Genomic DNA, 229,089 nt, shown 5'->3' with positions numbered 1-229,089 from the left:
CGCCTCGTCGGCCGCTCCGTCGATGCACCGGCGCTGATCGCCCGCCTCGAAGCCGAGGCCGGCCTGAAGAACCCGCGTTTCGCCGCACCGGTCATCCGCGATGCCGACAAGCGGGACGCCTTCGATCTGGTGGCGACCCGCGGCGATGCACCGGATGCGGCGCGATGACGATCACGGAAGCCCGCGACGCCCGCTGGTTCGGGCCTCTCGCCGTCGCACTCTTCGTCGGGGCACCGCTGCTGCTGCTGACCGTGACGCTGACGAACCTCGCGCGCTGGTCTGAGGCCGGTGCCGAGGCGAATGCTTCTGCCGACCATCTCGCTCAGGTCGAGACGCGGATCCGGGGGGAAGCCGGTCGTCCGGTACCGACGCACGGCGACCTCTCGGCCCTCTATCTGACGGCGGAGACGGGAAGCCTCGCGCGCGCTGAGCTGCAGCAGCGTCTCGCCGGCATCGTCGAACGCGCCGGCGGCCGGCTGATCGAGGTCCGTGGCGACGAGACTTCTGATATGGCCGCACAGCGCAGCATTCAGCTCCGGCTCAGCCTTGACATTGGCAACGACGGGCTGTTCGATTTGCTCGCGGCGGTCGAGAGGGGCGTGCCGCTGCTTACCGTCGAGGCGATCAACATCCGCCCGGTGTCGGGCCGGGGCGGCGCCGCCGAGGATGCCGACCCGATGCTGCGCGTCGCGCTCGCGGTCCGCGGCTACCGGCGGGAGGTGACGCAGTGAGCCACTCGCATCGTCATGCCGGCTGCCGTGGCGGTGTCACTGGTAACGTTCTGGTCTTCGTCCTGCTCGGATTGGCGATCGTGCCTGCCTCGGCTCAGGTCGCGGACGCGCCCCCCCCATCTGGTGCCGCACAGAGCCTCAACCCACTAAGTACGCTCGATCCCGCTGCCCTCGACGCCTTCAGGAGACGGCCGCTCTTCGCACCGTCGCGGCGCCCGCCGCCGCCGCGACAGGTTCTCGTCGCTCCGCCCGCGCCCGTGGTGATGGAAGCTCCTCCACCGGATCTGCGCCTCGTCGGCGTTGTCGCCGGTGTGGACAACGCCGTCGCAATCTTACGGCGGCCGGCAGGCGGCTCCTCGCTTAGCCTCAAACTCGGCGATACAGTGGAGACATGGCGCGTCCAGGCGATCGGTCCCGATCGCGTGACGCTTCGCGATGGGACACGCGAGACCACCTACCGGCTGTTCAGTGTGGGTCCATCAAGCCCGCCGGGACCGCGCGGTAACGGCCTACCGCCGATCGGCATTCCGCTGGGGCGATGAGTCCGATCGGTGCCGTCCTGCGCGTTATAGAGGTGCCGGCGGCCGGGAGTTGTGACCGAAATTTCACGCGAGCAGCGAACTGCATGGGCGATGATCTTGTCACGAAGAACGAACCGGGTGTTCGATCAGCACTCCCCCCCTCGACGCGCGACGAACCGATCTCACGGTGTGATCACGTTAACGGGGTGGCTCGCGGCTCGTTTGCATTCCGTTGAAGAAGTGTCGCCCACGTCGCGATTGCTCGGGCTTGCTATTTCAGCAAACGTCTCAGAGAGGCGCCTGATCTGATCATGTGCGTCCCGTTCAATATCAGCGGGGGTTTTGCCTGTCGTCGCCACGACGACCGACCCTGTGATCCGACCTGCCTCGCTTAAGAGGGTGAAGTTGAACCTTCCCGAGCGGCTGCGCCGCACAAGGTAGTGGACCTTCGACATTGCCTGCCTCCGGCGAAATGTTTCTGAAGGTGACTACGGTGCGAGACCGGCTCAAGTTTCAGGACAGAGTTTTAAATCAAGCCGACGACCGGCGAGGGCGGTCGCGCCTTTGGAAGGTCAAGATCGGCGCGCGTCCTCTTTCTTGTCAGACGGCTTGCCAAGCCGACCACAAGGGCGATGGCGTAGGCCTACGCTGAACGCCGAACGCATAGCCTCATCGAGACCGCGTTCGGCGTCGTCAGTTTCACGTCGTCGGAGAGCGAGGCATCGCTTTCCGACGACGTGTCTTGGGTGGCGACTAGCGCAGGGTGCCGTTGAGGCCGCCTGGGAAGAAGCCACCGGGGCTCTGGGTGGTGTTGAGGTAGACGATGTTGAGCACCTGGCCGGGGGTACGGGCGAACACGAGGCCCTGGGCATTGGTCGGGACGAGGTTGGCATCCGAGAACTGGAAGCCTGGGGTTGCCGACTGGGTGCCGCTGATGCCCTGGTCGAGATCGGTGCTGCCGTCGAGCGAGTCGCGGGCATTGGAGATCGCGTCCGCCTGGTTGATCAGGCCCTTGGCGTACAACACCGTACGGATGATGCCGGCGTGATAGGCCTCGACCGCGAGGATGCTGGCGGCGGCGCTGAGGAAGGTCTTGTTCTGGATCGCACCGGCGGCGCCGTTATAGGCGGTGACACCGACATCTTCGAAGATGAACGAGGCGAGCAGGAAGTTCGTGTCGTTGGCGTAGGCGTCGAACCGGTCATTCGCGCCGATCAGGCCGGCGGCGCGGGCAGCAGCGGTGAAGGCGAAGTCGATGTCGAGGCGCGGCCGGCTGACGGCGGCGCTGCCCAGCGCGGCGCGCAGGAAGCGGACGTGAGCCTCCTCGTCGGCGGCGATCTCGAAGGCGTACTTGCGCACGTTTGGATCGGTGAACGGCACGGCGCGACCGCCGCCGTTGACGGCACCGACGGCGCCGACGCCCTGGAGATCGCCGGCCTTGAGGCCCGCACCGTTCACGGCATTCAGGTAAAACTCGGCCTCGAGATACTCGAGGTTGAGCGCGAAGTTCAGAATGTCCGCATCGGTGACGTTCGTCGGCAGGCCCTGGGCCTGGGACTCGGTGGTCGTATTGCCCAGGATGGCGGCGCCGGCGATGCCGAGACCAAGGGTCTGAAGGAAGGCGCGGCGGCCCTTCTCGAGATTGACGACGCGCGTGCCAGGCTCGAGGCCCGAAAGCTCGCTGTCTGCAGTGTTCTGCTTGTCTGTCATGGTCCGTTTTCTCTCAACGTGTCGCGCAGCTGAAATTGCGGCGTCGCGGGCGAAGTTAGCGGTAACCAGATTCGCCACAATGACGGGCTTACTAAAAGTGGCTTAACTGTGCGGTATTTTCTTTGCCTGTGTCTAATCAGGCACGGGGTGGCAAGAAAGCTGTTGTAGGGTACCTGTCCCGGTGGGCAGGGACGGGAATGAAGGGTACGTTAACGAAACGCCAGGATCGGAAAAATTTCCCATGTCTTTGACGCGGCTATCCTTTGCTCTGGTTTGCTGCGCGGGACTTTTCGGCTCCGTCGCCCATGGTCGTGATGCTGGGCCTCCGCGCGCGAGCCTCACCGGCCCGGAAACCGAGATGGACCTGTCGGCGCGCCCGCTGCGCCGGACCGTCGCTGGCAAGTCGTCTCGGGATGCGGTCGTCGCACCGGACCGTGGCGAGGGGCGAACCTACAATTTCAGCCCCGAGGACGTCGAGGCGACGGCGGGGCTCGGCTCCGAAGCACTAGAGATCGGAACCCAGCCCGGCGAAGCCGGCAGCTACCGTCTTAACTTCGAACGGGCCGAGGTGAAGGATGTGGTCCACGCCATCCTCAACGATACGCTCGGCCTCAACTACACGATGGCCTCTGATGTCGCCGGCCTGATCACGATCTCCTCGCCCCGGCCGATGACCCGCGTCGAACTGCTCTCGGCGCTTGAGACCGTGCTCTCGGGCCAGGGCTACACAATGACCCGCAACGCCGCCGGCTACCGCATCACCTCGGCCGCCACCAGCATCGGCAATGTCAGCTTCGGCAACGCGCAGGTGCCGGGCTACGGCGTCTCGGTGGTTCCGCTGCGCTACGTCTCGGCCGCGGTGATGTCGAAGCTCGTCTCGGGTTTCGTCACCGAAGCCGACGGCCTGCGCTTCGATACCGGGCGCAACACCATCATCGTCAAGGGCCCCGGCCCGCGCCGCCAGGAGGCGGTGAGCGCGATCCTGGCTTTCGACGCGGACTGGATGCGCGGGCAGTCGGTGAGCCTGTTCGAGCTGCGCCGCGCCCGGCCCGAGGCGGTGGTCGCCGACCTGACGCAGCTGTTCGACACCGGCGAGAACGGTGCGAGCTCGGGCCTAATTCAGTTCAAACCGATCACGCGCCTGCGCGCCGTGATGGCGATGTCGAAGAACCCGTCCCTGATCCGCCGGGCAGAGACCTTCGTGCGCAAGCTCGACGGCACGGTCGAGGCCGCCGAGGAAACGGTGTTCATCTATAAGGCGCGCTATCGCGACGCAAAGGAACTGGCCCGCGTCATCAACGGCTTGTTCGGGACGGGCAACACGAACGCCAACACCAATACCGCGACCCAGGGCGCCGGGCTCGGCGGCCTCAACGGCGGCGGCCAGGGACAGGGCCGGAACTTCTCCGGCGGCAATCAGGGCGGCGGCCTGAACGGGGGCAATTCCGGCTCCGGCTATGGCGGGCTCGGCCAGGGCAATTCCGGCAATCAGGGCGGCGGCCAGCAGAACACCGGTGCCGACCTTCTCCGGGCGCGGTTCGCCTCGGCCTACGGCGACAGCGTGCCGAACAACGGCATGGCCGACGGCGGCGCGACCGCACTCGGCGGCGGCAGCGACAACCTCGACCTGACCCGGCGTGGCAACGGGGCGCGGCGCGTCTCGATCAGCGCCGACCCATCGAATAACTCGGTGATCACCTATGCCGACGGGGAGACCTACCGGAAGATCAACGCCGCCCTGCGCCAGCTCGACGCGACCCCGGCCCAGGTGGCGGTCAACGTGACCATCGCTGAGGTGACGCTCACCGATCAGCTCAAGTACGGCGTGCAGTACTTCCTCGACTCGAAGAACGTCGGGCTCGGCAAGGGCAAGGGCTCGATCGGCCTGTTGAGCGCCGCCGCGGCGACCGCGGGCGGCGCCACCAACGCGCTGACGGCGGGCGCCGGCGGCGGCTTCAACTTCCTGGTCGGCGGCTATTCTGGCCCGGACGTGGTGCTCTCGGCGCTCGACGGCTTCACCGACGTCAAGATCCTGTCCTCGCCCTCGCTCGTAGTGCTGGAGAACCAGCCGGCCTCGCTCCAGGTGGGCGATTCCGTCCCGATTACCACGACGCAGGCGCAGGGCATCACCGTGCCCGGCGCGCCGCTCGTCAGCCAAGTGGAGTTCCGCGACACCGGCATCATCCTCAACGTCGTCCCGCGCATCGGGCAGAACGACGCCGTGACCATGCAGATCGAGCAGGAGATCTCGGCGGTGGTCGGCGCCTCGAACACGCTCACCCCGACGATCTCGAAGCGACGCGTTGCGAGCACGATCTCGGTCGCCAACGGACAGACCGTGCTGCTCGCCGGCCTGATCAGCGAGAAGCGGCAGACGTCCCGCGACGGCATCCCGTTCCTCGACCGGCTGCCCAACGTCGGCGACCTGTTCAGCTCCGTCGACAACGGCGCGCAGCGCACCGAACTCGTGGTGTTCATCCGCCCGGTGGTGGTGCGCTCGGGCCGCGACGCGCAGCGGGTGGCCGAGGATTACCGCAGTCAGCTGCGCGATGCCGGGGCCCGGCGCGGTGCCTCGCCGCCCGCCCGCCGCCCGGTCTACAAGCCCTGACCGGCCGCGCATGTCGGTCGGAAGCGTCGGGACATCCGATTTCGCTGGGCTCGTGATCGCCGTCGCCGTCGTCGGCGCGGCGTTCGCCGCCTGGACCGGTCCGGGGCCGGTCGCGACAGGCATCCTCGCATTCGCCCTGGCAGTCGTCGGCCTGCGGATCGTCTGGCAGGATCTGGCGGATTTCACGATCCCCGACGCCGCGACCCTCGCGCTCGGACTGATCGGCCTCACGGCGCGGATCGGCGATGGCGCCTATCCGGGCGAAGGACCAGTCGCGGCGATCGGCTTCGCGGCTCTCGACGCCGCGATCTGCGGCGGCGTCCTGCTCGCGCTCCGCGAGGCCTATTACCGCCTGCGCGGGCATGACGGCATCGGCCTCGGCGACGTGAAGCTCGCGACCGCCGGCGGCGTCCTGCTCGGCACCGTCGGGCTCTCCTGGGCAATCCTCGGCGCGAGCCTGACCGGCCTCGCCGTCGTCGGCGCACGCCGGGTGCTGCCCGCTTCGGCGCGCACCGTGCCGGTGACTGATCGGATCGCCTTCGGCGCCGTCCTCGCCCCCGCGCTCTGGGCGACGTGGCTCGTCGGGCAGATCGTGCCCGGCGCGCTGGGGCAGCCGTAGATGTCGACCTTCGCCTACATGGCCCTCGACTCCGCGGGCAAGATTCTCAAGGGGACGATGGAGGCCGAGGCGAGCGGCGAGGTCTTCGCCCATCTCGACCGGGTCGGCTGCACGCCGATCTCGGTCGAGGCGCAGGCCCGCGGGGCACGGCCGCCAGGGCGGTCGCTGCAGGATTGGCTGACCCCGGACCCGCGGCCCGAGGATATCACCGGCCTGACGCTGGATCTCGCGATGCTGCTCAAGGGCGGCGTCGCTTTGACCGAGGCGCTGCAGATCCTCACTCAGATGGAGAGCCGAAGCTGGCTCGTGCGGGTGCTGCGCGACCTTCACGCCGCGCTGAGCCACGGCAAGAGCCTGTCGGAGGCGATCTCCGCGCATCCGAAGCTGTTTCCGCCGATCTACGTGAAGATGGTCGAGGTCGCCGAGACCTCCGGGCGGCTGGAGGAGGCGTTGACCGGGCTCGCCGCCGAGCGCCAGCGCGGGGAACGCCTGCGCAAGCGCTTCATCTCGGCGATCTCCTACCCCTGCTTTCTCGTGGTCGCGGCGGTGGGCGTGCTGTTCTTCATCCTGATCTACCTGATCCCGAAATTCGAGGTCGCGCTGCAGGGCTTCCGCGACAAGATCGACCCCTCGGCGCTGGTGGTGTTCGAGATGTCAGGGTTCCTCAACCGAAACCTCGACATCGTGGTGCTGTCGATGGCCGGCCTCCTCGGCGGCGGCGTCCTGCTCAACCGGATCGGCAGCGAGCGCGGGCTATGGCTCGCGCTCTTCGCGCGCCTGCCGTTCAGCCGCGCGGTCCTCGCCAACGAACTCACCGTCACCTTCTGCCGGACGCTGGCGATCCTGGTGCGCAACCGCGTCGACATCTCCACGGCGCTTCGCCTGATCCGCGGCGTGGTGCGCCTGCCCGGGGCCGGCCCCGAGATCGACCGCGTCGTCGCCGACGTGCGCCAGGGGCAGCGCCTGTCCGAGACGCTGTCGCGCGGAAAGCTCTTCCCCCGGCACGTGGTGCAGATGCTGCGCGTCGGCGAGGAATCCGGCGATCTCGCCGATAGTGCGAGCCGCGTCGCGGTGTTCTACGAAGCCAAGCTCGACGCGGCACTGGGTCGCGTCATCGCGGTGGTGGGGCCGGCGGTCATGGTTCTGGTAAGCCTGCTGATCGCGTGGCTCATCATTTCGGTGATGACCGCGCTCATGAGCATCAATGACCTGCTGGTCTGAGGTTTCGTCCCGATGATCGTTTCCATGCGTTCCCGCCTCCACCGATCCGGTCGCCGCGTGCGCGATGCGCAGGGCGGGTTCACCCTCGTCGAGCTGCTCGTCGTGCTGGTGATCCTCGGCCTCGTCATGGGCCTCGCGGGTCCGCGCGTGCTCGGCTACCTGTCGAGCTCGCGCGACAAGGCGGCCAAGCTGCAGATCGAATCCTTCGCCTCGGCGCTCGACCTGTTCTACCTCGACAACGGCCGCTACCCGTCGACGAGCGAAGGCCTGCAATCGCTGGTGCAGCGCCCGCCGGCGGCCGAGAACTGGAGCGGCCCCTACCTCAAGCAGGGCAGCGTGCCGGCCGACCCGTGGGGACGCCCCTACGAATATCGGATTCCGGGAAAGATCACCCCCTACGCCATCCTCTCTCTCGGCGCAGACGGCGTGAAGGGCGGCAACGGCGTGATCGGCAAGGAATGAGGGCCAGGGTTCGAAGCAGCCCGCGCGACCGCGAGGCGTCGGCGGGCTTCACGCTGATCGAGGCGCTCGCGGCTTTCGCCATCGTGGCGGTCCTGAGCCTCGTGGTGCAGCGGGGCGTGGTGCAGTCGCGCGCCGGGCTCGTAGCGGTGGAGGACAGGCTCGCCGCCGAGCGCGTCGCCCGCTCGCTGCTGGCCGAACCGTTGCGCGCATCGGACATTGGCACGGGCGGACGCACCGGCACCCTGGACGGCTACCGCTACACCATCCGCCTCGCGGCCCTGGAACTTCCCCTGCCCGAGGCCGAGCGCGACACGGAGAGCGGCTGTCAGCCGTCGGCCGGCGCCTGTGATCCGTCAGACCCCGCCGCAGGCGTCCGCTGGATGCCGATGCGCCAGGACATCGAGGTCCTGACCCGCCGCGGAACGGCCGTGACGGTCGAGACGATCCGGCTCGGGCAGACGGCATCGGCCGATGCGGGGGGGCGGTAAGATGATCGCGACCGAGATGTTGCCGGGGCCGTCGCGACTCGGCCGGGACCGGCTCGTTTCTAAGCCTCCGATCTCGCGACGCGACGCTGACGGAAAGCGATCCGTGTGATGGGCTTCGAAACCTTCCTGAAGCGCTTCTCGAAAACCGCGCGCCCGATCCCGGACCCCGCCCCCCGGGAGCCGGAGGCCTTCTCGACCCCGTCTGCGCCGACGGAGACGGCGCCCGTCCCGAACGGGACGTCCTCGGGCGAGCCGGTGGCACCGGGCGAGACCACGTGGCGGCAGGTGCTCGACCCCGACTGGGAGGCACGGCGCCAGGTGCTCGACTGGAAGGGCCTACCGCAGGTGCACGACTACGTCGCCCGCCTGATGACCGGCCGCTCCACCGCCGAGCGCGGCTTATGGCTCGACTGGACCCTCGACCGCCACCTGGCGCCCTTGCGCGAGCGGCTCGGCCGCGACCTCAGCCTCGCCTCCTTCGGCTGTGGTCCCGGCGGGATCGAGGAGGCGATCCTGCGCCAGGGTCGCTGGCCGCTGTCGAAGATCACGCTCTACGAGTACGACGCGGCCCTACTCGCGGATGCCCGGCGCAAGATCGAACCGTTTCCGCTCGAATCCGAGTTCCTGGCCTTCGACTTCAACCATCCGCCACCGATCGACCGCAGCTTCGACGTGGTGTTCTTCTGCCATTCGCTGCACCATTGCGCCGACCTCGAACGGTTCCTGCCCTTCCTCAACCGGATCGTCTCTCCGGACGGGCTGATCCTTGGCCTCGATTATTTCGGGCCGCCGCGCCTGCAGATGGACCGCGACGCCCGCCGGCTCGCCGACGAGATCTTCGCCTACCTGCCCCCGCACCTGCGGCGGAACCTGAAGGCGGAGCAGGACGACCGGATCGACGCGCACCTGACCCTGCCGACCATCCCGGCTGTGGCCAGCTACGATCCGAGCGAGGCGCCCCGCAGCGCCGACCTGCGCTCGATGCTGTTTGCGGCCTTCGACGTGGTCGAGGTGCTGCCGATGGGAGGCACGCTCCTGCGCAACCTGCTCGCCGACCGCGCCGGAAACTTCCGCAGCGAGAGCGACCTGGCGATCCTCGACCTGACGATGATGATCGAGCGGCTGGCGATCGAGACCCGGCTCGTGGCCTCGGACGACCTCTACTTCGTGGTGAGGCCGACCAACCGGATCTGAGCGTATCGCCCGCCGGGACCGATCAACGTTCCCAGGCGGTGACGTAGTACGGCGCGTCGCGGGCCGGGGCACGGGCCAGGGTCACGGCGACGCTGCGATTGGCGGCGGCCGCTGTGACGACCGTGACGCGAACGCGGAAGGCGGTGCCGCGCGTCGTGGTGATCAGCGGCTGCTGTTTCGGCAGCAGGACCTTCAGCCGATCGGCGACCGTTGCGCGCGGCGCGGTACGAAGCGCCACGACCTGCGCGACGAGGCTCGGGGTCATCTCGGGCAACGTCATCAAAACCGCCTCGGAAGCTTCCAGCACGTTCACGCGGCCCTGGACGTTGTCGACGGTGAGCAGGGGGGCGAGGGCGGCCATGTCCTCCTCCGAGACATCGGGCAGCCAGCGAAGTTCCGCCACCGTGCGGAAGCCGTCCTTGCCCCGGCCGACGGGCTTGGCGGCGAGGCTGATCTTGGCCGGATCGACGTTCGCGGGCGGCTTGTCCTCGTAGCGGTCGCGCCATTGCACGACGCGGGCGGCGAACGCCTCGGGCTTCAGGCCGGTCAGCCCAGCGGTGCGATAGGCGCCGGCCAGCAGGACGGGATCGGACCAGTTCAGGTCGATCCGGCCGGATTCGTCGGCCGCGAACAGGGTGATGCTGCCGCCGTCGAGGGCGATCCGCTGATCGCGTATCCGCGCCGTGGGGAGTTTTAGCGCGAACAGTTCGTGAGCCGCGAGGTCGATGCCGGAGCGGACCATCGCTTCGAGCCTGAGGTCGTCGGCGGTGCCGCGCACGCCGTTGACCGCCGAGCGCACCATCAGCGCCGTTCCGCCAGCGAGGCTCAGGAGTAGGGCCATGATGCCGAGCACCGCGACGAGGATGAAGCCGTCCTGCCGGCCGCGCATCTCAGCGCTCCCCCGTCGCGGCCATGCCGCCCGGGGTCGGGCCGGGCGCGCCCTGCCCCTCCACGGACCACGGATCGATGCGGCTGCAGAAGGCTTTCCGCGGCGCGGCGCAGCCCGGCTCCGCCTCGATCCGGAGCGGGACGCGAAGGCTCGACAGGATCTTCCCGCTCGCGGGATCGGTGAAGGCGACGCGCACAGCGATCGGCAGCGTCTCGCTCGCGGGCCAGGCATCGACCACGCGTTCGGGAGCACCTTCGCCGGGCGCCACCACATAGGCGAAGCGGACCGGGGTCGTGCCAGCGTAGACCGTGCGCGCGGGCGCGAAATCGATAGCGGCTTCGTCGCGATCGAGGGGCGAGAGCGGCGCCTCGGCGCGAAGCACGGCGCTGCCCACCTTCGTTTCGGTCCCCTGCAACAGGATCGCGAGGCTCCGGGGCGTGCCGTTCGCGTCGGAGCGGTCGAGGGAGAACAGCATCCGGTCGGGCAGGCCTGCAAACACGAAGTTCCGCCGGCCCGGCCCGGCCCATCGCGCCCGCGCGATCGACCCGATGTCGCGGGCGAGCGCGGCCAGCGCGTGGCCGGCGACGTCCAGGCGTTCGGTGCGCTCCGCCGTCCGGTCGGCCTGCCGCGACATCAGCCCGAGCAGCGACCCGACCGCGACGAGGATGATCGCACCGATCGCCATCGTCGCCAGCGCCTCCACCAGAAGGAAGCCGGCCGAACTCGGCCGCGCGGGCGGGACGCGGAGCCGTCGCGCGGTGCGTGCCGCGCGGGCGTCCCCGTCACTCGTCAAGACGTGCCCCCCGGTCGATCACAATCGCGGCGGTCTGCGGATCGACCCGGACCGACAAGATGCCGGACCGGTCGGCCCGCATCAGGAAGATCTCCCCGCCCGACGCCCGCCCGTCCGGCATGAAGCGGATTCCATCGAGCCCCGCGCCGGAGACGCGCAGGAACAGGTTCGCCGGGATGGCGACCATGCCGTTCTCAGCACTGGACAGCACGCGGCCGCCCGCGAGATCGACGACGCTCGTCACCGAGCGCCCGCTCCGGACGGCTTCGTCGCGGTCGGCCCGCAGGATTGCCGCGATCTCGAACCCTTTGACCCGCAGGCTGGTCGCGCTCCCCGAGAATGACACCCGCGGCAGGGCGAGTGCTGCGATCAGGCTGATAATCGCCAAGACCAGCGTCATCTCGATCAGGGTAAAGCCCGCATGGTTCGTGCGGCGGGGGGCATCGGCCGGTGGCATGCGGTTGTTCGACAATCCTGGTCCTTCTGCCAAAGTTCAGCTGCGGGAAGTCCGCCTCATCGAAAACACTCTCATCCGAGCGCGTCGAATTCGAGGCGTCGCGGGAGGTGCTCAGATCCAGTGTTCGGCATGATCCCGGTCCAGGTCGAGGACGATCGTGTCCGCCATCACGGCAAGGGGATCCGCGCCGGGCATGAGCACCGCCGTCCGGTGCACAGTGCCTGCGCGCCACCTTTCTGCATGGGGCACGATCAGCCGGTACAACCCCGGCAGGTCCGCCGCGATATCGATGGGATAAGCACGATGAGCCGCGATCTCTGATGCAACCACCGGCAGCCCCATCGCGAGCGCGAGCGCAATGCCGCACGCGACGCCCTGCCGGTGTTGCGGGGTCAGATAAAGGTCGCTGGCCGCTAACAGGTCGAAGAGGTCGGCGTCGTCAATGGCCGCGAACGTCACGAGGTCGGTAGGCTCGTCGGGACAGGCGACGGTACCGCGGCCAGCCGCGACGAAGAGAGGTCGGACTTTAAGTGCCGGATCGGTGAATGGATATTCGGTGGCAAGTGCGATGAAGTCCTCGATGCCATCGCCCCGCGCGTCTCCTGGGTCCGTGCCGAAGAGGTTGATCACAACGAAGCGTCCGTTGAAACCGAATTTTTCGCGGAGCGCCGGGCGTCGCACAGCCCAGGCCTCGGACCATGCCGCACCCGCCGGGCGGTCGTGGGCAAGCAAAACTGTCTCCTGCCCGAACAGGGCATCCCGTGCGGACGGCGACGTCGAGAAGACGCGGCGCGCCAGCGTAGCGTGGTAGCGCTTGTCGAGGATCGCGTCCGCCCGCGCGTCGCGATCAGGCCCCGATCCCGCCGGCGCGTCGCCGTGATCGACGCAGTAGACGAGCGGCCGCCGCCCGAGATGCTGCGTCACCGCAAAGAACGGCGCGGTGTGGGCGACTACCGCATCGACGCCTTCGCGCGTCGCGAAGACCGCCGCCTCCGCGGGATCCGCGAGCCGGACCCGACGGCGATCCAGGCCGAGTGTAACGTCCTCCCGGTCGGGGCCGCCGAGGATGACCTCGAAGCCACGCGCGGTGAGAAACGCCTCCTGATCCGCCACCCACCGACCGATGCCGTCTCCGGCGCTCAGCAGCAGAACCCTGCGAACGCCGGAGGGCGGACGCCGCCACGGGGGAACCACCCGCGGCGGAATGGCGAGGCCCCCGATCCTCTCCCGCGACAGGTTCGGATTGTAGGACGGATCGTCCCGGATCACCGCCGCGTGCCGCCGCCGCACGCGGATCGCCTCGCGGACGTTGCGGCCCTGGTCTGCCCGGGTTGTGGAGGCGCCGCGCGAGAGCGATTCGTGATGCAGCAGCAGCGGCTCGGCGACGTAGAGGTTGCGGTATCCCGCAGCCTGCGCGGCGCAGCAGAGGTCCACGTCGTTGTAATCGATCCGCAGCAGCGGGTCGAAACCGCCGATCTCCATGAAGACCGAACGCCGGATCGCGAGGCAGGCCCCGGTGACGGCGCTCATCTCACGGGTCGCATCAAGGGCGCGCGCAGTCGCCTCCGGCAGATCGACGAGGGCATGCGCGCCGACGCCGGCGATGCCGAGGACGACGCCGCCATGCTGCACCGTCTCGCTCGGATAGAGCAAACGCGCGCCGACGGCGCCCGCCTCCGGCCGGGCGGCGTGGATGGCGAGCCGGCGCAGCCAATCCGGCTGCCGGATGGTGGTGTCGTTGTTGAGAAAGACGAGGATGTCTTCGTCCGCGCCCGCGGCGCCGACGTTGCAGATCTCGGAGAAGTTGAACGGGCCGGGCGAGGCGACGACGCGCACTCGCGCATCCGCCGCGACTTCCGCGAAGTATCGCGCCGTCTCATCCTCCGATGAACCGTTGTCCACGATGACGATGCGATAACGCTCGGACAGGTAGTCGGTGCGTGCCAGGACGCTGTCGATGCAGGCCCGCAGCAGGGCGCTCCGGTCCCGCGTCGGGATGACGATCCGGACGGTGGGCAGCGGCTCCGGCGGGCCGCCGGGGGCCTCGGCCGCGTTCCGCGACGGATCGGGAACGGGCTGGTTCGTGCGCGATGGCGGCACCGCCTCGTCCACGGCGCGGTGGTGGAGGATCAACGGGATGCGGATCACCCGCGCGGGGTCGAGCCCGAGGAGCAGGTCCGCCCAGGCCCGGTCGGGGTCTTCGAGCCCACCCAGTGCACGCGCGAGCATCCCGCGGGTCGGCGGGGCGATGCGCAGGGCGATCACCGGGCCGGCATAGGGCACCTGCCGCATGAGCACGGGCGACATGGCCGGCGTGAACACCGGCGCATGCCGCGTCCCAATCCCGTCGATCCGGTCGTGATCGCTGTAGGCGCCGAGCGCCGCCCCGTGGCCGAGCGCGGCCGCGAACGCGTGACAGGCGTGCGGCCGCAGCCGGCTCCCCCCGCTGGCGAGCAGCACGATATTCCCGTCCACGAGCCCTGCCAGCGCCTCGGCGACCGTATCGACGCAGGCGATCCGCGGCTCGGTGGCGACCTGGGCGACGATCGTCTTCCAGGAGGCGGCGTCCACGTCTGGGCCGCGCAGCAGCATGGCGCGCCAGGAGGCACCGGCCTGACCTGCGAGGGCGCTCACGAATGCGCCGTCGCGGTCGACGACGACGATGCAATGCACGGTCGCCGGCACCGGTTCGGCGGCGATCCGCTCCAGATCCGCCGCTTCGAGATCGTCGTGGACGGCGAGCCAGCGCCCGTAGCGCGAGACGCCCATCGGCCGATGGCCGCGGCGGAGACCCAGCCGAAGGTAATGGACGAGCGGGGCCGGAAAGGTGTCGCGGTCGTGCGGATACGTGAGCGCGTAATGCTCGGCATCGAAGGCCGGGCCGGGGTCCCGCAGTTCGGCCGCGCCGTATTTGCGGTAGTGGGCCAGCGCATCTAATCCGCCTCTGGCGACGTCCGGGTAGGTGTCGCGGTACCACGCTTCGTCGAACAGCCCGCTGGTGCGGATCAGGTAGATCAGCGACGCCTCGTCGTCCCGCAGCCAGACCGGACATCCGGTCCCGGCCTCGCCCGCCTCGATCGCATGCAGGAACGGCGGCAGCTGCCCCGTCCCGGCTTCGGGGACGGCGTCGAGGTAGCGGCGCGTGTCGAAGTTCGGCCCGGGATCGCGATGCTCGTGCAGGCCGTATTCGCAGAAATGCGCCAGCGGGCCCGGCCCGAAGCCCGCGACTTCGGGATAGGTCGCACGATACCATTCGGCGTCGAACAGGCCGGAATCTCGAACGCGTCGGGTATGATCCGCGATGACCGGATCGACGCGCGGACGACGTTTGCTGCGAAAGAACTTCATCGCGTCCTGTTCCTCCCACCCTCTGTCGCCGATCCGGACTAGCCCTCGACGCGGCAAGGCGACGCGCCGGAGCATCGCGCACCGGGATCGGACCCGCTTCCCACCGTCCACGCGCCGACGGCGTGGCAGCCGGTTCGTGAAACGTGGGTGCGACCGAACGAAGGTTTGCCGCCGCGCGCGCGGTCAGTCGAGATCGAACACCCACCCCTCGCCCTCGGCGCGAAACCCGGAATCGGCGAAGACGTCGGCGCAGGGTGCGTTCCTGTCCGTCGCGAGAAAGCACGCCGAGACCCGGGCCGAACCGTCCCGCTTCAGCCCGTCAACTATGCCCGCCAGCATCCGCCGCTCGATGTCGAGCCCGACGACGCGGCAACTCATGACGAGCTGTTCGATCGCGGCGCCGCGCACGAGGACGGCGCCGACGAGGCCGTAATCGGTGAAGCGGTCGGCGACCGAGAAGGCATGGATCACCGCGCCCTCCTGAAGGGCCGCCTGCATCGCCTCCGAAGTCCACCGGTGGCCGGTTGTGTTGAACTGGTTGGTCTTGTTGATCAGTTCGAGCGTGCGAGGAAAGCGGCCATGCCCGGTCGTCGTGATGACGTCCGACACGACCCGGATGTCGAGATCGTCCACAAACTCGGTGCGCGAGACCGTCTTGCGGGTCTCCTCGCGCACCACCTGCGCCCGGATCATCTCGGTCCGCCTTCCGGATTCGTCCGAGATGAACGGCACCTGCGTCTCGGCCGACCACAGAAGCGTCCGGCGGATGCCGTAGAGGTCGGCCCCGAGCGTCCGGATGCCCGGAAACGCCGCCTCGATGGCGGCCCGCTCGACCGGGTTGTCGTCGATGAACACGGTGCTCGACGGCAGGACGTTGACCTGTTGCAGGATCGCGGCGACGCTCTCGACCTTCGGATTCCAGCCGATCATCACGACCGCGAAATCAGCTAGCTCAAGGCGGTCGCCGAGTTGCGCGTTCCAGGCAGCCCGGATCGTCGCCTCGTCGTTCTTGCTCGCGATGGCGAGTACAATTCCCCTCGCCTTCAAAACGGCGAGCGCTTCAGCAAGGCCGAACGGCCAGCCCTCGCTGGTTTGGGCCTCGCCCGTCTCTTCGGCAATCACACCGCGCCAAAGCGTGTCGTCGAGGTCGACGATGACGAGCTTCACAGTATCGATCTGTTGGAGTGTCCGGACCATCGCCTCGATCTCGGCATGGATGGCATCGAAGAACGCATCGATCCTAAGGTCGCTTTGCCGGCCGATGGGAAGAGGTGGATGAAGTCGTGTTCGATCGTGGGCGGCATCGAAGTCGCTCAACGTCGAATTATGGTTCAGCATCCAAAGATGCTCGTCCTGAACGTGCATGCGCCCGATCGTGGCGGAGATGGCGTCGAAGTCCAGGATATGGCTGTTCGCGTAGCCGCAGACCAACTCCGCGAGACTCTCGTTCAAGCGATCGATGAAATAGGTAAAGTTCCGCAGATCGTTGCGCGGCATCAAGCGTCCGAGCACGTCCTGCTGCGGTCGGAAGTAGTTGACGACGAGCGTGGTGATCCCGTTCTGACGGTTCCACTGCATCGCCGCATCGAGCGCGAGGCTCAGCCGCTGCACGGCCTGGTCGAAGACGAACCGGTAATCGTCGGCGCGATGATATTTCAGCTTGGCGAAATGCGCGTCGGCTAGCAGCGTACGCAGCGGGATCTGCACGATCTGCGCGTCGTACTCTTCAATAGGCCGCGGCGGGGCATCAGGAAGCCGTCCGATGTTATTGAACAGCACGAAATCGCCCGGCGGCGCCTCGAAATTTACAGGATCGGACACGAGATCCTCAACGAGACACGAGCCGATCACCAGGATTCGCCGCAAGCGGGTCGGTGTCGTCCGCAATGTGGTCGGAACTCGGAACTCTTTAGGCTCGAGGGGCCTGTGTGAGCTGGCGTCGCGGGCAGTTGAGCCCCCTCCTGCGGTCTGCGTAGTACCGGCCACCGCCCCGAACCCCGACCTCCGCGGCGATAGGATTTTCCAGAGCGACGTCATACGGTTTCCTGCTGAGCTGACGAAAATGTCGCCCGTGCAGCCTCCTTACCCGTGCCGACCGTGCAGGGGTATACCGACAGCGAAAGGGAAACTCGTACGGCCCCTTACTCGTGTGCGCCGGTTCGTCGATGCCACCCTATCCCCCCCGAGAGCCTTCCATCGCTTTGTCGCCCACTACGACAAGTTCGCTTGCAACATCGTGTCGGCCATCGTCGTCCCCGTCTGGTGTCGTGCGGTGCGCCTGGGGATTCGCTTCCCGCCGAGCAAGGTCAGCCGACCGGGCTGGACGACCGGGATGGGCGCGAAGTCGTCGATCGTGTAGCTTCGAGGCATGTCCGGTTTCGTGACTTCTCCTTCCGGAAGCAAACCGGCTTTAATCCACCCAACTCGGTCTTAGATCGCCGCAGATCGAACTGCCGCGGAGCGGACCTCCCGAAGGCCCGCTCCGGGTCGGGTGCAGCCCCGCGCAGGGCCAACCGGGTCGGGTCTCGACCCGAGCGGAGCCACCCCAAACCCTCGACTCCGCCCCACGAGGGGCGGGAGGCCAGCGCTCCCGCCCGCGCCCCGCCCCCTCAGTTCTTCGCCAGGGCGTCCGCGAAGGCGATCATGCGGTTGCGGGCGTAGGTCGGCAGGCCGGCGCTGATCGAGGTGCCGGTGTTGAAGGACGAGTTGCCCATCAGCACCTGGGCCGGCAGCAGGTTCTTGAGCACCGGCACGCGGGCGTATTCCTGCTTGCGGTCGAGGACGTCGCCCTTGATCGCCAGGGCCATGTAGGTGGTGACCACGGTCTTGCCCGGGTCGCCCGGCATCGGCTGGAACACCGCCAGGAACTTGCCGAAGCGCAGGATCTGGTTGACCCAGAAGATGGTCTGCTCCAGCCCGCCGGTCACCGGCGTGTCGAGCTTGGTCAGGTTGCCCAGGGCCGCGATCTCCGCCGGGGGCAGGGTGCGCAACTCGCTCTGGAACGAGACGAACTCGGCGATCTTCTTCGTCGCCCCGTCCTCGAGGCGGTTGGCGAGCTTCACGCCCAGCGGCAGCTTGCCCTCGAGGTCGTAGCGCGACTCGATGCAGGTGGTGCCGACCTCGCACCAGGGCCGGTCCGGCCGCTTGGCGAAAGCGGCGGCCGGGTCCTTGTTCGGGGTCGCGTCGGCGGGGTTGAGCGCCTTGTGCTTGATCACCGGGTCCATCTTGGCGACGAAGCCGAGGGTGGCGTAGGACGCCAGGTCGATGCTCTCCGGGGCCTTCGCCACCACGAAGCGCCCCTGCGCCACGTAGACCTTGAGGGTCTCGTGCCGGCGCTTGGCGACCCCGTTGAGGGTCTGCACGTAGTCGGGTTCGGCGTAGTCCGGATGCGGCGCCAGCACCGCGCGCTCGCCGGGGCGCAGCTTGCCCCAGTCGAGATAGGGCACGAGGCCGTTCTCGGGCTTGGCCGGATCTTCGCGATGGTCGGTGAACAGGATGGTGCCGGGCTTCAGGCCGGTGACGCCGGCCGCCTCGATGGCGGGCACGTCCCTGATCCGCTCCGCCGCCGCGGGGGCCGCGGGCGGCTGGAGCTTGATGCCCTCCTGGGCGAGGGCCGGCCCGAGGGGGCCCCCCGCCAGGGCGAGCGCGAGGAGAAGGGTTGCCGGAAGTTGCCTGTGCACGTCGGGGCCTCGGAGGTCGGCAAGAAAAGGTTGGAAACAGGGGGGGCGGGCGCCGCGCCCGGGGCGGAGCGCCCTCAGAAGCGCGGCTCGTCGCCGAACAGGTAGTCGGGATCGCGGCGGCGCTGGCGCGGCCGGATCTCCTCGTCGTCGCCGAAGGGCGAGCGCTGTGTGCCCGGCCAGGGCTGGTAGGTCTCGGACTGCGCCCGGCGGTTGCGGCGCTCGCCATAGGGGTCGAGCAGATCGGCTTCGGGCTGCGCCCGTCTGGTGCCGTCGAGGCCGCCGAACAGGCCGCCGGCCACGTCGGGGGCCTCGTCCTCGGCGCCGAGGTCGCCGTCCTCGGGGTCGGGCCGCATGGCGGTCCGGGTCTCGCGCGGCAGCAGCTTGTACTGGGTGTCGGCCATGCGGCCGTCCTTGATCCGGAAATGCTCCTGGAAGCCGCCGCCCTCCACGCGCTCGCCGCTGCGCGGATCGATGCCGGCCTCGGCGATGTAGGGGCGCGCCTCCGGGGAGGGGGGCGCCAGGGGGGTGCGCGGCACCCCGTTGGCCCAGGCCGCCTGCAGGATGGTGCCGGCGATGGGCACCGCGAGGTGGCCGCCGGTCTGCCCGCGCCCGAGGGTGCGGCGGGTGCCGTCGGCATTGTCGTAGCCGACCCAAACCACGATGGTGATCTCGTTGGTGAAGCCGGAGAACCAGGCGTCGTTCTCGTTCTCGGAGGTGCCGGTCTTGCCCGCGATCGAGGACGAGAACCGGGCGAGCGCCGCGGCCGTGCCGTGGTTGGTCACCCCCTGCAGCATGGTCTTGAGCTGGTAGAACGCGACCCGGTCGGCCGAGCCGATCCGGGTCGGGGCCCGGGCCTCGCGGGTGTAGAGGGCCTTGCCGTCGCGCTCGACCGATTCGAGGGCGTAGGGCGCCGGCCGGGCGCCCTCGTTGGCCACCGCGGCGTAGAAGGCCGCCAGGTCCACCATCCGCACCGGCTGGGCGCCGAGCACGAAGGGATAGTAGCGCTCGCACTCGGCGTAGATCTGCGCCTCCAGGGCGAGGTCGCAGACCTTCTGCAGGCTCGCCGGCGCCTTCTCGGCGATGCCGCCCTGGAGCAGGCGGGCGGTGACGAGGTTCTTCGAGAATTCCAGGCCCCGCCGCAGGGTCGTGGCCCCGGCCCCCGTGCCCTCGTAGTTCTTCGGCGACCAGGACTCGCCGACCCCGCCGATGGGCGGCAGGGTGATGGCGGAATCCAGCACCAGGGTGTTGGGCTGCAGGCCGGCATTGAGCGCGGCGAGGTAGGTGAGGGGCTTCAGGGTCGAGCCCGGCTGGCGCACCGTCTGGGTGACGCGGTTGAGCTGGCTCACCGGGTAGGAGAAGCCGCCCGCCATGGCGAGGATGCGCCCGGTGCGGTTCTCCAGCACCAGGGCGGCGCCCTGGACGCTCGGGCGGACCCGCAGGTCGGCGCGCGGCACCTTCGCGTTCGGGTCGCGCAGCTTCACCCGCACCACGTCGTAGGGCTGGAGTTTTCCCCGCGCGGGGCCGGGCTCGAGGCTGGCGGTGCGGCCGTCGGCGAGGCCGACCTTCGCGGCGCCGCCGCGCCCGGTGTCGAGCACCACGGCCAGCGGCCAATGCACGTCGTAGAGGACGGGCCGCGCGGTCTCCAGCGCCCGCTGCCAGGCCGGCTTCGGGCGCTCGACCTTCGGGGAGGCCTGGGCCACCGCCTTCTCCGAGGCGGCCGCGGCCTTCTCGGCGGCGGCGGCCGCCCTGCGCTCGGCCTTGGTCTTCGGGACCGGCTTCGCTGTCGGATCGACCTTGGGGGCCGGATCGGCCTTGGGCGCCGGCTTGACCGGATCGCCCGTGAGCAGGGGCACGCCCAGGGGCGAGGCCTCGGCCGCCGGGACCGCGGCTTCGAGCTTGCGCACCGCGTCGGCGATGTTGAGTTCCGGGCCCTCGTAGCGGGCACGGCCGGTGGAGCGCTCGTAGGTGGACAGGCCTTCCTGCAGGGCCGCCTCGGTGGCGGTCTGCAGGCCGGCATTGATCGTGGAGCGCACCACGTGGCTGGCGGCCGTGAGGGACTCGACGCCCGCGAAGGTGCGCACCTCCCGCGCTAGGTGGTCGACGAAGTAGAAGCCGGCATCCCGCCGGGTCGCGTCGAGGGGCTTGAGGCCGAGCGGCGCGTTGGCCGCCTCGCCGAGCTGCGCCTCGGTGATCACGCCCTCTTCCTTCATGCGGGCGAGCACGTAGGCCCGGCGCTCGCGCGCCCGGTCGGGGTACTTGTCGGGGCTGTAGAAGTTCGGGCCCTTGGGCATGCCGGCCAGCAGCGCCGCCTCCGTCACGGTGAGCTGGCCCACCGATTTGCCGAAGTAGCTGCGCGCCGCCATCTCGATGCCGTAGGCGCCGCGGCCGAGATAGATGCCGTTGAGGTAGAGCTCCAGGATCTGCGGCTTGCCCAGGATGCGCTCCAGGCGGGAGGCCACGATCATCTCGCGGATCTTGCGCTCGTAGGTGACGTCGTCGCCCACCGAAAGGTTCTTGACCACCTGCTGGGTGATGGTGGAGCCGCCGGCCGGGCGGCCCGGCGAGGCGAGGTTGCCGATGAAGGCGCGGATCACGCCGCGCTCGTCGATGCCCCGGTGGGTCTCGAAGCGCTTGTCCTCGGCCGCCACGAAGGCCTTTTGGACCATCACCGGCACCTCGGTGATGGGCACGCTGAGGCGCCGGCCATTGGCCTCGAAGGCCTCGGCGTAGCGCTTGCCCGCGCCGTCGAGGATCAGGCTGGCGCCGGGGAGCTTGCGCTCCTTCAGGGCCTCGGCCGAGGGCAGGTCGGCCACCGCCTTGTTGTAGAACGCGATGACCTCGCCCGCGTCGAAGGGCGAATCCTTCGGGTTCTCGCCCTTGCAGAACTGGCGGTAGCTGACGTTCAGCTCGCCGATGTCGAGGCCGTGCAGGATCTTCGGCGCGCCGGCGCCGGCCACGGCGGAGGGGTCCTCCATGGCGGTGGAGATCAATTCGTCGAGATTGATGTCCTCGATGTCGAAGGCCTTGCGCATGTGGGCGCAGCCGTCGCGCAGGATCTGCACCACCTGGGCCCGGTCGGTCACGGGATCGAACTGCGTCTTCACCGCATCCGGCCGCGTCGTGACCTGACTGAGCGTCAGCGCGGTGGCGAACAGCTTGATCAGGATGATGTTCATGCGGGCCGGGATACCGGGAATGGGGTCGTGGCGCGGAGGGGCCGCACGGTCATAGCCGAGACCGCGTGCCGGAGCGTGGCAGATGCGCTGCACAAGGCGGCTGATTTAAGGACGGCACGGCCGCGCTCGAGGCCGGACTCGCGGCTATCCTTGCAGCCATCCTCGCGGCGCCCCGCTACGGCAACGCTTTCGCCCGGACCGCGTTGTGGCCCGGGGCGGCCGCCCCCGGAGACGCCGGCATGATCAAGGACCTCTGGTACAAGAACGCCGTCGTCTACTGCCTGTCCGTGCGGACCTTCCTCGACGGCAACGGCGACGGCATCGGCGACTTCGCCGGGCTGGAGCGCCGGCTCGACTACCTGCAGGGCATCGGCATCACGGCGATCTGGCTGATGCCGTTCCAGCCCTCGCCCAAGCGCGACGGCGGCTACGACATCTCCGACTATTACGGCGTCGACCCGGATTACGGCTCGCTCGGCGACTTCGTCGCCTTCACCCACGCGGCCAAGCAGCGGGGCCTGCGCGTCCTCATCGACCTTGTGGTCAACCACACCTCGGACCAGCATCCCTGGTTCCAGTCCGCCCGCTCCGACCCGGATTCGCCCTACCGGGACTGGTACGTCTGGTCGAAGACCAAGCCGCCGCACGCCGACGAGGGCATGGTGTTCCCCGGCGTCCAGACCACCACCTGGACCCGGGACGCCAAGGCGGGGGCCTATTACTTCCACCGCTTCATGCCGTTCCAGCCCGACCTCAACACCGCCCACCCGGCGGTGCGGGAGGAGATCCAGAAGATCATGGGCTTCTGGATCCAGCTCGGGGTCTCGGGCTTCCGCATGGACGCGGTGCCGTTCGTGATCGCCAGGAAGGGCCCCGAGGTCGCGGGCGAGCCCGACGAGCAGTTCGACATGCTGCGCGACTTCCGCGAGTTCCTGCAGTGGCGCCAGGGCGACGCCATCATCCTGGGCGAGGCCAACATCCTGCCCAAGAAGGACCTCGACTATTTCGGCGACGATGCCGACCGGCTGCACATGCTGTTCAACTTCCAGGTCAACCAGGCCCTGTTCTACGGCCTCGCCGCCGGCGACGGGCGCCCCCTGGCCAAGGCCATGCGCAAGACCTGGAACCGGCCGGATTCCGCCCAGTGGGCGGTGTTCCTGCGCAACCACGACGAGCTCGACCTCGGGCGCCTCAGCGAGGCCCAGCGCCAGGCGGTGTTCTCCGCCTTCGGACCCGAGAAGGGGATGCAGCTCTACGACCGCGGCATCCGGCGCCGCCTCGCCCCGATGCTCGGCGGCGACCAGCAGCGCATCGAACTCGCCTATTCGCTGATGTTCACCCTGCCGGGCACGCCGGTGCTGCGCTACGGCGACGAGATCGGCATGGGCGACGACCTCTCCCTCAAGGAGCGCGAATGCGCCCGCACGGTGATGCAGTGGAGCGGAGAGGCCCAGAGCGGCTTCACCCGGAGCGAGACCCCGACCCTGCCGGTGATCGACCACGGCGCCTACGGCTTCGACCACGTCAACGTCGCGCGCCAGCGCCACGACCGCGGCTCCCTCCTGAACTGGATGGAGAGCGTGATCCGCACCCGCAAGGAGGTGCCGGAGATCGGCTGGGGCGACTTCACCGTGATCGAGACGGCCTCGCCGGCGATCCTGGCGATCCGCTACGACTGGGAGGGCAATTCCGTGCTCTGCGTGCACAACCTCGCGGGCACGCCCATGGAGGTCGAGCTCTCGGCCGGCGTGGAAGGGCCGGAGGGCCGCGTCCTCGTCGACCTCCTCACCGGCCGCCGCTGCGAGTCGGACGACGACGGCCTCCACTGCCTGATGATGGAGCGCTACGGCTACCACTGGTTCCGCATCGGCGGCCTCGACGCGCCGCTGAAGCGGCGGGTGGGGTAGGCCCCGCGACTTGTTGCACCCGAGCAGGACCAGCCAGCCGATCCCGATCACGCAGACCATGACTCCGACCCGTTCGCCGGTCTGATTCTGGGCAGCACGTCATGAAAGGCGCGTCGGACCTCCTTCGTATCCGAAGACACGAAGGTGGTCCGACATCCCACGCTTGCAAACTACACGCACTGGCGATACGATTAACGTATCGCGTACAAAACTGATGATCCAGAGCTTTGCAGACAAACACACGGAGGCGCTTTTCGAGGGCGGCCCCTGCCATCGTCAGTGGCGTGCCTTCGAGAAGGTCGCGATGCGCAAGCTCGACATGCTCGACGCCGCGACGATCCTAGACGATCTGCGCTCACCGCCGGGGAACCGGCTGGAACTGCTGAAGGGAAACCGCGCCGGACAGTACAGCATCCGCATCAATGATCAGTGGCGGATCTGCTTCGACTGGATGGAGCAGGGCCCGGAGCATGTCGAGATCGTCGACTACCATTGAAACACCGAACAGGAGATCGGCCATGGCCCGCATCCGCACCCATCCCGGCGAGATCCTCGTTGAGGAGTACCTGACGCCGCTCGCCCTCTCGGCCCGGCAGGTCTCGGCGGAGATCGGCGTGCCGCCCAACCGGGTCTCCGAGATCATCCGGGGCCGGCGCGGCATCACCGCCGACACCGCGATCCGGCTCGGCGTCCGCTTCGGAACCACGCCGCAATTCTGGCTCAACCTCCAGAACGCCCACGACCTCTCGAAGGCGCGGGCGACGGTGGATTATTCCGGCGTCCGCCCCCGCGCGGCCGACCCCGCCGCGACGGCCTGAGGAGCGCCCGGCCCGCTACTTGTTGCGCCCGAGCAGCACCAGCCAACCGATCCCGATCACGCAGACCACGGCGCCGACGGTGATGAAGGCCGGCGTGCCGAGGTCCATGAAGCGCGGGGCGAGCTGCGTCGCGAAGGCGGCGACGATGAGCGCCACCGCGATGCGGGCGGCGGCGCGCTCGATGCCGCGGGTGAGCTTCTCGATGCCCTTCAGCTCGATCTCGACGGTGACGCGGCCCTGCTTCAGGCGCACCAGCATCAGGTGGATCAGGGTCGGCAGCTCGGAGGCCGCGCCGAACAGGCCGGCACCCACCGCCTCGACCTTGCGGGTCAGGCCCTTGATCGAGAACTGCGAGGCGAGCTTGCGCCGCACGGTGGGGCCGGCGGCCGAGAACAGGTCGAAGCCGGGGTCGAGCTGGCGCATCACGCCGTCGGCCGTCACCAGCCCCTTGAACAGGATGGCCAGATCCGTGGGCATGGCCAGGTCGTTCTCGCGAGCCATGGTCATGAAGTCGGTGAGCAACGCCCCGAAATCCAGGGAGGCGCCGGTGTGGCGGGCGACGAAGGCCTGCGACGAGGCCTCGAGCTTGGTCAGGTCCGGGTTGCTCGAGCCGCTCCAGTCGAGGAGCACCGCCATCAGCCCGTCGGAATCCTCCTTGAGCATGGCGCCGATCAGCATCAGGAGCTGGGTGCGGCGGCGCTGGGACAGGCGCCCGATGATGCCGAAATCGATGAAGCCGATCCGGTTGTCCGGCATGATCAGCATGTTGCCGGGATGCGGGTCGGCGTGGAACACGCCCTCGATCAGGGCCATCTGCAGGAAGGCGTCGGTGCCCTTCTGGGCGAGCAGCACCTTGTCGTAGCCGGCGGCGTCCAGGCGGGCATGGTCGTTGGGCGGGATGCCGTGCACGAATTCCTGCACGAGCACCCGCTCGGAGGTCCATTCCCAGTGGATCTTGGGCACCACGATGTCGTCGCGGTCGGCAAAGATCGCCGCGATGGTCTCGCAGTTGCGGGCCTCGTTGATGAGGTCGAGCTCGCCGTAGAGGCCGCTGGCGAGGTGGCGCATCTGCTCCTGGGGCTGGTAGCGCCCGAATTCCGGCCACTCGTCGACCACGATGCGGGTGGCGTGGCCCATCAGGCGCAGGTCCGCCTCGATGGTCTTGCGCAGGCCGGGGCGCAGCACCTTCACCACCACCTCCTCGCCGGTCTGCAGGCGGGCGCGGTAGACCTGGGCGATGGAGGCGGCGGCCAGCGGCGTGGTGTCGAACTCGGCGAAGATCTCGGCGGCCGGGCCGCCCAGATCCTCCTCGAGCTGGGGCCGGATGCGCTCCCAGGGGATCGGCGAGACCTGGCTGTGGAGCTTCTCCAGCTCCTCGGTCCATTCCGGGGTCAGCAGGTCGGGCCGGCTCGCCAGGATCTGGCCGAGCTTGACGAAGGTCGGCCCCAGGGTCTCGATCGCCCGGCGCACCCGCTGGGGCTGCGACAGGCGGGCGATGTCCACCTGCGGCGTCCGGCGCTTGGCGAGGCGCGCCACCTGGGCGAGGCCGAGGCGTTCGACCACCTTGGTGACGCCGAAGCCGATGAGGACGGACGCGATCTCCCCGAGGCGCTGCCGGTCCCGTGCGGCGACGAAGGCGGTTTTCAGCATGTGCGCAAGGGGCCCGGATGGGGAGGGGGACGGTCGGCTCGCCCGGCGAGGCGTGCGGCCGGACCGTGGTTAAGGCCCCGTTAGGCCCGTGGCGAGGCCGAAGTTTGACCGTGGGGCCGCGACACGAAGGCCGCGATGCGGGCGCGGCGGCCCTCGGGTGCCGGTACTCGGGTGGCGACACGGGGGCCTTCGGCGGACGCGGCGGATTCGCGCCCGCACCGATCTCGGGCTAGACAGGCCGCCACCGGCGCCGCTGCGGCGCCCGCCCCCACACCCGCCCCGCGCCGCCGCGGCGCTCAACCCCGCGCCGCCGCGGCGCCATCCCGCGAGACCGACGATGCCAGGCACGCCCCGCGCCGGAATCATTCCGGTGACCCCCTTCCAGCAGAACTGCACCCTGATCTGGTCGGACGAGACCAAGGTCGGCGCCGTGGTCGATCCGGGCGGCGATCTCGACCGGATCGAGGCGGCGATCGCCGCCCAGGGCATCACCATCGAGAAGATCCTGCTCACCCACGGGCATATCGACCATGCCGGCGGCGCGGCCGAGCTGCGCGAGCGCCTCGGCGTGCCGATCGAGGGCCCGCACGAGGCCGACCGCTACCTCCTGGACAGCCTGCCGGAGACCGGCGCCAATTACGGCCTCGACGGCGCCCGGGTGGTGACGCCGGACCGCTGGCTCGGCGACGGCGACGTGGTCGAGGTCGGCGGCCTGGCCTTCGACATCCTGCACGCCCCCGGCCACTCGCCCGGCAGCGTGGTGTTCATGAGCCGCGACGCGCGCTTCGCCCTGGTGGGCGACGTGGTGTTCAAGGGCTCGGTCGGCCGCACCGACCTGCCCGGCGGCAGCCACGAGCAGTTGATCCGGGCGATCAAGGACAAGGTCCTGCCGCTGGGCGACGACGTCGCCTTCATCCCCGGCCACGGCCCCACCAGCACGCTCGGCGAGGAGCGGGTCTCGAACCCCTTCCTGCAGGATTGAGAGTCCGGAGGCTCCGCGCGCAGCACCGCGTCGTCCCGAGGCTGCGCAGCGGACCCGGGATCCGGACGCCCAGGGGGAGCCGAACCTGACGCCGTCGGCGGCTCCGGATGGCACGCCGCCGGCGCGCCCCTTCGGGTCCGGGTTCGCCTGCGGCTCCCCGGAATGACACTGCGTCGGCGCAGGCGGCCATGTCGCTCCGAAGGGGCCACCTCCGCGCGGCGATGCAGCCCTCTCGCGCGGAAGGCTCGCGCGGAAGGCGAGGGACTCGCGCTGCCGGCGAGATGTGCGAAGAGGGCGGTCACGCAGACGCGGGACGTCCGCCCACTCAGCCCAGGAATCAGCCCAGGAAGAAGGGTCAGGCCCATGTCCGATCAGCCGCAGGGAATACCGGAGGCCGTGCGCGCGGGGCGTCCGACGGTGTGGCGCAACCCCGGGAGCCGCCCGGCCGCCGAGATCCTGCCCGGGCTCGCCTTCGGCCTCGCCGAAATCCGCGCGGCGGAGGCTCGCTGGCGCCGATTCGATCCGCTGCTGAAGGCGCTGTTTCCCGAACTCGAGACCGGGCGGATCGATTCGCCCCTGCTGGCGCTGGCGCCGGACGTCGCCGCCCATGTCTGCGGCGGCGCCGGGCCGGCGGTCCGGGTCAAGGCCGATCACGACCTGCCGGTGACGGGCTGCATCAAGGCGCGCGGCGGCGTCTACGAGGTGCTGGTCACCGCCGAGCGGCTGGCCCTGGCCCGGGGCTGGCTGCGCGCGGGCGAGTCCTACGCGCGCCTGGCCGAGCCGGAGATCCGGGCCGCCTTCGGCGCCTTCACCGTGGCGGTGGGCAGCACCGGCAATCTCGGCTTCAGCGTCGGGGTGATGGCGCGCGCCCTCGGCTTCGCGGTCGAGGTCCACATGTCCCACGACGCCAAGGCCTGGAAGAAGCAGCGGCTGCGCGACCTCGGCGCCCGGGTGGTGGAGCATGCCGGCGATTACGGCAGCGCGGTCGCGGCGGCGCGGGACGCCTTCGCGGGCCGGGCGGACGCGCATTTCGTCGACGACGAGAGCTCGGTCGACCTGTTCCTCGGCTACGCCGCGGCGGCCTTCGACCTGCAGCGCCAGCTGGCGTCGGCCGGCATCCGGGTCGATGCCGGGCAGCCCCTGGTGGTCTACCTGCCCTGCGGGGTCGGCGGCGCGCCGGGGGGCGTCACTCTGGGGCTGAAGCTCCTGTTCGGCGACGCGGTGCATTGCGTCTTCGTCGAGCCAGTCGCCGCGCCCTGCATGCTGGTGCAACTCGCCGCCGGGCTCGAGCGGCCGGTAAGCGTCTACGACATCGGCCTCGACAACCGCACCGCCGCCGACGGCCTCGCGGTGTCGAGCGCCTCGCTCCTCGTCGCCGGCACGGTCGGGCCCCTCGTCGCGGCCGTCGTCACGGTGGCGGATTCCGCGCTCTTCGCCGGGGTGCGCGACCTCTGGCAACGGGCGGCCCTGCGCCTCGAACCCTCGGCGGCGGCGGCCTTCGCGGCGGTCGCTCCGACCCTGGCGGCCCGGCCGGACTGGCGCGGCGCGACCCAGGTGGTGTGGACCACCGGCGGGGCCTTGCTGCCCGAGGCGGAGTTCCAGAAGGCCCTGGCCGCGGCGGCGTGAGGGGGGGCGGCCGAGGGGCGGGTCCATCACCCCCGTGCCCTCCGCCTAAAGCACCCCGTCATCCCGGGGCCGCGCAGCGGAACCCGGCGACTGCCTTACGGGTCAAGGGTTTTTGGCGGGCCGTAGGGGGTTTTGGTCTTGAGGACGGCGTTGGCAGTGACGAGGATGCGGCGTGCGATGGCGACGAGGGCGACCTTGGCGGGTTTTCCCTGGGCCCGCAGGCCGAGATAGGCGTCCTTGAGGGTGCGGTCGTGGCGCACGGCGACGAGGGCGCTCATGTAGAGAGCGGTGCGCACGCAGGGGCGTCCGCCGCCGATCATGGCCCGGGGCGGTGCGTTGCCGGACTGGCTCACGTGAGGCGCGAGCCCGGCCAGGCTGGCGATGCTCTTGCGGTCGCGGTGTCCCAGTTCGGGCAGGTCGCAGATCAGGACCCCGGCGACGCGCGGGCCGATGCCCGGCAGGGTGACGAGGAGGCGCTGGGCCTGGGCGCGCTCGGCATCGGCGGCGATGCGGGCGGCCAGTTCGGCCTCGACGGCGGCGCAGGCCGCGTCGAGGGCGGCGATGGTGGCCCGGTGGCTCTGGACGACGGCAGGTTCGTGGGCCTGCTTGAGCCGGGTCTTCTCCATGGCCCGCATGGTGACGAGCTGCTGGCGGCGGGTGGAGAGGGCCTTGAGCGCGCGGGCGGCGGCATCGGGCAGGGGACGGACGGCGTCGGACATCAGCAGAGCAAAGCGGGCGATGAGCTGCGCGTCCAGCCGGTCGGTCTTGGCCCGCCCGCCTTGGCCTCGCGAAACGCCTTGATCCGACGCGGATTGACCACCCCGACGCTGAGACCGGCCTCCACCAGGGCGCTGACCAGGGGCTGGGCGAAGGAGCCCACGGCCTCCAGCACGACCCGCACGACGCCCGTCCGGGTCAGGTGCGTCACCAGCCGGGCGATGTCGCCCGGTTCGTTCTTGTAACGCCGGGTCTCCCCGGTGGGGGCGAGGCCGAGATCGAGGAAGCGTTGGCCGGCATCGATGCCGGCGGCCAGAAGAGCTGCCATGGGACCGGTCCTGTATTCGGGCTGCCGGCGCCAGACCGTGGGAAGGCTTGGCCGGTGCCCAAGCGACTGTTCGATCGAAAAGGCTATCGAGCAGGCGCGCCCGTGCCGGGGCTACGATCTTGCCGTGATCGGGGATCCAACGGACTGCGCCTGCTCGCGCCACTCTACAGCAGCCGGTTCAAGATACAGGGATCCAGACGCGCAGGTGGTGCAAGGAATTACTCGGTCGGCGGCTCTAGATTGCACGCCGCTGGCGCGCCCCTGCGGGTCCGGGCTCGCCTGCGGCGCCCCGGAATGACGGTGTGGATTTGTCGGCGATCGACCGGCTGCAGCTAGTCGGGATCGGGGTCAGGCAGGGGCGGCTCCACTCGCGGACACTCGGCCGCGTAGGCGTTCAGGATCGACGGCAGCAGGCCCGGGAAGCGGGCCTCCACCTCGTCCCAGCGCGAGTGATTGCGCATCTCGACGCCGTGGCGCTCGCTGCGGATCAGCCCGGCCTCGCGCAGCACCTTGAAATGGTTGGAGAGGGAGGATTTCGGGATCACCCGGTCGCCCACCGCCGAGAGGGCGGAGCAGGCCTCGACGCATCCCGCGCGCATGATGTTGGCGAAGATCGCGGCCCGGTTCGGGTCGGCCAGCGCGTGCAGGATCGCACGCGTCTGCAGATCCTCGGGGGCCGGATGGAACAGCGGTCTCATGTTTTTGACATATGGGGCCTTGATCCGCGCTTCGGAAGTTCCGAACTTTCGAACTATGGGAGCCGAGGTGCCACGGTGGCGCCGGCCCATACCGAAAGGCTGCACAGATGTCGAAGCTACAGGGCAAGGTCGCCGTCGTCACGGGCGCGTCGAAGGGCATCGGCGCGGGCATCGCCCGGGCGCTGGCGCGGGACGGCGCGGCGGTGGTGGTCAATTACGCCTCGAGTCAGGCGGGCGCGGATGCGGTGGTCTCGGAGATCACCGGCGCGGGGGGCCGGGCGATCGCGGTCCGGGCGGACGTCTCCAAGCCCGCGGAGGCGCAGGCCCTGATCGAGGCGGCGGTCTCACGGTTCGGCCGGCTCGACGTGCTGGTCAATAATTCCGGCGTCTACGAATTCGCCGCGATCGAGGAGGTCACGGAGGCGCATTACCGCCGGCTCTTCGACATCAACGTGCTCGGCGTCCTGCTCGCCTCCGGGGCGGCGGCCAGGCACCTCGGGGAGGGCGGGAGCATCGTCAACATCTCCTCGGCCATCACCCACGTGAACACGCCGGCCGCCACGGTCTATAGCGGCACGAAGGGCGCCGTGAACGCGATCTCGGGGGTGCTCGCCAACGAGCTCGCGCCGCGCCGCATCCGCGTCAACACGGTCAGCCCGGGCTACGTGACGACCGAGGGCACGCACAGCGCCGGCATCGCCGGCTCGGAGATGGAGGCCGGCTTCATCGCCCAGACTCCGCTCGGCCGCGCCGGCCTCCCGGGCGACATCGCCGACGTCGTCGCCTTCCTGGCCTCGGACGAGGCCCGCTGGCTCACCGGCGAGAACATCACCGCCAGCGGCGGCGTTCGCTGAACGGTCCGGCCTCGGGCGCCCCGACGGGGCGTCGCGAGGCCGGAGCCGCCCCGATCAGAGGCCCGGCGGCACCCAGATCGGCAGGGCCGCGGCGTCGACGGCGCGGGGGAGCAGGCCCTCGGCGCGGAAGGCGTCCGCGATGGTCTGCTGCTCGGCGAGGCCGGCGCGGGTGACGGGCTCGACCCGGTAGCTGCGCCGGGCGTTCGCTTGGGCGACGATGGCCGGGTCGAGCTTCCAGAGGGCGCCGAGGCGGGCGGCGGCGGCGTCCGGGTTTGCCTTCACCCAGGCCCCGGTCTCGCGCAGCTTGCCGAACAGGAGCGCGAGCACGTCGGCGCGCTGCGTCGCGTAGTCGGCGCCGGCGAGGTAGTAGCGCTTGTACTGGGACAGGCCGGTGCCGTCCCGCAGGACGCGGGCGCCGGTCTGCTGCTCGGCCGCCGACAGGAACGGGTCCCAGGCGACCCAGGCCTCGGCGCTGCCGCTGGCCAAAGCCGCGCGCCCGTCCGCCGGCGTCAGGTAGGCCGGGCTGATCGCCCGGAAGGGGAGCTTCTCCGCCGCGAGCGCGGCCAGCAGCAGGTAGTGGCTGCCGGCCCCCTTGGTCACCGCGACCTTGCGGCCCTTGAGGTCGGCCACCGACCGGATCGGCGAATCGGCGGCGACTAGGATCGCCTGCGCGCTCGGCGAGGCCGCCTCCTCGGCGATATAGGCGATCCGCGCCTGGGCGGCCTGGGCGAAGATCGGCACGGTGTCGGCGACATCCGCCGACACGTCGATCTGGCCGGCATTCAGGGCCTCCATAATCGGCAGGCCGCTGGTGAACTCGTGCCACGTGACCGTGACGGCGAGCGGCGCCAGGGCCTTCTCCAGGGCGGCATCCTCCTTGAGCAGGGCGATCAGCGTCGAGGATTTCTGAAATCCGATGCGGAGCCTGGCCCCCTCGGCCGCCCGGCCGGCGCCAGGCGTGAGGGCGAGGAGGCTCAAGCCGGCGGCGGCGCGAAGGGCGTGGCGGCGATGGATCATGGATCGGAATCTCGTCTCGTCAGGGATGCTTGTGGATCGAGTCGACCCAGTGGACGGTCTCGGGCCGCTCGACCGGCTCGACGTCGGTGATGTTAACCACCACGGCCTCGTTGTCGGAGCGCACCAGGACGCAGTTCAGGGGCTGGTCCGGGTCGGCGTTGATCTCCTGGTGCGGCACGTAGGGCGGCACGAAGATGAAGTCGCCGGGGCCGGCCTCGGCCACGTATTCGAGCCGGTCGCCCCAGCGCATCCGGGCGCGGCCCGAGACCACGTAGATCACGCTCTCCAGGGCGCCGTGGTGATGGACGCCAGTCTTGGCGTCGGGGGCGATCGCGACGGTGCCGGCCCAGATCTTCTGGGCGCCGACGCGGGCATGGTTGATCGCCGCCTGCCGGAACATGCCCGGCGTCTGGGCCGTGTTGGCGTCGAGCCTGTCGCCGGGGATCACCCGCACGCCGTCGTGCTTCCAGCGCTCGGCCGCCTCGTGGGCGTGATCGTGGTGGGTGTGGTCGTGGTCGTGGTCGTGGGGATGACTGTGGTCGCCGTGCATGGATCGCCTCTCGCGCTGGGGGGTCGCGGCCTATCGTACCGCAGCGGCGCCGGGTTCGAAGCTGCGATCGAGGATCGCCGCGGCGTTCGGCGCGCGGGCCTGGGGGATGAGTCCGGAGCGGACGTAGAAGTCGATGTTGCGCTGCTCGTCGGCGATCACCGCCGCGTCGATCGGCACGGCCCGGTACTGCGCCCGCGCGAACCAGCGCAGGGGCACCGCCTCGGGCAGGCCGATCAGCTTCGACCACACGGCGGCATAGGGGGCGGGGTCCTTCAGGGCCCAGTCCCGCGCGGCCACGAGGCGCCGGCCGAAATCGGCGAGCTGCGCCCGCTTGGTCTTCAGCGCCGCGTCGCTCGCCACCGCGAAGCTGAGGCCCGGGGTGATGCCGTTGCCGTCCCGGACCACCCGGGCGAGGCCGGCGAGCTCGGCGGTGGAGGTGTAGGGCTCCCAGGTCGCCCAGGCATCGACGCTGCCGCTAGCGAGCGCGATCTTGGCATCCGCCGGCGGCAGGAAGCGCAGGGTCACGGCGCTCGCGGGCAGGCCCGCCTCCTCCAGCGCCGCCAGCACCACCTGGTGGCCGATGGAGCCGCGGTTGGTGGCGATGCTCTTCCCCTTCAGGTCGGAGACGGACCGGATCGGCGAGTCCTTGCCCACCAGGATCGCGAGGCCGTCCTGCCGGTTGCGGAAGGCCAGGAACGCCTTCACCGGCACTCCGGCGGCGGCCGCGAAGGTGAAGGGCGCGTCGCCGACTCCGCCGGCATCGATCGCCCCGGCATTGAGCGCCTCCAGCAGCGGGGCCGCGGCGGGAAACTCGCTCCAGTCGAGGCGGTAGGGCAGGTCGGCCAGCACGCCGGCCGCCTCCATCAGCGCGCGGGCATTGCCGCGCTGGTCGCCGACGCGCAAAACCGTCTCGTCGGCGCGGGCGAGCCCCGCGAGGGTCAGGAGCGTCGGGGCCAGAACCGCGAGGACGCGCCGCATCACGCCGCCTCCGCCCGGGTGCCGCGCCGGGCCAGGAGCCGGCGGAAGGCCGGGATCAGGGTGCGGCCATACGCGAGGGCGTCCTCCAGCGGGTCGAAGCCGCGGATCAGGAAGGTGCGCACCCCGAGGTCGTGATAGGCCAGCAACGCCTCGGCGACCTGCTCGGGCGTACCGACCAGCGCGGTGGAGTTGCCCGACGCCCCGGTCTCCCGCGCGATGGCGGTGTAGAGCCGGGCGTCGAGACGGTTCCCCTGCGCGGCCGCCGCCAGCAGCCGGCGCGAGCCCTCGTTCTGCGGCGCGGCCGCCGGGCCGAGCCCCTGCGCGGCCCGGGTGGCGCGGGTCCGGGCCAGGATCTCCTCCGCCCGCGCCCATGCGGCCTCCTCGGTCTCGGCCAGTATCGGCCGGAACGACAGGCTGAAGCGCGGGGCGCGTCCGTGCGGGGCCGCCGCGGCGCGGACCTTGGCGACGGCCTCGCGGACCTGGTCGAGGCTCTCGCCCCAGAGGGCGTAGGTGTCGGCATGGCGGCCCGCCACCGCGATGGCGGCCGGCGAGGCACCGCCGAAATAGACCGGGATGCCGCGCGGATCGACCGGCTTCACCTCGGAGAAGCCGCGTTCGACCCGGTAATGCGCGCCGGCGAAGTCGAAGGGGCTCGCGGCGGTCCAGACCTGCCGGGCGACGGCCAGGAACTCGTCGGTGCGGGCGTAGCGCTCGTCCTTGGTCAGGTGGTCACCGTCCTGGGCGAGCTCGCGGTCGTCGCCGCCGCTGATGGCGTGGATGGCGACACGGCCCCCGGTGAGCTGGTCGAGGGTCGCGAACTGGCGCGCGGCCACCGTCGGGGCGGTGAAGCCGGTGCGGTGGGCGATCATCAGGCCGATGCGGTCCGTCACCGCCGCGATCTGCGCCGAGAGCAGGATCGCGTCGGGCGCGGTGGCGTAGAACGCCACCAGGATGCGGTCGAACCCGCCCCATTCATGCGCCTGGGCGAGCAGGCGCAGGTAGTCCCGGTCGATGGCCGGGCCAGTGGGCTCGTGGGTCTCGGACTGGTAGCGCGGGGCGGCGAAGCCGATGAACTCGACGGCGTCGGGGCTGAGGAAGCTCATGGGGTCTCCTTGTGGCCAGGGGCGGAGCGAGGGGCGGAAGTCGGGGGGCGGGCGTCCGCCCGGGGTCAGAGGGCGAGGGCGGCCCGGCCGGCGGCGGTGCGCACGGCATCGCCCTGGGGCCAGTGGATGCGCCCGCACAGGACGTCGCGCAGGTGCCGCTCCAGCGGGTTGGCGCGGGACAGGCCGGGATTGCCGGACAGCTCCACCGCCCGCTGCACCACCGCGACCGCGTTCTCGGTCACCGTGAGCTTGAGGAAGCCGGATTCCTCGGGGGAGGGGGCGGCGCCCTGGTCCGTCTCCGCGGCGAGCGCGCGGATCAGGCGGGCGTCGAGGGCCAGGAGACGCGCGTTCTCGCCGACCGCCTCCTGGAAGCGGGGCAGGGTGGCGAGGCTGTCGCCGAGGCTCGCCGGACGGCGGCCCTGGGCGAAGGTGACGAGCCAGGCCTGGGCCGCCCGGGCGACGCCGTCGTAGAGGGCGGCGATCAGCACGCCGTTCCAGGCCTGCTGGTCCGGATCGGGCACGCGCCAAGCCTCCGGGGCGCGCAGATCCACCGCGTGGTCGTGCGGCACCCAAACGTCGTCGAAGGTCACGTCGTGGCTGCCGCTGGCGCGCAGGCCGAGATGGTCCCAGCTCTCGACCACGCGGACCCCCGGCGCATCCATCGGCACCAGGAGATTGCCGATGCGCGGCGCGGCCTCGTCGGTGCGGGCGAAGACGAGCCCGTAGGCGAGGGCGGGGCTGCCGGTGGAGAAGATCTTGCGGCCGCTGACGCGCCAGCCGTCGGCGGTCGCCCGCGCCACCGTCGCGGGGATGCCGCCGCGCGCCGGCGTCCCGAGATCCGGCTCGACCCGCAGGGCGTTGATCAGGGCGCCGTCCGCGACGGCGGCCCGCCCGATCCGGTCCGCGAGCCCGGCCGGCCAGCGGGCGGCGCGGGGGATGAGGGCGTGCTGGACGAGGTGCATCGCCAGGACCAGGGCCGTCGACGGGTCGCCCTGCGCCAGGGCGCCGATCGTCGAAGCGGCCTGACCGAGGCCGGCCCCGGCACCGCCCAGCCGCTCCGGCACGGTCAGGCCGAGGAGCCCCGCATTCCGCAATTCGGCGATGTTGCCGTGCGCGAACTGCCCGGTGCGGTCGGACTCCGCCGCCCGCTCGACAAAGCGCGCGGCGAGGGCGGCGACGGGGTCACGCATGGGGAAAGCGGAAGGCATCGGGCGGAGCAGGATTCGCGATGTTCGGGGCGCGCGAGCGCGGGATTGGGGCGGCCCGGCCAGGGGCGGCAGCACCGGTCTATCGTCCGGCTCAAGCCGCCGTGAGTCAACGAGAACGTTCGTTTTTAAGAACGAGCCCTTGCAGAAGACCCTTTTCCGAACGCGGGAATCGCGAGAAGATCTTGCGCCGAGATCTTCAGCTAAGCCCGAACGCGCCCCGAAACCTGCGGATCGGCCCGGCCTCAGAACTCGCCGTTGCGAAAACCTGCGCGGTCTTGTTCTCTATAAAGAACGCTCGTAAGAGCCGGGCCGACCCGCCTGCCGGAGCCCCGACCCATGACCACGACTTCCCGGCCCCTGCCCATCGCGGTCATCGGCGGCGGCTTCAGCGGCATGATGGCGGCGGAGCAGCTGCTGCGCGCCCTGCCGCCGGAGCGCCCGGTCGCGCTCTACGAGCGGGACCACGCCTTCGGCCTCGGGCTGGCCTATTCCACCCCGAACCCGGACCACCTCCTCAACCTGCGGGCGGCCCAGATGAGCGCCGATCCGGAGCGGCCGGAGGCGTTCTCGGACTGGCTGGCCCGGGCCGAGCTCGACCCCGTCGAGCGGACCGGCCTGCGCGAGACCGAGGCCGGCACCTTCGCCTCGCGGGGGCTGTACGGCCGCTACCTCGCGGAGCGCTGGGCGCGCCTGAGCGCCGAGGCCGGCGACCGGCTCATCGCGGACAGGACCGGGATCGTCGATGTCGAGCCGGTGCCGGAGGGCTTCCGGCTGCACGGCGACGGCGTGCCGCCCCGGCTCGTGGCGGGCCTCGTCCTGGCGATGGGCAACCTCCCGGGGCCGGTGGTCGCGCCGAGTCGCTACCGGCTCGATCCTTGGCGCCCGGAGGCCTTCGGCACCCTCGATCCGGAACGCGACGTACTGGTGATCGGCACCGGCCTGACCATGATGGATTCGGTGGCGGCCCTGCGCCGCGAGGGCTTTCCCGGGCGCATCGTCGCCGTGTCCCGCCGGGGGCTGCTGCCGAAGCCCCACGCGGCGGTGCCGCCGGGCCGGCGCCCGAACCTCACCCCCGAGATCCGGGCCTCGGCGCGCAGACTCTTCGCCGCCGTGCGGGGCGAGATCGCGGCGGCCGGCGCGGCCGGCGAGGATTGGCGCGGGGTCATCGACGCCCTGCGACCGATCACCGACGCGCTCTGGACCGGCCTGCCGCGGGCCGAGCAGGCGCGCATCCTGCGCCACGTCCGCCCCTACTGGGACGTGCACCGCCACCGCACGGCGCCCCCGGCCGCTGAGGCCGTCGCGGCGGAGATCCGCGCCGGCGGCCTCGTCGTGCGGGCGGCGCGCATCCTCGCCGTCGACGAGGCGCCGGACCGGGCGGTGGTCACGCTCCGCCCGCGCGGCACCGGCCGGCGCGAGCGGATCGACGCCCAGGGCATCCTCGACGCCACCGGCTTCAGCCGGCTCGCCGAGACAGCCGACCCGCTGATCCGCAACCTGCTGGCCCGCGGCCTCGTCAGGCCCGGCCCGTTCGGCCTCGGGATCGCGGCGAGCCCCGGCGGCAAGGTCGCGGGCCCGCCGCACGAATCGCCGATCTGGGCCTTCGGGCCGATGCTGCGCGGCGTGGTCTGGGAATGCATCGCGGTGCCCGACATCCGCGATGCGGCCCGCCCCCTCGCCCGGGCGGTGGCCGACCACCTGGGCGACCGGCTCGCCGCTTGAGCCTTTCGTCGAATCGCCCTTCGGCGCGACGCCGCTCTCCCCTTCGACTGATCTTTGGAAGCACATTTCCGTGCGATGCGGCTAATCTCAAGATGATCGGCAGCCCCCGCATGCCGCCGACCGGAGACGATCCGATGATCCAGCCGATTCACCTCTCCCGCCGCCCCGCCCTCTGTTGCCCGAGCCTCGTACGCGACGCGACGCAGACGGGCAGATCTTTCGGCAGGGACGAGGACCATGAGCTTTCACACCACAGCCTTTGAGCCGGCCGGGGCGGCCAGCCCCGCGCTTCTCCACGGGGCGCGCAGCGCCCGGCGCAGCTACGGCCGGGCCGCCGTCGCCGCGGCCATCGAGAACGGGCTCCTGCCCGACGAACTCTCCGAGATCCTGGCCGGCCGCCGGGTCGTCGAGGCCTTCCCCGTCGGCTGGCGCGAGAGCGTGTCGGACTATGCCGACCGGGCCGTGGCCGAGATGATGGTGGCCTACCTGAGCCAGCCCATCGGCTGACGCCCCACACCCCCAGACCGACCTGCCGACGACCCTGACGGATCGGGCTCCCGCGAGCCTCGGAGACGACGATGACGCATGCCCTCCTGTCCCGGCGCCGCCTCCTGCGCGCAGGCGCTTCGGTCGCGGCGGCCCTACCCTTCGGCCTCGCCTCGGACGCGGGACGGGCCTGGACGCCCGGCCCCGGGCTGCCCTTCGATCCGGGGCCGCTCTGCCGGGCCGCGGCCGAGACCGCCGCCGCGACGGGTCCGCAACGGCCGATCAAGCTGGCCTGGAACGCCAACGCGATCTGCACGGCCTCCGCGCCGGTGGCCAAGGAGAGCGGGATCTTCGCCGCCCACGGCCTTGACGTGGAGTTCGTCAATTTCGGCGGCTCGACCGAGGCGCTGCTGGAAGCGATCGCCACGGGCAAGGCCGATGCCGGCATCGGCATGGCCCTGCGCTGGCTGAAACCCCTGGAGCAGGGCTTCGACGTGAAGATCACCGCCGGGTTGCACGGCGGCTGCCTGCGCCTGCTTGGGGCCAAGTCCGCCGGCATCAGCGACATCGCCTCCCTGAAGGGCAAGACCATCGCGATCAGCGACCATGCCAGCCCGGCCAAGAACTTCTTCGCGCTGCTGCTGTCCGATGCCGGGATCGACCCGGAGCGCGAGGTGGAGTGGCGGCCATACCCCTCCGATCTCCTCAACCTCGCGGTGGAGAAGGGCGAGGCGCAGGCGCTTGCCGATTCCGATCCGCGCACCTGGATCTGGCTCAAGGATTCCCGCCTCACCGAGGTCGCCACCAACCTGACCGGGATCTACGCCAACCGCTCCTGCTGCGTCGTGGCTCTGCGCGGCAGCCTGATCCGCAACGACCGGGCGGTCGCCACCGCGCTCACCCGCGCGGTGCTGGCCGGCGGCCATCGGGTCCATGCCGACCCGGAGGAGGCCGCCCGCGTCTTCTCGAACTACGGCGGCAAGGGCTCCGTGGCGGACCTGGCGGCAATGCTGCGCAGCCACACCCACGGCCATGCCCCGGTGGGCGCCACGCTGAAGCAGGAGATCGCCCTCTACGGCGACGAACTGAAGCGCGTGAACGTCCTGCGCCGGAGCACCGACACGGCGAAGTTCGCCGAGCGCGTCTATGCCGACGTGCTGAGTTGAGGAGTGCCACCGTGACCAGCGCCCTCTCGAACGCCCTCCCGCGGCGCGGCCGCGCCGGGGCAACCCGCTCCCCGGACGCCACGAGGGGACCGGCCCGGCCGCGCATCGGCGATGCGGCCGCCGGCCTGCGCCGCACCGGCGCGATCGGATGGCGCGTCGTCGCGGCCGGAGTCGCCTGGCTCGGCCTGGCGGCGGTCGCCACCGGCCTGCCCGAGGACGGGGACTTCCCCTACACGGCGGTCCTCGCCCAGGGCGCCGCGGTGTTCGGCGGCGTCCTGGTCTTGGCCGGCCTCGTCCGGACCCGGCTCGGGCGGCTTGGTGCGCGCCTCGGGCATTGGGGGCCGTGGCTCCTGGTGCTCGGCCTCGGCCTAATCGCCTGGGAACTCGTCACGGCGAAGTACGCGCTCCTGCCGATGCCGTTCTTTCCGCCGCCCCAGGCCATCCTCGAAGTCTTCCTGGAAGACTGGCCGAAGCTCGGCGGCAGCATCCTGGCCTCGCTGAAACTCCTGGCGGGGGGCTACCTGCTCGGGGCGCTGGCGGGCTTCGCCCTCGGCGTCGCGGTAGGCTGGTCGCGCAGGGCCGGCTACTGGGTTCATCCCGTGCTGCGCTTCGTCGGCCCGCTGCCGGCCACCGCCTGGCTGCCCCTGGCCTTCTTCGTGTTCCCCTCGTCCTGGTCGGCCTCGACCTTCCTGGTGGCTCTGGCCACCGGCTTCCCGGTCACGGTGCTGACCTGGTCGGGCATCGCGGCGGCCAACAAATCCTATTACGACGTCGCCCGCACCCTCGGGGCGTCGCAGAGCTTCCTGATCCGCAAGGTGGCGATCCCGGCGGCCCTGCCGCACGTCTTCGTCGGGCTGTTCATGGGGCTCGGGGCCTCCTTCGCCGTGCTGGTCGTGGCCGAGATGCTCGGCGTGAAGTCCGGCCTCGGCTGGTACCTGCAATGGGCGCAGGGCTGGGCGGCCTACGCCAACATGTACGCCGCGCTCATCGCCATGGCGCTGATGTGCTCGAGCCTCATCACCCTGCTGTTCCGCCTGCGCGACCGGGTGCTGTCCTGGCAGAAAGGCCTCGTCCAATGGTAGCCGCCCCGCTTGCGCACGCGACGCCCCGCGGCGCGGCGCTCGACATCCGCGGCGTCTCCCACGCCTTCCGGATCAAGGACGCGCCTTTGCCCGTCCTCGACCGCATCGATCTCGCGATCGAGCCCGGCGCTTTCGTTGCGCTGCTGGGCCCCTCGGGCTGCGGGAAGTCGACCCTGCTGCGCCTCGCCGCCGGCCTCGAACCCCCGGATGCCGGCCGCCTCGACCTCGACGGCGTGGCCATCACCGGCCCCGATCCGAGCCGGCTCCTCGTCTTCCAGGACCCGACGCTCTATCCCTGGCGGACGGTGCGGGGGAACGTGTCGCTCGGCCTCGAGGCCCGCGGCCTGCTGCGCCACAACAGGCACCGGGTCGACGCCGCGCTGGCCCGCGTCGGCCTCGCCGACTTCGCCGACGCCTATCCGCACCAGCTCTCCGGCGGCATGGCCCAGCGCACGGCCCTGGCCCGGGCGCTGGTCAACGATCCGCGCCTGCTCCTCCTCGACGAGCCCCTGGGTAAGCTCGACGCCCTGACCCGGCTGACCCTGCAGGGCGAGCTCGTCCGGCTCTGGCAGGAGACCGGGCTGACCGCCATCCTCGTCACCCACGACGTGGAGGAGGCGCTGGTGCTCGCCCAGCGGGTCGTCGTTCTCAGCGACCGCCCGGCGCGCATCCGCGCCGACATCGCCAACGACGCGCCCTATCCGCGCCACCGCGACGACCCCGACCTGATCCGCCGGCGCCGGGAGATCCTGGCGATCCTTGGGCACGACGCCTAGGACGGGTCCCCGGAGGGCGGGGCGGGGGACCGCCGGGCGCGGGTGTGCAGCAGGTTCAGGATCAGCGCCGTCCAGCCCGTCTGGTGCGAGGCGCCGAGGCCGCGGCCGGTGTCGCCGTCGAAGAACTCGTGGAACAGCAGCGCCTCCTCGGCGCCGGGGGCGGCCGGGATCGGCGGGCGGTCGCCGAAGATCGGGCGGCGGCCCTCCGCGTCCTTGGCGAACAGGGCGATCAGCCGGTCCTCCAGGGCGTCCGCGATGGCCGCGAGGGTGAGGTGGTCGCCCGAGCCCGTGGGGTATTCCACCAGGAAGTCGTCGCCGTAATAGGTGTGGAAGCGGCGCAGGGCCTCGATGATGAGGTAGTTCATCGGCATCCAGACCGGCCCGCGCCAGTTCGAGTTGCCGCCGAACATGTTCGAGGTGGAATCGGCTGGGTCGTAGCGGACCGTGAAGGAGGCGCCGAACTCGTTGAGCGCGTAGGGCTGGTCCCGGTGCGCCTTCGAGAGGGAGCGGATGCCGTGGGCCGAGAGGAACTCGGCCTCGTCGAGCATCCGGCGCAGGAGCGCCTTCATCCGGTGGCCGCGCAGCAGCGACAGGAGCTTGCGGTCCTGCACGCCGCCCTCGTCCCAGCGCGAGACCAGGCAGGCGAGGTGGGGGCGGTTCTCCAGGAGCCAGTTCAGGCGCCGGGCGAAATCGGGCAGGCGCTGGAGCACCCAGGGCTCGATCACCTCGACGGCGAAGAGCGGCACCAGCCCCACCACCGAGCGGACCCGCAGGGGCAGCATGCCGCCGCCCGGGATGTCGACCTCGTCGTAGTAGAACTCGTCCTCCTCGTCCCAGAGGCCGAAGCCCTCGCCGCCCATGTCGGTCATCGCCTCGGCGATGAGGAGGAAGTGCTCGAAGAACTTCGAGGCGGTGCTCTCGTAGACGTCGTTGTGGAGCGCCAGTTCGAGGGCGATGCGCATCATGTTGAGGGCGTACATCGCCATCCAGGCGGTGCCGTCAGCCTGGTGGATACGGCCGAAGCCCGGCGGCGGGCGCGAGCGGTCGAACACCCCGACATTGTCGAGGCCGAGGAAGCCGCCCTGGAAGACGTTGCGGCCGTCCGCGTCCTTGCGGTTCACCCACCAGGTGAAGTTGATCAGGAGCTTGTGGAACACGCCCTCCAGGAAGGCGAGGTCGCCGCGGCCGCCGCGCCGGTCGCGGTCGATCTCGAAGACCCGGTAGGTCGCCCAGGCATGGACCGGCGGGTTGGCGTCGCCGAACTCCCACTCGTAGGCCGGCAGCTGGCCGTTGGGGTGCATGTACCATTCGCGGGTGAGGAGCAGGAGCTGCTTCTTGGCGAAGTCCGGATCGAGCAGCGCGAGCGGCAGGCAGTGGAAGGCGAGGTCCCAGGCGGCGAACCAGGGATATTCCCAGGTGTCCGGCATCGAGAGCACGTCCGCCGCGGCGAAGTGGCGCCAATGCGCGTTGCGGCCGTTGTCGCGTTCCCGCGGCGGCACGGGCTGGAGCGGGTCGCCCTTGAGCCAGAGCCGGACGTCGTAGGCATAGAGCTGCTTCGACCAGATCAGGCCGGCGGCGGCCTGCCGGTGGATGGCGCGGGAATCGGCGTCCCCGATGCCGTCCTGCAGCGCCTCGTAGAAGGCGTCCGCCTCGGCGATGCGGCGGTGCACGATGGTGCCCTCGCGGTCCACCGGGCGCAGGCGCGCGCCGGCCGAGAGGCGCAGGGTGACCCGGGTGGTCTCCCCCGGCTCGAGCTGGCGGAAGTAGTGCAGCCCGACCTTGGTGCCGGCATCGCGCCGCACGGCGCCGTCGTCGCCGTCGACGATCGCCGCGTGCAGGCCGTCCTTGAACGGGCCGGGCGCGTCGGGCTCCCAGCCGTGCAGGCGCAGGTTGGTGTCGTTCTCGCAGAAGAGCGGATCGGGATAGCCGTCGAAGTTGAGCCGGTAGGGCCCGAGGCGGGGATGGTCGCAGGCGATGCCGCCGTCGGGGCGCAGGGTCAGGCTGGGGCGGCTCTGCGCGGCCGTCTCGCGCCAGGACCAGGTGTTGCGGAACCAGAGCTGCGGGACGATGTGCAGGTCCGCGGTTTCGGGGCCGCGATTCACCGCCGTGATCACCACGTGGAGGTCCTCCACGTCCTCCTTGGCGTATTCCACGGTGACGTCGAAGAAGCGGTTCTCGGCGAACAGCCCCGTGTCCTCGATCTCGTATTCCGGCTGGTCGCGGCCGCGCCGCAGGCCCTCGCGCACGAGTTCGTCGTAGGGATAGGCCCCCTGGGGATAGCGGTAGAGGAACTTGAGGTAGGCGTGGCTCGGGACCGCGTCGAGGTAGTGGTAGACCTCCTTGACGTCCTCGCCGTGGTTGCCCTCCTCGTTGGCGAGGCCGAACAGCCGCTCCTTGAGGATGTGGTCGCGCCCGTTCCACAGGGCGAGGGCGAGGCACATCTGCCCGCGCTCGTCGCAGAGGCCGGCGAGCCCGTCCTCGCCCCAGCGATAGGCGCGCGAGCGCGCCTCGTCGTGGGGCAGCGAGCGCCAGGCATTGCCGTCGCGGCTGTAATCCTCCCGCACCGTGCCCCACTGGCGCTCGCTGAGATACGGCCCCCAGAGGGACCAGGGCCGCTCGCCGCGCCCCTGCTCGGCGATGCGGCGCCGCTCCGCCCAGCCGTCGAGCTCGCTCATGCCGGCCTCCCGGTGCCGCCGGTTCGCCGCGCCGGCCCCGTTCCGGTCCGGAACGGGGCAGGGCGGGCGGCCGAAACGGCGCGGGGACGAGGTTGGAAGGCGGTCATCGGGTCCGGGGGCCTGCGGGACGAGAGGCGGCTCAGATGCATCATCAGCGCCAAGCCGGCCAGGGGCGGTGCGAATTCGCCTGCGTGCCGGGCGCGGATCGCGCCCCGGCGGTCACCACATCGTCTGCCGCGCCCGCTCGGCCCAGGCCGCGTCGTAGGCCTTGCCGCCGAGGCGGCCCTCGCTCAGCCCGGCCAGGATCCGGCCGGGGCTCGGCAGGGATCGGGGATCGACCCGGCTCTCCGGGCGCCACAGGCCGGACCGGATCAGCGCGCGGGCGCACTGGAAATAGACCTCGCCCACGCGGACCACCAGGGCGGTGCGCGGCGCCTTGCCGTCGACGGACTGGCTGGCGAGCAGGGCCGGGTCGTCCTCGATCACCGCCCGGCCGTTGACGCGCAGTGCGTTGCCGATGCCCGGGATGAGGAACATCAGCCCGACCCGCGGGTCGCGCACCACGTTGCGCAGGCTGTCGATCCGGTTGTTGCCGCGCCGGTCCGGCAGGACGAGCGTGCGCGGGTCGGCGACGCGCACGAAGCCCGGGACGTCGCCGCGCGGCGAGCAGTCCAGCCCCTCCGGGCCGACGGTCGCGAGGGCGAGGAAGGGGGCCGCCGCGATGAAGCGCGCGTAATCCAGGGTGACGTGGTCGGCGACCTTGGCCGTCGCGGACTCGCCGACGACGCCGAAATCTCCATAGATGCGCTCCAGCGCCTCGATCGTCTCGACGGCCGCCATCGGTCCTCCTCCCAGCCTGATGGGTCCCGGCAGGAACCGGACCCGTTCCCGCTTCGGCCAAGCCATGACCGAGCCCCGTGACGCCGCTGTGTCCGCCGCGCCACGGGCGGCCATTGTCGGCCGCGCCGCCGGCACTGGAGGCGACGATCCGCGTTGCCCCCTCACAGCCACGCTTCAGTCCGACCGGAGAGCCGTCCCCATGACCCTCAAGATTCTCGCCGCCGCCTCGGCCCTCGTCCTGGCCGGTCTCGGCGCCGCCCAGGCGCAGGGCCTCGTCCAGGGCGCGCAGGAAGGGGCCGCCCGGGGCGAGCTGGCGGCCGGGCCCCTGGGCGCGGTGGTGGGCGGCGCGATCGGCGCCGCCGTCGGCACGGCCAACGGCATCCTCGGTGTCGACCGGCGCGAGCGCTTCCGGATCTATGCCAGCGCCGAGCGGCGCCCGTCCTACGTTTATGCAGGCACCGTCCGGGTCGGCGCGGTGCTGCCCGAGGACGGCGTGGTCTATTACGACGTCCCCGCGGAATTCGCCCTCAAGGGCTACAACTACACCATCGTCAACGACCACCCGGTGCTGGTCGAGCCGGGCACCCGGCGGGTGGTCGAGGTCATCGACTGAGACCGTTTCCGGCTGAATCGTTCGGGTTCTGGCGCGGGTCCCCTCTCCTGGAAGGAGAGGGACAGGGTGAGGTGTGTGACCTTTCCGGAGATGGACCACACCTCACCCCAGCCCTCTCCTTCCAGGAGAGGGAGCGCGTCGCGCACAGGAAACCGTATGAGACCAGACCGCGATGGGCCCGACCCGATCGCGGTCCGCCCGCGCGACGGCGCGGCGGCGGTCGTCCGCCGAACCGAGTCGGCCAAACGCCGCCCTTTCGCGTTATCGGGCATGGCCGCCGTGCGCGGCCCTGTTCGACGACGATGAGGATTCGAGAGCATGAGACAGATCGCACTGGCCGGGCTCGCCGCTGCCGGACTGATCTCCGGCGCGTTTCTGGGGCCCTCGTCCGCCCGGGCGGCCGATTACGGCTACGACGCCTATGACGAACCCGAGACGGTGGTGACCCGCCGCACGGTGGTGGAGCGGCGCGTCGTCGTCCCGCCCCGCGACATCGTCCGGGAGGTCATCGTCGAGCGTCCCGTGGTGCCGCCGCGCCGGTTCGTGCGCGAGGTGATCGAGGAGCCGCCGGTGGTGTACCGGCCCCGGCCCGTGGTCCGCGACGTGGTGGTAGAGCGCGAGGGCGTCTACGGCCCCCGCCGCTTCGGCCCGCGCCCGGTGGGCTACGGCGACGGACCGGCCTACGACCCCTACGATTGACGCGCGGCGCCGCCGGCCCCGATGGCGCGGGCCGGCGGCTCAAACCTCGCCGGCCTTCGTCGCCCGAAGAGCAGGAGCAGGACGCCGAGCCCCGCGCAGAGAAGGCCGAACCGTGTCGGATCGCCGTGTGTGGTGCCTCTCATCGTCGTGACCCTCCTCCCGAGAAGCAAAGGTCGTCCCGTTGGTTAGGCGAGCCGGGCGGACAGGCCCGAGCGGCACCTGTCGAGGGGGGCCGGCTGCGCCGGTGACGTCAGGCGGCGAGGCTTTCCTCCGCCGCGCGCGGGAGCGGGCACGGAATCCCCGCCGCGGGGGCCGACGGCCCCGGCGGCCGGACCGCGTCGAGCCCGAGCAGCGCGGCCCGGACCTCGTCGAGGCGCGAGGGCTCCCCCTCCGCCATGCCCTCGGAGGCGGCCAGCTCCTTGAGGTGCTCGTCCCAGGCCCAGCGCCGCAGGATCTCCCGCTTGACGCCGCGCGTCAGGCGCGGGTGATCGAGGACCGCCCGCACGGTGCCAAACACCGCGGCCGGGTTGAGCAGCGCCCGCTCCCAGTCCGGATCGGGGCGCCCGGGGCCGGCAACGACGGCAAGCCGGGGCGTTCGGTGCCGCACCATGCGTTCGAGGTTGCTCATGACCGTGATCATGGCCGTCTCCCGCTGCCGTCAGGGCCAGGGCAGGGCGGCCGTCCGCACGGCGGCGCCGGCGGCGAGGAAGACCAGGGCCATGTCACAGGCCGTCACCGCCCGGCTGTCCGCCGCCGAGGCCGTGGCGCGGCGCGAAGCGAAGCGCGCCTCGTCGCCCGTGACGGCCACGGCGAGCCAGAGCCCGCCGGCGGCGCCGAGCAGGGCCGCCAGGGCCGGCCCCGTCAGCGAGGCCGGCAGGAGCGCGGCGAGCCCGATGCAGAGGCCGGTCGTGAGCAGGCCGTCGATGAGCCGCGTGGCGTCGGCCGCGGCCGGCGACCCGGTCGTCCACCGGCGCCCGTCCGCTCGAGGGGACCCGAGCCGGAGAGGCCATGGTCTGCGCAGGAGGTTCGGCATGCCGCACCTCCCGCTCAGTTGAGGCCGTCCGCCGACGGCGGATCGCCGGGGGACCGCGCCGCCCGATCCGCCAGGATCACGGGCGGGACGGAGGGGATCGCCGGCATCGCGTCCAGGGCCTGGAGCGCGGCCAGCACCGCGTCGAGGGGAACCGGCTCGGCCCGGCAGCCCTCGAGGCAGCGCAGGGCCGGGCAGGATTCGACGGCGCGGGAATCCGAGGCCCAGGAGGCCAGGATGGCCCGCTTCTCGGCGATCGACAGGCCGGGATAGGCCAGCACCTCGCGCGGGTGCCGGAAGACGTCGCCCGGCGCGACGAAGGCTTCGAAAGGCTCGACGGCCGTCGCCCGCAGGGTGGCCGAGGCGAGGGGGCCGAGGCGCTCGATGGGGGTGTCCGACAGGTGCATCACATCCTCCTCTTCGTGAGCGAGGGATCATTCGATCAGCGCTGGATCGGCGGGCGCGACCCCCAGGGTCCCCGCCCGCCGCGTCAGGCGTTCCGGGTGCCCGTCAGTGGGCCGTCTCGCCGGGCGTGCCGCCGCTGATCGCGATGCGGCGCGCCGAGGCGGGAGCCTGGGCCGAGCGGGGCAGGGTCACGCTGAGCACCCCGTTGCGGAAGGTGGCGTGCGCCTTGTCCTCCTCGACGGCGAAGGGCAGCGCGATCGTCCGCTCGAAGCGGCCGTAGGATCGCTCGGTGTAGCCGCGGGCCGTGTCGCTCGTCTCCGAGCGCTTCTCGCCGCGCAGGGTGAGGACACCGTCCTCGATCAGCACCTCGACGTCGCTCTCGTCGAGGCCCGGCAGCTCGGCCGACACCTGCAGGCCCTGATCCGTCTCGACGACCTCGACGCTGGGCCAGCCGGTGCCGGCCCGGCCGAGGGCGGGCATGCCGTTCAGGCCGGTGAAGACTTCGTCGAACAGCCGGTTCATCTCGCGGTGGAGCGTCAGGAACGGGCTCAGCGGTTCGGAGCGCATCGGGCCCGGCACGGCGGCGCCCGCGTTGCGATTCCAGGGAAGCAGATCTCTCACACTCATGGCTCTCTCCATCAGCATGGTTGACGTTGGTTCGACCCCGGCGGACCCGACGGCCCGCACAGGGGCTCACGGTTGAAGGGGGCCGGCCCGACCGCTCAGGCGGCTTCGGGCTGCCCGGCCCCGTACCGGATGGCCTCGGTCTCGCCGGACGGCGCCGCCACGGTTCGCGCGGGTGCCGCGGGTGCATTGTCCTGTCCGACCGGGCCCTGCGGCGAGCCGATCGCGATGCGGCGCGGCTTCAGGGCCTCGGGCACCTCGCGCTTGAGCTCGATCGTGAGCAGGCCGTTCTCCAGGGCGGCACCCAGCACGGTGACGTGTTCGGCCAAGTTGAAGGTCTGGCGGAACGACCGGGCGGCGATGCCCCGGTGCAGGTACTGGCGCTCGCCCTCCGGGCCCTTCTTCTGGCCCGTGACCAGCAGGGTGGTGTCGTGCTGGACGAGGTCGATCTCGTCCGGGGTGAAGCCGGCCACCGCCATGGTGATGCGATAGCTGTCCTCGGCCGCCTTCTCGATGTTGTAGGGCGGCCAAGCGGTAGACGCTTCCACACGCTCGGCCTGGGTCAGCAGGTCGAACAGCCGGTCGAAACCGACCGAGGACCGGAACAGGGGGGACACATCGTACGTCCTCATGACCACATCCTCCGTTGAGCAACGTGATGACGAGGGACGCCGGCCCCGTGAGCCGGCGCCCTGATCGCGAGCCTTCGAGCCTCGCACGCGCGTAACGTGGGGGTTCGCAGCCGGTTCCCGGCCGTTGCCGAATTTTTCCAGGGCCCGGCCTTCAAGACCCTCGTGTGACGTATGGCGCCGGGCGGCCCGCAGGGGGTCGGAACAGGGACGGGGCTCTGGTGTCTGTCGGAGGAACGCTCCAAGGCTCGACCCTGTCGGCGACCGGACCGGATGAGTCCGCTCTGGCCGGTCCATCGTTCGGGTCGAGCGCGGGATTTGGAGCCGCCGGCGGAATGCGGCACCCTCCCGACCCGGGACCGGCCGCCTGCGGCCGGCCCGGCACGGCGCCCTCGTCGATGGGCTCGAACCGAGGGAGACGGATGCAATGAAGGTCGCCGTGATGGGAGCGGGGTCGGTCGGATGCTATTACGGCGCCCTGCTGGCGCGCGCCGGGGCCGCGGTCACCCTGGTCGGACGCGCGAGCCACGCCGATGCGATCAACGCGCGGGGCCTCATCCTGGAGACCGCGACCGGGCGCGAGACCGTGCGCCTGCGGGCGACGACCGGCGCGGAGGGGGTAGCGGGCGCCGATCTGGTGCTGGTCTGCGTCAAGTCCGGCGACACCGAGTCGGTCGGCCGGGCGATCGCCCCCTTCCTGGCGCCGGACGCGGCGGTGCTGAGTTTCCAGAACGGGGTCGACAACCCGCAGCGCCTCGCCGCGGTGCTCGGCCGGCCGGTGGTGCCGGTGGCCGTCTACGTCGCGACCGGGATGCCGGGGCCCGGCCACGTCCGGCATTACGGACGCGGCGACGTGGTGATGGGGCCGTTCCCCCGCAGCGACGCGGTGGCGGCGCTGTTCGCACAAGCCGGCATCCCGACGGAAGTGTCGCCCCGGGCCCTCGACGCCCTCTGGGGCAAGCTGATCGTCAACTGCGCCTACAACGCCCTCTCGGCGATCACGCAGCTTCCCTACGGCCGCCTGCTCGCCGTGCCCGGCATCGACGCCGTGATGACGGACCTCGTGGCCGAATGCGTCGCCGTCGCCGAGGCCTCCGGCATCACGGTGCCGCCCGACATCCTGGCCCAGGTCCTGGCCCTCGCGGCGACCATGCCGGACCAGCTCTCCTCGACCGCCCAGGATCTGGCGCGGGGCCGGCCCAGCGAGATCACGCATCTCAACGGGTTCATCCTGCGTGCCGGGCAGACCGCCGGCATCGCCACGCCGGTCAACCGGACGCTCGTCGCCCTCGTGCTCGCGGCCGAGGCCCGCGCGGTGCCGGCCCCCGCCTGACGGAGGTCCGGCCGGGTCAGCGGTTCCGGGGCTCGCGGTGCAATTCGTGCGATCCGGGCACGCCCGACTGGGTCAGCGTGAGACGGTCCCCGTCCAGCAGCCCGATGAAGCGCTCCTTGCCGATGTCGAAGACGATCATGTTGTCGGTCCGGTCGAGCACGTGGAGCGCGTCCCACTGGAACGGCTTGGCCGGGTCGCGATTCGCCTGGACCGCATCCTGATCGACGGTCAGCACCAGGCCGTCGCTCACCCACCGGCCGACGAGATCCGAGCCCCGCGTCGATCCCGCGGCGGCCGGCAGGGCAGGGCCGCCGACGATGAGCAGGGCCGCCCAGAGTGATGGATTCCAGACCCCCATGCGCAGGCTCCCGCCGAATTCTCCGCTCACACGCGTCGACGCCGTATCCTAGCATTCTTCCCGGGGCCGCGTCGCCGCGCCCGGATGGCCCCCGGCGACAGCGCGTCGGGACGGATCAGACGGCGGGTTGCGGCTCGCCGAGGACGCGGCGCACCAGACCGGCGTCGAAGCCCGAGGCCTGAGCCCGGAACCGCAGCGCGAGGCTCGGGTCCTGGCCGGCGACCAGGCGGCTCGCGGCGGCATAGGCGATGGCCGAGATCTGTCGCAGCCGCTCGGCGTCGCCCCGATCGACGAACGCCAGGATCTCCGTCACGCTCGCCTCGAGCTCCCAGGCCGTGTTGACGAGGCGGGCGCCGCTGACGGCGGCGGCGCAATGCGAGAAGTAGCTCACGGCCGGCGCGAAGATCTGCCGGGCCTTCGAGAGCAGCAGCAGGTCGGTGGCCGCGCGCTGGTTCTCGGTCAGGCTGAGCCCGACGCTCGACGCGACGCGTGCCCGCCCGTAACGATCGCCGAATCGGCGCACCACCTCCTCGTCTTCGGTGCAGACCAGGATGTCTCCCGACAGGATCGACGTGTCGATCTGCCGGAAGAATGCGCTGAGCGGCGTATAGCGCTGCAGGATCTGAACCATGCCGTCGTTGACGAGATGGTCCAGATCGCCGCGATTGACGACATCGAGGATGTCGCCGCGGCGGACGTGAACTGCGGTGCAGGTCGGGAGGTCGATGCGCCCGCCAACGAACCCGATGGCCTCGCGCACCGGCGCGCTCCAGTTGACCTTCGACCACGCGGCCGCCAGGGCGGCTCGGAGATCGGTCTCGGCGGCCATGAAGCCGAGGAGCGGCCCCGGAAAGTCGTAGAGCAGGTCCTCGCCCTCATCGAGCGCCGCAGGCAGGTCCTGCCGGCTCAGGCCCGAGAGCGCGTCGGCGGCGTGATACAGGCCGCGGAGCCGGACATGCGCGACCTGCTCGCTCGTCAGGATCTCTCCGGCCAGACCCGGATCCGCGTCCGTGAACAGGGCCCGGTCGGCGAAGATCTCGAGCAGGAACCTGGGGTGCATGAGGACGCAATCGGCGTAGATGCTCGCGCCGCCGAGCGGCGACCAGATCACCTTGAGCGGCAGGCCGAGCTGCTGCGCCAAGATGCGGGCATAGAGTGCGGAGAGCATTCGAGTGCCGAGACCATCGCCCCGCGCCGTGTAGATTGCTTTCAACGACGTCCATGAACTGAGAAGCGGGCACAATTGGAGGTGGCGTCATGCGAAGATTCTACTTTGGGATGATTGCTCGGAACCTTTGGTGACACTGGGTTACGTCGGTACACGAATCCGAAGCCCGTTCTGCGGTGCAAACCCGAGCGGGCGACGCCCTCCGAACCCGATCATTGCGGCCCTGACACATCATTTCGAAAATCTTCGAACCCGCGCGGTTCTCAAACCCTTCAGCCAGCATGGCAAGACGGTGACGACTACCGCCGGCAGGGCGCCGTGCCGGATCCTCATACGGTCAGATCCGGAAGACCCAAACACCTCGCCGATGGTGAATATAGCGGGAAACCTACCGACTCATAGACATCGATCGGGATATCGAAGACGCACGCAACGGCTACCACGATGTGAAAAGCCGAGCTTCCCGCACGATGAGGTGGGCGATCGGAACGGCGACGATCACGGATCGCGGATGTTCTCCGTCGGCACGGCGTTCGTCCCGAGAATGCGTTGCCGCCGCCAAAGGTCGGATGCTATCAGGCCGACGGCATGATTGAGGGTCGGCTCATCGCGGTCGGCCGGCCCGCTTCGGATCGCCTTCGCGGGACGCATCGCTGGTCTTCGCTTCTTGATCTCGAGACGCTTTCTTTCGACACTCGTATCGCGTTTCCACGGCAAGGTCTGAATTACGATGCATTTTTTGCGGAAAAGAAAGTCTTTTCAGCGACACATCAGTTTAATCCGCAAGACCAATCTGTTCGACAAAAAATTCTACAGAAGCAATTACGCCATCGGGCGGCACGTCAGTGCGGAGAAGCATTTTCACACGATCGGCTGGAAGATGGGCTTCAGGCCCTCCCCCTTCTTTGACACACAGTTTTACATCACAGCCTATCGCGATGTCCAAGACATCGGCATCAATCCGCTGATCCACTACTTGTTAAATGGAGGCTCGGAATTTCGTCGGCCGTCCGACGACTTCGATGCGCATGCCTTTGGCATAGCGCATCCGACCCTCGACTTCTCAGTCCAGACGCCCGCAGAGTATTGTCTCGCTCTCTATGGAAGCTATCATTGGCGCGACTGCCCCCCGATCAAGCCCGTGACATCTGCTGCGGCAATCGCGACGTTCAAGCCCGTTTTCGATGCTCAATTCTATCTCTCCCACAATCTTGATGTCGCCGACGCGAACACGGATGCGCTCCAGCATTTTGTCCATTTCGGACAGTACGAATACCGGGATCCCTCCTCGACCATCGAGGCCTACTTCTATCACCGAAAGTTCGCGACGCTCGATGGCCGCGGGCAAAGCCTCATCGACACCTATCACGATCAGGTGCAGCGCATCGTCCCCCGGACGGCGAACGCCGAGTCGATCTTCGTCGATCTGAGAGGCCGCTCCGCCGAGGCGACCAAGTCCACCCTTCGCCTCTGCGTTCACGCACACTGCTTCTACCCGGAGCTGATCAAGGAGCTGATCCCGGGCTTCCACAACCTGCCGGCAAACGCCACCCTCGTCCTCACCGCCGTCTCCTCGGCCGATGCGCAGTTCATCGCCCGCGCGCTGGCCCGGCATGCCGTCGCGCAGCCCACCGAAATCCGGGTCGTGCCGAACCGCGGCCGTGACATCGCCCCCTTCCTGGTGGGGTGCCAGGACATCTGGCGCGCGTTCGACATCGTCCTCCATCTGCACACCAAGGTCAGCGCCCATGTCGACTGGGGGACGGAGTGGCGGCACTACCTGTTCGATCAGACTCTCGGATCGAAGGCGCTGGTCGACTGGGTCCTGGAGCGCTTCGCTGCGGACCCGAAGCTCGGCTGCCTGTATCCGCGCAACTTCTACCGGATCCGGGAATACGTGAATGTTGAGCAGAACAGCCGCGCGATCGGTGACTTCCTCGCGGCCCTCGGACTTCCGGCCGATGCCGGCATCCAGCCGGACTACCCGGCCGGGTCGATGGCCTGGTACCGGACCGCGGGCCTGGCGCGGCTCGCCGATGCCCTGACGACCCTCGAGCGATTCGAGGAGGAGGCGGATCAGGTCGACCTGACGCTCGCGCATGCCCTGGAGCGGATCATGACGCTGGTGGTGCGCGCCTCGGGCTACGCGGTGCGCAACTACATGACCGAACGCCGGGAGCGCCTGATTCCGGTCTCGGGGCTGCCTGATCGCGAGAGCAGCACGGCGGCGGCGGCCACGCTCTGGCCCCGGGATACGCCGCGGATCGCCCGTCGGCCGCCGCTGCCGGTAGCGCCCGTCAACCGCCTCTACAACCCGGAAGCCCTCGACGTGCACTGGGTCCTGCCCGCCTTCGCGCAGGGGGGAGCCGGTGGCCACATGACGATCTTCCGACTCGTCGAGTACCTCGAACGCTTCGGACACCACCAGACCCTCTGGCTGCAGAATGCCGGCCACCTCGCCGATCAGGCCCTGGCCAAGCGCCTGATCCAGCGCTGGTATCGCCCGATCGGCTCGCGCGTCCATGTCCGCTTTCTGCCGGACGACGTGCGGCAGATCTCGGCCGATGTGCTCATCGCGACGGATTGCTGGACGGCCTATCCGGTGGCGCAGGCGCAGAACGTCAAGGAACGCTTCTACCTGATCCAGGACTTCGAGCCCTATTTCCACGCCGCCGGGGACCTCGCGCTGATCGCCGAGGCCACCTACGATTTCGGGTTCGCCAATCTCTGTGCCGGCACCTGGCTCCTCGAGCGTATGCAGGCGCGTGGCGGCTGGGCGCGGGCCTGGGAGCTCTGTGCCGACCACGACGTGTATTTTCCGGGCAAGACGCTGCCCGCGCTCGCCGACCGGCCGCTCCGGATCGCCTTCTATGCACGCCGCTACACGCCGCGCCGGGCGGTCACGCTTGGCTTCGCCGCTTTCGCCCTGTTGCAAGAGCGCGGATTTTCTTTCCAGGCTGAGTTGTTCGGTGAGGCGGACCTGGAGTTCGACGAAGCGTTCCCGCATGTCCAGCACGGTATCCTGACGCCGAAGGAGCTCGGCGAGCTTTACCGCTCCTGCGACCTCGGCGTCGTCTTCTCGACGACGAACTATTCGCTGATTCCGCTGGAGATGATGGCCTGCGGCCTGCCGGTCATCGAGATCGACACCGAGAGCACCCGGGCGATCTTCAAGAACGACGAGGTCACTTTCGCGGGGCCGATGCCCTACGCCATCGCCGACGCGATCGAGAGTCTCGCCGCGGATCCGGATCGCCAGGCCCTGCAACGGGCTCGGGGCTTTGCCTTCACGCAGGCGACCTCCTGGGAACGCAGCGCCCGCGTGTTGGAGGGCGCCCTCCTGGAGCGGCTCGGCGAGACCGGCTTCACACCGGTCTCCGTCTCGACGCTTCCCGCGCCCGTCACGCTGAAAGGCACCCGTGCCACGGTCTTCATCCCGACCTACAATGCCGGCCCGGACTTCACCCGTGTCCTCGACGCGTTGTCCCAGCAGAATTGTGATATCCCCTACGACGTGCTCGTCATCGACAGCGGCTCGACGGACGGCACCGTGGAGCGCGTGCGGGAGCGCGGCGGCCCGTTCCGGGTCGAGACGATCGACAAGTCGGACTTCCAGCACGGCCGGACGCGCAATCTCGGGATCGCCCGATCCGAGGGCGACTACGTCGCGATCATCACCCAGGATGCCTGTCCGAGGGACGCACACTGGCTGTCGGCCCTGATCGGCGGCTTCGCGCGCGGTCCGCGCGTCGCGGGCGTGATCGGACGCCACGAGGCCTATCCCGAACACGATCCCTTCACGCGCCGCGACATGCAGGAGATGTTCGACGGCCTCGCGCTGCTCCCCGACGTGATCGATCGCAACGGTGGCCTGCCGAGCTTCCTCTACCCCGGCGGTCAGAGCTGGGGGATGACGATGCAGTTCTACTCCGACAACAACTCGGCGATGTCCCGGGAAGCCTGGAAGGTCCTACCCTATCCCGAGGTGGATTGGGGCGAGGACCAGATCTGGGCGGCGGAAGCCCTGCGGCTCGGCTTCCAGAAGGCCTATGTCGACGAAGCGGTGGTCTACCACTCCCACGCCTTCGACGTGACGCAGCAATACGCTGTCTCAGCCACGGAGGGCCGGTTCTGGGCCGAACGTTTCGGAATCGAGCTGCACCCCGACGCGGAGGCGGCGATCGAGGGGATGAACGAGCGCGACCGGGCGTTCGCTCAGCGGACGGGGATTACCGACGATGTCCTCGCGAAAAGATACCTGCACAATCGGGCGACCGTGAAAGGGCGTTGCGCTGGTCACGACATGGCTTACCGGCTAGACATGTCATCCCGGCTATTCGTAGATCGGGCCTGACCGAGCGGCCGCGGCCCGTCGAGGTCTCAGCGGGTCGCCCGAACTTGCCTTGTGTTCGTGTCGCGTATCAGTGGCCGGGTAGAGCACCTCGCGGCGATCTGGGCTTCGCTGGCGCCGCGCGAGCGAGCGCTTTTTATTTCTGACACTGGGTTCCGATAATTAGCATGTCTTTCGAGGATCCGGCCGTCCGATGAGTGCCAGGTACGATCTGTCGGGAAAGCGCGTCCTCGTCGCCGGCTATCGGGGCATGGTCGGATCGGCTCTCGTGCGACGGCTCGCCTCGGAGCACTGCACGATCCTGACTCTGGGGCGAGACACGGTCGATCTGCGCCGGCAGACCGAGGTGGAGCGCTGGATGACGACGGAACGACCGCAGGCGCTGATCCTGGCCGCCGCCAAGGTCGGCGGGATCGTCGCCAACGACACCGCCCCGGCCGACTTCCTCTACGACAACCTGATGATCGAGGCGAACCTCATTCAGAGTGCGCACGCGGTCGGCGTCGAGAAGCTGCTGTTTCTCGGCTCTTCTTGCATCTACCCGAAGATGGCGCCCCAACCGATCGCCGAGGACGCGCTTCTGACCGGGCCGCTCGAGCCGACCAACGAGTGGTACGCCATTGCCAAGATCGCCGGCCTCAAGCTCTGTCAGGCCTATCGCCGGCAACACGGATGCGATTTCGTATCGGCCATGCCGACCAATCTCTATGGGCCGGGCGACAATTACGATCTCCGGGGAAGCCATGTCCTGCCGGCCCTGCTGCGCAAGGTGCACGAGGCCAAGCGCCGGAACCGAGAGACCATCACGCTGTGGGGGACGGGAACCCCGTACCGCGAGTTCCTCCACGTGGATGATCTCGCCGATGCCTGCGTGCACCTGATCAAGACCTATTCGGAGGAGGGTCCGATCAATGTCGGGTCGGGCCAGGAACTCACCATCCGCGCATTGGCCGAGACGATTTCCGAGGTGCTGGGCTGGCAAGGGCAACTGGTCTTCGACACGACTAAGCCCGACGGCACGCCGCGCAAGCGCCTCGACACGACCCGCCTGGAGGCCCTCGGCTGGCGGCCGCGGATTGGCCTGCGCGAGGGGATCCAGGGCGCCTACATCTGGTTCCGGGACCATCATACCGAGGCCTGATGGAGCCTGCAGGCATCGGCCCGGATCCCACCATCTCCGCCCGCCCCCGGTTCCGCGCGACCCCACCTTAGGAGCGACGCATGTCCACCACGCAGAAAACCGCCCTGATCACGGGTATCACGGGTCAGGACGGGGGCTATCTGGCGGCACTGCTGCTGGAGAAAGGTTACATCGTCCACGGCATCAAGCGTCGGTCCTCGTCCTTCAACACGGGGCGGGTGGATCACCTATACGAAGATCCCCGCTTCGCGCCGACCGACTTTCACATGCATTACGGTGAGCTGACCGACGCCACCAATCTGATCCGGATCATGCAGGAGACCCTGCCGGACGAGGTCTACAATCTCGGCGCCCAGAGCCACGTGCAGGTCAGCTTCGAGACCCCGGAATACACCGCGAATTCTGACGCTGTCGGGACGCTGCGGCTGCTCGAGGCGATCCGTATCCTCGGCCTAAGCCAGAAGACGCGCTTCTATCAAGCCTCGACCTCCGAACTCTACGGCAAGGTCCAGGAGGTACCCCAGCGCGAGACCACGCCGTTCTACCCGCGCAGCCCCTATGCGGTGGCCAAGCTCTACGCCTACTGGATCGCGGTGAATTACCGCGAGGCCTACGGCATGCATGCGTCGAACGGCATCTTGTTCAATCACGAGAGCCCGACGCGCGGCGAGACCTTCGTCACCCGCAAGATCACCCGCGCGGTCGCGGCGATCGAGGCCGGGCGGCAGCCGACGCTCTACCTCGGCAACCTCGATGCCATGCGCGACTGGGGACATGCCCGCGACTATGTCGAGGGCATGTGGCGCATCCTGCAGCAGGACGTGCCGGACGACTACGTGCTGGCCACCGGCGAGATGCACTCAGTGCGCGAGTTCGTCGAACGCTCCTTCGCCGTGGTCGGCCGGACGATCGTATGGCAGGGGGAGGGGGTCGAAGAGCAGGGCCTCGACGAGAAGACTGGACAGGTTCTGGTCAAGATCGACCCGGTCTATTTTCGGCCGACGGAGGTCGAACAACTCCTTGGCGATCCGACCAAGGCATGGAAGAAGCTCGGCTGGAAACACAATGTTCAGTTTCCAGACCTCGTTGAAGAAATGGTACGCGCCGATCTTGCCGCCATACGATAAAATATATAGCGTGCAACGCCTTACTCCCTCCAAACTGAGACATTCGCGCACTAACAGAATATCAATACATATCTGCTATTATTAATCCACTTAAATTATTGAAAAACCCGAAAGGAAATCCTTTATTCCAATTTGCATCGATTGCCAGGCAATCCTCTTTATCAAACCATCAAATTGACTGGAGCTCAAAATATTAGGACCAAATTTTCTGTAAGTTATATTGGGATATACCGCTCCGCTGATTGAAAAGCTTCTCTGGTACCAGTTAAAATACTCGAAATCACGGTCGCATAGGCGCCACTCTTCATTCGCCAAGCCAAGACATAGGGTGCGCAATAGATTCTTCCTATTTTATAGTTCGTCGTTTTCCCGGATGGAAACAACACCAAATGCTTATCCCTAAAGTTACCAGCTCCACTTCAAATTGGTGGAAACACAAAGCAACACCATTCGCCGTACAAAGAGTCCGCTGGCTAGAAATCACTCACTGCTTCTAGGAGGATCTGAAGAAGCTCAAGCGACGAGACGACTGCGCGAAAAGGCGCGATCAGTCTATATGTCAGCTTGGCCACTTCCTGGGTAAATAATTTTTGGTGGTGGAGTTCGAGATAGTGCCGAGTTATTTAGAGGGCGCCTTATAAAAATGCCCAGTCTCAATTAATAAGATAGCAATCCTAATAAGCCCTCTAGCCGAATATACCTAAGACCACAAAATCTTCACACAAAAAAAGAGACACAAAATGATAGAAAAACTTCCTAAATCATTCAAGATGTCCGTTGGTATTGTTCTATTTAATCAAGATCGAGCTGGCTTCGAAACAACAGTCGAATCGATCGCGAGGTCGTCTCATCTGATCAATTTAAATAATAATATTGATATCGAAATATACTATAAGTGGAATTCTTCCGCTCTGTTTGACGCAGAGCAAGTTTGCCAACATTATGGCATAAAATCGAGTAATGTTGCTGGAAGCTCCAATGTAGGTTTTGGTGCTGCACATAACGCAATGATGCAACGATCATTTTCAAATTCTACTGATTACTATCTTTGCTTAAATCCTGATGGATTTTTACATCCTAATGCACTAAAAAAACTCATAGAATTTAACATAGATTTAAACGAGCCTGCACTTATAGAGGCTATCCAATTTCCAAAGGAACATCCTAAGCCCTACGACCCATTTACCGGCAAGACACAATGGTGCTCTGGCGCATGTCTGTTAATCTCGAAAGAATTATATAGCCTAGTCGGTGGGTTTGATGACAATATGTTTATGTACTGCGAAGATATAGATTTGTCATGGAGAGTCAGAAATGCTGGCTTCAATTGTTTTACCTGTAGCTCTGCTTTGTTTTTTCATGATGTTACCGAATCGAAATCGGCTATGATTAAAAAGCTGATGCTTGAGTCAGCACGGTACTTATCTGCAAAATGGTCGGCACCTGAATTTCAAGCAGAAATGGAGCGTCAGCTAATCGAATTGAAGTATTATCCAAATAAAGATTACCTTCCACCCATTAAAAAACCACGTGAAACATTTCAGTCTAACGATATTCAAGAATGGCGTCAACTTCTTAGCTTCTCGCTGCCACGATGGTAAATAAAATATCTTGAATGCTAAATTATAGATAAAAAGAGGTTAGTACATGTCTGTGGTCACGACAATAATTCGAATTCATGAACTTGAGTGCATTCAGTTCCTTGAACGAGCTCTATTCTCGTTATCAGGCCAGAAAGTTGACGTTGATGTGATTATTGCAACACAAAGATTTAGCCCTACTTCGATCGATCAGATCAAATCTTTCACAGATGGTCACATCTTTGGATCGCTGAAAAACATATCCATTTTGAACTCAACCCGAGAAGACCAGGATGATCTGCGTTCACATCTCATTAACCTGTCTATCCAACAAGTAAAAACCCGCTACGTGCACTTTTTAGACTTCGATGACATTATGTACCCCAACGCTTACCAGTTGCTTGTCTCTTGTTTAGACAAAACTCCAGCCGCAATTTCTTTTGGAGCAATAATATCAACTTATTATGAAAAACTAGCTGGAAATCCTTATATTGTTTCAAAAAGAAGAGAATTTTTCGGTAAAAGCAAATACGATCTTTTCGTTGATAATTTTTGCCCCATTCATAGCTTTCTGATCGATTTAAGCAAAATCGATATCAAGGATGTCCTGTTCGACGAAACGATGACTGCCTTAGAAGACTACAGTTTTTTAATAAGCTTTTTGTCCAAGTACGAGGGTGACTTTTCAATGATTGATACTCCAGTAGGTGAGTATTTTCGTAGGGAGTCTGATACTATTAATATGGCAAAAGGTCAATTTCCTGATCCGACCTTAAGATTAAGTAAGCTTGAGAAAGCGAGAGAGTTAATTCTTGATAAAAAAAGATCCACAAAAGTCGAAGTGCGGGTAAGTGAATTTACATGGTTATTACGTCAATCCCTTCCAGATCCAGCTCCTGCACCGCTCGGAATTCACTTACCACCAGAAGTTAATTGTGTAGCTAGCTCTTCGTATAGAATAAACGAACAGATCGGAGCATTTTTCGCGTTTAAAATACTGGAGGAAGCATCCGAATGTAAGGATGATTTGGCTGGATATGTTGATTCGTTTGAGGTCCATGGACAGAATACGGTTATAAAAGGTTGGGTAGATAACTTTTCATCTCCATATCATCAGTCATTTATTTTTTTCTGCAGTAAATCTGGCAAAAACATCCTCCAACCTGAAAGATACTCAAGGCCGGATGTGAATGAAGTTTTGAAAACTGATGGACTAGAGTATGGCTTTGAGTTCACTATTCCGACCGTAAGTTTTGATATCAGTAATGATGATTTTGCAGTATACCTCGTTAAATCGAAGGAAGGGGAAATCTACCGCTTAAGAATCCATGAATCATTTAGCTCTCAAATTCTTCAGTATTCCAAGGGCGTTAATTAGTATGTGCGGAATCGTTGGTATCGTCGGACGGGACGCCGTGGCCGGGCAGCTGGTGGAAGCCCTGCGCCGGCTCGAATATCGCGGCTACGACTCGGCCGGCATCGCCACCCTGACGCGGGGGCACCTGGAACGCCGGCGGGCTGAGGGCAAGCTCGGCAACCTCGAGATGCGCCTGCGCGACGCGCCGCTCGGCGGCAGCATCGGCATCGGCCACACCCGCTGGGCAACGCACGGGCGCCCCAACGAGACCAACGCCCACCCGCACGCCACCGCCCGGCTCGCGGTGGTCCATAACGGCATCATCGAGAATTTCCGCGCGCTGAAGGCCGAGCTCCAGGCGCAGGGCGTGCGCTTCGAGAGCGAGACCGACACCGAGGTGGTGGCCCAGCTCGTCAGCCACGCCATGGACCAGGGCCTCGGCCCCGTCGAGGCGGTGGCCGCCTGCCTGCCGCGCCTGCACGGGGCGTTCGCGCTGGGCTTCGTCTTCGCCGGGCACGACGACCTCCTGATCGGCGCCCGCCACGGGGCGCCGCTGGCCATCGGCTACGGCGAGGGCGAGACCTATCTCGGCTCGGACGCCCTGGCGCTGGCGCCCTTCACCCAGGAGATCACCTATCTCGACGAGGGCGACTGGGCGGTCCTGTCGCGCGACGGCGCCGAGATCCGCGACCAGGCCGGCCGGCCGGTCACCCGCGAGCGCCAGCGCATCGTCGCCCAGGCCTTCCGGGTGGAGAAGGGCAACCACCGTCACTTCATGGCCAAGGAGATCCACGAGCAGCCCGAGGTGGTGGGTCGCACGCTGGCCCACTACGTCGACCTCGCCCAGGGGCGCGTCGCCCTGCCCGAGGCCCTGCCCTTCGACTTCGCCACGCTCTCGCGAATCTCGATCACCGCCTGCGGCACCGCCTATTACGCCGGGCTCGTGGCCAAGTACTGGTTCGAGAGCCTGGCGCGCCTGCCCGTCGAGATCGACGTCGCCTCGGAGGCGCGCTACCGCGAGCCGCCGCTGGACCGGGACGGGCTCACCCTGGTGATCTCGCAATCCGGCGAGACCGCCGACACCCTGGCGTCGCTCCGCTACGCCAGGGCGCAGGGCCAGCACACCCTGGCGGTGGTGAACGTGCCGACCTCCACCATCGCGCGGGAGGCCTCCGCCACCGTGCCGACCCTGGCCGGCCCCGAGATCGGGGTCGCCTCCACCAAGGCGTTTACCTGCCAGCTCACGGTGCTACTGTGCCTCGCCATCCATGCGGGCCGGGCGCGCGGCACCCTGAGCCCGGAGGCGGAGCGCCGCCTCGTCGACGCGCTGATCACCGTGCCGGGCCTGATGGCTGACGCGACCAAGCTGGAGGGCGCGATCGAGATCCTGGCCCGCGAGGTCGCCAAGGCCCGCGACGTGCTCTATCTGGGGCGCGGCACCAGCTACCCGATGGCGCTGGAGGGCGCCCTGAAGCTCAAGGAAATCAGCTACATCCACGCGGAAGGTTATGCGGCGGGTGAACTCAAGCACGGCCCCATCGCCCTCATCGACGAGAGCGTACCGGTGATCGTGATCGCCCCCCACGACGCGATCTTCGAGAAGACGGTCTCGAACATGCAGGAGGTGGCGGCGCGCGGCGGGCGCATCATCCTGATCGGCGACGCCAAGGGCGCGGCCGCGGCCGGCCTCGACACCATGGCCACCGTGACGATGCCGGACCTCGACCCGGTGGTGGCGCCCATCGTCTACGCGGTGCCGATCCAGCTCATCGCCTACCACACCGCCGTCTTCATGGGCAAAGACGTCGACCAGCCGCGCAACCTCGCCAAGTCCGTCACGGTGGAATAAAAATTCATAATAGATAGGAGTCGTCAAATGATTACTAAGGAAGTATCGGAATTTGATTTTCAGCCCCTGCCAGAAATAAATCTTCTTCTAAATAGCCACGTCATAACAGGTGCGTTTTTCAATTCGTATAAATCTACTGCCTATATGAGTGACTCTTTTGTAAGTTCTCCGTTCAAAGAATATTTCAAAAATATAGTTTTTAAAACTGATAAAAAGTACGAAGAGATAAATCGAAGTCCAGTTTGCTTATTCAAAACTTCGGACGTTTACTTCATGCCAAATTTCGGAGTTATTATCTCTGAGAATGGTGATGTCTACAAAGAAAGCTTCGAAGAAGCACGTTGGGTAACTCCAACAAAAGCTCAACTTCCAGGCTTCTCGATTGCGGACGGCGAAGCGGAATTTAATCCTCCGGAATCAATAGAAACTATAGAACGAGCTTTCATATGTATGCCACTCGGTAGTCGGGCAAATTATGGCCATTTTATTATTGACTGTCTGACTTCTTTAAGTATCTACAAGAGTTTTATTGAGACCAATCGTATTCCACTTGTATTTCCCAAACTGAAAGATTGGCAGAGAGCACACTTGGCCCTACTTGAACTCACGGTACCAATTTTAGAACGCGATGAGGATATACTGAAGATAAATACGGCATTTCATAGTAACATAATGAACCATTTTCTGCATAACTTAACATCAGATGTTTCAGATTTAGCCGAAATGCAGATAAATAATATTAGCGTAAAGGACAGAGCTGATTTATGCTTTGAAAAACTTTTTTTGTCACGCAAAGGACAGCTATTGCGGCAATTTGAGCAAGAAGATTTATTAATAGAAGAGTTAAAGAAACTTGGGTTTGTTATCATTTCCCCTGACGAGTATTCAGTAGAGGAACAAATTTTTATTTTTCGCAACGCAAAAATAATAGTTGGAGCGACAGGTGCGGGATTCGCGAATGTAGCATATTGCTCGCCAGCAGCTGTCATAGTTGAAATAATGCCAAGTTCATTCGACGGCAATGTTTGGGTGAGAAATCTTTGCGCGGTTCGCCACTGTTATTGGCTTCCGATTATAATTCCTGAGGCAAAGCCGTCTGAGCCTACATTTGTTGAAGGCGTTCTTCGCTCCGAAGGCGGCCTGAAGTACGATCCTTTCTACGACATTCAACTTATTGTCGAACAGATTGAACCTTTGATTAAGCTGATATACAAACATGAATTCTTGAGTAAAGACATTTCCTCTGAGTTTCTACCGCAAATGGGAGATATCCGATCCTTAAAAGTCATTGCGATGAAACATAAGACTGATAAACAAGGAGCACATAATTACGCAGATAATTATGATTTGCATTTCAAAAAATATCGCGATCAGAAAGTGAAGATTCTCGAAATTGGTATCGGCGGATATGACAACCCGAAAGCCGGCGGTGAATCTCTGAGAATGTGGAAAGAATACTTTCCAAAAGGACTCATCGTTGGATTAGATTACTATGATAAATCTAACCATCAGGAGGAGCGAATTGTTACTTACCGAGGCAGTCAAGATGATCACATGCTGTTGAAACAAATAGATGCTGATCTAGGTCCGTTCGATATAATCATAGATGATGGTAGCCACATGAATAGTCACGTATTATCGTCCTTTGCCTGCCTTTTTCCGCTTTTGAAAACCGGGGGAATATATGCGGTCGAGGATATTCAGACTTCTTATTGGAAGAAGGTTTTTGGCGGGTCTTCTATAGATTTGGACAATAAAAACACATCAATGGGCTTCTTTAAGAGTTTGTCAGACGGGTTAAATTACAAGGAATTTGAAAATCCCGACTATGTTCCGACCTATTTTGATCGAAACATAACCTCAATTCAGTTTTACCACAATCAAGTTTTTATCTACAAAAACCCTAACGTCGAGGAGAGTAACGTTGTGATCAATAATCGCCTGCCTGATGCTTACTCATCTTATGTGGCAGAATAATACTTATGTAATGTAGAAAATAATATGTCTCCAATCTAGATATTTGTTGTTTGCGTCTAAGATGGCGAGTCTCAAGCCATTTTAGTTGCTCATCGAGCGATAATACCCTTTGAAGTTACACATTCCGGGGTGGAGGATGACACAGCCTCCACCCTGCCTTACCGGCGGGCATGGGCGCCTTACTGCGGAACTTTATGAATTTCCGAACCTCCGGTTGCTGGTCCAGGACATGGCAGGCGAAGCGTTCCGATTAGCCATGCTCGGCAACGACGTAGTCGACACACGCCCTGCGGCGAGCCGAGCTCAGACGAGCTATTTGGGGTGCCTCGCGCGGCGGAAGCGGCATGATGGTGCTTCGGACCAACCCCGAAGCCTTGCCATGAGTCAGCAGCACCACGTCGGCCTTAATGTCTCTGTGAAGGAGACCGCGCTCTGCATCGTCGATTCCCACGGCAAGGTCGTGCACCGCGCCACCGTCGAGAGCCATCCCGAGGTGATCGGCAAAACATCTGATCGGCCTCGGCCACAGCTACGCTCGTGTCGGCCTCGAAGCGGGGCTGCTCTCACCGTGGTTCTATGCCGGCCTGGTCGAGGCAGGGCTCCCGGCGATCTGCGTTGAGACCCGTCACATGCACGTTGCCCTCTTGGCGCGCATCAACAAGACCGACCGCAACGACGCCATGGGCATCGCCCAGATGATGCGCGTCGGCCTGTTCAAGCCGGTTCACGTCAAGACGCCGGCCAGCCAGCAACGCCGCCTGCTCCTGACCTCGTGCAAGCTCCTGCAGCGCAAGGCCTACGACATCGAGAGCGACCTACGCGGCCAGTTGCGCAACTTCGGCCTCAAGGTCGGCATCGTGGGGGCTGCCGGGTTCAAGCAGCGCGTGCGCGACCTCGTGCTCGATCTGCCGTTCGTCGCGGCCGCGGTCCTGCCGCTGCTGGAGGCACGCTCCGCGCTGCGGACCCAACTCGCCAAGCTGCACAAGATGCTGCTGGACCAGATCCGTGCCGATCTGCCGGTGCCTGATGACCGCGGCTGGCGTCGGGCCGATCGTGGCGCTGACCTATTGCACCTGCGTCGACAACCCCGCGCGGTTCCGGCGCTCGCAATGCGTTGGGGCCATTACGGTCTAACGCCGCGGCTGTACCAGTCCGGTGAGGCGATGCGGGTAGGGCGGGTCTCGCAGTGCGGGGACACGATGATGCGCGCCGCCCTCTATGAGGCGGCGCTCGTGCTGCTGACGGGCCCGCGCGGGCGATGGTCCTGGCTGAAGGTCTGGGGGCTGGCTGTCGCCAAGCGCCGAGGCATGCAGAAGGCGCTGGTCGCCGTTGCCCGCAAGCTGGCGATTGTGCTGCACCGCATGTGGCGCGACGAGACGGACTTCCGCTGGTCGGTCGCGACCACCACGGCGGCCTGAGGCCCGCACACCAGCATAACGTAACACCGAGCTCCTCCGGCGTGGAGGAGATCCCTGTGGGGACGACGGGAGCGGGTGAGACCGAGGAAACTCGAGCGTCGGTTCTGCCGAACGCGCGGCTTGAGAGCCGCTCCGCCCACTCCCTCTGATCCCATCATGAGGCGGCACGGGCCGACCTCTGAGAGAAGCAAGAGCTCCGCAGGACCATTCACGCGCTGATATAGGATGCACACCTAGGGGAATTGACCCATTAACCCTAAAAAGAGAACATGTTTCCCGAGGCCGCCTCCTTGGGGATCAGCTTTTTGAGCGTAAGGTCTGCAATCGTCTTGCGCAGCCGCTGGTTCTCGGTCTCCAGAGACTTCAACCGCTTGACCTGATCCCCCCTTCAGGCCACCGTACTCGGAACGCCAGCGGTAATATTTGACCTCGATGGAGCGCATTGCTTCTGCGGCCTTGCGGCCTTGCGAGACCAAGACATCCACCTGACGAAGCTTGGCGACAATCTCTTGAGCCGTATGCTTCTTCTGTCCCATGATGACATCCTTCACATGGCTCAAAGCCATGTGTGGAACGGCCCTGCGGACAAGAGCGCCCAGCAACAGATCCCCATCGAGAACGGTGCAGTCATATGTCCGGCCTTTAGGCGCAGTCATTGACCGCTGGCCTCGATGGAGTCCGCGAGGTGAGTGGCAGATCATACCTGCGCGCTCGGAAGGCGCATCGGCTTTGGAGGCCTGTCTCACTTCGGGGTGTCGTCCGTCGTGTGCAGGGCGGTGACAAAACCATCCACTGGAGCGTCGGCGGGGTGCTGATGCGGCCGGGGTAAAAGCCGGCCAGTTTGAGAGGCTTCTCTTGCGGGAGGGGCCCAGGATGTTTGCCGTGAAAGTCTACGCGGCCGTTCGGCAGTTCGTATTCAATGCTGGCAACTCTCGTCGTGAGGCAGCCCGGGTCTTCGGGCTGAGCCGCGAGACGATTGCCAAGATGTGCCGGTTCTCACTGCCGCCGGGCAACACGCGCACAAAGCCGGTCGAGAAGCCGAAGCTGGGTCCGCTGCTACAGGTGATCGATGCGATTCTGGAGGCGGACCGGATCGTACCCATCAAGCAACGGCACACGGCTAAGCGGATCTTCGAGCGTCTGCGCGACGAGCACGGCTATGCGGGCGGCTATACGGTGGTGAAGGACTACGTCCGGATTGCACGCGCGAGTGGGCGAGAGACCTTCGCGCCGTTGGCGCACCCGCCGGGTCACGCGCAGGTCGACTTCGGCGAGGCGGCTGCCAGCATCGGTGGCGTTCGTCAGAAGATCCACTTCTTCTGCATGGACCTGCCACACTCCGACGCCTGCTTCGTGAAGGCGTATCCGCGGGAGACCTCGGAGACTTTTCTCAACGGGCATTTCGCCGCATTCAAGTTCTTCGACGTCGTGCCACTGTCGATTTTCTACGACAACACCAAGATTGCGGTCGCCAAGATCTGCGGCGACGGCCGACGCGAGCGCACCCGCGCCTTCACCGAGCTGGTGAGCCATTACCTGTTCCGGGACCACTTTGGCCGCCCGGGTAAAGGCAACGACCAGGGCAAGGTCGAAGGGCCGGTCAAGTACGCCCGGTCCAACTTCATGACCCCGGCCCCGGAGGCGGCCTCCTTCGAGGCGCTGAACGCCGATCTAGAGCGACGCTGTCAGGCTCGGCAGGATAAGCGGGCCGGACAGCATGCCGAGAGCATTGGCAAGCGGCTGGTCGCCGATCGTGGCGTCCTGCGTTCCCTGCCGGCAGTGCCGCTGGAGCCGTGCGAGAAGCGGGCCGGGCGCGTCTCCTCGACCGCGCTGGTTCGCTACCGCTGCAACGATTACTCGGTGCCGACCGCCTACGGCTTCCGGGACGTGCTGGTGAAGGGCTTCGTCGAGGAGGTCGTGGTCCTGTGTGCAGGGATCGAGATCGCCCGGCACCCGCGCAGCTACGGCACGGGCATGTTTGTGTCCGATCCGCTGCATTACCTCACGCTAATCGAGACCAAACCGAACGCTCTCGACCAAGCTGCCGCGCTCCAGGGCTGGGATCTGCCCGAGGCATTCCAGCACCTGCGCTACCTCCCGGAGGCGGGCATGGGCAACCGCGGCAAGCTCGAGTTCATCCAGGTGCTGCGTCTGATGGAGGCGATGCCCAAGGACGTCGTGGCCTTGGCCGTCACCGACGCGATCCGGCTCGGAGCGATCGGCTTCGACGCGGTCAAGCTGATTGCGCTGGCCCGGTTGGAGCGACGACCGCCCCGGCTCGACCTGGCGGCCTATCCGCATCTGCCCAGGACCGCGGTGAGGACGACCGTGGCAGCCGACCACGCGGTGCTGGTACCGGAGGTGGCGGCATGAGCGCGGCGCGTGACGAAACGATGCCGGGCGGCACCACCGGCGGCACGCCGGGGATCCTGCTCGCCCACCACCTCGAGCAGCTGAAGCTGCCCGTAGTGCTGCGCGAGTACGACAAGGTTGCCCGTGAGTGCGCCCAGGGCGGCATCGACCACCCGCGCTACCTGCTCCGGCTGGTCGAGCTAAAACTCATCGATCGCGAACGGCGCATGGTCGAACGCCGGATCCAGTCGGCACGCTTCCCGGCAGTGAAGAGCCTCGACACCTTCGACTTCACCGCGATCCCGAGCCTGAACAAGATGCTCGTGCTGGAGCTGGCGCGCTCCGGCTACATCCTCGGCCGGGAGAACGTCATCGCACTCGGCAACTCCGGCCCCGGCAAGACTCACATCGCTTTGGCTCTCGGCCTGGCAGCTTGCCAGAAGGGCTTCTCGGTCGCGTTCACCACCGCGGCCTCGTTGGTCAATCAGCTTCTAGAGGCCCGCCATGAGCGCCGTCTGCTCCGGCTTCAGCGCGAACTGGCTTCGGTGAAGCTGCTGATCGTCGACGAACTCGGCTACGTGCCGCTGTCGCCGACGGGGGCCGATTTGCTGTTCGAGGTCTTCTCTCAGCGCTACGAGCGCGGCTCGACCGTGGTGACCTCGAACCTGCCTTTTGAGGATTGGACCTCAGTTCTGGGCTCGGAGCGCCTCACCGGCGCGCTGCTCGATCGGCTGACCCATCACGTCAGCATCCTAGTGCACTGACTCATACCAATTCTCATTGATCAGAACCCATAGGCCCATTCGCGGCGTCCGATCGACATGATGCGCCCGGGTCGGTCGATGAGGGTGTTCCAGGCGTGGCAGCAGTGGTCGAGGATGTCGGCGTAGGATGTGAAGGTTCGATTGCCGAGCCAGTTGTCGCGCATGAACTGCCAGAGGTTCTCGACCGGGTTGAGTTCGGGGGAACGGGCCGGCAACGGCAGCAGGGTGATGTTGCCGGGCACTGCGAGGTTCTTCGTCGTGTGCCAGCCGGCCTGATCAAGCAGCAGGACGGCGTGCGCACCAGGGGCGACGGCCTGGGCGATCTCTTCGAGGTGCAGGGCCATCGCCTCGGTGGTGCAGCGGGGCATGACGAGACCGGCGCCCGTTCCCCGTGCCGGGCAGATGGCGCCGAAGATGTAGGCGGAGGCGGTGCGCTGGTCCTTCGGGGCTGAGGGGCGCGTGCCGCGCTTGGTCCAGCGCCGGGTGATCGTGTTCTTCTGGCCGACCCGAGCCTCGTCGGCGAACCAGACCTCTATCGGCTTGCCGCCGACGGCCCGCGCGATCTCCGCCATGCGGGCGGGGAAGGCTTTTTAAAAGCGGGGATCGCGTCCGGAGCTTGAGCGTGATGGCGCGGACGGGCCGAGAGTTTGCGGTAACCCATCCCCCGCAAGACCCGGCTCAGGGTCTGCTCGGACACCGACACGCCGTGATCCTCGCACAGGATCTGGGCCAGATCGCACAAGCGCCAACGCACTACCCCGTGGGTGGCCGGCATCGGCCCCTGCTCGACCAGGGTACGCAGCACCTCCCGCTGCTCGATGCTCAGGCGCGGGCGGGCGCCAGGGGCCTTGCCGCCGATCAGCCCGTCCGGACCGTGCGCGTTGAACGCCACCACCCAGTCCCGCACCGTCTGCAGCCCGACCCCGCCAAGCGCGGCAGCGGTCGAGCGTGAGCCGCCCGCGTAGATCGCCGACAAAGCCAGCAGGCGCCGGGTCTGGGCAGGATCGCGCGCGGCCTTGGCCAAGGCGCGCAGGCCCTCGGCGTCGAAGTCCCGCCGCAGCAGCACCGGAGCAGACATGACATCCTCCTCAGGCTCCAAACCCGAAGACAGAATCACCACTCAGCCAGGGAGGCTACCCCGTGAGTCCCGATCAATGAGGGTTGGTATCAGACGGATGGTTCAGGGGATCGGCTGACGGCGGCAAGGATGTCGGTGGCTGGCTTGGTCCAGACGAAGGGTTTGGCGTTCCGGTTGTGCTCGGCGATGTAGCGTTTGATCGCCACCTGCAGGTCGACGACGCCGGTGAAGGAGCCTCGCCGCAGCCGACGACGGGTCAGTGCTGAGAAGAAGCCCTCAACGGCGTTGAGCCAGGAGGCTGAGGTCGGAGTGAAGTGGAAGGTCCAGCGCGGGTGCCGGGCGAGCCAAGCGCGCACCTTCGGATGTTTGTGGGTGGCGACGTTGTCGAGGATCGCGTGGATCGCCTTGCCGGGCGGGACAGTGGCCTCGACGGCGTTGAGGAACCGGATGAACTCCCCGTTCCGGTGGCGCTGCATGCAGCGGCCGAGCACGGTGCCCGCCAGGACGTCGAGGGCGGCAAACAGCGTCGTGGTGCCGTGACGAGTATAGTCGTGGGTCTGGGCGACGGGATGGCCTGAGGCGAGCGGACGGTCGGGGCGGGTCCGCTCCAGCGCCTGGATCTGGCTCTTCTCATCGAGGGACAGCACCACCGCGTGGGCGGGTGGGGCCATGTAGAGGCCGACGACATCCTCGACCTTGGCGGCGAAGGCTGGGTCGCGCGAGCGCTTGAACGTGCGCAGTCAATGCGGCTGGAGGCGGCGAGCGTCCCAGATCCGTTGCACGGCGCGCAACGAGATCCCGACAGCGCGGGCCACGGCACGGCCGGTCCAGTGCGTGACCTCGCCCGGCGGCTCCGAGCAGGTTAGCGCCAGCACCTCGGCCACCGTCTCGGTCGAATGGGGCGGCGTGCCGGGCGGACGCGTCTTGTCGCGCAACAGACCTTCGACGCCTGCCTCGGCGTAGCGCCGCTGCCAGCGCCATACGGCCGGGCGGCTGACGCCCGCCCGCCGAGCGACGTCTTGAACACTCAAGCGCTCGACCGAGAGCAGGACGATGCGGGCGCGCTGGGTGTGTTTGAGCGGGCGGGAGCGGTCGCTTGTAATCGCAGCCAGCCGTGCCGCGCCGGTCGCATCGAGGAGCACGCATACCGTCTGAGCCATCGCCCAGACTCGCACGTCTCATCGTACGCGTGAATCCTCTGTCCGCGTCACTCCACTAGGCTTGAACGGCGACAGCTACCGCCTCAAATCTTCTCGGAGCCGCCGCGGCCGCGCCGATGATAGGGCGGAGCAAAACCAGGCCACAACCGACGCCCAGGATCCCAAGACGAGCGAGCTCCTGCCGACCTGAACCTCATGATCGGCGACGAACGCTGAAGGGGCCCGATCGGGCCCCTTCAGCGTTCAAGCTGCGGGCCGACACTGGCCTGGTTTTACTCCGTCGCAGCGGCCTGGAATTGGTTCGCCCTTTCACACTGGCCACTGCTTCAAGGCAGCATCAGCGCAGCCCGGACGGCGTCTCCGTCCTGACCGAGGCTGATAGCGAAGTTCTCTACGATGCGGACGCCGCAGATTTGCGCGTCGCCCAGCCATTCATCGAACGCCTTGACATCCGATTGTCCCGACGGCTGCTGGCCACAGCGGCTCCGAACGATCTGGCAGAACCGGCGGCCGATATCGACGACCTTGGCTGCCTCGATATCCTGCAGAACGCGCGCGACGACGGCGGCTGCCTCGGGATCGAGGTCTTCGGGCTCACGTAGGAGATGCCAGGACAGTTGCTTGGAGGAAACCAGGGGTGAGGCGGTCGAGGTCGCAACACTGAGATCAAGCGGTGCTAGCGACGACCGGATAATTTTTTTGGCCGGGCCTACGCGCCGCTCAGACAACCAGAGACGCACCTGCTTCGAGGTGCCACCGACGCCAAGATCCTGAAGCTCGCGCCAGAGTTGCGCCGCGTTCTCGCAGCCCTCGTCGAGGCGGATATGAAGATGCCCGAGATAAGGATCGAGCATGCTCGGCTTTGGCTCGCGCATGCCGTTCCGGGGGAAGCTCGCGGCGAAGGCGTACTTGCGCACCGTGGTTCGGGCCAAGCCGGTCTCGCAATTGATGCGCCGAAGCGAGTGTCCTTCCGCATAGCGGCGACGCACGTCGTCATAGGCCGCTTCCCATCGACCGCTGGCCGCGGCCCGCGCGCGCATCTCGGCCGGTGCGCGTGGGTAGGCCATGACGCGCTGGATCGATAGCGATGACGGGGCCACGGCCGGCAACAGCTCCAGACGCGGATGGACACGGGCGAGCCAGCGCTCGACCATCTCTCGGGTATTGAGCAGGAGGTGCCAACGGTCCGCGACCTGTACGGGATCGGGCGCACCCATGGCGGTCCAACGCGCATATTCGGTCGAGCGATCCCGTGCCACGACCTGGATCTGCGGGTCTCGACGGAGCGGAGCCGCCAGCGTCGAGGCCGAACGATCCGGCAGTAGGTCGATGGGACGTCGGCGTTCGAGATCGACCAGAATGGTGCCATAGGTTCGGCCCTTGCGCAGGGCCCAGTCGTCGACACCGACGACGATTGGTTTGTATCCGGTCGGCAGCGGCCGTTCGCGGATGCCCCGCAGCAGCGTCGTGGCACTGGTCGGCATCGCCAAGTGCGGCAGCAGCCGGGCGGCGGGTGTGGCACCGAGCGCCAGCGCGGTTCGAACCTGAGCATCGGCCAGCCAGCGGGTCCTCTGAGCGTAGCGGTCGACGAGGCGAGGCAGACGCACGGCAAAGGTCCGACGCACGCAAGCAGGATCGTGGCAGTAGAAACGTTGGATCGTCAGGACCAGACGCACCTCCTGACCGCTCGTCGGCAGGTCGGTGGGACGCCGGTGATAGCGACTATGCACTGACCGGCTGACAGTACGACAATGTGGGCAACGGGCATGATCGCGCTTCGCCTGAGCAGCAATGCGAAGGGTGGTGCTATCCTCACGCGTGACGTGGAGAAGGCGACAACCGGGGATTTGACAGAGAAGGGTCATGCTCTGATCTGAGAATCCCTGCCCGGTTCAGCTAGGAGCTACCCACCCCCCGGCATCCTCCCACCGACCCAATCCACGAAACTTGGCTAAGAGCCACTTTCTAGGGGACAGGCCACGACGGCCTGGATGCGCCATATGACTTTTTGGACAGCCCATAACGAGGGTGTTCCGGGATAGCTCTACAACCGCACTTTTGACCATAAGACGCTCTAGGACACTGCCATCGGCCTTGATAGCGAGATTGAGAATGCTACCCCCTGCCTCCGAGGCGCCGGTCAGACGACGCGAATTCGAAGTGTACGCGAATGTCATTCGAGCCTTGATGCTGCGTGACATGCGTACCCGCTTCGGAGGGTCATATTGGGGATATGTCGTTGTCGTTCTCTGGCCCGTTGCGCATATCTTTTTGATGGTTGGGATTATGCTCTTCCGGGGCATACCTTCGCCGATGGGCAATGATGCTGTTTTGTTTGTTGCAACTGGCGCAGTTCCAGTACTAGTTTTTCAGTATACATCACGTGAAGCAATGAAGGCCATGCTGGTAAATCGACCACTTATGTATTACCCTCAGGTAAAAGCCTTTGACATTATGGCAGCCAGATTTCTTGTGGAAACGATAAAGGGCTTTCAAGGGTTAATCATTATAGGCTGCATTCTACTTGCGATGGGAGTTGATCCTACGCCAGAAGAACCAGCAATGGCGATTGGCGGCTATATAATAGCGCTTCTCTTGGGGCTTGGAATGGGAGCGATCAATATGGCTATTATGTCAGTCTTTCCAGGGTGGCTGTGGGGATACATTATCATTACTATCCTGCTCTATATGACTTCAGGCGTTTTCTTTTTGCCACACATGTTTCCAGAGGAAATATACAGCATTTTAAAATGGAGTCCAATTGTTCAAATCGTAGAATGGGTAAGACTTGCATATAATTCTCAACTTGGGGTTACTGTCGATTACACATATGTTCTTGGCTGGGGATTTGGCTCAGTTTGGTTTGGCCTGCTCATGGAGCGATTCATTCTGCGACGGTACGTCTAGGAGCCCGTCCAAGTAATCCTCTCGACGGCGAGGTCAGAGGGTGATTCACTCGGCTCATGGCTAAGGTGTTTCGCTCCTGGAATGTGGATCAGGGCTGGTTGCTGCCGCCCTCGCTGCACGAGTTCGTGCCGCCCGGGCACATGGCGCACTTCGTTCGCGACACGGTGCAGGAAGCGCTCGACCTCTCGGCCACCCTCGACGCCTACACCGAGGAGCGCGGCTACCCGCCCTACCATCCGGGGATGATGGTGGCGCTGCTGCTCTACGGCTACAGCCGCGGCCTGTACTCGTCACGTCAGCTCGCCCGGGCCTGCGAGGAACGGGTCAACGTCATGGCGGTGACCGGGCTGAACCGGCTGGACTTCCGCACCATCGCAGACTTCCGCAAGCGCCACCTCGTGGGCCTGTCGGACCTGTTCGTGCAGGTGCTGCGCCTGTGCCGCGCGGCCTGTCTAATCCAGTTCGCCTACGTGGCGGTGGACGGGACCCAGGTGAAGGCCAATGCCTCGCGCCACAAAGCGATGAGCTACGGACGCATGAAGACGGTCGAGCCGGCGCTGGCCGCCGAGGTCGACGCCTGGCTGGAGCAGGCGCGCGAGGCGAACGCGGCCGAGGACGCGGTGCAGGTCGCGAACCGACGGGGCGACGAGACGCCGGACTGGATGGCCGACAAGCAGCGGCGGCTGGAGACGATCCGCGCCGCGAAGGCCGCGCTAGAAGCGGAAGCGGTCGATCCGCCCGACCCCGAGGACGAGAGCAGGCCGGGTGCGTCCTCGGGCATGCGCTGGCAGGGTCGGCCCCTGCGCGGTGAGGATTGCGGTCTGCCGAACCGGGCGCAGCGCAACTTTACCGACCCGGACAGCCGGATCCTGCCAACCCGCGACGGGTTCGTGCAGGGCTACAACGGACAGATCGCCGTCGATGCCTTGCATCAGATCATCGTGGCGCACCGCCTCGTGACGAATGCCGCCGACGCCCGCGCCCTCGTGCCGTTCATCGACGACGTCCGCGCTCATCTCGCGCGCAAGCCGTGCGAGGTCTCGGGCGATGCAGGCTTTGCCAACGAGGCGAACCTGGCCGCGCTGAAGCAGCGGCGAATCACCGCCTATCTCGCTCCGGGGCGGGCGCGTCACGGCGAGGCGGATGCGGCCGGTCGTCGAAAGCTGACGAAGACGCCCCTGATGCATGCGATGGCCGCGCGGATGAAGCGGGCTGGCCGCCGGAGCCGCTACCGCATCAGGAAGCAGGTCGTCGAGGCGGTGTTCGGGCAGATCAAACACGCCTGGGGCTTCCGACAGTTCCTGCTCCGCGGGCTCGATCAGGTCCGCGGCGAATGGGCGATGATCTGCACCGCCCACAACCTCCTGAAGCTGGCGAAGGCCGGGCGCTGAGCATGAAGCAGGCTGGCTCGCCCTGATCTCAACCCTAATCTCGAACCGAAAACTCGTTACTCGGACGGACTCCTAGCTGCTTGGTTGCGGAACGTCGTTGGGATGCGGCGCGTTGGGCGATCAAAGTCTATGCATGGCGGTTCGACGGTGGGTGCTGCCATTCTGTCAGGAGGGCTCGCTGATGCTCGCCATCCACCCCCAAGCTCGCACCACCCCGGCTGTCCGTGCCAAGATCGCTCGCTCGCACGAGGGCTGGCGTGCTGGCCAAGCGCTACGGTGTGCCCACCGAGACCATCCGCGAATGGCGCAAACGCGGCCCCGATGCGTGTCAGGACCGCTCGGCGCGCCCCCACAAGCTCGCGTGGTGCGCCAGCGATAAGGAGCGCGCCATCGTGTGCGCGCTCCGCCGCTCCACCAGCTTTCCTCTCGATGCACTGACCTTCGTCGTCAGTCACTTCCTGCCGCACCTGAACCGGGACGCGGTCTACCGTATCCTCAAGGCGGAGGGCCTCAATCGGCTGTCGCCGGCAGAGAATGCCCGCAACCCGCATGGCATCTTCAAGGATTACGAGGTCGGCTTCATCCACGTCGACGTGAAGCACCTGCCCAAGCTGCAAGACCGCGACCGCGTCTCGCGCAAACGCTACCTATACGTCGCTATCGACCGGGCCTCCCGCTACGTGCATCTCGCCGTCGAGGACGACGAGACCACCGCCTCGGCGGTGGCCTTTCTCTCGGACGCCCTTGGGGCCTTTCCGTTCAAGGTCACGCACGTGCTGACCGACTGCGGCTCCTGCTTCACGGCCGATGCGTTCGAGGCCGCCTGCGAGCGGCACGGTGTGCAGCATCGCAAGATGCGTCCCTACACGCCCGAAACAAACGGCATCGTCGAGCGCTTCAACGGCCGAGTGCAGAGGGAGGTGCTCGGCATCACGCTCTACAGCCACGCCGACCTGGAGATCGTGCTGCGCGGCTTCAACGCCGCCTACAATGGCCGCCGGCAGCGCGTGCTCAACGGGCTCTCGCCCGAGATGGTGCTACGTCAGCGTCTTGAAGCCGATCCCGTATTGGCCAATGCCACCTACAAGCCGCCCAGTTCCGGTCTCATAAAACGGGCCCTGCGCATCTGACCTGACCGGCTGGCTTTGGACCGGGCTGATTGAGAGGATCAGCAAGGATCAAAGGAGTTGGATATGCGGCGAGGCCAGAAGACGAACGTGGAGCAGGTCGTGCTCAAGCTGCGTCAAATTAAGGTGCAGACGGCCCAGGGCAAGAGTTTGGCCCTTGCATGCAGGGAGGCGGAGACCCGTTACGAGGCCCGACGCGACATCATCGCTTAAATCGAGGGCTTATATAAATACCAGCGCGTCAACTCGGCCTTCGGATACATTACCCCCGAGCAAGCCGAGCTGAACGCGAGCTAAACCCCCTGTCCGTGAAATCGGGGGATGATCAGTTCTTGGAGACCTACCGGGCCGACATCCTGGCGCGGGCGGGCATCGCGGATGTGTTCATCCAGGACAACCAGTCCTTCTCCGCCCCGCGCGGCACCGTGCGCGGCCTGCACTTCCAGCGCGCCCCCATGGCCCAGGCCAAGCTGATCCGGGTGCTGTCGGGCGCGATCCTGGACGTGGCGGTCGACCTGCGGCGGGCCTCGCCCAGCTTCGGCCGGCACGTGGCCGTGCGCCTCGATGCGCAAGCCGGCGAGCAGCTCTACATCCCGGTCGGCTTCGGGCACGGCTTCTGCACCCTGGAACCCGACACGATGGTGGCCTACAAGGTCGCGGGCGGGGTCTACAGCCCCGAGCACGACGGCGGCCTGCTCTGGAACGATCCGGCGCTCGGCATCGCCTGGCCGGTGAGCGAGGCGCAAGCCCAACTCTCGGCCAAGGACCGGGTCGCCCCGCGCCTGGCCGATCTTCCGCCGCTTTTCTGAAGCCTGTGCGGCGGGACACGGCCGGACCCGGTCCCGCCCCCCTGGATCGTCCGGATCGTCCACCGATCCGCCTTCACGAGAGACCTTCATCCCATGCGCATCTTGGTAACAGGCGGCTGCGGCTTCATCGGATCGGCCCTCGTGCTGCACCTGGTGCAGGAGCGCGGGCACGACGTGGCGACCCTCGACGCGCTGACCTACGCGGCCAACCCGATCTCGCTCCAGCCGCTGGCGGGCAACCCCGGGCACCGGCTCGTCGAGGCAGACATCTGCGACCCGAACGCCGTGCACGCCCTCTACGCCGACTTCCGGCCCGAGGCCGTGATGCACCTGGCCGCCGAGAGCCATGTCGACCGCTCGATCACCGATCCGGGCGCCTTCATCCGCACCAACGTGGTCGGCACCCAGGTCATGCTCGACGGGGCGCGCAGCCACTGGGAGACGCTCGCGGGGCCCGAGAAGGCGGCCTTCCGCTTCCTGCACGTCTCCACCGACGAGGTCTACGGCTCGCTGCCGCCCGACGGCTTCTTCACGGAAGCCAGCCGCTACGACCCGCGCTCGCCCTACTCGGCCTCCAAGGCGGCCTCCGACCACCTGGCCCGCGCCTGGCACGAGACCTACGGCCTGCCCGTGCTGGTGACGAACTGCTCGAACAACTACGGCCCGCGCCACTTCCCCGAGAAGCTCATCCCGCTGATGATCCTCAACGCGCTGGAGGGCAAGCCGCTGCCCGTCTACGGCGACGGCCTGAACGAGCGCGACTGGATCCACGTGGAGGACCATGCCCGCGGCCTCGTGGCCGTGCTGGAGAGGGGGCGGGTCGGCGAGACCTACCTGCTCGGCGGGCGGGCGGTGCGCAACAACCTCGCCGTGGTCAAGGCGCTCTGCGCCGCCTTCGACCGCCTGCGCCCGGAGCAGGCCCCCCACGACCGGCTGATCACCTCCGTCACCGACCGGCCCGGCCACGACCGGCGCTACGCCATCGACCCGTCCAAGGCCGAGGCCGAGCTCGGCTGGCACCCGACCAAGGACTTCGAGCGGGCCCTGGAGGAGACGGTGCGCTGGTACCTGGCCAACGAAGCCTGGTGGCGCCCGATCCGCGAGGGCCGCTACACCGGCGAGCGCCTCGGCCTCGCCCCCGCCCCGAGCGCCTGAGGCCGCGCCGATGCCCGAGCCCCAAGCCCCCGAGCCCCAAGCACCCGAAACCATGAACATCCTCATCCTCGGCGGCGCCGGCCAGGTCGGCACCGAGCTGCAGAACCCCGCGCTCTGGGATGCGGGCGTGCGCCTGCACGCCCCGGGCCGGGCGGAGCTCGACATCACCGATGCGGGCGCGATCGACGCCGCCCTGGCGCAGCGCCCCTACGCGGCGCTGGTCAACGCGGCCGCCTACACCGCGGTCGACAGGGCCGAGAGCGAGATCGCCGCGGCCTGGAACCTGAACGCGCTGGCGCCGGCGCTGCTCGCCGCGGCCACCGCCCGGGCCGGCATCCCCCTCGTCCACGTCTCCACCGACTACGTCTTCGACGGACGCGGGACGGGCCCCTGCACCCCCGACATGCCGGTCAACCCGCAGAGCGTCTACGGCGCCAGCAAGGCGGCCGGCGAGATCGCGGTGCGCGCCGCCAACCCGCGCCACGCCATCCTCCGCACCGCCTGGGTGGTGAGCCCGCACCGGGGCAACTTCGTCAAGACGATGCTGCGGCTGTCCGCCGAGCGCGAGCGCCTCGCCGTGGTCGACGACCAGCACGGCAATCCGACGAGCGCGGGCGACCTCGCCGCGGGCCTGGCGCAGATCGCCCAGGCGCTGGCCCGCGATCCCGGCGCGCCCACGGGCACGCACCACTTCGTCAATGCGGGCGCCACCACCTGGTGCGGCTTTGCCCGCGCCATCCTGGCGGGCGCGGCCCGGCGCGGCGCCCGCAGCGTCCCGGTGGACGCCATCCCCACCAGCGCCTTCCCGACCCCGGCCCGCCGGCCGGCGCATTCGGTGCTCTCGACCGCGAGCCTGACGGCCGCCTACGGCCTCGAGCCCCGGCCCTGGGCCGAGGCCCTCGACGACATCCTCGACCGGCTGGTCGGGCCTGAACGGACAACGACGGAGACACGGGCATGAAGGGGATCGTTCTGGCCGGCGGCACGGGCACGCGCCTGCACCCGGCCACGCTGTCGATCAACAAGCAGCTGCTGCCGGTCTACGACAAGCCGATGATCTACTACCCGGTCTCGGTGCTGATGCTGGCGGGCATCCGCGAGATCCTGATCATCTCCTCGCCTGAGCACCTCGACAACTACAAGCGCCTGTTCGGCACCGGCGAGCAGTTCGGGCTGTCCTTCAGCTACGCCCTCCAGCCCCGGCCGGAAGGGCTGGCCCAGGCCTTCCTGATCGGGCGCGACTTCGTGGGCGCCGACAGCGTGGCCCTGGTGCTGGGCGACAACCTGTTCTTCGGCTCAGGCATGCGCGAGATGCTGGCCCGGGCCTGCGCCCGCCCGACCGGCGCCACGGTGTTCGCCTACCACGTCGACGATCCCTCGGCCTACGGCGTGGTCACCCTCGACCCGGACGGGCGGCCCCTGCGCCTCGTCGAGAAGCCGGTCGAGCCCGAGAGCCCCTGGGCGGTGACAGGGCTGTACGTTTACGACAACCAGGTCCTCGACATCGCCGCGGCCGTGACGCCCTCGGCCCGGGGCGAGCTCGAGATCACCAGCATCAACGAGGCCTATCTGGAGCGGGGGCAGTTGCACGTGGAGCGCATGAGCCGCGGCTATGCCTGGCTCGACACGGGCACGCATGACAGCCTGCTCGAGGCGGCCGAGTTCGTGCGCACCCTCCAGCACCGCCAGGGGCTGCAGGTGGCCTGCCTGGAGGAGATCGCCTACCTGCAGGGCTTCATCGGCAAGGACCAGCTCATCGCCCGCGGTACCCTCTTCGCCAAGACCGCCTACGGACGAAACCTCCTCAAACTCGCCCAGGAAGACCAGAGCGCGCTACTAGCGCGATGACCTAAGGTCCGACCTCTCGATTGATGCGTTCGAGGAACCGACGGAAAGCAAACTTCCGTCGGGATAAAGCGCGAGTTTCATACCGGTCCAATCGCTCAAGCTGATCAAAAATTTCTGGAAACAGATCGTTGGGAGAACTCTGACCTGCTCCGACCCCTGATAAACCGTTTGCTCCGCCGCTCCGCAGGATTTCGAATTTTACAGCCTGTACGCGTTCGAAATTAATCTGTGCCTCAGCAGCAGCACGGGCGGCCTCCAGAATGTCGGCAGCAACACCGTATCTGCCGGCGATAAGCTCGGCCAACAGTTCGATTTCTGACTCCATGTCCGGATTGAGATTGGCAATCGAGAGGCCGTGCTTGCGAGCATTCTGTTTCGATTGTGCTTTCCCTGAGGGTGTGCGGGGACCAGTGCTCTTTGCAGCATTTAGGCGATTGGCATGACTGGCGCGCTCAGACGTCATCACTGCCTCTATGCTTGAAGTACACGGTTCACCGCTCTCCGGTGCGCTCAATGTCAAGGACTTCCGCAGCGACTTTCCGAGCAAGCTGCCCGAAGCCTTCTCGCTTGCGCTCAATTTCCCGGAAAAGTGCATCTCGACGTTGATCGGCCAGCGCGGCCATTCGATCGATGCGTTCAATAGAGGGCAAGTTTAACAGAAAGCCGTGCGCAGTGACGTTCTCTGCCGTGAGACCACGCTCATGAAGAAGGTCGTCAACATAGGGCCGCTGCTCGCGATGGCCAGCCATCCAACCTGCAGCGAGACTGTCAGCCGATGGAGCTGCATCGTGGTTGAGATTAAAGGGATCCACGTTCCGGAGAGCAGGACGGATCAAATCCTCCGCTGCTTTCAAATGGGCTTGGACCAAGATCTGCCTTCGCCACCGGCGGACGCGGTTTGCTTCCCAGATCAAGTCGATGATGTTCTTAACCCAAATCGCCTCGATCACGTCCGCGGGCTGGATTTGCTGAACAATGCTACGGAGAAGGGTGTCATACTGGTCCGTGTCCGTCGTCAGATGATTTGGGACATTCAGCGGTGTTCAGGAGCGGAGGCTCTGGTCCATCTGGGGTGAGAGGTTAGGCAGCGTGCGCGTGGTGGCGCAAGCGGCGATCCATGAAGGTCTGGCGCTTGATGCGTTCCCGCTCGGCCAGGATCCCTTCACCGCGTCCGAAGTAGACGTCGGCGGGCGTGAGGTTGCTCAGGCTCTCATGGGCTCGGGCATGGTTGTAGTGTTCGACGAAGTTGGCAACCTGCGTCTCCAGCTCGCCGGGCAAGTAGGCGTGTTCAAGCAGGATGCGGTTCTTGAGCGTCTGGTGCCAACGCTCGATCTTGCCCTGCGTTTGAGGATGGCATGGCGCGCCGCGGATGTGGGTCATGGCCCGAATGCCGAGCCAGTCAGCTAGGTCGCTGGCGACGTAGCTCGGCCCATTGTCGGAGAGCAGGCGTGGCCGCGGCATCACCCGCGCCTGATCGAGCCCAGCCGCACCCAGCGCCAGGTCGAGCGTGGCGGTGACGTCGCTGGCCTGCATCGTCGTGCACAGCTTCCAGGCGACGATGTAGCGTGAGAAGTCGTCCAGGACCGTCGACAGGTAGTACCAGCCCCAGCCAACGACCTTCAGGTAGGTGAAGTCCGTCTGCCAAAGCTGGTTGGGCGCGGTGGTCTTATCGCGGAACTCGTCGGCGGCCTTGATGACGATATAGGCCGGGCTGGTGATCAGGTCCTGAGACTTGAGCAGCCGGTAGACGGTCGCTTCCGAGACGAAGTAGCGCCGCTCGTCGGTGAAGCGTACCGCCAGTTCACGCGGGCTGAGTTCAGGCTGCTCCAAGGCCAGAGCAACGATCTGCTCGCGGATCTCCGCAGGTAGGCGGTTCCAGACCCGGCTTGGCTGCGAAGGATGGTCATTCAACGCCTCGGGGCCGCCGCGCTGGTAGGCGTCGTACCAGCGGTAGAACGTCGAGCGGGTGATGCCGAGCTTGTCCAGGGTAGCGCGCACCGGCAGGTGGGATTGCTCGACGAGCCGGATGATCTCCAGCTTCTCGGGGGCCGGGTACCTCATGCCTCGTCGCCCCCAGCCCCGCTCATGCTTTTTTTGAGCAGACGGTTCTCCAGGACGAGATCAGCTACGACCTCCTTCAGCGCCCCCGTCTCGCGACGGAGGTCCCGCACCTCATCCGTAGTGGCCGCACGAGACGTGTCGCCGGACAGGCGCTTCTTGCCAGCCTCCAGGAACTCCTTGGACCAGCCGTAGTACATCGAGGCGGCGATCCCCTCACGTCGGCATAACTCGGCGATGCTGTCCTCGCCCCGCAAGCCTTCCAGCACCACACGGATCTTCTCCTCGGACGAGAACTGCCGACGTGTGGCCCGACGGATGTCCTTGATCACCGCTTCTGCCGGCTTCTTGGCCGGTCCGGATGTCTGCTTCATCTTCGCTCCTCAGGGGCTACGATGAACCAGCCATCCTCCGTTCGTGAAGACCCTCAATCTGTCCCATAGGTGCTGACGTCGGACAGCCGACCGACAACGCGCTCGTCAGTCTTTCAACGGCCGCCTGCGCGACGCGTGCCTGAACGCGAACTGGTTCTTGTCGTTAGCCGACGCGCGGAGCAAGATCGAGACGTGGCGGCAGCACTGCAACGAGAGCCGTCCTCACACCGCCCTGGGGTGGATGATGCCGCAGGAATTCGCCTTGGCGGCGGCCCTGCAGGCCGCCGAATGAGATCCGGAGGCTTACCTTTCGGAAGGACCAGAATCCGGGGGACCCTCAATCGCGAAAACCGGCTCCATTCCGAGAACGAGCGCGCCGCAGTAGTCCGAGCAGATGGTGCCGGCCTCAGGGTGAACGCCGAACAGCCCCAGCGTCGTCCAGCCGAGCTGCACCGCCTCGTCGGCGCGTTGATCCAGGAAGGCGACGGCTTGCTCGTGAATCGCGGCCCAGTTCGCGCCCGTCAGGCCCGGGCAGGGCGAGACGCTGGGGCGCAAGTGAGGAAGGCCTGCGCCAGAGCTGCGGGTCGGCGGGGACGATCTTAAGTTTTGCTGAAGCTGACATGAGGTCCGGCGGCTGATGCAGGCCGGACGGGATAGGGGAGGGGGCGGAAGGCGCCTATGCCCGATCTGCAACGATGGCAGGCCGCCGACATGCAGCGAAGCCCAGCGCCTATGCGCGTCATCAGAAAAGGGTCTGCCTCAAACGGCTATGTGAGCCACCAGAGTGAGACAGAGCGTAGGTTCGAGCTAAGTGGCTGAGTTTGTTGGCGCGCCCACGGGGAATCGAACCCCGGTCTGATCCGTGAGAGGGACCTGTCCTAACCGCTAGACGATGGGCGCGGACCGGAGGGAGGCATCCGATGATCGCTGCGGCGATCCGTGCTTCCCGGCCGATGGGCGATCGTATAGCGAGGGTCGCGCGGCACCACAAGTGCCGAAATCGCGCCGGTGCGGCGCGAGCGACATTTTGAACCGAAGGATCGCCCGTTGCCGGGACTCGATGAATTGCCGGTATCGGCGGACCGCCGCGCGACGCTCGCCGAGGATGCCGCGACGGAGCGCCTGGACCGGGCCCTGGCCCGGGCCTTTCCCGACGTCTCGCGCTCGCGCCTGCAGGATCTCATCCGCGCCGGGCAGGTCCGCCGCGACGGCGCCGTCAGCCGCGATCCCTCGGTGAAGGTCGGCCCCGGGGCCGAACTCGCCGTCGTGATACCGGAGGCGGTGGCGGCGGAGCCGGTGGCGCAGGCCCTCGACCTCGCCATCGTGTACGAGGACGACGACCTCATCGTCATCGACAAGCTGGCCGGCCTCGTGGTCCACCCGGCGCCCGGCCACGAATCCGGCACCCTGGTGAACGGGCTCATCGCCCATTGCGGCGAGAGCCTGTCGGGGATCGGCGGCGTGCGCCGGCCGGGCATCGTCCACCGCATCGACAAGGACACCAGCGGCCTGCTGGTGGTGGCCAAGAACGATCTCGCCCATGCCGGGCTGACGGCGCAGTTCGCCGACCACGGCCGCACGGGCCCCCTCGAGCGGGCCTACCTCGCCCTGGCCTGGGGCGTACCCGAGCCGCGAGCCGGCACCATCGAGGCGAACCTCGCCCGCAGCGTGCGCAACCGCGAGAAGATCGCCGTCGTGCGCGGGGAGGGCGGCCGGCACGCGATCACGCATTACCGCGTCGAGGCGGTGCTCGGTGCCGAGGCACCGGTGGCACTGGTCCGCTGCACCCTGGAGACGGGGCGCACCCACCAGATCCGCGTGCATCTCAGCCATCGCGGCCATCCGCTCCTCGGCGACGCGGTCTATGGCGGGGCGTTCAAGACCAAGGCGGGCCGGCTCTCGCCCGGCGCGCGCGAGGCCCTCGCCACCCTCGGGCGGCAGGCGCTGCACGCCAGCGTGCTGGGCTTCGCCCATCCGCGCACGGGAGAAACCCTGCATTTCGAGAGCCCGCTCCCGGCCGACCTGCAGGATCTCGTGGCCCGGTTGCGGGCCGGCCCGTAGCGGCGCAGACACAGTCAAGGCCGCGCGGGCGTGCGCCAAGACACGGCGGGCTGCGGCCTTTCGTGCCATCACAGACCCAAGCGAGATCCCGCGCGTTGTTGACGAACGCGTCCCACGCGTCGCCTTTCCGTCTCCGCCGGTTTCCCGCTACATTCGGGATTCGGACGGCCGGCTCTAGGGAGCGGCGGTTCGCTTCGGACCGCCCCGCAGGGGGTCCTTTCAAGGAGGTAAGATCATGGCCGGCGCATTGCCAGTGCTCGCCACCGAAGGTGGCCTCTCCCGCTACCTCGACGAGATCCGCAAGTTCCCGATGCTGGAGCCGAACGAGGAGTTCACGCTCGCGAAGGACTGGCGCGAGAAGGGCGACCGCAACGCGGCCCACCGCCTCGTCACGTCGCACCTGCGCCTCGTGGCCAAGATCGCCATGGGCTATCGCGGCTACGGCCTGCCGATCGGCGAGGTCGTGTCCGAGGGCAATGTCGGGCTGATGCAGGCGGTCAAGCGCTTCGAGCCGGACAAGGGCTTCCGGCTGGCAACCTACGCCATGTGGTGGATCAAGGCGGCGATCCAGGAATACATCCTGCGCTCGTGGTCGCTCGTGAAGATGGGCACCACCGCCAACCAGAAGAAGCTGTTCTTCAACCTGCGCAAGGCCAAGGGCCGGATCTCGGCGCTGGACGAGGGCGACCTCAAGCCGGATCAGGTCGCGCAGATCGCCACCAAGCTCGGCGTGCCCGAGCAGGAGGTGGTCGACATGAACCGCCGCCTGTCCGGCGACACCTCGCTGAACGCCCCCCTGCGCGAGGAGGGCGAGGGCGAGTGGCAGGACTGGCTCGTGGACAACAGCCCGAGCCAGGAGACCGTGCTCGCTCGCGAGGAGGAGGGGCAGAACCGCCTCTCGGCCCTGCGCGACGCGCTCTCGGTGCTGAACCCGCGCGAGCGCCGCATCTTCGAGGCGCGCCGCCTCGCCGACGACCCGATCACCCTGGAGGACCTCTCCGGAGAATTCGGCGTCTCGCGCGAGCGCGTGCGTCAGATCGAGGTCCGCGCCTTCGAGAAGATCCAGGAGGCGGTCAAGCGCAACCTCGCCACCCGCGAGGCCCCGCGGGTCGAGGCCCACGCCTGACCCGACCGGGCCCGGCGGGCCCTCACGAAAACGGCCCTCCGGCAGCGATGCCGGGGGGCCGTTTTCCGTTCCGGAGCCCCATCGGGATCGCGCGCGGACCGGACCCGCGAGTCCGGACGCGACGTGGCTCCGCCCGAGCGCCGCTGCCTAGCGCCACTGCGTGAAGGCGCTCTGCAGCACCTGGGTGCCGGCGTTGCCCTTCTCGAAGGCGATGATCCCGCGCGGGCCGGCGGCGAACTTCAGGGTGATGTCGAACCAGTTCTTGTGCAGCAGGATGTCGGTGTTGCGCTCGACGTCGTTGGGCAGCGACGAGAGCCCGATCAGGAACAGGTTCTCGCGCACCCGCACCGGCAGGCCGGCCACCGGGGAGCCGCGGGCGCCTTCCTCGTCCTTGCCCTGGAGCAGGCCGATATCCTGGACGTTGTGGCGCGCCGCGTTGGGACCGCTCGGGGTGAAGGCGAGCTCGAGGGTGTGCGAGGCCGGCAGGGTCGCGTCGAGGTTGCGGCGCAGGGTCATGACCAGGGTCAGGCCGGCATCCGGAAACTCCGCCGTGGCGCGCACGACGGTCTCGAGGGGCTGGCCCTGCTCGCCCGGCACCGTGTCGAGGCGCCAGACCACCCGCCCCTGGGTGGTGGTCGGCGTGGCGTTGGCGCCCCCGCCCATGTTCTCCTCGTAGAGCATAGCCCGCTGGGTGACCGCGAGATCGGGCAGGGCCGGGTTCGGCGCGGCGGGCACCGGCGTGGCGGTCGGCGCAGGCGCGGGACGGCGGGCCGGTGCGGCGGGCGCGGACGGGGCCGCGTCGCCGCCGACCCGGTCGGCGAACTTCGAGTCGGCGCCGTTCGGGGCGCTGTCCTGCTGCTCCGTGGCGATCGGCTGGAGGTCGGCGGGCTTGTCGCGCAGGAGGAAGGCCGCCACGGCGATCAGCCCGATCACCGCGATCAGGATGCTGCCGACGAGGACGTTGCGCAGCAGGCGCGAGCGCCCGTGCCGGGGGCCGATCACCTCGATGCGCGGCCGCTGGCGCTGGCCGCCGGCATCGACCGCGGAAAGTTCGGCGCCGGCCTCGTCGGCGGCGGGCGCCGGCGCTCCCGCCCCGTCAGCTGCGTCGGCCGCCACGAAGGGCGGGCTCTTCGCCTTGCGGGACTGGATGCGGACCGGCGGCGGGATGGTGTCGGGGGCCGGCCCGGCCTCGCTCCGCGCGGGCGGGGGAGGCACGTCGCGCGGCGGCGCGACCGGGACCGGCGGTGCGACGGGCACGGGCGGCACCGGATCCGCCGGGATCGGCTCGACGGGTTTCGGCTCGGGTGCTGGCGGCACGGGCACGCCCAGGTCCGGCGGCGGCGCGGGCGGCAGGGTCGCCTCGGGCAGGTCGATGGGATCGTTGGCCGGCGGCGGCGGCAGGAAGGGCGCCGGCTCCGGGTCGGAGGCGGGGGCGGGGGGCTCCGGCGGCGCCGGCTCGGGCGGAGGCGGCGCCGCCCCGCCGTGGTCGCGCTCCAGACGCAGGATGGCGGCTTCGAGGGCGTTGCGCTCGAGGTCGATGTCGTCCTCGGACAGGGGCGGGTCAAGGGAGCGGAGCTGCCCGATCAGGGCGCCGCGCGCGCGTTCGTAAACGGCCTGACGCAGGGCCGGGGAGCGGTCGGGCATCGCGTCGAGCGCCCGTGCCAGCAGGGGATAATAGTCGGCCATCGTGCCTCAGATCCGCCCTCTCGCCGGCGGCTGGCCGGCCGCCTCGTCCCGCAGCCCCACGGACGGATGCACGCCGGGCGGCCGCCGCGGTGCCGTCATGGGCGCATCTTCCCCACGCGGCCGCACGTCCATCAAGCGGAAACCGCCTCAGTCCTCAAAGGGGTTGTGCATGAGAATGGTGTCGTTGCGCTCCGGCGAGGTCGAGAGCAGCGCCACCGGCGCGCCGATCAGCTCCTCGATGCGGCGCACGTACTTGATCGCCTGGGCCGGCAGGTCGGCCCAGGAGCGGGCCCCGGCCGTGGTGCCCGACCAGCCCTCGATGGTCTCGTAGATCGGCTCGACCTTGGCCTGGGCCGCCTGGTTGGCGGGCAGGTGGTCGACCACCTGGCCGTCGAGGCGGTAGCCGGTGCAGACCTTGATCGACTCGAAGCCGTCGAGGATGTCGAGCTTGGTCAGGGCGATGCCGTCGATGCCCGAGGTCCGCACGGTCTGGCGCACCAGCACCGCGTCGAACCAGCCGCAGCGGCGCTTGCGACCGGTGTTCACGCCGAACTCGCGGCCCTTGGAGCCGATGGTCTCGCCGATCTCGTCGAACAGCTCGGTGGGGAAGGGGCCTTCGCCGACCCGGGTGGTGTAGGCCTTGGCGATGCCGAGCACGTAGCCGATGGCCGAGGGGCCCATGCCGGAGCCGGTGGCGGCCTGCGCGGCCACGATGTTCGAGGAGGTCACGAAGGGATAGGTGCCGTGGTCGACGTCGAGGAGCGCGCCCTGCGCGCCCTCGAACAGGATGCGCTTGCCGGCGCGGCGCTCGTCGTCGAGGAGCTTCCAGACCGTGTCGGCATAGGGCAGGATCGTCGGGGCGATCGCCTTCAGCTCGGAGAGCAGCGCGCCCGCATCGACCTCGGCGATGCCCAGACCCCGGCGCAGGGCGTTGTGGTGGGTGAGCACCCGCTCGATCTTGGCCTCGAGGGTCGACTCGTCGGCGAGGTCGACGACCCGGATGGCGCGGCGGCCGACCTTGTCCTCGTAGGCCGGGCCGATGCCGCGCTTCGTCGTGCCGATCTTCAGGCCCGCGTTCGAGGTCTCGCGGAAATGGTCGAGCTCGCGGTGGAGCGGCAGGATCAGGGTGGCGTTGTCGGCGATGCGCAGGGTGCGCGGCGAGATCTCGACGCCCTGGGCCTGGAGCCGGGCGATCTCGTCCACGAGGTGCCAGGGATCGACCACGACGCCGTTGCCGATCACCGACAGCTTGCCGCCGCGCACCACGCCGGAGGGCAGCAGCGCCAGCTTGTAGGTCACGCCGTCGACCACGAGCGTATGGCCGGCATTGTGCCCGCCCTGGAAGCGGACCACGACGTCGGCCTGCTCGGAGAGCCAGTCGACGATCTTGCCCTTGCCTTCGTCACCCCATTGGGCGCCCACGACGACGACGTTTGCCATTCACTGAAGACCTGTGCCGTAACCCGCGCGAAAGCGGTCCGTCCTGACGGGCGGACCGCTTTCGCTGTCCTCGGGTCTTTCCGCGATCCGTGCGCGGAAATCAAGCAAGGGGGCCGTCCGCGCCCGGACGGGCGGGTATGCCCCCTCGGCGGACCTCCCGCGGCCGGCCCCGCGCCTCAGCGGGCCTCGGTACCGGGCTGGCGGCCCGGCAGGTCGCCGGGCTTGATCACCGGCATCGAGCCCGGATTCGGGTCGGGCGGGGTCACCACCAGGCCGGGGGCGGTGTTGCCCGGCGGCTTGATGACGCCGTCGCTCTTCTCGAGCCTGTCGCTGAGGGTACCGGTGTCGCCGGAGGTGCCCTTGTCGGCGCTCCCCTCCGAGGGGCGGATCTTGTCGGGGATGGTCTGGTTCGGCGGCGGCAGGGCCGGATCGGTGTCCCGGCCCTTCAGGGGCGCGTCGGGGGACTGCGCGAAGGCCGCGCCGGCGATCAGGCCGAAGCCGACCGCGAGGGTGAGGATCGAGCGCATAGGATCTCCCTGTCTCGGATGCGAGGTTTCAGGGAGAACAGGCCCGGGACCGAAGCGTTCCTGTCCCATCGGTCCTGTGATGGGACGATGGTCCTGGGAGGGAACCGGGGACAGGCTCGTACCGCGGGTTTCCCCCCCTGCGCGGGAGAGGGTGGCCCTCGCGTGAGCGAGGGTCGGAAGAGGGGGAGCCTCGGATGGGCTCCGCCGTGCGCCTCAGACGCTCTCGCGCGCCATGGCGAGGTAGAGTTCGCGCAGGCGCCGGGTATGCGCACCGGGGCGGCCCTCGCCGACGGCATGGCCGTCGATGGAGACCACCGGCATCACGAAGGCCGAGGCGCTGGTGTAGAAGGCCTCGGCCGCCTCCAGGGCCTCGGAGACGCTGAACAGCCGCTCCTCCAGGGCGAGGCCGGCCTCCTCGGCCAGGCGCAGGACCGCCTTGCGGGTGATGCCGGGCAGGAGCGCCGTGGAGAGGGGACGGGTAACCAGGGCGCCGCCCTTTGTCACGATGAAGGCCGTGGAGGACGAGCCCTCGGTGACCGCATCGTCCTCGACCATCCAGGCCTCGGCGACGCCGGCGGCGGCGGCCTGCTGCTTGGCCAGGACCTGGGCGAGGAGGGCCACGGACTTGATGTCCCGGCGCTTCCAGCGCAGATCCGGCACGGTGATGATCCGGGCGCCGGTCTCGGCGAGCGGATTGGCCGCGATCGTCTTGGCCTGCGTGAACATCATCACGGTGGGGGCGGTGCCGGCCGGCGGATAGGCAAAATCGCGCTCGTACACGCCGCGCGTCACCTGCATGTAGACCAGTCCCTCGGTGAGCCCGTTGCGGGCGACGAGTTCGGTCTGCAGGCCGATCCACTCGGCCATCGTGTGCGGGTTGGCGATGTCGATCTCGCCCAGCGAGCGGTCGAGGCGGGCGAGGTGGGCCTCGTTGTCCACGAGCCGCCCATCGAGCACCGCGGAGACCTCGTAGATCCCGTCGGCGAAGAGGAAGCCTCGGTCCATGATCGGCACGCGCGCCTCGGCGAAGGGCAGGAAGTCGCCGTTCAGGTAGACGATGCGGGCCTGGGACACGGGGTTACCTCTTCGGTCCGAGTGGTACGGGTCGGGGGCAGACGGGATCGGTGCGCGGGCTCAGCTTTCCCCGAACACCCGCGCGAAGATCGTGTCGACGTGCTTGAAGTGGTAGCCGAGATCGAAGCACTCCTCGATCTGCTCGGGGGTGAGCGCGGCGGTGACGTCGGCATCGGCCTTGAGGAGCGCGAGGAAGTCGCCCTCGCCGCGCCAAACCGGCATCGCGTTGCGCTGGACCAGGCGGTAGGAATCCTCCCGCGAGACCCCGGCCTGGGTCAGGGCCAGCAGCACCCGCTGCGAGTGGACGAGGCCGCCGAGCTTGTCGAGGTTGCGCTGCATGTTCTCCGGGTAGATCAGCAGCTTGTCGATGACGCCGGTGAGGCGCCCCAGGGCGAAGTCCAGGGTGACGGTGGCGTCCGGCCCGATCATGCGCTCCACCGAGGAGTGCGAGATGTCGCGCTCGTGCCAGAGGGCCACGTTCTCCATGGCGGGCAGGGCGTAGCTGCGCACCATGCGGGCGAGGCCCGTCAGGTTCTCGGTGAGGACGGGGTTGCGCTTGTGCGGCATCGCGGAGGAGCCCTTCTGCCCTTCCGAGAAGAATTCCTCGGCCTCCAGCACCTCCGTGCGCTGGAGGTGGCGGACCTCGATCGAGAGGCGCTCCACCGAACTCGCGACCACGCCCAGGATGGCGAAGAACATGGCGTGGCGGTCGCGCGGGATGACCTGAGTCGAGACCGGCTCGGGGGTCAGGCCCATGGCCTTGGCCACGTATTCCTCCACCCGCGGGTCGATGTTGGCGAAGGTGCCGACCGCGCCCGAGATCGCGCAGGTGGCGATCTCCTCCCGCGCCGCCACGAGGCGGGCGCGGGCGCGCTCGAACTCGGCATAGGCCCCGGCGAGCTTGAGGCCGAAGGTCACCGGCTCGGCATGGATGCCGTGCGACCGACCGATGGTCGGGGTCATCTTGTGCTCGAAGGCGCGGCGCTTGAGGGCGGCGAGCAGGGCGTCGACGTCCTTGATCAGCAGATCGGCGGCGCGCACGAGCTGCACGTTGAGGCAGGTGTCGAGCACGTCCGACGAGGTCATGCCCTGGTGGACGAAGCGCGCCTCGGGGCCGACGATCTCGGCCAGATGCGTGAGGAACGCGATGACGTCGTGCTTGGTCACCGCCTCGATGGCGTCGATGCGCGCCACGTCGAAGACCGCGTCGCGGCCCTTCTCCCAGATCGTGTCGGCGGCCTGCTTCGGCACGACGCCGAGCTCGGCCAGCGCGGTGGTCGCGTGGGCCTCGATCTCGAACCAGATCCGGAAGCGCGATTCGGGGGACCAGATCGCGGTCATCTCGGGGCGGCTGTAGCGGGGGATCATGCGGGCGCCTCGGTCAACGCGTCGGAAAGGGGCAGCGGGATCAGCCGCGCCTAGCATGGGCAGCGATGGCGCTCAACGCGAGTGGGGCCAGACGGCCGCGCACCACAACGCTGCAGCGCGGCATTTTCGCATCGGCACCGGGAATTGAGCAACATCTGGAAACGTTCCAGGAAGCTGTTCCTAGAGAATTTTCGCTTTTGATTGATGGCTTTGACGGAAACCCGACGGATCAGTCTGGAACAGATCCAGAAGATGGCAGCCTATATCCCCTGGCCGTCACCGATCTCCTCCAATTACGACATGGACAGGTCCAGCACAGTCCGGTTCCTCGGTGGGGATGTGCTGTGTCTGGACCTCGCATCCTCCTGCCGACGAGACCGTCCATGCCGCCTGCCCCCACCGGATTCCTCCGCGCCCTCGTCCTGGGCACGACCGCTCTGGGCATGGTCGGCCTCGGCCTGCCGGGCGCGGCCTCGGCCCAGGACGCCGCCGTCGTGCTCGATCAGCTCCACGTCGTCGGGAGCCCGGGCGAGAGCATCGGCTACCTGACTGCCCGGACGCGCAGCGCCACGAAGACCGACACGCCCCTGATCGACGCGCCGCAATCAGTCACGATCGTGACCCAGCAGCAGATCCGCGACCAGGGCATCCAGAGCATCGCGGACGCGATCCGCTACGTGCCGGGCGTGGTGGCGCATCAGGGCGAGGGCAACCGGGACGACGTGGTGATCCGGGGCCAGCGCTCGAACGCCGACTTCTTCGTCAACGGCATCCGCGACGACGTCCAGTATTTCCGCGACCTCTACAACGTCCAGCGCATCGAGGTGCTGAAGGGTCCCAACGCGATGATCTTCGGGCGCGGCGGGGGCGGCGGCGTGATCAACCGGGTGCTGAAGGACGCGGACGGCGTGCCGGTCCGCGAGGTGGTGGGGCTCGGTGGCGCCTACGGGGTCAAGCGCGTCGGCGTCGATGTTGGCGACCGGATCAGCGACAGCGCGTTCTTCCGTCTCAACGGGATGTTTGAGGACAGCGGCACCTTCCGGGACTTCGTCGACCTGCGCCGCTACGGCGTGAATCCCACGATGACCTTCCTGATCGGCCCGGCGACGACGCTGAAGCTGTCCTACGAGTACTTCCACGACGATCGCACGGCGGACCGGGGCATCCCCTCGCAGTTCGGCCGCCCCTATCGCTACCGCCGGAACATCGCGACCTTCTTCGGCAATCCCGATCTCAGCTACGCCCGGGTCGATGCCCACATCGCCACGGCGACCCTGGACCACGCCTTCGAATCCGGCATCGCGCTGCACAGCCAGCTGCGCTTCGCCGATTACGCGAAATTCTATCAGAACGTCTATCCGAACATCGGCCCGTCCGGCTCGGTGAACGCCGCCGGCACCGCCCTGTCCCTGGCAGCCTACAACACGGAGTCACCGCGGACGAACTACTTCAGCCAGAACGATCTCACCTACCGGTTCGAGACAGGCCTCCTGAAGCACACGCTGCTCGGCGGATTCGAGCTCGGCTACCAGGAGGGCCTGACCTTCCGGCAGGACGGCTTCTTCGCCAGCACCGGCACTCAGGGCCTGGTGGTCAATCCGCTCTCGCCGGTGAGCCGCGTTCCCGTCACCTTCCGCAACATCGCGAGCGGCGCCAATGCCCGCTACGACCTCGGCCTCGCGGCCGCCTATGCCCAGGACCAGATCGAGATCGGGCCGCATCTGCAGCTCATCGGCGGCCTGCGCTACGACCACTTCGACTTCGCCGCCACGGACCGGCGCAGCACCGTCACCAATGCCCGCGTCGACGACCTGCTCTCGCCCCGCCTCGGCCTGGTGCTGAAGCCGGTCGAGGCGCTGGCCTTCTACGCCTCCTACAGCGTGTCCTACCTGCCGTCCTCGGGCGACCAGTTCAACGCCCTGACTCCCGGCCTCGCCATCGCTAAGCCGGAGCGCTTCGAGAACACCGAGATCGGCGTGAAGATCGACGTCGCGCCGACGCTCCAGCTCACCGGCGCCCTGTACGACCTCGACCGGACCAACCAGCGCCTCGCCGACCCGAACAATGCCGGCTTCTTCATCACCAGCGGCCAGACCAACACGCAGGGCGCCGAGATCGGGGCCAACGGCTACCTCACCGACTGGTGGCAGGTCGCCGGCGGCTACGCCTTCACCGATGCCCGGATCATCAAGGGCTTCAACATCGGCGGGACTTCCGTCCGACCCGGCAACCAGGTCGGCCTCGTTCCCTTCAACGCCGTCACCCTGTGGAACAAGTTCGACCTCACTGAAGCTTTCTCGCTCGGCATCGGCTTCGTCCACCAGACGCACAGCTTCGCCGCCTCCGACAACACGGTGCGGCTGCCGGGCTACACGCGCTTCGACCTCGGGCTGTTCTACCAGGTCGCCGACGGGGTGCGGGCCCAGCTCAACGTCGAGAACCTGTTCGACCGCGGCTACATCGCCACCGCCGACGGCAACAACAACATCAGCCCCGGTGCCCCGCGCCTGATCCGCGCGCAGGTCGTCGCCCGCTTTTAGGGGATCGCGCCGCCGCGGCGGCCGGCGGGCCGTGATGTTTCCGCAACACACCCCGCGAGATCATCTCACCCTGGAATATTTCCAGGATTAAAATCCGAGACAGTTTTGCTGAATGTTGCGAGGGCGTTGGCGGGCTGTTTCGAGCGCTTCTTAGAAGCCCTGTAAAACAAAGATCAGGAAAGGCTGCCGCGCTCGCTTGCTCCTGTCTTAGTGCACCCTCAAGGGAGGCGCCACGCCGCTCGACTGAATTCGAGCGGCACAAGATCAACAAGACACGGTCTCTCGAGCGGGCGGTACGATCATGGCCATTGGAGCAGCTTCGCGACTCCTCGCAACCCTCCTGTGCGGAACGGCCCTGGCGACGACCGCCCGGGCACAGCCGCTGCCGCTGCCGGACAGCACGGCCGTGACCCTGGACCAGCTCAGCATCGAGGGCGCGCGCGGCAACACGGTGGGCTACCTGACCCGCGCCACCCGCAGCGCGACGAAGACCGACACCCCGCTCCTCGACACCCCGCAATCGGTGACTGTCGTCGGCCAGGAGCAGATCCGGGACCAGAACTTCCAGAACCTCACCGATCAGCTGCGCTACGTGCCGGGCGTGATCCCGGCCCAGGGCGAGAGCAACCGCGACGAGGTCGTTATCCGCGGCCAAAAGACCAACGCGGACTTCTTCGTCAACGGCGTGCGCGACGACGTGCAGTACTTCCGCGATCTCTACAACATCGAGCGGATCGAGGTGCTCAAGGGCCCGGATTCGCTGATCTTCGGCCGCGGCGGCGGCGGCGGCGTGATCAACCGCGTCCTGAAGGAGGCCGACGGCCTGCGCGTGCGCCAGATCGTGGCCGGCGTCGGGCAGTTCAACCAGAAGCGCGTCGCCGTCGATGTCGGCGACCGCATCAGCGACAGCGTGTTCTTCCGCCTCAACGGCGTATTCGAGGACAGCCAGACCTACCGCCAGTTCGGCGACCTGCAGCGCTACGGCATCAACCCCACGATGACGTTGCTGCTCGGACCGGCGACGACCCTGAAGCTCTCCTACGAGTTCTTCCACGACGACCGCTTCCCCGATCGCGGCATCCCCTCGCAGAACGGCCGTCCGTACAATTACCGCAACAACATCCGCACCTTCTTCGGCAACCCGGACGTGAACACCACCCGGGTCGATGCCAACATCGCCACGGCGACCCTCGACCACACCTTCGAGTCCGGCGTGCAGATGCGCAACCAGCTGCGCTTCGCCGACTACAACCGCTTCTACGCCAACACCCTGCCGGGGGCGCCGGTCAACGCCGCCGGCACGCAGGTGCCGATCTCCGGCTACCGCAACGAAACAGACCGGACGAACTACTTCAGCCAGAACGACTTCACCTACAAGTTCCTCACCGGCGACGTGAAGCACACGCTGCTCGCCGGCTTCGAACTCGGCTACCAGGAGGGTCTGGCCTTCCGGCAGACGGCGTTCTTCAACACCGGCAACAGCCTCGTCACCAGCGTGGTGGTGAACCCGATGGCGCCGATCACCCGCGCCCCGGTGACCTTCCGCAACAACGGCACCACCGACGCCAACTTCCGCTACGACCTGGGTCTCGCCGCGGCCTATGCCCAGGACCAGATCGACCTGAACGAGTACGTCCAGATCGTCGGCGGACTGCGCTACGACTACTTCGATTTCTCTTCGCAGGGCCGGGTCACCGGCCTGACCAACGCGCGGGTCGACAACCTCGTCTCGCCCCGCGCCGGCATCGTGATCAAGCCGCTGGCGAACCTCGCCTTCTACGGCAGCTACAGCGTGTCCTACCTGCCGTCCTCGGGCGACCAGATCGGCGTGTTCTCGCCGGGACTCGCCATCGCGAAGCCGGAGGGCTTCCAGAACCTCGAAGTGGGCGTGAAGTACGACGTCACTCCGACCTTCCAGGTCACCGGCGCCCTGTACAACCTCGACCGCACCAACCAGCGCCTGGCCGACCCGAACAATGCCGGCTTCTTCATCCTGTCGGGCAAGACCAACACGCAAGGGGCCGAGATCGGCGCCAACGGCTACCTCACCGACTGGTGGCAGATCGCCGGCGGCTACGCCTTCACCGATGCCCGGATCGAGAGCAACACCTCGGCGACCATCGTGAAGGGCAACACCGTCGGGCTGGTGCCGTTCAACAGCGTCTCGCTCTGGAACAAGTTCGACATCACCCCGGAACTCGGCATCGGCATCGGCGTGATCCACCAGACCCACACCTTCGCCACCTCCGACGACACCGTGCGGCTGCCGGGCTACACGCGCTTCGACCTCGGCCTGTTCTATCAGGTCAGCGAGTCGGTCCGGGCGCAGGTGAACATCGAGAACCTGTTCGACCGGCGCTACATCTACACCGCCGACAACAACCAGAACATCACGCCGGGCGCGCCGCGCACGATCCGGGCGCAGATCATCGCCAAGTTCTGAGACAGCGCGACGGCTGGACTATTCCACCCGCTGCCAGCCGGGGCCCATCAGGCGCTCCTGCGGGGTGAAGCGGGCCTTGTAGTCCATCTTGCGCGAGCCCTCGACCCAGTAGCCGAGATAGAGGTAGGGCAGGCCGAGGTCGGCGGCGCGGCGGATATGGTCGAGGATCATGTAGGTGCCCAGCGAGCGGTGCGCCTCGGCCGGGTCGTAGAACGAGTAGACCATCGACAGGCCGTCCGCGAGGACGTCGGTCAGGCAGAGCGCGACGGTGGGCCCGGTGCCGCGCCCGTTGATCGCCGTGTCGGGGCCGCGCCGGCGATAGCTGACCAGGTGGGTGTCCACGTGGCTGTCCTCGATCATCATGGCGTAGTCGAGCACGGTCATGTCGACCATGCCGCCGTCGCCGTGGCGCGCGTCGAGGTAGCGCCGGAACAGGGCGTACTGCTCCGAGGCCGGCCGGTTGGGCTCCGGGGTGCCGACGAGATCGGCGTTGCGCTGGAGAATGCGGCGCTGGCTGCCCGAAGGCTTGAAGTCGGAGACCACCACCCGCACCGAGATGCAGGCGCGACAGGACTCGCAGGCCGGCCGGTAGGCGATGGTCTGCGAGCGGCGAAAGCCCCCCTGCGTCAGGATCTCGTTGAGGTCGCGGGCGCGGCGCCCGACGAGGTGGGTGAACACCTTCCGCTCCTCCTGGCCCGGCAGGTAGGGGCAGGGGGAGGGCGCCGTCAGATAGAATTGCGGGGTGTCCCGGGAATGGCTCGTCACGCTGTCTGTCGCCCGCCGCGCGGGGCGCGCCCCGCGCACCCCAAGACTTGAGTGTATCCGCAACGCGGACGGGCTCAACACCCTGTGAGGGTTCCGCGACGATTTCGTACGAAAGCTTGATCGTCCCCTGCGCCACCGCCTCGCTGAGCCAGCAAGGCCCGAAGCGGCGCCTCAGCCGGCGCGGACCACCGCGAGGCCGAGGAGCAGGTCGTGGCCGAGGCGGCGGTCGGCGCGCACGAGGCCGATGCCGACATCGAGAACCCAGAGAAGGAAGGCCGAGGCGACCGCCACGTAGAACAGCAGCGCGTGGATCGCCGCCGTGAGGTAGTCGACGCGGGCGCCGCTCTCCGGCGCGACCACGCGCAGGCCCATCATCCGCATGCCCCAGGTGCTCTGGCCGGGGCCGCCCACCGTGATGGCGCTGTAGAGGATGCCGCTCGCCGGCAGGATCGCGAACAGGGTCCAGCCGAGGCCGAAGGTGAGGAGCCCGATCACCGTGATCACCAGGGTCAGCAGCGCGGTGAAGCCGAAGATGAACAGGATGTCGAGGAAGTAGGCGACGAAGCGCGCGCCGAGGCTGCCCCGGACGTAGGGCACGGGGAATTGCGGGGCGTAGCCGGTCCGCACGGGATCGGCGTAGGGGCTTTGCGTCTCGCGCATCGGGCGCTCCTGGGTGTCGCTCGCGGGAGGGAGCGGCAGGGATCTCGCTCAAGAGATGGGCGCGGGGCCCGCAACTTCCAAGATCGGCCGTCCCAAGAGCGACTCTCCCGAGATCGGCCCATCCAGGGTCACCCTGTCCAGGATCGCTCCCGTCACGGCGCCGCGCGGCCGGCCGGAGCCTGCGATCCCGGGTCGGCGGCCGCGGCCTCCGGGGTGTCGAGGTAGTACTGACGTAGGAGGAACAGGCGGGCGCCGTTGACCGGACCGGTCTCGGTGGCGAGGCCGAGGAGTTCGGCCCCGGGACCGAAGCGGCAGGTGACCCAGCGCTGGCGCGCGGCCTGGCCGGGCCGTCCCGCCACGGCGTAGTCGACCCGCAGTTCGTCCGGCGTCGCGCCCGCGCCGATGCGCAGGAGCCGGACCTCGGTGTCGGGTGGCGCCAGCGCCGGGACGGCGCGCCGGCAGATCATCGCGCGCTGGCGGTCGACGGAACTCTCGCAGGCGGCGAGGCCGAGAAGCGCCGGCGCGAGCACAAGGGCCAGGATCGGCCCACGCGCGGCGCGGCGCGGCCTCACGCGCCGGCGCGCAGCCGCTCGGCGACCCGCAGCGCGTAGTAGGTGAGCACGCCGTCGGCGCCGGCGCGCTTGAAGGCCAGCAGGCTCTCGACCATGGCCCGCTCGCCGTCGAGCCAGCCGTTGCGGGCGGCGGCCTCGATCATCGCGTATTCGCCGGACACCTGGTAGGCGAAGGTCGGCACCGCGAACTCGTCCTTCACCCGGCGGATGATGTCGAGATAGGGCAGGCCGGGCTTCACCATGACGGAATCCGCGCCCTCCGCGATGTCGAGGGCGACCTCTCGGATGGCCTCGTCGGAATTGCCGGGGTCCATCTGGTAGGTGCGCTTGTCGCCCACCAGCGCCGCCTGGGTGCCGATGGCGTCCCGGAACGGACCGTAGAACGCGCTCGCGTACTTGGCCGCGTAGGCCATGATCTGCACGTCGCGGAAACCGGCCCGGTCGAGGCCGGCCCGGATCGCGCCGACCCGCCCGTCCATCATGTCCGAGGGGGCGATGATGTCGGTGCCGGCCTCGGCCTGGATCAGGCTCTGCTCCACGAGGAGGGCCACGGTCTCGTCGTTGAGGATCGCGCCGTCCTCCAGCAGGCCGTCATGGCCGTGGCTGGTATAGGGATCCAGGGCGACGTCGGTCATGATCCCGAGCTCCGGGACCGCCTTCTTCACGGCGCGCACCGCCCGGCAGACGAGGTTTTCGCGGTTGAGCGACTCCGAGCCCGTCGGGTCGCGCAGGGACGGCTCGGTATAGGGAAAGAACGAGATCGCCGGGATGCCGGCGCGGGCGGCCTTCTCGGCGTCGCGCACGACCTCGTCCACGCTGAGACGCTCGACGCCGGGCATCGACGCGATGGGCTCGCGCCGACCCGATCCCTCGATGACGAAGAGCGGCCAGATCAGGTCGTCGACCGTCAGGGTATGCTCGCGCACGAGCCGGCGCGACCACTCGGCCTTGCGGTTGCGCCGCGGGCGCTGGGTCAGGCCGAGGGCCGCCGGGCGGGCGGCCTCCTGGGCCGTCTCGACCGCCAGGGGACGCGGGGTCGGGGGTTCGTGTGTCATCGGCTCGAACTCGACGGTTTTTCGGCCCAGGTCTTGGCCGGAAGGGCTTTGGCCGGGGCGGGCGAGCACGGGCCTACCACATCGGCAAAAGCCTCCGAAACCCGTGATGCCGACGCAGGGACGGCGCTCGTTCGCGCACCGCGGAACGGACCGGTCCGCCACCGCTCCGATTGACGCCGCGCGCCAAAATCCCGTCTAAGCAGGCGATCCAACCGGGAGCGACGATGGCGGAGTCGGACGAAGCGGAGATCCTGTTCGAGCGGCGCGGGGCGGTGGGCCTCGTCACGCTGAACCGGCCGCGCGCCCTGAACGCCCTGTCCCTGGCGATGCTCGGGGCGATGCAGGCGAAGATGGACGCTTGGGCCGGCGACGCCGCGGTGACCCGGGTGGTGCTGCGCGGGCGGGGCGGGCGCGCCTTCTGCGCCGGCGGCGACATCCGCCAGATCTACGCCCTCGCCAAGGCTGGTGAGCATGCCGCCGTCGATGCCTTCTGGCGCGCCGAGTACGGCCTCGACGCCACCGTGAAGCGGTTTCCCAAGCCCGTGATCAGCCTGATCGAGGGCCTGGTCATGGGCGGCGGCAACGGGATCTCGGTGCATGGCAGCCACCGGGTCTCGTCGGAGACCTACAGCTTCGCCATGCCGGAGGTCGGAATCGGCCTGTTTCCCGATGTCGGCATGACCTACGTGCTGCCGCGCCTGCCCGGCCTGACCGGGACCTACCTCGCCCTCACGGGCACCCGGATCGGACCGGGGGACGCCCACGCGGTGGGCCTGGCCACCCATCACGCGGAAGCGGCGGCGTTCGACGCGATCGTGGACGCCCTCGCGTCCGGTGCGGCGATCGATCCGGTGCTCGCCGCCCACGCCCGGCCGGTGCCCGGGCCCGGACCCCTGGTCGAGGCACGGGCCGTCATCGACGCGTGCTTTTCCGCCGACACCGTCCCGGAGATCCTGGCGCGCCTCGACGCGGACGGCTCGGCCTTCGCGGTCGAGACCGCCGCGCTGATGCGCACGCGCTCGCCCACCAGCCTGACCCTGGTGCGCGCGCAGATGCGGCGGGGCGCCGCCCTGAGCTTCCCCGAGGCGATGCGGCTAGAATACCGCATGGTCGGCGCCCTGATGCGCGGCCACGATTTCTTCGAGGGCGTGCGCGCCGCCGTCATCGACAAGGACGGCGCCCCCGCCTGGAACCCCGCGACCCTGGAGGCCGTCGATCCCGCCGCGATCGCCGCGGCCTTCGCGCCGTCGGACGGCCCGGAGCCATCCTTCGCAGGATCGGACGAGTGATGAGGAGAGGTCCCGCGTGCGCGGTTTGACGAAGGTACCGGGCCCGCGCGAGATCCGTGGCCGCGGCCAGGAGGGCGGCGCCGACCGGATCGAGCGCAGCCCCCAGGGGCCACAGACCGGCTGGGACGTGGTGCTGGTGTGGTTCATGCGCGCCATCGCGCTGGCCTGGCTGACGAAGGCCGTCGCGACCTGGGCCGGTATCCTCGATGTCCTGCCCGGCTGGCGCCCCTTCGAATCGGAGACGCTGGGGCGCCAGAGCGTGATCGTCTACTTCGCGGTGATCGACCCCATGGCGGCGGTCGGGCTCTGGCTGACGAGCGCCTGGGGCGGCGTGGTCTGGCTGCTGGCCGCCACGAGCGCGCTCACCCTGGCCGTCCTGACGCCTCAGCTTCTACCGATGGCGCCCGTATACCTGGCAATACAGGCGGGAATTATTGCATTTTATTTTATCTTCTCTTTCCTGGCGGCGCGGGAAATCCGGTAAACGACAGGTTACGATGATCACTTCATCTTGCATTTACCGAGAGAGGTAAATCGCAAATTCATCCTATCGCTTAAAGCGTCTTTCATCTGGCACTCCTAGGTTGGCTTCATGAGCGGTGGCGAAGAACACCGGCCCTGAAACACCCGAGACCTGATGAGGCCCATGATGAAGTCCCAGGCTGCCAAGGTTAGCAAGACCGACAACGCTCCCGAGGCCGCTCCGGCGCACGGCTCGTATCTTGAGGCCCTGCACCTCGTCGAGCGCCTGCACCGCCGCCTTCTCGACGTGATCAAGGACGAGTTCGAGCGCCGGGACCGCGAAGACGTCAACAGCGTCCAGGCGCTGCTGCTCTACAACATCGGCGACAAGGAGCTCACCGCGAGCGAGCTGCGCACCAAGGGCTACTATCTCGGCTCGAACGTCTCCTACAACGTCAAGAAGCTCGTCGAGGCCGGCTACCTGCACCATGCCCGGTCGAAGACCGACCGCCGCTCGGTCCGCATCAGCCTGACCGACAAGGGCCGACAGGTCCACGACATCATCCAGAGCCTCTACGACAAGCACGCCCGCACCATCCAGCCGATCGGCGGAATCTCGGACGACGATTTCGGCCGCCTCAACACCGCGCTCAGCCGCCTGGAGCGCTTCTGGACCGACCAGATCCGCTACCGCCTCTGAGGACGCTCACCACCGCGACACCTCTGCAAGCCCGGTTCGCCGGGCTTGTTCGCGTTTCGGGGCTGCCCGGCCGCGGCGCTCAGCCGGTCAGGAGCCGGCGTGCTCGGCCGATTCCTCGCCCGCCGGCTTGCCGTCGTCGCGGGCGCGGTGGAGCATGAAGATCGCGAGCACCATCGTGAGGATCAGGCCCGCGAGGACGCCGAGCTCGATCATCGAGGCCTGGAACAGCGCCTGCTTCTCGGGCGACCAGTCCTTGGCGTGCGTGATCTCCGAGGATTGCAGCGTGATCACCAGGACCCGCCGGATCGAGGCGATGAGCCCGACGATCAGGAATGGTTCGCACGTCAGCTTGCCCGAGCGCATCGACACCCGCACCGTGTGCAGGATCTCGATCAGCATCAGCAGGAACAGCAGCCGGTCCACCACCTCGAGGATCTGATCGGCGCCCCCGAGGTGGCGCAGGGCCTCCCAGGTCAGCGCAGAGGCATCGATCAGCGCGACGAGGGCGGTCAGCGCGAGAAGGAGGCCGAGGGCCGCGTAGATCGCGTGCTCCGTATGAAGAAAGACGAAGCTCGCCGCCCGCGTGAGCCGGCCCTGATCCTCCCGGTCGTCGGACATGACGCGCTCCCCCCTCTGATCCGGCGATCAGACAGGATCGGCGCGCGAGCGTCCAGCGTGGCCACGCTCCGAGACCGCTCGGCACGCGGCGACGGGACCGGCCTGGACGATCACGAGCGCGTCAGCGGAGGGTGGGCGACAGGGCCCGCGGCCGGTCAGAGCATGTCCTCGACCCGGATCGGCAGGGCGCGGATGCGGCGGCCGGTGGCGTTGAACACCGCGTTGGCGATCGCGGCGTTGACGCCGATGATGCCGAGTTCCCCCAGGCCTTTGAGGCCGAGGGGATTCACGGTGTCGTCCGAGTCGGGCAGCAGCAGGGCCTCGACCTCCGGCGCGTCGGCGGCGGTGGCGACGAGATACTCGGCGAGATCCGGGTTGCGGTAATGGCCGCGGTCGAGGATCGTCTCCTCCAGGAGCGCCGAGCCGAGCCCCCAGATCATCCCGCCGGTGAGCTGGCTGCGCGCCGTCAGCGGGTTCAGCACCCGCCCGGCCGCGAAGGCGCCGAGGAGCCGCGGCACCCGGACCTCGCCGGTCTCCTCGTGGACCAGCACCCGCGCGAACTGGGCTCCGAAGGCCCAGGACAGCGACCGACCGTCGGCCCCGGTGCCGAGAGCCATCCTGCCCGATTCGATCGCCTCGAGGGCCTCCGGCCCCGAGCCCTCCGGGGTGAAGGCCGCCACCGTCTCGATCCCGCCCGGATCGAGCCCGGCGACGACGGCCCGCAGCGGGCAGGTCCGCCCGTCCGGCGCCACGAGAGCGCCCGCCCGCAGGCGCAATCCGGCGGGATCGGCCCCGGCCAGGGGTCCAGCCAAGGATCCAGTCTCGACGGCGGCCGAGGCCAGACGGGCCCGAAGCGTCTCGCAGCCCTGCGCCAGGGTGTGGAGCAGGCTCGTCGTGGTGGACGAGCCGCCCGAGAGGCCGGCGGCGGGCAGGTCGGTGTCGCCGAGGCGGACGTCGACCGATTCGGGCGTGATCCCGAGCCATTCGGCGGCGCCGAGGGCCAGCAGCGTCGTGATGCCGTTGCCGATCTCGTGATGGGCGGTGGCGACCGTGGCGCGGCCTTCGGCGTCGAGGCAAATCCGCATGGTGGCGGGGGAGATCTTCACGGGCCGGATCGAGGCCGCGCAGCCGAGGCCGATCCGCCAGGGTCCGTCGCGCATCCGTCCCGGCTCCGGATCGCGCGCCGCCCAGCCGAAGGCCTCCGCGCCGGCATCGAAGCAGGCCATGAGCGGGCGCGACGAGAACGGCTTGCCTGAGATCGGGTCGGTGGCCGTGTCGTTGCGCCGGCGCAGTTCGATGGGATCGAGCCCGAGGGCGACGGCCATCTCGTCGACGGCGCTCTCCAGGGCGAAGAGGTAGGGCACCTCGGGGGGTGCCCGCATCGGCCCCGGGGTGTTGCGGTCGACCCGCGCGGCCCGCTCGTCGGTGCGCACGGCCGGGCAGGCATAGAGGCTCGCGGTGACGTCGGTGCCCTCCATGGCGAAGGGGTCGAAGCGCGAGGTGACGACCTCGGCCTCGTGCACGAGTGCGGTGAAGCGCCCGTCCTGGGTCGCCCCCAGGCGGATGTCGTGCCGGGTCTCCGGGCGATGATTGGCGATGGTGAAGCCTTCCCGGCGGCTGGCGACCAGGGAGACCGGCCGGCCGAGGATGCGGGCGGCCAGCGCGACCGGCGCCGTGTATTGCGACAGGGCGAATTTCGCGCCGAAATGGCCGCCGATCAGACCCGACACCACCCGGATGTCCCCCGGATCGAGGCCGAGCTGCGCGGCGAGGCCGTGCCGGACCGCGCCGATGTAGCGCGAGGGCTCGTAAACGGTGAGGCGCGGACCGTCCCAGGCGCAGGTCGTGCCGAACAGCTCGATCGGGTTATGGTGCTGGATCGGCGTCTCGTAGCGGGCCGCGACCATCACGTCGGACCGGTCGAGGGCGCCGTCGGCGTCGCCGGTGCGGGGGTCGTGGTGCTTCGGTTTCAGATCCGCGAGCCGCAGGGTCTCGGTCAGAGGCGCGTCGAAACCGTCGGCAAAGGCCTCGGCCGCATAGCGCACGATGGTCCGGGCGGCGGCCTCCCGGGCGGCCTCGACGGTCTCCGCCACCACCAGGGCGACGATCTGGCCGGCATAGGCGACGGCGTCCGATCCCAGCGGCAGGTGCCCACTATTGGCAAAGCCCCCCGCCATGAGATGCTTCACCGGCCGGATCGCGCCGGCGAAATCCCGGTGGGTGAAGATGCGCAGGCAGCCCGGGACGGCCGCGGCCGCCGCGAGGTCGAAACCGGTGATCCGCCCGCGCGGAAGCGTGCTGGTGACCAGGGCCGCGTGGGCGAGCCCCGGCAGGTGCCGGTCCGAGGCATAGGCCGCCCGGCCGGTGACCTTGGCGCCGCCCTCGACGCGGGGATGCGGATGGCCGAGCCAAGCCGTCTGATCGCGCGCGTCGGTCGGTCTCGCCATCGGCCTCTCCTCGCCTCACGGCAGGAGTAACCGCGGGATCGGCCCGCCCGATCCGGGCGCGCGACCCCGAGTCGCTCACGGCGGCGGTCAGGCGAGGAAGGGCAGCAGGCGGTCGAGCACGATCTCCGGCACCTCCTCCTGCAGCAGGTGCCCGCAGGGGAGGGCGTGCCCCTCCACCCGTTCCGCCTTCTCGCGCCAGGTCGCGGCGACGTCGTAGAGCTCGCCGACCGTGCCGCGCCCGCCCCAGAGGGCGAGGAGCGGCGCGACGACGCGGCGCCCGGCCGCGTCGTCGGCGGCATCGTGTTCCAGATCGATGCCGGCCGCGGCGCGGTAATCCTCGCAGATCGCGTGGATGCTGCCGGGGGCGCGGTAGCAGCGCAGGTATTCCCGGATCAGCGCCTCGCTCGGAATCCCAGGCGTCCGGCTCTGGCCGGCGAGGTGGTGGCGCAGATACGCCTCCGGGTCGGCGCCGATCATGCGCTCGGGCAGGGGAGCCGGCTGGATCAGGAAGAACCACCAGAAGTACCGGGTCGCGAAGGCACGGTCGGTGCGGGCGTACATCGTCTGCGTCGGCGCGATGTCGAGGACGGCGAGGCGGTCAACCGCGGCGGCGTGGTCGAGGGCCATGCGATGCGCGACGCGCCCGCCGCGATCATGCCCGACCACGGCGAAGCGCTCGTAGCCGCAGGCGCGCATCAGCGCCACGGCGTCGGCTGCCATGACCCGCTTGGCGTAGGGCGCGTGATCGGCCGTCGAGTCCGGGCGATCCGAGTCGCCGTAGCCGCGCAGGTCGGGGGCGACCACCGGATGGCCGGCCTCCCGGAGCCGCGGCGCCACCGCGTGCCAGGTGGCGTGGGTCTGCGGATGGCCGTGCAGCAGCAGCACCGGCAGGCGCTGCCCGCCGGGGGACAGGGCGACCCGGAGGCGGATGTCGGGCAGCGCCACGTCGGCCAGGTCGAAGCCGGACAGGAACGGGCAGTGCCCGCGGCTGAGGATGTCGATCGGCGGCATGAGGTCCCGATACCCGTGCGGCAAGATTGCGACCGTCCCCGGGCCGAGCCCGACCCGGTGCGCTCCATGATTCCCGGCCTCGGATCCCCGGCCTCGCGCTCGGGATGACGGCGCCTCACGCGAGGTCGGCCGCGGGCCGAGAACCGCCCGGACGGCCCGGTGACACTGGCGCGACTCCGCGCCGGGGGCAATCCGGGACTTTCCCGCCGACGCACCGTCGGTGTCGGCGGGATCGCTCGTCTCAGCCCTTCCAGTTCTTCAGGGCCGCGAACGGGCTCAGCGCCGGATCGGCCGCCGGCGGATTCAGCACCGGCTCGACCTGGGCGATGGCGTCCGCCAGGGAGAAGGCCGAGCCGCTGGTCAGCTTGCCGCCGGCCGCGTCCTTGTGGCCGCCGCCGCGGAAACGACGCGCCCCGTCGAGGGCGGTCTCGTTGTTGGAGCGGAAGGACATCGTCCCGGCCCGCTGCACGTTGAGGACGCGCTTAGCCCGGCCGCTCTCCATGATGAGGTCCGAGACTCGCTGGAAGGTGCCGGAATCGAGCCCGAAGGACATCAGCGTGCCGTCCGACAGGGGGTGGAACAGGTCCGAGCGGGCGAGCACCCGGGCAATGCGCATGCGGGTGGTGAGGCTGCGGTCGTCGCCCTCGTCGTCGGCGAGGTAGGCGTCGAGGATGGCCTTGCGCAGGGCCGGCACCTGGCCCTCGATCACGGCCGGGGAGGCGCCGTCGCCGAGGAGGCGGGCCACCCCGAGCAGGAGGTCGCCGACGAAGCGGTCGTGCCAGGGATGGCCGATCGGCACGAGGTTGGAGACGTTGTCCCAGAACATCTCGTCGAGGCTCAGGCCGCTGCGGAATTCTGGCCGGTCCTTGCGCCAGAGGTCTACCGCGTCGACCGCCGTCACCAGGGCGCCGAGGATCGGGTCCTCGCCGGCCGCGCGAGTCGCGTAGAGCGCCCGGTGCTCGTAGGCCATACGGGTGGCGCAGCGGGCCTCGTCGATGAGCACGACGACGTTCGGGTCCTCGAGGTCGAAGCGCAGGAGGCCCGGCACGTCCCGATCGGCCTGGGGCGCCAGGCCCTGGTCGCGCAACTGGTCCACCGAGGAGGCGTGGTGGTCGAGCACCACGAGGCGGTGGCGCGTCTCCGGCTCGCGCCGGCGGTTGAGGGCGGCGAAGTTGCGGATGAAGGTCACCGCGACCGCTTCGAGGCCGAGATCGGTCATCAGGATCATCTCGGGCGCCGCGGTCTTTCCGAGGCGCTTCAGCTCGGTCTCGACCACCGGCCCGACATCGGAGTAGCGCGGCACGTGCACGATCCGGGCGACGTCGGCGAACTGGCCGGCCACCGTGGAGGCGCCGTAGCCGTCAAGATCGTGGTGGGTGAGCTGGGTGATCTTCAAGGGCCTGTCCTCGGGCGGGTCGCGAAGCGCGGGCGTCGCGTGTCGTCTGTCGCAGCGTCTCGGCGCCCTTATGCGGCACGCCCGCCTCCACGGCGAGCCCCGGCGCGCCAGGCGTCGGTTCGCCGGTGGATCGCGGGGACGCCGGGCTTGATTCGCGCGGCCGGACCGGGAATCTGCGAACAGACCACGAACACGAGCCGACAAACCGAGCGGGAGGGGCGTCCGCGATGGACCCGGACGACGCGGGCGCGATCCGCAAGATCATCCACATCGACATGGACGCCTTCTACGCCTCCGTGGAGCAGCGCGACGATCCCGCCCTGCGCGGCCGGCCGGTGGCGGTGGGCGGCTCGCGCGAGCGCGGCGTGGTGGCGGCGGCGAGCTACGAAGCGCGGGCCTTCGGCGTGCGCTCGGCCATGCCCTCGGTGACGGCACGCCGGCTCTGCCCCAACCTCGTCTTCGTCAAGCCGCGCTTCGAGGTCTACCGGGCGATCTCTGAGCAGATCCGCGCCGTCTTCGCCGAACACACCGACCTGATCGAGCCCGTCGCCCTCGACGAGGCCTATCTCGACGTGACGGAGAACCGCCAGCGACTGCCGACCGCGACCGCAGTGGCCCGCGCGATCCGGGCCTCGATCCACGCGCAGACCGGGCTCGTGGCCTCGGCGGGCGTCTCCTACAACAAGTTCCTGGCCAAGGTGGCGTCCGACTTCCGCAAGCCCGATGCCCTGTTCGTCATCACCCCCGCCATGGGGCCGGCCTTCGTCGAGGACCTGCCGATCGGTCGCTTCCACGGCATCGGCCCGGTTACCGAGGCACGGATGAAGACCCTCGGCATTCTCACCGGGCGCGACCTGCGTGCCCTCAGCCTCGAGGCGCTGACGGCGCGCTTCGGCGCCTCGGCGCCGTATTACTACGGGGTGTCGCGCGGGATCGACGGGCGCCCGGTCCGGGTCAACCGAATCCGGAAATCGATCGGGGCCGAGAACACCTTCTCGGAGGATTCGGCGGACTACGCGGTGCTCGCCGGGCGGCTGGCGCCGATCCTCGACAAGGTCTGGGGCGCGGCCACCGCCAAGGAGGTCCGGGCCCGCACGGTGACGCTGAAGGTCAAGTTCGCGGATTTCGAGCAGATCACCCGGGCCCGTTCGCTGCCCGGCTTCGTGCCGGACCGCTCCGCCCTCGAGGAGACGGTGCTCGCCCTGCTGCGCGACCTGTTTCCCCTGCGGCGCAGCGTGCGCCTCCTCGGGGTCTCGCTCTCGGCCCTGGAACACGGCCCCGCCCCGGAGCCGCGCCAGCTCGGCCTCGGATTGTAGGCGCACTCCCCGGACCCAGGCGTCAGTGGCAGGCTGCGGCGGCGGCGACGCCCTGGCCGCGCCGCAGGACCAGGATGAAGGCGAGGCCGACCGCCGCCATCGCGGACCCCGCCACCGAGACCGCCGAATACCCGCCGCCGAGGTCGATCACGAGGCCGCCGAGGGCCGCACCGATGGCGTTGCCGAGGTTGAACGCACCGATGTTCAGGGCCGAGGCGAGGTTGGGCGCCTCGCCGGCCTCCGCCATCACCCGCATCTGCAGAGGTGGCACCAGGGCGAAGCTCGCGACGCCCCAGAGCAAGATGAGCGGGGCGGCGACCCAGCGCGATTCCATCCCGACGGCGAACACCCCGAGCAGCACGATCAGTGCCACGAGGGAGGCGATGATGGTTCCGTCCACGGTGCGGTCGGCCAGGCGTCCACCAGCCCAGTTCCCGAGGGTCAGGCCGACGCCGTAGACCACCAGCATGGCCGTGACGAAGGATGCGTCCGCCCCAGCCTCCGTGCGCAGGATCGGGACGATGTAGGTGAAGACCGTGAACATGGCGCTCGACCCGAGGACCGTGAGGGCGAGCGCGGCGAGGACGGCCGACCGCGCCACGACGCGCAACTCCGCGCGGATGTCGGGGGCGCCGTCCACGGGCAGGGGCGGCAGGGCCAGGCGCAGCGACAGCATTGCGACGGCGCCGATGCCGGCGATGCCCCAGAAGGCGGCGCGCCAGCCCAGCGCCTCCCCGACCCAGGCGGCGAGGGGCACGCCGCCGATCGTCGCGATGGTCAGGCCGGAGAACATCGCCGCCACGGCGGCCGCACGCCGTTCGGGCGGCACCAAGCTGGCGGCCACCACCGATCCAATCCCGAAGAAGGCGCCGTGGTTGAAGGCGGTGACGATCCGTGCCGCAAGCAGCATCGCGTAGCCGTCGGCGAGGGCCGAGATCACGCTGCCTGCCGTGAAGATGCCCATCAGGCCCACGAGAAGCGCCCGGCGCGGCACCCGCGCGAAGGCGAGGGTCATCAACGGGGCCCCGATCAGGACGCCGAGCGCATAAGCGCTGATCAACAGGCCGGCGGCCGGGATCGACACGCCGAGATCGTTCGCGATCAGCGGCAGCATGCCCATCGGCGAGAATTCGGTGACGCCGATCCCGAAGGCGCCGATGCTCAGCGCCAGCAGGGCAGGATGGATTGTCATGGGGGTCGCCTCTCGGTCATTGTTTCCGACAGGCACATGATGCAGCGCGATACAGGGGGGTAGTCGGATTTCCGGACCGACATCTGTGCGCTAGGAGCACGAATGAGGCGGGACGGGATCGATCGGACGGGGGAGATGACGGCCTTTCTCGCCGTCGCGCGGGACGGCAGCCTGTCCGCGGCGGCCCGCGGTCTGGGGCTGACCGCCTCCGCCGTCAGCCGCATCGTCGCCCGCCTCGAAGCACGCCTCGGCGTGCGGTTGATCGTGCGGACCACCCGCACGCTGCGCCTCACCGCCGAGGGCGAGAGCTATGCCCGCGCCGCGCGCCGGATCCTCGCCGATATCGAGGAGAGCGAGAGCGCGATCGCCGATCAGGCCTCGCCTCGCGGTCGAGTCCGGATCAGCACCGCCTCCGCTCATGGGCGCCTGGTGATCGTGCCGCTGCTGGCGGAGTTCGTGACGCGCCATCCCGGTATCAGTGTCGACATCGACCTCAGCGACCAAGTCGCCGACATCCTCGGAGGACGGACCGACGTGGCGATCCGCTTCGGGACCCTGCCCGACAGCCCGCTCACCGCACGCCGCCTCGGCGACACCGGCCGGACGGTCGTGGCCTCGCCCGCCTATCTCGCGCGGGTCGGAACACCGGAGGTCCCCGCGGACCTCGCCCGGCACAACTGTCTCGACTTCAACTTCCGCCGCGCCGAGCCCGGCTGGCCGTTCCGGGAGGATGGGCGCGATTATGTCCTGGCGGTCTCCGGCTCCCTGTCCGCCAACAACGGCGAGACGCTGGTCCAGCTGGCCCTCTGCGGCATGGGCATCACCCGGGTCGGGCGCTTCCACATCGCCGACGAGCTGACGAGCTGAAGAGCGGGCGCCTGGTGCCGCTGCTGGAGCGCTACAATCCACAGGACCGCGAGGCCATCCATGCGGTCTTCGTTGGAGGTCCGTCGATGCCGGCGCGCGTCCGGGTGCTCGTCGATTTCCTGGCGGAGGCGCTGCGCGGGCCGGCCGGGTCATCGGCACCCAGCGCGCTCGGCCCAAACGAAAGGGGCGCTACCCTTTCGGATAACGCCCCTTCGGATCAGCCGGTCCCGCGGGCGGGACCCGCGATCTCCCTCAGTTGAAGGGATCGATCTCGGCGGACTCGTAGCTGGTGACTTCCATGCCGACGCAGATTTCCTGGACGATGGGGGCAGACCACTTCATGACGTCTCTCCTGATTGGTTATGGGGTGGGTGAAAGCCGAACCCGGTCGGGTTCGATCCGTCTACGAACTAAGGCGGACCTTAGTTGAAGGGATCGATCTCGGCGGACTCGTAGCTGGTGACTTCCATGCCGACGCAGATTTCCTGGACGACGGGGGCGGACCACTTCATGGGAAACTCCTTCGTGTTCGACCCCCTCCATATGCCGTTGTGTTGGGCACAATACAAGTGGGCGCTACACTTATATTTCTCATAGGATCGCGGGAAAGTGCCGATCCTGCAGCCGGGTGCCGGCGCGGTCCGGCCCGCAGGTCGCCAAAGCGAGAGATATGATGCCGATCCCCAGGCTTCGCGAGTCCGGGCACGCCGGCGCCGGACCGGGTCTCCGGGCGGCCGGACCACGGTCGTCGCGGAAAGATCCGGCGCTGCCGGTTTTCGGCTTGACGCCCTAGGGAGGGGAGGCGCACTGACGCGCCGCCGACCGGGCCTGCGCAGGAGTCATGACTCACCGCGCCGCGCGCGCCTCGGCTTCCTCTCGACGATTCCGATGCCCAGCGACAATCCAGACCGATCGCCCGCGCCGTGCGCGGCCGCCTCCGCTCCCGCCGCCTGACGCCCCGCTGACCGGGCCCCGGCGGCCCGATGCGGGACGGCCCCACGGCCGGATCGCGCGCCCTGCGAGGTGAGCCCATGAACGAGATCGCTTCCTTCCCGACCGGCATCGATCCGGCGGTGCTCGCCGCCCGGCTGTCGGACGAGCGTGCGCCCGACATCGTCGAGGCCCTGAACGACGAGGCGCCCGAGGTCGCCGCCGCCATCCTGCTCGGCCTGCCGGTGGAGCGGGCGATCGAGGTGCTCGACCAGCCCGAGCTCGACTGCGCCGCCGACATCATCGAGATGCTGCCCCGCGACCGGGTCGCCTCCTACCTATCGGGCATGTCGGCCGACCGCATCACCGACCTCTTCCGCGAGATCGAGGAGCCCGGCCGCTCGGACCTGCGCGCCCGCCTCGACGCCGAGACCCGCGGCGCCGTCGACCGGCTGAGCACCTACGGCGAGGAGACCGTCGGCTCGCTGATGACCACGGAGTTCGTCGCGGTACCAGGCAACTGGACGGTCCAGCAGACCCTCGACCACGTCCGCCAGGTGGAGAAGACCCGCGAGACCATCTACGCGATCTTCGTCCTCGACCCGCGCACCCGGGCGCTGACCAAGGCGGTGCCCCTGCGCCGGCTGATCTCGGGCAATCCGGGTGACAACGTGCTCTCGGTGGCGCCGAACCGGCGCCCGCTGGCGGTCTCGCCCACGGCCAGCCGCGAGGAGGCCGCCCGCCTGATCTCGAAATACGACCTCCTGGCGCTCCCCGTCATCGACGCGGTCGGCCACGTCATCGGCATCGTCACGGTCGACGACATGATCGACGCCATGGTGGAGAAGCAGACGCAGGACGTGCAGCGCTTCGGCGGCATGGAGGCGCTGCCCGAGCCCTACATGGATATCGGCTTCGGCACGATGATCCGGAAGCGGGCGGGCTGGCTCTGCGCGCTGTTCCTCGGCGAGATGATGACCGCTACCGCCATGCAGGGCTTCGAGGGCGAGCTCGAAAAGGCCATCGTCCTGACCCTGTTCATTCCGCTGATCATGAGCTCGGGCGGCAATTCCGGCAGCCAGGCCACCTCGCTCCTTATCCGCGCCCTGGCCCTGCACGAGGTGCGCCTGCGCGACTGGTGGCGGGTGGCCCTGCGCGAATTGCCGACCGGCCTCGTGCTCGGCACGATCCTCGGCGCGATCGGCATCGTCCGCATCGTGGTCTGGCAGAAGACCGGCCTCTACGATTACGGTGAGCACTGGATGCTGGTGGCGGCGACCGTGGGGGCGGCCCTCGTCGGCATCGTGACCTTCGGCTCGCTCACCGGCTCGATGCTGCCGTTCCTGCTGCAGCGCCTCGGCTTCGATCCCGCCACCGCGTCGGCCCCCTTCGTCGCCACCCTCGTCGACGTCACGGGGCTGGTCATCTACTTCTCGGTGGCGATGCTGATCCTGCGCGGGACGCTGCTGTAGCCGCCTCAGGCCCGGGGCCGGAGGCTCATGTCGCTGAGCACCGAATTGGCCAGGCGGTCCGGTCCGATCTCGTCCGCGGAGTAGCCCACGAGGGCGGCGAGACTCTCGCGGGCGCGCCAGACGCGGCTCTTCACGGTGCCGATCTTGCAGCCCATCACGGTGGCGGCCTCGTCGTAGGTCATGTTGTCGATGGCCACGAGCGTCAGGGCCTGGCGCAGGGTCGTCGACAGGCGGCCGATGGCGGCGTTGACGTCCTCGAGGTCGAGGACCGCGCCCTGCGCCGGCAGCGTCACCAGCTGCGCGGCATAGCTGCCGTCGCTGTCCTCCACCTCGTGCACCCGCTTGCGCTGGCCGGAATAGAAGGTGTTGCGCATGATGATGGTCAGCCAGCCGCAGACGTTGGTCCCGGGCGTGAAGCTCTCGCGGTACATCCAGGCACGCAGCATGGTGTCCTGCACGAGATCGTCGGCGCGGGCGGTGTCGCGGGTCAGCGAAAGGGCGTACTTGCGCAGCCCCGCCGCGTGGTCCTGGAGCCCCTGACGGACCTCCGCCGTGAGGCTCTCGCCGCGGGCCGCGAGCACGGCCTCGAGCCGGGCGAGCAGGACGGCGAAGCGGTCGGGCTGGTCGTTGTCCAGGGATGCGTAGGCGTCACGCAGGTGCTGCCCGAGGGATCGTCGAATCGACGGTGCGAGCGGGGGGGCTTTCTCGGGAGCGAGGCGGGTTGGTGCATCGGATCCTGATTGCGATGTCATCCAGTGTCTTCTCAGCCGATCGGGACGGACAGCACCGTGTCCCTTCAATCGATCCGACTGTGCAAGCCCAGGAACACGCTCGCATCAACACAGGTTAATGGGAAGACATTCAGATAACTTGGCACGTTATCGTACAGTCATTCCGGTCACACTCGATGATATGGCGAAGTTTCCTCCGGAAATTATAGTATTTCAATACGACAAATGGCCCGCCGCGGCCTTTGCCGGGCGGGCCGAGTCCAGGGAGGAACGCATGATGCGTATCATCCCAACCCGGCTGGACGGGCGACGGTTCAATAGCTTTAGGAAAAGGCCGATCCGGCCACCCCGACGCCGCTCCCGCGGGGCGGACCTGCGCACGCGTCGTCCCGGTCGGCCCGTCGGCGGGTCGGACCCCCGGCCCCGGCGGCGGGGAACAGGCTCAGGCGTTCTCGATGAGCCGCAGGTACTCGGATTCGGGCACGCCGTAGCTGTCGCCGGCCACGCTCAGCAGGCCGGTGCGATCGAGGACTTCGATGCGGCCGCGGCGCGCCTTGATCAGGCGGTTGCCTTCCAGCAACTGCAGGGCCAGCGTCACGGTCGTGCGCTGGACCCCGAGCATGAACGACAGGAAGTCGTGGGTCACGGTCAGTTCGTCGCCGATGACGCGGTCGTGGCACATCAGCAGCCAGCGCGCGAGACGGACCTCGATGTTGTAGCTGGCGTTGGCGAAGGCCGTCTGCGCGGTCTGGACCAGCAGGGTCTGGACGAAGCGCAGCAGCAGGTTGCGCAGGGTGAAGCTGGACTCAGTCGCCGCCACCAGCGCGCCGGCCTCGATCGCCAGCATCTCGCCCGCATTCTGCACGAAGTGGTCGTAGGGCGTGCGGTCGCTCCCCAGCAGGACCGGGGCGGCCCCGACCACGCCCTCGGGACCGATGATGCCGACCTCGACCTTGCTGGTACCGGCGGTCGTGATCGAGGCGTAGCCCGCCTCCGGGAAATAGAGATCCTGGATCGGCCTATGCGGGTAGATCAGACCCTGGCGCAATTCCGTCGGCATCGACCGCAGGTGTGGCTGAAGCAACCTGTAATCGCCTGGCGAGAGACGTTTGAGCAAGCGATTGCGAACGGCAGATTGCTCTAGCAGCGACACGGCCCTGTCCCTTGGGGCAAGAGCACAAATAGTCTCTCACGGACCCATACTCAGGAATATATACAAGCAGTTTTCGACTATCTGTACGATGCGAGACAAAGGCAAGCCCGCTCTGCGGTCTGTCGGGTAGTCGACATTCCGCAAGTGTCGGGCACCACACCAAAGTGGCATGGCACTGCGGAACATAGCAATTTAGGATTTATAAACGCTGCGGTTCAGGGAATACCGGAGCAAAGCCATGGCCCGGGCGGCAGCGCTGCAAGGTTCCGGCCACCGACGGTGAGGAGACCGCTGCTCCGGTTCAGGGCAGGATCACGCGCGACATCGCGTGGTCCTGACATCGGTCGGATCGAGGATTGACGGCGCTGTGACGGATGTTGCGAAGCCGAGCGCGGGCGGCGGGAATCCCGGCCCGCCACGGTCGCCGGAGCGAGCGCCATGAGTGCGCCGGACGATCTCTCGGGATTGATCCCGAGCTTACTAGGGGTGCAGCACGCCGAAGCGACGAATCCGATGATCCGCAAGCTGGAGCATTTCGGAACCCTGAGGGCGGAGGATCGCGACATCCTGGCGTCGCTCTGCGCTGAGACGTTCCCGGTCGGGTCGCGCACGGAGGTCGCCCGCGACGGCGAGCGCCCGACGGGGATCTTCGTGCTTCTCGACGGCATGGCCTGCCGCTTCAAACTCAGGGCGAACGGCTCCCGCCAAATCCTGGCCTACATGGTGCCGGGTGATTTCTGCGACCTCGACATCGCCCTGCTCGACCGCCGAGACCACGCGATCGCGAGCCTGTCGCCTTGCCGTTTCGCCCGCATCGCGTTCGATCCGCTCCAGGATCTCGCGCAGGACCGGAACCACCTCATCGCCCTGATGCGGCGGGCGAACCTGACGGACGATGCGATCCTGCGCGAGTGGCTGGTGAATCTGGGCTCCCGCTCGGCCATCGAGCGCATCGCCCACCTGCTCCTCGAACTCCTGACGCGGCTTCGGACGGTCGGATTGGCGCGGGGCGACGGTTACGACCTGCCGACGTCCCAGATGGACCTCGCCGATACCACCGGCCTCTCGACGGTGCACGTCAACCGGACGCTGCAGGACCTCAAGCGCCAGGGCCTGATCGAGCTCCGCTCCCGTGTGCTGATGATCCGGAACATCCCGCGCCTGACGAGCCTGAGCGGTTTCGACCCAGACTATCTCGCGCCGGCGCCGAATGGCGGGCGGTGACACGACCGGGGCGCGAGCCCATCGTAGCGTCGCCGGGCATCGCACGGGACGATGATTCAAGGCGATCGCCCGGCTCGTCCGAGCGGACGGGCCGGGCTCCAGCTACGTTGCATTGACCCCGGGAGGGGCGGCGCCTCAGACGATCGGGCGGGCCACCGGATGGGCCGCGCGGATGTCCTCCGGCAGGTCCTGGAAATCGGTGTAGCCGGCCTCGCGGGCCATCGCGTCGAGGGCGGAGGCCGCGTCTAGCGCGCTGCCCGTCCAGAGAACGGCGCCGTTGGTCTGCTGGCGAACCTCGAAGATGCTCATGGATCGTTAACCCCTTAGCGGGAAAGGTCTATGCTCCTCTCAACGTGACAGCAGGCCGAAAGTTGCGGGCAGCGGCACCGGAGGGACGTCCCTCCGGTGGCATCCGGACGTCGCCCGCGGGGTGCGCCCTGAAACGGAGGTGCGTCATGAAGGGGTGGGCCATGAAATCGCCGGGCTCGCGCTCCATGCCTCGGACGTCCGACGTCGACGAGCCGCCCGCCATGCGATCCCTGTTGCACTGCCTTCGGTCCGCGTCGCTCGCCCGGATACCGCTCCTCACGCTGGCGCTGCTCGCCGGCACCGCCCCGCGCGCCTCCGCGGCCGAGCCCGCGGCGGTTCCCGATCCGGCCGCCGTCGCACCCGCCGTCACGGTGGTCCCGGCAATCCAGCGCGAGGTGGTGGAGCGCGCGGTGGTTACCGGGACGCTGGTGCCGCGCGACGAGATCCTCGTGGCGCCGGAGATCGAGGGCACCCGGATTACCGAACTCCTGGTGGAGGAGGGGGCCCATGTCGCCCGCGGCCAGCCCCTGGCGCGGCTCTCCCTCGAGATGATCGTGACCCAGGAAGCGGCCAACGCCGCCGCCATCGCCAAGGCGCAAGCCGCGATCATCCAGGCCCGCAGCCAGATCGTTCAGGCCGAGGCCGCCCAGGTCGAGGCCAACCTCGCCCTCGAACGCACGCGCAGCCTGATCCGCACCGGCAACGCCACGGCGGTGACCCTGGAGCAGCGCATCTCCACCGCCCAGGGCAACGAGGGGCGCCTTGCGGCCGCACGCGGCGGGCTCCAACTCGCCGAGGCCGATCTCGCCACCGCGCGAGCGCAGGGGGCGGAGATCGCCCTGCGACGCGCCCGCACCGAGATTCGCGCGCCCGAGGCCGGGATCGTCAGCCGCCGCACCGCCCGGGTCGGCGCCACCGCGACGGCCGCCGGCGAGCCGATGTTCCGCCTGATCGCCCGCGGCGAGATCGAGCTGGAGGGCGAGGTCCCGGAGGTCTGGATGCCGCGCCTCCATGTCGGCGACCCCGTCCGCCTGGACTGGGACGAGGGACGGACCCTGAAGGGGCAGGTGCGCCGCATCGATCCGGAGATCGACCGCACCACGCGCCTCGGGCGCATCCGCATCGGCCTCGATCCCGACCCCGGCCTGCGCATCGGCGCCTTCGCCCGCGGCAAGGTCGAGGTCGCGCGCCGCATCGGCGTGGCGGTGCCGCTCTCGGCGGTGCTTTACGGGGCCGATGGCGGCGCGAGCGTCTTCATCGTCGCCGGGGAGCGCGTCGAGGCCCGCCGGATCGTGCCCGGCCTCGCCGCCGACGGTGTCCTGGAGATCCGCTCCGGCGTCAGTGCCGACGAGGTGGTGGTGGCCCGGGCCAGCAGCTTCCTGCGCGACGGCGATCGCGTCCGGCCCGTCATCCCGACTGTGAAGGCGGCCGATGCCGCGCCTTTCCCGGCGGCCGACGCCGCACCCCGCTGATCGGACGATCCCATGCGCCTGAACATCTCGGCCTGGGCGATCCGCAAGCCGATCCCCTCCCTCGTCCTCTTCCTCGTGTTGGTGGTGCTCGGCCTCGTCAGCTTCCGGGCACTGCCGATCACGCGCTTTCCCAACATCGACATCCCCATCGTCTCCGTGCAGGTGCTGCAATCGGGGGCCGCGCCCTCCGAACTGCAGACCCAGGTGACCAAGGTCGTCGAGGACGCGGTGGCGGGGGTGAAGGGCGTCAAGCACGTCATCTCGACGATCTCGGAGGGCGTCTCCAGCACCACGATCGAGTTCCGTCTCGAGGTGAACAGCGACCGGGCGGTCAACGATGTGAAGGACGCTATCTCGAAGGTGCGGGTGAACCTGCCCCGCACCATCGAGGAGCCGATCATCAACCGCGTCGAGATCGCGGGCCTGCCGATCATGATCTACGGCGCCTCGGCCCCGGCGATGACGCCGGAGGACCTGTCCTGGCTGATCGACGACGTCATCGCCCGGCAGGTGCAGAGCGTGAAGGGGGTCGGCGGCGTCGAGCGCCTCGGCGGCGTCGCCCGCGAGGTCCGGGTGATCCTGAAGCCCGACCGCCTGCTCGCGCTCGGGATCACGGCCGCCGACGTCAACCGCCAGCTGCGCCTCACCGCCGCCGACATGGCCGGCGGGCGCGGCGAACTCGGCGGTCAGGAGCAGTCCATCCGGACCCTGGCGGGGGCGGCCAGCCTCGATATCCTGGCGGAAACCTCGATCGTCGTGCCGGGCGGCCGCAAGGTCCGCCTCGACGAACTCGCCAGCCTTGTGGACGGCTCGGAGGAGCCTCGTACCTTCGCGCGCTTCAACGGCGAGCCGGTGGTGGCCTTCGCGATCTCGCGCTCCACCGGCGCCAGCGACGCGGAGGTGGCGGTCGGCGTCGCCAAGCGCATCGCGGAACTCGGCACCCGCCATCCGGGCGTGCGCTTCGACGTCATCGACACCTCGGTCACCAACACGGTGGGCAATTACCACTCGGCGATGCTGAGCCTCGTCGAGGGCGCGGCGCTGGCGGTGATCGTCGTGTTCCTGTTCCTGCGCGACTGGCGCGCCACGCTGATCGCCTCGATCGCCCTGCCGCTCTCGGTGCTGCCGACCTTCTGGGTGATGAGCAGCCTCGGCTTCTCCTTGAACGCCGTCAGCCTGCTGGCGATCACGCTGGTCACGGGCATCCTCGTCGACGACGCCATCGTGGAGATCGAGAACATCGTCCGCCACATGCGCATGGGCAAATCCCCCTACCGCGCCGCCCTGGAAGCCGCCGACGAGATCGGCCTTGCCGTCATCGCCATCACGGCGACGATCATGGCGATCTTCGCCCCCGTCTCCTTCATGAGCGGCATTGCCGGGCAGTATTTCAAGCAGTTCGGCCTGACCATCGCGGCGGCGGTGTTCATGTCGCTCCTCGTCGCGCGCCTGATCACGCCTCTGCTCGCGGCCTACTTCCTGCGCGACCACGGCCCCGACCACAGCCGCGAGGGCCCGGTGATGCGGGGCTACACCCGCGTCGTCGCCTGGTCGGTGCGCCACAAGTTCATCACCCTCGTGCTGGGGCTTGCCTGCTTTGCGGGGTCGATCCTATCGACCGGCCTGCTGCCGGCGGGCTTCCTGCCGGCGGAGGACGCCGCCCGCACGATCTTCGTGGTCGAGCTGCCGCCCGGCGCGCGCCTGTCCGACACCACGCAGGTGAGCGACGGCCTGGTGGAGCGCATCCGCGCCCTGCCGGAGGTGCGCAGCGTCTTCGTCGACGGCGGCCGCCAGCTGCCCGCGAAGAAGGAGGTCCGGCTCGCCACCTTCACCATCAACCTCACCCCGAAGAACACCCGTCACCGCACCCAGAAGCAGGTCGACACGGCCATCCGGGCGATCCTGCACGACGTGCCCGACATCCGGTTCTGGGCCCTGCGCGAGGGCGGCCAGCGCGACGTCACGCTGATCGTTTCCGGCCCCGACAAGGCGGTGGTGGCCGAGACGGCAGCGCGGCTCCAGCGCGAGGCGGCGAGCGTGCCGCATCTCGTCAACGTGCTCTCGACGGCGCCGCTGGACCGCACCGAGATCCGGATCCGGCCGAAGGCCGGGGTCGCGGCCGATCTCGGCGTCTCCACCGACCTCATCGCCGAGACGGTCCGGGTCGGGACCATCGGCGACATCGGCGCGAACCTAGCCAAGTTCAACACCATCGACCGGCAAGTACCGATCCGGGTGCAGTTGCCCGAGCGCCTGCGCGGCGACCTCGCGCAGATCGAGACTCTGAAGGTGCCGGTGAAGGGCGGCGCGGCCGTGCCGCTCTCCACCGTGGCCGACCTCAGCCTCGGGCGCGGACCGACCGCCATCGACCGCTACGACCGCGCAATCCGCGTGGCCCTCGAGGCCGACATGGAGGGCTCGGACGCGCTCGGGGCGCTGATCGGCGCGGTGCTCGCCCTGCCCACCGCCAAGGACCTGCCGCCCGGCGTCACCATCCGGCAGACCGGCGACGCCGAGGTGATGGGCGAGGTCTTCGAGGGCTTCGCGCTGGCCATGGGCGCCGGCCTGATGATGGTCTTCGGCGTGCTGGTGCTGCTGTTCGGCAACTTCCTGCAGCCGCTGACCATCCTGTTCTCGCTGCCCCTCTCCATCGGCGGCGCGATCCTCGGGCTGCTCATCTTCAACAAGCCGATCTCGATGCCGGTGGTGATCGGCATCCTGATGCTGATGGGGGTGGTGACCAAGAACGCCATCATGCTGGTGGACTTCGCCGTCGAGGAGATGGCCCGCGGCGTCGACCGGGTCACCGCCATCGTGGATGCGGGCCGCAAGCGGGCGCGCCCCATCGTGATGACCACCATCGCCATGGCGGCCGGCATGGTGCCCTCGGCCATGGCGCTCGGCATCGGCGGCGAGTTCCGCGCACCGATGGCCATCGCGGTGATCGGCGGCCTCATCGTTTCCACCGGCCTGTCGCTGGTCTTCGTGCCGGCGATCTTCATCCTGGTGGACGACCTCTCGCGCCTGTTCGTGCGCCTCTTCGGCCGCTTCGTCGGCGCCGTGGACGAGCCGACGGAGGGCGCGTTCGCCCTGCCGCCGACCCATACGGCCAACGACCCGAAGCCGTTCCCGCCGCCCCGCATCGCCGCCGAATAGGCCTGCGGCGGGCCCCGCAACGAAAAGGCCCGGACCTTTCGGTCCGGGCCTTTTCGTTGCGTCCTGCGAGCTTCGAAGGCGCGGTCAGCCCTCGCTGCGAGCGGCGAGGCGGCTCGCGGCGAAGCAGAGGCCACCGGCGACGACGAAGAGCACCGCGAAGGTCTTCACGGTGGCGTAGAACAGCGCTGCCTCGATGCCCGCATCCGTGTAGAGCACGGCGCAGATGGCGGTGATCGGCAGGAGCAGGAGGATCAGGAGGGGGGTCAGCGGGCTCTTCATTGGCGCGGGTCTCTCAACCTCTGTCGGACCCGGTTCACCGGCCCCTGTGGCGTTTACTGCGACCCTCATAGCATCGCCGCGCACCGGTCGCCAAGCTGGATCGGCCACGCTTGCCTGCGGTCGATGAGCCCGGATCAGGCCGGGATCCGCACCGTGGCACGCAGGCCCCCGAGCGGGCTGTCGTGCAGGCTGACGTCGCCGCCATGGGCGCGGGCGATGTCACGGGCGATGGAGAGCCCGAGGCCGGAGCCGCCCGCATCCTGGCGCGCGTCGTCGAGCCGGACGAAGGGCTTGAACACCTCCTCGCGCTGCTCGACCGCGATGCCGGGTCCGTCGTCGTCGATGGAGACGAGGAAGGCGCGGGCCTCGCGCCGGCCGGTGATGGCGACGGTCTCGCCGTAGCGGGCGGCATTGGCCGCGAGGTTGAAGAGGCAGCGCCGCATCGCGTCCGGCCGCAGGGTCAGCTGCGGATGGTCCTCCATCTCCACGGCCTCCACGTGGGCGCCGAGGCGCTCGACATCGGTGCGCAGGTCCTCGAGGAGCGCCCGCATGTCGGTGGGCACCGCGGCCTCGCCCGAATCGCCGCGGGCGAAGGCCAGGTAGGCCTCGAGCATCCGGCTCATCTCGTCGACGTCGCGCTGCAGGTCCTCGACCTCCGGGGTCTGTTCGACCAAGGCGAGGGAGAGCTTGAACCGCGTGATGATGGTACGCAGGTCGTGGCTGACCCCGTTCAGCATCGTGGTGCGCTGTTCCATCGCCCGCTCGATGCGCCGCTTCATCTCAATGAAGGCGTGGCCGGCCTGGCGAACCTCGCGGGCGCCGCGGGGCCGGAACTCGATCTCGCGGCCCTTGCCGAAACTCTCCGCGACCGCCGCCAGCCGCAGGATCGGCTTGATCTGGTTGCGCAGGAAAAGGATCGCGACGCCGAGCAGCACCAGGGACGAGCCACTCATCCAGAGCAGGAAAATGTGCGAGTTCGAGGCGTAGGCCATGCTGCGCCGGGCGGTGACGCGCATCACCCCGTCGGGGATCGAAACCCGGATCTCGATCAGGCTGGAGCGGCCCACGGTGTCGATCCAGTAGGGCCGGCGGATCTGGCGCCGGATCTCGTCGGAGAGCGCCTCGTCGAGGATCGAGAAGAACGGCCGCGGCCCGGCCGGCGGCAGCTTGGCGCCCTTCAGAATGTCGACGTCGAGGTTGAGCCGGTCATTGGCGATCCGGGTCAGGGTCTCGGAATCCTTGTCCTGCGGATAACTCTCGTAGATGTCGATCAGCGCGGCGACGTCGGCGGTGACGGCGGCGGAGAGGCGGCGCGTCACGAGCTGCCAGTGGCGCTCCATGAAGGTGTAGGCGATCACCGACTGCAGCAGCACCACCGGCGCGATGATGATGATCAGCGAGCGGGCATAGAGCCCCTTCGGCAGCACGTCGCCGATGGCGCGGCTGACCAGGCGCCAGAGTCGCCCGGGCCGGGGCAGGGCGGCGAGGCGGGTCGCCGTGCGCTGCAGGAGGCCGGCGGCGGCCATGGGCTCAATCGACCGCGAGGCGGTAACCGACGCCCCGCACGGTCTGCAGGAACAGCGGATTGGCCGGGTCGACCTCGGTCTTGCGGCGCAGGCGGTTGATCTGCACGTCGATGCTGCGCTCGGCCGCAAGACCGCCGCTCCCGGCCAGGGCCTCGCGCTCGACATTGGCGCCGGCGGCCTGGGCCAGGATGGTGAGGATCTCGCGCTCACGCTCGGTGATGCGGATGAGTTCGTCCTCGCGGCGCAGCTCGCCCCGGTCGATCCGGTAGGCGAAGGGGCCGAAGGTCACGGTGTCGTACCCCTGCGCGCGCGCGCCGCCGCCGTCTGGGCTGCGCCGCTTGATGATGTTCGACAGGCGCAGGATCAGTTCGCGCGGCTCGAAGGGCTTCGGGAGGTAGTCGTCGGCGCCGATCTCCAGGCCCATCACCCGGTCGTTGGGGTTCGAGCGGGCGGTAAGCATCAGGATCGGCACCCGCGAGGTCTGGCGCACCTCCCGGGCATAGTCGAAGCCGCTCTCGCCGGGCATCATCACGTCGAGCACCAGGGCGTCGAAGACGAAGCACTGCGCCTTGGTGCGGGCCTCCGGGACGTTGCCGGCGGCGGTCACGCGAAACCCCTGCTCGTAGAGGAAGCGCGACAGCAGTTCCCGCACCCGGCGATCGTCGTCGACCACGAGGATGTGGGGCGCATGGTCGGGCAGCTCGGCGTTCGTGCGCGCTCCGGCGGTGCCCATCAGGCGACGCTCCGTGCGCGCCGGGCCATCAGGCGCTGGACGGCCGCGCGTGCGTCCGGCTCGATCATGCCGAACAGGAAGCTCTCGGCCGAAAGCGGCGCCTCGCCGCCGCGCTCCGAGGCCGCGAGCGCCCGCGCCACCCGCCGGCTCTGCACCCGCATCAGGTCGCCGGCGAGGTCCGCCCCGGCGGCGGTGCAGAACAGCAGCCGCTGGCGCCGGTCGCTGGTGCCGGTCTTCTGCACGATGTAGCCCTGGTCGATCAAATCCTTCAGCACCCGGTTGAGGCTCTGCTTGGTGATGCGCAGGATATCGAGGAGTTCGGCGATCGTAAGACCTGGATAGCGGTCGACGAAGTGCAGCACCCGATGATGGGCGCGGCCGAAGCCGTACTGCGCCAGGATGCGGTCGGGATCGCCGACGAAATCCCGGTAGGCAAAGAACAGCAACTCGATGAGATCGTCCCCGGAGCCGGAGGAGGGCGGCGCATCGGACTCGGCATCTCGCATCGCGTGGGCAGTCACGTCGGGGGCGACCTCGATTTACGTCAGCGTTGTTGACATGTTCCAGCCCCGTCACCACCCGTCAAGCCTCGGCGCCGGGCGAATCCCCCGGCCCGTGATCCTGTCGCTCCCCGCAGCGCGATGACGGGCCTGGACCGGACCCGTGGACCAACGGCCTCCGAACCCGTGAGACACTTGACCACGGGACAAGCCGGCCGCCACGGCCCCCTGGCAGGAACCGGGATGCGGGCCCCGCGTTCACCAGAACATTTCGTGAACCGGAGAATTCCATCATGGCCAGCACCCAGGCTTCCAAGGCCCAGGATTCCAAGTCCAAGGCCTCCGAGTCCAAAGCGTCCGCATCCAGGGCGGACGAGAATCCGAAGACCGATCCGAAGGACGTTTCGAACCAGATCAAGGACCCGAGCCAGTGGACCACCGGCGGTGAGCCGATGACCGGTGCGCAGGCCTCCTACCTCAAGACCCTGTCCGAGGAGGCGAAGGATCCGGAGGCCTTCGATCCCGATCTCGACAAGGCCGAGGCCTCCCAGCGCATCGATGCCCTCCGCAAGGAATCCGGCAAGGCCTGACGGTCGAGGCCCGAGGCCGGGACCCAGGCCGTCGGTGTCATCCGGCGGCTCGGGCCTGTCGACCGGGGCTGCGTGGAACTTCGGCGATCCGCTTAAGTCCTCCGCAAGGAAAGCCGTCTATCGTCCCGCACGAGCGAATTCGGCGAAAGACGTCACGGGGCCATGACCGAACTGGACATCAACCATTCCAGGGATCGGCATGGCTCTCGGCCGGTCCCGCGCTTCCGAACACTGGCTCGGCGCTTCCTGAAAGACACGTCCGGTTCGACGATGATCGAGTACGGCCTCATCATGGGCCTCGTCTTCCTGGCGATCGTGGGCGCGTTACGCTTCTTCGCCGACCGGACGAACGGGATGTACAATTACATCAGTACCGCCTTCAACCGGACGTCCTGACCAAACGGCGACATGCCCGCGCCCGGCCGCAGCGCCGGATCCGGGAAGAATACGCTGCCGGATCGATTCCGACGGTCACTCGCCGCTCGGACGCGCGACCTCTTTCACGAGCGGGCGGACGAGGCGGTCTAGGAAGGCGAAGCGCTGCCCCTGGATGACGCTCTCCCGAAGATGGACCTGGTCGATATACAGGGGCCGCAGTTCGGCATTCACCGCCGGGCACGTATCGATCCCGCACATCCACGGCGCCGGATCGAGGATTTCCGCGCCGATCTCCTGCGCCAGGGTCCTCAGCCGATCGTGGATCGGCTGGCTGAGCTGGCGGAAGTGCACGCGATCGATCGACTGCACGTTCGCCGTGTCCTGACCGAGGTACAGGCGCTTCACCAGTTCCTGCGGAACATCGAATTCGCTGAACGGATAGGTGAGCAGGATAGCGACTTCGGTCCCGGATTGCCGCACGCGCTGAAGCTGCTCCTTCAAGGTCTGCATCGATTGATCGAGAAGACCGGGCAGGGTTTCTGGCGTCCAGTCCACGCAGCGATCGCCGTCCATGAAGCAAACGGTCTGCCCGGAGCGAAAATAACCGGACCACAGCGAGGTGAGGACCACGCGTTGATACGCCCCTCCCTCCGCCAGGAGCAGGGCATGATCGAGGAAGGTTCCGCAGGCTGATCCCGGCTCGTGACGATTGACGCCGGGCAGGACCGGGCACCCGCCATATGTTACGAACGTGAGGTTCGGATGCGTGGCCGCATCGGCCTTGGCCCACCGGCCGTAGATCGCCTGGGTAATCGAATCCCCGACGAACAGGATGTCACCCCGCGCCCGCCCCGCGAGCTTGCACGCCGGCAGGAGCGGGTCCTGCGCGAGCCGATCGCAACGCTTAGGATAGGCCCAGTCCGCATCGACCGAGGCGAGATCCTCGAACGCGGCGACGAGGTTCGGTCGGCGCTCCGGCAGGCCCTGCTGGCGCACGGCATAGCCGGACAATCCCGCGACCGCTCCGATCATGGCGATCAGACCGAGCCGGCGGGCATTACCCCCATGCATCGCGGGAAAACCGGTTCGCTGCACGAAGCGCCCGGCGAACACCATGACCGCGAGCGGACCGGCTCCCGCGATTAGCGGCACCGGCAGCGAGAAGTGATGGATCGCGACCGCGAGCGGCCAATGCCAGAGATAGATCGAGTAGGACCATTCCCCCAGAAGCTGGGCGGCCGGAAGCCGGATCAGATCGGAATCCCCTCGATTGGCCAGCAGGAACAGACAGGTGGCCGCAACGGGTAGCGCCGCCCGGTAGGAAGGCCATGGCATGTAGGCGTCGAAGGCGACGATGCAGAACACCAGCACGGCCAGGCTGCCGATCTGGACGGCGCGCTGGATCTTCGCCTGCGACCAGGCGATGGGGTGGAGCGCGACGAGGCCGCCGGCCAGCATCTCCCATGCCCGCGTCGGCAACAGGTAGAACGCCGCGGATTGATGAGAGGTGGGCAGAAAGATGCAGAGGGCCAGGGACAGCCCGCACCCGATCCAGACCATCAGCCGCAACAGAGACAGTTTCGGCGCGAGCTTCCAGACCAGCGCGAGAAAGACCGGGTAGATGAGGTAGAACTGCCACTCGACCGACAACGACCAAGTGTGCAGCAACCACTTCAGATCGCTTTGCCGGTCAAAATATCCCGCCTCCTGATAATACTGGATATTTGAAAAAAACCCGAGCGATCCGATGATGTGTCGGCACAGCTGCTTCAGTGCGAGCGGATCGAGATAGATCACTCCAAAGATCAGCAGAGCCACGCACAATCCGAACAGCGCCGGCACGATGCGGTCGAACCGCGCCGCATAGAATTGCAGGAAGTTGAAGGTCTGGTCCCGCAGGCGTCCGGTGATAATGCGCGTCATCAGGAAACCGGAGATGACGAAGAAGATATCGACTCCAGTATAGCCGCCAGAAAATCCAGGAACTTTATAATGGAATAACACGACTGCTGAGACAGCAATCGCTCTGATGAAATTGATATCTCTACGAAACTTCGAACCTTTCGCGCCTGCGTCGACTTTGCGGCCACCGTCAAGCGTGAGCTGGGTTATCAATTGTCAATCACCTCAGAACAATTTTTAATCCCATCCTTCCTGAGTTTTGTCAAATATATCACGAAGTATAGTACCTATTTATCTGTATTTCATCCAAATATAGAAGCATTACTCCGTCTGTAATTATATTGCATGGCATTTAGACGAGACGACTATTGTCAAACTAGAGATAAAAACCAGTCCAAAACGTTCATCTATGGTTGTATTACTGGGTTTATATCAGACAGTATTCGAAAATATTCAGAATATCGACTGACAGAATCAATCACTCTGACCTCGCGGCAGAAGCTGTTCGTTCGACACCTTCGGGAGGTTTGAGGTCCCGAGTCTCGCGGGATGCCACGGGATTCTGCGTCGGTATCGATCCGGAAGAGCGCGGACTCAAAGAGTTCCACAGGACATCGCCTCGAACGACCTTGCATCGGCAAGGCATGAGACGTCCTCGACTTCGATAGGACTTCGGGCGTTCAGGGATGCGGGCGGCAGACCCCTCCGCTTATGCCGGGTTCACGGCCTTCGCGGGGCCGGGTCGGCCGCATCTTGGCCCGACGCGACGACCGACTGATAGGTAACTCGAAGATTCGACGACGCGCTGGGCGGCGCTCATCCGGAGCGCGACAGCCCCGAAGACCGGTCGATCGACCCGGAGCCTGCGCATATGGGCGCAAGCCCCTGCTTTACGAAGCCGGCGGAGCCCTGTGTCAGGGCGCCGGAGCGGTCGGCGCAGGTGAATGTCCGCGCTCCGTTGTGGCGGACCGTGCGGCCTGGAGGAGGTCGTCGGCCAGGCTCGGATCATCGACCGCGCGCGCCAGGATGACAGCGCCGACGAGGGTCGAGAGCTTGGCCAGCGCCCGCTGACGGCGCCGCTCCTTCGCGCCCTGGGGCGAGAGTTCGGACAGCAGCCCGACGAGATGGCGGACCCCATGGGTGAAGCGTCCGCGCAAGGGGCTGCCGGGCGACTCGCGGGCGACGTCGTTGGCGAGGGCGGCGAGGGGGCAGCCCAGGCCCGGCGCCTGGACATGGGCCAGGGACAGGTATTGGTCGATCAGTACGTCCAAACCGCCGCGTCGGTTCTCGCCCAGGGCCGAGTCGAACGCCTCGACGGCGAGGGCGTCCTTGCTGGCGAACTGTCCGTAGAAACCGCCATGGGTCAGCCCGGCCGAAGCCATAATGTCGGCGACGCCGACGCCGTTGAGACCCCTTTCCCGGAACAGCGCGGCGGCCACCTCGACCACCCGCTGGCGGTTGAGCTTGGCCTGCTCCTGCGAAACCCTCGGCATTCCCGGCCCTCCCGTTGCGCGCCCAGCCTTATATAGATGCGGACCGTCATCCAAACAGAGGTCCGCGCCGGTCGGCCCGCCGAGGGGGCTGGGTGCGGGTCGGCCGATGGACCGCGCGGGCTCGGGAAACCCCGCGCGATTCACGGATGGCATCCGGCGCAGGAAGGTCCGGCCTCGGCATCGTCGTCAGGTCCGGGCCGGGTGGGGTATCGCCTCCGCGCCCCTTGGGGCGTCCCGGCCGCGCGCGCCGCGCTCGACGCGGAACCAGAGGGCGTAGAGGGCCGGCAGGAACAGGAGGGTCAGCAGGGTCCCGACGCCGACACCGCCGATGAGCACATAGGCCAGCGCCCCCCAGAACACCGAGTGGGTCAGCGGGATGAAGGCCAGCATGGCGGCGGCGGCCGTCAGGATCACGGGCCGTGCCCGGCGCACCGTGGATTCCACGATCGCATCGTAATCCCCCAGGCCCGCCGCCTGGTCGTGGTGGATCTGGTCCACCAAAATCAGGGTGTTGCGCATCAGGATTCCCGACAGAGCGATCAGCCCGAGGATCGCGTTGAAGCCGAAGGGCTGGTGGAAAAGCAGCAGGGTCGGTGCTGCGCCCACCAGGCCCAGCGGGGCGGTGGCGAAGACCATGAACATGGTGGCGAACGAGCGGACCTGGATCATGATGACGGTGAGCGTCACGATCAGCATGATCGGGAACACCGCCACCAGGGACATCATCGCCTTCTCGCTCTCCTCCACCGCGCCCGCCGTGTCGATCCGGTAACCCGGCGGGAGCTTGGCCCTGATGGAGGCCAGCAGCGGGACGATCTGAGCGTGGATGTCCGGCGGCTGCCTGCCGTCGAGGACGTCGCCCTGCACGCGGATGTAGGTCTCGCGGTTGTAGCGCTTGAGCACCGCGTCCTCGGTCCGACTCTGCAGGCGCGCCACCTGCGAGACCGGCACCTGGCGTCCGTCGCGGGTGGCCAGGGTCAGGTCGCCGATCTCGCCGAGGGAACGCCGCTCGGGGCCTGGGCTGCGCAGCAGCACGTCGACGGAGCGCAGGTTCTCGCGCATCTGAGTGGCAGGCGTGCCGTTGAGGTAGCTCTGCAGCTGCTGGCCGGCCTCCTTCGGGGTCAGACCGATCAGGCGCAGGCGTTCCTGGTCGAAGGCGAGGTGCAGGTTCGGGGTCTTGTCGCCCCAATCGAGATGGACGAGGAGCATGTTGGGATTGGCCGCCATCACCCCCCGGACCTCCTCGGCGATGCCGCGGATGACGTCGAGGTCGGGCCCTACCACCCGGAAGGCGACCGGGAAGCGGATCGGCGGACCGAACACGATCTGGAGCACGCGCACGCGGGCCTCCGGGAAGCCGCCGTCCTCGACGAGCTTGCGCACCTTGCCGCGAAGGGCGTCGCGGCTCTGGGCGTCGCACGTCTGCACCACGATCTGCGCGAAGGCCGGATCGGGCAGTTCGGGGTCGAAGGAGAGCACGAAGCGGGGCATGCCCTGGCCGATATAGCTCGTGATCTCGCCGGCTTCCGGCAGATCGCGCACCGCTGCCTCGATTCGCTTGACGCTGGCCTCCGTCGTCCCGAAGGCCGAACCCGCCGGCAGCGTCACCTCGACGATGAGTTCGGGCCGCTCGGAGTTCGGAAAGAACTGCTGCTCGACGCGTCCCATCGCCACCACCGCGAGCCCGAACAGGCCCACGGTGATGCCGGCGGCGATCCACTTGTGGTCGACTGACATCCGCACGAGGCGGCGCAGGCGCTCGTAGTTCCTCGTGGCGTAGATCGCCTCGTGCCCGCCCTCCACGCGTTTGATGTCCGGCAGCAGCTTGACGCCGAGATAGGGCGTGAAGGTCACGGCCACGAGCCAGGAGATGATCAGCGAGAAGGCCACCACCCAGAAGATGTTGCCGGCGTATTCGCCCGCCGTGGAGGCCGCAAAGCCCACCGGCAGGAACCCCGCGATGGTCACCAGGGTGCCGGTGAGCATCGGCGCGGCCGTGGCGCTCCAGGCATGGGTCGCCGCCGCGATGCGGTCGGCGCCTTCCTCCATGCGCACCACCATCATCTCGATGGCGATGATGGCGTCGTCGACGAGGAGTCCCAGCGAGATGATGAGGGCGCCGAGGGTGATGCGGTCGAAGTCGCGCCCCGTCACCATCATCACCACGAACACCGCCGAGAGGGTGAGCGGCACGGCCAGCGCGACCACGATGCCGACCCGGAAGCCGAGGGCCACCAGGGAGACGAAGATCACCACGCCGAGCGCGGTGAAGAACTTGACCATGAACTCGTGGATGGCCTCGTCGATGACCTTGGCCTGATCGGTGATCTTGGTGAAGCCGATGCCCAATGGGGTCTCGTGGTGGATCGCCACCTCCTCGGCGTTGAGCGCCCGGCCGAGCGTGAGTCCGTTGAAGCCGGGCTTCATCACGAGGCCGAGCATCAGGGCCGGCTCGCCGTCGTTACGGATCTCGAAGGTCCTCGGATCCTCGTAGCCGCGCTTGACCTCGGCGATGTCGCCGAGCTTGAGGCTGCGGTCGCCGACCGCCACGGGCAGGTCGCGGATCGCGTCGAGCCCGTCGATGGCCCCGTCGAGGCGCAGATACACGCGCGGACCCATTGCCTCGACGAAGCCGGCCGGAGTCACGTCGTTCTGGTTGCCCAGCGCGGCGAGGAGTTGTTGGCCGGTGATGCCGAGGGTCGCCAGGCGCTGATAGGAGATCTCGACGAAGATCTTCTGGGCCTGCTCGCCCAGGATGTTGATCTTCTCGACGCCCGGCACCCGCAACAGGCGCTGGCGCAGGTCCTCGGCGCGCAGCACCAACTGGCGGTGCGGCAGGCCCTTGGCCTGCACGGCGTAGAGGGCGAAGTAGATATCCGAGAACTCGTCGTTGAAGAGCGGCCCCAGCACCCCGCGCGGCAGGCTGGCGGCTTGGTCGGAGAGCTTCTTACGGGTCTGGTAGAATTCCGATTGGAGCTTGGCCGGGGGCATCGAATCCTTGAAGATGACCTTGGTCACCATCAGGCCGGGGCGCACCGTGGTCTCGGCCCGGTCGTAGTAGACGAGTTCCTGCAGGCGCTTCTCCAGGGGGTCGGCGACCTGGCGCTGCATCTCCTCCGCCGTGGCGCCGGGCCAGGCGGCCGAGACCGTCATGACCTTCACGGTGAAGGCCGGATCCTCGCCGCGCCCGAGCTTCTCGAACGCGAAGAATCCCGCCCCCGTGAGCGCGAGCAGCAGGAACAGGGTGACCGCCCGCTCGCGGACGGCCAGGGCGGAGAGATTGAAGCCGCTCATCGCACCACCTCAATCATGCTGGTGGGCGCTTGCACTTGGCCAGCGGGCGCTTGCTTTTGGCTTGCCGGCGCTTGGCGCACCTTCTGGTCGGGCTTGAGGAGATGGGCGCCGAGGGCCACGATCCGGTCTCCGGGGTTCAGGCCGGCGACGATCTCGGCGCGCTCCTCGCCCATGCGGGCGACCTGCACGGCCTGCGGACGCACGGTCCCGCTGGCGGCGTCGTAGCGCCAGACGGCGGTGCCGCTCCCCTGGTCGAACAGGGCGCCGAGGGGCACCTCCACGCTGGCGGTGCGGACCACCGCGCGCGCCTTGATCTGCAGGGTGACGGTGGCGCCGAGCGGCGCGGCCTCGCCGCCGCCAGAGAGGATGTAGCGCGCCCGGTAGGTGCGGGTGGCCGGATCGGTGATGGCGGAGAGTTCGCGCAGGCGCACCGGGTAGGTCGCCGCACCCTCGGCGTAGAGGGTGGCGGAGGCCTCGCCCTCGGCGGCACGGCGGCTGCCCTCCGGCAGGAACACCTCCGCCTCGCGCGCGCCGTCGCGGGCGAGCTTGACCACGGTCTGGCCGGCCGCGACCACCTGGCCCGGCTCGGCGGGCACCTCCATGACGACGCCGTCGGCATCGGCCTGGAGTTCGGCATAGCCGGCCTGGTTCTGGATCTGGCTGGCCTGGGCCTCGGCACTGGCGAACTGGGCGATGGCGGCATCGGCCGCGCCCTTGTTCTGGTCGTAGGTCTGCCGGGAGGTCCAGCCGTCTGCCACGAGCCGGCGGCTGCGCTCCTCGTCGGCCCTGGCCTTGATCATCTGGGCGCGGGCCGCCTCGACGGAGGCGCGGGCGGCGTTGAGCGCGAGGGTGAAGTCGGTGCGGTCGAGACGCATCAGAGGCTGGCCGAGGCGCACGCGGTCGCCCGGATCGACGAGGCGCTCGAAAATCTTACCGCCGACCCGGAAGCCGAGATTGCTCTCGGTGCGGGCCCGGATCACGCCGGTGTAGCGCGAGACCGCGCCGGGGCCGGGGGCGACCTCGGCGACCTGGACCAGGGGCGGCTCCGACGTCACGGCCGTCTCCGCCGGAGAGCAGGCCGCCAGGGTGAGCGTGGCGAGCCCGGGCGCGAACCATTTCTGCATGACGCATCCTCCGCAGCCGGACATCCGCCGCTTTAAGATTACGAACATAATCTATTTTGGCGTCGGGCTACGGTCAAGCGCTGCCGGAGGGGCCGTTGTGCGAGGAAGCACAAGGCCGGGCGACGGCGCGCGCCGTCCCGGTTCGGCTCAGTCCGCGGCGGCGCGGCGTAGCCCGGATCGCTCCGACGAACCGGAGGTCTCACCGGTTGCGGGCCGCACCACCAGGGAGGCCAGGATCACCGCCATGAAGAAGAGAAAATACTGATTCACCGAGAGCTCCTCGAACATCATCGAGGGCACCAGGAACAAGGCGCTGTAGGCGACGAACGGGCCTGCCGCATCGGGGGCGTGGGCGATCCGCACAAGGCCAGCGATGAGGAGAAGGGCGACGGCGACGCCGCTCTGGAGGGCGAGGGAGATGAAGCCGTTATGCGGCGTCACCAGCCCGGTGAGGGCGCGGAGTTCGTCGCGCCGGGCGACCTCGCCGACGCCGAACGGGTACTCGGCCACGAGTTGGAGGGCGGTCAGGCCGGAGATGAAGCGCTCGTCGGCATTGCCGGAGACGTTGCCGTCGCCGGTGAACCGGGTTTCGATCGACTGCGCCAGCTTCTGGGGCAGGAGAGGGATTTCGCCCGTCATCGAGAAGGCCACGAGGAGGATGCCGAGCACGCTGAGCACGGGCAGCACGACTTGGAGCCGGATGCTCCGGCGCATCAGCACCAGCAGGATCAGCACCGGCATGAACAGTCCGGAACGGTTGTTGGTCAGGGGGAAGCTCGCCAGGAGGGCGGCAAAGTACCCGAGGTAGATCAGGTTCAGGCGGGTGCGCAGGCTGAGCAGGAGGGCCGCGGCCCCGCCCAGCGCGAAGACGTGGCCGGTCTCGTTGCCGGAGGCCCAGAGGCCGCCCTGCTTGTCTTCCACGAAGAGCTTCAATTCCTCGTCGAGGCCGTCGGTCGGGACCCCGAGGCCGAAGCGGTCCAGGGGCAGCCCGGAGGAGGCGAGCAGCAGGACGACGAGCGAGCCGGCGAGGCCCGCGAGCAGCCCCCAGCAGAAGGCGTTCTCCAGGCTCCGGTCGCGGAACATGACGAGCAGGATCATCGCCAGCACGAAGTACAGCAGCAGCACCAGGGTCAGGTAGACGTCGCCGGCCTGGATCTGTGCCTTCAGCACCAGCGAGAGCGCGATCAGGATGCCGATGGCGGCCATGGGCGCGGCCCGGCGCAGGCCCTCGGCGATCACGGCGCGGCGCAGGCCGAACCATGGGATCAGCAGGAAGGGCAAGAGGTCCGACAGGCGCTGGAACGGCAGTCCGAAGCTCGAGGTCAGCACGTTGAGCTGCAGGGCGACCCCGAGCAGGAACACGGCTGCGCGGTCGGCCGCGAGCGGCACCGCCCGCGCCTCCACCCTCCCGGCCGCCACCGGCCCCGCTGGTTCCGTCATCGTCCCGGAGCCTTTCGCATGTCCGCCGTCCGCCCGGCCGGGCACCTGCCCCCGGCGCGCAGTCTCGCGCGCAAAGGTTTGCGAAGCGTGCAGGCGCCCGGAGGCCGCCGGTTCAGGCGCCGCGGCGGACGAAGAAGCCGAGGGCCGAGCGCACGGTCGGACGCAGGAAGACAAGGGCGAGGGCGCCGTAGGCCAGCATGCCGAGGGTCACGCAGGCGATGAGTCCGAGGCGGTCGCCGAGGGCGTCGTGGATCGGCTCTTGGACGAGCAGGACCAGGGCCGCCATGGCGCCGGCGCAGGCGGTGGCGGGCAACAGCACTCCGACGAGCCGCCCGTTGCTCACGGGCACGAAGCGCCCGGCCCGCAGGACGATCAGCGGCGAGAACAGGTAGGCCCGGACCACGTGGCCGATCACAAGGGCGGGAAGGCCGAAGGGCCCGGTGAGGATCGCCGCCACGGCGCCGAGGCCGAACTGGGCGCCGGCGAGCTTCAGGGCGGTGCCGCTGCGCCCCAGCGCCGTGAAGATCATCCACAACATGGAGGTGACCACGAATTCCGGGGCCAGCAGGGACAGGATGCGCAGGACCGGCGCCGCGTCGTGCCACTGGTCGCCGAACAGGAACGGGATCAGCGTCGGGGCCACCGCGGCCATGCCGAAGAAGGCCGGCAGCGCCAGGAAGGCGGAGGTCCGGGTGAAGTCGTGGAAGGCGGCGGCGAGGTCGGCCGGCCGGTCCTGCAGGCGGGCATAGGTGGTGAGCCCCACCGCCGAGAACGGGATGACGGCGACCTGGCTGACGAGGTCGATGCAGCGCCAGGCGAGGCGCAGGTGGCCGACATCGGCGGTCGACAGGAAGTAGGCGGCGATCACCTCCTGGCTGCGGATCGAGAAGACCAGCAGCAGGTTGGTGGAGAAGACTCGCGAGCCGAAGGCGATCTGGCGGCGCGCTGCTGGGACGTCCAGGCGCCGGGCCGGGACCCAGGGCATCGCTGCCCAGGTCAGGAGCGTGGTCGCGCCGGTGGCGACGAGGCGTTGCACCACGAGGCTCCAGACCCCGTAATCCGCGAGCGCCAGCGCCAGGGCGGCGGCGCCCCCGAGGAGGTTCGCGCCCAGCGCCCGGAGGGCGAGCTTGCGAAAGCCGAAGCTGCGCTGGAGCCGTGCCTCGTGGATCGCCCCCAGGGCCGAGATCACGAAGCAGGCGGAGAGCGCGCAGAGGGCCGGGCGCAGCTCGGGCAGGTCCAGCAGCCAGGCGATCGGCCAGGACAGCCCGACGAGGGCCGCCGCGTAGACGACGCTGGAAACCAGCGTCACCCAGAAGGCGGTGGCGGCGAAGTCCTCGTCGAGGTCCGCCCGCTGGACCACCGCGTCGGGCAGGCCGCCGCGGGCGACGATCTGCAGGATGTCGATGAAGACGGCCGCGACAGCGACGAGGCCGAACTCGGCGGGCTCGATCAGCCGGGCGAGGACCAGGAACACCCCGAAGCTGAGGACGACGTTGCCGACGGAGGCCAAAGCCACCCAGCGGGCCGCCGCGAAGGAGCGGCCCGAGACGTCCGGTTCGTCGGTGACGCCGAGGGAGGCCGGCGCGATCGCGGCCTGTCCCGGAAGCAGTGCGGTGGCGCTCACGCGCGGTCGGCCCGGCGCTCGTCCACGAGCTCGGCGTAGAGGTCGAGATACTTCTCGGCCACCCGCTCGGAAGTCGATTCCCGGATGACGTGCTGGAAGCTGCGCTCGTCCGGCAGTCCGACGCGCCCGCGGGCGATCACCGCCCGGAGGCGGTCGGCGAGTTCGGCCTCGTTGCCCGGCGCGAACAGCCATTCGGCGTTGTCCTCGCCGATCAGCTCGGGGATGCCGCCAGAGGCCGCGCCGATCACCGGCACGCCCATGACATAGGCCTCGTAGATCGTCCGCGGCGAGGGCTCGGCCCAGAACGAGGGCACGACGAGCACGTCGATCTCGCTGAGGAAATCCGCGGGCTTGGCCCAGCCCACGAACTCGATCGGCAGGCCCTCGGCCTGCGCCTTGAACCGGTCGATCGAGTCGTCCATCGCCTGGCCGGCCACGAGGCAGCGCCAGTCGCCGGGGCCGACCGATCGGAACGCGTCCACGAGGGTGCCGACCCCCTTCTCGACGTTGATGCGGCCGAGATAGCCGAAGGTCATCGGCCGGCCGGTGCGATCAATCCGCCGCCGCGCCTCCGGGTCGCCGTCCGGGACCGTGCAGGAATAGTAGATCACCCGCCGGCGCTCCGGCGCGAGGTGGCGGAACAGGCCGTGATTCACATGGGTCTTCAGAATCTCGGTCCCGACGCTCACCACGGCCCCCACCGCGCGGTTGGTGATCTGCTTGGTGGCGTTCACCACCTTGCAGCCGAGGTGCCAGTGCGTGCAGGGCTTGCCATGCCGGAACATCGCGGCGTTGCCGCAGATCAGGTCGTACTCGCAGACCGTGTGGACGATCGGGATGCCGCGCTTGGCCGCCTCGCGCCAGACCAGGGTCGAAACGTCGAGGAGCGAGTGCGTGTTGACGATATCGGGTCGGAAATCGTCGAGGACACGGCCGAACTCGGCGGCGATGGCGAAATTCCACTGCTGCTTCAGCTTCGCCCAGGTGCGGCCGACCCGGGTCGCCTTCGGCCAGTCCTCCAGCCAGAAGTCGTTGTTGTGGGCCATGCGGTAGACCGTGACGCCGTTGCGCACGGTCTTGGGCTCGGCCTCGCGGGCGATGCAGGCCGCCGCCACCGTGTGGCCGGCCGCCACCAGTTCCTCGGCGAGGTGCTCCACCGAGCGCTCGGCGCCGCCGACGATGTAGGGCGGATAGAGTGCGCTGAGATGCAGGATGCGCAGTGGGCCGGTCGCGGCGGTCCGGGCAGCGCCGTCCGCGCCGCGCACCTCGACGGCCGGGGCCGACGCCGGTTCCAGCCGGGCGCGGGCGAGGGTCGTCATCTCGGAAGCGGTCATCACGGAAGCGGTCATGGTCGGCACTCGTCGAGATGCGGTAGCTCGGAGAAAGCCGCCGGCGGAAGGGGATGGGCGCTGACGGCCGGGCGGGCGCGGACGGCGGCGTAGAGGTCGAGATAGGCGACGGCGACGGCGACGGGGTCGGTGCCGTCCCGGACGGCCCCGGCGCGGGACAGGCCCTCGGGGAGACGGTCCGGTGCGGCGACGAGCCGGGCCATCGCGGCGGCGAGCGCCGGAGCGTCGCCGGGAGGCACGAGCCAGGGACCGGGGCCGACCTGCTCGCCGATCCCGCCCACGGCGGTGCCGATCACCGGCACGCCGCGACCATAGGCTTCGGCCACCGTCCGGCCGAACGCCTCCGGCCAGACCGGCGGGACGACGAGGCAGTCGATGGCATCGAGGAAGGCATCCTTGTCGGCATAGCCCACAAACGTTACCGGCAACCCCTCCGCCAGGGCGCGATAGCGCTCGAGCCCGTCGGCGGCCCGGCCGGCGACGACGAGGCGCCAGCCCTCCGGGGGCAGGCGGCGGCAGGCCTCCAGAAGCACGTCGGTGCCCTTGGAGGGCTCGATACGCCCGAGGGAGCCGAACACGACGGGGTCGCCGGGCCGGCGCGGCCGCCGCATCGACGGACCGCCGGCGGCGATCGGGTTCCAGATCACCCGACGCAGCGGCGCGGGCACGTCCGCGAAAAAGCCGGCGGCGACGTGCCGGTCCAGGATGTCGGTGCCGACCGCCGCGACCGCCGCCACCGCGCGCTGGCAGAGGCGGTGGGGCGCCGCGTAGAGCCGGCATTTCAGGTGCTGGCCGGCGCAGGCCCGGCCGTGCCGTGCCATCGCGCCGTTGGTGCACAGGCTGGTGAAATCGTGGAGCGTGTGGACCACCGGAATTCCGAGGCGACGCAGCATCGGCCAGACCGCCGGCGTGATCTCCGAGATCGAGTGGGTATTGACCACGTCCGGGGCGGAGTCGCGGATTGCCGCCTCCATCTGGACGAGGGTGTGCCGGTTCCACTGCGTCGCGAGCTTGTAGCGCAGGCGGTCGAGGCGCCCGTGCCGGGGCCAGTCGAGGCTGTGGAAGGGGGTTCCGTGGCCGGTCCGATAGACGCGGACCCCGTCCTGGAGGGACGGCGCCTCCACCCGGCGCGAGGCGCAGGCCACCGCCACGGCGTGGCCGAGGCCGGCCTGGGTCCGAGCCAGGGTCTCGACCATCAATTCGGCCCCGCCGACCTGCTCGGGAGCGTAGAGGGAGCTAAGGTGCAGGATGCGCATCCGCGGCCTCCCCTGTGGGCATCGGACGGGTGGTCTCGCGCACAGCCTCGAGGAGGACGCTCTCGTAGCGCCGGACCGTCTCGGCCCAGTCGTAGCGGCGGGCATTGGCGTGGCCCCGCGCGATCAGGTCGGCGCGCAGGCCGGGTTCGTGCAGGAGGCGGCGCAGGGCCGCCGCGAGCGCGGACGCGTCGGCCGGATCGAAGGTGAGCGCGCCGGTGCCGGCGATCTCGGGCGTCGCCGAGCGGTCCGAGCACAGCACCGGGCAGCCCAGGGTCTGCGCCTCCAGCACCGGCAGGCAGAAACCTTCGGCGAAGGACGGCACGCACAGGCAGAGGGCGCCCCGGTAGAGGGCGGCCAGGCGGTCCTCGGCAATGTGCGACAGGCGCGTCAGCCGCACCGGTGCCCCGGCCAGGGCGGCCGCGATGGTCTCCTGCGCATCCTCGCCGACATGGACGATGGCGAGGTCCGGATGGGTATGGGAGAGCGCCGCGACGGCCCGCCCCAGGGCGGCGAGGTTCTTGTTATGGGTGGCGTTGCCCACCGCCAGGACGTATGCGCCGAGCGCGGCCTCCGGGTCGAGACCCGACGCCCCGCCGAGCACCGCCGCCGAGGGGACGGTCCGGACCCGGCCGCGCAGGGACGGGTAGAACTCCTCGAGGCTGCCCCGGGTAGTGTCCGAGACCGCGATCACTCGGGCGCTGTTGCCGAGCACCAGCCGGAAGATCAGGTCCGTCGTCAGGGCCTCGCGCCGCCCGGTGCAGTCCGGGATGGTGCGGAAGTAGAGGTCGTGCACGACGCTGACGCGGGCCCGGCCGCCGAAGGCCGCGCCGTAGGGATCGGCGTTCAGCACCACGTCGATGCCTTCGGCCCGGCAAAGCGCCGGGACAGCGAGGACCTGGCGTAGCACGTCGAGGATCATCAGGCGCGGGCGCGCCACGGTGACGACCGCGACCCGGTCGCGGATCGTCTCGGGCAGTTGCGCGCGGGTCCAGGGCGAGCGCAGGACCACCGAGACGTTGCCCCGGTCGAGCAGCCCGGCGATCACCCGGAAGGCAACCAGGGCCACGCCGGATGGGCGGCCGCCGTGCTGGCTCGGCATGTTGACGAGGACGCGGGTCATCGTGGCTCGGCGGCTCCGGAGGAGAGGGATGCCCGGATGGGTCACCCGCGGGCGACGGCCCGGCGGATCAGGGCGGCGAGGTCGTCCTGCATCCGGGCGGCCCCGTAGCGGGCGAGGGCCTGTTCGCGGGCGCGGCGGGTGCGTCCGGCGACAGCGTCCGGCCGCGCCAGGATCTCGGTGAGAGCGGCGGCGATGCGGTCGGGCCGGCGCGGCGGCACCAGGGTGCCGAGGGCGCCCCCGTCGAGGATCTCGGTGGAGGCGCCGGCATCGGTGGCGACCACGGGCACGCCCGCCAGCATCGCCTCCACGAGTGTCCGGCCGAACGGCTCGGGATCGACGGAGGGATGGACCACGGCGTCGACCGCCTGCATCAGGCGAGGCACGTCGCTACGCTGGCCGAGGAAGAGCACCCGGTCGGCGACACCGCGGGACGCCGCGAGGTCGCGCAAGCCCGCCGCATAGGCGTCCTCGCCGAACAGAGCCGAACCCACCACGATGCAGCGCAGGCCCGGCACCTGCGCCAGCGCCTCGATGACGACGTCCTGCCCCTTCCAGGGCGCGAGACGGCTGAACACGCCGATCAGGGGCCCGGCGGGCAGGCCGAGCTCCGCCCGCAGTTCGGTCGCGGGGCGTGGGTCGAGGGTCAGGTCGAGCCCGTTGGGCACCACCGTCACCCGGTCGCGCCGCCCACCGGCCCGCACGAACGCCTCGGCCGCGGCCTGCGAGGGCACGATCACCCGCGCCGCGCAGGCATTCGCGAGCCGGGCCTGGACGATCCGCTGCGCGCGGCCGAAATGGGCGCCGTCGAGGATGTCGTGTAGGTGCCAGATCAGGGGACGGCCGACGAGGCGAGCGGGCAGGGCGGCGAGCAGGAAGGCCTTCTGCGAATTGGCATAGACCACGTCGCTGCCGCGCGCCGCGCGGCCGAGGTCCAGCGCGAGACGGGCGAGGCGCCCGAGCACCGGTAGGGCGCGCAGCGGCGAGACATCCCGGCGCAGGCCCGAGAGGTCGGCGCCCGGTGACGCAAGGCGGATCATTAGGCCGGCCCCTTGCAGGGCCTCGGCGAGCGGGCCACGCTCGAACAGGAAGGCGGCCGAGCCCGGCCAGGCCTGCACGACGTCGCACAGGACGAGTTCGGCCCCCGACATCGTGCCGGTGTGGCTGACGAACAGCACCCGGGGGCTCACGCCACGGGTCTCGGCCGGCACCGTGGTGCTGGTCGGATCGAGGCCGGCGGCGGTGGAGAGCGTCGCGGCCATCAGGCGGCTCCCGCACGGTGCGGCAGGGACAGGGGCATCGCATCGTAAGTCGGCTGGCCGCCGGGCTTCGCCATCGTCATGGCGATGCCGAGGACGGCGCCGCCGGCCTTTCGCAGGCTCGACACGGTCTCGATGGTGTCGGAAAGCTGCGAGCGGCCGTAGCGCGTGCAGCAGAGCACGCCGTCGACGTGGCGGGCGAGCATGCAGGCATCCATCAGCAGGCTGGTCGGCGGGCTGTCGAGGAGCACGAGGTCGTAGCGCCGGCTCCAGCGCAGGAGATGCGCCATGCGGTGACTCATCAGGAGTTCGGTCGAATCCGGCGTCGGCATGCCGGCCGGGATCACGTCGAAGCCGTCCTTGGCGATGACCGCTTCGGCCGCATCGATCTCTCCGCGCAGGATGCCCGCGAGGCCGGCGCTGCGGCCGAGGCCGAGCGACGCCTCGAAGTTCGGACGGCGCAGGTCGCACTCGATCACCAGGACCCGGCGGCCGCTCGCGGCGCTGAGGCCGGCGATGGCGAAGGTGGTGAAGGACTTGCCTTCACGCGGCTTGCCCGAGGTCACCAGGACCGCGCGCGAGCCGTCGCCGCCCGCCAGGAACAGGTGGGCGTGGAGCGTGCGCAGTACGTTGCGCATGCCCGGGTCAGCCTGCGCCCGCTGCAGGGCCTCCGCCAGGGGCAGTTCCCGGCGCCGGTCTGAGAGGCGACCCATCAGGCCGCCGGCATCGAGGCAGGGCAGCTGGGCGAAGACCGGAGCGCCGGTGCCGGCCACGAGTTGGGCGGGCGTCCGGACGCGGCGGTCGGCGTGGTCGCGCAGGAGAGCGGCGCCGGCCGCCAGCACGGTCGCGAGGACGAAGGCGCCGGCGAGGAACGGGACGGGCTTGGGCGAGAACGCCTCCTGCGGCACCTCGGCGAGGCTGACGAGGCGGGTGCTGCCGGTGAGGATGCGCCGCTCGGTCTCCAGCTCGCTCGCCCGCTTCACGAGGTCGGCATAGCGCAGGCGCTTGATCTCGGCGTTGCGGACCATGCCCTCGATCGAGGCCTCGTCGTCCATCGCGGCGGCGGCCTCGGACTTGGCGCTCTCCATCTGGGCGCGAAGGGACCGGGCCAGGGTGTTCGATGCCTCGTAGGTCTTGCGCAGGCCGTCGGCGACATTGGCGAGTTCGCGGTCGATCCGGGCGCGCAGGCTGGCCTGCTCGGTCTGGAGGGCGCGCACGGTGGGGTGGTTCGGACCGAGGAGCGTGCTCTGGTTGGCGAGCTGGGCGCTGACGGTGCTGATCTGCTGCTTCAGGTCGCCCACCGCGCGGCTGGCGAGCACCGCCGGGGCGCTGTCCGAGCCGCGGCGGCGGTCGGCCTCGATCTCCTTGAGGCGCGCGGCGGCATCGGCCTTGGCGGCCTCGGCGGCGGCGAGCTGCTGGCTGATGCCGGTGAGGCGCTCGGCGCTGATCGGCCCGGTGGCGCCCTTCACGAGCCCCTTGCGCCGGCGGAAGGCCTGGATGCGCGCCTCGTCGTCGCGGATCGAGGCGTCGAGTTGCTTGATTTCGGTGAACAGCCAGTCGGTGGCGGCCTTACGGCTCGAAGACTGCGCGTTGCGCTGGTCTTCCAGGAAGGCGTTGATGAGGGCGTTGGCCATCGTCTGCGCCACCTCGGGCAGCGGCGACTTGTAGCCGATGGCGATCACCCGCGAGCGGCCGGCGCTGCCGACCATGTAGCGCTTCTGCAAGTATTCCACGAGGGCGTCGCGATCGCTGCCGAGCTTGGCGCAGACAGCATCCTTCTTCTCGGTGATCCGCTCGGGACGTCCACGCGTCATGGCATGGCGACACTCGGCCATCACCGACTCGGTGAGGCCGCTCTCGGCGGCCAGGCGCATCAGGCGCGGCGAACGGATGACCAAGATCTGGCTCTCGAGATCGGCTGGATCGCCGAGCTTCTGGATCCAGGCCATCGAAGCGTTGTTGGCGCCGGGCTCGGGCTCGGCCACGATGACGGAGCCGCTGGCGACGTACTGGGCCGGTGTCCGGATCAGGAACGCCACGGCGAGCCCGAGAATGGCGACGAAGACGCCGGCGAACAGGATGCGGCGGCGCCAGATCTTCAGGAGCGGCGCCATGAGCGCACCGCCGCGCTCGCGCTCCTGCTCCAGGATGCGCCCGGCGGCCGGAACCCTGTCGGGTATGTCGAGGGCAAGGAGGGACATGGCGCCGCTTCTCAGGAGGCGGCTTCGAGCCGGGGAACGGGCTCGAGCCGGGAGAGGGTGCGCAGACGGGGCTCGCAGGCGGCGCGGTGCATCACGAGTTGCTCGTCGACGAAGCGCGAGAACCGGATGCGGAACAGCTCGGCCGAGAACGGCTCCGCCTGGTTGCGGCAGGCCTCGCGGGAGAAGCTGTCCTCCTGGCGGATGAAATCGCACACGCAGGACGCGATGGCGTCGGGCTCGGGGGTGTCGAAGAACAGGCCGGTGCGGTTCGGCCCGTGGACCTGGACCGTCTCGCGCGCACCGCCGCGGCCGAGGGCCAGCACGGGCGTGCCCTCCGATTGGGCTTCCACCACGATTATTCCGAAATCCTCCTCCGCCGCGAAGACGAAGGCGCGGGCGGTGGCCATGAGACGGCGCAGTTCCTCGTCGGAGACGAAGCCCGCAAAGGAGACGTTCGGGGTCGCGATCGCCTTCAGCCGTTCGGCCTCAGGGCCGGTGCCGGCGACCACGAGGTTGAGGTCGGGCAGCTGCGCGAAGGCGCGCACCACCGCCTCGACGTTCTTGTAGGGCACGAGACGGCTCGCCACCAGGAAGTGGTTGGCGCGCGGTCCGTCGTAGCGCTGGCCCGACAGAGTGACGGGCGGTGGGATCACCTCGGCGCTGCGGCCATAGACCTTATGGATGCGTCGCGCCACGAAACCCGAATTGGCGACGATCGCGTTCGGCCCGGCCGCCGTGCGGTAGTCCCACAGGCGCATGCGATGCAGGACGAGCCGGGCGAGGAGGCCCTTGAGGCCGCTCGTACAGTTGCTCTCGCGCAGGTAGGTGTGCTGGAGGTCCCAGGCGTAGCGCATCGGCGAGTGGACGTAGGAGACGTGCAGCTGGTCGGGCCCGGTGAGCACGCCCTTGGCGACAGCGTAGCTGCTCGAGATGACCAGATCGTAGCTCGAGAGGTCGAATTGCTCGATGGCGAGGGGCATCAGCGGCAGGTAATGCCGGTGCCGCGTCCGCGCGAAGGGCATCCGCTGAATGAAGCTGGTGCGCGACTGAACGTAGCCGAGTTGCAGCCGCGCCGACTCGGGTAGGAAGTCGAACAGCGTGAAGACGTGGGCCTGCGGATAGATCTTCAGCAGTTGCCGAAGCACCTGCTCGGCACCCCCGACCACGTACAACCAGTCGTGAACGATCGCCACACGCATCCGAACCATCCTCGCCGGCACGCCGGACACCGAGTGAATCACTCCTGACGTACGGCCAGAAGAAGGGCCGACCGGAGCCCCACTCCTCCGAACCGAAATACTACGACCAACTCGGACACGGAAGCAGTATCTCAGATGAACAGTACTCAGAGCTAATAGTCTTCCGGTCGTTTTCTCGAAAAACATTCAATCAATCTTTAGATGCTGTTAAGCATCAAGACAGAAGCTTGATCCCTCGATGCCATCAAGGCGCAACGACGCCGGGCAGCGGAGCGGGGCGCCCCCCTCGATCGCACCAGCGCCGCAGGGCCGCGCCGAGCGGCCGCTCGACTCCGCGGTACAGCCACTCTCCGAGAGCGATCGAGGCCGAGAGGGCGAGGATGAAGATCAGGGCGACGCGCCACGGCCCCGGGGGCATCAGGATCGCCGCCACCTTGGCGCTGGTGTGCAGCATGAGGTTGTGCACGAGATAGAACGCGTAGCTGGCATTCCCTTGGGAAAGGAGCCACCGAGACCGCAGGACGCCGCCGCCCCGCTCCAGGACGAGCAGCGCGCCGACGGTCAGGACCGCCGCGCTGCCCCAGACCAGGGGACGCAGGAAGCCGGTCATCTCCAGCTCGGCGCCGAGGGTGACCGCCATGGCCTGGCCGCCAAGGACGATCGCCGCCGCGGCCACGAGGGCGGCCCCGGCCGCGCGCCGGACGGGGAAGTCGGGCGGCAGCGGACCAAGGCGGAGATAGGCGTAGCCGAGGCCCGCTCCGGCGACGAATTCGAGAATGATCGGCTTGGTGTAATAGGCCCAGTACAGCCCCGGCACGGGGGCAAGCCCGAGAAGGACCAGCGCGCCGAAGGCCAGGCCGAGCCCGAGCATCCGCGTCCTGAGTTTCTCCAGCAGCAGCAGGGCGGCGAAGACGGCGTAGAAGAACATCTCGTAGTTGAGCGTCCAGCCGACCGAGTTGAGGGGCTCGACGTAGCCGCCCCGCGAGAACGGCAGGAACAACAGCGACTGCACCACGTAGTCGGGCCGCAGTTCGACGATGCCGATCGGCTTCAGACCGGCGAGGGCGATCAGCGCCAGGGCCAGGGTGACCAGCCAGTAGAGCGGCACAACCCGGATCGCCCGGCGCAGCAGGAACGACCCGGGCGTCTCGCCCCGGCCCGCCGTGCTCACGAACATGATGAAGCCGGACAGGACGAAGAAGACGTCCACGCCCGCCGCACCGAACGCGAGGGCATCCGGCCGCGGAAGAACCGGGCCGGCATAGTGTCCGAAATGCGTCAGGAAGACCGCGTAGGCCGCCAGGGCGCGCAGGATCTGCAGATTGTAGATCATTTCTCGCCGAAGGATCGCGTGACGCCGCCCGCCTGACGTGGAGGGCGTCCGGTCAACGCCCGATCCCCGGATCTCAGCGCGTCGCAGACCGTGGAGTCACGTCATTCCGGGCGTTATCCTGAATCACCCCGTTTTTCTGCAATCTTCGTCAGATTTCATTCATTACGACCGCAGGTCTTGCTGTCGGCTATCGCGATCGTTGCGAATTTTGCAGGCTTCGACCCTTACGGAAAGCGACTGTAAAGCGGCGCATCTCGATGATCCGCGCAACTCCAGGGCGATCAAAAAGCCCTGGACTGGCCAGAGCGAGCTGAAATGCACAGCTTATAACAGACGCCGGTATTTACCATTGCGGATCATGGTGTTTGACAATGTCCAACTCCACTCAATACATCGCCTAATCCTAGAAAGGAGCCGCACCTTGATCACTTCCCAAGACATCCGTCAGATCCTCGCGTCGAACGAAGCGCTTGCGCCGATCGCCGAGCAGATCGCCGACGACGAAAGCCTGTTCGATCGCGGCCTCGACTCGTTCGGCTCGGTTCAGCTCATGCTCGCCCTCGAGGAGCGGTTCGGCATCGAGTTCCCCGACGAACTCCTGAGCCGCAAATCCTTCGCGACCATCGGTGCGATCCGCGAGACCGTCGCCGCCGTCATCCGTCCGAAGGCCGCATGAGCACCCTGGCCCAGCGCGCGCAGCGTGCGGCGGCGGTGGCGGCGCTCCATGCCGATGCCGTCGACCGCGACGGCCGCTTCCCCCTGGAAGCGGTCACGGCCCTCAAGGCGGAGCGCCTGCTGGGCCTGCAGATCCCGAGCCAGTTCGGCGGCGAAGGCGCCGGGCTGCGCGAGATCGCGGATCTGTGCAGCACCCTCGGACAGGCGTGCAGCAGCGCCGCGATGGTGTTCGCCATGCACCACATCAAGGTCGCGAGCCTCGTGGCACACGGCCTGGAGAGCGCCTGGCACTGCCACCTGATGGAGCGGATCGCCCAGGAACAGCTCCTCGTCGCCTCCTCGACCACGGAGGCCGGGATCGGCGGCGACCTGCGCACCAGCTTCTGTGCCGTCGAGACCACCGGCAACGTCTTCGCCCTCGGCAAGGACGCCTCGGTAATCTCCTACGGCACCCAGGCCGACCTGATCCTGGCCACTGCCCGGCGCCACCCGGAAGCCGCGGGCTCCGATCAGGTGCTGGTGGCGCTGTTCGCGGACCAGATCTCCCTCGAGCGCAAGACCGTGTGGGACACGCTGGGCATGCGCGGCACCTGCAGCGACGGCTTCCGCCTGGAAGCACGGGACATCCCGGTCGAGCAGATCCTGCCCAAGCCCTTCGCGGAGATCGCGGCCCAGTCGATGCTGGCTTCCTCGCATCTCCTCTGGAGCAGCGTCTGGTTCGGCATCGCCAATTCCGCCGTCGACCGCGCCCGCACCTTCGTGCAGGCCGAGGCCCGGCGCCAGCCGGGACAGGTGCCGCCCACGGCCCTGCGCCTCGCCGAGGTCTCCAACGCCCTCCAGGCGATGCGGGCCGCCATCGTGTCGGCACTGCGCCGCTACGAGGATGCCCACGGAGACGCCGACACCATCGGGTCGATCGGTTTCTCGGTCATGCTCAACAACCTGAAGACGACCGCCTCGGAGATGGCCGTCGACATCGTGCAGCGCGCCCTCTCGATCGTCGGCCTCGCCGGCTACAAGAACGGCACGCCTTTCAGCCTCGGCCGGCCACTGCGCGACGTCCTCTCGGCGCCGCTGATGATCGGCAACGACCGCATCCTCGCCAACACCGCCAAGCTTCTGCTCGTGCAGAAGGGCGGCGGCCAGCTCATGAGCGCGTGATGGACTCGATCTTCTCTCCCACCGCCGAATCCCGCGCCGGAGACGCCGCGATCCCCGACGTCTTCGACGCGGCGCAGGACGCCGGCCCGAGCTTCCTCGACCGCCTGTTCGATCAGGGTCTCCTGGTGCGCACCGGCGTCGACGGCCTCTACGGGCGCAGCGGGGCCTTCGAGAGCGTCGTCGACGCCCTCGACCGGCTGATCAGCCGCCTCGGCGCGGCGGACGGGGCCGAGGTGATGCGCTTCCCCCCCGGCATGAGCCGACCGGCCTTCGAGCGCAGCGGCTACCTCAAGGGTTTCCCGAACCTCGCCGGCACGGTGCACAGCTTCTGCGGCAACGAGGCTGAGCACGCCGAGCTTCTCGCCTGCGTCGAGGCCAGGAGCGACTGGACCGGCCACCAGCAGGCAACCGACATCGTGCTCACGCCGGCCGCCTGCTACCCGCTCTACCCGGCGGCCGCCGCACGCGGCCGGCTGCCCGACGGGGGCGGCCTGTTCGACCTGCAATCCTACTGCTTCCGGCGTGAGCCCAGCCTGGAGCCGACCCGGATGCAGCTCTTCCGGATGCGCGAATACGTCCGCATGGGCAGCCCCGAGCAGGTGCTGGCTTTCCGCGAGTCCTGGCTCGCCCGTGGCACCGAGATGATCCGCAGCCTCGATCTGCCCCTGGCGATCGACGTGGCCAACGACCCGTTCTTCGGCCGCGCCGGTCGAATGCTCGCCAACAACCAGCGCCAGCAGAACCTGAAGTTCGAGCTCAACGTGCCGGTGAACAGCGTCGAGAAGCCGACCGCCTGCCTCAGCTTCAACTACCACCAGGATCACTTCGGGACGACCTGGGACCTGCGCCAGGCCGATGGCGGCGTCGCCCACACCGCCTGCGTCGGCTTCGGCCTGGAACGGATCACCCTGGCGCTGCTGCGCCATCACGGCCTGGACCTCGCCGCCTGGCCGGACTCCGTACGCACCACCCTGTGGGGCTGATCCGGTGACCGCCGCCCTTCTCCGACCGGCGCCGGGGCTCGACCCCGCGACGCCCTACGCGCCGCACGCGCTCCATGCGGCCGACCGCAACTGGCCGGAGACGAACTGCTACGTCGACCTCTGGATCGAACTCCTGCACGGGCGCGGCCTCGTGCCGGAGGCGATGCTGGGCTTTACCGTGCGGCAGGATTTCGAGGGCGACCAGTTCACCTTCTTCAAGCCGCCGGCGGCCGATATCGAACGGCTCTACGGGCTCGAGGTGCTGGAGCTCGCCGTCTACGACAGCCTCGAGGCGCAGGCGCTGGTTCAGGTGCCCCAGGGCCGGCCGGTCCTGGTGGAGGTCGACGCCATTTACCTGCCAGACACCCACGGCACCACCTACCGCCGGGAGCACGGCAAAACAACGATCGGCATCCTGGCGCTCGACCCGGAGACCCAGGAGCTCGATTATCTCCATAATGTCGGTCGCTTCCGGCTGTCCGATGACGATTACCGCGGCATCTTCGGGCCGGCGCTGCTGCCCCCCTACGCGGAGTTCGTGAAGGCGGTCGCACCGCCCCTGGACGCGGCCGACCTGCCGGAGGCGGCCCTCGAGCTGCTGCGGCGTCACCGCGCCCGGGCGCCCGGGCGCAACCCGGTCCTAGCGTTTCGCGACACCCTCGCGCGGACGGCGCCGGCCCTGGTGCAGCGGCCCCTCGGCGTCTTCCACGCCTACGCCTTCAACACGACGCGCCAGCTCGGCGCGAATTTTGAGATGCTGGCGAGCCATCTCGCCTGGCTCGAAGAGGTGGGCGCGGGCACCTTCGCCCCGGCCTCGGACGCGGCCACGCGCCTCGCCGTCGAAGCCAAGGCGTTCCAGTTCCAGCTCGCCCGGACCTTCCACCGGCGCAGCGCCGAAGGTCTGGCGCCGCGCCTCGACCGCCTCGCGTCAACCTACGCGGACGTGTTCGCGGCCCTCGACCGCGCCCTCGGCGGGTAGGGGGGTTCGTGGCCCGTGTCCGATCCATCGATGGTGTGACCCCGCAGGCCGTGGACGGCCCCTGGCGGCTCGCCCTGACGCCACCCGGCGCCTGGGCCGGCCCGGGCGACCTGTCGGACGCCGCCGCCTGGATTCCCGCCCCGGTGCCCGGCACCGTGGCCGCCGCCCTACGCGCGGCAGGCCTCTGGTCCGAAGAAACACCGACGCCGATCCACGATCAGGACGTCTGGTTCCGGACCCGGCTGACCCAGTTCGGCCCGTTGCGCCTGCGCTTCGACGGCCTGGCGACCCTCGCCGAGATCTGGCTCGACGGCGTTCCCGTATTGATCTCACGCTCGATGTTCGAGTCCCACGTCGTCGAGGCCGATCTCCGGCCCGGGGCCGAGCTCGCCCTCTGCTTCCGGTCGCTCAAGGCGGAGCTCGACCGCCCGTCGAAGCGCGGGCGCTGGCGCCCACGGATGATCACACCCGGCTCGCTGCGCCATGTCCGCACGAGCCTCCTCGGCTTCATGCCGGGCTGGTGCCCAGAGATCGACCTCGTGGGCCCCTTTCGCCCGGTGACGGTGGAACCCCTGCGCCCTGGCGTGGACGAGGCCGGCCTGCGCGCCGCCTATGACGGCGAAACCGGCCGGCTCGTCGCGCGCCTGCGAATTTCCGGCCGGCCCACCTCGGTCACCCTCCATTGCGACGGCCGCGCCGTGGCTCTGGTGGAATCCGAACCCGGCCTGTTCACCGGAACCCTGGCGCTGCCCGGCATCGCGCCCTGGTGGCCTCATACCCACGGCACGCCCCATCTGCACCCGGTGAGCGTGGACGTCGACGGCGCGACGGTCGATCTCGGCCGCACGGGCTTTCGCACCCTGTCGCTGGCGCGGCCCTTCGAGGAGGGTCTGGCGCTCGCCGTCAACGGCGTGCCGGTGTTCTGCCGGGGTGCCAACTGGATGCCCTCGGACCTCGTCGGCCTCGGCAGCGAGGATTGCGCCAACCTCGTCGGACTGGCCCGCGAGGCCGGCATGAACATGCTGCGCGTGTCCGGCACCACCCTCTACCCGGCGCCCGATTTCTACGACCTCTGCGACGCCGCCGGCATCCTGGTCTGGCAGGACCTGATGCTGGCGAATTTCGACTATCCGCACGAGGCGGGCAGCTTCGCCGCCGCCCTCGCCGGCGAGGTGGGAAGCCTCCTCGACCGCACACAGCTCTCACCCGCCCTCGCCGTGGTCTGTGGAGGAAGCGAGGTCTGGCAGCAGGCAGCGATGCTCGGAGCGCCGCGGACCGTCTGGGCCGACACGTTCTGCGCCGACACGCTGCCGCGACTGGTGGCCGCGTGGCGTCCCGACCTCGTCGCCATCCCGAACTCGCCATCGGGGGGCGACCTGCCGTTCTCCCCAAGCGCGGGCTGCACCCATTACTACGGCGTCGGCGCGTACCGCCGGCCCCTGGACGACGCGCGCCGCGCCGAGGTGGGTTTTGCCAGCGAATGCCTGGCCTTCGCCAACCTGCCGGAGCCGGCGACGCTCGGCCGGACGAGTCCGTCCGATCCGCACTGGGACCAGGGCATCCCCCGTGACAGGGGCGCCGACTGGGACTTCGAGCAGGTGCGCGACCACTATGTCGGCCTGCTCTACGACGTCGATCCCGCCGCCCTGCGCACCGCCAATCCGGAGCGGTACCTCGAGCTTGGCCGCGCCGCCGTCGCCGAGGTGATGGAGGCCACCTTCGCCGAATGGCGCCGGGCGCGCTCGCCGACCGCCGGCGGTCTCGTCTGGTTCCTGCGCGACCTCGGGCCGGGCACGGGCTGGGGCGTGATCGACTGGACGCAGGCCCCGAAGTCGGGCTGGTACGCCCTGAAGCGCGCCTTCCGCCCGGTGCAGGTCACCCTGTCGGACGAGGGCCTGAGCGGCCTCCACCTGCACGTCCACAACGAGACCGCCGAGGCCCTGGACCTTCGCCTGGGGCTGACCTTCGCGGACCGCGCCGGCAAGGTTGCGGCACGGGCAGAGCGCGACGTCGCGGTGGGTCCCCGGACCTCCCTCACCCTTTCCTCCGCCGAGATGCTCGGCCGCTTCTTCGACGCCACCGACAGCTACCGCTTCGGTCCCCGCATCCACGACGTCGCACAGGCCCGCCTGACCACGCCGGACGGGACGGTGATCGCAGAGAGCTTCCACTTCCCCGGCATCCGACCCATCGCCCCCGAGACGATCGGCCTGCGCGTCGCGCCCGTGGCCGACGCGCCCGTGCCGACCCTGCGCATCGCCACCGACCACCTCGCCCTCGGGGTGAGCGTGCGGAGCACCGGAGCGCGGCCCTGCGATAGCGGCTTCCACCTCGCGCCGGGGACGGAGAGGCTGGTCAGCTTCCCCGGCCAAACCCGGCTGCCGCGCGGCGTGGTCGGTGCCCTCAACAGCCAAGAAACCGTGAGGTTCGGCCACGATGCCTGAGGTCCGTTCCATGACCGCCCCGGATACGGCGCCCGAGGCCGCCGTGCCCGTGACCTTCGACGACCTGTTCGGCTGGATCCATCCGGCGGCCGGCCGACGCGGCGTCGTCCTGTGCGGCGCCTCCGGCTTCGAGCAGATGGCCGCCCACCGCCCGTGGCGCGCCCTGGCGGACAGGATCGCCGCGGGCGGTTGCCCGACCCTGCGGTTCGACTATCCGGGGGAGGGCAATTCAGGCGATCCCGGAGAGGCCCGGGTCGCGGCCAACGTCGCCGCGATCCGCCGGGCGATGCGCTTCCTGCGGGAGACGACCGGCGTCGAAGAGGTCGTTCTCGTCGGCCTCCGGCTCGGCGCCAACCTCGCCCTCCTGGCGGCGCAGGAGGAGGATGTCGACCGGCTGGTCCTGCTGGCGCCCACTCCGACAGGGCGAGCCTATCTCCGCGAGATGCGCCTGCGCGCCCGGACGGTCGGCGGCGGCGCGGACGGCGGCGCACCGAAGCCGGACCCCGACGGGCTGTCGGTCGGCGGCTTCCGCCTGGGGCCGGCCTTCCTGGCCGATCTCGGCGCCCTCGAGGTCGCCGCGATCACGCGCGCGCCGGCCCCGCGGACCCTGCTTCTCGCGCCCGAGACCCGGACGCTGGCAGGATGCCTGACCGCCCTCGGCGGCGCCGTCGAGACGGGGCCGCTGCCCGGGCTTCCCCTCCTGGTCGGAGACCCGATCTTCGCCGAGATCCCGGAGGCCGATTTCGCTCGCATCACCGCCTTCGCGGCGGAAGGCGTCGCGATCGCCGGCCCCGACGATCCGCTGCGCCTCGCCCCGGCGCGCCTGGACGGTGCCGGCTGGTCCGAGGTGCCGGCCCGGTTCCGGCCGGACCTGTTCGGCATCCGCTGCCTGCCCCGGCGGCAGGATTCCGGTGCGCCGACGGTGGTGTTCGTCTCCACCGGCATGACGGTGCATTCGGGCTGGGGCCGCCAGATCACGGACCTCGCCCGCAGGCTCGCCGGGGAGGGCGTATCCTCCTTCCGCTTCGATCTCGCCGGCATCGGAGACAGCGGCGGCCGGCCGGACGCACGCAAGCCGCCCTACGCGCCGGACGGGTTCGCCGATGTGGGCCGGGCCCTCGATCATCTGGCGGAGACCCGGGGGCCCATCGTCCTCGTGGGCAATTGCAGCGGCGCCTATGCGGCCTTCCAGGCCCTCTGCCGCGACCCGCGGGTCGACGGCGCGCTCCTGATCAACCCCTATTGCTTCGACTGGGACCCGGACCAGGATGTCGACGCCGTGATCCGCCAGACCTTCGGCAGCACCGGCACCTACGCGGCGCTGCTGAAGCGCGGGGCGACGTGGCGCCGGCTCCTGCGCGGCGAGATCCAGGTCCGGGCGATCGGGACGACCCTCGCCAGACGCGGGTTCGAGGGGGCCGTGCGGCGATTGCGGCGCCTGGTGAATCCCATCTCCCCCGGCGGCTCCGTCGCCCGGCGGGTGGCCCGGCTGCGGCGGCGCGGTGCCGAGATCCGCCTCGTCTACAGTGCCGGCGATCCCGGGCTCGCGGCCCTGCACCGACATCTCGGGCGCTCGCCCGGCCGGGCCGACCGGCGCCTCGGCGCGCCGGTGGCGATCGTGCCGGATGTCGACCACAATTTCAGTTCGGCCGAGGCGCAGGCGATGCTCGCAACCCATCTGCGCGACCTGCTGCGCGCGGTCCAGGTGGCCGCGGCCGCGCGGGCCGGGGCCCGGACTCCGATCGATACCCGCTCCCGCGTCTCCGCCGTTGCAGGCCTCGCGTGAGTGGCCTCACCCGCCGGGCGGCCCTGGCCCTGACGGCAGGGGCCCTCGCGGCGCGGGTCGAGGCCGCGGCCTCGCCGGTGCACCGCTGCGCGGATCTCGTCGACGCCGTCGGCATCAACGTGCATCTCGGCCATGGGGGCTCGTCCTATGTCGAGCGCTTCGCCGCCTGCGCCGCCGCCCTCGACGACCTCGGCGTGCGCCACCTGCGCGACGACATCGTCCTCGTCGGGTCGGAGCCCTCGGGGCAGTTCGAGCGGATCGCGGGGCTCGCCCGCCGGGGCTATCGCTTCAGCCTGATCTTCTACGACGGATCGACGCCCGGTCCGCGGGTGCCGCCGGAGCGCTTCGCCGAGATCGCCGACTGGGCGGAGGACGGTCTCGTCGTGGTGGAAGGCGGCAACGAGCCGCCGGTGGCCGCACGGCCGGGCCTCGCTCGCCTCTCCGCCGAGCACCAGGCGGCCCTGTTCCGCGCGGTGCGGGGCGACCTGCGGCATCGCTCCGTCCGGGTCGCCGGCCCGAGCTACATCCAGGGCCACATCGCGGCCGCGGAGAACCTGTCCGGCTCCGTCGATCTCGCCAATGTCCACGCCTATCCGGGGCTGGAGCACCCCGAGACCCGGGGGGCGGGGAGCCTCGGCGGCTTTCTCGCGGCCGTGCGGCCGGTCTTCGGCAGCGCCCCGGCAATCGTCACCGAGAACGGCTACCACACCGCCCTGGCCACCCGGAGCGCCCACCTGCCGGTCTCGGAGGGCATCCGCGCCCGCTACCTGCCGCGCATGCTCCTGTGGAGCTACCTGCAGGGCGTACGGCGGACCTACCTCTACGAGCTGATCGCCTCCTTCGACCGGGGCGACGCCGACCCGGAAAGCCGGTTCGGACTCCTCGCCCATGACGGGACGCCGACGGCGTCCTTCGCGGCCGTGCGGGGCCTGATGCGGCTGTTCGGCGGTCGCGCGGAGGAGGACGCGGCTCCCCGGGACCGCCTCGAGGTCGCGCTTCCGGGGGGCGTACCCGACCTCGTGGCGGCGCGGTTCCGGCGGGCGGACGGGGCCCTGCTGGTTCCGCTCTGGCTCGGGCTCGACGGCTGGGACCGGAACGCCCGGGCAGCCCGTCCGGACGTCGCGCCGCGCCCGGTGGACCTGCGCCTCTCGGGGCCGCCCCGGCGGCTGCGGCTGCACCGCTTCGGCGACGACGGAATCGTCCGCGTGGACCCGGTCGCGCCGGCACAGGCCCTGACCCTGGCGGTCAGCGACCGGCTCTGCGTGCTGGAGGTCGGGTAGGCTCAGGGCGCGGGTTCGTCCACGAACTGCACGCCGATCTCGCCGGGCTTGCGCCAGGCGACCCGGGCCGAGCGCCGCTCACCCTGCATCTCGACCAGCAGGGTGAAGTGGTCCGGGATGCCGACGACGCTAGCGACCCGAAGGCGGGCGCCGGATTGCGAGCGGTTGCGCAGGGTGCAGTCGATGACGCCGCCGCCCTGCAACGCGATCTTCCCCGCCAGCAACGTGCGGGTCCGGGATTCGGATCGTCTCTCTTCCATCGCGCGATGCCGTGGTGATTGCGGTTGTACGTCCGTAATGCGGGAGTGGTTACGAGTCGGTATCGCGCCCGGGCCGCGCGACGTCATCCGAACTGCGCACCGATCATTTCGTCGGTGCGCCAGACGACCCGGCAGACCTTGATGCCGTCCAGGGGCGGCGCCTCGAGCAGGAAGGTGCTCGGCACGCGGTCGGCGTCCGGCAGGGTGATCTTGACGCCGCCGAGGGAGACGTCGTGCACCAGGCAGGCGAGTTGCGTGTGCTCGTCGACGGCGATGCTGCCGGTCTCGTCGGATCGGAACCGAGGCGCGGCGCGGCGCTCCTGCGAGGGGGTCGGGTGCGAGGGAGCGGGAAGGGGGGAAGCGTACGGAAGAGCGCGCATGGGGGGCGGATCTCGAAACGGACCTGATGCTCCAGGAATCGTCGCCGGCCCGCAAGGACGCGCTAATCCGGTCGCTCAAATTGTCGGCACCCGCGCAATCGCGGGGGGCGGACGACGCGTCGGGATACGGCGGGGTCGTGTCGAGGTCGCGCGGTCCGGGCCGCCCCGGATGACAGATGCGCGCGCGGCACAACCCTCGGCTGGAACCGCGGCCCGCGACGCCCGGTTCGGCAGGGGACAACCGGAGCCGAGCCCCATGAAGATCGTCACCGTCGCGGATCTCATCGTCGACACCCTCGACCAGGCCGGCGTCCAGCGCATCTACGGCATCGTCGGCGACAGCCTGAACGCGCTGACCGAGTCGCTGCGGGCGCGGGGCACCATCGACTGGGTCCATGTCCGGCACGAGGAGGTGGCGGCCTTCGCGGCGGGGGCCGACAGCCAGCTCTCGGGCACGCTCGCGGTCTGCGCCGGGTCCTGCGGGCCGGGCCACGTCCACCTCATCAACGGCCTCTACGATTGCCACCGCACCCGCACCCCGGTGCTGGCCATCGCGGCGCACATCCCCTCGGCCGAGATCGGCTCGGGCTACTTCCAGGAGACGCATCCGGGCGAGCTGTTCCGCGAGTGCAGCCACTATTGCGAGATGGTGGGCGACGCCTCCCAGCTGCCGCAGGTGCTGGAGAACGCCATGCGGGCGGCGATCGGCCTGTCCGGCGTCGCCGTGGTCATCATCCCCGGCGACGTCGCCCTGATGGACGCGCCGACCCGCGGCGTCGCCCCGAATGCGGGGCTGATCCCGCCGAAGCCGGTGGTGCGCCCGGCCGAGACCGAGCTCGCCGCGCTCGCGGACCTGCTCAACGGCTCGGAGCGGATCACCCTGCTCTGCGGGCGCGGCTGCGCCGGGGCCCATGCCGAGCTGCTCCGGCTCGCCGAGGCCCTGAAGAGCCCGATCGTGCACGCGCTCGGGGGCAAGGACGTGGTCGAGTACGACAACCCCTACGACGTCGGCATGACCGGGCTGATCGGCTTCTCCTCGGGCTATGCCGCGATGATGTCCTGCGACACCTTGCTGATGCTCGGCACCGACTTCCCCTACCGGCAGTTCTACCCGCAGGACGCGAAGATCGCCCAGGTCGACATCCGCCCGGGCCAGCTCGGGCGCCGCTGCAAGCTCGACCTCGGCCTCGTCGGCCACGTGGACGACACCCTCCGGGCGCTGCTGCCGAAGCTCACCCCCAAGACCGAGCGCAAGCATCTCGACGCCGCGCTCAAGCACTACGCCAAGGCCCGCGAAGACCTCGACGACCTCGCGACCGGCGCGCCGGCCAAGGGCTGGTTCGGCCTCAAGTCCGCCCACCAGCCGATCCACCCGCAATACCTGACGAAGCTCGTCAGCGAGGCGGCCGCCGACGACGCGGTCTTCACCGCCGATGTCGGGACCCCGACGATCTGGGCGGCGCGCTACCTCAGGATGAACGGCCGGCGCCGGCTGATCGGCTCCTGGGTGCACGGCTCGATGGCCAACGCCATGGCGCAGGGCATCGGCGCGCAATCGGCCTATCCCGACCGGCAGGTGGTGTCGCTCTCCGGCGACGGGGGCTTCACCATGCTGATGGGCGACCTCCTCACCCTGCGCCAGCAGAAGCTGCCCCTGAAGATCGTGGTCTACAACAACGGCACCCTCGGCTTCGTGGAGCTGGAGATGAAGGCCGCCGGCTACCTCGAGACCGGCGTCGCCCTCGACAACCCGGACTTCGCCGCCATGGCCCGCGGCGCCGGCATCCACGCCGTCCGGGTCGAGGACCCGGCCGAGCTGGAGACGGCGGTCCGCGACGTGATGGCCCATCCCGGCCCGGCCCTGCTCGACTGCGTGGTGGCCCGCCAGGAACTCTCGATGCCCCCGAAGATCGACGGCAAGCAGGTGAAGGGCTTCAGCCTCTACGTCCTGCGCGCGGTGATGAGCGGCCGGGGCGATTCCGTGCTCGACCTCGCCAAGACCAACCTGCTCCGCTGAGGGGCGCCGCGCCGGCCACGCGGCGGCGCCCCTCGCTCCGCGAGGGCTCGGGGATCGGCGCCCTCACCGATCGAGGGACGGCCCTGTCCTCCAGCGCGCCGGATTCCGAGCCTTCAATGTCCGGCGCCCGATCCCTGTCGAGGGGCCGGTTTCGACCCGACCCAGTCGTTCAAGCGCCTTCGTGCGGCTCCCGTAAGCGGACATGATCCACCTCTACTCTGTCAGGGATGCGCCATTTGCAAATACACAGTCGGCTCTCGCGGTGTCTCAATTTCGACGTTCGAATTCTTCGTCGCGGGTGAGCGAGGGCCTGTCATTGCGCCAGCGTATGCAGCTCCCCGCGGGCGTGTCCGACGAGGGTCCGGGCGAGCAGCCATCCGATCACCGCCGTCGCGAGCGCGAGCAGGCAAACGGCGAGGAGGTCGATCGCCGGGCCCGGCCTCGCCGTCGCGATCCGCAGGGCCGCGACGGATGCTGCGGCGAGGGGGGAAGCTCACGCCCCACCACGACACGCGGAACGGGCAGCTCCACTTGAAGCGGGCGATATGGTCAAGGCATGAGAAAGCTCCGGGATGCCTGCGGTTGTTGAGATACCGCCGACATTCCGGAGCTCGGGCGCGCCAAACCCTCGAGCGAAGGCCGGCACGCTTTCAGAAAATTCGGGAGTCACCGTTCGGGCGATGGCCGGAGCCACCGTCCGATGACGGCCCCGTTCAGCGCGTGGCGACGGTCTTGGGCAGCTTGAAGGCCCAGAAGCTTCCACCCTGGTTGATGCCGGCGGTGGATTTCGCCACTTCGCCACCCCACAGCGGCACGGCCCCGCCCCAGCCGGCGGCGACGCCGACCCATTGCTCCCCGTCCTGCTCCCAGGTGATCGGCGACGCGACGACGCCGGTGCCGACCTGGAACTTCCAGACTTCCTCACCGGTCTTGGCGTCGAAGGCCTTCAGGAAGCCCTCCGGGGTTCCCGTGAAGACGAGGTTGCCCGCCGTGGTCAGCACGCCGGCCCAGAGCGGCGCCTTGTTCTTGTATTCCCACACCGTCTTGCCGGAGGCCGGGTCGATGGCTTTGAGCGAGCCGATATGATCCTCGAAGACCGGCTTGATCGTGAAGCCAGCGCCGAGATAGGCCGCGCCCTTCTTGTACGAGACCGGCTCGTTCCAGATGTCCATGCCCCACTCGTTCGATGGAACGTAGAACAGCTTGGTGTCGGGACTGTAGGCGACCGGCATCCAATTCTTGCCACCGAGGAAGCTTGGCACCGCGAAGACGGACTTGCCCTTCTTGCCGTCCTCGGACTTTGCCGGGTCGCCCGGGCGGAAGGCGTCGTCGTAGATCGGGCGGCCCTTCTCGTCGATGCCCTTCGCCCAGTTGATCTTGTTCACGAACGGGGTAGCCGAGATGAACTTCCCGTTGGTCCGGTCGAGGACGTAGAAGAAGCCGTTCCGGTCGGCGGTGCCGCCGGCCTTCACGGTCTTGCCGTCCTTCTGCATGTCGAACGGCACGAACTCGTTGACGCCGTCGAAGTCCCAGCCGTCATGCGGTGTGGTCTGGAAGCCCCACACGATCTCGCCGTTGTCCGGATTGATGGCGAGCCGCGAGGCGGTCCATTTGTTGTCGCCCGGGCGCAGCGCCGAGTTCCAGGGGCCGGGATTGCCGGTGCCGAAATAGACGAGGTTGCTCTCGGGATCGTAGGTGCCGCCGAGCCAGGTCGCGCCGCCGCCGAACTTCCAGGTGTCGCCCGGCCAAGTCTCGTTGACCTGGCCGGTCATGGTCGAGGGCTTGCCGTTGAGTTCGCCCATGTGACCCTCGATGACGGGCCGCTTCCACACCACTTCGCCGGTCTCGGCATCGCGCGCCTCGACCCGGCCGATGACGCCGAACTCGCCGCCGGACACGCCCGTGATGATCTTGCCCTTCACGATGATCGGCGCGGCGGTGTAGCTGTAGCCAGCCTTGAAGTCGTCGATGTCCTTGCGCCAGACCACCTTGCCGGTCTTCTGGTCGAGCGCCACGAGCTTGGCGTCGAGGGTACCGAAATAGACTTTGTCCTTATAAAGAGCGGCACCGCGGTTCACCACATCGCAACAGGGCAGGATGCCCTCCGGCAGGCGGGCGTTGTATTCCCACAGCTTGTCGCCGGTGCGCGAGTCGATGGCGTACATGCGCGAATACGATCCGGTGACGTAGAGCACGCCGTCCTTGACCAGCGCCTGGCTCTCCTGGCCACGCTGCTTCTCGCCACCGAACGAGAAGGAATAGGCCGGCACCAGGCCTTTGATATTGTCGCGATTGAGCGTCTTGAGAGGGCTGAAGCGCTGGGCCTGCGGCCCAAGACCGTAGGTAACGACGTCGCCAGTGGTCTTCGCGTCGTTGAGGATGTCCTGTTCGGTGACTTCGGCGAGTGCCGGCAAGGTCAGGTTGACGCAAAGGGCAGTGACGCCCACCGCCGCCAGGAACTGGTCGCGTATTCTCATGGCATTTCCTCCGCTCAAGGCCGGGCCCGGTTCTCCGTGACCCACTGGGTTTCGCCGTCTCGATGTGTTGGGATGGCGCCCCTTGATGTCGAAGCTAGAGAAGTTCTCAGAGGATTCTTATTGGCCATTGGTCGAATAGCCGTCGGGTGCCGGGACTGAGGATGAGGTCTTGGCTTTCGGTCCTCGACGATGCTCGGTCGGCTCAATAGCCTTGTGGCGCGGAGTAGGTGACGCCGTAGGCGTCGCAGATCGCCTTGAGGCGCCCCTCGGTCGCCAAGGCCGCCAGAGCATCGCCCACCGCGTAGGCGAGGTCGCGAGAATCGCTGCGGACCGCCCCGCCCAGGTCCCATCGAGTCCGGACGATGCCCGGCATGGGCACCTCGACCACGGGATTGTTCTCCCGCGAGGCGCCGGCGCCCGAGAGCGCTGCCTCGATGCCGGCGCGCGTGCCAGCAAGGATTGGCGCCTCGCCCGCGAGATACGCTTTCGCCGCCTCGTCGAAGCTGCGGTAGTGCTTAACGCCGGCGCGGTACCGCCCGCCCTCGGCGTTCATCACGAGGCTGTCGGACGCGCTCATCCCCTCGACGGCGACGGCATGGCCTTCCAGGTCGCGCACACCCTCGAATCCCTCGATCCGTTCACGATGATAGGCGAAGGCGAGGCGCTGCTCGAAATACGGCGTCGTCAGGAAAATCTGCTCGTTGCGCGTGGCCAGCACCCGGTCGTGAGGCACGTGCAGCATCAGGTCGGCCAGGGGTGTGCCTGCGAGGTCGCCGCGCCACAGATTGAGACGGAAATCGCCGTCGACGGTCTCGCCTGCATCGACCACACGCAGATCGAGGCGCAGCTTCAGGCGATCGGCGATGGCGCGGGCGAGGTCCACATCGATACCGCGGGGGGCGGTTTCGCCCTCTCCCGAGAACGGCACGTTGTCGCCGTAGACGGCGACCCTAAGAACGCCCGAGGCCGTCACCTCGTCGAGGGGCCGCGCGATTGCCGGCCGCCCGGTGGCCAGGCAGGTCGCGCTGAAGAAGGCGGCCAGGACGAGGTGGCGCGTCCGGGCGAACGGATCAGCGAGACGCCGCATCGCAGGATACCCTCTCATTCCTCGTGCTTCGATTCGATATAGGTGCGGATCGCCCACAGGGCCTCCTGTGAGAGCACGCCTTCGAAGGCCGGCATCTTCGTCATGCCATTGATGATCGCGCCGTGACGCACGCGCTCGACGAAGTATTCATCGCCTTCCTTGCCAACCGGAAGGTAGCGCAGATCGGGTGCCAGGCCGCCGGAGATGACCTGGAGACCGTGGCAGCGGGCGCAGTTCTGATTGAAGCCCGAATCGCCGATGGCGATCGCCTTGGCGTTGCCCCGATATGGATTTTCCTCCTTCCAGCCTTCGCCGAGGGGCGCGAGGCCTGCGGTGTCGACGGGTTGCGGCTGGACGTCGCCGTGACCGAACGCCATGGACGCAGACAGAGCGAGACCGAGGGCGAGGAGCCCTCCGCCCAGGATGACAGGCTTCATCGTCGTTCCTCCCGTTATTATTGGAAACGGGTAGCAAGCGCCCTGAGCCGAACCCATTGTGCTTTGGTACAGGTCAGCATCGAAATCCCGCGCCCGCCCCGTTGCACTTTGGTCCAATACCGGCCGCGGCAGTGCCGCCGCTATCCTGACCCCAAAGAACGAACAGGGCGGGAGGGCCGATGCAGGGTCGGCGCTGGAAGCGGGATGGCGCGGGCCGTGGCCGCCCGCGTCCCCATCGTGCCGCGCGGATCGCAGCGGCGGTGGTATCCGGCCTGGTGCTAGCGGGCGCGATAGCGATGCCCGGCGGTACGCGCGCGTCGGCCGCCGGCGAGGCGCTGACGATCCACTACCTCGAACGGCGTATCGAGCGCCCCGCCCCCCTCAATAATGAAGATCCGATCCCCGACGATGAAGGTCTGAAGGGGGCGGACCTCGGTTTGAGGGACTCGAACGCCACCGGCCGCTTCGTCGGACTGGGTTTCACGCTCGAAACCCGGATCGTCGCGCCGGAGGAGGATCTCCGGCACGTGTTCAGGAGCCTCGGACACGGTCCGGTCCGGTTCGTCGTGCTGAACGCGCCGGCCGACGACGTCCTGGCGCTGACCGACCTGCCCGAGGCCCGAGGAACCGTCTTCCTGAATATCGGGGCGCCCGACACCCGCCTGCGGGATGCCGACTGCCGGGCTCGGCTGCTGCATGTCCTGCCCTCGCGGGCGATGCTTGCCGATGCCCTGGTTCAGTTCCTGGCCTTCAAGCGCTGGGCCCGCATCCTGCTGTTGTCCGGCCCGGCGCCGGCCGATGCCCTCTACGCCGAAGCGCTGCGGCGGAGCGCGAAGAAGTTCGGGTTGCGGATCGTCGCCGAGTCGCGCTTCGATCCGGAGGGCGGCGACACACGGGACACGGCGCTGCGTGAGTTCGTGATTCCCACCCGTGGTCCCGAGCACGACGTGGTCGCGGTGGCCGACGAGGCGGGGGCATTCGGCACGAACCTCCTCTACAACACGGCATCGCCCCGCCCCGTCGTCGGCACGCAGGGGCTCACCCCCGCTGCCTGGGGGCGACCGGTGGAGGCCTGGGCGGCGGTCCAACTCCAGGGGCGCTTCCGCCGGCTCGCCGGGCGGGCGATGCGCCCAGTGGACTATGCCGGTTGGATGGCCGTGCACGCGCTCGGCGAAGCGGCGGTGCAGGTGCGTAGCACCGATCCCGACAGGGTCGCGGCGTTGGTCCTCGCACCCACATTCGAGGTCGGCGGCTTCAAGGGGCGGCCCCTGAGCTTCCGTGCCTGGAATGGGCAGCTGCGCCAGCCGGTGTTCCTGATCGGCCCCGGTGCGATCACGGCCGTTGCGCCGATCGAGGGGTTTCTGCACCACCGCACCGAACTCGATACCCTCGGCCTCGACGAGCCCGAGAGCGTGTGCCGGACCTTCCGGAAGGCAGGCTGATGCGATCGCATATATCGGCTCCGCACCGCCCGCACAGACATCCGAAGGCGAAGGCCATGGCTCGCACCGCGTGTCTCGCCAGCCTTCTCTGCCTTGCCGGCGCGCTCCTGGCGTTGCCTGTTCTGGGCCAGGAGGTCTTTGTCTCGAACGAGCGCGACAATACCGTTTCGGTGATCGACGGCGGCTCCCTGGAGGTGGTCCGCACCTTCCCCGTAGGCCGGCGCCCGCGCGGTCTGACCTTCTCCCGCGACGGGCGCACCCTCTACATCTGCGCCAGCGATTCGGATGCCGTGCAGGTCATCGACCCCGACACAGGCGCGGTGCGGCACAACCTTCCCTCGGGCGAGGACCCCGAGCAGTTCGCCCTCGCGCCGGACGACCGCACGCTGTTCATCGCCAATGAGGAGAACGCCACCACCACTGTGGTCGATGCGCAGGCGCGCAAGGTCCTCGCCCAGATCGATGTCGGCATCGAGCCGGAGGGCATGGCGGTAAGCCCTGACGGAAAGCTCGCGGTCACCACCTCCGAGACGACCAACATGGTGCATTGGATCGATGTCGCGACGCTTTCGGCGTTCGATGCGACGCCGGTGGGCCAGCGCCCGCGCGCCGCCGCCTTCTCGGCGGACGGGCGGACGCTGTGGGTTTCCTCGGAGATCGGCGGCACGGTGGCGGTGATCGACGTGGCCACCCGCCGAGTCGTCGAGACGGTGGGGTTCGGCGTGAAGGGCATCGCCGAGGACCGCCTCCAGCCCGTGGGCATCACCCTGACGCGTGACGGACGTTTCGCCTTCGTGGCGCTCGGCCCCTCCGACCGGGTCGCGGTGATCGACGCGAAGACCTACCGGGTCGTGAACTACATCCTGGTCGGACGCCGGGTCTGGCAACTCGCGATGACACCGGACGAGTCACGCATGTTCACCACGAACGGGGTGTCGGGGGACGTGACGGTGATCGACCTGGCGACGCAGCGCCCGATCCGCAGCGTCAAGGTCGGCCGGTTCCCCTGGGGCGTGGCGGTCCGGCCGGCACCGGCGGGCCCCTTAGGCACCACGCCATGACCGCGGCGCAGGTTCGCCCACGGATCACGCCGGTCTTTGCCGGATCATGGATGCGCCATCTCCTCCTCGTTCTCCTCGCGGCCCTGTGGGGAGGCCATCCCGCCATGGCGGGCACGCTCGATCGGGGGGGCATTGAGCGGTACTTTCCGGCTCCGCTCGTGGTGGGCGAGCGCGACGGGTCTTTGCCGGTCTGGCCCATCCTGAAACAGGAGGCCGGCCGCTACGAGATATTCGCCTACGCTTTCGAATCCATCGACCTCGCGCCGATCCCAGGCTTCGGGGGGACGCCCCCCGACCTCCTCGTGGCGCTCGCCCCCGATGGCACCTTCCGCGATGTGAAGGTCGTATCCCACTACGAGCCCGTCTTCCTGGAGGGCCTCGGCTCGGAACCGCTCTTCGCCTTCGTCGACCAATATGTGGGCTTGTCGGCCCGCAGGTCGATCCGGGTCGGTAGGCCGAACGCGCGGGGGGGCGGGGCCTCGGCAGAGACCACCGTGGACGGGATCTCCATGGCCACCGCCTCGACGCGCGTGATCAACGAATCGATCCTCGGTGCGTCCCTGGCCGTCGCGCGCGCCAAGCTGGGCTTCGGCGCTGCGAACGTCGGCCTGAGGGTCGAAGCCCGGCCGGATGCCGACGAATCCCTGAGCGTGGCCGACCTCGTCGCACGGGGCTGGGTGCGCCACCTCGCCGTGACCCGCGGACAGGCCGAGGACGCCTTCCGGGATGCGGGCCTGGAACCCATCGACAGCGGCCCGGCCGACCGACCGCTCACCGATCTCACCTTCGCCTATCTCAACGTGCCGGCGATCGGCCGTAGCCTCCTCGGTTCGGACCGCTTCACCGCGCTCATGCGCGAACTCGGCCCCGGCGACCATGCGGTGATGGTGGTGAGCCACGGCTCCGAGAATCCCCTCGGTGAGGATTTCGTGCTGGGTTCGATCCCCGAACGCCTCGCCGTGATGCAGGGCGGTCTGGCGGTGAACGCGCGGGACATGGCGATCGAGCGGCGCGGGGCCGCCCCTGGTCTGCCCGACGGGCCCTGGACGATTCTGCGGATCACCGGGGCCGCAGGCTTCGATCCCTCCGCGCCCTGGACCCTGAAGGCCAAGCTCATCCAAGAACGCGGGCAGATCCTGTCCGAGAAGATCGTCCGTGAGTTCTCCGCCGATTACACCCTCCCCGCCACGTTGTTCACCCGCGAGGCGGCGGAAGCGGGTCCGAGCTGGCTCGATCCGTGGCGAGCGCGCGGACCCGAACTCGGCGTCATCGCCCTGGCGCTGGCCGGGCTCGTGCCGGTGCTCGCGTTCCGGCGCATGCTCGTGGTCGACCGCCGCCGCTTCGCGATCTTCCGCCTCGGCTTCCTTGCCTTCACCCTCGGTTTCGTCGGCTGGTACGCCCAGGCGCAGCTCTCCGTCGTCACGCTGGTCGGCCTGGTGCGCGCCGCCACCGTGACCCACGATCTAGCCTTCCTACTCTACGACCCACCCTCTCTGCTGCTCTGGGCCTTCGTCGTCCCGACCCTCGTGGTCTGGGGTCGGGGCACGTTCTGCGGCTGGCTCTGCCCCTTCGGCGCACTGCAGGAATTCACCGCCTGGCTCGCCAAGCTCCTGCGCATCCGGCCGATCGCGGTACCGCCCCGGCTCGATCTCTGGTTGCGACAGGCGAAATACGGGCTTCTCGCCGGTATCCTCGTCGCCGCCGCCACCGGCTCGCCCCTCGCGGATACGTTTTCCGAGGCGGAGCCGTTCAAGACCGCCATCACCCTCTACTTCGTGCGGGCCTGGCCATTCGTGGCCTACGTGGTCGGCCTGCTGGTGCTCAACCTCTTCGTCTACAAGGGGTTCTGCCGCTACCTCTGTCCGCTCGGCGCCGGGCTCGCGATCCTCGGGCGCCTGCGCGTCCTCGACTGGATTCCGCGTCGGGCGGAATGCGGCAGCCCGTGCCAGCTCTGCAAGGTGCGCTGCCGCTACGGAGCCATCGCGCCGTCCGGCCGGATCGACTACCCCGAGTGCTTTCAATGCATGGATTGCGTGACGATCATCCAGGACCCGCAGCAATGCGTGCCGCAGGTGGTGGCCGCCAAGCGCGGGCGGCGGATCGCCCCCCAGCAGGCACCAGCGGAATGACGGCCATCCTGCGCCCGGCCCGGCGCCGCCTCCTCGTCGGGGGCGTCGGCCTCGCCACGGCCGCACTCGGCGGCGTGGCCGCGTTCCGCGCGATGGCCGGCGCGCAGGGCCTCACGACGCGAACCCGCACGGGCCTCGCCTTCGGCACCACCGTCGCCCTCACCGTGGCCGGGCCCGAACCGTCCGCCCTCGACGCGGCCCTCTCCGACGGGTTCGCGGAGATCCGCAGCGTCGAGGACGCCGCGAGCCTGTTCCGGGCAAGCAGCGCCCTGAATCGCCTCAATCGCTCCGGCCACCTCGAGGCGCCGCCCGCGCACCTGACCACGCTCCTGCGCTTCGCCCTCGACCTTGCGGCGGGGACCGGCGGCGCCTTCGATCCGACCGTGCAGCCATTCTGGCCGCTCTGGGCGCAGGCCGCCGCGCGGGGTGAGCGTCCGGACCCAGCCTCCCTTCGCCGGGCGGCCGCCTGGATCGGCTGGCGCAAGGTCTCCCTTACGCCCGAGCGCATCCTTCTGGAGCCCGGTACCGCAGTGACGCTGAATGCCCTGGTCCAGGGCTACGCTGCCGACCGGGTTATGGCATCCCTGCATACGCGTGGGATCACGGATGCCTTCGTGGATACCGGCGAGTTCGGCGCCTCGGGAACGCACCCGGACGGTACGCCCTGGCGCCTCGGCATCGCCGATCCCCGGGCGCCGGATACCCTCGCCGCCGTGATCGAACCGTTCACGGGCTTCGCCGCAACCTCGGGAGACTACAGCATGAGCTTCTCGCCGGACCGCGTCGACCACCACATCTTCGACCCCGCAACCGGGCGTTCTCCTGCAGGCCTGGCTTCGGTGACCGTCACCGCCCCGACTGGGCTTCTGGCCGACGGCCTGTCCACCAGCTGCATGGTCCTCGGTACAGCACGCGGTCGCGACCTCGTTGCGCGGCATCCGGGCTGCACGGTGCGCTTCATCGACAAGACCTGAATCGACAGCAACCGAACGATGCCCCGGCTTCCCCCCGCTCCGAAATTCGACATCCACGTCCCCGTCGGCGGGGCCAGCGAGCCGCCCGGACAGCAATCCCGACAACGCCCTGAACGGCCCTGGTGGCGGTCGGGTCTGCTGGCACCCACACGAGCTCCGGCGCGACGCTGGCGTGCGCGATCCGCGGCGTTTCTGTTCGTCTGCAGCACGACCGCGGCAGTCAGGGCCGAACCGCCGGTCGCGGTCGCGCTCATCGTCTCCGTGGATGTGTCGCAATCGGTCGACGCGGCGCGCTTCGGGCTGCAGATGGAGGGAATTGCCGAGGCCCTGGAAGATCCCGGCGTTGTTGCAGCGATGACCGCGCGGCCAGGAGGAACGCTCTTCGCCATGGTGACCTGGGCCGATCGGGCCAGCCTAGCTGTTGGATGGCGGCGGATCGCGAGCCGCGCCGATGCGGTCGCCGCAGCGGCGCAGGTCCGGGCGACCCCCCGCCAGACCGGTGAATTCACCTGCCTGGCTCAGATGTTCCGCACGATCGCCGGGAGCGTGATCCCCGCCATGCCGATCCCCGCCGAGCGCATCGTCGTCGACGTCTCGGGCGACGGCATCGACAATTGTACGGACACGGACGACCTCGCCACCGAGCAGACCGCCGTCCTCGCCTCGGGCGCCACCATCAATGGCCTGCCGATCCTCGTTCCGGGCGAGAACGATGTCGTGGGCGCCGGCGCATACAGGGCCCCAGGGTACGGCCTCCGGGCGACGCCGCTGCCACAGGAGCATATCGGCCTCCAGCAATGGTTCGAGGCGCACGTCGTCGCTGGACCGAACGCGTTCTTGCTCACCGCGAAAGGCTATGGCGATTTTTCCAGGGCCATACGCCGCAAATTCATGACGGAAATTAGTTCGTATCGATAGGCATTTTTGCCCATGAGGCATGATTCAGTTGCCAAACCTCCGATCTGGCGCCGACTGACAGAATTCCCGTATTCGGTGGTTAACAGACGCTCCAGATCGGTTGCGGACAGCACTGTGCTGAGCGAGCGGCAGATTTCTGCTCATGGTGCAAAGCCGTCTTACGCCGCACCTCATGGGAACGTCTGGTTTGTTGCCGCAGCTTCCCAATAGCGGACCCGCTGTAATCCACCCTAAACGGTCATTCCGCACCCGACCCAATCATGTCGTAGCCGACTACCTGCCTTGCCCGTGAAAGCGGACGGTCCGCTGGAAAGTGAAAAACCTGATATCCGCTGCATCCGATCCTCCGGCTCATGGCTAGCGTTCTTGATGCCGCCTTCGCGGCAGATGGAGAACGCCATGCGACTGAGCCTTATCGCCGTTACCCTGCTAGCTGGCACCTGCCTTGGAACCGCCGCGCGTGCCGAGACCATTGCGGCACTCGTCGGCGATGCCTCGCTGGCGCATGTCGCCACGGCCACGAAGAAGGTTACGAAGACGGTGACGATTACCGGGATCGGCGGCAGCGTCCTCGGCATAGACGTGCGGCCAGCCGACGGCATGCTCTACGCCGTAATCTCGGATGGCAGCGTCGTTACGATCGATCCAATGTCCGGCAAGGCCACGGCCAAGTCAAAGCTCGACACGATGCTGGCTGCCGGCACCGCGGCGACGGTCGACTTCAATCCCGTCGCCGACCGCCTGCGCATCATCGGCTCGGACGGCACCAACCTTCGCGTCAATGTCGATGACGGCAAGGTGACGAAGGACGGCCAGCTCAAGTTTGCCGACACCGACAGCATGAAGGGCAAGACGCCGAAGGTGACGGCCGGCGCCTACACCAATGCCTTCAAGGGCACGAAGGAGACGGCCCTGTTTGACATCGACGCTGCCGGCGCGCTGCTGAAGCAGGCTCCGCCGAATGACGGCATCCTGAACACCGTCGGCATGCTCGGCATGTCGGGAGAGGCCGTAGCCTTCGACATCCTCTCCGACGGTCAGGGCGGCAACCAAGCCTGGGCAATGGCCGGCGACACGCTCTACAAGGTAGATCTCGCGACGGGTAAGGGCGAGATGGCCGCTAAGATCACGGGCGTGTCCGGCAAGGTCCGTGACATCGCTATTCTCCCCAAGATGTAGCATTGCTCCGCACATGTAGGACCGGCCCGGCGGCCGGTCCTTCCAATCGCCGGGAAAGTCATGGCGCCGTTCGATCACGCCTCCGCGTTGGAAGGCTGCGCCCGGGGGGATCCGGCGTCGCTGCGGCGCCTCTACGACCAAGAGGCCGGGTTCCTGCTCGCCGTCGCGCTCAGGATCGTGCGGCGGCGTGATGTGGCGGCCGACGTCTTGCACGATGCCATCATGGACATCTGGGAGCGCGCCGGCACCTTCGACCGCAGCCGCGGCGCGGGCCGTGCCTGGATCACCAGCATCGTGCGACACCGCGCGCTCAAACAGATCCGGATCGTCGGCCGGGAGACGGACCTCGACGCGGCCGCGGCGATAGAGGTCGCGGACGACGCGCCCGATCCATTTGCCATCCTGGCGACGTCGCAGGATGGGACACGCCTTCATGGTTGCCTTGCGCAGCTTGGCGCCGAAAGGCGGGCAGTGATCCTGCTCGCCTATGTCGATGGACTGTCGCAGTCCGAGATCGCCGAGCGACTGGGGACACCGCTCGGGACCGTGAAGGCATGGGTCCGCCGCAGCCTCATCGCCTTGAAGGATTGCCTGTCATGATCCCGAGCCAGCCGGAAGACCGCGACGTCCTGGCGGGCGAATACGTCCTCGGCCTGCTCGACCCGGCAGCCATGGCGGAGGTCGAGCAGGCTCTGGGTTCGGATGCAGATCTGGCCCGCCGCATCGCCGTCTGGGAAGAGCGGTTGCTTCCGGCCTCCGCGGCCCTCGGGAAGGCCGAGGTCGATCCGGCACAATGGGCGCGGATCGAGCAAGCCCTCGCGACGCGCCGGCAGGCGCTCGGCCCGACCACGGCTCCCTCCCTCACGCGGGTACGACACGGTATGTTGAGGGCGGCGTGGCGCAGCTCTGCGCTGTGGCGGGCCACCACGGGCCTCGCCACGGCCGCCGCGATCCTTCTGGCGATCCTGCCGAGCCGCGTGTCGGCGCCTGTGGAGAGCCCGACGCGGTACTACGCGATCCTGCAGAGTCGCGACGCCGCCGGGCAGGAGAGCGGGCCGGGATGGCTCATCCAGGTCTCCCAGAACGGCACCGTCCAGTCTCTGCCGCTGGCTGACGTGCGGCCAGGAAGCGGGCGCGCGCTGCAACTCTGGACCCTGTGGGATCAGGCGCGCGGTCCGGTCTCCCTCGGCGTGCTGCCCCCGGGCGGAGCGATCCGCCTGCCGCCGGAGCGGCTGGAAGCCATTGGCGACGGGCAGCTCTTCGAGATCACGCTGGAACCCGAGGCGGGTTCGCCGATCGGTCGCCCGACAGGTCGGATCCTGTTCATCGGCCGCGCGAAGGGGGCGGCAACACAGGACCTGTAGCGGGGCGATCGCGGTGCCCAAAGGAGCTCGTTCGCGTTCGAGGCGAGTTGTTAGAACGCACTGCCGTCGTTGCTTCGACACTCTGATCACAAGTGAACCGCCGCACATTCAACCCGATCCGATCGGAGAGTGAGCAGGCGGGGCCATACCCAAATTTGCCGCACGAACCGTCATGCGCCCTCCACCGAAAGCAGTCGTTTGTCGATCCGTGAGGTGGGCAGCCGTGTCACATCTGCGGGCCTTCGTCCGATCAGTGGGAGAGGGGCCGACTCCGGTGCACGAGTGAGCTTCGATACCGGCAGCCCCGATCTCGTCAGGTCGAAATCGCTCGCTTACCCCAAGGTCGAGATTTGGCTCGGCGGCTTACCGCCAGCGGCTGAAACTTTTCGCCGACTAGGTCCGTAATGATACGCAAGGATCGGATCGTGCCGAGGCCAAAAGCCTTGATGTGAGCGCGCGATGACTATTGCGTATAAATTTAGTATATAGAAGTATTTTTTCAATTATTTAAGGAACAACGATAAGATCATGCTGTTGCCCCGTGGGTTGGATAAGATGTTCACCTCCACAGGAGATCCCACATGAAGAAGTTCACGCTTGCGCTGACCGCCTTGACCGCCCTCGGCGGCATCGCTTTCGCCGCCGGATCGGCCACCGCCGCCCCGATGTCCGTCAACGGCCTGCAGTCCGAGAGCGGCGTCACCCAGGTTCGCATGGACCGCAGTGAGCGGATGATGATGAAGAAGCGCATGTTGCGGAAGCAGATGATGAAGCGTCGCATGATGAAGAAGCGGATGATGAACCGCGGCATGTGATCGTAAGCCGTTGACGCCTTCGGAGGTCCCGACGCAGGGGCCTCCACCCTGTTGGCGACGACTTCGAGGAAGACCGTTTGGCTCGCACTGATCTGACCCGCTCTGCGCCCGAGATCGGTGAGGTCGAGCGTCGCCGATGGATGTTCAGGCATCCTGTCGTCATCCGCATCACGCATTGGGTCAATGCGGTGTGCCTCCTGGTCCTGCTCATGAGCGGCCTGCAGATCTTCAACGCGCACCCGGCGCTGTACTGGGGCAACGTCTCGACTTTCGATACGCCACTGATGGCAATGTCGTCGACGGAGGACTACCCGCCCCGAGGTGTGACGACGGTGTTCGGTCATGCCTTCGAAACGACGGGCTGGCTAGGCTCATCGACGGGTTCCAACGGTGAACCGGCCGACCGCGGCTTCCCGGCGTGGACGACCCTGCCAAGCGACCAGGACCTCACGGGCGGCCGCTCCTGGCACTTCTTCTTTGCCTGGGTCTTCGTCCTGAACGGCGTCGCCTACCTGTTCTATGGGCTGGTCAGCGGACAGCTTCGGTTCCGTCTGATCCCGTCGCGAAATCAGATCCGGCACTTCGGCGCATCGGTGTGGGAGCACTTGACGCTGCGTTTCCCGCAGGGCGACGAGGCCAAGCGCTACAACGTCATCCAGAAGCTCAGCTACCTCGTCGTGCTGTTCGTGCTCCTGCCGGTGCAGGTCCTGGCCGGCCTCGCGATGTCCCCGGCGATGGACGCGGCCTTCCCGTTCCTGCTGACGGTGTTCGACGGGCGCCAATCGGCCCGCACGGTCCACTTCGTCGTGGCGGCCATGCTCGTCCTGTTCGTAATCGTGCACGTCGCCCTCGTCCTGCTCTCGGGCTTCTGGAACAACATGCGTGGCATGCTCACCGGCTGGTTTGTGATCGAGCGCAAGGTCGAGCCGTCACCCATCACCGAAGAGCCCCGGGCATGAGCCGCCTTCCCAGCCGACGCTCCCTCCTGACGGGAGCGTCCGCCATGGCCGCAGCGGCGATGCTCGGCGGCTGCGACCGCCTCGGCAACGCGGAATGGTTTCGTCGAACGCTCAAGACCGGCGAGGACGCCAACCTTTTCGTCCAGCGCCTGCTGCTCACTGACCGGACGCTGGCCCCGGAATTTACCGAGGCCGACATCTCGCCGTGGTTCAAGCCAAACGGGACCGAGGACCCGCCCGACAAGGACTACAAGGCCCTGGCGAAGGGCAAGTTCGCCAAGTACCACCTGGAGGTCGGCGGCCTCGTCGAGGCGCCCTTCCGGCTGTCCCTGAGCGACCTCCGCAAGCTTCCGGCCCGAACCCAGATCACCCGGCACGATTGCGTCGAGGGTTGGAGCGCCATCGGCAAATGGACCGGAGTGCCCCTCTCCGAACTGCTTGACCGCGCCAAGCTCAAGCCACAGGCGCGCTACGTGGTGTTCCACTGCGCCGACACCATGGACCAGGGCAGTCTGCTCGAAGGCGGGGGAGACGTCGAGGATGCCGATGAGGTCCCTGCCGGTAACGCCAACCCGAGCATGACGAAGCAGTCGGGCGGCGATGAGAGCAGGAAAGACTCCGGCGGCCAACAGGCGACGGAGGACGATGCGGCCAGCGGCGGAACGCCGGTTCGGTTCTACGAGAGCATCGACCTGGTCGACGCGTTCCACCCGCAGACCATCCTCGCCTACGACATGAACGGTCAGGCGCTTCCGGTGTCGAACGGCGCACCGTTGCGCCTGCGGGTCGAGCGCAACCTCGGCTACAAGCAGGCGAAATACGTGATGCGCATCGAGGTGGTCGAGAGCTTCGCCAACATCGGCGCCGGCAAGGGAGGCTACTGGGAGGACCAGGGCTACGCCTGGTACGCCGGCATCTGAGTTGGCGCGGACGTGACGTCCACGTCACTTTGAGCATGCATGGCGCCAACCTCTCGTGGCGAGCTTTGACAGAGTTTTCCGGTGACGTTCGGCGCTTGCAAACTGCCGAGTGGGGTCGGACCCGCGCCGTGTAGCTGGCAATCGGACCGGCGACGTGGCCTGGAAGCATCCGGTGAGAATGGCCCGCGGGCGCGACTGAAATACCCGGCCTGACGAGATCCGGGACGGCCCGATGTTCGGACCGCAGCGTGAATATCGAAGGACAATGCTATCATGTCCCTGCATTTTGAACGCCTTGGCACGGGCCGGCCGCTGCTCATGGTCCATGGGCTAGGGTCCAATCTCCGCACCTGGGATCCGCTACTGCCCGCATTGCGCGATTCGCGCCAACTGATCCTGGTCGACCTACCGGGGCATGGCAGATCGGCCCCGCTTGCGGGTCGGCAGACGACGGAGGCTCACGCGGACGCCCTCGCCGGCTTCGTGCAGGCGCAAGGCCTGACGACAGCGGACCTTGTCGGCAGTTCGGTGGGGGGCCGGCTGGTGCTGGAGCTGGCGCGGCGGGGCATCGGTCGGCACTGCGTGGCGCTTGATCCCGGCGGGTTCTGGCACGGATGGGAAACGCGCTGGTTTCACTGGACGCTCGCGGCATCGATACACCTGGTGCGATTGCTGCGGCCCTTCCATGCCGGCCTGTCGCGCCACGCCGTCACCCGTACGCTGCTGCTCGCCCAACTGTCGGCCCGTCCGTCGGCACTGCCACCGCAGCTTGTCGTAGGGGAGTTGCAGAGCCTGACGGCCACACCGGTGTTCGATGCGATGCTGTGTGAGCTGGCACGCGGGCCGTTGCAGCAGGGTTCGGCAACGACGCCCGGCCTCGTCACCATAGGCTGGGGCCGCCAAGACCACCTGCTGCTGCCGCGTCAGGCTGCACGCGCCCAGGTAGCATTCCCGTCGGCCCGTCTGCACTGGTTCGAGCGCTGCGGCCACTTCCCGCATTGGGATCAGCCTGCCGAGACGGCGCGCGTGATCCTTGAAACAATTCAGAAGGATGCACCTTGAATTGGCTCGTCGAACACCCGAGCCCACAGTCATCCAGGCGGCCGCTAGGTCTACCTGGCACTGAGCGACTTCCGCCACCCTGATAACGGCGTCGCGGCCGAGGACACCGCCGGCATCGACCGCATCCCGACGTGAGGAACGGCGCGATGGCGCCTCCGTTAAATCCCGACATCCATAAGGACGATGACATGAGCTTGCAGGGCAAGAAGATCGCGATCCTGATCGCACCGCGCGGTACCGAGGAGCCGGAGTTCGCGAAGCCCCATGAGGCGGTGAAGCAGGCCGGGGCGACCGTGACGGTCATCGGCCTGGAGGCCGGCGAGGCCGAGACCGTGAACAACGACCTCGATCCGGCCGGACGCTACCAGGTGGACAGGACCATCGAGGGAGCGTCAGCGGCGGACTACGACGGGCTCGTCATCCCCGGCGGCTGCGTCGGCGCCGATAAGCTCCGGGCGAGCAAAGATGTCGTGGCGTTCGTTCGGGACTTCTTCGCCGCAGGCAAGCCGGTCGGCGTCATCTGCCACGGGCCTTGGACCCTGATCGAAGCGGACGTCGTGAAGGGACGGACGCTGACCTCCTATCCCACGGTCCGGCGCGACATCGAGAACGCCGGCGGCACCTGGGTCGACGAGGAAGTCGTTTGCGACAAGGGGCTCGTCACGAGCCGCACTCCCGAGGACCTCCCGGCCTTCTGCGCCAAGATCGTCGAGGAGTTCGCGGAGGGCCGCCATCCCGAGCAGGCTCGAAGCGCCTGAGGGGTCGGGTAGCCAGCGATCCGCTCTTGAGTCTCCGGGGCGGTCGATGGGCCGCCCCGGGCCATACCCTGACGACGTCCCGTGGCCGGGACGCCCTCGCGGAAGCCTCCATCAGCCTTTGATGGCGCCGATCTGCTTGAGGATGCCGAGCTCGTCGGATGAGCCCCACCGCTCGACCATCTTGCCGTCGACGAAGCGGCCAATCTGCATGCCGCGGACCTTGATGGCCTTCCCGGTCGGCTTGTGGCCGTTGAAGTCGCCCTGGTGCGTGCCGGTGAGCGTGTAGGCGAAGGCGACGCTGTCCCCGTCGGCAACGAGCTTCTTCACCTCGACCTTCATGTCGGGGAAGGCGGAACGGAGCTGCGTGAAGAAAGCCTGGTATCCCTCGGGACCCATGTGCTGGCCCGGCGCCGGGTCGTGATCGTGGCAGTCCGGGGCGACGACCTCGGGGAAGGCGTCGAACTGGCCGCTGTTAACGAGTTCGCCGAACTTTTCGGTCGCTTGGATGCTGGTCTCGCGGGACATGGTGTTCCTTGGTTTCGAGGGCGGCGACACGGCACCGGCTATTTTCACGAACGGGAAACTCCCGCCACGGTCCGACGTTGCCGATGCCGCGCACGACAGGGTCTTAATGAACGCCAGGCACGACGGTGGATCGTGACACGGTGCCTGCCCACGTTGGCGAAGACGTCGTTTACGAGGCCGTAGGTAGCCGACTGCCGGGTCGTCCGTCCCTAGGTGACGTTCACCCGCACCCGATGCCAGCAGGTGCAGAGGTAGCCCTTGTGGTTCCAGATTTCGTCCGGCAATGCCGGCTGCGTCTGGCCCGCTTCGTCCCAGGCGCGCACGGCAAGCTCATGCTCGCCCGCAGGCAGGTCGAGGTCCGCGCTCCAGAACGTCCAGGCGAACGGAGCGTCGGTCTCGTGCTCCAGTTCGGCCTGCACCCAGGATCGCCCCCCGTTCCCGGAGACGTCGACGCGTACGACGGCCCGATCCCCGCTTACCGCGTAGCCGCGGATCCTGTTGCTCCCCGACTTGAGGGCGGCCGCAGACCCGGGCTCGCAGATCGCGGCGTTCAGCGGCATCGTATCGATGGTGTGGCCCTTGGCCGGATCGGCGGTCTGGGTGTGAAAAGGCGTCGAAGGTTCACCCCTCCCAGGACTGGGATCAATACGTTGAAACATAAGCTAAATATCGCTTTGGGGTGGGGTCACGATCGGCGCCGATAGTGACCCCACCCCGATGATCTCTGGCGCAATGTTCCGCTTTCAGGATCAAAGTTCCGTTTAAAAATAACTTGAGATTAAGATGGGCCGCAGTCTTAGGATTGTGGCCTATCTTACGTTTAGCCGTCGATTTTTGGGCGTATGGCCCAGCATCAGATCGAATGGCTGCCAATGGCGAAGCCATCGGATTAACCCATGATCCGAACGTCAGCCACTCGACCTGGGCTTGGTGATCAGCGCACGTGAGGTGCAGGCCCAAGGCTCTGCCCCCAACCGGCGCATGCAGGCATGGTAAATCTCCGCGCCCAGGTCAAAGGGCGACAGACGTTTCGGGTTAGGCGCCGAGAAGACGAGGTCTCTCGCCTCGTCCCGGCACTTGGCGTCCTCGGGCCCCTTGATCGGCTCGTTCTGCGCCGTGGCCGACAGGGTGCCGGCGACGAACACGACCGCGGCTACAAGGGTGGTCCTGGCGCCGCTCATTTGCCGCCCTTCGCCTCGTAGGCGTCGATGGCGCGCCGACAATTCTCCGAAAGCTCCTTGCGGTGCTTCGTGAAGCACGCCTTCATCTCCTCCCCGCCTGGATCCATGCCAGCGCAGAACGTCGTGGCGTCGCCGGTGCAGTAGCGCTTGAGGTCCTGCTTTCCGTCCTGCGCGGAGGCCGGCGCGACGAGGGCCAGCCCGAAGGCGAGCGCAAGGGTCAGGGTTCGTGTCATCAGGTCTCCCGGGGATGGATCGCGGTCGGCACCCGACAGGCATCGGAACCGGCAACGGGCACTGACCCGCCCGCACCCAACGCAGGACGCCACGAAAGCGTCCCATGCCCGGCCGTTCGATCCGCTACCGCCCGGAGCCCGTGACGGCCCGGACCGGGGCGCCGGCGAGGTCGACGGTGGAGCCGACGGTATCGCGAAAACCCGAGCCGACGTTCGCGAGGTGCTCGCCGTAGGTCTCCCGGGTCTGTGGGTCGATCAGGGCCACGGGGGCGGCCACCGCCAGCGCCGCGCCGGTCGCCACCGTCGAGGCGGCACCGGCCGCCGTGCTCACCAGCCGGTCGCCGATGCCGATCTGGCCGTCCGAGATCGGCTGCCCGTCGGCAAGGCGCTTGCCCAGAAGCGCGACCACGTCGCCGCTGGCGAACTTGCCGTGATTGAGGGCGTCGTCGGACTTCACCGAGGACAGGTTCAGCACCGCGACGTTCTCGCGCTCCAGTTCCGACCGGTAGGGCTCAGCCATCGGATCGATGGCCCCGAGCCGCACGCTGTCGCCCCAGACGAGGCGCGAGACAGCCAGCGCCTGGTCGTCGCCGGACACCATCAGCGTCAGCCGCGGCCGGTCCTTGCCCATGTCGTGGAAGGCGGCCCGAGCGAGGTCCATGTCGACGTCCGGGGCGGCCAGGATCACGTTCCTGATCTTTGGCGCGATCCGCCGGTCACGGATGGCCATCTGGCGCAGGCTCTCCAAGGTGAGCCAGTTGCCCATGGAGTGGGCCAGAACCGTCACCTCGCCGATGTTCGGGTCCTTGGCCAGGTCCCGCAGCAGGGTCTCCAGGCCATTGCGCGAGAAGTTCGTGCTCTCCCGGTCGTAGCCGTAGGCGAGCACCGAACCGCGGGAGGGCCACGTGAACAGCACCGGCGCGACCTCGGCACCGGAGTCGTGCACGATCTGCGCGAACCGGAAGACGGCGTCCTCGAACTTGTTGTTGAACCCGTGCACGAACACCAGGACGTGTCGCTTGGCCGAGCCCCGGACGGCGCGGCCGGTCCAGGCCGCCACCTTCGCCCGGTCGACCGGGTCGGCGCGCAGGGCCACGAAGTCCGTGGCCGGGTTGCCCGGGACGGATTTGGGCCACTGCACCGAGCCCGGCTGCCGGATGGCGTCGGGCGGGATCGAGACCGCGAGGTCGGTGTAGCTCACAGCCTCGCCGCGCTCGCCGGAGAATAGCACGCCCCGGTCGGTCGCGGACTTGCGCGTGGTCGCGACAAGCATGTCGACGCGGGAGGTGCCGGCCACCGGTGCCGTGTCGGCGATGGGCAGCAGCACGCCGGTCGGACGGCCCGCGCATGCGGTCAACAGGGAGAACGGCACAACGACACAAAAAGCCAGCAACCCGCGGCCCAACCCAGACGAACCCGACACCCGCATCCCCACGCCCGAACCCGCCACGAGCCTGGACGAAAGAGCGGTTAACGAACCGTCAAGGCATGTGCCGCGTACGGCGTGATTGCGGCGGCGGTCCGTCCCGGACGGACGTTCGGGATGCCTGTGGCGGCAGGTCACACGCGGGGATCAGGCGGCGAACCGCTGGATGGCGGCGACGATCCGGCGCCGGTCGAAGGGCTTGCCGAGGACGATCCCGCGGGCGGGGATCTGGGCGGCGTCCCAGGGCTGCGACGAGACCATCAGCAACTCGATGGGCGGCCAGCGGTCGCGGATCGAGAGGGCCAGTGCCATGCCGGCGGTGGAGCCGCGCATGTCAAGGTCGGTGAAGACCGTCCGGATGTCCGGGCGCGTCTCCAGGATGCGGATCGCGTCGGCCACGGTGGTGGCCTCGATGGCCTCGCAGCCGGCGTTCTCCACAAAGTCCACCAGGGACAGCATCAGGATCGGGTCGTCCTCGACGACCAGCACGAGGGCATGGTCGGGGCGGTGCATCTCGGTCCTGAAGATCAGTGCACCTGGATCTGAATGTCGGTAAGCGGTGCGCGGAACTCGGCGCGCAACCCGGTCGAACCATACCGAATGTCGGCCTTGCGGGTTCCCACCAGGCCCATGCGGATGAGCTTCGAGCCGAACCCGCCCCGGCCCGTCGGCGCTGCCGCGGCCGGTCCCCCGGTCTCGGTCCAGTCGAGGACCAGGGCGGGCGACTTGCCGTCCTCGGTGCGCCAGGCCACTCGCACCGAGCCCGCGTTCGCCGACAGGGCACCGTACTTGAGGGCGTTGGTCGCCATCTTGACCTGACCGGTATTTTGGACCGAGCCGAGTGAGAGGCTACTGCATGGTAGCGGTCAGGGGTAGCCGGAAGGCCAGATCCGGGAAGGTGACAGGCGCGGGCGGCCGGTAGCCCAAGGACGAATGCGGCCGAACGCGGTTGTAGGTATTCTGCCAGATCCCAATCACGGTCTGTGCCTCCTTCAGCGAGTAGAAGATTTCTTGGCGTAGGCACTCGTCCTTCAGCTTGCCATTGAAGCTCTCACAGTAGCCATTCTCCCACGGCGATCCTGGTGCAATGTACTGGATCTGCGGGCCGGTTTTGGCGACCCACTTCCGCAAAGCCTTCGAGATCATCTCTGGGCCGTTGTCGCAGCGGATGTTGTCTGGGATGCCATGCAGGCACATCGCATCGGCCAGGGCCTCGATCACGCCCAAGCTGTTGATGCGCCTCGCGACCTTGAGCGCCAGGCAGGCGCGACTGTGCTCGTCGATCAGCGTCAGGATGCGCAGGCTTCGCCCATCATGGGTCTGACCCTGCACGAAGTCGAAGCTCCAGACGTGATTGCGATGGAGAGGCCGCAGCCGCACGCAGGAGCCATCGTTCAACAACAGCCGGCTTCGCGGCCGATGCTTTTGCGGAACCTTGAGCCCCTCACGACGCCAGATCCACTGAACCCGGTCCTTGCCCACCTGCCACCCCGCAGCCTGCAGCAGCGCGGTGACGCGGCGGTAGCCATAGCGTCCGTATTCGGACGCCAAGGCGACGATGGCGCGGGTCAGCGCATCCTCGTCAGCCGGTACCGTGGGCACGTAGCGTTGCGTGCCTCGGTGCTGACCGACGATCCGGCAGGCATGGCGTTCTGAGAGACCATACTTCTCACGAATGCCGTCGACGGCCTGCCGGCGTCGCTCCGGGGCTATAAGTTTCCCGCGGCGACGTCCGCCAGAACCTGCTTCTCCAAGGACAAGTCAGCCACGAGCCGGCGCAATCGCGCGTTCTCGCGTTCTCGCGTTCCAGATCCTTCATTCGACGGGCCTGATCGATCTGCAGGCCGCCGTACTCCTTGCGCCAGCGATAGTAGCTTTGCTCGGAGATCTCCGCCTCGCGGCACGCTATCGCCAAACTTTTACCCTGCGCCGTCTGCACCTCAATCTGGCGCAGCTTCAGCACCACCTGCTCCGCACCCGTCTTCTGACCTCGCTTCATGCCCAGCTCCTTCGGTCCTGGCTGATCTTCTCAATCAGCCCGGTCCAAAGCCAGCCGGTCAGGTCAACCTGACAGGAGCCTTGGGCCGCCGTGGTCCGGGCGGTGATCCGCACGCCCGCTTCATCAAGCGTCAGATCATCGACGTGCACGCCGTCCGGCACCGACGGCATCGACGGGTTTGAGATCGGCATCGCGCTGCCCTCGGACCACCACGCAAACCAACGCCCAAATCACCCCGCAGCACCGAAAGTGCGGATGAACCAATGTTCAACGCTGTTTGACATTCTTAGAAAGGCCATCTCTCCGATAATGTCGCCAGCTTGTCGCCATACGGCAGATACACCGGCCATGACCTGGAGCAGTCCCTCCTCCACGATCCAAATGCAGTCTGCGTCCTCGTCCATTGAACATAGAGGCTGATTCGAAGCAAGAGTTTCGACGCGACGCTCACCTGTGAACAGCGGCATCAGCAAAGCTGGTTGAGGACAGTATCTTTGGAGGAATACTGCAATTCTATCCGATTGGGCTAACATAAAACCTCTCAACTTATAGATTCGTTCTGATCCTGTTTTGTTCTCCTGTATATTTTGATGGCAAACTTATCGTTTGCCATCAAAATATTCGTTTAGTTGGGCAGTCTCGCTTTCAGCTTACCCGGTCTCGCTGCAGGTCTTACAAATCGTTCCCCCAGGCAAATTCTAACTAGGGGTAGATTTGACCATCTTTTGCCTCAAGCTACGCCTCCGTAGCGATTAAGCAACTTATGCCCCTCAGCGGCGGTCCTTCACGAAGGAAGGATGATCATCTTTTGCCTCACGCTACAATAAGCTGAAACGATATCGGCGGTCAGCGTGACTTAATTGGTGGCTTCCGTTTCAGGCAAATCTTGCACTTCACGCTCCTACTAATTGCGGAAGCCGTCACATCAACCCCGTTGACGAAGAAATCAAGCTTTGAGCAAAGATTTTGAGGCGTACTGAGCGGAATTCATGAGTTCCGGCGTCTGATTGTCATTCTTGCTGGGAAACGGGGACGCCTCCATCACAAAGCCCTCGCTCTCCCTCCGACCGCCCCGAGACAGCGCCCGATGCCGAACGTGATCGAGTCCAGTCTACGTGCCGCCGCCGAGGGCCTCGTCGCATTGGTGGCGGCCTGCAACCGGCTGCGCCTGCCAGGAAAGCAGCACCCCTTCGTGGTCGGCGTCCACGCGCCGATGCGCGAGGAGCTGACCCTGCGGAATCTGCGCGTGAACGGGACGATCCCGGCGGGGCTCGACGGCCGCTACCTCAAGATGGGCGCCAACCCTGCCCGCCCGACCACGCGCGGCCACGACTGGTTCCTGGGCGACGGCATGGTGCACGGTCTCTGCATTGAGGACGGGAAGGTCCTGTGGTACCGTAACCGTTGGATCGGCTCGCGTGCGGCGTCCGCGGCGATCGGCCGGCCCGCTGCCCCGGGGCCGCGCCGCGGCGACGACACCGTCAACACTAACGTCGTCGCGATTGGCGACCGCGCCTTCGCCGTGGTCGAAGCCGGCAGCTTTCCCGTCTTGTTGTCCGAGGACCTGGAGACGCAGCGCTACGACACGTTCGACGGCACCCTCGCCGGCTCCTTCACGGGGCACCCGCATCGCGACCCGGCGACCAGTGAGACACATGCCATCGCCTATGACGGCCGCGTCTGGGACAGCGTGCGCCACGTCGTCATCTCGCCCGCCGGTCGCGTTGTGCGTGACGAAGCGATACCGGTCGAGCACGGCCCCTGCATCCACGATTGCGCAATCACGACGCGCTTCGTCATCGTGCTGGACCTGCCCGTTACCTTTTCAATGCGGGCGGTGCTGGCAGGATACCGCTTCCCGTTCCGCTGGAACCCGGCCCACCGCGCCCGCGTCGGCCTGCTCCCGCGACACGGCACGGCCGCCGACATCGTGTGGTGCGCGGTCGAGCCGTGCTTCGTCTTCCACGTCGCCAACGCCTACGACGACGCTGACGGTCGAGTGGTCCTCGACGTCGTGGCCTACGAAAGGGTGTTCGCCTCGGCTGGCGGCGGCCTCGGCACGCCGAGCCGATTGGAGCGCTGGACCGCAGACCCCACGACTGGGCGGGTCGACCAGAGGGTGATCGATCCCGCGGCACAGGAGTTCCCCCGGATCGACGAGCGCCGCTTCGGACAGCCCCACCGGTACGTCTACTCTGGCTCAGTCCCCGCCGACGGCAACACCCAACTCGTGGGCGCGACGCAGCTCTACAAGCACGATCTGGCAACGGGGGAGCGGCGCGTGCACGAGTTCGGCCCTGATAGTGTCCCGGGAGAGTTCGTCTTCGTGCCGGCCAGGCCGGAGGCTGGCGAAGACGAGGGCTGGCTCGTCGGGCTCGTCGTCAACACGGTGAGTGACACGACCGACTTCGTCATCCTCGACGCGCGAGAAATCGAGGCGGCGCCCGTCGCCGCGGTCCATCTCGGGCACCGGATCCCACCAGGCTTTCATGGGAACTGGTTTCCAAAGCAGAGGGCCAAGTGACTGCCGTTCGATGCTTCGGCACACGGTACGCGCTCATGTGCATTAGAGCGTGATGCGGCAGACATATTGAGCCCACAGACCCTGCCTTCCCCGCGCCCCGGATCTTGAGCACTGCAGTGGCGATGATAGAACCAAGGCGTGCATTAGAAAGGCGCATCGTCACGCTGACGAAGCGGGAGCCTCGCTGAAATACCGCTGGTCATGCAAGGCGCAGTATTTGGCTGTCCTCGATCGCCGCAGCCGCCCTCCAATGGGTCAGGAACCAGGGCACGCGTGAGCTGGCCATTGGCTTGGCGTACCGGTAGCCCTGGGCGTAGTCGCATCCCAAGACGCTGAGGCTTTGTGCCTGACCCTCAGTCTCCACACCTTCAGCCGTCACCTTCACGCCCATGCTGCGGCCAAGGCCGACGACCGCCGCGACAATGGCCGCGTCGTTGCTGTCCTGCTCCATGTTCCGCACGAAGCTCTGGTCCACCTTGATGTGGCCGACCGGGAACTGCTTCAGGTGCGTCAGCGAGGCGAAGCCGGTGCCGAAATCGTCCAATGTGATCAGAACGCCGGCAGCGCTGAGACGTTCAAGCGTCGCTGGCACGTTTTCACTGCCGTGACCGAGGAAGACAGTCTCGGTCACCTCCACCTCGAACAGGCTCGCTGGAACGCCGTGTTCGTTCAGCGCGGACAGGATGTTGCCGGCCAGATCTGGCTTGCGGAACTCGGCCGAGGCAAAGTTCACCGCAATCCGGCCAGGAGCAAGGCCACGTTCCCTCCACTCCTGCAGGTTCGCCGCGACCTGCCGGAGGATGCTGTCGCCGATGGCTGTGGCAAGCTCCGGATCGTCAAACGCTGAGCCGAAGTAGCCGGGGGTGAGCAATCCCTTCTCGGGATGCTCCCAGCGCGCCAGTGCCTCAAAGCCAACGATTGAACCGGTCGAGAAGCACACCTTCGGTTGGTAGAAGGGCACGATCTGCCCCGCAGCGAGAGCCGCACGAACCTCGCTCGCGATGCTCACCCGCCGCTCGGTTTCAGCCCCCATCTCTGATGCGAACACAACAGCGCGGTTCCGGCCCTGCACCTTGGCGCGATAGAGCGCGATGTCAGCGTCCTTCAGCAGGTCGTGCGGGCCGCGATGGTGATCGGGATAGGCAGCAACACCGATGCTGGCCCTGCACGAGAGCGTGTGGCCACGGTGGCAGAACGGCTGGCTCAGCCGCTCTATGAGCCTTCGTGCATGGCTCAGTGCGTGCTCCAGGCGCAGCGGCTCGACGAGCAGTAAGGCGAACTCGTCACCACTGAGGCGCGCCACCGTGTCGGCCTCACGCAAGCCATCCTGCAAGCGCTGGGCAACCTCCACGAGTACAGCGTCACCTGCGTCGTGCCCGAGCGTGTCGTTCACGTCCCGCAGGTTGTCGAGGTCTAAAAGAAGCAGGCTCACACTCGTGCCGCCCCGCTCTGCGGCCGTCAGCGCCTGTTCCAGTCGCTGGTGGAACAGGCGACGGTTCGGCAAACCCGTGAGCGCGTCGTGATTGGCTGCGCGCCACGCGCGTTCTTCAGCTCGCTTGCGCTCGGTGATGTCGAAGGTGATGCCGACGAGCCGGTCCCCCCTGGTCCGCTCAGCCCACCCGCTCAGCCATATCATGCCACCGGTTGGATGGAGGTAACGGAACTCTTGGCTCTGGTGGCTCTCTGCTCCTTGAATGAAGCGCTCCATCCCTTCGCGGTCGTCCGGATGAACGCGGTCGTAGAACTGTGACGCCGACCCTGAGCCGATTCCAAGAAGGCCCAATGCATCGCCTGATTGTTTGCTCTGGCCCGTCTCGAGGTTGTGTTCCCAAGCGACCATCCGCCCCGCTCGCAAGGCAAGCCGCAGGCGCTCTTCACTGGCCCTCAGTGCTGCATCCGCCCGCCGCTCCTCAGTAACATCGTGCATGGCACCGACCACGCGCACAGCTCGACCCTTTGGGTCTCGGATTACAAAACCACGGTCGAGCACGTCCGCGTAGGTGCCGTCGCCCTGCTCAAAGCGATACGCCTCGCTCCAGCGGTGCTCATGGCCATCGATGACGCGACGGAGGGAAGCTGTGACGCAAGCTCGATCATCAGGGTGGATCTTGCTCTTCCACCAAGCGCCCGTGTTGGCAACCTCGGCGTCAGAGTAACCAAACAGCCGGTAAGTTCTCTCGCTCCACGCGATGGTGTCCGATGTGAGGTCGTGATCCCAGATCGCATCCTGCGTGGCGAGCATGGCCAGTCGGTAGCGTTCCTCCTGGAGGCGGATTGCCTCGCCAGCCTGTTTGCTCTCATGGATGTCGCTGTCGGTCCCGACCCACTCGAGGACCTGACCAGATCCGTCCTTGAGGGGCACCGCCCTGGTGAGCGTCCACCGGTATGTTCCGTCTTGGCACAAGGCACGGAACTCGAAGGAGCCTGCTGCCTGCGAGGCGAAGATCTCGCGCCATGTGGCGGTCACGCGCTGCCGGTCATCGGGGTGAACGGTGCTCAGCCAGCCGAAGCCAGCGTAGGCGCTCTGCGGCTGACCCGTGTAGGCTTCCCACCCGCTGCTCTCGATGAGAGAACCGTTCGGCTCTGCCCGCCACACCATAGTCGCGCTCGCCTCGATCAGCGTCTCGTAGCGCTGGGCTGTCGTCCTGAGCCTCGCCTCAAGCTCGACCTGTGCCGTCGCATCGCGGGAAACGGACAGGATGCGCTGCGGCGAGCCGCTCAGCCGCGGCATGGGGCTCAGGCTCACATCCCACCACCGTGGCTGTCCCTTCGCCGTGGGGCAGAAGCCTCGGAAGCGGGCGGGCTCACCGGCCTTGGCTGTCTCAAACGCCCGCTGCGCCACCTCGTGGTGCTCGCCTTCCCAGAAGTTGAGCCAGCACTGACCGAGGATCGACCCAGCGTTCTCGACTTCCATCAGCCGCTGACCACCCGAACTCATGAACAGCAGCCGGCCGTGCTCATCGAGGAGCTTTACGCAATCCAAGCAGCCCTCCAACAAACCGGACAGCACCTCGTCAAAGAGCTTAGGGTGCGAAGCGATGGGATCGATGCCGTGCCTCCGGAGGACACCGGACTGCTCAGGACCGCTCCTGTCTGAGGTGGTGTCGCCTTCTGCGTAGAAGCGGAAGGTGTTCCGCCCAGCAGCTTTGGCGCGATAGAGCGCCTGGTCCGCTTGACCGATCAGCCGATCTGCATCGACTGCATCATCTGGGCAGAGGGCGAGGCCGACACTGAGTCCCACGCCGGCTGGGTAGCCGTCGAGATCGATGGGGGAGGCCATCGCCTCGATCAGACGCTCGGCCAGCCGTGTTGCGTCCGCAGCTCCAGCGCACCCAGTCTGTGGGATTGCCCCGGTTTGGTGGACACCGACAACGCTTTCGCGTGAGGTGTTTATCCGATGCCCAAGAGCCATCCCCCATACCCCGCCGAGTTCCGCCGACAGATGGTCGAGTTGGTCCGCGCCGGCCGTGATCCGAACGATCTGGCTCGCGAGTTCGAGCCCTCCGCACAGGCCATCCGCAACTGGGTGGCCGAGGCCGACCGCAGCGAAGGACGGCGTGATGCGAAGCCACCGCCTGCCGACCCCGGCCTGACAGCGGTTGAGCGCGATGAACTCGTCCGGCTACGGCGCGAGAACCGGCAGCTGAAGCTGGAGCGCGATATCCTCTCTCGCGCGACGGCCTGGTTTGCTCGGGAGACCGGGGTTCTGCCGTCGGGGTCTTCCGGTTCATGAACGCGAACCAGGCCGACTTCCCGATCGCTGCCATGGCACGCATGCTCGGCGTGTCGAAGGCGGGATACTATGCCTGGGCTGGCCGGCAGCCCTCGGCGCGTCGGACAGCGGACGCAGCCCTGCTCAAGCGAATCCGCACCGTCCATCTCGGCTCGCACGAGACTTATGGCGCGCCACGCGTCCACGCCGACCTGCGCGAACAGGGCGAGCGGCACTCTCGCAAACGCATAGCCCGGTTGATGCGCGAGGCTGGCCTTGTCGGAGCCAGTCATCGGCGTGGTGGCCCTGTCACGACGCGGCGAGATCGAGAGGCGCGCCCGGCTCCCGACCTGGTCGACCGTAACTTTGCCGCCGCTGCCCCGAACCGGCTCTGGGTAGCGGATATCACCTACGTGCCGACTGATGCGGGCTTCCTCTACCTCAGCATCGTGCTTGACGCCTTCAGCCGCCGGATCGTCGGCTGGGCCATGGCCAATCACCTGCGTTCGGAGTTGGTTCTGGACGCTTTGGAGATGGCCGTGACACAGCGCAGGCCCCGCGACGTGATCCATCACTCGGACCAAGGATCGCAGTACACGTCGCTGGCCTTCGGCAGCCGCTGCCAGGAGGCGGGCGTGCGACCCTCGATGGGTTCGGTCGGCGACGCCTACGACAACGCCATGGCCGAGAGCTTCTTCTCGACCCTCGAATGCGAGTTGCTCGCCCGCCGCCGCTTCCGTTCGCAGGCCGAGGCACGAATGGCCTGCTTCAGCTACATCGAGGGCTTCTATAACCCGCTGCGCCGGCACTCGGCGCTCGGATACCGCTCGCCCGTCGTATACGAGCAGGAGACCCGACCGCACCCGTCACCTGAGACCCGGCTCAGCCAAGCCCCCTAACCGTCCACAGAAACGGGGCAATCCCACTGGATGATGACGAACTCGTCGCCCCCAAGCCGTGCAACCGTGTCCTCGGTGCGCAGAACAGCCCTGATCCGCTGCGCAACGACCTTCAGCAAGGTATCGCCGGCTTGGTGCCCAAGCGTGTCGTTGACGAGCTTGAAGCGGTCGAGATCCAGGCAGAACAGAGCGAAGCCACTGCCGTTTCGCTTGGTGCGCGCAATCTCTTGCTCAAGCTGCTCGCGAAGGTGCAGGCGGTTCGGCAAGCCGGTGAGTGGATCGTGGCGCGCCATATGCGCCATCGCGTGCTCCACCTCCTTCCGTTCGGCGATGTCGCGGAGCACAGCAACGAAGCCGGACGCCGCGCCTGCCGCATCGCGTGTGACGCTGAAGGACGCCTCCACCCACAGCCAAGAACCGTTCTTGTGCCGGTAGCGGTGCTGGCTGACGGCCCGCTCGGAATATCCTTGACCCACTGCGCTGAGCAACCGCCTGAAGTCGAGCACATCCTCTTGGTGCACGAAGTCGAGGGATGTGGTGCCGACAAGCTCCTCCGGCTCGTAGCCGAGAAGGCGATTGGCAGCCGGCGAGACGTAGAGGCGCGTGCCGTCCGACGCACAGCGAACGATGAGGTCGGTGCTATTGTCGGCTAGAAGGCGGTAGTTGGCCTCGCTCTCGCGCAAGCGGGCCTCCCCAGCGCGGGCTGCTTGCTCAGCCCTGCTCAGGCGAAGCTGAGCAACAACGGTTTGAGCAAGATTGCGAAGCTGCTCCTGCTGCTCAGGTGAGAAGGAGCGCGGTACCCGGTCGAGGATACACAGGGAGCCGAGATAGATGCCAGGCCTGAGGACGAGCGGTGCGCCAGCGTAGAAGCGGATGTGCGGCTCGCCTCCAACGAGCGGGTTGGTAGTAAACCGTTCATCCTGAGTGGCATCCTCGACTACCAGCACCTCGTCAGAGAGGATGGTGTGGGTACAGAAGGAGACCTCTCGCGAGGTCCCGCTCACGTTCAGACCGCATCGGCCCTTGAAGCGCTGTTTGGTCTCGCCCACCAGCGACACCAGAGCGATGGGGGCACCGAACAACGCCTTGGCCGTCCGGCAGATCGCGTCGTATTGCGGCTCTGCGGGCGAACTGAACACCTCCAGACCGTGCAGCGCGTTCAGGCGCTCCACCTCGTTAGGGTGCAACGGATACATACACCAGACCTCACCGGATCAGTCCCTCATCGCGGGAACCTCGTCTGACCCCGGCCGAAGCTAAGCGGTGTGCATTAACAAGCTGCCACTCGGCCAGCCTTCCGCGTTGGCGATCGAAGCCGAACTCATGATTGGAAGCGACCTTCGTGGCAGGTGAAGAACCGCTTATTTTCGCCCTCAAGCAATCCCTGATTGAGGATCATGTAACGCAATGATGAAGCCGTCGCGCGGGGCGGCGCGGAACTATGCTTGATTTCCTTCGCAGGGCGCCATGACGTTGCTCACCCATCTGACCTGATGGGCTGGCTTTGAACCGTACTGAGTGTGAAGGTCAGCCCGGATCGGAGGCGTCGGACATGCGGGAGGTCGTAGGCGAGCGCTGAGCAGGTGGTGCTGGCACTGCGGCAGATCGAGGTGTTGACAGGTCGCTTTGGCTACCGACAAGCGGACCTTCTGAAAGCCCAAGAAGGGTCGTGAGCGGTCCCGGTGCCTATGTCCGCATGGACGCATCTACCTTCCGAAAGCGGACTGGTTGAAACCCACCCGACCCGGACGCGGAGCGGGCAGGCGGGGCCTGGTCCAGCGGCGCCGGCTTGTCCGTTTCCTTGCCGCTCCCGAGGCGAAGGGTCCGGACGAACCGAGTCCGGGTAGGACGCGCGGCGCCTCGCGCATCTGTCATCGAACCGTGGCCGTCCGCGCCCGTTGATCGCGGGCCCCTGCAGGCCGGAGACAGATCCACGGCATGCGTTCCCGCTCTCTCATCGTCGGCGCCCTCGTCGTCCTCGCCGCCGGCGTCGGCCTGGCCGGGCTCGGCCGCTTCGGCTACGCGCCGATGCCGGCGCGCGAGGATCTCGCCAATCCCGAGCGCTACCCGATCCGCACGGCCTACGACGTGCTCGGCCGCCGCATCGGCCGGGAGGAGGCGCAGGCGCTCGGCGCCACCGAGGCGGGGCGCCGGACGCTGTCGCCCGAGGCTGGCGCCTTCGCCATCGACGAGGCCGTCGTCGCGCGCGGGCGGGAGGCCTTCTACACCGAGACCTTCGGGAACGAGGTCTTCCTCACCGACGTGATGGGCATGCTCGACGGCGCCCTGACGCCCTACGAGGTGGCCCGCGCCGTGCTGCTGCTCGGCGGTCGCGCCACGAACGACCTCCAGGTCCGCCTCGCCGAAGACGTGCGGATCGGCGAGCGCCAGTGGCGCAAGGGCGAGTTCGTCTCCACCGGCCTCGACGTCGCGGCGGGGGGCCTAGGCATCATCGGCCTGAAGACCTTCTACGACCGCGGCCACCTGCGCCTCGGCATCACCTGTGCGCTCTGCCACGCGGCGGTCGATCCCAAGTCCGGCAAGGTCGTGGAAGGGGCGCCGAACGCCGACCTGAATGCCGGCCTGCTCCTCGCCCTCTCGGCCAACGCCTCCGCCTACTTCATGCACGGCAGCGTCGATCTCGCAGCCCTCGCCGGCGATCCGTCGCGCACGGTGGCGACCGCCGACGGGGGACGGGCGGTGCTGCCGGACCGGGACAGGCTGGAGGCGGCGGCCAAGATCCAGGTCGCGAGTTGGCCGCCGGGCAGCTTCGATTCCTCCGCCGACCGGGTGACGAACCCGACCTCGATCCCGTCGAGCTTCTCGGCCTACGGCGAGCCCTACAGCTGGAGCGGGCGCGAGGCGGTGGGGCCCTTCCACGGGCTGTCGTCGCTGAACAACAACGTGCACGCGGCCAATTCCGACACCACGCAGCTCGCCGCCGCCGCGCCCTGGCTGTTCGGCCTCGACCCGGACCTCTACCTCGGCATCCTGCTCCAGGGCGCGGTGAACCCGGCCCTGCGCTACGACCCGAAGGGGGCCGCGCGGCCGAGCGCGATCCTGTCCGCCTTCGACCCGACGCCGGGCTCGCCCGGCCTCAACCGCTACGCCGTCCTGCCGAGCTTTCCCGCCACGAACTACATGACCGACAACGGGCTGTTCGCCTCCGCCACGGGGGAGCCGGCGAACTTCGCCAACAACGCCATGTCGGCGTTCCAGAACCTGCTGCGCCCGCCCCCGGCCGGGCAGGACGACGGGCAGGACAACCGGAAGGACAACGGGAAGGACGCGGTGCAGGCCGGCCGCGCGGTGTTCGAGCGGGCCGGCTGTGCCGGCTGCCATGCCGGCCCGGCGCTGACCAACAACCGGATCGTGCCCGTGGGCGAGATCGGCACCGAGCCGACCCGGGCCCGGGCCGGCGCCAAGATGGAGGCGCGCCTCGCCGCCCCGGCGATGTTCGCCACCGACACGCCGTTCCCGCTGCCGGCCGACCCGAAGATCGTGCCGATCCCCCTGGAGGGCGAGGCCCTGAAGCAGGTCCAGCTCGGCTGGGCCCATGCCGGCAGCGAGGGCGGCTACAAGGTCCCGAACCTCGTCGGCCTCGCCTGGTCGGCCCCCTACCTGCACGACGGCGGCGTCGCGGTCGGGGCCGACCCGGCGGGCGAGCTCGGCGTACCCGGCACCCTGGGGCGCGGCCATGCGCCGGACCCGCGCAACAGCCTGCGCGCCCTGGTGGACCGCGACCTGCGCGGCCGGGTGGTGGCCGCCAACCGCGCCTCCGCCACGGCGCGCCTCGCCCGCGTCACCGGAGAGGGGCACGCCTACTGGGTCGACGCCGCCGCCGGCTATGCCGCCGGCGACCAGGCGGCCCTGCTCGCCTACCTCCTGTCCATCGACGGCCTGACGCAGGACGTGCCGGTGCCCTGAGCCCGGCCGGCCCCGCCCCCCTGCGCGGCCGCCCTACGTGCTGAGGTTCAGGCGGTAACGGTAGACGTCGCCCCGGAACAGGCCCTCGACATACTCGATCATCGTCGAATCCTGGTTGTAGCTGTGGCGCTTGATCAGCAGGCAGGGCAGGGGCTGGTCGAAGGCGAAGATCTCGCATTCGGCCGGGGTCGGCAGGGTCGCCTCCACCGTCTGCTCGCAGCGCACGAGGCGGCCGCCCGGATGCCCGGCCAGGAAGGCGTAGACGGAGCCCGAGAGGTCGCCGGTCTCCAGGGCCGGCACGGCGCGGATGTTGTACCAGGCGACCTCGCGGGACATCGGCACGCCGTCGCCGGAGCGCACGCGGGTCAGGCGCAGGAACGGGGCCGTGGAGGGCAGGCCGAAGATCGACGCGATGGAGCGGTCCTCGGTCACCACCCGTTCCAGGATGCGCGAGGACGGGATCTTGCCGAGCTCGCGCATCTCCTCGGTGAAGCCCTTGAGCCGGTCCATGCCCGGGCGCACCGGCTCGGGCCGGCGCCGCACCAGGAAGCCCGAGCGCCCGCGCGGCACCAGGAGCTCGTCGTCGCTCAGCTCGGCATAGGCGCGCTGGACCGTGACCCGGCTGACGCCGAGGCTGTCGGCGAGCTGGCGCTCGGCCGGCAGGATGACGCCCGGCGGCAGCGAGCCCGACAGGATCAGCTCGCGCAGCTGGCCCTCGATCTGCCGGTAGAGGGGCATCGCGGTGTCGCCGCGCAACCGCAGGAGGGACAGCACCGAGGGACGCGCGTCCCCCGCGAAGTCCGGCCCGACCCCGCCGTGTATCGTCCGATTTCTGGGGCGCACGTCCGATCGACCTCCGGTAGGGATGTTATATCGGATCGGATCGGGGTGCTCCATGCGGGTCTTCGTCGTCGGCAGTTTCGTGATCGCCTGCTCGGTCAAGGTCGCGCGGCTGCCGCAGGCGGGCGAATCCCTCGGCGGCTCGGCCTTCCTGGCGGAGCCCGGCGGCAAGGGCTTCAACCTCGCGCTGGCCGCGCACCGGCTCGGGGTGGCGGTGGACGGGCTCTTCGCCGTGGGCGAGGACGTCTTCTCCCCGGTGGTCCGGTCGACCTTCGCGCGGGTCGGCTTCTCCGAGGCCATGCTGGTGCCGCATGCGGGCTCGACCGGGGCCGGCGTCGCCTTCGTCGATCCGGCCGGCGAGAACTGCCTGGCGGTCTGCCTCGGCGCCAACCTCGCCCTGACCGCGCAGGACGTCCGCGCGGTCGCCGCCCGCGTCCGGGACGCGGGCCTCGTGGCGGCGACCTTCGAATCCCCCGACGCGCCCATCCGCGAGGCCTTCGCCCTGGCCCGGGCGCGGGGCCTGCCGACGCTCCTCAACCCCTCGCCGGTGCGCGCCCTCGACCCCGCGATCCTGGCCGACACCGCGATCCTGGTGGTCAACGCCGTCGAGGCGGCCGAACTCGGGCTCGGCCCGCCCGAGGCCGTCGCCGAGGCGCGGGCCGCGACGCCGGCCATCGCGGCCCTGCTGGCCGGCGGCCTCGAACTGCTGGTGGTGACCCTGGGCGAGCGCGGCGCCGTCGCGTTCCGCCCCGGCCAGCCGCCCCTGCGCCAGCCGGCCTTCGCGGTGGCGGCGGTGGATACGGTGGGGGCGGGCGACGCCTTCGCGGCCGGCCTGATGGCGGGCCTGCTGGCGCAGCGGCCGCTGGGCGAGGCCCTGCGGCAGGCGGCGGCCTGCGGGGCGCTCGCCACCGGTCAGTTCGGGGCCTTCGACGCCTTCCCGAGCGCGCGGGCGCTGGCGGATTTCCTCGACGGGGCCGGGGGCCGGGCCGGGCCGCATCTCAGCACGGGGCCGATGACCCGCTGAACATCGAGAGCGAGGCGACGATGCTGAGGAGCTCGGCCTGCCGCTTGGTGCCGGTCTTGTTGAAGATCGAGGTGAGCTGGGTCCGGACCGTGCTCGGCTGGACGCCGACGCTCTCGGCATAGCTCTGCAGGCGCGAGCCCCCGGCCAGCGCCTGGAGCAGGCGCGCCTCGGCCGGGGTCAGGTCGAACAGGAGGTTCAGCAGGCCGTCGTCCGGGGCGGCCCGGGCCCCGACCTGCACCAGGATCAGCAGCACCGCCGAGGCGTCGAAGACGTCGCCGGGATGCCGGTCGAAGCGCAGGATGTGGGCGATGTGGCCGCGGCGGTCGGAATAGCTGCGCACCGGCATGGTCTGGGCCGCCCGCCGGCCGCCGACGACGTTGGCGATCGCGTCCTGCAGGGATTTGCTGTTGACCAGGCTGCGGAACAGGTGGCCGCCGTGCTGGCTCGCGGGCAGCACCTCCGCGCAGTCCTGCAGGCGGGCGTTCAGGGTCAGCACCCGGCCCGAGGCCGACAGGATGGCGGCGGGCAGGCCGATCCGGTCGAGGGCCGTGGTGGTGACGCGGGCGCGCTCGGAGCCGAACTGGGCGCTGAGCTGGCAGGCGCGCACCAGATGCGGGCGCAGGGCGTCGAGCCGGGGCAGGAGGGCGGTCTCGTGCGGGCCGGCCTCGGCCCGGCGCTCGGCGGTGACGATGGCGACGTCGCCGGTGGGCAGGGCGATCGTGGTGCCCACCTGCCAGAACGGCTCGTCGATCCGGCAGCTCCGGCCGTCATAGGAGCCCGGCACCAGGTCGACGTCGCGCACGAAGCCCGCATGGGCCAGGGTGCGCCACTGCGCCGTGCGCCCGCTGCCGCGCCAGGAGGCCGCCGATGCGTGGTGGCGCAGGCGCCGCTCCAGGGCCGGGGAGGCGATCCAGCGGGGCATGCCGACGGGGGGCAGCACCATGAGCACGCCGCCATCCGACTGCGCGGTGTCGCCGAGGCACTGGAGGACATCCGGCCAGAGCTCGGGCGTGCCGGCGGCCTCGTAGATCCGGTCGATAAAAGCTTCCCGCACCGGCCCGCCCCATGCTGATTTTGGTCAAGAGCGATCGGGCCGAATACTGGTCCAACCGATCGCGATAAGACCAATATCAGTCCAAAACCGGCAGAGGTATCCCCCAAACGAATGATGTCCCGGAGCAAGCGGGGGATGACGGGCCGGTGCCGGCGCCGCGCGACCGGGCCGGCGCGGAGCCGGGACGCAGCGCGGCGGGCGGGTCCGGCCGGGGGCGCATCCGCGCAACGCCCTGGAGGAACGGCGCTTTCCGGCACCGGCCGGCGCCCGGGGCGGCGGCGCCGGCGGGCGCGGCGAGGCCATCCGCCGGACGGTGGATGCCCGCATCCGGCCCGTCCCTAGACTGGCGGCCCACGGGAGAAACCGCCATGAGAACCAGCGCCAGACCCATCTCCGGAACCGTCATCGGCACCCTCGCGGGCGTCGCCGTCCTGTCCTTTGCCCTGTCCTGCGCGCCGCTGGTCTCGGCGGCCGCGGCCGACGAGCTCGACGACCTGCCGGACCTCGCCTGCGCCCAGGCCTCGTCGGCCCTGGAGCGGGTCCAGATCGGATGCCCGGAGGCCGAGCGCGCCGCGACGGAGTCGCGGGCCGGCGCCTCGCCCCGCGACCGGGCGGCGGACGAGCCCGCCTTCCGGGCGCCGTGAGCGTCCTCGCCACGTCCCTGCTCGCCGGCGCGAGCCTCGGCCTCTCCATCGCCGCGCCGATCGGCCCGACCAGCCTCCTCTGCATCCAGCGCACCCTGGCGGGGGGCCTGCCTACCGGGCTCGCCACCGGCCTCGGGGTCGCCACCGTGCACCTGACCTACGGGACCCTGGCGGGGCGCTGGGGCGCGGACGTCGCCGGGGCGGGCTCCAACGCGGCCCTGCTCTCCCTGGTCTCGGGGGCGGTGCTGCTCGCCCTCGCCATCCGGGTGCTGCGCCGCGTCTCGGTGCTGCGGGAGACGGGCGAGCGCCGCCGCACCCTCGCGGCGAGCTACGGCAGCGCCGTGGGCCTGGCCCTGACGAACCCGGTCACCCCCGTGCTGTTCCTCGCCGCCATGCCGAGCCTCCTCGCGCCCGGGGCCGCGCCGCTCCCGGTGCTGGCCGCGGGGGTGTTCCTGGGCTCGTTTAGCTGGTGGCTCCTGCTCAACACCGCCGTGTCCCTGTTCCGGGGCTGCGTGACCAGCCGCGCCCTGACCCGGCTGAACCAGGCCGCCGGCCTCCTCCTCGCGGCCCTTGCCCTGAGCCTGCTCGCCAGGGGCCTGGCCGGCAGCCTCGAGGGCCCGGCACACCGCGGGGCCGCGGAAATCGCCGCCCCCGGCCCGGCGCCGCGCTGAGCGGCTGGCGGCTCGGGGCGGGAACGGCGGGGAGGCGACGCCGCCTCTGAGCCGCACGCCCGGAACGCCCGGATCTCGACGCAGTCAGATCTCGCAATTCCTCGCAAAGCTTTCGGTCTTCGCAAGGCATCCGGTCCTCGCAAGGCATCCGGCCGGCCGGCGGACGCGCCGACAAGCTCTCACGGGCGCGCGCGAATCCGGTTTCCCCTTTCCGGCCCGATGCTCTAAACCCGGCCCAAGAGTAGAACATTTCCAATGCGGCCGGCGGGGCGTCCCGGCGGGCGCGGGGGGCCAGGAAACGCCATGCGCATCGGACTGTTCGTGCCGTGCTACGTCGACGCCTTCGAGCCGGAGGTGGGGATCGCCACGCTGGAATTGCTGGAGCGCTTCGGCCTCGACGTGGACTACCCCTTCGACCAGACCTGCTGCGGCCAGCCGATGACCAACACCGGCTGCCACGCCGAGGCGGCCGCCACCGAGGCGCTGTTCGTCAAGAACTTCGCGCCCTTCGACTACGTGGTGGCCCCGTCCGGCTCCTGCGTGCACCAGGTGCGCGAGCACCTCACGGCGATCCCGCAGACGGACGAGGTCAAGGCCGTGCGCGCCAAGACCTTCGAGCTGGTCGAGTTCCTGCACGACATCCTCAAGGTCGACGAATTCCCCTGGGCGGAGTTCCCGCACCGGGTCGGCTACCACGGCAATTGCAACGCGCTCCGGGGCATCCACCATGCCCGCCCGTCCGAGCTGAACGCGCCGTTCTTTTCCAAGCCCCTCGATCTCCTGAAGAAGGTCAAGGGCATCGAGATCGTGGCCCCGGCCCGGCCCGACGAGTGCTGCGGCTTCGGCGGCACCTTCTCGGTGTTCGAGCCCGCCGTCTCGGCCAAGATGGGCTACGACAAGGTCTCGGACCACGCCCAGGCGGGGGCCGAATACGTCGTCTCGGCGGATTCCTCCTGCATGATGCACCAGAAGGGCTGCGCCGAGCGGATCGGCGTGCCGCTCAAGTTCATCCACATCGCCCGCATCCTCAATGGAGCGACCGCATGAGCGCGTCCGATGAACTCCGGCCCCGCGACGACGCGCGGCGCGACGGCGTGATCCATCCGGAGGTGATGGCCGCGACCGACGAGAGCGAGCGGGGACAGGACGGCCGGCGCCTGCAGCACGCCGAGGGCGCCTCGCGGCCGATCGCGGCCGGAGCCGCCTCCCCGAAGGCGCCCCGGGAGCCGCAGCCGCGCGGCGCCAAGATCCGCGGCGACCGGCCGATCGACCAGGCCGAGGCCGCCGAGCGCTTCCTCGCAGCACCCCTGCACCAGAAGGCGCACGACGCCCGGCTCTGGGACCTGCGCACCAAGCGCGACACCGCCGCCTTCGGCATCCCCGAATGGGAAGAGTTGCGCGAGCTCGCCTCCCAGATCAAGACGCACACCCTCAGCCATCTCGACCGCTACCTCGAGCAGTTCGAGGCCCAGGCCAAGGCCAACGGCGTCCAGGTGCACTGGGCCGCCGACGGGGCCGAGCACAACCGCATCGTCCACGGCATCCTCAAGGATCACGGCGCCAAATCGCTGATCAAGTCGAAGTCGATGCTCACCGAGGAATGCGGCTTCCGGCACTACATGGCCGGCACCGGCATCGCGGTGATCGAGACCGATCTCGGCGAGCGCATCCAGCAGCTCGACAACGAGGAGCCGAGCCACGTGGTGGTGCCGGCCGTGCACAAGACCCGCTTCGACGTGGCCGAGGTCTTCTCCCGCACCATGGGGACCGACCCGGAGAACGACGACGCGCACTACCTCGCCGAGAGCCAGCGCATGCACACGCGCCCGCTCATCCTGGAGGCGGATGCGGGACTGACCGGCTGCAACTTCGCCATCGCGGAGACCGGCACGGTGGTGACCTGCACCAACGAGGGCAATGCCGACCTCTCGGGCAACGTGCCCAAGCTCCAGATCCACTCCATCGGCATCGAGAAGCTGATCCCGCGCATCGAGCATCTCGGCGTGTTCCTGCGCCTGCTCTCGCGCTCGGCGCTCGGCTCGCCGATCACCCAGTACACCTCGCATTTCCGGGCGCCGCGGAAGGGCACCGAGATGCATTACGTGCTGGTCGACAACGGCCGCTCCGAGCGCCTCGGCATGGAGGAGTTCTGGACCTCGCTGAAATGCATCCGCTGCGGGGCCTGCATGAATACCTGCCCGGTCTACCGGCGCTCGGGGGGCCTCTCCTACGGGGCCACCTATTCGGGGCCGATCGGGCTGATCATCGACCCGACCTTCAACAAGCGGAAATACTCGACCCTGCCGTTCTCCTCGACGATGAACGGCTCCTGCACCAACGTCTGCCCGGTGAAGATCAACATCCACGAGCAGATCTTCGCCTGGCGCAAGGTCCTGGCCGAGGAGCACCAGATCCCGCTCCTCAAGCAGGGCATGATGAAGGCCGCCGGCCAGGTGCTGAGCCGCCCGGCCACCTACCGCGCCGCCATCGGGGCCGCCGATTCCGCCCTCAAGGTGCTGCCGCGCTTCGCCGTCTACAACCCGCTCAACACCTGGGGGAAGGGCCGCGAGATGCCCGAGGCCCCGCGCCAGACCTTCCACGCCTGGTACAAGCAGAACCGCATGGCGAAGGCGGGCGCCAAGAAGAGCGGCGATACGACGAAGGGTGGGAAATGAGCGTCCGCGAAGACACCCTGGCGCGCATCCGCCGGAACCGCCCGGCCGGCGCGCATCCGCTGCCGGAGGTGCCGCTCTTCGCGCCGCTGGTCGGCGACGACCACGTCGCCGAGTTCGGCGAGCGCCTGAAGCGCATGGGCGGGCGGCTCGCCGAGGCGCCCACCGGCGGGGACCTGTTCGCCAGCGTGCGCGAGCGCCTGGACGGCGCGGCGGTCATCGCCTCCGCGGTGCCGGAATTCACGGGCAACCGCGACCTGACCGCCGTCGCCCGGCCGCAGGACCTCGCCGACGTCGACGTCGCCATCGTGCGGGCGGTGTTCGGGGTGGCCGAGACCGGCTCGGTGCTGTTCACCCAGGCCGAATTGCAGGTGAACGCCGTCGCCTACCTCGCCCAGCACCTCGTGGTGCTGCTCGACCCGGCCGACATCCTGGTGAACATCCAGGCGGCCTACCGCCGCCCGGACTTCGCGCGCGCCGATTACGCCGTGCTCCATACCGGCCCCTCGGCCACCGCCGACATCGAGGGCGTGCTGATCCACGGCGCGCAGGGGGTGCGCTCGCTCACCGTGATCCTGGCGCCGCGGGGCTGACGCGGACCCGCGGCGCGGGGGCCGCAAGGCCGAAGGGAACCCGGGGTGCGGGGCTCGAGGATCGGCGGCGCGGGGCCGCCCCCGGAGGCGCGATCCTTGCTATGCTGGGGGGCCGCGACCTGCCAGCAAGGAGTGGATGGTGCGCTATCAACTGGGCTGCAATCTATCCTACAACATCCTCTCGGACACGACCTTCATCTTCAACCTCGAGGTCGCGCGCCTGCGCAGCGTCGAGATCCTCAACGAGAGCCTGGTCCTCTCGCCGAACCTCAGGCGCGACATCTACGTCACGCCCGACCTGCAGAACCGCTATCTCGGCGTGAACGTGCCGGTGGGGCAGTTCTCGCTGGACTACACCGCCGAGGTCGATCTGACCGTGCACCGGGCCGACCCGGCGACGATCAACGAGACGCCGATCGCGCAGCTGCCCCTCGACATCCTGCCCTTCCTGCTGCCGAGCCGGTTCGTCTCCTCCGACCGGCTGACGCCCTTCGCGCTGGCCGAGTTCGGGGCGCTGCCCAAGGGGCACCAGCGCGTCAACGCGATCTGCAACTGGATCCACGACCACCTGACCTACCAGCCCGGCACCAGCGACGGCGAGACCACCGCCGACGAGAGCCTGCTGAAGCGGGCCGGCGTCTGCCGCGACTTCGCGCATATCGGCACCGCCTTCTGCCGGGCGCTCGGCATCCCGGCCCGCTTCGTCAGCTGCTACGCCCACGGCCTCGTACCGAGCGACTTCCACGCCGTGTTCGAGGCCTATCTCGACGGGCGCTGGTGGCTGTTCGACGCCACGCGCCAGGCCGACCTCGACGGGCTCGTGCGCATCGGCGTCGGCCGCGACGCCGCCGAGATCGCGTTCTCGACGCCCTGGGGCAACATGCAGCCGGTCAACCAGCAGATCCGCATCGTGCGGGCGGACGGGCAGGGCAGCCCGCCCCAGCGCACCGTCGACGCGATCTCCACCGAGGAACCGGCCCCGCACGCGGGCGCGGCCTGAGCGCGGCGCCCGGGCAGGGGCTGCCGACGACGCCCTTGCCGAAGCCGGCCGGGGCGCGATGTGGATGATTCACGGAGGACGTCGCGCCATGGCCTATCGTCACGTCGTCGGTCCGCGGACCCACGTCTTCGCCGATCTCGCCGCCCTGATGGCGAAGGCGACGCCGGTGCGCTCAGGCGACCGGCTCGCCGGCATCGCGGCCGAATCCGCCGAGGAGGAGGTGGCCGCGCGCTGGTGCCTCGCCGAGGTGTCCCTGAGCGAGATCCTGGCCCGCCCCCTGATTGCCTACGAGGCCGACGACGTCACCCGCCTCATCCTCGACGGCCACGACGCGGCGGCCTTCGCCGAGATCGCCCACCTCACCGTGGGCGACTTCCGCGAGTTCCTGCTCACCGCCCCGTCGGAAACCCTGGCGCGGATCGCCCCCGGGGTGACGCCGGAGATCGCGGCGGCGGTCTGCAAGATCATGCGCAACCAGGACCTGATCCTGGTGGCCCGCAAGTGCCGGGTGGTCACGCGCTTCCGCAACACCATCGGGCTGCCGGGGCGTCTCGCCGTGCGGCTGCAGCCCAACCACCCCACCGACGACGCCGCCGGCATCACCGCCTCGATCCTCGACGGGCTGTCCTACGGCTGCGGCGACGCCGTGATCGGCCTGAACCCGGCCTCCGATTCCGTCGCGACCCTGAGCGGCCTGCTCCACCTCTTCGACGACCTGATCCGGCGCCTGGAGATCCCGACGCAGGGCTGCATCCTCACCCACGTCACCACGACGATCGAGGCGATGAACCGGGGCCTGCCGGTCGACCTGGTGTTCCAGTCGATCGCGGGCACGCAAGGGGCCAATGCCGGCTTCGGCGTCACCCTGGCGATCCTCAAGGAGGCGCACGAGGCGGCGCTGGCCCTCAAGCGCGGCACGGTGGGCGACAACTGCATGTACTTCGAGACCGGGCAGGGCTCGGCCCTCTCGGCCGGCCAGCACCACGGCATCGACCAGCAGACCCTGGAGGCCCGGGCCTACGCGGTGGCGCGCCCGTTCCGGCCGCTGCTCGTCAACACCGTGGTGGGCTTCATCGGACCGGAATACCTCTACGACGGCAAGGAGATCATCCGGGCCGGGCTCGAGGACCACTTCTGCGGCAAGCTCATGGGCGTGCCGCTGGGGGTGGACGTCTGCTACACCAACCACGCCGAGGCCGACCAGAACGACATGGACACCCTGCTGACCCTGCTGGGCGCGGCCGGCTGCAACTTCGTCATGGGCATTCCTGGCGCCGACGACGTGATGCTGAACTACCAGTCCACCTCGTTTCACGATTCGCTCTACCTGCGCGAGGTGCTCGGCCTGAGGCGCGCCCCGGAATTCGAGGCCTGGCTGGAGCGGATCGGCCTGACCGACGCGGACGGCGCCCTGCTGCCGGAGGGGCCGAGCGCCCGCCTGATCGCGGCGGCGCCGGGTCTGTCCGATCGCGGTCTCGCCGCATGAGCGCCGACCGCACCGCCGACGAGACCCGACCGGACTCCGATCCCTGGGCCCGGCTCGCGAAACTCACCCCCGCCCGCATCGGCCTCGGCCGGGCCGGCTCCGGCCTGCCGACCCGGGAGGTCCTGCGCTTCGGCCTGGCCCATGCCCAGGCCCGGGACGCGGTGCACACGCCCCTCGACGCCGGGGCGGTGAGCGCCGGCATCGAGGCCCTCGGGTTCGAGACGATTCCCGTGGCCTCCGCCGCGCCGGACCGGGCGACCTACCTGCGCCGGCCGGACCTCGGCCGCGCCCTGACGGAGGAGGGCGCCGCGGCGCTCGCCGCCCGCGGCGGCGGCCCGGTCGACCTCGCCCTCGTGGTCGCCGACGGGCTCTCGGCCCGGGCCGTGCACGAGGGGGCGGCGGGCTTCCTGGCCGCCTTCAAGCCGCACGTCGACCGGGCCGGCTGGCGCCTCGCCCCGGTGGTGGTGGCGACGCAGGCGCGGGTGGCGCTGGGCGACGGCATCGGCGCCGCGCTCCAGGCCCGCGCCGTGGTGGTGATCATCGGCGAGCGGCCCGGCCTGTCCTCGCCGGACAGCCTCGGGCTCTACCTCACCTTCGGCCCGCGGGTGGGGCGCTCGGATGCCGAGCGCAACTGCATCTCGAACGTGCGCCCGGCCGGGCTCTCGCACGATCGGGCCGCCTTCAAGCTCGACTGGCTCCTGACCCAGGCCTTTGCCCTCGGGATCTCGGGCGTGACCCTCAAGGACGGCAGCGGCCCCGCCCTCGACGCCGCCCCGGAGCCGACCTTGCTGGGCGACGGATCGGGGCCGCCCCCGGGCGCCTGAGGCCTCCGCGCGCGGCCCGGGCACGAAAACCGTTATCGCTTCAGGTCGTTCGGAAGAAATCCCCTCCCGAAGCGTGGCTGTGGCGGGGTCGCAACACCCCGAAAGCATCCCGGTTTTGCCTTGGGAGACCCCTCTCGCCGCCGCGATCCCGCCATAAACCGGGACCACCTCAGCAAGCGCGGTAAACGATAAGTCCCCCAACGCTTTACCGCGGAGTTCAGACGCTTTCCGAGAAACGGTCCGATGGGGCCGCGCGCCGTGGGTTTCCCCGGAACGCGCCCATCTGTTCGCGGTCGCTCCGAACCCACACATGCGTATCAGGCCGGGGTGGTGAGACGAACGATGGACGCGCCGAAAACCGACAAGTCGAAGCTTCCGAGCCGCCATGTCACGGAAGGGCCCGAGCGCGCTCCCCACCGCTCGTACCTCTATGCCATGGGCCTGACCCGCGAGCAGATTCACCAGCCCCTGGTGGGGGTCGCCTCCTGCTGGAACGAGGCCGCACCCTGCAACATCTCGCTGATGCGCCAGGCGCAGGCGGTGAAGAAGGGCGTCTCGGCCGCCAACGGCACCCCGCGCGAGTTCTGCACCATCACGGTGACGGACGGCATCGCCATGGGCCATGCCGGCATGCGCGCCTCGCTGCCCTCCCGCGAGGTCATCGCCGATTCGGTCGAGCTGACCATGCGCGGCCACGCCTACGACGCCCTCGTGGGCCTGGCCGGCTGCGACAAGTCCCTGCCCGGCATGATGATGTCGATGGTGCGCCTCAACGTGCCGTCGATCTTCATCTACGGCGGCTCGATCCTGCCCGGCTCGTTCCGCGGCCGGCCGGTGACGGTGCAGGACCTGTTCGAGGCCGTCGGCAAGGTCGCGGTCGGCGACATGTCCCTCGAGGATCTCGACGAACTGGAGCAGGTCGCCTGCCCGTCGGCCGGCGCCTGCGGCGCGCAGTTCACCGCCAACACCATGGCCACCGTCTCCGAGGCCATCGGCCTGGCGCTGCCCTACTCGGCCGGCGCCCCGGCGCCCTACGAGATCCGCGACAGATTCTGCATGACCGCGGGCGAGAAGGTGATGGAGCTCATCGCCAAGAACATCCGCCCGCGCGACATCGTCACCCGCAAGAGCCTCGAGAACGCGGCGGCCGCCGTCGCGGCGTCGGGCGGCTCCACCAACGCGGCCCTGCACCTGCCGGCGATCGCCCACGAGTGCGGCATCAAGTTCGACCTGTTCGACGTGGCCGAGGTCTTCAAGCGGACGCCCTACATCGCCGACCTGAAGCCGGGCGGGCGCTACGTCGCCAAGGACATGTTCGAGGTCGGCGGCATCCCGCTCCTGCTGAAGACGCTCCTCGACCACGGCTTCCTGTACGGCGACTGCATGACGGTCACCGGCCGCACCATGGCGGAGAACATGGAGAAGGTGCACTGGAACCCGGACCAGGACGTGGTCCGCTCCGCCGGCACGCCCCTGACCCCCACCGGCGGCGTTGTCGGCCTGCGCGGCAACCTCGCTCCCGAGGGCGCCATCGTGAAGGTCGCCGGCATGTCGGAGGAGAAGCAGGTCTTCACCGGCCCGGCCCGCGTCTTCGACGGCGAGGAGGCCTGCTTCGAGGCCGTCCAGAAGCGCACCTACAAGGAGGGCGAGGTCCTCGTCATCCGCTACGAGGGCCCGAAGGGCGGCCCCGGCATGCGCGAGATGCTGTCCACCACCGCGGCCCTCTACGGCCAGGGTATGGGCGACAAGGTCGCGCTGATCACCGACGGGCGCTTCTCGGGGGCCACCCGCGGCTTCTGCGTCGGCCATGTCGGGCCCGAGGCCGCCGTCGGCGGTCCGATCGGCCTGATCCGCGACGGCGACGTCATCACCCTCGATGCGATCAAGGGCACCCTCGACGTGGCGGTCTCCGACGAGGAGTTCGCCCAGCGCCGGGCCGCCTGGGGCCCGCGCACCAACTCGGCCACCTCCGGCTACCTGTGGAAGTACCAGCAGACCGTCGGTCCGGCGGTGAACGGCGCGGTGACCCATCCGGGCGGCGCCGAGGAGACGCACACCTATGCGGATGTCTAGGACAGCCCACGGCCGCGCCATGCGGCCGGTGCGGGCCGCCCGGGATCGGCCGCTGGCCCTGATGGGCCGGCGGTTCGCCGCGGCGGCCGGGCTCGTGCTCCTCGGCCTGGCTCCGGCGGCGGCCCTCGACGCCACCGCCCGGACGCCGGTGCCCGGCGGCAATTACCGCAGTGCCCGCGAGGCCCTGCGCATGGGCGTGCGCGACTACAATGCCGGGGACAAGGAGGGGGCCGCCCGCGCCCTCGAATACGCCGCCGACCAGGGCCATGCCCTGGCGCTGTGGAAGCTCGGTCGCATGTATGCCGAGGGCGACGGCGTCCCTCACGACGACCTCAAGGCCTTCGAGTTCTTCTCGCGCATCGCCGACGACACCACCGACGAGGGGCCGGACGCCCAGAACTCGGGCGTGGTCGCCAGTGCCTTCACGGCGCTCGGCACCTACTTCCTCGAGGGGATCAAGGGCACCTACGTGCGCCCGAACCCCGAGCGCGCCTACGACATGTTCAACTACGCCGCCTCGTATTTCGGCGACCCGAACGCGCAGTACAATCTCGGCCGGCTCTACCTCGACGGCACCGGCGTCGACACCGACGCGCGCCAGGCCGCGCGCTGGTTCAACCTCGCCGCGGAGAAGGGTCACGCCCCGGCGCAGGCCCTCCTCGGCCAGCTCCTCGTCAACGGCCAGGGCGTGCCGGCCCAGCGCGCCCGCGGGCTGATGTGGCTCTCCATGGCCCGGGACGCCGCCCAGGGCCGCAAGGACGACTGGATCGTCGCCCTCTACGAGAAGGCCTGGGCCTCGGCCAGCGAGGAGGACCGCGCCACCGCGATGGCGCAGGCCTCGCAGGCCAGCGCGCAGGTGACGGGATCGGCGCGCCGCCGGCGCTGAGGACCGGACCGGCGCACCCCCGCGATCAGTTCGGCGAGGTCCGGGCCGCGAGCGCCGTCACGAAGGACGGCCGCGCCAGGGTCGCGGTGACGTAGCCGGCGAGCTTCGGCCAGCGCGCGGCGTCGACGGATTCGCCGGCCAGATGCAGGTTGTGGAAGCCCGTGACGACCGAGATGTCCGCGATGCTGAAGGCGTCGCCCACGAGGTAGGGCCCGTCGATCTGCCCCTCGAGATAATCGTAGATCTTCGGCAGTTCCTCGGTGAGGGCCTTGGCGACCGCCTCCTCGTCCCCGGGCTGCCCGAGCAGCTTCGGCTTCACCACCCGGTTGGCGAAGGGCTTGATGATGACGTCGAACATCTCGGTGTCGCCGTACTTGTCGAACCAGATCGCGCGGCCGCGCGCCTTGGCCTCGGACGGGAACAGCGCCGGGCTCGGAAACTTCGCCTCCAGGTAGGTCAGGATCGCCGAGGAATCGGCGAGCAGGAAGCCGTCGTCGTCGAAGGCGGGAATCTTGCCCAGCGGACTCGCCGCCTGGAAGGCCGGATCCTTGGCGTGGAAGAACAGCGGGATGTGTTCCGCCTCTCTTCCCTTCTCGGCCAGGGCGACGAGGACCTTGCGGACGTAGGGCGAATAGCCGGTACCGTAGAGTTTCACGCGGGACAGCCTCCATGTGGGGGGATCGGTGCAGGCCCAACCCGCGGGAGACCGGATCGTTCGCTCACGCGTCCGTGAGTTCGGCCGTGACCGGCACGTGGTCGGAGGGCTTCTCCAGGCCGCGCAGGTGCTTCTGCACCGAGGCCGAGACCAGCCGGTCGGCGGCCTGGGGCGAGAGCAGGAGGTGGTCGATCCGGATGCCGGCGTTCCGGTTCCAGGCCCCCGCCTGGTAGTCCCAGAAGGTGTAGAGCCCGGGCCGCGGGTCGCAGGCGCGCAGGGCGTCGGTATAGCCCTCGGCGAGCAGCGCCCGGAACGCCGCCCGGCTCTGGGGCAGGAACAGCGCGTCCGCCCGCCAGGCCTCGGGGTCGGCGGCGTCCTCCGGCTCGGGGATGACGTTGTAGTCGCCCGCCAGCACCACCGCCTCCTCGGCCTCGCGCAGGGCCCGGGCGTGGACACGCAGCCGCTCCAGGAAGCCGAGCTTGTAGGGGTATTTCGGGCTGTCGACCGGGTTGCCATTGGGCAGGTAGATCGAGGCGACCCGCACGGGGCGCACCCCATCGCCGGAGACCAGCGCCTCGACGTAGCGGGCCTGCTCGTCGGTGTCGTCGCCCGGCAGGCCGCGGCGGATCTCGGACATCGCCAGGGGCGCGCGCACCAGCAGGGCGACGCCGTTATAGGCCTTCTGGCCGAGGGTCTCGACGGCGTAGCCCGCCGCTTCGATCTCCGCCCGGGGGAAGCCCTCGTCCTGGGTCTTCAGCTCCTGCAGGCAGACCACGTCGGGCTTGGCCTCGTCGAGGAAGCCGACGAGGTGCCCGACCCGCTGCTTGATCGAATTGACGTTCCAGGTGGCGATCCGCATGGGCTGGGAGTCTCTGAGGGTCTTTGCGCGAGGGTGTCCGTCATCGGGCCTTCGTCGCGGGCTGGCAAGGCGTGACGCGCGACAACGGAGAGGTCCGGATGGACGGGGACTGGCTGACGCCGATCAGCGCCTATTGCGAGCGGGGCGATGCCGGCTTCTGGGCTGAGCCGGTCAACGCGCTCTCGAACGGCGCCTTCCTGGTCGCCGCCGGCCTGGCGGCGTGGCGGGTGCGCCGCGCCGGGACGGGCGATGGGCCCGCCCTCCTGCTCAGCGCCCTGGTGGCGGTGGTGGGCGTCGGCTCGTTCCTGTTCCACACCCTGGCGGTGCGCTGGTCGCTGCTGGCCGACGTCATCCCGATCGCGCTGTTCATCTACGCCTACTTCCTGCTGGCGATGCGGCGCTACTTCGGCCTCGGGCTCGGGGCGGCCCTGGCCGCCACCCTGGCCTTCGCGGCCGTCAATGTCGGGCTGGAACCGGCCCTCGACGGGCTGACCGGCCGGTCGATGGACGCGCTCACCAACGGCTCGATCGGCTACGCCCCCGCGATCCTGGCGCTGGCGGGTGTGGCCGCGGGCCTGCTGGCGCCGCAGGGCTGCCCCCTCGGCCCCGCCCGGCACGAGGCCGGCCTCGCCCTCCTCGGCATCGCCGCGCTGTTTTCCGCCTCGCTCGCCTTCCGGACCCTCGACCGGGCGGTCTGCCCGGTCTGGCCGCTGGGGACCCACGCGCTCTGGCACCTCCTCAACGCCGCCGTGCTCTACGGGCTGATCGCCGTCGCGGCCCGCTACCGTCGGCGCCGATCGTAACGCCGGGGCCCCGCCCGGGCCGGCCGTTTTGTTGCGCCCCCCGGCAAATCGTTGCAGAAGATCGGGCCGCGTCGAGCGCGGCCTTCGCCTCCGCCGATCGACGCCGGTCCCGCACCGCCGCCGGACGCGGCAGGTGCCGGATGCGGCAGGTCTTCGGAGGCGGCAGGTCTTCGGATGCGGCAGGTCTCTTGCGCGACAGAGTGACGGAACACACCATGACACAGAGCCTTCGCCTCGGCGTTGCCGGCCTCGGCACCGTCGGCGCCGCCGTCGTCCGGATGGTCGCCCGCCGGGCCGAGGCCCTCGGCCAGACCAGCGGCCGGGCGATTCGCGTCACCGGGGTCTCGTCGCGCGACCGGAACCGCGACCGCGGCCTCGACCTCGCCGGCGTGGCCTGGTTCGACGATCCCGTCGCCCTGGCGACCTCCGGCGAGGTCGATTGCGTGGTCGAGCTCATCGGCGGCGCCGAGGGCCCGGCCCGGGAGACGGTGGAGGCGGCCCTGGCCGCCGGCAAGCACGTGGTCACCGCCAACAAGGCGCTGCTCGCCAGGCACGGCGCGGCCCTCGCCCGACAGGCCGAAGCGGCGGGCGTGGCGCTGGCCTACGAGGCCTCGGTGGCCGGCGGCATCCCGGTGATCAAGGCCCTGCGCGAGGGCCTGACCGGCAACGCCGTGTCGCGCGTCTACGGAATCATGAACGGCACCTGCAACTACATCCTCACCCGGATGGAGCGCGAGGGCCTGACCTTCGAGGCCTGCCTCAAGGACGCCCAGGCGCTCGGCTATGCCGAGGCCGACCCGACCTTCGACGTCGAGGGCTTCGACACCGCCCACAAGCTCGCGATCCTGACGAGCCTCGCCTTCGGCACCGAGGTCGACGCCGAGGGCGTCTCCGTCGAGGGCATCTCGGCGATCCAGCCCCTCGACCTGACCATGGCCGAGGAACTCGGCTACCGGATCAAGCTCCTGGGCGTCGCCCAGGCCGCGGCCGGCGGCATCGAGCAGCGGGTGCACCCGACCATGGTGCCGAAATCCTCCGCCATCGCCCAGGTGATGGGCGTGACCAACGCGGTCACCATCGACGCGGACGCGGTCGGCGAACTCACCCTGATCGGCCCCGGGGCCGGCGGCGAGGCCACCGCCTCGGCCGTGGTCTCCGACATCACCGACATCGCCGCCGGCACCCGCCGCCCGACCTTCGGACGGCCCTCGGCCGCCCTGAGCCCCTCCCAGCGCGTCGCCATGCAGCGGCACGAGGGCGGCTACTACATCCGCCTCACCGTGCACGACCGCCCCGGCGTCGCCGCGGGCGTGGCCACCCGCATGGCCGAGCGCGACATCTCCATCGAGAGCATCCTCCAGCGCCGCTCCGAGAGCGCCGCCTCGAAGGACCCGCACGGCCGCTCGGGCCAGCCGGTCCCACTGGTGCTGATCACCTACGCCGCCACCGAGGGCACGATCCGGGACGCCCTCGACGCCATCGCGGCCGACGGCCTGCTCGCCGAGGCGCCTCAGCTGATCCGGATCGAGCGCGAGTAGCGCCGCTGCGTCCGCCGGCGAACGATCGATGGAAGAACGAAGAAAAATGCGCGTGATGGGCGAAACTTGATGCCTTGCGCGCATTTTAGTTCATAAGGGGCGCCCAACAGAGGCGCGGGGGCGCGAGGCTGACATGTCCGGTGGCAACTTGTCCGGTGGCACCATGGAATCGCGCGCGCCGGTGGCCCGGTCCCTGACCCTGGAACTGGCACGAGTCACCGAGCGGGCCGCCATCGCGGCCGCGCGCCTGCGCGGGCAGGGCCGCGAGAAGGAGGCCGACCAGGCCGCCGTCGACGCGATGCGCCTCGAGCTCAACCTCCTGCCCATCGACGGCACCGTGGTGATCGGGGAGGGCGAGCGCGACAACGCGCCGATGCTCTATATCGGCGAGCGCCTGGGCACCGGCGACGGCCCGAAGGTCGACATCGCCGTCGACCCCCTGGAGGGCACCACCCTCTGCGCCAAGGACATGCCCGGCGCCATCGCGGTGACGGCCCTGGCGGAAGCGGGCTCCCTGCTCGCCGCCCCCGACGTCTATATGCAGAAGATCGCCATCGGCCCGGGCTATCCGGCCGGCCTCGTCGACCTCGACGCCAGCCCGGCCGACAACATCGGCGCGCTCGCCCGGCACAAGGGCGTCGACCCGGCCCAGATCACCGCCATCATCCTCGACCGGCCGCGCCACATGGAGCTCGTGGCCGCCGTGCGCGCCACCGGGGCCGGCATCCGCCTGATCTCGGACGGCGACATCGCGGGCATCATCCATACAGCGAACGCCGACGCCACCGGGGCCGACATCTATCTCGGCATCGGCGCGGCCCCCGAGGGCGTCATCGCCGCGGGCGTGCTCCGCTGCATCGGCGGCCACATGCAGGGGCGCCTGATCCTCGACAGCCACGACAAGCGCGAGCGCGCCGCCCGGATGGGTATCAGCGATCCCAACCGGAAGTACGAGCTGCACGACATGGCCCGGGGCGACGTCATCGTCGCCGCCACCGGCGTCACCGACGGCGCCCTCCTCAGGGGCGTCCGCTTCCGGCCCGGCCTGATCGAGACCGAGACCGTGGTCTACCGCTCCGCCAGCGGCACGGTCCGGCGCATGCTCTGCGAGCACCGGCTGCTCGGCGACGCCTGAGCGGGGCATCTTCGGAGCCGGATCGGCGGGGCCGCATTTCGAGCGCAGCTCTGCAGCTCTCCGCACGATCGTCGGAGGATCGATGCCGTCCTGGTGGACCCGGCATCCGGAACCCGTGGCCTCTCCGCGACCGGAAATCACCGCGTTCGGGGACGCGTGTCTATGCGATCCGGGATGCTGCTGCCCTAAGTTGAGAAGGTGCGGGTCTACGCACAACGAGTGATGGGGTGACCGCGCCAACAGAGGATCGAATCGCGTGGCCGACGCGAACGGCTATTGATCCTCCCGAAGCTGTGATGGAACCCAACAGGATATTACCCACACGGCCGTAATGATCCTGCTCTAGCCTCACGATATTTTGACGGGCATGTCAAAGCTGTCGTATCGGAAGTAAATCCGCCTTTACCACTTGGCCGCAGAAGATGGGATCAGGAATCCCGAGCGCCCCGTCGAACCGATGGGAGACCGGGCACCCGCCCCTCCCTCCGGCAGACCCCCGCATGCTCACCACCATCAAAGGCCGCCTGGTCACGCTGCTCAGCGTGATGGGCGTTCTGCTGCTCCTCGCCACGGGGATCGGCAATTTCGCCCTGTCGGCGAACCACCAGAGCTTCAACACCGTCTTCGGCGACCGCATCATCCCGCTGCGGCAGTTCAGCCTGATCCGCGACGCCTACGACGACCTGCTCGCGACGTCGCGCGCGCTTCGGAACCGGCAAGGGGAGCCGGGCCGGGCGCGCGAGAAGATCGAGGCGGACCTCGGCGCCCTCCGGACCCAGTGGTCGGCCTACCTGGCGACCTACCTGACCCCGGAGGAAAAGGCGCTTGCGGACGAGATGCAGCGGCGGATCGATCACAACGGCGCGGTCGCGGCCGACATCCTGCGCCGCCTCGCCGCCGGCGGTACGCAGGACTTCGACGCGACCCACGCGGCCCTGGTGAAGGGCATGGAGGAGGCCAACGCCGTCCTCGGCAAGCTCACCGCCCTGCAGGTGCGCGAGGCCCAGGCCGAGTTCGAGCGGGCCGAGACCCATTCGGGCTGGTCGCGCCTGACACTCCTGGCCCTGCTGGTCCTGGCCACCGCCGCCATCGGCTTCGGTCTCTACACCGTGCTCGCCCTGGTCGTGCGCCCGCTGGGCGGCATGACCGGCACCATGGCCAGGCTGGCCGACGGCGACGTCTCGACGGACGTCCCGGGCGCGCACCGCCGGGACGAGATCGGCGCGATGGCGCGGGCCGTCCAGGTCTTCAAGGACGCGATGATCGCCCAGCGCGAGGCCGAGGCCGCCGCCGCGATCGAGAGCGCCGCGAAGATGCGCCGGGCCGAGATCCTGGATGCCGCGACGCGCGGCTTCCAGGCCCAGGTCTCGCAGCTGACGCACGGCCTGTCCTCCGCCGCCACCGAGATGGAGGCCACCGCGCAGGCGATGAGCCGCACCGCCGACCAGACGGCCGGGCAATCCCTGAGCGTCGCCTCGGCCGCCGAGCAGACCTCCGCCAACGTCCAGACCGTGGCGGCCGCGAGCGAGGAGATGGCCGCCTCCATCGGGGAGATCGCCGCCCAGGTCGCGCGCTCGGCGGCGATGGCCGAGCGGGCCTCCGAGAACGCGGCGGCCACGGACGCGATCATCCTCGGCCTCGCCGAAGGCGCCGAGCGGATCGGCACCGTGGTGGGCCTCATCTCGGGGATCGCCGCCCAGACCAACCTGCTGGCGCTCAACGCCACCATCGAGGCGGCCCGGGCCGGAGAGGCGGGCCGCGGCTTCGCCGTAGTCGCCTCCGAGGTCAAGGCGCTGGCGACCCAGACCGCCAGGGCCACCGAGGAGATCACGCAGCAGATCAACGCGATCCAGGGCGAGACCCGCCAGGCGGTCGTCTCGATCCGGACCATCGGCTCGACGATCGCGGAGCTGCGCGGCATCGCGGTCGGCGTCGCGGCGGCGATGGAGGAGCAGGGGGCGGCCACCCAGGAGATCGTCCGCAACGTGACCCAGGCGGCCCAGGGCACGCAGTCGGTGACCGTCAGCATCGGCAGCGTGACCCAGGCCGCGGGCGAGACCGGGGCGGCCTCGTCCCAGGTCCTGGCCGCCGCCTCCGAGCTGTCGCGCCAGTCCGAGCAGCTCGGCGCGGAGGTCTCGAACTTCCTCGCCACCGTCCAGGCCGCCTGAGCGGGCTTGCCCGCGCCCCGGCTTTCGGGGCTGATGCCGGACATCGGCACCGGCATCGGGGAGGCGGATGAGCGGCGCGCGCGACGGACGGACCGGGCCCTGGACCCGGCGGCGCCTGATCGCCGGCGGCGTCGGGGCCGCGGCCTTGGGCGCCGTCGCGCTCGGGACCGGATTCGGGCCGCCCGAGGCGGCGCGGCGGAACCGGGAGATCGCCGACGCGCACCGTGCCGCGCGGCTGCCGGCGATCCGGGCGGCGCTGGCGGCGGCGCGGCCGGGCTTCCTGTTCCTGGCCGGCAACTCGCATGCCGAGCTTCTGGGGAACGCCCTGGCGGGGCGACCGGGCGTGGTCAATGGCGGGATCGGCGGCGCCTCCGCCCGCCGCTATGCCGGCGCGGTCGACGGGCTGGCCTTCCCGGTCCGGGCCGGAACGGCCATGCTGTTCGTGGGCAGCAACGACATCCTGCGCCGGGCCGACCCTCTCTCGGCCCGCACCCGCGACGGGTTCGAGGCGGCGACGGCGCGCATCCTCGGATGGCTCACGGCGAATGCCGACACGGTCCTGGTCGCCGCCGTGCCGCCGCTCGGGCCGGAGGCGCAGGCCGAGCGCGACCCGGCGGCGGTGGACGCCTACACGGCGGTGCTGAGGGATGTGTGCGCGCGCAGCGGCTGCCGGGTCTTCGATCCGTTCGCGGCCCTGCGCGACGGGGGGCCGGGCCTCACCACCGGGGCGACGCCCGACGGCGTGCACCTGCGCGACTACGCCGCCCTGGCGGTCGTCCTGGCGCCGTATCTCCGCGCGCCGGACTGAGGCCGGCCGCGCGGGGCGGGGACGCGAAGGCGTCCCGCCCCGGTCGGGTCAGTTGAAGAGCGAGCCGACGCCGCCCTGGACGCGGCCGAGGCCCTGCTTGGCCACCGCGTTGCCGGGCTCGATCTGCGCGGCGCGCTGGTAGCTCTCCACCGCCTCCTTCTTGCGGTTCGACTTCTCGTAGGCGAGGCCGCGATAGGCCCAGGAGGTGGCGTCCTTGTTGTTGACGTTGAGGGCCGCGTTGTAGTCCTCGATCGCCTTGTCGTACTGGTTGGTGGCGATCAGGCTCTGGCCGCGGGCGGCATAGGGCGCCGCCACGAAGGGATTGCGGTCGATGGCGGCGTCGAAATCCGCGATGGCCTGGGTGTTCTGGCCCTGCTTCTGACGGACGAGGCCGCGGGCGTGGTAGGCCTCGGCCGATTCCGGCGCGAGGCGGATCGCCTGGTTGAGGTCGGAGGTCGCGCCCTCGAGGTCGCCCTGGGCGCGCAGCACGTTGGCGCGGCCGATATAGGCCGGGGCGTAGTTCGGATCGGCCGAGATCGACTTCGAGAAGTCCTGCAGCGCGGCGTCGTTGCGGCCGATCTGGCGGTTGGCGAGCGCGCGGTTGTTGTAGGCGGAGGCCGAGTTCGGGTCGATCTGCACCGCCTTGGTGAAGTCGCCGATGGCGTCGTTGAACTGGCCGGCCCTGGCATAGGCCGCGCCGCGGGTGACGTAGGCCGCCGCGTCGTTGGGGTTGCGCTGGATCACGTCGCTGAGCGAGGCGATGTTGACCGTGGTGGCGCCGGTCTGGTCCGATTCGAGCACGGCGAACTGGCGCGACGCGGTGGCGCCGCCGCCATAGGTCTCGCAGCCGGCCAGGGCGGCCGCCACGAGCGCCGTGGCCCCGATCAGCCCCGCCTTCGATGCCCGCAGCTTCAAAACCGTCATGGTCCTCGCTCCCCCCGGCGTCGCGCGCGACGCCGCCCCCGAATCGATTGCGTCCCGTGCCGGCGCCCGCCTGGGCGGGTCCGGTTGCGCCGGCACCATCCCGCATCGCGGTGAACGCGCGCTTAAAATCGGCGACGGGTTCCGCTCAAGCGGTTGGATGTGGCGAAGGTATGGCCCGCCGCACGCACGGGCCCGAAACGGCCGGCGCGGCGGTCGGTTGCCGGGCCCCTGTCGCAATCGGGCCGCGGTTCGGAGGCCCCGTCAGGGCTTCGGCAGCAGCCGGGTGACGTGGCCCATCTTGCGGCCGGGCCGGGCCTCGCCCTTGCCGTAGAGGTGGAGCTGCGCCCCCGGCCGGGCGAGGATCGCGGCCCAGTCCTCGACCTCGCCGCCGATGAGATTGTGCATCTCCACCGCCATGCCGCCGACCCGGGACGCGTCGCCCAGCGGCCAGCCGCAGACCGCCCGGACATGCTGGGCGAATTGCGAGGTGGTCGCGCCCTCGATGGTCCAGTGGCCGGAATTGTGGACGCGCGGCGCGATCTCGTTGACCACGACCCGGGCGGGGCCGTCCGCCTGCGGCACCAGGAACATCTCGACGGCGAGCACGCCGACATAGTCCAGCGCCTCGGCGATGCGGCGCGCGATGCCGATGGCGGCGGCCTCGGTCTGCGGCGCGATGCCGGGGGCGGGGACGCGGGTGACGGCGAGGATGTGGTCGCGGTGCTCGTTGGCGCAGGACTCGTAGGCCGCGAAGGCGCCGTCGGCTCCGCGGGCGGCCACCACCGACACCTCGGCCTCGAACGGCACGAACCCTTCGAGGATGCAGGGCGCGCCGTTGAACTCCGCCAGAATCGCGGCGGGATCGCCCGCGTCCTCCGCGCGGATCATGCGCTGGCCCTTGCCGTCGTAGCCGAAGCGCCGGGTCTTCAGCACCGCCGGGCGGCCGATCTCGGCGAGCGCCCGGGCGAGGTCCTCGGCCGTGTCGACGGCACGGAAGGGCGCGGTCTCGATGCCGAGGTCGTTGACGAAGCGCTTCTCGGTCAGCCGGTCCTGGGTCGTGGCGAGCGCCGCGGCGTTCGGGTGCAGGGGCGCCTTCGCGGCCAGGGCCTCGGCGGCCTCGGCCGGGATGTTCTCGAACTCGTAGGTGACCACGTCGACGCCCGCCGCGAAGCGCGCCAGGGCCTCGACGTCGTCGTAGGCCGCGACGGTCTGTTCGGCCGAGACGTCGAAGGCCGGGCTGTCGGCGTCCGGGGCGAAGACGTGGACCCGCAGGCCGTAATTGGCGGCCGCGAGGGCGATCATGCGGCCGAGCTGGCCGCCGCCCACGATGCCGAGGGTTGCGCCGGGACGGATGTCGGGGAGGGCGGTCACGGTGCTTCGCTTTTCACGACGGATCGGGTTTCACGGGAGATCGCACTTACGCAAGATCACACTTACGGAAGATCGTTCTGGGGGGTCTCGGCGACGCTCTCGGTCTGCGCGGTGCGCCAGGCCTCGAGCCGCGCCGCGAGGGCCGGATCGGTGAGGGCGAGGATGGCGGCGGCCAGCAGCGCGGCGTTGACGGCGCCCGCCCGGCCGATGGCCAGGGTGCCCACCGGGATGCCGGCCGGCATCTGCACGATGGAGAGCAGGCTGTCCCGGCCCGACAGGGCCTTCGATTCCACCGGCACGCCGAGGACGGGCAGGGGGGTCATCGCCGCCGTCATGCCGGGCAGGTGGGCGGCGCCGCCGGCCCCCGCGATCACCACCCGGAATCCCTCCGCCTTGGCGCCCTTGGCGAAGGCCACGAGGCGGTCGGGCGTGCGGTGGGCCGAGACGATGCGGTCGTCATGGGCGACGCCGAGCGCATCCAGCGTCTCGGCGGCATGCCGCATGGTCGCCCAGTCCGACTGGCTGCCCATGATGATCGCGACCGGGGAGGCTCCCGCCATGGTCGTCAGATCCCTTCGCGATCATGTGTTAGGACGGGCCGTGCGACGCGCCGCGGCCCTGAGGAACGCCGAATACAAAAGCGGTGGCCCGCCCGCAAGGCGTGCCCCCGGTTGGGACCCCGGCCGTGCCCCGGCCGCCCGGTCAGGCGATGATGTCGGGGGTGATCTGGTCCTCGAGATACGAGATCCGGTCGCGCAGGGAGAGCTTGCGCTTCTTCAGGCGCTGGATCTGCAGCTGGTCGGCCACCACCCCGAGCTCCAGGGCGTCGATCGCACCGTCGAGGTCGCGATGTTCCTGCTTCAGCCGCGCCAACTCGTCGGCCGGTTCCACCGATGCATCGTTATCGAACTGGACCGCCATCGCACCTGATGTCCCGGGACGCCTTCGCGGCAGACCATGCGACAGCCGCTCGGCCTGGGCAAGAACCCGCCGCGCCTCCTGCACAAACATCCGCCTGCTCAAACATCCGTCAAGCCTGACCGTCGATAGGCTTCGACAGCCGGCTGATCATATGTCAGTCTTGCCCCGTCGAAACGAGACAGGAGACACAGCTCATGTCACTGCAGACGCACCTCACCCAGCTCGCCCGCAAGCACGAAGCCCTCGAGCGGGAAATCCACGACGCCACCCTCCGCCCCTCGGCGAACGATCTGCGAATCGCAGAACTCAAGAGACGCAAGCTCCACCTCAAGGACGAGATGAACCGCCTGCGAAACGAATCCGACCAGCTGCATTAGCGGCCGTTCCGGCCCCACCGTATTGTCTTGAGAGCGTTCGCCGCCGCCGCTGGGTCTCCAGGGCGGCGGTTTTCGTGTTGCCCCGGCCTCGGCCGTGTGGCGAGGCAGTCCGGCGGCGTAAATTCCGGTAAGAGTGCGCAGAAACCGGCAGCACGACCGGTCCCGCAGGATACGCCATGGACGCCACGCCCCACGCCCCAATTTCGTGCTTCGGCCGCTACGCCGAGGTCCACGCGGCCTCCCTGCGCGATCCGGAGGCCTTCTGGCTCGAGGCGGCCCGGGCGATCGACTGGGCGAGCCCGCCCACCCGCGCCTTCGACGGATCGGCCGGCACCTATGGCCGCTGGTTCCCCGACGCCACCCTGAACGCCTGCCACAACGCCGTGGACCGGCATGCCGAGGGTGGCCGCGCCGACCAGGCCGCGATCCTGTACGATTCGCCCGTCACCGGCACGAAGCGGCGAATCACCTACGCGGAGCTGCGCGATTCGGTGGCCGTGCTCGCCGGGGTGCTCCGCGACCTCGGCGTCGGCCGGGGCGACCGGGTCGTGATCTACATGCCGATGGTGCCCGAGGCCCTGTTCGGCATGCTCGCCTGCGCCCGGCTCGGCGCGGTCCATTCCGTGGTGTTCGGGGGCTTCGCCGCCAACGAGCTGGCGATCCGCATCGAGGACGCCGCGCCCAAGGTGGTGCTCGCCGCCTCCTGCGGCATCGAGCCGAGCCGGGTCGTGGCCTACAAGCCGCTCCTCGACGCCGCCCTCGCGGCCTCCGCGCACAAGCCGGCGGCCTGCCTGATCCTGCAGCGCCCGCAGGCCGCGGCCGACCTCGTGCCGGGGCGCGACCACGACTGGGCCGACACGGTGACGCGGGCGGCCGCCGGGGGCCGCCAGGCCGAATGCGTGAGCGTGGCGGCCACCGATCCGCTCTACATCCTCTACACCTCGGGCACGACGGGGAAGCCCAAGGGCGTGGTGCGCGACACCGGCGGCTACTGCGTGGCGCTGACCTGGTCGATGCCCAACCTCTACGACGTGGAGCCGGGCGAGACCTATTTCTGCGCCTCCGACATCGGCTGGGTGGTGGGCCATTCCTACATCGTCTACGCGCCGCTCCTGCACGGCTGCACCACGGTGCTCTACGAGGGCAAGCCGGTGGGCACGCCCGATGCCGGGGCGCTCTGGCGGGTGGTCTCGGAAACCGGCGCCGCCTGCCTGTTCACGGCGCCGACGGCGCTCCGCGCCATCAAGAAGGAGGACCCGCGGGCCGAGCGGGTCGGCGCCTACGACCTTTCGGGCTTCCGCTCCCTGTTCCTGGCCGGCGAGCGGGCCGATCCCGATTCGGTGGCCTGGGCCGAGCGGGCCCTCGGCCGGCCGGTCATCGACCATTGGTGGCAGACCGAGACCGGCTGGGCCATCGCGGGCAATCCGGTCGGCATCGGCCAGCTGCCGGTCAAGCACGGCAGCGCCTGCGTGCCGATGCCGGGCTACGACCTCGCCGTGCTCGACGAGGCCGGCAAGCCGGTGCCCGCCGGCACGATGGGCACCATCGCCCTGCGGCTGCCCCTGCCGCCGGGCTGCCTGCCGACCCTCTGGGGCTCGCAGGACCGCTTCCGGTCGAGCTACCTCGCCACCTATCCGGGCTGGTACGACACCTCGGATGCCGGCATCGTCGACGCCGACGGCTACGTCACCGTGCTCGGCCGCACCGACGACATCATCAACGTGGCCGGGCACCGGCTCTCCACCGGCGGCATGGAGGCGGTGCTGGCGAGCCACCCGGACGTGGCCGAATGCGCGGTCATCGGCATCCGCGACGCCCTGAAGGGCGAGCAGCCCTGCGGCTTCGTGGTGCTGAAATCGGGGGTGGAGCGCCCGACCCAGGCGATCGAGGGCGAACTCGTGGCCCTGGTCCGCGAGCAGATCGGACCCGTGGCGGCCTTCAAGCTGGCGCTGACCGTGCAGCGCCTGCCCAAGACCCGATCGGGCAAGATCCTGCGCGGGACCATGAAGCGCATCGCCGACGGCGAGCCCTGGACCACACCGCCCACCATCGACGATGCCGGCGTCCTCGACGAGATCGGCGCCAGCCTCAAGGATCGCGGGATCGGCGTCGCCTGAGGGCGGCGGGTCGCCAGAGGACGGGTAGCCAGAGAATGGGTAGCCAAGCGCGCGCCGGCGCGCCACCTATGCGGGGATGCCGCCAAGCCGGAGCCCCGCATGACCGCCCGCCTGTTCGAGCCCCTGCGCCTCGACGACCTCACCCTGGAGAACCGGATCATCGTCGCGCCGATGTGCCAGTACTCGGCCCATGCGGGCCAGGCCGGCGACTGGCACCTCATGCATCTCGGGCAGATGGCGATGTCGGGGGCGGGGCTCCTGACCCTGGAGGCGACCGCGATCTCGCCGGAGGCGCGGATCTCGCCCACCGACCTCGGGCTCTACTCGGACGAGACCGAGCTGGCGCTGGGCCGGGTCCTCGACGCGGTGCGGGCCTACGCGCCGGTGCCGATCGCGATCCAGATCAACCATGCGGGCCGGAAGGCCTCGAGCCGCGCCCCCTGGGACGGCGGCGCCCAGATCGATCCGGAAGCGCCGGACGGCTGGCGCACGGAGGCGCCCTCGGCGCTGGCGCACGGGGAGGGCGAGGCGGCGCCCCACGCCCTCGACTCGGAGGGGCTGAAGCGCATCCGCGACGGCTTCGTCGCCACCGCGCGCCGGGCGCTCGCCCTGGGCATCGACGGGTTCGAGCTGCACGGCGCGCACGGCTACCTGCTGCACCAGTTCCTCTCCCCCCTCTCCAACCAGCGCACCGACCAGTATGGCGGCACGCTCGCCAACCGGATGCGCTTCCCGCTGGAATGCTTCGAGGCGGTGCGGGAGGCCGTGCCGGCGGGCAAGCCCGTCTGGATGCGGGTCTCGGCCACCGACTGGGTCGAGGGGGGCTGGACCCTGGAGGAGACGGTCGAACTCGCCCATGCCCTGAAGCGCCGGGGCGCGGCCGCGATCCACGTCTCCACCGGCGGCCTCTCCACCCGGCAGACGATCCCGCTCTCGGCCGGCTACCAGGTGCCGTTCGCCGAGCGGATCAAGGCCGAGACCGGGCTCACCACCATCGCGGTCGGTCTCATCACCGAGGCCGCCCACGCGGAATCGATCCTGGCCCAGGGCCAGGCCGACGCCGTCTCCCTGGCGCGCGCCCTGCTCTACGATCCCCGCTGGCCCTGGCACGCGGCGGCCGAACTCGGCGCGCAGGTGCGCGCACCCCGCCAGTACTGGCGTTCGCAGCCGCGCCAGTTCAAGGACCTCTTCACCGACACCCGGCACGGGCAGCGCTGAGGGGGCCCGACGCACCCGGGCACCGACCGCCCCCCATCAGAGCCCCCCGCCGCGGCGGGCGCTACGCGAGAGATACGCAGCATGGACGACGACGACGTCACGACCTTCGCGGTGGAGCGGGTCCGCCTCGACATCGAGAACGGCATCACCCTGATCTCGGGCGCCGACGACGAGGAGGAGCCGGCCGGCTACTTCATCATCCAGATCGAGAAGGGCGATCCCGACGGACCGCTGATCGAGGTCTTCGGCGAGGACCTGACCCAGTCGGACGGCGTCACCCGGCTCGAACTCGGCCTGCGCCACCTGCAGTTCACCTTCGACCCGGGCAGCACCATCGGGTCCGAGATGCCCTCGGTGCGGATCGAGTCGCGCACGGAGATCCCCGAGGGCGTGCGTGCCCGCCTGTCCGTGGCCTTCGGCAAGCGGGCGAAGCGGGCATGACGACCGGAGGCCCACGCGCGACGCGGGCCTGACACCGACCATCGGCGAGGCGAAGATGCAATCCATGGGGATCAAGGTCGGCGACTTCGTCGCATCCGACGACAACGAGGCCACCATGACGGTGGTGGCCCTGGAGGGGGACCGGGCGCTCTGCCGCTGGTTCGTCGACGGCGACGTCGACGGCGACGAGCAGGAAGCCTGGATCGACCTGGCGGCGCTGACCGTTCTCTAAAGCCGTGTCTTCCCGCGAGCCGACATCCACCTCGCTGGACGATGCTCCGGTCGGAGCGGGGCAGGGAGCCGGAGGGCAGATGTCCGAGATCGAGGAGAAGCGGCGCGAGATCGCCGCGCTGATCGCGCTGGAACTCGGCCTCGGCGACCTCGAAGGCCTCGGCGAGGCCGACCGGGCCGCCGTGGACCGGCAGACCGCCGAAACCATCGCGGGCTCCGAGGCGGACGAGCCCGGAGCCGCCGATGCCGGCGAGGCCAATATCCGCCTGCGCGGCCTGCTCCGGCAGTACCGTGACCTGCAGATCCTCCGGAGTGACGAGGCCGATGCCCGCCTGGCGGAGGAGGGCGAGGTGTTCGGCCGCGAGGACGACGCCTGAGCGGACGCGCGCCCTCAGAGCGTTTGCAAGCGGGGTGCAAGCGGGGTGAATGTCGGCTCGCGTGAAGACCATGCAGCCCCGCAGTCGGATCGAGCAATTTCGGTGATCCAGGGATCACCGAAATTTCTCTAGCGCGTCACCGCCCCGACCATCGGGCCGAGGGGCCGGCTGAGGTCCGAGCGGTTCATCGACGGGGCGTAGAGGCTCGACACGCTGCCGTCGAGGAAGAGCGCGTTGCGGCAGCCGAGGGTGTCCTTGAACAGGCGCGCGAAGGCGCCGAAGCTGACCGGGCGCTCGGAGATCGCGAACACGGCGGTGCGGCCGTCGTCGCGGACCCCGACGCCGTTGCGGATCTTCTGGCTCGGGCCGTCGGCGGAGATCTTGGGGTGGATGTGACCGTCCACCACCAGCATCGGCCCCGACTGGGTGGCGAAGTCCGGCTTCGGGGCGCTGCGCAGGTAGCGCCCGGTCTCCATCACGCCGGCGCGCTCGCCCTTCACCCAGAAGATGCCGTTGGGCTTGAGGTGGAAGTTGCCCGGCCCGTTGGCGGTGGAGACGCCCTTCAGCTCGCGCCCGTCCTCGATGTAGAGCCCGACCGGGGCCTGGCCCTTGTCGTACATGCCGGCGTTCATGGCGAAGCGCAGGGCGGCCCCCTGCTTCTCGGCCAGGGACGAGAGGGACGAGTAGGGCAGGCCGTCGGCGCCCAGCCAGAACAGGCGCACCCGCTCGCGGCGCAGGTCGACGGTGCAGACCGTGTAGGCCTCGCCCTCCGCCTGGATGGCGCGGCAGGGCGCCGGGGCAGGGGCGGGCGCCGCCGCGGCCGCTCCGCCGAGGGCGAGGGCGAGACAGGCGGCGCGCAGGAGAGCGGGGACCGGAGAACGGCTCACGCGTAGGCGAGCCCGCACGACATCCTGCACCATGATCACCCGCATCGCCCTCGACCGCGCCCGCCGGAGGATCGTGGCGGCCGGCACCGCTTCCTCGCCCGAAACCCCGGGCGATTTCAAGGGCGGGCGCCGCCCGGGGCCGGGCGCGCGGCGCTTCACGATGACGGGAGAGGCAAAACGCGCATGAACCCTTCCGGGTGCCCAGGCGTTCAGCGCTCAAGGGGACGTTTCGGCTTCTTTCGGAGACGATGTGATGAAACGAGTTGTTCTGGCCTCCGTGGCCATGATCGGCGCGCTCGCGATGATTCCCGCTACCGCGGAAGCCCGCGGCGGCTTCGGCGGCGGCGGCTTCCACGGTGGTGGGTTCCACGGCGGCGGCTTCGGCGGCGGCGGATTCCGGGGTGGCTTCGGCGGTGGTGGCTTCCGCGGCGGCTTCGGCGGCGGCGGCTTCCGCAATGCCGGGTTCGGCGGATACCGCGGCGGCTTCGGTGGCTATCGCGGCGGCTTCGGCGGCTACCGCGGCGGGTATTACGGCCGCGGCTACGGGCGAGGCTACGGCTACGGCCTCGGCGGCCTGGGTCTCGGCGTCGGCCTCGGCCTGGCGGCGGGCGGCCTCTACGGCGCCTACGGCCCGGGCTACGGCTACGGCTACGGCTATGCCCCGGTCGGCTACGGCGCCTACGATTACGGCTATGGCGGCGGCTGCTACACGGTCCCGCGCGTGCGCTGGACGCCCTACGGCTACCGCCGGGTGCTGGTCGAGCGCTGCTACTGATCGGCTCGACCGATCCGGTTTCGAGGGGCCGCCGCGTGCGGCCCCTTTTTCGTTGGCCCCTGTCCCGGGCCTCAGCGGCGGCGCTCGTCCCGGCGCATCGGCATCGCGTCGATGGTCTCGAACAGGGCCCGCGCGGGGATCGGCGCGGTCTCGGTGCGCTTGGCCTCGCCGTCCTTGCCCACCAGCACCACGCGAAAGCCGTCCGCGGGCAGGCCGAGGGCCGCGCGCAGGCGCCGCGCCTCCGGCGTATCGCCGAAGGCCTCTCGGACGACGAGGTCGCGCTCCGTCAGGCCGGCGCGGGCCCGATCGAGTTCGGCGCGCTGGGCCGTCACCCGCGGGTCGCCGTGCGCGGGTGCGGAGATCACCAGCACCCGCGACGTCCAGCGGTCGCGCGCGAGCGGATTCTCCGCCGCCTGGGCTCCGGTGACGCCGAGCAGCATCGCCCCGAGCATCCGCCATCCGCGTGCCATCCTCCGAACCTCCCCGATTGTCCTCGCCCCGGGACAACGCCCGTGGGGGCACCCCGGACCCGTCGCCGGGCCCGCGCGGAATTGTCATCGCCCGTCGCCGTCCCATCTGTCGGGGGATCTCCCGACCGGGCCCGTCCGCCGCGCGCCCGTCGCACAGCGCGAAACCCGCCGCGATAACCCTGGAGCCGCCCATGACCCATGTGAACCGCCGCATCGTTCTCGCCGCCCGTCCGCACGGTGAGCCGAACGCCTCGCATTTCCGGCTGGAGGAGTCGCGGATGCCGATGGCGAAGGCGGGCGAGGTGCTGCTCGCCAACCGCTACCTCTCCCTCGACCCCTACATGCGCGGGCGCATGAGCGCGGCGAAATCCTATGCCGAGCCGGTGGCGATCGGCGACACCATGGTGGGCGCCACCGTGGCGGAGGTGGTCGAGTCCCACCATCCCGATTTTCAGGCCGGCGAGACCGTGGTGGGCTTCGGCGGCTGGCAGGATTTCGCGGTCTCCGACGGCCGCGGCCTGCGCCGCCTCGACCCGGAGGCGGCGCCCGTGACCACCGCCCTCGGCATCCTCGGCATGCCGGGCATGACGGCCTATACGGGCCTTCTCAACATCGGCCAGCCCAAGGCCGGCGAGACCGTGGTGGTGGCCGCCGCCACCGGGCCGGTCGGCTCCCTCGTGGGCCAGATCGCCAAGCGCAAGGGCGCCCGGGCGGTGGGCATCGCGGGCGGCCCGGAGAAATGCGCCTTCCTGCGCGACAGCCTCGGCTTCGACGCGGCCATCGACCACCGCGCCGAGGACTTTCCGGACGCGCTCGCGGCCGCCTGCCCGGACGGGATCGACGTCTATTTCGAGAATGTCGGCGGCGCGGTCTTCGATGCGGTGCTGCCGCTCCTCAACAACTTCGCCCGGATCCCGGTCTGCGGCCTGGTCTCCGGCTACAACGCCACCGAGCTGCCGCCCGGCCCCGACCGGGTGCCGGTGCTGATGCGGGCGATCCTGTCGAAGCGCCTGCATGTCCAGGGCTTCATCGTCTGGGACTTCGCCGCCCAGGAGGCGGAGTTCCTGCGCGAGGTCGGGGGATGGCTGCGCGAGGGCCTCGTGGTCCATCGCGAGGACGTCGTGGACGGTCTGGAAAACGCGCCGGAGGCCTTCGCGGGCCTGCTCCGGGGCCGCAATTTCGGCAAGCTCATCGTCCGCATTCGCTGAGCGGCGAGCCGGGCGCCCGATCGAGGGCACCTTGCTCCCGAACCGGAACAAAGGTAGAACCTGCGAGTCGCCGCGACTCCCTGAGAGTCACGGGGACAGCCCGTCGACCGCGATTGCCGCCGGGGCCCTGGAGGCCCATGACAGGGCGGCGTCCCGGTCGTTTCGGGGCCGCAGCGCGCAGTGAGATCGATCGGTAGGAGAGAGCGGCATGGCCGGCAGCGTGAACAAGGTGATCCTGGTGGGCAATCTCGGGCGCGATCCCGAGACACGGCGCCTCGCCTCCGGGGATCCCGTGGTCAACCTGCGCATCGCCACATCGGAGTCCTGGAAGGACAAGATGTCGGGCGAGCGCAAGGAGAAGACCGAGTGGCACTCGGTGGTGATCTACAACGAGAACCTCGCCCGCGTGGCGGAGCAGTACCTGCGCAAGGGCTCGAAGGTCTATATTGAGGGCCAGCTCCAGACCCGCAAATGGGCGGACCAGTCCGGCGTCGAGAAGTACACCACCGAGGTGGTGCTCCAGCGCTTCCGCGGCGAGCTGACCCTGCTCGACGGCCGCAGCGGCGGCGGTGAGATGGGCATGGACGAGGAAGGCGGCGGCCAGATCAGCCGGGGCGGCGATTTCGGCGGTGGTGGCGGGCGCGGCGGCGACCGCGGCGGGGATTACGGCGGCGGCGGTGGCCGCGCCTCCGGCGGTGGCGGCGAGCGCCGACCGGCCTCGGGCGGCGGCGGCGGCGGGTCCAAGCCGAACTTCGACCTCGACGACGACATCCCGTTCTAGGGCCGGCCCGCGCGCCGACGGCCCCGGCAGACGGCGTTTTCCGGGGCTCGTCGGCGTCGGCCGGGGATCATTTCCCCGGCTCATTCGTCTCCTGTGAAGGCCAAGCTCGCCGTGCCATCCCGCGCGGGGGCTCCGGCCGGGCAGGCAGAGGTATCCCGTGAGCATCGGACTGATCGCACTCCTCGATGACGTCGCGGGCCTCGCCAAGGTGGCGGCGGCCTCCCTCGACGACGTCGCGGCCCAGGCGGGCCGCGCCGGCGTGAAGGCGGCCGGCGTCGTCATCGACGATGCCGCCGTGACACCGCGCTACGTGGTGGGCTTCGCCGCCGAGCGCGAGTTGCCCATCGTCGGGCGCATCGCGCTCGGCTCACTGCGCAACAAGCTGCTGTTCCTGCTGCCCGCCGCCCTGGCGCTCGGCGCCTTCGCCCCCTGGGCCATCACGCCCCTGCTGATGCTCGGCGGTGCCTATCTCTGCTACGAGGGCAGCGAGAAGGTCTACGAGGCGCTGGTCCCGCACGAGGCCCACGCCCACGAGGCGAAGCGCGACGCGTCCGCCGGGGACGCCCGGGCCCTGGAGGACCAGAAGGTCTCCAGCGCGATCAAGACGGATTTCATCCTCTCGGCCGAGATCATGGCCATCACCCTGGCGGCCCTGCCCGAGGGCTCGGTCTGGATGAAGACCGCCGTCCTCGCCGTAGTGGCGGTGGGCATCACGGTGGCGGTCTATGGCGGCGTCGCCCTGATCGTGAAGGCCGACGATGCCGGGGTCGCCATGGCGGCCAACACCGCGCGGTCGGCCTTCGGCGGCCTCGTGCGTGCCATCGGCCGCGGCCTCGTCAAGGGCATGCCGGGCTTCCTCAAGATCCTCGCCATCGTCGGCACCGCCGCGATGGTCTGGGTGGGCGGCGGCATCCTGGTGCACGGGCTGGAGAGCTACGGCCTGCCCCAGATCGGCCACGCCATCCACGCCGCCGCGGCGGGGGCGGCGGGCCTCGCCGGTCCGCTCGCCGGAACGGTGGAATGGCTGGTCACGGCCGCGGGCTCCGGCCTCGTCGGCCTCGCGGTCGGCGCGGCCCTGATCCCGGTGACGAGCTTCGTCCTGGCCCCGGCCTGGAACGGCATCGCCCGCCTGCGGACGAAGGCCGCCTGAGCGTCAGCGGGCGCCGCGCAGCTGGGCGAGGTGCCGGATGGCGAGTTCGTAGCCGTGGGTGCCGAAGCCGGCCATCACCGCGGTGGCGGCGAGCGACACGTAGGACTGATGGCGAAAGGCCTCGCGCCGGTGCACGTTCGAGATGTGGCACTCGATCACCGGCACCTCGCAGGCCTTGAGCGCGTCCAGGATCGCGACCGAGGTGTGGGTGTAGGCGCCGGCATTGATCACGATGCCGGCCGACCCGACCCGGTAGGCCTGGATCCAGTCGATGAGCTGGTGCTCCGCATTGCTCTGGTGGAAGGCGACGGCGAGGCCGAAGCCGGCGGCCAGGGACCGGCAGCGGGCCTCGACGTCCGCAAGCGTCTCGTGGCCGTAGATGTGCGGCTCGCGCAGGCCGAGCAGGTTCAGGTTCGGGCCGTTCAGAATCAGGATCGTGTCGGTCATGGCATCCCGTCATAAGGCCGCGGGGCGGAGCCGGAAAGGGTCCTGGCGCGCCTGACGCGGGGACGCCTTGCGGTCTTCGCCATTGCCGGCCATGCCGGGCGGGAAGGGGCCGCGACAGACGCCCCCGCAGGAGGAGATTCCATGAACGCGCCCGTCGTCATCGCCGTCGCGATCACCGGCTCGGTGCCGCGCAAGTCCGACAATCCCGCGCTGCCGGTCACGGTGGCCGAGCAGATCGCCTCGACGCGGGCCGCCTACGAGGCCGGG

Annotated in this window: 195 protein-coding genes, 1 tRNA gene and 8 pseudogenes (2 of these 204 cut by a window edge); 107 read left to right on the top strand and 97 right to left on the bottom strand. The window is 68.8% G+C overall.

From position 1 onward, the window contains the following. Together ACXJY8_RS10650 and gspM are read left to right on the top strand one after the other, a co-directional pair. Positions 1–168 carry the final stretch of a PilN domain-containing protein gene (locus tag ACXJY8_RS10650; RefSeq protein WP_463779807.1) on the top strand. It extends 900 nt beyond the left edge of the window, so the window shows 168 of its 1,068 coding nt (coding positions 901–1,068); its start codon lies off the left edge, out of view; the stop codon is at positions 166–168. Next, complete coding sequence (gspM, locus tag ACXJY8_RS10645; protein ID WP_463779804.1) at positions 165–731, top strand: type II secretion system protein GspM; 567 nt, start codon at positions 165–167, stop codon at positions 729–731. The genes ACXJY8_RS10650 and gspM overlap by 4 nt, the downstream gene beginning before the upstream one ends. A 1,274-nt stretch (positions 732–2,005) precedes the next feature. Here the strand turns inward: gspM and ACXJY8_RS10640 are convergent. Further along, positions 2,006–2,962 carry a ferritin-like domain-containing protein gene (locus ACXJY8_RS10640; protein WP_463779801.1) on the bottom strand — a complete coding sequence of 319 codons (957 nt, stop codon included), beginning with the start codon at positions 2,960–2,962 and terminating at the stop codon, positions 2,006–2,008. Between the two features lie 358 nt (positions 2,963–3,320). Here ACXJY8_RS10640 and gspD point away from each other — a divergent pair, with 358 nt between their 5' ends. The 6 genes from gspD to ACXJY8_RS10610 all read left to right on the top strand — a co-directional run bounded on the left by gspD (position 3,321) and on the right by ACXJY8_RS10610 (position 9,554). Further along, positions 3,321–5,570, top strand: a complete 2,250-nt coding sequence (gspD, locus tag ACXJY8_RS10635; RefSeq protein ID WP_463779798.1) for a type II secretion system secretin GspD — start codon at positions 3,321–3,323, stop codon at positions 5,568–5,570. Positions 5,571–5,580: 10 nt separating this feature from the next. Continuing rightward, the gene (locus ACXJY8_RS10630) at positions 5,581–6,189 is read left to right on the top strand and encodes a prepilin peptidase (protein WP_463779795.1); all 609 of its coding nucleotides are present in this window, start codon (positions 5,581–5,583) and stop codon (positions 6,187–6,189) included. Next, entirely contained in the window at positions 6,190–7,410 is a 1,221-nt protein-coding gene (locus tag ACXJY8_RS10625) for a type II secretion system F family protein (RefSeq protein ID WP_463779792.1), read from the top strand. Positions 7,411–7,434: 24 nt separating this feature from the next. Continuing rightward, the gene (gene gspG / locus ACXJY8_RS10620; RefSeq protein ID WP_463779788.1) at positions 7,435–7,872 is read left to right on the top strand and encodes a type II secretion system major pseudopilin GspG; all 438 of its coding nucleotides are present in this window, start codon (positions 7,435–7,437) and stop codon (positions 7,870–7,872) included. Beyond that, complete coding sequence (locus tag ACXJY8_RS10615; protein ID WP_463779783.1) at positions 7,869–8,360, top strand: prepilin-type N-terminal cleavage/methylation domain-containing protein; 492 nt, start codon at positions 7,869–7,871, stop codon at positions 8,358–8,360. Before gspG ends, ACXJY8_RS10615 begins: the two co-directional genes overlap by 4 nt. Before the next feature lie 108 nt (positions 8,361–8,468). Next, complete coding sequence (locus ACXJY8_RS10610; protein ID WP_463779781.1) at positions 8,469–9,554, top strand: class I SAM-dependent methyltransferase; 1,086 nt, start codon at positions 8,469–8,471, stop codon at positions 9,552–9,554. A 22-nt stretch (positions 9,555–9,576) separates the two neighbouring features. Here the strand turns inward: ACXJY8_RS10610 and ACXJY8_RS10605 are convergent, their stop codons facing one another. From ACXJY8_RS10605 to ACXJY8_RS10575, 7 genes are all read right to left on the bottom strand, one after another. Next, positions 9,577–10,443 carry a type II secretion system minor pseudopilin gene (locus ACXJY8_RS10605; RefSeq protein WP_463779776.1) on the bottom strand — a complete coding sequence of 289 codons (867 nt, stop codon included), beginning with the start codon at positions 10,441–10,443 and terminating at the stop codon, positions 9,577–9,579. A gap of 1 nt (position 10,444) precedes the next feature. Beyond that, complete coding sequence (locus ACXJY8_RS10600) at positions 10,445–11,128, bottom strand: PulJ/GspJ family protein (protein ID WP_463779772.1); 684 nt, start codon at positions 11,126–11,128, stop codon at positions 10,445–10,447. A gap of 97 nt (positions 11,129–11,225) precedes the next feature. Continuing rightward, positions 11,226–11,708 (bottom strand): GspH/FimT family pseudopilin, encoded by a 483-nt coding sequence (locus tag ACXJY8_RS10595; protein ID WP_463779769.1) that lies wholly within the window; start codon positions 11,706–11,708, stop codon positions 11,226–11,228. Between the two features lie 96 nt (positions 11,709–11,804). Beyond that, positions 11,805–15,041: a glycosyltransferase gene (locus ACXJY8_RS10590; RefSeq protein WP_463779766.1), complete on the bottom strand. Its 3,237-nt coding sequence runs from the start codon at positions 15,039–15,041 to the stop codon at positions 11,805–11,807. A gap of 183 nt (positions 15,042–15,224) precedes the next feature. Further along, on the bottom strand, positions 15,225–16,907 hold the full coding sequence (locus ACXJY8_RS10585) for an HAD-IIIC family phosphatase (RefSeq protein WP_463779762.1): 1,683 nt from the start codon (positions 16,905–16,907) through the stop codon (positions 15,225–15,227). Between the two features lie 743 nt (positions 16,908–17,650). Beyond that, the gene (locus ACXJY8_RS10580) at positions 17,651–18,721 is read right to left on the bottom strand and encodes a hypothetical protein (protein WP_463779758.1); all 1,071 of its coding nucleotides are present in this window, start codon (positions 18,719–18,721) and stop codon (positions 17,651–17,653) included. A gap of 74 nt (positions 18,722–18,795) precedes the next feature. Further along, positions 18,796–21,897 carry a penicillin-binding protein 1A gene (locus ACXJY8_RS10575; RefSeq protein ID WP_463779756.1) on the bottom strand — a complete coding sequence of 1,034 codons (3,102 nt, stop codon included), beginning with the start codon at positions 21,895–21,897 and terminating at the stop codon, positions 18,796–18,798. Between the two features lie 239 nt (positions 21,898–22,136). Here ACXJY8_RS10575 and ACXJY8_RS10570 point away from each other — a divergent pair, with 239 nt between their 5' ends. From ACXJY8_RS10570 to ACXJY8_RS10560, 3 genes are all read left to right on the top strand, one after another. Continuing rightward, complete coding sequence (locus ACXJY8_RS10570; protein ID WP_463779753.1) at positions 22,137–23,804, top strand: alpha-amylase family protein; 1,668 nt, start codon at positions 22,137–22,139, stop codon at positions 23,802–23,804. Positions 23,805–24,018: 214 nt separating this feature from the next. After that, complete coding sequence (locus tag ACXJY8_RS10565; protein WP_463779750.1) at positions 24,019–24,300, top strand: type II toxin-antitoxin system RelE/ParE family toxin; 282 nt, start codon at positions 24,019–24,021, stop codon at positions 24,298–24,300. Positions 24,301–24,322: 22 nt separating this feature from the next. Then, positions 24,323–24,622, top strand: coding sequence for a HigA family addiction module antitoxin (locus ACXJY8_RS10560; RefSeq protein ID WP_463779744.1), 300 nt, complete (start codon positions 24,323–24,325; stop codon positions 24,620–24,622). 15 nt (positions 24,623–24,637) lie between these two features. On the opposite strand, the gene ACXJY8_RS10555 is transcribed toward ACXJY8_RS10560, so the two are convergent. Next, complete coding sequence (locus ACXJY8_RS10555; RefSeq protein WP_463779742.1) at positions 24,638–26,272, bottom strand: ABC1 kinase family protein; 1,635 nt, start codon at positions 26,270–26,272, stop codon at positions 24,638–24,640. Between the two features lie 337 nt (positions 26,273–26,609). Here ACXJY8_RS10555 and ACXJY8_RS10550 point away from each other — a divergent pair, with 337 nt between their 5' ends. Both ACXJY8_RS10550 and dsdA read left to right on the top strand, forming a co-directional pair. Beyond that, positions 26,610–27,254: an MBL fold metallo-hydrolase gene (locus tag ACXJY8_RS10550; protein ID WP_463779739.1), complete on the top strand. Its 645-nt coding sequence runs from the start codon at positions 26,610–26,612 to the stop codon at positions 27,252–27,254. 363 nt (positions 27,255–27,617) lie between these two features. Then, complete coding sequence (gene dsdA, locus ACXJY8_RS10545) at positions 27,618–28,880, top strand: D-serine ammonia-lyase (RefSeq protein ID WP_463779735.1); 1,263 nt, start codon at positions 27,618–27,620, stop codon at positions 28,878–28,880. A 95-nt stretch (positions 28,881–28,975) separates the two neighbouring features. Here dsdA and ACXJY8_RS10540 read toward each other — a convergent pair. Both ACXJY8_RS10540 and ACXJY8_RS10535 read right to left on the bottom strand, forming a co-directional pair. Further along, positions 28,976–29,925 (bottom strand): annotated as a pseudogene (locus tag ACXJY8_RS10540) (IS110 family RNA-guided transposase). Positions 29,926–30,257: 332 nt separating this feature from the next. Further along, a complete protein-coding gene (locus ACXJY8_RS10535; protein WP_463779732.1) occupies positions 30,258–30,623 on the bottom strand; it encodes an ArsR/SmtB family transcription factor in 366 nt (121 codons plus the stop codon). 107 nt (positions 30,624–30,730) lie between these two features. On the opposite strand from ACXJY8_RS10535, the gene ACXJY8_RS10530 reads away from it, so the two are divergent. Continuing rightward, positions 30,731–31,477, top strand: a complete 747-nt coding sequence (locus tag ACXJY8_RS10530; protein ID WP_463779728.1) for a glucose 1-dehydrogenase — start codon at positions 30,731–30,733, stop codon at positions 31,475–31,477. A 54-nt stretch (positions 31,478–31,531) separates the two neighbouring features. Here ACXJY8_RS10530 and ACXJY8_RS10525 read toward each other — a convergent pair whose 3' ends face one another. The 5 genes from ACXJY8_RS10525 to ACXJY8_RS10505 all read right to left on the bottom strand — a co-directional run bounded on the left by ACXJY8_RS10525 (position 31,532) and on the right by ACXJY8_RS10505 (position 36,333). Further along, positions 31,532–32,494, bottom strand: coding sequence for an aliphatic sulfonate ABC transporter substrate-binding protein (locus ACXJY8_RS10525; RefSeq protein ID WP_463779723.1), 963 nt, complete (start codon positions 32,492–32,494; stop codon positions 31,532–31,534). Between the two features lie 19 nt (positions 32,495–32,513). Further along, complete coding sequence (locus ACXJY8_RS10520; protein ID WP_463779720.1) at positions 32,514–33,044, bottom strand: cupin domain-containing protein; 531 nt, start codon at positions 33,042–33,044, stop codon at positions 32,514–32,516. A 30-nt stretch (positions 33,045–33,074) separates the two neighbouring features. After that, positions 33,075–34,022, bottom strand: coding sequence for an ABC transporter substrate-binding protein (locus tag ACXJY8_RS10515; protein WP_463779716.1), 948 nt, complete (start codon positions 34,020–34,022; stop codon positions 33,075–33,077). Next, on the bottom strand, positions 34,022–35,125 hold the full coding sequence (locus ACXJY8_RS10510; RefSeq protein WP_463779713.1) for an LLM class flavin-dependent oxidoreductase: 1,104 nt from the start codon (positions 35,123–35,125) through the stop codon (positions 34,022–34,024). Before ACXJY8_RS10510 ends, ACXJY8_RS10515 begins: the two co-directional genes overlap by 1 nt. A 65-nt stretch (positions 35,126–35,190) precedes the next feature. After that, positions 35,191–36,333, bottom strand: a complete 1,143-nt coding sequence (locus tag ACXJY8_RS10505; protein ID WP_463779710.1) for an acyl-CoA dehydrogenase family protein — start codon at positions 36,331–36,333, stop codon at positions 35,191–35,193. A 336-nt stretch (positions 36,334–36,669) separates the two neighbouring features. On the opposite strand from ACXJY8_RS10505, the gene ACXJY8_RS10500 reads away from it, so the two are divergent. The 5 genes from ACXJY8_RS10500 (at position 36,670) to ACXJY8_RS10480 (ending at position 41,565) form a co-directional block, all read left to right on the top strand. Then, complete coding sequence (locus ACXJY8_RS10500) at positions 36,670–38,055, top strand: FAD/NAD(P)-binding protein (RefSeq protein ID WP_463779707.1); 1,386 nt, start codon at positions 36,670–36,672, stop codon at positions 38,053–38,055. 237 nt (positions 38,056–38,292) lie between these two features. Further along, entirely contained in the window at positions 38,293–38,562 is a 270-nt protein-coding gene (locus tag ACXJY8_RS10495; protein WP_463779705.1) for a hypothetical protein, read from the top strand. Positions 38,563–38,633: 71 nt separating this feature from the next. Beyond that, positions 38,634–39,707, top strand: a complete 1,074-nt coding sequence (locus tag ACXJY8_RS10490) for an ABC transporter substrate-binding protein (RefSeq protein WP_463779697.1) — start codon at positions 38,634–38,636, stop codon at positions 39,705–39,707. 104 nt (positions 39,708–39,811) lie between these two features. Further along, on the top strand, positions 39,812–40,789 hold the full coding sequence (locus ACXJY8_RS10485; protein ID WP_463780523.1) for an ABC transporter permease: 978 nt from the start codon (positions 39,812–39,814) through the stop codon (positions 40,787–40,789). Then, a complete protein-coding gene (locus ACXJY8_RS10480) occupies positions 40,783–41,565 on the top strand; it encodes an ABC transporter ATP-binding protein (RefSeq protein WP_463779694.1) in 783 nt (260 codons plus the stop codon). Before ACXJY8_RS10485 ends, ACXJY8_RS10480 begins: the two co-directional genes overlap by 7 nt. Here ACXJY8_RS10480 and ACXJY8_RS10475 read toward each other — a convergent pair. Further along, entirely contained in the window at positions 41,562–44,240 is a 2,679-nt protein-coding gene (locus ACXJY8_RS10475) for an MGH1-like glycoside hydrolase domain-containing protein (RefSeq protein WP_463779690.1), read from the bottom strand. The two genes, ACXJY8_RS10480 and ACXJY8_RS10475, sit on opposite strands and share 4 nt — an antisense overlap. Positions 44,241–44,459: 219 nt before the next feature. Next, positions 44,460–45,080, bottom strand: coding sequence for a pyridoxamine 5'-phosphate oxidase family protein (locus ACXJY8_RS10470; RefSeq protein WP_463779686.1), 621 nt, complete (start codon positions 45,078–45,080; stop codon positions 44,460–44,462). 199 nt (positions 45,081–45,279) lie between these two features. Here ACXJY8_RS10470 and ACXJY8_RS10465 point away from each other — a divergent pair, with 199 nt between their 5' ends. Both ACXJY8_RS10465 and ACXJY8_RS10460 read left to right on the top strand, forming a co-directional pair. After that, positions 45,280–45,693, top strand: coding sequence for a DUF1236 domain-containing protein (locus ACXJY8_RS10465; protein WP_463779683.1), 414 nt, complete (start codon positions 45,280–45,282; stop codon positions 45,691–45,693). 318 nt (positions 45,694–46,011) lie between these two features. Next, entirely contained in the window at positions 46,012–46,392 is a 381-nt protein-coding gene (locus tag ACXJY8_RS10460; RefSeq protein ID WP_463779681.1) for a hypothetical protein, read from the top strand. A gap of 250 nt (positions 46,393–46,642) precedes the next feature. Here ACXJY8_RS10460 and ACXJY8_RS10455 read toward each other — a convergent pair whose 3' ends face one another. The 5 genes from ACXJY8_RS10455 to ACXJY8_RS10435 all read right to left on the bottom strand — a co-directional run bounded on the left by ACXJY8_RS10455 (position 46,643) and on the right by ACXJY8_RS10435 (position 49,083). Further along, positions 46,643–47,032, bottom strand: a complete 390-nt coding sequence (locus tag ACXJY8_RS10455; protein WP_463779679.1) for a hypothetical protein — start codon at positions 47,030–47,032, stop codon at positions 46,643–46,645. Positions 47,033–47,050: 18 nt separating this feature from the next. Beyond that, positions 47,051–47,425 (bottom strand): hypothetical protein, encoded by a 375-nt coding sequence (locus ACXJY8_RS10450; protein ID WP_463779677.1) that lies wholly within the window; start codon positions 47,423–47,425, stop codon positions 47,051–47,053. Positions 47,426–47,439: 14 nt separating this feature from the next. Further along, a complete protein-coding gene (locus ACXJY8_RS10445) occupies positions 47,440–47,829 on the bottom strand; it encodes a hypothetical protein (protein WP_463779673.1) in 390 nt (129 codons plus the stop codon). A gap of 103 nt (positions 47,830–47,932) precedes the next feature. Continuing rightward, positions 47,933–48,454, bottom strand: a complete 522-nt coding sequence (locus ACXJY8_RS10440; RefSeq protein WP_463779671.1) for an Hsp20/alpha crystallin family protein — start codon at positions 48,452–48,454, stop codon at positions 47,933–47,935. 95 nt (positions 48,455–48,549) lie between these two features. Beyond that, positions 48,550–49,083 carry an Hsp20 family protein gene (locus ACXJY8_RS10435; protein WP_463779668.1) on the bottom strand — a complete coding sequence of 178 codons (534 nt, stop codon included), beginning with the start codon at positions 49,081–49,083 and terminating at the stop codon, positions 48,550–48,552. Positions 49,084–49,507: 424 nt separating this feature from the next. On the opposite strand from ACXJY8_RS10435, the gene ACXJY8_RS10430 reads away from it, so the two are divergent. Then, positions 49,508–50,413: a ketopantoate reductase family protein gene (locus ACXJY8_RS10430; protein ID WP_463779666.1), complete on the top strand. Its 906-nt coding sequence runs from the start codon at positions 49,508–49,510 to the stop codon at positions 50,411–50,413. 16 nt (positions 50,414–50,429) lie between these two features. Here ACXJY8_RS10430 and ACXJY8_RS10425 read toward each other — a convergent pair whose 3' ends face one another. Both ACXJY8_RS10425 and ACXJY8_RS10420 read right to left on the bottom strand, forming a co-directional pair. After that, positions 50,430–50,801 (bottom strand): hypothetical protein, encoded by a 372-nt coding sequence (locus tag ACXJY8_RS10425; protein WP_463779663.1) that lies wholly within the window; start codon positions 50,799–50,801, stop codon positions 50,430–50,432. An 85-nt stretch (positions 50,802–50,886) separates the two neighbouring features. Next, on the bottom strand, positions 50,887–51,939 hold the full coding sequence (locus ACXJY8_RS10420; RefSeq protein WP_463779659.1) for a hypothetical protein: 1,053 nt from the start codon (positions 51,937–51,939) through the stop codon (positions 50,887–50,889). A gap of 730 nt (positions 51,940–52,669) precedes the next feature. On the opposite strand from ACXJY8_RS10420, the gene ACXJY8_RS10415 reads away from it, so the two are divergent. From ACXJY8_RS10415 to ACXJY8_RS10380, 8 genes and pseudogenes are all read left to right on the top strand, one after another. Continuing rightward, positions 52,670–56,293 (top strand): rhamnosyltransferase WsaF family glycosyltransferase, encoded by a 3,624-nt coding sequence (locus tag ACXJY8_RS10415; protein WP_463779657.1) that lies wholly within the window; start codon positions 52,670–52,672, stop codon positions 56,291–56,293. 190 nt (positions 56,294–56,483) lie between these two features. After that, complete coding sequence (gene fcl / locus ACXJY8_RS10410) at positions 56,484–57,431, top strand: GDP-L-fucose synthase (RefSeq protein WP_463779655.1); 948 nt, start codon at positions 56,484–56,486, stop codon at positions 57,429–57,431. An 80-nt stretch (positions 57,432–57,511) separates the two neighbouring features. Further along, positions 57,512–58,558: a GDP-mannose 4,6-dehydratase gene (gene gmd, locus ACXJY8_RS10405; RefSeq protein WP_463779652.1), complete on the top strand. Its 1,047-nt coding sequence runs from the start codon at positions 57,512–57,514 to the stop codon at positions 58,556–58,558. Positions 58,559–59,298: 740 nt separating this feature from the next. Continuing rightward, complete coding sequence (locus tag ACXJY8_RS10400; protein WP_463779650.1) at positions 59,299–60,159, top strand: glycosyltransferase family 2 protein; 861 nt, start codon at positions 59,299–59,301, stop codon at positions 60,157–60,159. 46 nt (positions 60,160–60,205) lie between these two features. Continuing rightward, a complete protein-coding gene (locus tag ACXJY8_RS10395; protein WP_463779648.1) occupies positions 60,206–61,516 on the top strand; it encodes a hypothetical protein in 1,311 nt (436 codons plus the stop codon). A 1-nt stretch (position 61,517) separates the two neighbouring features. Then, a complete protein-coding gene (gene glmS, locus ACXJY8_RS10390) occupies positions 61,518–63,344 on the top strand; it encodes a glutamine--fructose-6-phosphate transaminase (isomerizing) (RefSeq protein WP_463779646.1) in 1,827 nt (608 codons plus the stop codon). A gap of 27 nt (positions 63,345–63,371) precedes the next feature. Further along, positions 63,372–65,321 carry a glycosyltransferase 61 family protein gene (locus tag ACXJY8_RS10385; protein ID WP_463779644.1) on the top strand — a complete coding sequence of 650 codons (1,950 nt, stop codon included), beginning with the start codon at positions 63,372–63,374 and terminating at the stop codon, positions 65,319–65,321. Positions 65,322–65,700: 379 nt separating this feature from the next. Further along, positions 65,701–66,739, top strand: a pseudogene (locus ACXJY8_RS10380) (IS110 family RNA-guided transposase). 262 nt (positions 66,740–67,001) lie between these two features. Here the strand turns inward: ACXJY8_RS10380 and ACXJY8_RS10375 are convergent. Then, positions 67,002–67,275: pseudogene (locus ACXJY8_RS10375) on the bottom strand (transposase); the annotation flags it as partial. Between the two features lie 337 nt (positions 67,276–67,612). On the opposite strand from ACXJY8_RS10375, the gene istA reads away from it, so the two are divergent. Further along, a complete protein-coding gene (gene istA, locus ACXJY8_RS10370) occupies positions 67,613–69,112 on the top strand; it encodes an IS21 family transposase (protein WP_463779642.1) in 1,500 nt (499 codons plus the stop codon). After that, entirely contained in the window at positions 69,109–69,855 is a 747-nt protein-coding gene (gene istB, locus ACXJY8_RS10365; RefSeq protein WP_463779640.1) for an IS21-like element helper ATPase IstB, read from the top strand. Before istA ends, istB begins: the two co-directional genes overlap by 4 nt. A 20-nt stretch (positions 69,856–69,875) precedes the next feature. Here istB and ACXJY8_RS10360 read toward each other — a convergent pair. From ACXJY8_RS10360 to ACXJY8_RS10350, 3 genes and pseudogenes are all read right to left on the bottom strand, one after another. Continuing rightward, positions 69,876–70,933 (bottom strand): IS630 family transposase gene (locus ACXJY8_RS10360; RefSeq protein ID WP_463771523.1). Its coding sequence is split into 2 segments (ribosomal slippage): positions 69,876–70,441 and positions 70,441–70,933, totalling 1,059 coding nucleotides; the frame shifts between segments, so codons are not numbered across the junction. Between the two features lie 89 nt (positions 70,934–71,022). Beyond that, positions 71,023–72,093 (bottom strand): annotated as a pseudogene (locus tag ACXJY8_RS10355) (IS630 family transposase). 329 nt (positions 72,094–72,422) lie between these two features. After that, a pseudogene (locus tag ACXJY8_RS10350) lies at positions 72,423–73,958 on the bottom strand (ISL3 family transposase); the annotation flags it as partial. Between the two features lie 322 nt (positions 73,959–74,280). Here ACXJY8_RS10350 and ACXJY8_RS10345 point away from each other — a divergent pair. The 7 genes and pseudogenes from ACXJY8_RS10345 (at position 74,281) to rfbA (ending at position 81,330) form a co-directional block, all read left to right on the top strand. Beyond that, positions 74,281–75,000: an ABC transporter permease gene (locus tag ACXJY8_RS10345; RefSeq protein WP_463779637.1), complete on the top strand. Its 720-nt coding sequence runs from the start codon at positions 74,281–74,283 to the stop codon at positions 74,998–75,000. A 56-nt stretch (positions 75,001–75,056) separates the two neighbouring features. Continuing rightward, positions 75,057–76,391: an IS1182 family transposase gene (locus tag ACXJY8_RS10340; protein WP_463779635.1), complete on the top strand. Its 1,335-nt coding sequence runs from the start codon at positions 75,057–75,059 to the stop codon at positions 76,389–76,391. 181 nt (positions 76,392–76,572) lie between these two features. Continuing rightward, positions 76,573–77,521: pseudogene (locus tag ACXJY8_RS10335) on the top strand (DDE-type integrase/transposase/recombinase). Between the two features lie 299 nt (positions 77,522–77,820). Further along, positions 77,821–78,327, top strand: a complete 507-nt coding sequence (gene rfbC, locus ACXJY8_RS10330; protein ID WP_463780521.1) for a dTDP-4-dehydrorhamnose 3,5-epimerase — start codon at positions 77,821–77,823, stop codon at positions 78,325–78,327. 93 nt (positions 78,328–78,420) lie between these two features. After that, positions 78,421–79,482: a dTDP-glucose 4,6-dehydratase gene (gene rfbB, locus ACXJY8_RS10325; RefSeq protein ID WP_463778656.1), complete on the top strand. Its 1,062-nt coding sequence runs from the start codon at positions 78,421–78,423 to the stop codon at positions 79,480–79,482. 52 nt (positions 79,483–79,534) lie between these two features. After that, a complete protein-coding gene (rfbD, locus tag ACXJY8_RS10320; RefSeq protein ID WP_463778653.1) occupies positions 79,535–80,443 on the top strand; it encodes a dTDP-4-dehydrorhamnose reductase in 909 nt (302 codons plus the stop codon). Continuing rightward, entirely contained in the window at positions 80,440–81,330 is an 891-nt protein-coding gene (gene rfbA / locus ACXJY8_RS10315; protein WP_463779633.1) for a glucose-1-phosphate thymidylyltransferase RfbA, read from the top strand. The genes rfbD and rfbA overlap by 4 nt, the downstream gene beginning before the upstream one ends. Position 81,331: 1 nt before the next feature. On the opposite strand, the gene ACXJY8_RS10310 is transcribed toward rfbA, so the two are convergent. The 3 genes from ACXJY8_RS10310 to ACXJY8_RS10300 form a co-directional block, all read right to left on the bottom strand. Next, on the bottom strand, positions 81,332–81,793 hold the full coding sequence (locus tag ACXJY8_RS10310) for a hypothetical protein (protein ID WP_463779631.1): 462 nt from the start codon (positions 81,791–81,793) through the stop codon (positions 81,332–81,334). 28 nt (positions 81,794–81,821) lie between these two features. Then, positions 81,822–82,280 carry a hypothetical protein gene (locus ACXJY8_RS10305; RefSeq protein WP_463779629.1) on the bottom strand — a complete coding sequence of 153 codons (459 nt, stop codon included), beginning with the start codon at positions 82,278–82,280 and terminating at the stop codon, positions 81,822–81,824. A gap of 130 nt (positions 82,281–82,410) precedes the next feature. After that, positions 82,411–83,762, bottom strand: a protein-coding gene (locus ACXJY8_RS10300; protein ID WP_463773284.1) for an IS3 family transposase whose coding sequence is annotated in 2 segments (ribosomal slippage) — positions 82,411–83,426 and positions 83,426–83,762 — 1,353 coding nt in all. Because the reading frame shifts where the segments join, the coding sequence is not laid out codon by codon here. A gap of 80 nt (positions 83,763–83,842) precedes the next feature. Here ACXJY8_RS10300 and ACXJY8_RS10295 point away from each other — a divergent pair. Beyond that, positions 83,843–84,054: pseudogene (locus tag ACXJY8_RS10295) on the top strand (integrase core domain-containing protein); the annotation flags it as partial. A gap of 11 nt (positions 84,055–84,065) precedes the next feature. Here ACXJY8_RS10295 and ACXJY8_RS10290 read toward each other — a convergent pair. Next, positions 84,066–84,317 (bottom strand): hypothetical protein, encoded by a 252-nt coding sequence (locus ACXJY8_RS10290; RefSeq protein ID WP_463779627.1) that lies wholly within the window; start codon positions 84,315–84,317, stop codon positions 84,066–84,068. Positions 84,318–84,587: 270 nt separating this feature from the next. Then, positions 84,588–84,662, bottom strand: a tRNA-Glu gene (locus ACXJY8_RS10285). 147 nt (positions 84,663–84,809) lie between these two features. On the opposite strand from ACXJY8_RS10285, the gene ACXJY8_RS10280 reads away from it, so the two are divergent. Then, positions 84,810–85,823 (top strand): RluA family pseudouridine synthase, encoded by a 1,014-nt coding sequence (locus ACXJY8_RS10280; protein WP_463779625.1) that lies wholly within the window; start codon positions 84,810–84,812, stop codon positions 85,821–85,823. Between the two features lie 235 nt (positions 85,824–86,058). After that, positions 86,059–86,949, top strand: a complete 891-nt coding sequence (rpoH, locus tag ACXJY8_RS10275) for an RNA polymerase sigma factor RpoH (protein WP_056213706.1) — start codon at positions 86,059–86,061, stop codon at positions 86,947–86,949. Positions 86,950–87,096: 147 nt separating this feature from the next. Here rpoH and ACXJY8_RS10270 read toward each other — a convergent pair whose 3' ends face one another. The 5 genes from ACXJY8_RS10270 to purB form a co-directional block, all read right to left on the bottom strand. After that, positions 87,097–88,635: a histidine kinase gene (locus ACXJY8_RS10270; protein WP_463779622.1), complete on the bottom strand. Its 1,539-nt coding sequence runs from the start codon at positions 88,633–88,635 to the stop codon at positions 87,097–87,099. Positions 88,636–88,782: 147 nt separating this feature from the next. Next, positions 88,783–90,075, bottom strand: coding sequence for an adenylosuccinate synthase (locus ACXJY8_RS10265; RefSeq protein WP_463779620.1), 1,293 nt, complete (start codon positions 90,073–90,075; stop codon positions 88,783–88,785). A gap of 176 nt (positions 90,076–90,251) precedes the next feature. Further along, complete coding sequence (locus ACXJY8_RS10260; RefSeq protein WP_463779617.1) at positions 90,252–90,602, bottom strand: hypothetical protein; 351 nt, start codon at positions 90,600–90,602, stop codon at positions 90,252–90,254. A gap of 213 nt (positions 90,603–90,815) precedes the next feature. Further along, positions 90,816–91,676, bottom strand: coding sequence for a D-amino-acid transaminase (locus ACXJY8_RS10255; protein WP_463779614.1), 861 nt, complete (start codon positions 91,674–91,676; stop codon positions 90,816–90,818). Positions 91,677–91,736: 60 nt separating this feature from the next. After that, on the bottom strand, positions 91,737–93,044 hold the full coding sequence (gene purB / locus ACXJY8_RS10250; protein WP_463779612.1) for an adenylosuccinate lyase: 1,308 nt from the start codon (positions 93,042–93,044) through the stop codon (positions 91,737–91,739). A 443-nt stretch (positions 93,045–93,487) separates the two neighbouring features. Between purB and ACXJY8_RS10245 the strand changes: the two genes are divergently transcribed. Continuing rightward, a complete protein-coding gene (locus ACXJY8_RS10245) occupies positions 93,488–95,584 on the top strand; it encodes a TonB-dependent receptor (RefSeq protein WP_463780519.1) in 2,097 nt (698 codons plus the stop codon). Positions 95,585–95,885: 301 nt separating this feature from the next. Then, positions 95,886–98,027, top strand: a complete 2,142-nt coding sequence (locus tag ACXJY8_RS10240) for a TonB-dependent receptor (RefSeq protein ID WP_463779609.1) — start codon at positions 95,886–95,888, stop codon at positions 98,025–98,027. An 18-nt stretch (positions 98,028–98,045) separates the two neighbouring features. Here the strand turns inward: ACXJY8_RS10240 and ACXJY8_RS10235 are convergent, their stop codons facing one another. The 4 genes from ACXJY8_RS10235 to hemB all read right to left on the bottom strand — a co-directional run bounded on the left by ACXJY8_RS10235 (position 98,046) and on the right by hemB (position 101,079). Continuing rightward, entirely contained in the window at positions 98,046–98,792 is a 747-nt protein-coding gene (locus ACXJY8_RS10235; protein WP_463779607.1) for an arginyltransferase, read from the bottom strand. A 171-nt stretch (positions 98,793–98,963) separates the two neighbouring features. Further along, positions 98,964–99,452 (bottom strand): RDD family protein, encoded by a 489-nt coding sequence (locus ACXJY8_RS10230; RefSeq protein ID WP_463779602.1) that lies wholly within the window; start codon positions 99,450–99,452, stop codon positions 98,964–98,966. A gap of 152 nt (positions 99,453–99,604) precedes the next feature. Beyond that, a complete protein-coding gene (locus ACXJY8_RS10225) occupies positions 99,605–100,024 on the bottom strand; it encodes a hypothetical protein (protein ID WP_463779599.1) in 420 nt (139 codons plus the stop codon). Continuing rightward, the gene (hemB, locus tag ACXJY8_RS10220; RefSeq protein ID WP_463779597.1) at positions 100,021–101,079 is read right to left on the bottom strand and encodes a porphobilinogen synthase; all 1,059 of its coding nucleotides are present in this window, start codon (positions 101,077–101,079) and stop codon (positions 100,021–100,023) included. Before hemB ends, ACXJY8_RS10225 begins: the two co-directional genes overlap by 4 nt. A gap of 224 nt (positions 101,080–101,303) precedes the next feature. Here hemB and ACXJY8_RS10215 point away from each other — a divergent pair, with 224 nt between their 5' ends. From ACXJY8_RS10215 to ldtR, 3 genes are all read left to right on the top strand, one after another. Further along, positions 101,304–102,368 carry an enoyl-CoA hydratase/isomerase family protein gene (locus ACXJY8_RS10215; RefSeq protein WP_463779595.1) on the top strand — a complete coding sequence of 355 codons (1,065 nt, stop codon included), beginning with the start codon at positions 101,304–101,306 and terminating at the stop codon, positions 102,366–102,368. A 16-nt stretch (positions 102,369–102,384) separates the two neighbouring features. After that, positions 102,385–102,852 carry a DUF6163 family protein gene (locus ACXJY8_RS10210; protein ID WP_463779593.1) on the top strand — a complete coding sequence of 156 codons (468 nt, stop codon included), beginning with the start codon at positions 102,385–102,387 and terminating at the stop codon, positions 102,850–102,852. A 165-nt stretch (positions 102,853–103,017) separates the two neighbouring features. After that, entirely contained in the window at positions 103,018–103,530 is a 513-nt protein-coding gene (ldtR, locus tag ACXJY8_RS10205) for a transcriptional regulator LdtR (RefSeq protein ID WP_463780516.1), read from the top strand. A gap of 87 nt (positions 103,531–103,617) precedes the next feature. Here ldtR and ACXJY8_RS10200 read toward each other — a convergent pair whose 3' ends face one another. The 4 genes from ACXJY8_RS10200 to ACXJY8_RS10185 form a co-directional block, all read right to left on the bottom strand. Beyond that, a complete protein-coding gene (locus ACXJY8_RS10200) occupies positions 103,618–104,148 on the bottom strand; it encodes a phosphate-starvation-inducible PsiE family protein (RefSeq protein ID WP_463779591.1) in 531 nt (176 codons plus the stop codon). 155 nt (positions 104,149–104,303) lie between these two features. After that, on the bottom strand, positions 104,304–106,595 hold the full coding sequence (locus ACXJY8_RS10195; protein ID WP_463779587.1) for a xanthine dehydrogenase family protein molybdopterin-binding subunit: 2,292 nt from the start codon (positions 106,593–106,595) through the stop codon (positions 104,304–104,306). 87 nt (positions 106,596–106,682) lie between these two features. Then, positions 106,683–107,606 (bottom strand): alpha/beta fold hydrolase, encoded by a 924-nt coding sequence (locus tag ACXJY8_RS10190; RefSeq protein WP_463779582.1) that lies wholly within the window; start codon positions 107,604–107,606, stop codon positions 106,683–106,685. A 241-nt stretch (positions 107,607–107,847) separates the two neighbouring features. Then, complete coding sequence (locus ACXJY8_RS10185) at positions 107,848–109,002, bottom strand: dimethylmenaquinone methyltransferase (RefSeq protein WP_463779578.1); 1,155 nt, start codon at positions 109,000–109,002, stop codon at positions 107,848–107,850. A 227-nt stretch (positions 109,003–109,229) separates the two neighbouring features. Here ACXJY8_RS10185 and dinB point away from each other — a divergent pair, with 227 nt between their 5' ends. Then, positions 109,230–110,318: a DNA polymerase IV gene (gene dinB, locus ACXJY8_RS10180; protein ID WP_463779573.1), complete on the top strand. Its 1,089-nt coding sequence runs from the start codon at positions 109,230–109,232 to the stop codon at positions 110,316–110,318. Positions 110,319–110,340: 22 nt separating this feature from the next. On the opposite strand, the gene ACXJY8_RS10175 is transcribed toward dinB, so the two are convergent. Then, a complete protein-coding gene (locus ACXJY8_RS10175) occupies positions 110,341–111,510 on the bottom strand; it encodes an MFS transporter (protein WP_463779569.1) in 1,170 nt (389 codons plus the stop codon). Positions 111,511–111,645: 135 nt separating this feature from the next. Between ACXJY8_RS10175 and ACXJY8_RS10170 the strand changes: the two genes are divergently transcribed. After that, entirely contained in the window at positions 111,646–112,377 is a 732-nt protein-coding gene (locus tag ACXJY8_RS10170; RefSeq protein WP_463779566.1) for a LysR family transcriptional regulator, read from the top strand. A 252-nt stretch (positions 112,378–112,629) separates the two neighbouring features. On the opposite strand, the gene pqqA (ACXJY8_RS10165) is transcribed toward ACXJY8_RS10170, so the two are convergent. Continuing rightward, positions 112,630–112,719, bottom strand: coding sequence for a pyrroloquinoline quinone precursor peptide PqqA (gene pqqA / locus ACXJY8_RS10165; protein WP_055952690.1), 90 nt, complete (start codon positions 112,717–112,719; stop codon positions 112,630–112,632). Positions 112,720–112,799: 80 nt separating this feature from the next. Next, complete coding sequence (pqqA, locus tag ACXJY8_RS10160; protein ID WP_055952695.1) at positions 112,800–112,889, bottom strand: pyrroloquinoline quinone precursor peptide PqqA; 90 nt, start codon at positions 112,887–112,889, stop codon at positions 112,800–112,802. A gap of 519 nt (positions 112,890–113,408) precedes the next feature. On the opposite strand from pqqA (ACXJY8_RS10160), the gene mgtE reads away from it, so the two are divergent. After that, on the top strand, positions 113,409–114,779 hold the full coding sequence (gene mgtE / locus ACXJY8_RS10155) for a magnesium transporter (RefSeq protein ID WP_463779552.1): 1,371 nt from the start codon (positions 113,409–113,411) through the stop codon (positions 114,777–114,779). Between the two features lie 5 nt (positions 114,780–114,784). Here the strand turns inward: mgtE and ACXJY8_RS10150 are convergent, their stop codons facing one another. Both ACXJY8_RS10150 and ACXJY8_RS10145 read right to left on the bottom strand, forming a co-directional pair. After that, a complete protein-coding gene (locus tag ACXJY8_RS10150; protein WP_463779550.1) occupies positions 114,785–115,531 on the bottom strand; it encodes a sigma-70 family RNA polymerase sigma factor in 747 nt (248 codons plus the stop codon). Positions 115,532–115,952: 421 nt separating this feature from the next. After that, complete coding sequence (locus tag ACXJY8_RS10145) at positions 115,953–116,663, bottom strand: Crp/Fnr family transcriptional regulator (protein WP_463779547.1); 711 nt, start codon at positions 116,661–116,663, stop codon at positions 115,953–115,955. 438 nt (positions 116,664–117,101) lie between these two features. Between ACXJY8_RS10145 and ACXJY8_RS10140 the strand changes: the two genes are divergently transcribed. Beyond that, positions 117,102–117,887 carry a Crp/Fnr family transcriptional regulator gene (locus ACXJY8_RS10140; protein ID WP_463779544.1) on the top strand — a complete coding sequence of 262 codons (786 nt, stop codon included), beginning with the start codon at positions 117,102–117,104 and terminating at the stop codon, positions 117,885–117,887. 135 nt (positions 117,888–118,022) lie between these two features. Here the strand turns inward: ACXJY8_RS10140 and ACXJY8_RS10135 are convergent, their stop codons facing one another. After that, positions 118,023–118,196 (bottom strand): hypothetical protein, encoded by a 174-nt coding sequence (locus tag ACXJY8_RS10135; protein WP_463779542.1) that lies wholly within the window; start codon positions 118,194–118,196, stop codon positions 118,023–118,025. 221 nt (positions 118,197–118,417) lie between these two features. On the opposite strand from ACXJY8_RS10135, the gene ACXJY8_RS10130 reads away from it, so the two are divergent. Both ACXJY8_RS10130 and ACXJY8_RS10125 read left to right on the top strand, forming a co-directional pair. Beyond that, positions 118,418–119,668: an efflux RND transporter periplasmic adaptor subunit gene (locus tag ACXJY8_RS10130; protein ID WP_463779539.1), complete on the top strand. Its 1,251-nt coding sequence runs from the start codon at positions 118,418–118,420 to the stop codon at positions 119,666–119,668. A 12-nt stretch (positions 119,669–119,680) separates the two neighbouring features. Continuing rightward, positions 119,681–122,824 carry an efflux RND transporter permease subunit gene (locus tag ACXJY8_RS10125; protein ID WP_463779535.1) on the top strand — a complete coding sequence of 1,048 codons (3,144 nt, stop codon included), beginning with the start codon at positions 119,681–119,683 and terminating at the stop codon, positions 122,822–122,824. Between the two features lie 84 nt (positions 122,825–122,908). On the opposite strand, the gene ACXJY8_RS10120 is transcribed toward ACXJY8_RS10125, so the two are convergent. The 4 genes from ACXJY8_RS10120 to ACXJY8_RS10105 form a co-directional block, all read right to left on the bottom strand. Then, positions 122,909–123,103: a hypothetical protein gene (locus ACXJY8_RS10120; RefSeq protein ID WP_463779532.1), complete on the bottom strand. Its 195-nt coding sequence runs from the start codon at positions 123,101–123,103 to the stop codon at positions 122,909–122,911. Between the two features lie 134 nt (positions 123,104–123,237). Continuing rightward, complete coding sequence (locus tag ACXJY8_RS10115; protein WP_463779530.1) at positions 123,238–124,629, bottom strand: ATP-binding protein; 1,392 nt, start codon at positions 124,627–124,629, stop codon at positions 123,238–123,240. Between the two features lie 4 nt (positions 124,630–124,633). After that, positions 124,634–125,362, bottom strand: coding sequence for a response regulator (locus tag ACXJY8_RS10110; protein ID WP_463779528.1), 729 nt, complete (start codon positions 125,360–125,362; stop codon positions 124,634–124,636). Beyond that, positions 125,362–125,868: a MarR family winged helix-turn-helix transcriptional regulator gene (locus tag ACXJY8_RS10105; RefSeq protein WP_463779525.1), complete on the bottom strand. Its 507-nt coding sequence runs from the start codon at positions 125,866–125,868 to the stop codon at positions 125,362–125,364. The genes ACXJY8_RS10110 and ACXJY8_RS10105 overlap by 1 nt, the downstream gene beginning before the upstream one ends. Positions 125,869–126,155: 287 nt before the next feature. Between ACXJY8_RS10105 and ACXJY8_RS10100 the strand changes: the two genes are divergently transcribed. Both ACXJY8_RS10100 and ACXJY8_RS10095 read left to right on the top strand, forming a co-directional pair. Then, positions 126,156–126,452, top strand: a complete 297-nt coding sequence (locus ACXJY8_RS10100; protein ID WP_463779522.1) for a DUF3072 domain-containing protein — start codon at positions 126,156–126,158, stop codon at positions 126,450–126,452. Positions 126,453–126,614: 162 nt separating this feature from the next. Further along, positions 126,615–126,848, top strand: a complete 234-nt coding sequence (locus tag ACXJY8_RS10095) for a Flp family type IVb pilin (protein ID WP_463779519.1) — start codon at positions 126,615–126,617, stop codon at positions 126,846–126,848. A 75-nt stretch (positions 126,849–126,923) separates the two neighbouring features. On the opposite strand, the gene ACXJY8_RS10090 is transcribed toward ACXJY8_RS10095, so the two are convergent. From ACXJY8_RS10090 to ACXJY8_RS10030, 13 genes are all read right to left on the bottom strand, one after another. Continuing rightward, positions 126,924–128,945 (bottom strand): acyltransferase family protein, encoded by a 2,022-nt coding sequence (locus ACXJY8_RS10090; protein ID WP_463779517.1) that lies wholly within the window; start codon positions 128,943–128,945, stop codon positions 126,924–126,926. Positions 128,946–129,646: 701 nt separating this feature from the next. Continuing rightward, on the bottom strand, positions 129,647–130,225 hold the full coding sequence (locus ACXJY8_RS10085; RefSeq protein WP_463779514.1) for a TetR family transcriptional regulator: 579 nt from the start codon (positions 130,223–130,225) through the stop codon (positions 129,647–129,649). 186 nt (positions 130,226–130,411) lie between these two features. Further along, complete coding sequence (locus tag ACXJY8_RS10080; RefSeq protein ID WP_463779511.1) at positions 130,412–133,519, bottom strand: efflux RND transporter permease subunit; 3,108 nt, start codon at positions 133,517–133,519, stop codon at positions 130,412–130,414. Continuing rightward, the gene (locus ACXJY8_RS10075) at positions 133,516–134,643 is read right to left on the bottom strand and encodes an efflux RND transporter periplasmic adaptor subunit (RefSeq protein WP_463779508.1); all 1,128 of its coding nucleotides are present in this window, start codon (positions 134,641–134,643) and stop codon (positions 133,516–133,518) included. Before ACXJY8_RS10075 ends, ACXJY8_RS10080 begins: the two co-directional genes overlap by 4 nt. A 147-nt stretch (positions 134,644–134,790) precedes the next feature. Continuing rightward, complete coding sequence (locus tag ACXJY8_RS10070; RefSeq protein ID WP_463779505.1) at positions 134,791–136,083, bottom strand: O-antigen ligase family protein; 1,293 nt, start codon at positions 136,081–136,083, stop codon at positions 134,791–134,793. Positions 136,084–136,195: 112 nt separating this feature from the next. Then, on the bottom strand, positions 136,196–137,707 hold the full coding sequence (locus ACXJY8_RS10065; protein ID WP_463779502.1) for a lipopolysaccharide biosynthesis protein: 1,512 nt from the start codon (positions 137,705–137,707) through the stop codon (positions 136,196–136,198). Next, positions 137,704–139,056: a glycosyltransferase family 4 protein gene (locus ACXJY8_RS10060; RefSeq protein ID WP_463779499.1), complete on the bottom strand. Its 1,353-nt coding sequence runs from the start codon at positions 139,054–139,056 to the stop codon at positions 137,704–137,706. The genes ACXJY8_RS10065 and ACXJY8_RS10060 overlap by 4 nt, the downstream gene beginning before the upstream one ends. Continuing rightward, a complete protein-coding gene (locus tag ACXJY8_RS10055) occupies positions 139,053–140,312 on the bottom strand; it encodes a glycosyltransferase family 4 protein (RefSeq protein WP_463779496.1) in 1,260 nt (419 codons plus the stop codon). The genes ACXJY8_RS10060 and ACXJY8_RS10055 overlap by 4 nt, the downstream gene beginning before the upstream one ends. Further along, entirely contained in the window at positions 140,293–141,432 is a 1,140-nt protein-coding gene (locus ACXJY8_RS10050) for a glycosyltransferase family 4 protein (protein ID WP_463779493.1), read from the bottom strand. The genes ACXJY8_RS10055 and ACXJY8_RS10050 overlap by 20 nt, the downstream gene beginning before the upstream one ends. Before the next feature lie 41 nt (positions 141,433–141,473). Beyond that, positions 141,474–142,580, bottom strand: a complete 1,107-nt coding sequence (locus tag ACXJY8_RS10045) for a glycosyltransferase family 4 protein (RefSeq protein ID WP_463780513.1) — start codon at positions 142,578–142,580, stop codon at positions 141,474–141,476. Between the two features lie 110 nt (positions 142,581–142,690). Beyond that, a complete protein-coding gene (locus ACXJY8_RS10040) occupies positions 142,691–144,889 on the bottom strand; it encodes a GumC family protein (RefSeq protein WP_463779491.1) in 2,199 nt (732 codons plus the stop codon). Positions 144,890–144,900: 11 nt separating this feature from the next. Then, positions 144,901–146,088 (bottom strand): glycosyltransferase, encoded by a 1,188-nt coding sequence (locus ACXJY8_RS10035; RefSeq protein WP_463779488.1) that lies wholly within the window; start codon positions 146,086–146,088, stop codon positions 144,901–144,903. Between the two features lie 244 nt (positions 146,089–146,332). Then, positions 146,333–147,421, bottom strand: coding sequence for an acyltransferase family protein (locus ACXJY8_RS10030; protein ID WP_463779485.1), 1,089 nt, complete (start codon positions 147,419–147,421; stop codon positions 146,333–146,335). 421 nt (positions 147,422–147,842) lie between these two features. Here ACXJY8_RS10030 and ACXJY8_RS10025 point away from each other — a divergent pair, with 421 nt between their 5' ends. The 7 genes from ACXJY8_RS10025 to ACXJY8_RS09995 are packed head-to-tail and all read left to right on the top strand — an operon-like array spanning position 147,843 to position 156,729. Beyond that, positions 147,843–148,097: an acyl carrier protein gene (locus ACXJY8_RS10025; RefSeq protein ID WP_463779483.1), complete on the top strand. Its 255-nt coding sequence runs from the start codon at positions 147,843–147,845 to the stop codon at positions 148,095–148,097. Beyond that, on the top strand, positions 148,094–149,257 hold the full coding sequence (locus tag ACXJY8_RS10020) for an acyl-CoA dehydrogenase family protein (RefSeq protein ID WP_463779481.1): 1,164 nt from the start codon (positions 148,094–148,096) through the stop codon (positions 149,255–149,257). The genes ACXJY8_RS10025 and ACXJY8_RS10020 overlap by 4 nt, the downstream gene beginning before the upstream one ends. Next, the gene (locus tag ACXJY8_RS10015; RefSeq protein ID WP_463779478.1) at positions 149,257–150,240 is read left to right on the top strand and encodes an amino acid--[acyl-carrier-protein] ligase; all 984 of its coding nucleotides are present in this window, start codon (positions 149,257–149,259) and stop codon (positions 150,238–150,240) included. The genes ACXJY8_RS10020 and ACXJY8_RS10015 overlap by 1 nt, the downstream gene beginning before the upstream one ends. A gap of 4 nt (positions 150,241–150,244) precedes the next feature. Beyond that, the gene (locus tag ACXJY8_RS10010; RefSeq protein ID WP_463779476.1) at positions 150,245–151,219 is read left to right on the top strand and encodes a DUF1839 family protein; all 975 of its coding nucleotides are present in this window, start codon (positions 150,245–150,247) and stop codon (positions 151,217–151,219) included. 35 nt (positions 151,220–151,254) lie between these two features. Further along, positions 151,255–153,663, top strand: coding sequence for a glycosyl hydrolase 2 galactose-binding domain-containing protein (locus tag ACXJY8_RS10005; protein WP_463779474.1), 2,409 nt, complete (start codon positions 151,255–151,257; stop codon positions 153,661–153,663). A 10-nt stretch (positions 153,664–153,673) separates the two neighbouring features. Further along, positions 153,674–155,449: an alpha/beta fold hydrolase gene (locus tag ACXJY8_RS10000; protein WP_463779471.1), complete on the top strand. Its 1,776-nt coding sequence runs from the start codon at positions 153,674–153,676 to the stop codon at positions 155,447–155,449. After that, entirely contained in the window at positions 155,446–156,729 is a 1,284-nt protein-coding gene (locus ACXJY8_RS09995) for a hypothetical protein (protein ID WP_463779467.1), read from the top strand. The genes ACXJY8_RS10000 and ACXJY8_RS09995 overlap by 4 nt, the downstream gene beginning before the upstream one ends. A 2-nt stretch (positions 156,730–156,731) precedes the next feature. On the opposite strand, the gene ACXJY8_RS09990 is transcribed toward ACXJY8_RS09995, so the two are convergent. Then, positions 156,732–156,989 carry a PilZ domain-containing protein gene (locus tag ACXJY8_RS09990; protein ID WP_463779464.1) on the bottom strand — a complete coding sequence of 86 codons (258 nt, stop codon included), beginning with the start codon at positions 156,987–156,989 and terminating at the stop codon, positions 156,732–156,734. 83 nt (positions 156,990–157,072) lie between these two features. Further along, positions 157,073–157,369: a PilZ domain-containing protein gene (locus ACXJY8_RS09985; protein WP_463779460.1), complete on the bottom strand. Its 297-nt coding sequence runs from the start codon at positions 157,367–157,369 to the stop codon at positions 157,073–157,075. A gap of 256 nt (positions 157,370–157,625) precedes the next feature. Here ACXJY8_RS09985 and poxB point away from each other — a divergent pair, with 256 nt between their 5' ends. Further along, complete coding sequence (poxB, locus tag ACXJY8_RS09980) at positions 157,626–159,386, top strand: ubiquinone-dependent pyruvate dehydrogenase (protein ID WP_463779456.1); 1,761 nt, start codon at positions 157,626–157,628, stop codon at positions 159,384–159,386. Positions 159,387–160,099: 713 nt separating this feature from the next. On the opposite strand, the gene ACXJY8_RS09975 is transcribed toward poxB, so the two are convergent. From ACXJY8_RS09975 to pedF, 3 genes are all read right to left on the bottom strand, one after another. Then, the gene (locus ACXJY8_RS09975; RefSeq protein ID WP_056275069.1) at positions 160,100–161,863 is read right to left on the bottom strand and encodes a PQQ-dependent methanol/ethanol family dehydrogenase; all 1,764 of its coding nucleotides are present in this window, start codon (positions 161,861–161,863) and stop codon (positions 160,100–160,102) included. A gap of 202 nt (positions 161,864–162,065) precedes the next feature. Then, the gene (locus ACXJY8_RS09970) at positions 162,066–162,950 is read right to left on the bottom strand and encodes a substrate-binding periplasmic protein (protein WP_463780510.1); all 885 of its coding nucleotides are present in this window, start codon (positions 162,948–162,950) and stop codon (positions 162,066–162,068) included. A gap of 14 nt (positions 162,951–162,964) precedes the next feature. Further along, on the bottom strand, positions 162,965–163,387 hold the full coding sequence (pedF, locus tag ACXJY8_RS09965) for a cytochrome c-550 PedF (protein ID WP_056275074.1): 423 nt from the start codon (positions 163,385–163,387) through the stop codon (positions 162,965–162,967). A gap of 296 nt (positions 163,388–163,683) precedes the next feature. Here pedF and ACXJY8_RS09960 point away from each other — a divergent pair, with 296 nt between their 5' ends. From ACXJY8_RS09960 to ACXJY8_RS09900, 13 genes are all read left to right on the top strand, one after another. Continuing rightward, positions 163,684–164,829 (top strand): ABC transporter substrate-binding protein, encoded by a 1,146-nt coding sequence (locus ACXJY8_RS09960; RefSeq protein WP_463780507.1) that lies wholly within the window; start codon positions 163,684–163,686, stop codon positions 164,827–164,829. 56 nt (positions 164,830–164,885) lie between these two features. Beyond that, entirely contained in the window at positions 164,886–165,890 is a 1,005-nt protein-coding gene (locus tag ACXJY8_RS09955; RefSeq protein WP_463779450.1) for a YVTN family beta-propeller repeat protein, read from the top strand. A gap of 50 nt (positions 165,891–165,940) precedes the next feature. Beyond that, on the top strand, positions 165,941–168,019 hold the full coding sequence (locus ACXJY8_RS09950) for a 4Fe-4S binding protein (RefSeq protein WP_463779448.1): 2,079 nt from the start codon (positions 165,941–165,943) through the stop codon (positions 168,017–168,019). Beyond that, entirely contained in the window at positions 168,016–168,993 is a 978-nt protein-coding gene (locus tag ACXJY8_RS09945; RefSeq protein WP_463779444.1) for an FAD:protein FMN transferase, read from the top strand. Before ACXJY8_RS09950 ends, ACXJY8_RS09945 begins: the two co-directional genes overlap by 4 nt. Before the next feature lie 18 nt (positions 168,994–169,011). Continuing rightward, on the top strand, positions 169,012–169,911 hold the full coding sequence (locus tag ACXJY8_RS09940; protein ID WP_463779441.1) for a DUF1194 domain-containing protein: 900 nt from the start codon (positions 169,012–169,014) through the stop codon (positions 169,909–169,911). 399 nt (positions 169,912–170,310) lie between these two features. Next, entirely contained in the window at positions 170,311–171,090 is a 780-nt protein-coding gene (locus ACXJY8_RS09935) for a DUF4394 domain-containing protein (RefSeq protein WP_463779434.1), read from the top strand. A 60-nt stretch (positions 171,091–171,150) separates the two neighbouring features. Next, complete coding sequence (locus ACXJY8_RS09930) at positions 171,151–171,690, top strand: sigma-70 family RNA polymerase sigma factor (protein WP_463779430.1); 540 nt, start codon at positions 171,151–171,153, stop codon at positions 171,688–171,690. Continuing rightward, entirely contained in the window at positions 171,687–172,454 is a 768-nt protein-coding gene (locus ACXJY8_RS09925) for an anti-sigma factor (protein ID WP_463779426.1), read from the top strand. Before ACXJY8_RS09930 ends, ACXJY8_RS09925 begins: the two co-directional genes overlap by 4 nt. Positions 172,455–173,035: 581 nt before the next feature. Then, entirely contained in the window at positions 173,036–173,269 is a 234-nt protein-coding gene (locus ACXJY8_RS09920; RefSeq protein ID WP_463779422.1) for a hypothetical protein, read from the top strand. A gap of 77 nt (positions 173,270–173,346) precedes the next feature. Then, on the top strand, positions 173,347–174,228 hold the full coding sequence (locus ACXJY8_RS09915; RefSeq protein ID WP_463779420.1) for a cytochrome b/b6 domain-containing protein: 882 nt from the start codon (positions 173,347–173,349) through the stop codon (positions 174,226–174,228). After that, positions 174,225–175,148, top strand: a complete 924-nt coding sequence (locus ACXJY8_RS09910; RefSeq protein ID WP_463779417.1) for a molybdopterin-binding protein — start codon at positions 174,225–174,227, stop codon at positions 175,146–175,148. The genes ACXJY8_RS09915 and ACXJY8_RS09910 overlap by 4 nt, the downstream gene beginning before the upstream one ends. Positions 175,149–175,421: 273 nt before the next feature. Continuing rightward, positions 175,422–176,210, top strand: a complete 789-nt coding sequence (locus ACXJY8_RS09905; RefSeq protein ID WP_463779414.1) for an alpha/beta fold hydrolase — start codon at positions 175,422–175,424, stop codon at positions 176,208–176,210. A gap of 188 nt (positions 176,211–176,398) precedes the next feature. After that, complete coding sequence (locus tag ACXJY8_RS09900) at positions 176,399–176,968, top strand: type 1 glutamine amidotransferase domain-containing protein (protein WP_238278274.1); 570 nt, start codon at positions 176,399–176,401, stop codon at positions 176,966–176,968. A 111-nt stretch (positions 176,969–177,079) separates the two neighbouring features. Here the strand turns inward: ACXJY8_RS09900 and ACXJY8_RS09895 are convergent, their stop codons facing one another. From ACXJY8_RS09895 to ACXJY8_RS09855, 9 genes and pseudogenes are all read right to left on the bottom strand, one after another. Further along, positions 177,080–177,493 (bottom strand): ester cyclase, encoded by a 414-nt coding sequence (locus ACXJY8_RS09895; RefSeq protein ID WP_463779411.1) that lies wholly within the window; start codon positions 177,491–177,493, stop codon positions 177,080–177,082. 209 nt (positions 177,494–177,702) lie between these two features. Next, positions 177,703–178,152, bottom strand: coding sequence for a molybdopterin-binding protein (locus ACXJY8_RS09890; RefSeq protein ID WP_463779407.1), 450 nt, complete (start codon positions 178,150–178,152; stop codon positions 177,703–177,705). Between the two features lie 249 nt (positions 178,153–178,401). Next, positions 178,402–178,674 carry a hypothetical protein gene (locus ACXJY8_RS09885; protein WP_463779403.1) on the bottom strand — a complete coding sequence of 91 codons (273 nt, stop codon included), beginning with the start codon at positions 178,672–178,674 and terminating at the stop codon, positions 178,402–178,404. After that, on the bottom strand, positions 178,671–178,907 hold the full coding sequence (locus ACXJY8_RS09880; protein WP_463779401.1) for a 3',5'-cyclic-nucleotide phosphodiesterase: 237 nt from the start codon (positions 178,905–178,907) through the stop codon (positions 178,671–178,673). Before ACXJY8_RS09880 ends, ACXJY8_RS09885 begins: the two co-directional genes overlap by 4 nt. Before the next feature lie 124 nt (positions 178,908–179,031). Next, a complete protein-coding gene (locus ACXJY8_RS09875) occupies positions 179,032–180,234 on the bottom strand; it encodes an alpha/beta hydrolase (RefSeq protein WP_463779397.1) in 1,203 nt (400 codons plus the stop codon). Between the two features lie 246 nt (positions 180,235–180,480). Further along, positions 180,481–180,846, bottom strand: a complete 366-nt coding sequence (locus ACXJY8_RS09870; RefSeq protein WP_463779393.1) for a response regulator — start codon at positions 180,844–180,846, stop codon at positions 180,481–180,483. Between the two features lie 14 nt (positions 180,847–180,860). Continuing rightward, a complete protein-coding gene (locus ACXJY8_RS09865; protein WP_463779389.1) occupies positions 180,861–181,142 on the bottom strand; it encodes a hypothetical protein in 282 nt (93 codons plus the stop codon). 40 nt (positions 181,143–181,182) lie between these two features. Beyond that, positions 181,183–182,332, bottom strand: a pseudogene (locus tag ACXJY8_RS09860) (IS3 family transposase). After that, positions 182,329–182,523 carry a hypothetical protein gene (locus ACXJY8_RS09855; RefSeq protein ID WP_463780951.1) on the bottom strand — a complete coding sequence of 65 codons (195 nt, stop codon included), beginning with the start codon at positions 182,521–182,523 and terminating at the stop codon, positions 182,329–182,331. The pseudogene ACXJY8_RS09860 and the gene ACXJY8_RS09855 overlap by 4 nt, the downstream one beginning before the upstream one ends. A gap of 896 nt (positions 182,524–183,419) precedes the next feature. Between ACXJY8_RS09855 and ACXJY8_RS09850 the strand changes: the two genes are divergently transcribed. Beyond that, positions 183,420–184,856: an 8'-apo-carotenoid 13,14-cleaving dioxygenase gene (locus tag ACXJY8_RS09850; protein WP_463779387.1), complete on the top strand. Its 1,437-nt coding sequence runs from the start codon at positions 183,420–183,422 to the stop codon at positions 184,854–184,856. Positions 184,857–185,055: 199 nt separating this feature from the next. Here ACXJY8_RS09850 and ACXJY8_RS09845 read toward each other — a convergent pair whose 3' ends face one another. Continuing rightward, complete coding sequence (locus tag ACXJY8_RS09845; protein ID WP_463779383.1) at positions 185,056–188,268, bottom strand: EAL domain-containing protein; 3,213 nt, start codon at positions 188,266–188,268, stop codon at positions 185,056–185,058. On the opposite strand from ACXJY8_RS09845, the gene ACXJY8_RS09840 reads away from it, so the two are divergent. Beyond that, a protein-coding gene (locus ACXJY8_RS09840; protein ID WP_463771847.1) for an IS3 family transposase occupies positions 188,254–189,467 on the top strand; the annotation gives its coding sequence in 2 pieces (ribosomal slippage) (positions 188,254–188,533 and positions 188,533–189,467; 1,215 coding nt in all). The genes ACXJY8_RS09845 and ACXJY8_RS09840 overlap by 15 nt on opposite strands. Here ACXJY8_RS09840 and ACXJY8_RS09835 read toward each other — a convergent pair. After that, on the bottom strand, positions 189,464–190,663 hold the full coding sequence (locus ACXJY8_RS09835; RefSeq protein WP_463779379.1) for a sensor domain-containing diguanylate cyclase: 1,200 nt from the start codon (positions 190,661–190,663) through the stop codon (positions 189,464–189,466). The genes ACXJY8_RS09840 and ACXJY8_RS09835 overlap by 4 nt on opposite strands. 742 nt (positions 190,664–191,405) lie before the next feature. On the opposite strand from ACXJY8_RS09835, the gene ACXJY8_RS09830 reads away from it, so the two are divergent. Next, entirely contained in the window at positions 191,406–193,394 is a 1,989-nt protein-coding gene (locus tag ACXJY8_RS09830) for a cytochrome C oxidase Cbb3 (protein WP_463779376.1), read from the top strand. Between the two features lie 33 nt (positions 193,395–193,427). On the opposite strand, the gene ACXJY8_RS09825 is transcribed toward ACXJY8_RS09830, so the two are convergent. Further along, positions 193,428–194,132 (bottom strand): GntR family transcriptional regulator, encoded by a 705-nt coding sequence (locus ACXJY8_RS09825; RefSeq protein ID WP_463780504.1) that lies wholly within the window; start codon positions 194,130–194,132, stop codon positions 193,428–193,430. 157 nt (positions 194,133–194,289) lie between these two features. Between ACXJY8_RS09825 and ACXJY8_RS09820 the strand changes: the two genes are divergently transcribed. After that, positions 194,290–195,258, top strand: a complete 969-nt coding sequence (locus tag ACXJY8_RS09820) for a PfkB family carbohydrate kinase (RefSeq protein ID WP_463779373.1) — start codon at positions 194,290–194,292, stop codon at positions 195,256–195,258. Here the strand turns inward: ACXJY8_RS09820 and ACXJY8_RS09815 are convergent. Then, positions 195,233–196,312 carry a helix-turn-helix transcriptional regulator gene (locus ACXJY8_RS09815; protein WP_463779370.1) on the bottom strand — a complete coding sequence of 360 codons (1,080 nt, stop codon included), beginning with the start codon at positions 196,310–196,312 and terminating at the stop codon, positions 195,233–195,235. The genes ACXJY8_RS09820 and ACXJY8_RS09815 overlap by 26 nt on opposite strands. A gap of 368 nt (positions 196,313–196,680) precedes the next feature. Between ACXJY8_RS09815 and ACXJY8_RS09810 the strand changes: the two genes are divergently transcribed. The 10 genes from ACXJY8_RS09810 (at position 196,681) to ACXJY8_RS09765 (ending at position 207,161) form a co-directional block, all read left to right on the top strand. Beyond that, positions 196,681–196,956 (top strand): hypothetical protein, encoded by a 276-nt coding sequence (locus tag ACXJY8_RS09810; RefSeq protein WP_463779368.1) that lies wholly within the window; start codon positions 196,681–196,683, stop codon positions 196,954–196,956. After that, positions 196,953–197,627, top strand: a complete 675-nt coding sequence (locus ACXJY8_RS09805; RefSeq protein WP_463779366.1) for a LysE family translocator — start codon at positions 196,953–196,955, stop codon at positions 197,625–197,627. Before ACXJY8_RS09810 ends, ACXJY8_RS09805 begins: the two co-directional genes overlap by 4 nt. 303 nt (positions 197,628–197,930) lie before the next feature. Further along, positions 197,931–198,674: a (Fe-S)-binding protein gene (locus ACXJY8_RS09800; RefSeq protein WP_463779363.1), complete on the top strand. Its 744-nt coding sequence runs from the start codon at positions 197,931–197,933 to the stop codon at positions 198,672–198,674. Continuing rightward, positions 198,671–200,302: a lactate utilization protein B gene (locus ACXJY8_RS09795; RefSeq protein WP_463779361.1), complete on the top strand. Its 1,632-nt coding sequence runs from the start codon at positions 198,671–198,673 to the stop codon at positions 200,300–200,302. The genes ACXJY8_RS09800 and ACXJY8_RS09795 overlap by 4 nt, the downstream gene beginning before the upstream one ends. Further along, positions 200,299–200,892: a LutC/YkgG family protein gene (locus tag ACXJY8_RS09790; protein WP_463779359.1), complete on the top strand. Its 594-nt coding sequence runs from the start codon at positions 200,299–200,301 to the stop codon at positions 200,890–200,892. The genes ACXJY8_RS09795 and ACXJY8_RS09790 overlap by 4 nt, the downstream gene beginning before the upstream one ends. A 139-nt stretch (positions 200,893–201,031) precedes the next feature. After that, positions 201,032–201,892: a transglutaminase-like domain-containing protein gene (locus ACXJY8_RS09785; protein WP_463780500.1), complete on the top strand. Its 861-nt coding sequence runs from the start codon at positions 201,032–201,034 to the stop codon at positions 201,890–201,892. Between the two features lie 88 nt (positions 201,893–201,980). Next, entirely contained in the window at positions 201,981–203,378 is a 1,398-nt protein-coding gene (locus tag ACXJY8_RS09780; RefSeq protein ID WP_463779355.1) for an ethanolamine ammonia-lyase subunit EutB, read from the top strand. Next, positions 203,375–204,202 carry an ethanolamine ammonia-lyase subunit EutC gene (gene eutC, locus ACXJY8_RS09775; RefSeq protein WP_463779350.1) on the top strand — a complete coding sequence of 276 codons (828 nt, stop codon included), beginning with the start codon at positions 203,375–203,377 and terminating at the stop codon, positions 204,200–204,202. Before ACXJY8_RS09780 ends, eutC begins: the two co-directional genes overlap by 4 nt. Before the next feature lie 342 nt (positions 204,203–204,544). Then, positions 204,545–206,275, top strand: a complete 1,731-nt coding sequence (ilvD, locus tag ACXJY8_RS09770) for a dihydroxy-acid dehydratase (protein ID WP_463779348.1) — start codon at positions 204,545–204,547, stop codon at positions 206,273–206,275. 61 nt (positions 206,276–206,336) lie between these two features. Next, positions 206,337–207,161: a tetratricopeptide repeat protein gene (locus ACXJY8_RS09765; RefSeq protein ID WP_463780496.1), complete on the top strand. Its 825-nt coding sequence runs from the start codon at positions 206,337–206,339 to the stop codon at positions 207,159–207,161. 25 nt (positions 207,162–207,186) lie between these two features. Here ACXJY8_RS09765 and ACXJY8_RS09760 read toward each other — a convergent pair whose 3' ends face one another. Next, a complete protein-coding gene (locus ACXJY8_RS09760; protein WP_463779345.1) occupies positions 207,187–207,816 on the bottom strand; it encodes a glutathione S-transferase family protein in 630 nt (209 codons plus the stop codon). 64 nt (positions 207,817–207,880) lie between these two features. After that, positions 207,881–208,675, bottom strand: a complete 795-nt coding sequence (gene xth, locus ACXJY8_RS09755) for an exodeoxyribonuclease III (protein WP_463779343.1) — start codon at positions 208,673–208,675, stop codon at positions 207,881–207,883. A gap of 98 nt (positions 208,676–208,773) precedes the next feature. Between xth and ACXJY8_RS09750 the strand changes: the two genes are divergently transcribed. The 5 genes from ACXJY8_RS09750 (at position 208,774) to ACXJY8_RS09730 (ending at position 215,127) form a co-directional block, all read left to right on the top strand. After that, a complete protein-coding gene (locus ACXJY8_RS09750; protein ID WP_463779341.1) occupies positions 208,774–209,478 on the top strand; it encodes a ceramidase domain-containing protein in 705 nt (234 codons plus the stop codon). Positions 209,479–209,693: 215 nt separating this feature from the next. Continuing rightward, the gene (locus ACXJY8_RS09745; protein ID WP_463779339.1) at positions 209,694–211,016 is read left to right on the top strand and encodes a homoserine dehydrogenase; all 1,323 of its coding nucleotides are present in this window, start codon (positions 209,694–209,696) and stop codon (positions 211,014–211,016) included. A gap of 133 nt (positions 211,017–211,149) precedes the next feature. Further along, on the top strand, positions 211,150–212,151 hold the full coding sequence (gene glpX / locus ACXJY8_RS09740; RefSeq protein ID WP_463779336.1) for a class II fructose-bisphosphatase: 1,002 nt from the start codon (positions 211,150–211,152) through the stop codon (positions 212,149–212,151). A gap of 500 nt (positions 212,152–212,651) precedes the next feature. Further along, entirely contained in the window at positions 212,652–214,319 is a 1,668-nt protein-coding gene (locus ACXJY8_RS09735) for a methyl-accepting chemotaxis protein (RefSeq protein WP_463779334.1), read from the top strand. A gap of 67 nt (positions 214,320–214,386) precedes the next feature. Beyond that, the gene (locus ACXJY8_RS09730) at positions 214,387–215,127 is read left to right on the top strand and encodes an SGNH/GDSL hydrolase family protein (RefSeq protein ID WP_463779329.1); all 741 of its coding nucleotides are present in this window, start codon (positions 214,387–214,389) and stop codon (positions 215,125–215,127) included. 48 nt (positions 215,128–215,175) lie between these two features. Here the strand turns inward: ACXJY8_RS09730 and ACXJY8_RS09725 are convergent, their stop codons facing one another. The 4 genes from ACXJY8_RS09725 to ACXJY8_RS09710 all read right to left on the bottom strand — a co-directional run bounded on the left by ACXJY8_RS09725 (position 215,176) and on the right by ACXJY8_RS09710 (position 218,343). After that, complete coding sequence (locus tag ACXJY8_RS09725) at positions 215,176–216,051, bottom strand: tetratricopeptide repeat protein (RefSeq protein WP_055949958.1); 876 nt, start codon at positions 216,049–216,051, stop codon at positions 215,176–215,178. Between the two features lie 261 nt (positions 216,052–216,312). Continuing rightward, a complete protein-coding gene (locus ACXJY8_RS09720) occupies positions 216,313–217,422 on the bottom strand; it encodes a 5-(carboxyamino)imidazole ribonucleotide synthase (RefSeq protein WP_463779326.1) in 1,110 nt (369 codons plus the stop codon). A 62-nt stretch (positions 217,423–217,484) separates the two neighbouring features. Next, positions 217,485–217,982, bottom strand: coding sequence for a 5-(carboxyamino)imidazole ribonucleotide mutase (purE, locus tag ACXJY8_RS09715; RefSeq protein ID WP_463779324.1), 498 nt, complete (start codon positions 217,980–217,982; stop codon positions 217,485–217,487). A 142-nt stretch (positions 217,983–218,124) separates the two neighbouring features. Continuing rightward, positions 218,125–218,343, bottom strand: a complete 219-nt coding sequence (locus tag ACXJY8_RS09710) for a YdcH family protein (protein WP_238281906.1) — start codon at positions 218,341–218,343, stop codon at positions 218,125–218,127. A gap of 194 nt (positions 218,344–218,537) precedes the next feature. On the opposite strand from ACXJY8_RS09710, the gene ACXJY8_RS09705 reads away from it, so the two are divergent. The 6 genes from ACXJY8_RS09705 (at position 218,538) to ACXJY8_RS09680 (ending at position 223,104) form a co-directional block, all read left to right on the top strand. Continuing rightward, positions 218,538–218,720, top strand: a complete 183-nt coding sequence (locus tag ACXJY8_RS09705) for a YdcH family protein (protein WP_463779321.1) — start codon at positions 218,538–218,540, stop codon at positions 218,718–218,720. A gap of 176 nt (positions 218,721–218,896) precedes the next feature. Continuing rightward, entirely contained in the window at positions 218,897–220,837 is a 1,941-nt protein-coding gene (locus tag ACXJY8_RS09700) for a propionyl-CoA synthetase (RefSeq protein WP_463779318.1), read from the top strand. A 99-nt stretch (positions 220,838–220,936) separates the two neighbouring features. After that, positions 220,937–222,055, top strand: coding sequence for an NADH:flavin oxidoreductase/NADH oxidase (locus ACXJY8_RS09695; RefSeq protein WP_463779315.1), 1,119 nt, complete (start codon positions 220,937–220,939; stop codon positions 222,053–222,055). A gap of 81 nt (positions 222,056–222,136) precedes the next feature. Next, complete coding sequence (locus tag ACXJY8_RS09690) at positions 222,137–222,496, top strand: hypothetical protein (RefSeq protein WP_463779312.1); 360 nt, start codon at positions 222,137–222,139, stop codon at positions 222,494–222,496. Between the two features lie 64 nt (positions 222,497–222,560). Beyond that, on the top strand, positions 222,561–222,728 hold the full coding sequence (locus ACXJY8_RS09685) for a hypothetical protein (protein ID WP_463779310.1): 168 nt from the start codon (positions 222,561–222,563) through the stop codon (positions 222,726–222,728). A gap of 79 nt (positions 222,729–222,807) precedes the next feature. Further along, complete coding sequence (locus ACXJY8_RS09680) at positions 222,808–223,104, top strand: hypothetical protein (protein WP_463779307.1); 297 nt, start codon at positions 222,808–222,810, stop codon at positions 223,102–223,104. Positions 223,105–223,232: 128 nt separating this feature from the next. Here ACXJY8_RS09680 and ACXJY8_RS09675 read toward each other — a convergent pair whose 3' ends face one another. Further along, on the bottom strand, positions 223,233–224,024 hold the full coding sequence (locus ACXJY8_RS09675) for a phosphodiester glycosidase family protein (protein WP_463779304.1): 792 nt from the start codon (positions 224,022–224,024) through the stop codon (positions 223,233–223,235). Between ACXJY8_RS09675 and ACXJY8_RS09670 the strand changes: the two genes are divergently transcribed. After that, on the top strand, positions 224,023–224,178 hold the full coding sequence (locus tag ACXJY8_RS09670; RefSeq protein ID WP_463779301.1) for a hypothetical protein: 156 nt from the start codon (positions 224,023–224,025) through the stop codon (positions 224,176–224,178). The two genes, ACXJY8_RS09675 and ACXJY8_RS09670, sit on opposite strands and share 2 nt — an antisense overlap. 66 nt (positions 224,179–224,244) lie before the next feature. Next, positions 224,245–224,766 carry a hypothetical protein gene (locus ACXJY8_RS09665; RefSeq protein WP_463779298.1) on the top strand — a complete coding sequence of 174 codons (522 nt, stop codon included), beginning with the start codon at positions 224,245–224,247 and terminating at the stop codon, positions 224,764–224,766. A 71-nt stretch (positions 224,767–224,837) separates the two neighbouring features. Here ACXJY8_RS09665 and ACXJY8_RS09660 read toward each other — a convergent pair whose 3' ends face one another. Further along, positions 224,838–225,236, bottom strand: coding sequence for a DUF4174 domain-containing protein (locus ACXJY8_RS09660; RefSeq protein ID WP_463779295.1), 399 nt, complete (start codon positions 225,234–225,236; stop codon positions 224,838–224,840). Positions 225,237–225,427: 191 nt separating this feature from the next. On the opposite strand from ACXJY8_RS09660, the gene curA reads away from it, so the two are divergent. The 3 genes from curA (at position 225,428) to ACXJY8_RS09645 (ending at position 228,375) form a co-directional block, all read left to right on the top strand. Next, entirely contained in the window at positions 225,428–226,444 is a 1,017-nt protein-coding gene (gene curA / locus ACXJY8_RS09655) for an NADPH-dependent curcumin/dihydrocurcumin reductase (RefSeq protein WP_463779291.1), read from the top strand. A 208-nt stretch (positions 226,445–226,652) separates the two neighbouring features. After that, positions 226,653–227,225: a single-stranded DNA-binding protein gene (gene ssb, locus ACXJY8_RS09650; protein WP_463779288.1), complete on the top strand. Its 573-nt coding sequence runs from the start codon at positions 226,653–226,655 to the stop codon at positions 227,223–227,225. Positions 227,226–227,382: 157 nt separating this feature from the next. After that, the gene (locus tag ACXJY8_RS09645) at positions 227,383–228,375 is read left to right on the top strand and encodes a DUF808 domain-containing protein (protein WP_463779284.1); all 993 of its coding nucleotides are present in this window, start codon (positions 227,383–227,385) and stop codon (positions 228,373–228,375) included. 3 nt (positions 228,376–228,378) lie between these two features. Here the strand turns inward: ACXJY8_RS09645 and aroQ are convergent, their stop codons facing one another. Next, positions 228,379–228,822: a type II 3-dehydroquinate dehydratase gene (gene aroQ, locus ACXJY8_RS09640; RefSeq protein ID WP_463779281.1), complete on the bottom strand. Its 444-nt coding sequence runs from the start codon at positions 228,820–228,822 to the stop codon at positions 228,379–228,381. Between the two features lie 141 nt (positions 228,823–228,963). Here aroQ and ACXJY8_RS09635 point away from each other — a divergent pair, with 141 nt between their 5' ends. After that, positions 228,964–229,089: the 5' portion of a 3-oxoadipate:acetyl-CoA acetyltransferase gene (locus ACXJY8_RS09635; protein WP_463779277.1), read on the top strand. Its footprint extends 708 nt past the window's final position; 126 of the gene's 834 nt are visible here — the first part of the coding sequence; it begins with the start codon at positions 228,964–228,966; its stop codon lies off the right edge, out of view.

This window comes from Methylobacterium sp. TK31 (assembly GCF_055361545.1).
Note: the sequence above shows the minus strand (reverse complement) of the source record. Positions and strands in the feature narration are given on the sequence as shown.

Bases quoted from the DNA above. Each gene is read 5' to 3' on its own strand.
- ACXJY8_RS10085 (WP_463779514.1), bottom strand. From the start codon at position 130,225: ATGCCGAGGGTTTCGCAGGAGCAGGCCAAGCTCAACCGCCAGCGGGTG.
- aroQ (WP_463779281.1), bottom strand. From the start codon at position 228,822: ATGACCGACACGATCCTGATTCTGAACGGCCCGAACCTGAACCTGCTC.
- ACXJY8_RS09960 (WP_463780507.1), top strand. From the start codon at position 163,684: ATGCCCGGCGGTACGCGCGCGTCGGCCGCCGGCGAGGCGCTGACGATC.
- eutC (WP_463779350.1), top strand. From the start codon at position 203,375: ATGAGCGCCGACCGCACCGCCGACGAGACCCGACCGGACTCCGATCCC.
- ACXJY8_RS10535 (WP_463779732.1), bottom strand. From the start codon at position 30,623: ATGAGACCGCTGTTCCATCCGGCCCCCGAGGATCTGCAGACGCGTGCG.
- ACXJY8_RS10015 (WP_463779478.1), top strand. From the start codon at position 149,257: ATGGACTCGATCTTCTCTCCCACCGCCGAATCCCGCGCCGGAGACGCC.
- ACXJY8_RS09765 (WP_463780496.1), top strand. From the start codon at position 206,337: ATGGGCCGGCGGTTCGCCGCGGCGGCCGGGCTCGTGCTCCTCGGCCTG.
- ssb (WP_463779288.1), top strand. From the start codon at position 226,653: ATGGCCGGCAGCGTGAACAAGGTGATCCTGGTGGGCAATCTCGGGCGC.
- hemB (WP_463779597.1), bottom strand. From the start codon at position 101,079: ATGACACACGAACCCCCGACCCCGCGTCCCCTGGCGGTCGAGACGGCC.
- ACXJY8_RS10045 (WP_463780513.1), bottom strand. From the start codon at position 142,580: ATGTCGGGGGCCGAACTCGTCCTGTGCGACGTCGTGCAGGCCTGGCCG.
- ACXJY8_RS10430 (WP_463779666.1), top strand. From the start codon at position 49,508: ATGAAGGTCGCCGTGATGGGAGCGGGGTCGGTCGGATGCTATTACGGC.
- rfbD (WP_463778653.1), top strand. From the start codon at position 79,535: ATGAACATCCTCATCCTCGGCGGCGCCGGCCAGGTCGGCACCGAGCTG.
- ACXJY8_RS09930 (WP_463779430.1), top strand. From the start codon at position 171,151: ATGGCGCCGTTCGATCACGCCTCCGCGTTGGAAGGCTGCGCCCGGGGG.
- purE (WP_463779324.1), bottom strand. From the start codon at position 217,982: ATGGCGGGAGCCTCCCCGGTCGCGATCATCATGGGCAGCCAGTCGGAC.
- rpoH (WP_056213706.1), top strand. From the start codon at position 86,059: ATGGCCGGCGCATTGCCAGTGCTCGCCACCGAAGGTGGCCTCTCCCGC.
- ACXJY8_RS09890 (WP_463779407.1), bottom strand. From the start codon at position 178,152: ATGTTTCAACGTATTGATCCCAGTCCTGGGAGGGGTGAACCTTCGACG.
- ACXJY8_RS09850 (WP_463779387.1), top strand. From the start codon at position 183,420: ATGCCGAACGTGATCGAGTCCAGTCTACGTGCCGCCGCCGAGGGCCTC.
- ACXJY8_RS10230 (WP_463779602.1), bottom strand. From the start codon at position 99,452: ATGCGCGAGACGCAAAGCCCCTACGCCGATCCCGTGCGGACCGGCTAC.
- ACXJY8_RS09970 (WP_463780510.1), bottom strand. From the start codon at position 162,950: ATGCGGCGTCTCGCTGATCCGTTCGCCCGGACGCGCCACCTCGTCCTG.
- ACXJY8_RS10600 (WP_463779772.1), bottom strand. From the start codon at position 11,128: ATGGCGATCGGTGCGATCATCCTCGTCGCGGTCGGGTCGCTGCTCGGG.
- pedF (WP_056275074.1), bottom strand. From the start codon at position 163,387: ATGAAGCCTGTCATCCTGGGCGGAGGGCTCCTCGCCCTCGGTCTCGCT.
- istB (WP_463779640.1), top strand. From the start codon at position 69,109: ATGAGCGCGGCGCGTGACGAAACGATGCCGGGCGGCACCACCGGCGGC.
- ACXJY8_RS10345 (WP_463779637.1), top strand. From the start codon at position 74,281: ATGCTGCGTGACATGCGTACCCGCTTCGGAGGGTCATATTGGGGATAT.
- ACXJY8_RS09725 (WP_055949958.1), bottom strand. From the start codon at position 216,051: ATGACGGTTTTGAAGCTGCGGGCATCGAAGGCGGGGCTGATCGGGGCC.
- ACXJY8_RS10550 (WP_463779739.1), top strand. From the start codon at position 26,610: ATGCCAGGCACGCCCCGCGCCGGAATCATTCCGGTGACCCCCTTCCAG.
- ACXJY8_RS10125 (WP_463779535.1), top strand. From the start codon at position 119,681: ATGCGCCTGAACATCTCGGCCTGGGCGATCCGCAAGCCGATCCCCTCC.
- ACXJY8_RS10035 (WP_463779488.1), bottom strand. From the start codon at position 146,088: ATGCGTGTGGCGATCGTTCACGACTGGTTGTACGTGGTCGGGGGTGCC.
- ACXJY8_RS09940 (WP_463779441.1), top strand. From the start codon at position 169,012: ATGCCCCGGCTTCCCCCCGCTCCGAAATTCGACATCCACGTCCCCGTC.
- rfbB (WP_463778656.1), top strand. From the start codon at position 78,421: ATGCGCATCTTGGTAACAGGCGGCTGCGGCTTCATCGGATCGGCCCTC.
- mgtE (WP_463779552.1), top strand. From the start codon at position 113,409: ATGAACGAGATCGCTTCCTTCCCGACCGGCATCGATCCGGCGGTGCTC.
- ACXJY8_RS09855 (WP_463780951.1), bottom strand. From the start codon at position 182,523: ATGCCGATCTCAAACCCGTCGATGCCGTCGGTGCCGGACGGCGTGCAC.
- ACXJY8_RS09820 (WP_463779373.1), top strand. From the start codon at position 194,290: ATGCGGGTCTTCGTCGTCGGCAGTTTCGTGATCGCCTGCTCGGTCAAG.
- ACXJY8_RS10040 (WP_463779491.1), bottom strand. From the start codon at position 144,889: ATGTCCCTCCTTGCCCTCGACATACCCGACAGGGTTCCGGCCGCCGGG.
- ACXJY8_RS10450 (WP_463779677.1), bottom strand. From the start codon at position 47,425: ATGCCGAACCTCCTGCGCAGACCATGGCCTCTCCGGCTCGGGTCCCCT.
- ACXJY8_RS09790 (WP_463779359.1), top strand. From the start codon at position 200,299: ATGAGCGTCCGCGAAGACACCCTGGCGCGCATCCGCCGGAACCGCCCG.
- ACXJY8_RS10615 (WP_463779783.1), top strand. From the start codon at position 7,869: ATGAGGGCCAGGGTTCGAAGCAGCCCGCGCGACCGCGAGGCGTCGGCG.
- ACXJY8_RS10095 (WP_463779519.1), top strand. From the start codon at position 126,615: ATGACCGAACTGGACATCAACCATTCCAGGGATCGGCATGGCTCTCGG.
- ACXJY8_RS10500 (WP_463779707.1), top strand. From the start codon at position 36,670: ATGACCACGACTTCCCGGCCCCTGCCCATCGCGGTCATCGGCGGCGGC.
- ACXJY8_RS09885 (WP_463779403.1), bottom strand. From the start codon at position 178,674: ATGAGCGGCGCCAGGACCACCCTTGTAGCCGCGGTCGTGTTCGTCGCC.
- ACXJY8_RS09950 (WP_463779448.1), top strand. From the start codon at position 165,941: ATGCGCCATCTCCTCCTCGTTCTCCTCGCGGCCCTGTGGGGAGGCCAT.
- ACXJY8_RS09910 (WP_463779417.1), top strand. From the start codon at position 174,225: ATGAGCCGCCTTCCCAGCCGACGCTCCCTCCTGACGGGAGCGTCCGCC.
- ACXJY8_RS09870 (WP_463779393.1), bottom strand. From the start codon at position 180,846: ATGCACCGCCCCGACCATGCCCTCGTGCTGGTCGTCGAGGACGACCCG.
- ACXJY8_RS10395 (WP_463779648.1), top strand. From the start codon at position 60,206: ATGTCTGTGGTCACGACAATAATTCGAATTCATGAACTTGAGTGCATT.
- ACXJY8_RS09845 (WP_463779383.1), bottom strand. From the start codon at position 188,268: ATGGCTCTTGGGCATCGGATAAACACCTCACGCGAAAGCGTTGTCGGT.
- poxB (WP_463779456.1), top strand. From the start codon at position 157,626: ATGAAGATCGTCACCGTCGCGGATCTCATCGTCGACACCCTCGACCAG.
- ACXJY8_RS10455 (WP_463779679.1), bottom strand. From the start codon at position 47,032: ATGATCACGGTCATGAGCAACCTCGAACGCATGGTGCGGCACCGAACG.
- ACXJY8_RS10630 (WP_463779795.1), top strand. From the start codon at position 5,581: ATGTCGGTCGGAAGCGTCGGGACATCCGATTTCGCTGGGCTCGTGATC.
- ACXJY8_RS09795 (WP_463779361.1), top strand. From the start codon at position 198,671: ATGAGCGCGTCCGATGAACTCCGGCCCCGCGACGACGCGCGGCGCGAC.
- ACXJY8_RS09945 (WP_463779444.1), top strand. From the start codon at position 168,016: ATGACGGCCATCCTGCGCCCGGCCCGGCGCCGCCTCCTCGTCGGGGGC.
- ACXJY8_RS09780 (WP_463779355.1), top strand. From the start codon at position 201,981: ATGGCCTATCGTCACGTCGTCGGTCCGCGGACCCACGTCTTCGCCGAT.
- gspD (WP_463779798.1), top strand. From the start codon at position 3,321: ATGGACCTGTCGGCGCGCCCGCTGCGCCGGACCGTCGCTGGCAAGTCG.
- ACXJY8_RS10605 (WP_463779776.1), bottom strand. From the start codon at position 10,443: ATGCGCGGCCGGCAGGACGGCTTCATCCTCGTCGCGGTGCTCGGCATC.
- ACXJY8_RS10110 (WP_463779528.1), bottom strand. From the start codon at position 125,362: ATGGGCACCGCCGGAGCGCGCACGAACGCCGAGCTGCCCGACCATGCG.
- ACXJY8_RS09675 (WP_463779304.1), bottom strand. From the start codon at position 224,024: ATGGTGCAGGATGTCGTGCGGGCTCGCCTACGCGTGAGCCGTTCTCCG.
- ACXJY8_RS10465 (WP_463779683.1), top strand. From the start codon at position 45,280: ATGACCCTCAAGATTCTCGCCGCCGCCTCGGCCCTCGTCCTGGCCGGT.
- ACXJY8_RS10445 (WP_463779673.1), bottom strand. From the start codon at position 47,829: ATGCACCTGTCGGACACCCCCATCGAGCGCCTCGGCCCCCTCGCCTCG.
- ACXJY8_RS10175 (WP_463779569.1), bottom strand. From the start codon at position 111,510: ATGACAATCCATCCTGCCCTGCTGGCGCTGAGCATCGGCGCCTTCGGG.
- ACXJY8_RS10000 (WP_463779471.1), top strand. From the start codon at position 153,674: ATGACCGCCCCGGATACGGCGCCCGAGGCCGCCGTGCCCGTGACCTTC.
- ACXJY8_RS10200 (WP_463779591.1), bottom strand. From the start codon at position 104,148: ATGTCCGACGACCGGGAGGATCAGGGCCGGCTCACGCGGGCGGCGAGC.
- ACXJY8_RS10520 (WP_463779720.1), bottom strand. From the start codon at position 33,044: ATGCACGGCGACCACAGTCATCCCCACGACCACGACCACGACCACACC.
- ACXJY8_RS10515 (WP_463779716.1), bottom strand. From the start codon at position 34,022: ATGCGGCGCGTCCTCGCGGTTCTGGCCCCGACGCTCCTGACCCTCGCG.
- ACXJY8_RS09700 (WP_463779318.1), top strand. From the start codon at position 218,897: ATGGACGCCACGCCCCACGCCCCAATTTCGTGCTTCGGCCGCTACGCC.
- ACXJY8_RS09905 (WP_463779414.1), top strand. From the start codon at position 175,422: ATGTCCCTGCATTTTGAACGCCTTGGCACGGGCCGGCCGCTGCTCATG.
- ACXJY8_RS10560 (WP_463779744.1), top strand. From the start codon at position 24,323: ATGGCCCGCATCCGCACCCATCCCGGCGAGATCCTCGTTGAGGAGTAC.
- ACXJY8_RS09985 (WP_463779460.1), bottom strand. From the start codon at position 157,369: ATGCGCGCTCTTCCGTACGCTTCCCCCCTTCCCGCTCCCTCGCACCCG.
- ACXJY8_RS10140 (WP_463779544.1), top strand. From the start codon at position 117,102: ATGAGTGCGCCGGACGATCTCTCGGGATTGATCCCGAGCTTACTAGGG.
- ACXJY8_RS10195 (WP_463779587.1), bottom strand. From the start codon at position 106,595: ATGGCGAGACCGACCGACGCGCGCGATCAGACGGCTTGGCTCGGCCAT.
- ACXJY8_RS10570 (WP_463779753.1), top strand. From the start codon at position 22,137: ATGATCAAGGACCTCTGGTACAAGAACGCCGTCGTCTACTGCCTGTCC.
- ACXJY8_RS10435 (WP_463779668.1), bottom strand. From the start codon at position 49,083: ATGAGGACGTACGATGTGTCCCCCCTGTTCCGGTCCTCGGTCGGTTTC.
- ACXJY8_RS10490 (WP_463779697.1), top strand. From the start codon at position 38,634: ATGACGCATGCCCTCCTGTCCCGGCGCCGCCTCCTGCGCGCAGGCGCT.
- ilvD (WP_463779348.1), top strand. From the start codon at position 204,545: ATGGACGCGCCGAAAACCGACAAGTCGAAGCTTCCGAGCCGCCATGTC.
- ACXJY8_RS09670 (WP_463779301.1), top strand. From the start codon at position 224,023: ATGATCACCCGCATCGCCCTCGACCGCGCCCGCCGGAGGATCGTGGCG.
- ACXJY8_RS10100 (WP_463779522.1), top strand. From the start codon at position 126,156: ATGGCCAGCACCCAGGCTTCCAAGGCCCAGGATTCCAAGTCCAAGGCC.
- ldtR (WP_463780516.1), top strand. From the start codon at position 103,018: ATGAAGTCCCAGGCTGCCAAGGTTAGCAAGACCGACAACGCTCCCGAG.
- ACXJY8_RS09900 (WP_238278274.1), top strand. From the start codon at position 176,399: ATGAGCTTGCAGGGCAAGAAGATCGCGATCCTGATCGCACCGCGCGGT.
- rfbA (WP_463779633.1), top strand. From the start codon at position 80,440: ATGAAGGGGATCGTTCTGGCCGGCGGCACGGGCACGCGCCTGCACCCG.
- ACXJY8_RS10030 (WP_463779485.1), bottom strand. From the start codon at position 147,421: ATGATCTACAATCTGCAGATCCTGCGCGCCCTGGCGGCCTACGCGGTC.
- ACXJY8_RS10575 (WP_463779756.1), bottom strand. From the start codon at position 21,897: ATGAACATCATCCTGATCAAGCTGTTCGCCACCGCGCTGACGCTCAGT.
- ACXJY8_RS09830 (WP_463779376.1), top strand. From the start codon at position 191,406: ATGCGTTCCCGCTCTCTCATCGTCGGCGCCCTCGTCGTCCTCGCCGCC.
- glmS (WP_463779646.1), top strand. From the start codon at position 61,518: ATGTGCGGAATCGTTGGTATCGTCGGACGGGACGCCGTGGCCGGGCAG.
- ACXJY8_RS09835 (WP_463779379.1), bottom strand. From the start codon at position 190,663: ATGTATCCGTTGCACCCTAACGAGGTGGAGCGCCTGAACGCGCTGCAC.
- glpX (WP_463779336.1), top strand. From the start codon at position 211,150: ATGTCCGGTGGCAACTTGTCCGGTGGCACCATGGAATCGCGCGCGCCG.
- ACXJY8_RS09895 (WP_463779411.1), bottom strand. From the start codon at position 177,493: ATGTCCCGCGAGACCAGCATCCAAGCGACCGAAAAGTTCGGCGAACTC.
- gspM (WP_463779804.1), top strand. From the start codon at position 165: ATGACGATCACGGAAGCCCGCGACGCCCGCTGGTTCGGGCCTCTCGCC.
- ACXJY8_RS10215 (WP_463779595.1), top strand. From the start codon at position 101,304: ATGGCGGAGTCGGACGAAGCGGAGATCCTGTTCGAGCGGCGCGGGGCG.
- ACXJY8_RS10055 (WP_463779496.1), bottom strand. From the start codon at position 140,312: ATGCGCATCCTGCACCTTAGCTCCCTCTACGCTCCCGAGCAGGTCGGC.
- gmd (WP_463779652.1), top strand. From the start codon at position 57,512: ATGTCCACCACGCAGAAAACCGCCCTGATCACGGGTATCACGGGTCAG.
- ACXJY8_RS10495 (WP_463779705.1), top strand. From the start codon at position 38,293: ATGAGCTTTCACACCACAGCCTTTGAGCCGGCCGGGGCGGCCAGCCCC.
- curA (WP_463779291.1), top strand. From the start codon at position 225,428: ATGACCCATGTGAACCGCCGCATCGTTCTCGCCGCCCGTCCGCACGGT.
- ACXJY8_RS10590 (WP_463779766.1), bottom strand. From the start codon at position 15,041: ATGAAGTTCTTTCGCAGCAAACGTCGTCCGCGCGTCGATCCGGTCATC.
- ACXJY8_RS10190 (WP_463779582.1), bottom strand. From the start codon at position 107,606: ATGCCGCCGATCGACATCCTCAGCCGCGGGCACTGCCCGTTCCTGTCC.
- ACXJY8_RS10020 (WP_463779481.1), top strand. From the start codon at position 148,094: ATGAGCACCCTGGCCCAGCGCGCGCAGCGTGCGGCGGCGGTGGCGGCG.
- ACXJY8_RS10050 (WP_463779493.1), bottom strand. From the start codon at position 141,432: ATGACCCGCGTCCTCGTCAACATGCCGAGCCAGCACGGCGGCCGCCCA.
- xth (WP_463779343.1), bottom strand. From the start codon at position 208,675: ATGCGGATCGCCACCTGGAACGTCAATTCGATCAAGCAGCGGGTCGGG.
- ACXJY8_RS10460 (WP_463779681.1), top strand. From the start codon at position 46,012: ATGAGACAGATCGCACTGGCCGGGCTCGCCGCTGCCGGACTGATCTCC.
- dinB (WP_463779573.1), top strand. From the start codon at position 109,230: ATGGACCCGGACGACGCGGGCGCGATCCGCAAGATCATCCACATCGAC.
- ACXJY8_RS10565 (WP_463779750.1), top strand. From the start codon at position 24,019: ATGATCCAGAGCTTTGCAGACAAACACACGGAGGCGCTTTTCGAGGGC.
- ACXJY8_RS10470 (WP_463779686.1), bottom strand. From the start codon at position 45,080: ATGGCGGCCGTCGAGACGATCGAGGCGCTGGAGCGCATCTATGGAGAT.
- ACXJY8_RS09810 (WP_463779368.1), top strand. From the start codon at position 196,681: ATGAGAACCAGCGCCAGACCCATCTCCGGAACCGTCATCGGCACCCTC.
- ACXJY8_RS10105 (WP_463779525.1), bottom strand. From the start codon at position 125,868: ATGCGAGATGCCGAGTCCGATGCGCCGCCCTCCTCCGGCTCCGGGGAC.
- ACXJY8_RS09705 (WP_463779321.1), top strand. From the start codon at position 218,538: ATGTCACTGCAGACGCACCTCACCCAGCTCGCCCGCAAGCACGAAGCC.
- ACXJY8_RS09935 (WP_463779434.1), top strand. From the start codon at position 170,311: ATGCGACTGAGCCTTATCGCCGTTACCCTGCTAGCTGGCACCTGCCTT.
- ACXJY8_RS10080 (WP_463779511.1), bottom strand. From the start codon at position 133,519: ATGAGCGGCTTCAATCTCTCCGCCCTGGCCGTCCGCGAGCGGGCGGTC.
- ACXJY8_RS09680 (WP_463779307.1), top strand. From the start codon at position 222,808: ATGTCCGAGATCGAGGAGAAGCGGCGCGAGATCGCCGCGCTGATCGCG.
- ACXJY8_RS09750 (WP_463779341.1), top strand. From the start codon at position 208,774: ATGGACGGGGACTGGCTGACGCCGATCAGCGCCTATTGCGAGCGGGGC.
- ACXJY8_RS10530 (WP_463779728.1), top strand. From the start codon at position 30,731: ATGTCGAAGCTACAGGGCAAGGTCGCCGTCGTCACGGGCGCGTCGAAG.
- pqqA (WP_055952690.1), bottom strand. From the start codon at position 112,719: ATGAAGTGGTCTGCCCCCATCGTCCAGGAAATCTGCGTCGGCATGGAA.
- ACXJY8_RS10115 (WP_463779530.1), bottom strand. From the start codon at position 124,629: ATGGCCGCCGCCGGCCTCCTGCAGCGCACGGCGACCCGCCTCGCCGCC.
- ACXJY8_RS09710 (WP_238281906.1), bottom strand. From the start codon at position 218,343: ATGGCGGTCCAGTTCGATAACGATGCATCGGTGGAACCGGCCGACGAG.
- ACXJY8_RS10525 (WP_463779723.1), bottom strand. From the start codon at position 32,494: ATGATCCATCGCCGCCACGCCCTTCGCGCCGCCGCCGGCTTGAGCCTC.
- ACXJY8_RS09685 (WP_463779310.1), top strand. From the start codon at position 222,561: ATGGGGATCAAGGTCGGCGACTTCGTCGCATCCGACGACAACGAGGCC.
- purB (WP_463779612.1), bottom strand. From the start codon at position 93,044: ATGATCCCCCGCTACAGCCGCCCCGAGATGACCGCGATCTGGTCCCCC.
- dsdA (WP_463779735.1), top strand. From the start codon at position 27,618: ATGTCCGATCAGCCGCAGGGAATACCGGAGGCCGTGCGCGCGGGGCGT.
- ACXJY8_RS10640 (WP_463779801.1), bottom strand. From the start codon at position 2,962: ATGACAGACAAGCAGAACACTGCAGACAGCGAGCTTTCGGGCCTCGAG.
- ACXJY8_RS09955 (WP_463779450.1), top strand. From the start codon at position 164,886: ATGGCTCGCACCGCGTGTCTCGCCAGCCTTCTCTGCCTTGCCGGCGCG.
- ACXJY8_RS09690 (WP_463779312.1), top strand. From the start codon at position 222,137: ATGGACGACGACGACGTCACGACCTTCGCGGTGGAGCGGGTCCGCCTC.
- gspG (WP_463779788.1), top strand. From the start codon at position 7,435: ATGCGTTCCCGCCTCCACCGATCCGGTCGCCGCGTGCGCGATGCGCAG.
- pqqA (WP_055952695.1), bottom strand. From the start codon at position 112,889: ATGAAGTGGTCCGCCCCCGTCGTCCAGGAAATCTGCGTCGGCATGGAA.
- ACXJY8_RS10135 (WP_463779542.1), bottom strand. From the start codon at position 118,196: ATGAGCATCTTCGAGGTTCGCCAGCAGACCAACGGCGCCGTTCTCTGG.
- ACXJY8_RS10510 (WP_463779713.1), bottom strand. From the start codon at position 35,125: ATGAGCTTCCTCAGCCCCGACGCCGTCGAGTTCATCGGCTTCGCCGCC.
- ACXJY8_RS10245 (WP_463780519.1), top strand. From the start codon at position 93,488: ATGGTCGGCCTCGGCCTGCCGGGCGCGGCCTCGGCCCAGGACGCCGCC.
- ACXJY8_RS09730 (WP_463779329.1), top strand. From the start codon at position 214,387: ATGAGCGGCGCGCGCGACGGACGGACCGGGCCCTGGACCCGGCGGCGC.
- ACXJY8_RS10415 (WP_463779657.1), top strand. From the start codon at position 52,670: ATGCATTTTTTGCGGAAAAGAAAGTCTTTTCAGCGACACATCAGTTTA.
- ACXJY8_RS10475 (WP_463779690.1), bottom strand. From the start codon at position 44,240: ATGAGCGAGCTCGACGGCTGGGCGGAGCGGCGCCGCATCGCCGAGCAG.
- ACXJY8_RS10265 (WP_463779620.1), bottom strand. From the start codon at position 90,075: ATGGCAAACGTCGTCGTCGTGGGCGCCCAATGGGGTGACGAAGGCAAG.
- ACXJY8_RS10340 (WP_463779635.1), top strand. From the start codon at position 75,057: ATGGCTAAGGTGTTTCGCTCCTGGAATGTGGATCAGGGCTGGTTGCTG.
- ACXJY8_RS09800 (WP_463779363.1), top strand. From the start codon at position 197,931: ATGCGCATCGGACTGTTCGTGCCGTGCTACGTCGACGCCTTCGAGCCG.
- ACXJY8_RS10150 (WP_463779550.1), bottom strand. From the start codon at position 115,531: ATGACATCGCAATCAGGATCCGATGCACCAACCCGCCTCGCTCCCGAG.
- ACXJY8_RS09975 (WP_056275069.1), bottom strand. From the start codon at position 161,863: ATGAGAATACGCGACCAGTTCCTGGCGGCGGTGGGCGTCACTGCCCTT.
- ACXJY8_RS09660 (WP_463779295.1), bottom strand. From the start codon at position 225,236: ATGGCACGCGGATGGCGGATGCTCGGGGCGATGCTGCTCGGCGTCACC.
- ACXJY8_RS09695 (WP_463779315.1), top strand. From the start codon at position 220,937: ATGACCGCCCGCCTGTTCGAGCCCCTGCGCCTCGACGACCTCACCCTG.
- ACXJY8_RS10420 (WP_463779659.1), bottom strand. From the start codon at position 51,939: ATGCTCTCCGCACTCTATGCCCGCATCTTGGCGCAGCAGCTCGGCCTG.
- fcl (WP_463779655.1), top strand. From the start codon at position 56,484: ATGAGTGCCAGGTACGATCTGTCGGGAAAGCGCGTCCTCGTCGCCGGC.
- ACXJY8_RS09745 (WP_463779339.1), top strand. From the start codon at position 209,694: ATGACACAGAGCCTTCGCCTCGGCGTTGCCGGCCTCGGCACCGTCGGC.
- ACXJY8_RS10060 (WP_463779499.1), bottom strand. From the start codon at position 139,056: ATGACCGCTTCCGTGATGACCGCTTCCGAGATGACGACCCTCGCCCGC.
- ACXJY8_RS10240 (WP_463779609.1), top strand. From the start codon at position 95,886: ATGGCCATTGGAGCAGCTTCGCGACTCCTCGCAACCCTCCTGTGCGGA.
- ACXJY8_RS10385 (WP_463779644.1), top strand. From the start codon at position 63,372: ATGATTACTAAGGAAGTATCGGAATTTGATTTTCAGCCCCTGCCAGAA.
- ACXJY8_RS10310 (WP_463779631.1), bottom strand. From the start codon at position 81,793: ATGACGTCTGAGCGCGCCAGTCATGCCAATCGCCTAAATGCTGCAAAG.
- ACXJY8_RS10610 (WP_463779781.1), top strand. From the start codon at position 8,469: ATGGGCTTCGAAACCTTCCTGAAGCGCTTCTCGAAAACCGCGCGCCCG.
- ACXJY8_RS10270 (WP_463779622.1), bottom strand. From the start codon at position 88,635: ATGGCCGACTATTATCCCCTGCTGGCACGGGCGCTCGACGCGATGCCC.
- ACXJY8_RS09925 (WP_463779426.1), top strand. From the start codon at position 171,687: ATGATCCCGAGCCAGCCGGAAGACCGCGACGTCCTGGCGGGCGAATAC.
- ACXJY8_RS09865 (WP_463779389.1), bottom strand. From the start codon at position 181,142: ATGGCGACCAACGCCCTCAAGTACGGTGCCCTGTCGGCGAACGCGGGC.
- ACXJY8_RS10400 (WP_463779650.1), top strand. From the start codon at position 59,299: ATGATAGAAAAACTTCCTAAATCATTCAAGATGTCCGTTGGTATTGTT.
- ACXJY8_RS09920 (WP_463779422.1), top strand. From the start codon at position 173,036: ATGAAGAAGTTCACGCTTGCGCTGACCGCCTTGACCGCCCTCGGCGGC.
- ACXJY8_RS10075 (WP_463779508.1), bottom strand. From the start codon at position 134,643: ATGCAGAAATGGTTCGCGCCCGGGCTCGCCACGCTCACCCTGGCGGCC.
- ACXJY8_RS10440 (WP_463779671.1), bottom strand. From the start codon at position 48,454: ATGAGTGTGAGAGATCTGCTTCCCTGGAATCGCAACGCGGGCGCCGCC.
- ACXJY8_RS10625 (WP_463779792.1), top strand. From the start codon at position 6,190: ATGTCGACCTTCGCCTACATGGCCCTCGACTCCGCGGGCAAGATTCTC.
- ACXJY8_RS09990 (WP_463779464.1), bottom strand. From the start codon at position 156,989: ATGGAAGAGAGACGATCCGAATCCCGGACCCGCACGTTGCTGGCGGGG.
- ACXJY8_RS09825 (WP_463780504.1), bottom strand. From the start codon at position 194,132: ATGCCCCTCTACCGGCAGATCGAGGGCCAGCTGCGCGAGCTGATCCTG.
- ACXJY8_RS10260 (WP_463779617.1), bottom strand. From the start codon at position 90,602: ATGCGCTCGATCCTCACCCTCGCGGTCGGCTTCGGCCTGATCGCCGGC.
- ACXJY8_RS10130 (WP_463779539.1), top strand. From the start codon at position 118,418: ATGCGATCCCTGTTGCACTGCCTTCGGTCCGCGTCGCTCGCCCGGATA.
- ACXJY8_RS09665 (WP_463779298.1), top strand. From the start codon at position 224,245: ATGAAACGAGTTGTTCTGGCCTCCGTGGCCATGATCGGCGCGCTCGCG.
- ACXJY8_RS09735 (WP_463779334.1), top strand. From the start codon at position 212,652: ATGCTCACCACCATCAAAGGCCGCCTGGTCACGCTGCTCAGCGTGATG.
- ACXJY8_RS10120 (WP_463779532.1), bottom strand. From the start codon at position 123,103: ATGAAGAGCCCGCTGACCCCCCTCCTGATCCTCCTGCTCCTGCCGATC.
- ACXJY8_RS10480 (WP_463779694.1), top strand. From the start codon at position 40,783: ATGGTAGCCGCCCCGCTTGCGCACGCGACGCCCCGCGGCGCGGCGCTC.
- ACXJY8_RS10070 (WP_463779505.1), bottom strand. From the start codon at position 136,083: ATGACGGAACCAGCGGGGCCGGTGGCGGCCGGGAGGGTGGAGGCGCGG.
- ACXJY8_RS10555 (WP_463779742.1), bottom strand. From the start codon at position 26,272: ATGCTGAAAACCGCCTTCGTCGCCGCACGGGACCGGCAGCGCCTCGGG.
- ACXJY8_RS10505 (WP_463779710.1), bottom strand. From the start codon at position 36,333: ATGCCTTCCGCTTTCCCCATGCGTGACCCCGTCGCCGCCCTCGCCGCG.
- ACXJY8_RS10170 (WP_463779566.1), top strand. From the start codon at position 111,646: ATGACGGCCTTTCTCGCCGTCGCGCGGGACGGCAGCCTGTCCGCGGCG.
- ACXJY8_RS09880 (WP_463779401.1), bottom strand. From the start codon at position 178,907: ATGACACGAACCCTGACCCTTGCGCTCGCCTTCGGGCTGGCCCTCGTC.
- istA (WP_463779642.1), top strand. From the start codon at position 67,613: ATGTTTGCCGTGAAAGTCTACGCGGCCGTTCGGCAGTTCGTATTCAAT.